The organism is Geomonas terrae, assembly GCF_004791675.1.
GTDB lineage: Bacteria > Desulfobacterota > Desulfuromonadia > Geobacterales > Geobacteraceae > Geomonas > Geomonas edaphica.
Genome location: NZ_SRSC01000005.1, coordinates 114,743 through 291,788 on the forward strand (window position 1 = coordinate 114,743; position 177,046 = coordinate 291,788).

Genomic DNA, 177,046 nt, shown 5'->3' on the forward strand with positions numbered 1-177,046 from the left:
CGGTTCCGGTGATGGTCGCGCTCCCCACACTCAGGTTGTATTGCCCGGCGTTGGTGACTGTGACCGTCTTCGTGGCGCTCGCGTTGATGGAGACGGAGCCGAAGGCTGCCGGGTTGGGGGTGGCGGAGATGACGGGGAGGAGCTTCGTCGCGACCTTCAGGGCCGTGTTGGTGACGTCGTAGAAGGCGATGTTCACGTTGTGATTCGCGTCGACGACGAGTGCCGAGTACTGGCCGTAGTTGGTGCTGCCGCTGTCGGGGACCGCGGCCGGGGTGGTCCAGACGCCGTTGGGCGAGCGCTGCGCGTACATGAGCTGCCCGGTGCCGCCGCCGTTGTTGCTGTAGAAGGCAACGTGGACGATGTCCAGGCCGTTTGCCTTGATGGAGGTGAAGGCCCCGGCGCTGCCAACGGGACCGAGGTCGTAGGGGGCGCTCCACGTGCCGCCGGTGGACGCCTGCTTGTTGATGTACTGCAGGCGCTTGCTCGCGTCGACGTAGACCACGTGCAACAGGTCGTTGTTGTCGACGGTGATGGCCGGCGAGGAGACCGTGGTGTCGGTGAGCGTCGAGGTGGCGAAGCCGCTTTCCTGGGCGGTCGGGTTCTCGGCGTACATCAGGCGGCCGTGGCTGCCGTTGGTCGGGTTGTAGTAGACGATGTGGATGTTGCCGAGCGAATCAAGGGCGAGGTCGCTCTGTTTGCCCGAGCCCGCCTGCGGCGCCGTCGGCTCGAACTCGTGGTAGTACATGTCGCGCTCGTTCGCGTACCAGAGGTTGTAGCCGTCGGTGTAGCTGATGAAGGTGTTGCTGTTGGTCATGCTGCAGGGAGAGCCCTGGCAGAACTGCACCGCGCCGGTGAAGGTGTCGGTGGTTGTGTTGGAGATGGCAGGCTGCGGGTTACCCATGGGGTCGACGCCGCCCGCTATGTCCTGCAGCTGCCAGTTGTTGGCATCCACCGAGACGTAGAAGGGGGCGCCCGCGTAGTTGAGCGGATTGAGGTCGCTCCACTTGCGCGCCGAGACGTATTTCCTCTTGAGCGTCGCCGGATCGTAGGTGTAGGCCATGACCCTGGGGCCCGCGGGGGTGTAGACCGTCGCGGTCCCCGCGTTGGTGACGTTGGGGATTGGCACGGTCTGCGACGCGCTCCAGTTGCCGGAGGCGTTGGTGGCGAGTTTTAAGACCGGTGTCGCGGCGGAGTTGTCCAGGTAACCGATGGCGAGTTTGCCGTTGGCGGGGTTCGTCGCCATGGAGCAGTACTTGCCGGTGTCGCTCCCCGTGTTGTCGATGGTGGTGACCCCCCAGGAGGTGACCGGGACGACCGGGTAGAATACCGCGGTGATGCTGTGGTTTGCGCTCACCTCGGGGAAGGTGTACGAGGTCACCGCGCCGAGCGGCGTCCCCATGTTGTCCGGACCGGTGCCGTCCAGGTAGACGCCGGCGATGAGGTAACCCGGGTTCGGCGTGATGGCGAAGGTCTTGTTGAGCCCGCCCGCAGCGCTCACCGCGCCGGAGGGGGAGATGGTGCCGCCGATGTCGGGGACCATGGAGGTGTTGTAGACCGCGGTGTAGATGGTGTAGTTCGCGCTCTGCGCCGTGGTTCCCTTAAGCGTCACCTGCTTCACCGGGAAGTTCGGGTCGTTCGAGGCGACGTTCAGGAGGGCGCTCTTGTCACCGGCGGAAGCCGGCGAGAAGCGGACCTCGGTGCTGCAGCTTGCCCCGGGGGCGAGGGAAAGCCCGGCGGTGCAGCCGTTGTTGCTCGTCACCAGGAACTCGGAGGCGTTGGTCCCGGAGATGGTCGGGGCGCCGGAGAGGGTGAGGTTCGTGGTGCCGCGGTTGGTGACGGTGACGCTTTTCACCGCGGCGGAGCCCTGGGCCGTATAACCGAAGAGAAGCGGCGCAGGGGCGGCGTCGATGGCCGGGGCCGGTTTGGTCGCCACCATGAGGGCGGTGTTGGCCGCGTCGTAGAAGGCGATGTTCACCCTGTTGTACTGATCGATGGCGAGGGCGGCGTACTGCCCGTAGTCGCGGCTCGCACCGGTGTAGGTGATGGTGTCGGGGGCGCCGAAGGAGGAGCCTGCGGCGCCCTTCATGGTGTAGGTGAGGGCGCTCGTGCCGCTGTTGTACCAGGCGGCGTGTACGTTGTTCGCGCCGTCGACCTTGAGCGAGAGGGAGCCGCCGGTCTTGCCGCAGGCGCCGATGTTCACAGGGGCGCTCCAGGTGTTTCCTGCGGCGGGTTTGCTCGTGTACCAGACGTTGTAGCTCGAGCCGCCGCCGTAGCTGTAGATGACGTGGATGACGTTGTTGCCGTCGATGGCGATGGCGGGGTTCACGAGGGCGCTGCCGGTAGGGAGCTGCAGTGTCTTTGCCTGCCCTGAAGCGGTCGGGTTCAGCGCGTACATGAGACTTCCGGTCGGGTCGGCGTAGACCACGTGCACGTTGCCGTTTCCGTCGATGGCGAGGTCGCTTTGACTCCCGGTGGCAGAGACGCGGTACCAGTTCATGTCCCGCTCGTTGGCGTACCAGAGTCCGCGCTCGGCGGACAAGGCGTTGTCGCTGCCGTTGTTGTAGGTGATGAAGGTGAAGCCCATGTACTGGACGGCACCGGTCTGGGTGCCGGAGGCGATGGACCCCATTACGGGCTCGGAGGCGCCGGTCATGGGGTTGATCCCCCCGGCGATGTCCTGGAGCTGCCAGCCGTCGCCGTTGATCTTCCTGGCCGCCTGGTACATGGTCCGCCCCGTGGCGGGGTTGTACGAGTAGGCCATGATGCGCGGACCGCCGGGGGTGTAGACGGTCGCCGTAGAGGCGTCGCCGGCGTTGGGGAGGATGTTCTTCAGGCTCTCCGTGTACCAGCTCCCCGATACGTTGTTGGCGTATTTAAGATACGGGGTCCCCGAGGTCGAGGTGTCCAGGTAGCCCAGGTAGAGCTTACCGGCCGGGTCGACCGCAACGGAGAGGTTCTTTCCGGTCGCGATCGCCGAGTTGTCGACCACGGACGCGGTCCAGGTGGAGGCGCGGGCCGGTTGCCGCGACAGCAGTAATAGAATAACGGCTGCTGCGAGGTGATAGGCGCTTCTAAGTGTCACGGTACCCTCCTTTAGATTAAAATCTGCCGGCAGGTGGACGGCAGCGCTGAAATGAGAGCCGGGCGGGCAGTGCCGCGGCTCTCGCAATGCATGCTGAGCTTTAAAACAATTTTTGCGGCACTTGCCGTTACGCGGTCGGGTGTTTGCGGCGGGGACTGGAGAAGATCGCTTGGTAACGGTTAATTGGACGGGGGCAACGTTAGCAACATTGGTACCAAAATATGAATATCTTATAAGTATTCGATTTTCCAGATGTTCATATGTGGAGGTGAGGGGAGGGCGTAGGAAGTTGTAGGTGTTATACCCACATGTGGGTGAGGCAGGGGTGAATTTGCCCCATAACTAAAGATATAGGAGAGGCAATTGACGATTGACGATTGACGGGCGTGGTAGGTGGTAGATGGTAGGTGGTAGGTGTTCCCTTGTCTTGTCCATGAGGCGGCTGTCCCACTGCTCGGCAAAAAAAAGAGGACTGGCTCCTCGGTGCCAGTCCCCTTATCGATTATTCACCGGCGTCGAGGAGCTCGTGGAAGGTGAGCCGGTAGCGCCGCAATAAGCGCAGCATCTCAAAGGTCCCCACTTTCCGGTGCCGCATCACTTGGGCACGCTTCGCTAACAGCTGCGGAAGGGCGGCGACGGCGTCGCGCGTACCCCTCGCTACGGCAAGGACGCACTCTTTCTTGCTCCCGCTGGTCAGAAACTCCCCGCCTGTTCCTTTTGCCCCAATGACGACCCGGGCCTGCGTGAAATAACGCATCAGGGTGGTCACCGGGAGGAGCAGAAGGAGCGGGAAAGGAAGATTTTTTAACGCCGCGTAAAAATGATTGCGCTCGACCAGGTAGAGCTTGAACGGGGAGAGCGCACCGCCTGTCATGGAATATTTATGGTAGACGACGGCATCCCGCGCCAGCACGGCGCGCCAACCGGCAACTCTTCCCCTGAGCCCAAGGTCGGTGTCCTCGCAGTAGGCAAAGAAGTCACCGTCGAAAAAACCGATTTCATCAATCATAGCGCGGCGGTAGAGCGCCACGCAGGCGGATGGGAAAAGGATCTCCGGGGCTGCGGCCGGAGAGACTTCGGCAAAGCGCCTCCCCCTGCTGTTGCCGCGCGACATGCCGTCCAGGCAGACAGCCATTCCCAGGCTGTCGACCCGTTCCGGTTCCTGGTAGCTCAGGATCCGGCAGCCGACCATACCGGCGTCCGGATGCGCTTCTGCTACCGATACGAGCTTTTCGAGCCAGTCCGGCTCGGCCTTCGTGTCGTTGTTCAGGGTGACCAAGTATTCGCCGCGTGCGAAGGGGAGGGCGGCGTTGTTGCCGTCGGCGAAGCCCTTGTTTTCCTTGAGCGCAACAAGGCGCACCTCGGGGCGGCCCTCCAGGTAGGCGACCGAGCCGTCGCTCGAGCCGTTGTCCACCACGATCACCTCGAAATCCTTGAAGCTTTGGGCTGCCAGGCTGTCAAGGCACTCCGGTAGATGGACCAGGCCGTTCCAGTTCACGATGATGATCGATACGCGCACTCATACCTCTGTCTAAATCCCCCCTGTCCCCCCTTCGCAAAGGGGGGGACGTGAGGGCGCGTGCAGCGCTTCGCTGGCACTGGTTCCCTACCTGCTGCAATGAACCTTCACAGGACTGTTGTAGGACGAGACTTATTGGGGATCACTCGGTCCAGCGGCACTTACCGAACCACTGACACGCCTGTCGGTGTTTGTCTGTGTTTTTTTTAATTGCTTGCGGGGTGTTATTTATATTAAGATCGGGCGCCTTTGCAAGGGGAAAATTGGTCCGAATTTTGTATTCATTACCAGTCGACATGTTTTGCGGCTATTCGCTACGTCATATCACGTGGCCCCTGTGAGGGAACATGAAGATTCTGGCTATAATTCCAGCGTACAACGAGGCCGGTAACATCCAGGCCGTGATCGAAGACCTCAAGTCATTTGGCGGAGACATCCTCGTCGTCAACGACGGGTCGACCGACGCCACCGCCGCCATCGCCAAAAGCATGGGGGTTCTGGTGGTTTCGCACCCCTTTAACCTGGGCATCGGCGGCACGGTGCAGACCGGCATCAAGTACGCCTTCCAAAACGGCTACGACGCGGCGATCCAGTTCGACGGCGACGGGCAGCACCGCGGCGACCAGATCTGGAAGATCGTGGAGCCGGTGCAAAGAGGGGAGGCGGACCTGGTCATCGGCTCGCGCACCCTGCCCGGCGGCTACAAGATGGGGATCACCCGCTTCATCGGCTCGCGCATCTTCCACTGTCTCATCCGCTTTCTCGCCGGCAAGGCGATCGAGGACCCCACCTCGGGCTTTCGCTGCTACGGCAGGAGAACCCTCGCCCTTTTTTCCCGCTTCTATACCGACGACTACCCTGAGGTCGAGTGCATCATCACCGCGGCCAGAAACGGCCTCAAGGTGATGGAGGTCCCCGTGCTGATGCGCGGGCGGCTATCGGGGAATTCCTCGATCACCAGGAGAAAGTCGGCCTACTACATGATGAAGGTGACCCTCGCCATGGTGATCGACTCCATGCGCGGCAGGGAACTGATAGAGGAACCTTAATTCGTGGACCTGACGAAATTCGCTTCGCTTGCCATCAGTATCGGCATCTTCTTCTTCGTCCTGTGGCTGGTGCGCCAGCGCCGCCTGCGGGAAAAATACGCCATCCTCTGGCTTTGCACCTCGATCTTCGTGGTGCTCCTGACCGCGTCCAGGCGGGTGCTCGAGGTAGCGGCACTCTCGGTCGGTATCTATTACCCCCCCTCGCTTTTGTTCCTTGTCGGCGTCCTGTTTTTACTTATGGTGGTGATCGGGCAGTCGGTCACCCTCTCCAGGCTCTCGGAGAGTAACCACAACTTGGCCCAGGAGATGGCGCTTCTGAAAAAGAGGCTCGAGGATATGAGCGGGGAGCAAAAGGAAAGGAAGGCGGAGAAGGGATAGGTTCGCTGGACCGGCTTCCCCCCTCCCAGCCTCCCCCCTTTTGTGGGAGGGGCATGGGAAGGAGAGAAGCGGTCCTCGTAGCTTGATGGTCTTTACTTCGGGTGACCCGGGGGGAGTACGCTTTCCTCGGGTGCAGGTGCGGCGCCGTTACCGGCGACGCCTGAGGAGAAGTAAATCACGTCGAAGGTGCGGTTGAGGCTCTTGCTGGTGAATTTGTCCATGCGCATCCCCGGCAGGGCGGCCAGTTCGTCGCCTACCTTCACCTTGGTCACCGGCAGGGCGACCCAGACGTTTTTCCCGTCGCGCGCAAGGTTGACGTAGGTGTAGCCGCCGGCGTCCATGGTTTCCACCACCTTGCCGGAAAGCTCGTTTGTGAGCGCTTGGGATTGGGTATGGGGCGCTTTGGCGGCGGTATCGGCGCGACCATCGGTGAAGACGATCCTCTCGAAGGTGCGGTTGAGGGCGGCGCTCTTGAAATTGGTCATCACCATGCCTGGCCTGAGGGCGACTTCCTCGCCGACAGCTGTGGTGTCATTTCTGGTCATGGCAGCCCAGCCGCTCTTGCCGTCTTTTTCCAGACGCACGTAGGTGTAACCTCCGGCGTGCATAACCTCAACGACCTTGCCTGAGAGTGTTTCCACCTGGGGCGGGGCGGTGGTGGGCTGTACGGGGGGGGCTGCGGGGACATCCGCAACTTTAGCCGTCCCGGCGCAACCGGACTGCAGGGCGAGGGCAAGGCCCAGGGTCATTGTGGTGGCGAAGATGCTGCGTGTTCTTTTCATACAACCAGCTCCTTTGCAATTACAGTGAAGTTGAGGCAGCGAGCTGCCCACGATGCGGCAGATTCTACTACAGTTTCGCTCATCAATAAAAGGCAAATTCTGTAGCGGTTCGGTTTACATCTGGACGTCCCCCACGGGGCACAGAGGAGGCCGTCGCCCCTCATAATCGTGCATCTTTCGAGCAGCACGCGAAGATGCCGGTTTTAAAAGGTTGTATTTACTGGAAATATTTAGTATATGAATGCTTTGCCTTGGCCGGCGAGCGCTTCTTCGTGGCGTGAACCGGGGCCGGGGCGGTTGCTATGTTTTTACTCCGCCTGCTCGCTGGAGCGGGATGTCGGAGATGGAGGGCCCTGTTTTGGTCAAGTTCGTTCTTTCGTTGTTGTTGATGTCATTTCTCGTCTCTTGCGGGTCCATCTCGGCTCCTTCGGTCACCGGCAACGAGGCTGCGACCCCGCCGACCGAGCTCGCGGTTGCGAAGACGACCTCCACCTCGGTAGTCCTCACCTGGAGCCCGGCTGCAGGCGACGTCTACGCCTACAAGATCTACCGCGACGGCACCGAGGTCGGCACCACCATCAAGGCCGGCCCGGCAAGTGCCGCACCCACCGTCTACAGCGACAACAACCTGAACCCCTCCACCACCTACGTCTACTCGGTGGCCGCCTCCTCCACCTTCGGCAAGGAGACCGCCTCTCCGGACACGGTCATCGCCACGACCCTCCCCTCGGGGCCGCTCGACCCGCCGACCCGGGTCAGCGTGACCCAGACCACCGTCGATTCGGTCTCCCTCACCTGGGAGGCGTCCAACTACACCGTTCCCGGCGCCGTGCTCACCTACTCCATCTACAGAAACGGCACCCTGATCGGGACCACCACGGCAGCGGCGGGGCAGGGGGGGACCTTCACCGACACCAAGCTCTCGCCGGCGACCACCTATTATTACAGCGTCTCGGTTTCCACGGAGTCCGCGCTTTCGCCTCCGGTCCAGGCGACCACGGCAAGCACCAGCATCTCGCTTTCGAGTACCGTGGTCACCTTTGCGGGTAGCCCTGCGCGGCAGGGTTCCGCCGACGGGCTCGGCGGGTGGGCGACCTTCTACCAGCCCTACGGCATGGTGCGCATGGGAGGCTACCTTTACCTGGCCGACAGCGGCAACCACACCGTCCGCCGCATCGACATCGCCACGAGCGAGGTGAGCACCGTGGCCGGCACCGCGGGAAGTATCGGCGCCGCGGACGGCATCGGCACCGCCGCCCGGTTCAACACCCCGCGCGGCGTCGCAACCGACGGCATCTACATCTACGTCACGGACAGCGGCAACAACGCGATCCGCAGGTTCGACCCGGTCTCCGGATCGGTCATCACCTTCGCGGGCACCATGGGGGGGAGGGGCTTCCTCGACGGTACCGGTGTCGATGCGCGCTTCTACGCACCGCGCGGCATCACCTCTGACGGGGCGAACCTCTACGTGGCGGACACCTACAACAACGTCATCAGGAAGATTCGCATCTCCGACGCCGCCGTCACTACCTTGGCCGGCACGAAGGCCAAGGGGACCAACGACGGCACCGGGCCTGGGGCGGCCTTCTTCTACCCCTACGGCATCACCTGCGACGGTCCGAACCTCTACGTCACCGACACCTGCAACCACACGATCAGGAAGATCGTCATCGCCACCATGCAGGTGACCACGATCGCGGGGAGGGCTGGGTACTCCGGGAGCGGGGACGGTCTCGGGAGCGACGCCGGGTTCTACTATCCGGACGGGATCCTGAGTGACGGCACCAACCTCTACATCTGCGACACGAGCAACAGCACCATCCGGCAGGTGAAGATCGCCACCGGCATGGTCGCGACCCTTGCCGGGAAGGCGGGGGCGGCCGGCACCACGGACGGCTCCGGCACCGTGCCCCGTTTCCGCACCCCGCGCGGCGTTGCCATCTCCGGCAGCCAGCTCTTCATCACCGATTTTGCAAGCCACACGGTGCGCCGGATCACATTGCAGCCGGCAAACTGACCCGGACTCAGCCTATCGTTTGACATGGGAGGGGGGCCGTGGCTATAATGGCCCCCTTTTCCATCACCACACACCTTTGGAAAGGCGGTAGCATAATGCGCGCATTTTATTTGTTGGCGGTACTCTTTGGGCTCGTTCTCGGCGGCTGCGGCGTCGAGTGGTTGCCGCCTCCTCCCCAGGTGGAGCAATTCTCCTTCACTCCGAGCTCCGTGGACGGGGTTGCCACCGGTTCGACCCAGACCTCCAACGCGGTGACGCTTACCATGGACACCTCAAACGCCAACATCAGCGTGAGCAGTGGGGAATACTCGGTGAACGGCGGGACCTTCACCTCGACCGCCGGAACCGTGGTGAGCGGCGACACGGTACAGGTGCGGCATACCGCGGCTACCACGGCAGGTACCACGGTGACCACAACACTCACCGTCGGCGACAAGCGCGCCACCTTCTCGAGCACCACGGCCGGTGGCGCCGACGCCTTCTCCTTCTCGCCCGCCGCCGTCTTCAACGTGACGCCGGGCTCGAGCCAGACCTCCAACGCTGCCACCGTCAAGGTGAACGGCACGGCGCCGATCAGCGTTACCGGCGGTGAGTACTCGGTGGACGGCAGCTCCTTCACGAGTTCCCCCGGCACCATCGGCGCCGGCACCCATACGGTCCAGTTGCAGCAGACCGCAGCCGACGGGTTCCTCGCCACCACGGCCACCACCACGGTCACCATCGGCGGGACCAGCGCGAGCTTCCTCAGCTCTACGACGAGCGTGGCCGACCAGGTCGTCGCTGCGAGCGGGACCGCCAACGCGTTGGTGACGACGCAGGTGACCCTGCACCTGCTCAGCGGCAACTACACCCTTCAGGTCGTCGACGGCACCGGCTCCTACTCGCTTACCGGGGGAGACGATTACAAGGACATCTCGGCGGGGGCGGAGACCGTCAGTCTTACCGACGGGCAGACCATTTACCTGCAGGATCTCGCCTTGTCCGGGGGCGTCTCGACCACATTCTTCGCCATCGACGGCGGCACCATCGAGTACGACGTCACCGCGAAGTAGCACGCCGCGTCGCAAGGAATCATCAAGGGGAGCCGGCTCAGCCGGCTTCCCTTTTTTTGCGCCCGCCGCGCGCCCTGTGCGCCTCCTTTCATTGGACCATCCTTACCGGGAAGGGTTCCGGTGCCGGGGGAGAGCGCACCACGAAGCGGCTCCCTCCGCCTGATTGCCGGGCAACTCTCCTTGTCACCGCATATTTTCTCTTATATCGGTACAACTTTTTCTTACAAACGCTTGCTTTTCTACCTACAACGAGTAGAATCTCATGAGCCTGCGGCCCCTCTCTGCCTAATTAACCCATCGCCACCTTCCTCGTATCCATCGTAAAGCGTCACCGTTATTGGAGGTCTGCATGATCAAGAAGGCACTGCTGTTGCTCGTTATCCTCACCTGTCTCCCCTCGCTCGCTCTGGGGTGGACACTGACTGCAAGGATCGGGAGCCCTTCGGGGAGCATCGCCGGTGGTTCCCCATACAAGACCGTCACCACCGGAACCGGGTACCTGACCATCCCGGCCGGCGACACCACGGTCGCCGTCACCCCGTCCGCCGGGTACACGGTCTCGATGGTGACCCTCGACGGGGTCACCCTTGCCGTACCCGCCGCGGGGGGGAACGTCGCGATTCCGCAAGAGGGGAAAACCTCGCGCACCCTGATCGCCTACTTCACCGCGGCGACCTACTCGATGACGGCGACACAGTCGGCGGGGGGCGTGATCTCGCTGCAGCGCATGACGCCGACGGTAAGCGCCATAACCACGACGACGCTCACCGGACTGCGCACCGGTAACGTGGTGCGCGTCACGGCGACCCCTGACTCCGGAGACAGCGCCACTTCCCTCTCCGTGGCCGGGAGCCAGGTCTGGAGCGGAAGCTCACCCTCGGCCGTCACCTACGATTACACGGTCGGGACGAGCAACGTGAGTGCCCAGGCGAGCTTCGTGAGCATCCCGGTGGTAACGGCGCGCATAGCGACGGCGTCGGTGCTTACTTCGGTCAATACGCCGTTGTCCCTCGACGCCTCCGGCTCCACGAGCAACGATCCGCCTCTTTCCTACCGGTTCCAGGTTGTCTCCGGCGATCCCGCTGCGGTGACGCTCTCCCCGGCCGGGCCCGGATCCAGCGCTGTAACGAGTTTTTCCGCTTCCCTTCCCGGGGACTACGCGGTGCAGGTCACGGTCACCTCGGCGCGCGGCGCCACCTCCACGGCGACTACATCCGTCATCACGGTGCTGACCAAGGCGGGCTACGACTCGGCGCAGTGCGTCTCCTGCCACGGCAACCGGGACCCCGCGGTGGTCGCTGCGTACCAGCAGTCAACGCACTTCCTCGCCGCCGGGGTAAGCTGCTCCGGATGTCACAACCCGGACGGCAGCCTCGGGCACCCGTACCTCACCCAACCCGGCACCTCCTGCCTCCCTTGCCACTCGACGGTCACGCCGCAGATCACTACGGATTTCTCCGCCTCGCCGCACGTGGCAACCGGCTGCATCGGCTGCCATTACGACCATACGGCGACCTCGACCTTCAACCGTTGCAGCACCTGCCACGGCTCGCCGCACCCTTGGGAGAGCCTGGGAATCTGCGGCCGCTGCCACCTGACTCACAACCCGTACACGATCACGGCGCCGCCGCCGCACTTCAACTCCTTCACCACGGCGCGCTACGTAACCCCCCGCATCAGCTGCGACAACTGTCACAGGACCATCGACGAGGCCGGGGTGAGCACCTTCAACATCTACAGCGCTAACCGGCAGTGGGGACGCTCGGGCAAGGGGGACAGCACGTCGCCCTCCTACGTCTCCTACGACTTCAAGGCGCTCGGCACCGCGCTCCCGGCCACACTTGCCACCTCCGTCGGGCCTGACTGCGTCCGGTGCCACACGACGACCGGATACGTGAAATACGTAGAATCGGGCTTCAAGGACATCGCACCGTTCGAGGACCCGATCGGGCAGCGCTCCCGCGAGATGATCGTCTGCTCGGCCTGCCACACACCGACCCCCTTCCGTTCCTACGACATCGTGGACTGGGACACCTACACCTACGTGCCGGCGTTCAGCAGGCGGGATGTGCCGCAGGTGATCGCCTACTACAACTACAGCACGAGCGGGACGAAGGTGCTGAACCCGATGGTGATGCCGTACGACGCCGGGGAATCGAACAACTGCATCGTCTGTCACGCCGGACGCACGGGGGGGAGCACGCTGAAGCTCCTGGCGCAGCTCTACGGCAGTTCTGGCACCTTCTGGGGCAACGTTTCCTTCATCGACCCGCACGGCATGGCGGCGGCGGGGGTTCTCTACGGCAAGAACGGGTACGAATTCTTCAGCAAGAGCTACAGCGGCACTTTCGCGGTCCATGGGGCTTTGGGGGGCGACGACCCGGGGGCGTGCATCTTCTGTCATATGTCCGCGGACCAGAAGCATTCCTTCTCCCCGGTGGCGAAAGACGCTAACGGCGCGATAACGCAGATCACCGCCTTCGCCCCGACCTGCAGCGGCTGTCACGACCAGACGTCGAAGCCGATCCCGCTCAACGACCCGGCACAGCTCGAAGCGAAGCGACTGGAATACGCCTCGGCGCTTAAGGCGCTCGCCGCGGTCCTCGCACGCAAGGGTATCAACTACAACGGTGCGCTCTCGCCGTACTTCTTCACCACGGCGGATAAGGCCGCACAGGGTGACGCCACCGCATTCCGCAACTGGCGCGCCTTCTACATGGCGGGGAGTCCGCCGCTCTACAGCGGCAGCGACCTCATGGGGGCCGCCTTCAACCTGAGGCTTTTGGACGGCGAGAAGGGTGGGTACGCACACAACAGCTACTACGCGAAAAGGCTTACCTACGACTCGATCGACCTCGCCGATGACGGCAAGCTGAACGCAACGGTCGCGATGACGCTGCAGAACCTCCCGGCGACGGAGAAGTTCACCGAAGTGGACCGGGCACGTGCCGTCTCCTGGGTCGGGGTGAGGCCGTAGACGATGGATGATTGACAATGGATAATTGGAAAAATAACGGCTAGTTACCACAGCCCTCCCCCTGCGCGCCGGGGGAGGGCGTTTTTGCGTTTTTCAGTATTTTTTCATCTAGACAAAGGGTCTTGAGCTGGCGTATTATAGGGCGCCGTTTTAGCCTTCTCCGCACGTCATTCACCCTGTATACCCTCGCCTCACGGGAGAAGGGACGGGGGGGGACCGTGGCGTGTAAGTGGCGGGCAAAAGGCGTTGCCGTTCCGTCAATTGGCGGAATGGCGGGGGAGTGCACCCCAATGATAACCGGCACATCGAGCCAACTTGGCGTTTTATCTTGCTAAAGTCTCGTCCTTTCGATATTTTTTCTGCCGCTCTTCTTTGGGAGCACTTATTGCTACAGCATCTGTTGTCCCGGCAGGGCCGGGTCGAGAGCCGCGCCAGACGTGGCTCTCTGGGAGACAGGCCGAACCGCCCTAAGGCTTATGAGCCGGGTGGTGAACGAAGAGGAGGCAGGATGCTGTTCAACATTTTTAAGCGATTTAACGTAGTATCCGCCGCAGGCACGGCACTCGCCGGTGCGCTTATCGCGCTCGTGCTCCTTTTGGCGCCGCAGGCGGCGCTCGCGACGGCGACGGTGACGAACAACAACGTCACCACGAGCCACTGGAAGCAGGGGAACCAGGAAGGGTATTCCGTCACCGCGACGGTCACGGTGCCGCTCGCGCAGGCCGGCTGGGCCGTGATGAACCTCTCCGGCGCGCAGATTTCCACCCCGGTCGCCCTCACCCCGGACACCGCCGGGACCACCTACACCGTGACCGTACCGGTGTCAGCGCGTCCCGCTGTCGGCGAGGCCTACAGCGTTGACGTGACCTACTTCGACAACCCGGACACCCCGACCCCGCCCGAGACCCTGAACCTCACCGTGGGCACGGTGCTCGACTCGTTCGCGACTCTCACCTCCCCCAACTGGGGCGTCGGGGCGACCACCAACCCGACCTTCACCTGGCAGGCTCCGGCAGCACCCCCGGCGGGAGGCGTAGCCGGGTACCAGCTTTCCATCAGCGGCCTGGACGAGACCCCCTGGGCCTCCGCGCAGCTCGGCGCGACGACCCTCTCCGCGCAGTACACCCAGAGCGGGACCTTCCCGGCCGCGCTCACCGTCGGGGTCACCTACCCGTGGTCGGTGTACACCCTGGATGCAGCGGGCAACAGCGCCGAGAACCGCGACGGCCTGGTCATGATCGGCGCCAACATCTCCGGCACCGTGACTGACTTCTCCGGCGCCCCGGTGCCGGACGCCACCGTCTACGTGTACACCGTCGGCACTAACAGCCAGCTCATCACCTCCACCACCACGAGAGCGGACGGCAGTTACCTCGTCGGCGGGCTCAACACCACCAACTACTGGATCAAGTACTCCAAGAACGGCAAGACCGTCTACTACAACAACCGTCTCGACGCCTCGGACACCTTCGGCAACACCTACGGGGTGCTGAAGACCGGGGTGAACGCGGTCCTTGGCGGGTGGGGCGCCATCTCCGGAAACGTGGTAACCAGCACTGGTGCCGGCCTTGTCGGGTACACGGTGCAGCTTCTCACCTCGGGCGGCCAGGCGACCTCCTACCCGGCGGTCACCACGACCACCGCGGGGGCTTTCACCTTCCCGCTCCTCGCCCCGGGGACCTACAAGGTTCGGGTCATCGGCGCGAACGGCTACGCCACCCTTGATTACCCCTACTCGCTCACCGTCACCGACGGCTCCATCACCCAGCTTCCCGGCAACGCGGTGCTCTACAAGGTCAACTTCACCGGCACCGTGACCAACACTCAGGGAGCGCCGGTTCCCGGCGTCTGGGTCTATCTCTACACTTCGGGCGGCGCCCTGACCGATTTCCCCGGCGCCGTGACCGGTGCGGACGGCACCTACTCCGTCGCCGGAATCGCGGTGGGGAGCTACAAGGTCCTCTTCGACGCGGGCTCGAGCTACGCGAAACAGTACTACAACCACAAGGCGACCCTGGCCACCGCGGACACCCTGACCGTCGGGTCCACCGTGGTCACCGGTGTCAACGCGGTGCTCGGCACGGGGATCCCGACCGTCACCACCTTCACCGTCCCCGCGACCTCGTCGTCTCTTACCGTGAGCGGGATCACTCTCACCGCCAGCGAGCCGACCTACGGCGTCGCAGGGTACATGATCACCGAGAGCGCCTCCGCCCCCTCCGCTTCGGACGCCGGCTGGAAGACGACCGCGCCCACGAGCTACACCTTCACCGGGGTGGGTGAAAAGACCCTATATGCGTGGGCCAAAGGGGCAACCGGCCTCATCTCCGACTCCGTGGCGCGCAGCGTGACGATCGACGCCTCCGCCGTAACCCCCGGAGACAGCGACGGGAACGGGGTGATCACCATTTCGGAAGTGAAGTTGGCCCTCGATATGTATCTCGGGGTGCAACCCTCGGCATACTTTGTGGATACGGACAAGAACGGCTCGGTCAGCCTTCAGGAGGTCCAGAAGGTGATCAACAGCTTCCTCGCGCAGTAGCGCCGGGGATGGATTCTCATCCGCTAACCTAGTAACCAACAAGGAGAGGAGTATGAAGCTTAAAGGTCTGTTGATAGCCGTCTTGCTGCTGGTCGGTGCGACCTCGGCATTCGCGGTGGATGCGACGCTTAACGTCGGGGATGGGTTTTACACCGCCGGCGGAACGGTCACGGTGCCTATAGTGCTGAAGACCAACGGGAACAACGTTTCGGGCGTCGCACTGGACGTGAAGTACAACACGACGCTCCTCTCGGCGCCGGTCGGGACGCTCGGCGTAGCGGCGAACAGTGCGAAGAAGGCGCTCTACAGCAACGTGCTGACCCCTGTCGGCACTGAGGGCACCTATCGCATACTCATCGTCGGGGGCATGATCGAAAGTTCGAGCTATCCCAACGGCGGGATCATGACCGACAAAACCGATGCCGGAACCAGCGGACTCATGACCGATGGCGTGGTCGCCCTTGTCAAGTTCACCGTTGCCAACACCGCCAGTGGTGCAGTCACGGTACAGACCACTCCCGGCGCTACCGATCCCCTGGCGAACGCAGTGACCGTCACCGGGGCGGTAACCGACATGGTGGCCGGGGTAGCCGGCGATTGCAACGGGGACGGCAATGTTAACGTCTTCGACATAGTCAACACCGTCAATATCATTTTCAACAAGCCAGGTTTCACCTTCAATAAAAGATGTGACATCAACATGGTGAACGGCGTCTGGAACCCGGATGGCGGGGCCAACATTTTCGACATCGTCGCACTGTCCAATGTCATCCTCGGCAAGTGGAATCTCCCCGACCCCAAACCTTAAACGGAGGTTATAAGATGAAAAGATGGCTTATTCTGCTGTGTGCGCTGTTCTCTTTATACAGCCCGCAGTCATTGCTGGCGGCTACCGCAGCCCTGACCATTGGCACTGTGCAGGGCACTGCCGGCCAGAGCGCCTCTGTGCCTGTGAGCATCAACAACGGAGGAGCGCAGGTAAGCGGTCTTCAGTTGCAGATCGCTTTCGACCCGACGAAGTACTCCGCGCTGCCGACGGTAACTAAGGGCGCTGCCGCCACCGTGACGGGTATCGCATTCTCCTCGAACGTGTCCGCCAGCGGGACCATCACCATCCTGGCTTACGCGGACGGCTCTGTTGACGGTGCCGTGATCGCCAACGGGACTGTGGCCAGCCTGAGTTTCCCTGTGAAATCCGATGCCGTCGGCACCTTGCCCATCACCTTCGGCACGGCTCCCCTGGTAAGCGATCCGCTCGGCGCCGCTGTCAGCGTCACGTCCACCAACGGCGGTATCACCGTACCCGATACGGCGGCCCCGACGGTTTCGGCCTTCACCATCCCGACCACCTCAACCTCCAGGACCATTACCAACATCGCCATTACCGCGACCGACAACCTTGCCGTCGCCGCATACAACGTTTCCGAGAGTGCCACCGTACCCACAACCGGCTGGAGCACTACCGTTCCGACGCAGTACAACGTTACCGCAAGCTTGTCGACCGGCGTGGCCAAGAGTGTCACTCTCTACGGTTGGGCTAAGGACGCCGCAGGCAACGCCGCGTACAAGACCGCAGCGGTCACCATCACGCTGCCCGACACCACTGCTCCGACCGTCACCGGCGTAACCATCCCCGCGACCTCGACCACGCTTCAGGTTGCCGTCTCCGGTTTCACCGCGACGGACACCGTTGGCGTTACCGGCTACCTGCTGACCGAGACCTCGGGCACCCCGGCTCTGACCGACAGCAACTGGAAGACGAGCGGTACCGCATGGACCAGCTTCACCTTCTCCTCGGGCGGGGCCAAAACCCTCTACGCCTGGGCCAAGGACGCTGCGGGCAACATCTCCACCGCGCTGACGAGGAACATCACCATCACCCTGCCGGACGCAGAAGCGCCGGTGGTCTCCGCCTTCACCGTCCCGGCTACCTCCATTACGACTGTCATCCCGGTCAGCACCTTCACCGCGACCGACAACAAGGCGGTAACCGGCTACCTCGTGACCCAGAGCTCCACCAAGCCCACCGCCGCCACGGCCGGCTGGACCACCACCGCGCCCACGAGCTACACCGTGACCGGCACCATATCGCAGGGTGTGGCCACGAACGTCACCCTTTACGGTTGGGCGAAGGACGCTGCAGGCAACGTCTCCGCCGGTGTGAGCGACGTAGTCGCCATCACCCTCCCCGACACCACTAAGCCCGTGGTCGGCACCTTCACCGTTCCCGCCACCGCAACCAGTGCGACGGTAACCGTGTCCGTGGCAGCGACCGACAACCTGGCCGTCACCGGTTACCTGGTCAACGAGAGCGCTACCGCTCCGGCGGCCGACGCAACCGGCTGGACCGCTAACGCCCCGACCAGCTACACCTTCACCAGCCTCCCGCAGGGGACCACCAGCAAGACCCTTTACGCTTGGGCGAAGGACGCCGCAGGCAACGTGTCGCTCAGCAAGAGCGCGTCTGTTTCCATCACCCTGACCGGCCCGAGCCTGACCCTGACCGGCATGCTCGCCGACGGCGCGACTACCAAAAATGTGGCCCTCACCGTGGCCGGCACAGTAACCGGCACCTCGCTTTCGGGCCTCACCGTGAAGGTGAACTCCGGCGCTGCGCAGAGCATCACCTACGATCAGAACGGCGCGTTCTCCACCGCTGTCACCCTCGCGGAAGGGGCCAACACCGTCGTAGTAACCGCCACCGACGCCAACGGCCAGACTTCGGTGACCAGGAACATCACCTACAACCCGAACGCCGCCGACCTCGCGGTGACAACGCCGGCTGCCGACAGCTTCGTCAAGAGCTCTCTCGTTGACGTTACCGGTACGGTCGGCGCGCCGCAGACTACCACGCTGACCATCGCGCTTAACGGCGGCACCGCGGCGCCTGTCGCCCTGAACGGCGGCAACAGCTTCACTTACCAGCTGACCCTCGTGAAAGGGGTCAACACTATCGTGGTCACCGCTACCGACACGGTGAACGGACCGCACACCCAGTCCATCACCGTCACCTACGACCCGGATGCGCCGGTCCTCGCAGTCACCGCACCGGCGGACTCCTTCGCCACCGCCAAGTCGAGCGTAACGTTCAGCGGTACCGTGACCGATGCCCTCACCGCCCCGGCTCTCGTAGTCAAACTCGACGGCACGAACATCCCGACCCAGCCCGTGGTGGGCACCAACGGTTCTTTCAGCGCAACCATGGATCTGCCGACCGTGAAGACCTACACCGTCACGGTAACCGCCACCGACGAGTCGGGCAACAGCTCCACGGTGACCCGCACCGTCATCAGGAAGAACCCGAGCGGCAACGTGACCGACGGCGTTTCTGCTCCGACCATCACCGACGTTCAGAACGTGCTCAAGTTCGCCCTCGGGCTCGCAACCGCAACCGCCGATCAGAAGACCAACGTCGACGTAGCCCCGCTCGTCAGCGGCAAGCCGGCCCCGGACGGGGCGGTGGACGCAGGCGACGCCCTGGTGATCCTCGAGAAGATCACCGGTGCCGTCAGCTGGCAGTAGGCCATCAATAACTAACAGGAGAGAAACCTATGAAAATCTGGAAAGGACTATTCGTTGCAGCTCTTCTGATGCTCACTGCAGCCTGCGGTGGCGGCGGTGGTGGAAGTAAATCCACCACGGTCACCGGGGTCGCGGCCGCCGGTGTCATCAAGGGGGGGACCGTGAAGGTCTTCGCCCCTTACAGCAGCGCAACCGAAGCCGACAAGAAGCAGATCGGCGCCACGGCAACCACCGATGCGACCACCGGCCGCTACACCGTCAACCTGGGGAGCTACACCGGTCCGGTGATCGTCGAAGTGTTCGGCAGCTACACCGATGAGGCGACCAACCAGACCGCCACCATCCCGTCCACCGCCCCGCTGCGCGCCATGGCGGTCACCACCTCGGGGACGGTCGATATCGCCGTCACGCCGCTCACCGAGCTCGCTGCACGGCAGGCGGTCACCCTTTCCGGTGGCCCCGGCAAAAAGGTCACTGCCGCCAACATCGGCACCGCCAACGCCCAGGTCTCGGATCTGTTCAAAGTGAAAGACATCATCGCTACCCAGCCGCTCGACGCTGGCGCGCCGCTTGCCGGGACCGCGGACCAGAAGAACTACACACTGGTGCTCGCCGCGCTCTCACAGGTGGGGAACGACCCGACGAAGCTCGCCACAACGCTGAACACGGTTGCCGCCGGCATCAACACCTCCGGTGTCATGACCGATGCCGTGGCGACCAGCATCACCGATGCGCTCGACGCCTTCGTGACTAACACCAATAACAAGACCGGGATCACCGCTACGACGATGCCCGGCGAGCTGGCCGATATCGGCGCGACCACGGTGACGCTTACCATGGCCCTTACCGGAACCGGCGTGAAGAGCGTGCAGACCGACATCACCCTGCCCGCCAACGTGAGCGTTGAGACCGACAACACCGGCGCCTTTGCTTCCGGTGTGCTGACCAACCTGATCGGCGGGACCAACGTCTCCCTCGTCGGGAGCGAGCTCACCGCAAGCAGCGTGCGCGTGATCTTCAACCGGGCAGACGCGACGCCGATGCCGGCCGGGGATATCGCCACCGTGAAGTTCATGGTGGCCCCGGGTGTAGCCGTACCCGCCGCTACCGCCTTCACCACCGCCAACACCATGCTGAAGGACGCGAACGGTGCGGTAGTGACCGGCGCAAACCTCACCCTCGTCAAACGCTAGCGAGGTGGCCTTCGGGCCTGAACCTGCCGCAGTACAAAAAAGGACCTTCCCTGCCGGGAAGGTCCTTTTTTATTTGTTCATTGACGGAACTGGGGCCACGGGGGATTTTGCAAAGGGGGGACGTGATGACATGCTCAGGGCTTCGAGACCAGCGCACAGACGTTTCCTAGTATTTCCTGAGATCCTTGCCCAGGGGGGCCCGGAATGGCAACGAAATTAGGGATCAACGCCTCTTACGGAATCGAAAAAAAAGAGGGGCCCTGATGGGCCCCTCTTTTATGCTGCTGCGATGACCTGCGTCTTTACTGGTCTTCGTCGAGCACCAGTCCCCTGGAGAACACGATGTTCTCGAAGGTGCGCTTCAGGCTCTTGCTGGTGAAACTCGGCATGATGTTGCCGGGGAATATGCTGATGTCGGCACCGTTCTTCAGCTTGGTGACGGGAATGGCGGCCCAGGTCTTGCGCCCGTCCTTCTCAAGGCAGACGTAGGTGTAGCCGTTGGAGTCAAGGGTCTCAACGACCTTCCCGGAGAGAACCGGCTGGTAGGCCGGCTTGGCCTCAGCGGCAGGCTGTTCCATCGGCGGGTGGTTTGCCGGCATCGCACCGGCAGCCTTGGCGTCACCCGCAGCCTGGTTGAGGGCAGGGTGGTTGGTGGGCATACCGGCCGTCTGCCCCGCGGGATCCTTTTGCTGCGGCACTGCGTAGGGTTTGCCACCTTTGACCCCGGCGGAAAAATGGATGTACGGGAACGTGCGCCCGAGCGTCATGCTCTTGAAATTCACCATGTCGATCCCCGGAACCAGGGCGATCTGCTCACCGGTCTTCACGTCGGACAGGGGGATGGCGGACCACGTGCTGCGTCCGTCCTTCTCGATGAGGAGGTAGGTGTAGGAATCGACGTTCACCATATCCACTACTTTCCCCTCCAGCACCGGTTCCGGTACCGGTGCCTCTGCGGGAGCACTCTGCGGCTCGCGTGCCACGCGTGCGTTCTTTGTGGTCCCTGCGCAACCGGTCATTGCAGCCACGGCCACAAGGCCAACGGCGATTCTCATAGCAGTTTTCTTCATTCAATGCTCCTTCTCTGGTTAAATGGGACCGGCCGGTGTAAGTACCGTAAGAGACGGGTGACCGGCGACACGCCCACTATTTTTACCTCATTTCCACTATTTTTAAAAGATTATTGTGCCGCCGGCGTTTTTCTGATGCCTGCACTTCGCTGCTTTCATTTCCGGCGTTTATGTCTCAGCGCTCGTTCTTTCTGAAGCAGATCCCGATCCCGAATTTTTATGACAATTCCCTCGCCATCCATGCAGCGAACTCGTGCCGAGAGGAGGCGACGGACGGGCAGTTCAGATTTTGCTCACCTTTGCCCTTGCGGCTGCACACCCCTCGTTGCCGGTACTGCCAGCACCTGCGCAGCGACCCGTCCTGGGCCGGTGCGCCTGCTGCCGCAGACTCCCTGTGCCGAGGCGGGCGTGGCGATGGGCGCCTGCCGGGATGCTGGGGGAGGGGGGGATTCCCCGGCTTCACGGGCTGGGGAGCGGGAGGAGAAAAAATAGGTCGGCCAAAAGTGTGCAGCTCTTGAACAGGAGGTTTTTGAAAACAGAATTCATCGCCTCAAAAATCTTAGCAAAAATATGTAATAATTCTTGCAGCTTATAAGTTTTTTGTCGGCGTGCCACGTTCCGGTATCCCCCTTGTAATGGGTAAGTCAAACACCCAAGGAGGTAACGGAACATGCGAGCTAACAAAAGAACTAACAAAATCGTGCTGACGGCCGCTGTTGCGATGACCCTTTGCTCTGCCATCACCCAAGTGAACGAATCGGCGGCTTTCCAGCCCATCGGTGTGGCTTCCCGCGGTAACGGCGAAACCTGCGCGCTGACCCTGCAGATGCAGAACAAGCAGTTCAAGGTGCGTTACATGCAGAAGGTGGCACAGTATCAGGACGGCGCGGCCCCGAAGGTGGCAAGCGTCGAGGAGATGTACCAAAACATCGAACCGGCCTCCTTCTTCCCCGATGATAACGAGCCCGTTTCCAACACCATCGGTGTTGATCCTTTGAGCCTCGACTGCCTCGGTTGCCACGACGGCTCCAGGGCAAGCGACGTCACCATCAACCTCAAGAACGACCCGTTCCGGCGCCAGCAGATGCGGGGCTCTGCGAAGGATCACGCGATCGGGATGGATTACGCAGCCTATGCATCCAACCCCCGCGATTTCAAACCGGTCTTCGGCAATCCGAAAATGGTCTTTGTGGACGGCAAGGTCGGCTGCCTCACCTGCCATGATCCCGCCAACCAGGAACGCGGCCACCTCGTCATGAGCGACCGTCGCAGCGCTCTCTGCCTCACCTGCCACAACAAGTAACAAAAAAAGCGGCGCGGGAATCTTCCCCGCGCCGCCTCTTCTCTGCAATGACTTTACCCTTTTAGGGCGGGGTCACCTCGATGGTGGCCCTTCTGTTTTTCGACCTTCCTTTTTCCTCTCTGTTACTCTCGACCGGCAGACGGCATCCGAAGGCCTGCTCGGTAAGCTTCACCTTCACCCTGCCGATCTTCTTGACGAGCGCCTGCTTTACGCTGATCATGCGCGCTCTCGATAGGTCGACGTTCCTGTCTGAAGTACCGTTGCGGTCTGTGTGCCCTTCGATGTGCACCTCGCTTCCGGGGTGCTTCTTGACGTAGGCGACGATCCTGTTGATCTCGGTCATGAACTGCGGCTTTATCACGGCACTGCCGTTGTCGAAGAAGATGGTCGCCGACGGTTTCTTCAGTACCCGCTGTTTCTGCGTCGCCGGAGGATCGACGGGGCAGAGGATGGATTCGATCATCTCCTGCGAGGACGCGTCGGGAAGCGGTGCCGCGAACGGCTCGGCAAGTTCGACCTTCACCGGTACCCGCGTCTGCGGGGCGGGCTCGGGCTGGGGCGGCGCCTCGACCGGTTTCGCAGCGGCGGCTACCGTCTCCTGCGGCGCTTCGGCCTTGGCTTGCTCCGGTTGGTTCAACAGACCGGTGACCGCGGCGATTGGTGCTGCGATAACCGCGGCGGGAAGCGGAACCTGCGCCGGTGTCTCCGGCTCGGCCGGTTTCTCGGGTGCCTTCTTGCCCGGTTCCTGCGGCTTGTCGAAATCGATGATCGGGACGGCGGGTGCCGCGGTCCCTTTTCTGTCCGCCGGGGGAGGAGGAGGCAGCGGCAAGCGCCTGATCTTCGTGTCGCGGTCCATGAGGAAGCTGAGGCCGAGCATGTACTGGAAGTCGTTGCGGCTTCCGACGTTGAACAGGATGTTCTGGCGCACGTCCATCCTAAGGGCCAGGTACTCCGTGAGGAAGTACTTCATCCCGCCGCCCCAGGCCAGTAGCGGGGATCCCTCGGTCGTGGTGGGGCGCTCGATCACCATACCTCCGGCGCCGACGGCGAGAAAGGGGACCAGGCGCTTACGGGGGAGAAACGGATAGATCGCGTCGATCCTCATCAGGTAGGCGCGGGCCTTGGTGTTGTCCTTGGACGAAGTTGCGGAGGCGTAGGAGAGCCCCCCCTCGATGCCGAGGCTGTCCACTATGCTGGTGCCGACGATGTCGTAGCCGAACCTGATGTCGTACACGAGGCTGTGGCTCAGGTCATCCTGCCCGGAGAACTTAAGGCCGCCGGCGGAGACGTTAAAGGTGTAGTCGTGCGGGGTCTCAGCCGCCAGAACCTGTGACGTGTCGGCCAGCGCAGCGAGGAAAAGCAGGGCGCATGCCGCGGCCCTGACCCTTGATACCGGTTTTTTAACGGTTTTTTGCATAGGTGGCACTCTGTGGATGGTTATCTGCAAAAAAAATGTTCAAGGCGCGTTTCCGCGCGCCATGTCACACGTATTTCTCGATGAGCTCCTCGAGGATCTCGCCGATGGTGGTTCTGCGGTAGGCGGAGGCGATCTTCAGCTTCAGGTGCAGGTCCTGGCGGATGTTGGCGGTAAGCCGTACGTCCCCCTCCGGTACGAGCCCCGAGACCCCCTTCGGCGCCGCTTTCGAGAGGGGCGTCTTCTTCCGCCCGGGGGCGGCTCCCTTTCTGGGGCTGGGGGACTTTGCGGGCGCCTCGCGTACCGTGGAGGCAGGGCTTTTCTGAAGCGCTTTGGGAGCGGGTTGCGCTGCCTGCATGGCCGGAGCAGGGGGAGGGACCGGCGCGGGGGCTGCCTCGAAGAGCCCCATCTGGTTTTCCATATCGGACATAGGTGTTCCTTTGCGAAAAATCCCCGGCACTATAGCAAGCAACCCCTTGCCGGGGCAACTGTTTTTCGGCCTCAGGCGGCAGCGGATCAAGGCATCCTCGTCGGAAGCAGTCTCACCCAGGGAGAAAGTAACGGCGTGCGCGTCGCATCGACCTCGAAGGGCCTTTGACCGGGCGCTTTCGCCGCCGTGTCTGCCGGGATACGGCTAAGGGGACTGGCGCCGTTTCGTTAGCTCGGCGTAGGAAGACTCGATGCGCTCCAAAATCGCCTCCATGCTGAAGTTTGCGGTGACGAAGTCGTGGCCGCTTTGAGCCAGGCGCCACCTTTTGCCTTCGTCTTGCAGCAGTGCGATCACCGCGTCGGCGAAAGACTCGGGGGTGTCCGCCACCAGCAGATGCACTCCCGGAGAGGCGTTGATCCCCTCGTTGCCGATGCTGGTGGTGACCACCGGGGTGCCTGCGGCCATTGCGTCGAGAATTTTAACGATGATGCCGCCGCCGGTAAGTATGGGGGCGACGAATACCGAGGCACTCTTGTAAACCGGATCGGTATCCTCGACGAACCCGGTGACCTTGGTGCCGGGATCGGTCTCTGCCAGCCGCAAAAGCTCGTCGGGAGGGCCATAGCCTGCGATGACGAATTCCGCCCCTGGAAACTCGCGGCGCACGAGCGGCAGCACGCGAGAGTGGAACCACAGCGCAGCCTCCACGTTCACCGGCCGGTACCGGTACGAGGCGAGAAAGAGCAGGCGCTCGGGGATCCTCGGATAGCTGACATCGGTTACGTCCATTCCGGCCGGAATGGGAACGGTCGAGACGTCCAAGCGCGGCGCGAGTTCCAGCAGATAGCGCCGGTCGAATTCGGACATGGTGAAGATCCGGTCGAAGCGTGACATGATGGCGCGTTCCACGCCACACACCAAACGCCAGCGCAGGGCGTGCCAAAGTCTTGCCGCACCGCGGGAGCGCTCGAAGGCGCGCCGTGCCGGCTTGGTGATGACGTCGTGGGCGTCGAGCACCATCGGGGTGCTCCCGCGCCGGATAAAGAGGGCGGTCTCCACCCATTCGACCTGCACGAGATCGTAGTTGCCGGTGCGGATGAGCCGGTCGGCGAAGCGGCTGAAGGCGAGGTAGTTGGCGACAAGGCGCAGTGACCCTAAAATTCCCCTGCGGGAGATGCGCGGGTAGCTGAAGGGATGTATGCGGGCGCAGTAGGGGGCCAGCTCGGCGAGGGATGCTTCCTCCCCCTCTTCGAACCGGGTGGCAAGGTGGATCTCGTGCCGTTCCGAGAGCCGGCGCAGCAGCTCATTGACGTAGCGTCCCCCGGCATGATAGGCGTTTTGCTGTGGCAGGAACAGGGAAACGAACAGGATCTTCATGGCGGGGCGTGCTCCGCGGGGCGGCGCATGGACGCCCGGGTGATGTTCTCTGGGGCAACAGATTAACCCGATTGCGGCGCATTGGTAAAGCTAAATCTCTGAGGGGAGAGCGTCGGAGTTGTTGACACTCCGGGGTCCCCATTTAGAATGTTTAATTGTGCAGGCAAGTCACAACGACGCGGAGAAAGACATGAATCCGGATCTGACAAGGTTGACCCCGGGACAGAAGCTGATGAAGCAGGCGATCCACGAGATCGACGATTATTTCGGCGAGGGAGTGGCCTTCAAGAACATCGATTTCCTGGGAGAGTACATGCAGGCCCTTGCCATCCTAGAGCTCAAGGAGACGCTCAGGAACAAGCTGTAGGGCGCCACCTCGCCAGGGTCACACGGACGGCGGGAGTGTTTTCGGAAGCGAGAACCAGAAGCTCGCGCCGCCGTCCACGGTTCCTTCGGCCCAGACGCGTCCTCCGTGTCTCAGCACGATGCGCTGAACGATGGCGAGCCCAACACCGGTGCCCTCGAACTCCTCGTTGGCGTGCAGGCGCTGGAACAGCCCGAACAGCTTGTTGGCGTAGGCCTCGTCAAAGCCGACGCCGTTGTCCTTCACGAAGATGTCGGTTTCCTCTTTCAGTTCCAGTGAACCAACGGCGATTCTCGCCACCTCTCTGCCGCGCGTGAACTTGACGGCATTGCCGATCAGGTTGATAAGCACCTGCCGCAGCATCGCCGCGTCGCCGAGCACCACCGGAAGCGCGGTCACGTCCCACTCGATCTTTCTGTCCTGCACGTCCGTCTGCAGGTCCGCCACGATCTCACGCACCAAAAGACCCAAGTCCACCCACCCCTTCATCATGTCGCTGCGCCCCATGCGGGAAAAGGCGAGCAGGTCGTCGATCAGCATCCCCATCCTCGTGGCGGCGCCGCTGATCACCTCGAGGTAGTGCCTGCTCTTGTCGTCGAGATTGGTCCCCCCCTTCACGTTCAACAGGTCGACGAAACCGATGATGTGCCTTAAGGGCGCGCGCAGGTCATGGGAAACCGAGTAGCTGAAGGATTCCAGCTCCCGGTTGGTCGCGGCGAGCTGGTCCAACTGGTTCCTGAGGGTGAGGTTCAGTTCCAGGATCTTCGCCTCACCCTGCTTTTGCAACGTGATGTCGCGGATTACGGCGAAGACCCAGGTGGCGTCCTGCGCCGCGATCGGGTTCAGCATGATGTCGACCGGGATCTCCGCGCCGTTTTTGTGGCGCCCGTAGAGCTCGAGGCCTATCCCCATCTTGCGGGCCCGCGGGTCGCCGAAGTAGTTGCGCAGGTGCTGGCGGTGGCGTTTGTGGAAGCGCTTCGGGATGAGGAGCTCGATGCGCTGCCCAAGCATCTCCTCGCGCATGTAGCCGAAGATCACCTCGGCCTGCTGGTTCACCTTGCGGATCACCCCGCCGCCGTCCACGACGACGACGGCGTCCGGCGCCGTCTCGAAGAGGCGTTCCAACATGTTGCGGCTTTTAGTCATCGCCTCTTCCGAGGCGCGCCGCTCCGTGTTGTCGTGGAGGATGAGGGAGTAGCCCAAAATGCCGCCGGTATCGTCCTTGAGCGAGGTGAGCGCGATGGAGGCCCAGAAACGGCTGCCGTCCTTGCGAAGCCGCCACCCCTGCAGCTCCAGGCTCCCCAACGACCCCGATACCGTCAGTTCCCGCTGTGGTGCGCCGGACTTCACCTCTTCCTTCGGATGCAGCAGGGAGTAGTGCCGTCCCAGAACCTCGTCCGGCTGATACCGGGTTATCCGCTGGGCTCCACTGTTCCAGGAGGCGATCTCCCCTTTGGCGTCCAGAAGGACGAGGGCATAATCCCTTACCTGCTCTGCCATAAAACGGAATAGCTGGTCCCTTTCCGGCGTCGATGCCTGGGGTGAGCCAGCGGCCTTCTTTTCCATGTCATCTTTGTCTGTCATGACGTCCGCCCCGCCGTTTCTTGCCGCCGCCAGTGCGCGCGGGCATTTGCTATCTTGCCGGGACCACCGTAACGAAGCTCTGCATCCAGTCTATGCCGCCCCCCTTGTCAGCGTCGCCGCCGTCGTTGCCAGAGTATTTGTAGGTGAAGCGCAGCCGCTCGCCTGCGGTGACGGTTACGGGGAGCTTGACGGTGAAATCGGCGCTATGGTCAAGAGGCAGGTCGCTTGGAATGATGTAGGTCACGCCGCGCGTGATTTCCTTTCCGGCTGAGTCAAGGGGCACTACCCATATCTCCAGTCCGCGCATCATGTAATAGCGGACGTTTTTCACGATACCCTGCACGACGGTACCACCGTCGGAAGGTTTCACTTCCCATCCCATGACGACATCGAACTGGTTGTACCGCTGCGGCATGGACTGCAGGCGCTGCTGCTGCGGGTTCGGGGTCGGATAAGTCGCGCAGGCGGAGAGAAGGGCTGCTGCTAATGAAAGAATGATTGCCGGTCTTCTCATGATTTGTCCTCCTTTTTACCAGTGCCTATTTTACGCTAGGGGATGGTAATGCACAATGCGGGGGGCGGAAATGAGAGGCCAAAAGAGGGGGGGAGGGTAGTGATGGTAACAGGCCGGGAGGGGGGTCCCCTCCCGGCAGTTGCACGAGTCGGCAACTTCGTTCGTGGCTAGCGCTCCTGCTCGAGGCACATGCCGCCTAAGCCGCGCCCCTTCTTGAGCTCATTGAACTTCGCTGCCTGCTCCGGCGTCAGCAGGGCCAGGACCTGTTTCGCGACCGCTGCACGCGCCACGGCGAGATCAGCCTGCAGTGCGGCGACCTTGGCGGACTGGGCTCTGATCGCCCCCTCGTCGGCACTGCCTGAGTGCACGAGGTCCCGGAGTGCGCGGCGCTCGGTTCCGAGGGCTTCGAACGTCGGTTTGTTTTTCTGCCGCTCCGCCTCGAAGAGCGTACGCACCTGCTGCTTCTGCGCGTCGGTCAGGCCGAGCTCGCGGGCCATCTTTCTGAACATCCCGCCGTGCCCCTTGTGTTTTTGCTGTTCGCATCCGCCCATGCGTCCATCTCCGCCGGCACCATAGCCGGCAAAGGCGCTCTGGCTTCCGAGGACGGTGGTGGCGGTAATGCAGGCAAATAGCATCAGGCGCTTCATTTGTCTTTTCATGTCGACGCTCCTTTGTATTTCGCTCTTTGTTATGATTTCTCTGTTGTTGCCGAAGATGGAAAGACTCTACCTGCCGAATGTGTAGACAATGTGGAAGAAGTGAGGAAATCACGGCAATGGTCACAGGAGGCGTCCGAACGCTCAAAGAAGTCAACACTCTTACTCACGGCGATTTTTTTTGCCTGTGGGGTTCTTGCCATCGCTTTAGGTATTGATAAAATATCTTAACGATGCTTGCGCGACGGACCAGTATCTCAAGGAGGGATAGGTATGAAGATTCCGGTTGTGTTTGCGGATGAAAGACGCGGACTGGTAAAGGCGGAGGAACTCCAGAAGCTGATAGATCAGGCGGCGATCGTCTCCTTCCTGCGTAGTGACGGCGAGTGCGTCCAGGTCGGTGTCGACAGCCTGCGGGGGATGGGGGGGCGGGTCTATCGCGGCCCCGAACGCAGGGGTAACGTGTTGTTCTGCTAAACTTTTCAGGTCCGCATGGCACAGGGCCGGCCCCCGCGGGAGCCGGCCTTTGCTTTTTCTTCAGTCGCAGTCCTCACCGCACACCTCTTTACCTGTTATACAAATCCGCCAATATTTTCAATTTTGCAAAACATGGTGCGCCCCTTTCGCATATTTGCGAAGCGCCTCGGCGGGTCCGTCTCTCCGGACCAAGCTGCTGATATCACGCATCATACAGGGAAAACGGTACCGGGAACTGGCGCGAACCGCTTTCGCCGTTGTGCGAAAAGGGGACGCGATGAAAAACCGCTCCGGGACGATGCGCTCCGTCGTAAGATGCCGTAAACACGGCAGAAGTGAAAAATATACAAAACTTTAAAACATTGGTATGCAGGTTGCTAAGGTCTCTGGCAAGAGTCGCAAATCCAACTATGGAGGTATAAAGGCATGGCACAAGCATCATCTAACAAGGGCTGGCAGGTAGTCTCCGCCGGAACCGGTATCAACCTGGCGCTCGGGGTGTTGTATGCCTGGAGTATCTTCAAGGGGGCCATCAAGTCGTCCATCGAAAAGGGCGGCCCCGATGCCTTCCAGTGGAGCTTAAGCTCCATCAACGATCCCTACGCACTCTGCTGTCTCGCCTTCGCCTTCTCCATGATCGTCGCGGGCAAATGCCAGGATAAGATAGGTCCCGCGAAGACCGCGCTGATCGGCGGCATCCTCGTTGGGGCGGGCTTCACCCTCATGGGTTACTCGAACAGCTACGCCGCCTGGGTCACCGGCTTCGGCGTCCTCGCCGGCTCCGGTTTCGGCTTCGGCTATTCCGCCGCCACACCGCCCGCGCTCAAATGGTTCTCCTCCAAGAAGACCGGCCTCATCGCCGGCATCGTGGTCGCCGGCTTCGGCCTGGCGCCGGTCTACATCGCGCCGCTTTCCAGCTATCTCCTGGGCGCCTACGGCATCCAGCAGTCCATGTACATCCTGGCGGCGGGCTTCGCCGTCATCGTCTGCGGTCTCTCCTTCGCCCTGGTGAACCCCCCGAAAGGGTACGTCCCGGCCGAGCCGGTAATGAAGGGTGAGGAGAAGGCCGCTCCGGCCAAGAAATCCGTGTACGACGCGACGGTCAGCGAGATGCTCAAGTCGCCGAAGTTCTACATGCTCTGGGCCACCTTCTTCATCGGCGCCGGCGCAGGCCTCATGGTGATCGGTTCCGTGGCCGGTCTCGCCAAGAAAAGCATGGGCCCCATGGCCTTCGTGGCGGTCGCCATCATGGCGATCGGCAACGCCTCGGGCCGCGTAGTGGCCGGTGTCCTCTCCGACAAGATCGGCCGCCGCGCCACCCTGACCATCATGCTCGGCTTCCAGGCCATCCTGATGTTCGCCGCGGTCCCCGTGGTCGGCTCCGGCTCCGCCGCGATGCTCGTCGTCCTCGCCTCCCTGATCGGCTTCAACTACGGCTCCAACCTCACCCTGTTCCCCTCCTTCGCAAAGGACTACTGGGGCTTCAAGAACTACGGCCTCAACTACGGCGTGCTCTTTAGCGCCTGGGGCGTGGGGGGCTTCGTCATGGGGCGCGTTTCCGAGATGATGAACGCACAGCCGGGCGGCCTGAACAAGTCCTTCATCCTCGCCGGCTCCTGCCTGGCCCTCGGCACCGTGATCACCTTCTTCCTGCGTGAGAAAAAAGCGGTCGAGGTCGAGGCCGCCGAGGTGGCAGGCGAGAAGGTCGCCGTCAAGGTTTCCGCCTAGGATGCTTTTCAACTGATGTTGTAAAAAAGAAGGGCCATGCGATTTCTGCATGGCCCTTCTTTGCGTGATGATGCTATTATGTCGCACCCGGCTGTAACAAAACACCGCCCCATCTGGAGATCCCCGTGTCCGGAGAAGATTCAGCCTTGGATACCAGCTACGTCACCATCATGCTGGTCGTCTTCCTCGTGGTGACAGGCCTTGCCATCGACATCGGCTACATGTACGTAAGCGAAGAGGATTTGCAGCATTCCGCCGAGATGGCGGCGTTGACCGGTGCCCAAAACGTCAAGCAGCGCTATCTCCAGCAGGCCCAGGCCGACCCTAAGCTACTTGCCGGGGTCGCAAGCGACCTGGTGCAGGCGCAGGCGCGCAGCGCCGCGGTCGATCTCGTCACCGGCAAGCACGACGCCGCCGCCCTGGTGGGACTCCTCAACAACAACGGCAACGCGCTCACCGGCGACAACGACATCACGGTTGGCTTCTGGAACATGAGTAGCCGCAGCTATACCCCGGGTGCCACCCCTGTGAACGCCGTGCAGGTGAGAACGAGGCGCACCGCCGAGAGCAGTTCGGTGGGCCTTGGCTCCCTGGGGACCTTCATCGCCAAGATCAGCGGTACCGACAGCTTCGGCACCACGCCGGTCGCCACCGCTGCCCTCGTCCCCGGCACCCGCGCCAACATCGCCATCTGCGGCGAGGCGACCCCCGCCTCCTGCACCTTCCCGGAGATTTGCAGCATCCCGGAGCGGCGCATGAGCCACGCTCCGTGGGACGCGCAGGGAAAAGGCGCCCTCGCGAGCCATTACCTGTACACCTCCCTTTTGCACCCGGTCACCCTCACCAACACCATGTCCGACCTCGTCTGCCAGGAAATGCCGGTCCAGGAGGTGTGCGGTCTCCCGATCTTCACCGCGGCAAGCGGCAGCGACACGATCCTGCGTGACATCAAGGCCATGATGTACGATCCGCAGGTGGATCGCTCCAACAAGGAGTACGACAAAAACGGGAGGCTTGTCGGGTGGTGGCTCATCGTTCCCGCAACCGACTGCTCCGCCTTCGAGCCCGGTGGCAGCTATCAGCAGCACACCGTGACGCGGTATGCGCTGGTGCGTATCAGCAGGATCTGCACGGCGGGGGCACCGGGATGCGGCAAGGCGCAGGCACAGGCGGACCAGCCGGCCAATACCTGTGTTCCCGGCGGGGAAGGGCTGTACATCGACCGTATCTCCAGCGTCGCCTGCAACGATCCCGGAAAGCGCCTCCTCCCGGGATTGCGGCCGGTACTGGTCGATTAGGAATGGTTGCCTAGGCGTGAGGTGCCCCATGGATCAGTGCCGGGAAGAGACCCCGCAGGAACTGCTGCAGGCGATCGAGGAGTTCAACTCCGGCGCCTGGTTTGAGTGCCACGAGACGCTCGAAGAACTCTGGGTGGGGTCCAAGGGGGAGATGCGGGACTTCTACCAGGGGGTGCTGCAGATAGCCGTCGCGCTGCATCATTGGCGTAACGGCAACTTCAAGGGGGCCGAGGGGCTTTTGGAGCGCGCCTGCGAGATGCTGCGCCGGGTCTCCGCGGCATGCCAGGGGGTGGACGTAGCGCGGCTTGTGGAGGACGCGGGGGGGATGCGCGCGGCGCTTGTCTCCCTGGGGGCGGAGCGGATGGCCGAACTGGATCCCGCCCTGGTCCCGACGCTGCACCCGCCGCCCCGTACCGGGGACGCGCCCTGACCAAGGCCAAGACGCAAAAGAGCCGCCCACCTTTAAAGGGGGCGGCTCTTGATTTTTCAACCTGCGGAGCTACTTGAGCAGGGTGACCTTGCCGTCGTCGATGTCGTACTTGGCGGCGACGATCTTGATCTTCCCTTCCTGCACTTCCTTGGCGAGGAGCTTCGACCGCTTGGGAAGCTGGGCGGCAGCTGCGACCGGATGCCACGCGATATGTCCGCTAAGCGGCGTGATGGTTGACAAGGGGGAGCGCTTTGGGGCAGAGTGGGGCGGCAAATCAACGCAGCGAGGTGAGGATGTTCCTGTTGAACCTGTTGGGTATCGGGATACTGGTGACGGTCGGCATCGCGGCTATCGCGTTTTTGGAAGAGAAGCTCGTGAGCGGGCCGCGCCGCAAGCAGATCGCCGAGCGGGCGAAGCAGAAGCTGGCCGCCTCGAAGGAAAAGAGGGAAGGCTAGTCCCCCTTGCCGAAATAGATCCCGGCGGCCATGGCGCAGAGCACCACGATGGAGAAAAAGGCGAAGTGCCAGTCCCGCTCTTTCGTGAAGATGATGCTTGCCGCCACCACGCGCATGACCGGGGTTCCCAGCAGCACGAGGAGCCCGGCGGTGATCAGTTTCGGCGCGAGCACGGTCATTCCCATCGTCATGAGAGCTATCCCCACCGTTAGAAGCGCTGCGGCGATCAGCGACCCAAGCCGCAACAGCCGCGCCAGCACCAGCTCGATCGGGTGCACCTCCGCGCCCGCCTCTTGATCGTTTCCTACCACCACTTCACCCCCTTGTAGATCATCTCGATCGCCGTGTAGGCCAGGATCGGCATGAAGAAGAGCCTGATCTTGCTTGCCTTCATGTGCACCATGAGGCGCGCGCCGAGGATCGCCCCGATCAGCACCCCCAGAACGACCGGCCCCGCCACCAGCGGCTTCACGTCGCCGCGCGCGAAGTAAACCACCGCACCCGACGCCGCGGTAACCCCGATCATGAAGTTGGACGTGGCGCTCGAGGCCTTGAACGGCATCCCCATCACCTGGTCCATGGCCGGCACCTTGAAAATCCCCGCCCCGATCCCCAGGAGTCCCGCGGCCGCTCCCGAGAAGTACATGATGATGAGCCCCGGGATGGTGCGGCTCACCTGGTAGTCGATCCGGCGTCCGAGCGCCTTGTCGTAGTAGGAACCCTTGAGCCTAAGCCGCTGCGAGATGGCGTCGGGAGTCACTTCCTTTTTATGCTCTTCATTCCTTGTGCGGAACATGTTGTACGCCGAGTAGGCGAGGAGCACTCCGAAGAGGATGAACAAAAGGCGCTGGTTCACCCAGGCGGCTACCAGCGCGCCGGTCAGGGCGCCCGTGGCGGTCCCCATTTCGAGCCATATGGCAACCCGGGTGTTGGTGAGGCGGTCCCTCAGGAAGGCGACGGCGGCTCCCGTCGAGGTGGCGATGATGCAGACCGTGGAGGCGGCCACCGCGGTGCGCATCGGCATGTTGAAGCCGAGGGTCAGGGCGGGAACGATGATGATGCCACCGCCGAGGCCGAGCATGGCCCCCGCCACCCCGGCCAGGATTCCTAATACAAAAACGAGTATGAAGGTGATGACCACTTTTAAGCCCCTCCGACCCGGCAAACGCCGGCGCTTTGCAACCGGCACAATCTACCTTTTCTGCACACCCTTTACAAATAAAAAAGGCTAACAGCAGACCAATGTTACGCGGTCGGAGCCCCGGTCCTCATACGCACCGGTGCGCAGGTGAGACTGCTTAAACATTAGGCTTCTCTGCCTCTTTTTTGTCTCTGTCCGGCACTGGTGGCACATCTGCGCCTAATGATTACTGGGGTTTAGGTGCATGGATAGAAGCTGGCACGGCTCCTGCTAATTACAGCGCAAGGTACGAAGCACAGCGTAGTGCACGTGGCCGAAGAATGACAGGCAAAGGCGCCTCTCCATTACGGGTGAGAGGCGCCTTTTTTTATGCAAATTCAGTGAAAGGGGGAGGTTCAGTCGGAAGGCTGAAAGTCTGAGAGAGTTTGTTGCAAAGAAGATAGAACAAAAAACAATTACAAAGGAGTAACGACATGAAAAGAATCATCAAAAGTCTCATCATGGCAACGGCGCTGACCATCGCAACCACCGGGATCGCAATGGCGACACCCTCCACCCAGATCTGGATTCCGTCCACCGACGTGCAGGCCTTCAAGTCGCTGCACCTTGGTATCGACAACTACACCCGGACCTCATCCGGTGGTTCCGATTTCCGTCCCAATGTCTACGATCTTGGGCTCACCGCCGGCGTGCTCCCTTTCGAGAAGGTTCAGGCTGAAGTCGGCGTGGACTATATGACCTACGGGATCAACACCCTCGACAGCAACCCGCTCTCCTTCAACGCCAAGCTCGGCACTCCGGAAGACTCCCTCTTCTCCGGTTCCCCTGCGCTCGCCTTCGGCGGTTACGGCTTCGGCACCAAGAAGGACCTGACCGACAGCAACATCGTGTACGGTCTCGCCGCGAAGACCCTCCCGGTGGTGGGGCGCCTCTCCGCCGGCTACTACGTCGGCAACGACAAGGTGATCGGCGACAAGAACGACGGCGTGCTCCTCTCCTGGGACCGCACCATGAGCGAGATCTCGGACAAGCTCTGGGTTGCCGCCGACTACCAGGGTGGCGATAACACGGTAGGCGCTTTCAGTTTCGGTGCATCCTGGGCCTTCACCAAGAACGTCTCGGTGATTCTGGGCTACGACATCTACAACGACCAGTCGATGGCCGGCAAGAACACCTTCACCACCCAGCTGGACATCAACTTCCCCTAAGCCGGGCGGCGTGGAAGGCTGTAGCATAGGCGGGGGAGGTGCCGTGGCATCTTCCCCGTCGCTTTTTGTGCAGGTGCCCGACTGGTAGTTTTTCGCATCGTCGAAACTTTTTTCGACAAAAGGGTTGACTCGGCTGTGAAGGCTGTGTTACAAGTTGGGACTCAATGACGCGGGGTGGAGCAGTCTGGTAGCTCGTCGGGCTCATAACCCGAAGGTCACAGGTTCAAATCCTGTCCCCGCAACCAAAACATACAAGGGGTTAGCCGAATAGGCTAACCCCTTTTTTGCGTCTGCGTGTACCAGTTCGCAGCATGGAATTGCTGCCCACTGGTAAGCGTCATGCACCACATGAGTCTGTTTTGTTGATGCAGATCAAGGAAACGTGACTGTCAGCGTGCTATTCCTGTAATCATGAGCGTCATTCGCATGACCATACGGAACGTTGCCATCATTCTCCTGATGCTTGTTCTGACAGTGCCTGCCACTATTCATGCCTATACTCTGGAAATGCTGGCAGCTGAAACGGCGCATGCCGGTTTGTGCCATGATGCGGACAGCGATGCTGATCACGGCTCGACCGGCGATCATCAGTCCGATATCCGCTGCTGCGAACTTGATTCCCCTTACCTCCTGCCATCTTCCCTGGGCCTTGTGACCCCCACCGTGACCGGCACGCTTTCCTCCCCTTTCTACTGCAGGCAACTTGACGGTTACGCCCGAAGGATATATAAGCCTCCCCGACAATCCGGTTGTTGCAGTTAATTTCCTATCTCAAAGGCTTTAACTAACACGCACAACAACAGGAGATATTCGAGATGAAAACCATGCACATACTGAAGATGACTTTGACTGGAGTCGCCGCGGTCGTGGCTCTTTCTTTCGGAATGCCCCGCGATGCGGCGGCCCACTGTGACACGCTTGACGGCCCCGTCATTCAGGACGCGCATAAGGCGTTGGAGGCGAAAGACATCACCCCGGTTCTCAAATGGGTAAAAGCGAAAGATGAAAAGGCGGTCAAGGCTGCCTTCAACAAGGCGCTGGCAGCGAAAGGCGCTCACAGTGAAGCCGCCCACCACAAGTTCTTCGCCACTCTCGTGAAGATCCATCGTGCGGGGGAGGGTGCCCCTTTCACCGGATTGAAATCTGCCGGCGAGGTGGAGCCTGCGGTAGCGGAGGCGGACAAGGCTCTTGCCGGCGGATCGGCTGACGCCCTCGTGAAGCTTGTTACCGATGATGTTACGGCGGGTATCAAGAAGCGCTATGAGCGTGCCGCTGAGGCGTACAAACACAAGGATGAAAGCGTTGCCAAGGGGCGCGAGTTCGTCGAGGCGTATGTCGAGTTCACGCATTACGTGGAGAAACTCCATATGGACGCTACCGGCAAAGGTGCCCATGGCGAACATAAGGAGCATAAGGAACATGGCAAGCTGCACGGCGGCCATGCCGAGCACGGTGCCGACAAGCATTGACGTTCAGATTGAATAGGCGTCTAGTCTGAGATGAAAAAGGAAGTGCCAGTTGCGATCGCCGCAACTGGCACTTTTTTGTGTATGACCACCGTTCTCAGCCCTGGCCTGTGCTCAATGAGTCTGGGCCAGCTCGGTGGACCCGCAGCGATTAGCACCCCTCGAGCGGAATTCCTCCAGGCGCAGTGAAGAGGATAGTTGTCGGTGGACCGTCGAGCAGTTAACGGCTGGAGTGGACATCATCCCCATCAGAAACAGCTCGAAAGCCTCATCATGGGTTCCTATGTGGTGGAAGACGACTTCGCGCAACTCATAAAGATCGTTCAACCTGTGATGGGAGCGGGACCACCGCCAGCAAAGAGCGGCGATGGTTTTGCAGATCACCACATGATCAAGTTCATGTCTCGTCCTCTCTGGATAGTAGGTAGCCAGCATGGCCCCGTTTTCGGCACGGGCGTGGTCCATGGTGTTATTCAGTAGATGCTGGAGCCCTTTCTCCGCCCTTTTCACACAACCATGCTCGGCATTGAAGATGACGTCGTCCATGACTTCGAGGATATTGGCGTATCTGCTGTCGTATCCGTACCCGAGTTCATCGCGTAGCTGCAACTGCTGTTCCATGACTTTCCCGTCTCCGTTGTGTTTCCCGCCGCTTGTCTGGACGTCGTCCCGCCTTGATGCCCTACAGAAGGTCGAAGGTCTTGCTCAGTTTCAATTCGATGCGGTACCCCTCGGAGGGAGTATTGGCTTCATACCAGCGGGCGAAGGGGAACATGGCCGCCAGTCCCGCCGCGAAGCCGCAGGGCTTGTACTTGAACGCCACCTTGGGCCCGGCATACCACTCGTTCTTGGAGTCGTTCTGACTCTTGCCGTCCTTCTCGCTGCTGGCGTTCCAGTCGAACTGCGATTCCGCCCCCATGTCGAAATACTCGTTCATCGCATAGCCCCAGGCGGTGGTGCTCCTTATGTAGGTAGGCTTGCGGTAGGAGTGGGAGCCTTCGGTGAAGGTGTAGACGTGGATCTCCTGGTCCAAGCGGTGCGATCCGGTTGAGTAGGTGAGGCCCACCGCGCCGCCGGTGCCCCAGGCGGCGTTGCCGACAAAGTCGACGCTTTTGCTGTTGACGTCCGTCGTCGGCACCACGAGGCCTACGTCGACCGCCAGGTCGAAAAGTGCCCCTTTGGATTGGTTCATCAGCACATTGTGCAGGGCGATGGCGGTGTCGCCTATCCACCCAAGGTGCTCCCCTGCGCCGGTCACGTTGTTCTTCTTGTAGACATCGTACAGTGGGGTCGCCGTGCGGACGTCGAGACCTTCGGTTATGCCGTAGCGCAATTTCACCACCCCGACATTCTTGCTCAACTCATCGTTTTCGTTCACTTCATTGCTTCCCTTGCGGATGCCGTCGGTCTCACAGTACTGGTAATTGAGAAGGACGCCGAGTTTCCCCACCGGGAAGCCGGTGCCGGCGGGACCAAAGGCCGAGATGGTCGGCCCGAAGGGGCGGGGGGTGGCGGGGGCATCGGCGCCCCAGGAAAGGCCGGCGCAGGTGCAAAGTGCCACGAGGGAAAGCGGGATGATGCGCTTGCTGAATTTCATGACTTACTCCTTTGATCTGTGTCGCGTCGGTTGCTTACCGAACCGCGGTGAATGAAGCGTTGTCCTGCGGATAAGGCACCAATCTGACGCCTGCCTCTTTCGCCCTGGTCACCCCGCCGTCCACATTCGTCACGGAGGTGAAGCCGTGGTGCACGAGGTACCGGCTTACCTTGTCGGAACGATTGCCTGTCCTGCAGATGATGGCGATTCTCTCGTTGGGGGTGACATAACGTTTCAACCTGGCCAGAAAGGCGTCGGCATCGTAGCTCTTGTCCTCCCGGAAGAAGGTGAGGCCGAGGGCGCCCTTCACGACGCCGGTTTCCCGCCACTCTTTTTCCGTGCGGATGTCGATGATTTTCACTCCCGACGAGAGAAGCTCGGGAGTCAGGGGGGCGTAGCGCACCTGGCTCCCGGCCAGGGCGGCAAGGCTGCTGAGGATCAGGATTGAGACGGTAATGATCAAAATTCTCATGGTGATATGCCTCTTTGCGGATGGATTCAGGTGCCGGCCGGGAGCAATTGGTAGAGCACGGTGCTCATGGTGTTGAAGAGGCCGAAGAAGAGCAGGATCCCCACGATCATGAGCAGCAGCCCGGTGAAGAACTCCATCTTCCTGATATGAACCCTGAAGCGTTTGAAGAAATCGAGAAAGCCGTGGAAGAGCAGGCCCGAGACGATGAACGGGATGCCGAGCCCCGCCGCGTAGCTCCCCAAAAGGAACATGCTTTTTCCCGCCGAACCGGAAGTGCCCGCGGCCATGGCGAGGATGGCGCCGAGGATCGGGCCGATGCACGGGGTCCAGCCCGCCGCGAAGGCGATCCCGACGAGGAAGGTGCCCGCGAGTCCGCCCGGCTTTCTGTGCAGCTGGATCCTTTTGTCCCCGAGCAGGACTCCGAAATGGAACAGCCCTGACATGTGGACCCCGAAGAGGAAGATGAGTAACCCGCCGGCGCGCTGCAGCCAGACGAGCCCGTCCTTCATGACCGACTGGAAGGTGGTGGAGGCGACCCCGGCGATAGCCCCCATGCCGATGAAGACCGCGGAGAAGCCGAGGACGAAGGTGACCGAGTGGAGGAGGACGGTCAGGCGCACCTTCCTGGCCGGGTGGGCTTCCTGCAACTGCCCGAAAGAGAGTCCCGTTATGTAGGTGATGTAGGAGGGGATCAGCGGCAGCACGCATGGGGAAAAGAAGGAGAGAAAGCCCGCCGAGAATGCGATCCAGAAGGTGATGTCCGAGCCGAAAAAGGTCATGGCGGTGCCTCCGCTACAGCGACTTCAGGTAGCTTACGACCTGGGAAGAATCCCACGGGATCCCGCCGGTCACCCGTTGCCGCAGCACTCCCTTACGGTCGACGATGAAGGTGTCGGGCAGACGGCTCGCCCCGTAGCGCTGCTGCACGAAACCGTTCGCGTCGCTGAGAAAATCGAATGAGAAGGGGAGCTTGCGAAACCTTTCCGGGACCTTTTTCTCGACGTTGACCGCGAGGATCACGAGGTCCCCCTTGGGGAAGGCCTTTACCAGCCGGTCCATGGAGGGCATCTCGTCGCGGCAGTAGGGGCACCAGGAAGCCCAGAAATTCACGAGGACGATCTTGCCGCGGTACTGGGCGAGGCTTTTGCCTTCGCCGGCGAGACCGGGGAGCCTGAAGTCTGGGGCCGGCGCGCCGATCCGGACCGAGGGGTCATCCTGGGCTTTACCCGGTGCCGACATGGCAAGCACCGTCAGGGTCATGAGGCAGGCGCAGATATAGCGGACCAATCGTTTCATGGTGACAACCTCTTTGATGCGGTTTCCGGGGGTGGTGGAGTCGTAAGTTGCCTCAGGCTGAAGGAGATCCTTCAGCCTGAGGCGTTTTTGCAGGATGGTTACTTGTTGGTGAAGGCTTTGTCCACGCTGAACGGCATGGCCTGGTAGCCGGTCGTATCCTTCAGCTGGATTTCAACCGCCGGCTCTTTCTCGCCGTAGTTGAACTCCATGATGTACGGGTTCGGGTCGGTCTTGAACGCGCCGGTGGCGATGTCGAAATCCGCGCCGGCCGTCGCCGAGTAGACGAACACGGAGTCCTTGTCGGTCTGGTACTCGGTAAGCGAGGTGACCGGGCTGTACCAGCCGTTGCCGCGCTGTTTGCCGAACTCCCAGATCTGTTCGATGGTCATCTTCTTCTGGTCGATTTTGTAGATGACGGCGCGTGAGTATTTCATGCTCGGCAGGGCGGGCTGCTCCATGCCGCGGCTGTCGCCGTTGTCGAAGACGCTCACGTAGATGATGTCCCCTTTGGACTTGCTGTCGATCTTGAATGCGGTGTGCTGCGTCCAGGTCCAGTCGAAACCGCCCTCGTCGTTCTCGTAACCGGGGCACTTGGAGCCGCCGGCCTCGCATACGATCTTGTTACCCTTGGAATCGACCGGGGTCAGGAACTTGCCCAGGTATTCCTTTTTCCACCCCTCGGGGCTTCCCATGATCCACTTCACCTGCTTGTCCCGGCCGATCTTGACGACCGCCGACTGGTGGCGCGAGCTGATGATGATGGAATCGTCCTCGGCGTCATGGTCGACGCTGTTCACGTGCGCCCAGTTCCTGCCCGGTCCGACGCCGACGATGTCGCCGAACTTGTCGTTCGCGTCCTGTTTGGCGAGTTCCTCGGCGGTCATGGTGTGGCCTGCCTTGCTGGCGTCGATGTTGAGGCACACGGCCCCCTGGTCGAGCACCTTCATGTTGACGTCGCGATACGGGTCGAGGATGTCGAAGAGGCGCCACTCGTCCTTGACGAGGCCGGTGGAAGGCTCAACCTCGATGATCACGTCGCGCACGGTGCGGACGTTCCTGCCGTCGGCCCGCTTCAGGTTGGAGCTCGCCACGCGGAGGAAATAGTTGCCGTTGGGGGAGTTGTCGATGGAATGGGAGACGTCGTTGTAACCGGCGGGAAGCTCGCGGTTGAAGACTTCCTTGCCCAGGATGTCGTACTTCACGTAGCGCTGGCCGAAGCCCCAGCTCATGGCGCCGTCGTTGTTCTGCTTGAAGCCCATCATGACGCCGGCGTTGTAGATCGACTTAAGGTCATAGATGGTGTCGACTTTCATGTACCAGCGGACTTCGCCCTTGGTGTCGACGATGAAGTTCTGCGGGTAGTAGTTCCACTCAAGTGCGCCGCCGGTAGGGTTGTTCCAGACCGCCCTGGTCCCTTTGCCTGCCTTGTGCAGGAAGTTGTTCACGAAATAGAGTCGGTCGCTGTACTTCTTGTCGACCTTCTTCACGTCGGCCCCGGAGAAGAGCGCGGCCTTAAGGGTCTTGGTGGCGTTCGGCTCGGAGTACACCGGAGGAGCGTAGAGGGTGTAGCTTTCCTTCACCTGCTCCCACTTGCCGTTGAAGAGTTTCGAGTATTCGACTTCGACCGTGTTTACGTAGTCAGCATAAAGACCGAAGACAGGGATGCCGCCGTGGGTCAGAAGATGCTTGTTGGCGACGCGGTACTTGATTTCCTGCCCTTCCGCCTTGGGGACGATCCGCACCGTTACGTCCTTGAGGACGAAGCCGCCGTTTTTGATGACTGCGGTCAAGGGGGCCAGGTCATAGGGGTTCATGACCACCTCGCCGAGTTTCCCCTGGACCTGGTAGTCGACATGCGCGCCGCTTGCACCGCCGATGGCGAGGGCCATGGTCGGTACCGCCGCTCCGAGCATGGCGGAGCACAACACGAGCCGCGCCACTCTTCCGGTTTTCACCAATGCTGCTTTTCGACAGTTCATACTGATCTCCTTTTTTGTTGTCGGGGGCGGACATGCCGCCCCTCGCGCCGAGATTGTCGTTACGCCAACTTGCCGGTGTAGCTGGAAGTTTCTACGTGTGCTGCGGCTTGGCGCTTGCGCACCAGGGTGATGATCCAGCAGGCTGCCGCCATCAGCAGGGCCAGGAGGATGACGCCGAAGGTGATGACGGTGCACTGCGCCATGTTCATGAAGTGGGAGGGAGGCCAGAGGTACCACCCTTCGGAGTAGAAGTCGGTGATGGCCTTCTGCATGGAGCTCAGTTGCGCGCCGTCGGGGATGATCGGGTTGTCGTAGCCGCAGTCGCCCGTCGGCTTGAACCATTCCGGAGACCACTTGTCCAGCGGCAGGTGGAACGGGAAGGTGGGCTCCGGGGAGCACCCCTGCACGCCGAAGAGGTCGTCGCTGTGGGCGGCGTGGTGGATCTTGTTGAGCTTTATGCTGTAGAGAACACCTTTGAAGCTTCCCCAGATGGCGAACAGGTAGCCGACGATCTTCAAGCCGGGGTTCGAGGGCTTTATTGCGGCAACGATGCCGCCGAAGGCCATGGCGAAGAAGGCGAGCCTTATGTAGACGCACTGCTCGCAGGGTCTCATGTAGAGCCAGATCTGGAACACGGAGTGGGCCAGGATGACCATGAACAGGCTGAGTGCCGCCATGAAGATCCAGAGAAACCGCTTGTCCTGCCACTGGCTGATGGTTCCTGCCGGATCAGACCTGAAGTTGCCGATCATTTCTGAGAGTTTCACGACGCGTCTCCTTATTTGGTCTTCAGCTCGTTGATAAGCTTCAGCATGCCGTCTATGGAGGTGATGCTCTTGGTCATGACGAGGTACTTGCCGTTGACTACGAAGCCGGGAACGCCCTGGACTTTGGCGACGTCATAGGACTGGTCCCACTCTTTCAAAAGCGCCTTGACCTTGGGGTCCGCTTTCGCCTTGTCGAACTCTGCCTTGGACATGCCGACTGCGTCGAGACCGGTCTTCAGGTAGGCGTCGGGGCCCGCATCCCAGCGCTCTTTTTTGTCGTGGTAGGCGGTGTAGTAAGCCATCTTGGCTTTTTTCAGCAGGGATTTTTCGGTGTAAAGTTCGCGGTCGGAGAGGCCGGCCTTCTGGTCCTTCAGGAGCAGCACGGCGAAGAGTTCGCTACCCTGGACGCCGTATTTACCTTTGGTTTTCAGATGGAAGGGGCGGAACTTGAGATCGCTCGGCAGCTTGGGAACCAGGTTCGGAGTGATCTTCTTGTCGTACTTGTAGCAGAAGGGGCAGTCGTAGCTGAACACCTTGATCAGGGTACCCTGTGCGTTCGGGATCGGTTTGGCGAGCTTCACGTAGTCGGTCCCTTCGGTGAAGGCGAAGCTGGTTGCAGCGAAAAGGGCTACGAGGGCTAAACTTGCGGCGATTTTTTTGACGAACTTGAACATGATCTCTCTCCTTTGTGACGTATGGTTGTTAATGCTGTTCCTGGCCTCGTTCGGTATCGTTTGACATGCGGTTGCGGTGTCTCCCTCCTTTCCTCCTGGTGCCGGTTTGGTGATAGCGTTTACCGTGTTTGTGCTGTTGCCGTGAACTGTTTGTCTGTTTGTGAGATTAATTGGCTTTCCTGGTTTCTTTTAGTTTCATATTTTGCCTTTTGGTTTATTTAACAAAACCAAAAGCGGGACGTCAAGCATTTTTTTACAATTTTTTTTACTGCCACCGTTGCGGGTTCCTGCAGTAGCGTTTCCGTACTCTGCCGGTCCGCGAACGAGGTGCTGGTAAGACGGTAAAGTCGAGGGGTTACGGTGAAGTTGCACTGTGTGGGAGGCTGGCCGGTGAGTGGTGGCGGGGTGGTGACGGGGGAGTCTTTAAGGTGATTCGGACTTTTCGGTTTACTCGTTTGTTATATTGAAGTAAACTAAATCCGCTTTCCGGTGCAGTCGGCTGCGGCAGGGGAAAGCTTTTGTGCAAGCCGGACATGCCGTCTCACGAACCAGTGAACAGTTTTGACGAGGGTGCCTCAATGAAGAAGTTTCTCGAAGCGAGTAAAAACCGTATCGTCATCGTCACTTACGTGCTGCTCTTCTGCATGTTCTGCTTCTTTTCCCTGATGGATCTGCACAAAAGGACATCCGACTACGCCTATTTCGCCAACAAGATCAACACGTTCATCAAGAACGCGCACGACAGCGAATCGGAGTACCTCTGCTCGCGCCTGGTCAACTACGTAAGCGCCATCGCAAAGGAGAAGCACTTCGCCGAACTGCTGAAGGCGGGCGACGCGAAAGCCCTGCAGAAGGTGGCTGAACCCGTTTTCAACGACTTCGGAAAACGGTACGTTCCGGTCATCTCGGTCCTGATATTCGACGGCGCTGGAAATCTCAAATATCACATGGTCCCGCAGTTGATCACCCATGCCCCTGAGACTTACAGGCCGAGCGTCGGGAAAGAGGTCTTCGCCACCAAAAACTACAGTTACGGGTATGAAACCAACATCGTGCCCCTCTATTTTTGCACGGTTCTTCCGGTGCGGGACGCTTCCTCAAATGTGGTGGGGACGATCGAGATCGGCGTCGACGTGTCGTTCTTCCACTACAACCTCAAATGGTTCTTGAAGGATGTCAGGACGGCGATTTTTTCAAAGGGGAAACTGCTTGAAGTCGACCGCGGGTACAAGACGGATTCCGCGGAATACGTCTTCGATTATTACAAAAGGTTGAAAGCGAACGACGCTGCGTTCTTCAACCAGTTCAAAGACAAGATTGATTTCAGGCGGACGAAAAACGATATCCAAATCGGAGACAAGTATTACCTGGTAAGCACGTCCCAGGTTCTTAAAGACAACGGAGGCCGCGAAGTCGGTAAGTATCTTGTCGCCTATGATATGACCGAACTGCGGAGCCGACACTGGGGCTATTTCTACGCATGGCTGCTTTTCTTCGCCATCACCGCCTGCATCATGCTCTGTATCAACCTGGTCGGCTTCAGAAAGTATGAGCATATCATCACCGATCAGAGTAAGATGCTGGCCCAGCGGTCGAAGCAGTGCGCGCTCGGGGAAATGCTAGGGCACATCGGACACCAATGGCGGCAGCCTCTCTACAACCTGTCTCTCATCGTTCAGAACATCGGGCTGCAGAACCAGTTCGGCAAACTGGACGATGCCCTGCTCAGCAAGCAGATCATTCAGGCGAACCAGAACATCGAGTACATGTCGAACATCATAGACGACTGGCGTTCACTGCTCATGTCGGGCAGTAGCCGGACTATCATCGAACTGCAAAGTTCCGTCGAGCGCGCCATTGCCATGGTTGCTCCGGTCATGGAGCAGAGCCGGGTCACCATCGAGAACCGGATCACGAGGCCGGCGTACACCATGGGGTTTGTGAACGACCTGGTGCAACTGACCATAAACGTGCTGTTGAATGCGCGCGATCAGCTCTCCCTGGTGGACGGCGACCGCTTCATCCTGCTCTCCTGCAGCGAGGAGGCGGGAGAGGTGGTGACGGTCACCTTCCAGGACAACGGTGGCGGGATCCCCGATCATCTGCTGAAACGCATTTTCGAGCCCTATGTCACTACCAAGGACAAGGCCGACGGCACAGGACTGGGACTGTATCTGTGCCACCAGATCGTCGAGAATCTCGACCAGGGAAAGGTCTGGGCGGAGAACAGGTCCTTTGAACTGCATGGTGAAACGCGTTATGGCGCCTGCATCTGCCTGCAGTTCGCAAGAACAACCGAGGGAGGTAAATAGTATGAACGTCACCGCCTTGCAACAGATGACGGTGCTTTTTGTGGACGACGAGGAGACGGCACGGGAGCAGATGAAGATGGTCCTGAGCAGTTTCTGCAAAAACACGATCTGTTTGGGTAGCGCCGACCAGGCGCTGGCTGCGCTGCAGGAGCATCACCCGGATATAGTACTCACCGACATCCGCATGCCCGGCTTGTCGGGGCTGGAACTACTTAGCGCCATAAAGCAGAAAGATCCGGCGGTCGCCGTAGTCATGGTATCGGCTCATTCGGAGTCGGAATACCTGCTGGACGCGTTTCGCTACAAGGCGGACGGCTACCTGCTGAAACCGTTCAACTTCCACGACCTGCTCGAACTGCTTTCCGACATAGCGATAGAGAAGGTAGCCGCCGGCAGGGAATCCGGCAACGGTCCGGAGAAGAAGGAGTTCGTCCTCAGAATACTCGGCACACTCGGTGGAAGACGCGCCGAGATCATGGAGTACGTCATCAATCATCTCGATGAGGAGAACCTGTTCCACGGCACCTACGACGAGGTGGCGGAGGCGCTTAGTGCCAGCAAGCCCACCGTCGTGGCTACCTTTCAGATCATGTTGGAAAAGAAGGTGCTGACCCGGCTCAAGTACGGAACCTACCGCATGAACATGGAGGAACCTGCCTGATCAGCTGAACTTGTTATGTGTAGGTGGTGGCCCTAACAACTCGCCAACCGGGGGAGTACTGATGAAGTTATCCATCGTCGTTCCCGTCTACAACGAAGTCGATACCATCACGGAAATTCTCGCGCGGGTGCGAGCCGCTCCCTTCGATAAGGAGATCATCTGCGTCGACGACGGCTCGACGGACGGAACGAGAGAGCTTCTCTCCGCCCTTGCCGACGAAAACACCCGCATTTACTTCCATGACCGCAACCGCGGCAAGGGGGCCGCGTTACGCACCGGTTTCGGCGCAGCCGGCGGCGATATCGTCATCATCCAGGATGCGGACCTGGAATACGACCCCCAGCAGTATCCGCGCCTGATCCAGCCGATCCTCGAGGGGAAGGCCGACGTGGTGTACGGGTCCCGGTTCACTACCGGCGAATACCGTCGTGTCCTGTTCTTCTGGCATATGGTCGGCAACACGTTTCTGACCCTTCTTTCGAACATGCTCACCAACCTGAACCTGACCGATATGGAGACCTGTTACAAGGTTTTCCGCAGGGAGGTGCTGGAGCGCATAACGGTTGAGGAAGACCGCTTCGGCTTCGAACCTGAGATAACGGCGAAGGTGGCGAAGCTGGACGTCAGGATCTACGAGGTGGGGATTTCCTATTCCGGCAGGACCTACAAAGAAGGGAAGAAGATCGACTGGAAGGACGGCGTGTCCGCCCTCCGCTGCATCCTGAAATACAACCTGCTGCGCTGAAACCTGCCGCTTTAACCGCTGCGGCGGCAGCTTGGCTGAGTTCCCTTTACCTGGTCGTTTCCCATGAAAGACGCTATCGCATCAAACTACAGCCTCATTTACGCCGTCGTCGCCGCGATCCCGAAGGGGGAGGTGGCGACCTACGGGCAGGTGGCACTTCTGGCCGGCCTGCCGGGGCGGGCGCGCCAGGTGGGATACGCCCTGCACGCACTTGCCGACCCGTCGCTTCCCTGGCATCGGGTGGTGAACGCCAAGGGAGAGATCAGCCTGCGTTCAGGCGGAAGCGAGGGTGACCGTGTGCAGCGGTTGCGTCTTGAGGCGGAAGGTGTCGTTTTCGACCGGTGCGGGCGCATCGATCTTGAGCGTTACCGCTGGCGGCCATGATGCTCACCCCGTCTCGATTCTCGCTCGTGCTCTAACCCATCCCCCTGTAACTGTCACGCCTGCAGGATGCAAATCTTTTCCCCGGCACTGACAGTGGCGTTACCTTTACCGCAAAGTCTCATCCCCCTATGCCTTCCGCTGGCCCGCTCGCGCTACATTCAACTTCTGCCGTTAGACAGGCACATACCTCGACGCTATATTTCTATGACAGTAAATTCCCCGGTGAAAGGAGCCAATGTCATGAGTACGCAAGAGAAGTGCCCGGTAACGGGTAAGATCGGCAGGCCTGCCGCCTCCCGCGGTGCGTCGAACCGGGATTGGTGGCCGAACCAGCTGGACCTCAAGGTCCTGCACCAGCACTCAACCCTGTCGAATCCGATGGACAAAACCTACAACTACGCAGAGGAGTTCAAGACTCTCGATCTCGATGCCGTGAAGAAAGATCTGTTCGAACTGATGGCCGATTCGCAGCAGTGGTGGCCGGCGGACTACGGCCACTACGGCCCGCTCTTCATCCGCATGGCGTGGCACAGCGCGGGCACCTACCGCATCGGTGACGGCCGCGGCGGTGCCGGGATGGGGGCGCAGCGCTTCGCCCCGCTCAACAGTTGGCCCGACAACGCGAGCCTCGACAAGGCTCGCAGGCTCTTGTGGCCCATAAAGCAGAAGTACGGCCGGAAGATCTCCTGGGCGGACCTCATCATCCTTGCCGGGAACTGCGCCCTCGAATCGATGGGATTCAGGACCTTCGGGTTTGCCGGTGGGCGCGAGGATGTCTGGGAGGCGCCGGAGGACATCTATTGGGGGATGGAGGAGACCTGGCTTGGGGACAAGCGCTACTCCGGGGAGCGGGAGCTTGAAAATCCCCTCGCCGCGGTCCAGATGGGGCTCATCTACGTTAATCCGGAAGGGCCAAACGGCAACCCTGACCCGGTCGCCGCGGCCGGGGACATACGCGAAACCTTTGCGCGGATGGCCATGAACGACGAGGAGACCGTCGCGTTGATCGCCGGCGGCCACACCTTCGGCAAATGCCACGGCGCGGGGCCGGCCTCACACGTCGGGCCCGAGCCGGAGGCTGCGGGTATCGAGGAGCAGGGGCTGGGCTGGAAGAGCAGCTTCGGCACCGGGAAAGGACCGCACGCGATCACGAGTGGCCTGGAAGGCGCGTGGACCCCGGATCCGATCAAGTGGGACAACGGCTATTTCGACGTCCTTTTCGGCTACGATTTCGAACTCGTCAAGAGCCCTGCCGGCGCCCACCAGTGGATCCCCAAGGACCCGGCGGCGCGGAGCACGGTCCCGGACGCCCACGACCCCGCGAAGCGGCACGCGCCCATGATGCTCACCACCGACCTTGCCCTGAAGGTGGACCCGATCTACGGACCGATCGCAAAGCGCTTCCACGCGCATCCCGACCAGTTCGCCGATGCCTTCGCCAGGGCCTGGTTCAAGCTGACGCACCGCGACATGGGGCCGCGTTCGCGCTATCTCGGCCCGCTCGTTCCCTCCGAAGAGCTGATCTGGCAGGACCCCGTTCCCGAGCGCACCTATCCGCTGATCGATGCCGACGACATCGTGTCACTCAAGGGGAGGATCCTCGCCTCGGGGCTCTCCGTCGCGCAACTGGTGGCGACCGCCTGGGCCTCGGCCGCCACCTTCCGCGGCTCCGACAAGCGCGGCGGGGCGAACGGGGCGCGCATCCGGCTCGCACCGCAGAAGGATTGGGAGGTGAACCAACCGGCCCAGCTCGCCGTCGTGCTGCAGGCCCTGGAAGGGATCAGGACGCAGTTCAACGGCGCCCAGTCGGGCGGAAAGCAGGTTTCCCTGGCCGACCTGATCGTCCTGGGGGGCTGCGCGGCGGTCGAGGAGGCGGCGAAGAGCGCCGGCTGCAAAGTCGCGGTCCCCTTCATCCCGGGGCGCACCGACGCCGCGCAGGAGCAGACCGACCCGGCTTCCTTCGCCGTGCTCGAGCCGGTCGCCGACGGCTTCCGCAACTACTTAAGGAAGAAGTACGCGGTTCCCTCAGAGGAGCTCCTGGTGGACCGTGCGCAACTGCTGACCCTGACCGCACCGGAGATGACCGTACTGGTGGGGGGGATGCGCGTCCTCGGCGCCAACGTGGGACAAGCGCCGCACGGGGTGTTCACGAAGCGGACCGGGGTGCTCAGCAACGACTTCTTCGTGAACCTGCTGGATATGGGAACGGCATGGAGTGCGGTGCCGGGGGACGATGAGGTCTTCGAGGGGCGCGACCGGGCGACCGGCGCATTGAGGTGGACCGGCACTCGCGTCGATCTCATCTTCGGCTCGAATGCGCAACTGCGGGCCATCGCCGAGGTGTACGGCAGCGCCGATGCGCAGGAGAAGTTCGTGCACGATTTCGTGGCGGCATGGCAAAAGGTCATGCACCTCGACCGCTTCGACCTTGCCCGGTCCTGATTGGCCGCAGGGAAGGGGCTGGTTCCGTCCCCCCGGACCGAAGAAAAGGCAAATCCCCCCCGTCCCCCCTTCGCAAAGGGGGGAGCGTGAGTTCACTTGCGGCGCTTCGTGAGAACACACACCGCGCTCCCATGAATTCTCTGGAGGACAAAAGAAAAGGCACTTGGGAAAGTCCCAAGTGCCTTTTGTCGTTTTATCGGAAGCGGCCGCTACGGCAGCTCGGTCTCTCCCATGAGGAAGCGGTCGCACTCGCGTGCGGCGCCGCGCCCTTCGTTGAAGGCCCAGACGACGAGGCTCTGGCCGCGACGGCAGTCGCCGGCGGCGAAAACGCCCTCGACGCTGGTGTTGTAGCGGTTGAAGTCGGCCTTGATGTTGCTGCGGCCGTCACGCTCGAGGCCGAGCGCCTCGGGAAGCTCCTGCTCGGGGCCCAAAAAGCCCATGGCGAGAAGCACGAGGCTCGCGGGACGGACCTTCTCGGTGCCGGGCACCGGTACCGGGATGTACTGTCCCTTCTCGTTCTGCTTCCATTCCACCTCGACGGTGTGAACCGCCTTCACGTTGCCGTCGGCGTCGCCCTCGAACTTGGTGGCGGTGGTGAGGAACACGCGGGGATCGGCGCCGAACTTCGCGGCGGCCTCCTCCTGGCCGTAGTCGACCTTGTGGACCTTCGGCCACTCGGGCCACGGGTTGTCGGCAGCACGGGTGTCGGGGAAGCGGGGCATGATCTCGAGCTGGGTGACCGAGTTGCAGCCGTGGCGCAGCGAGGTCCCGACGCAGTCGGTGCCGGTGTCGCCACCGCCGATGATGATGACGTCCTTGCCTTTCGCGGAGATGAACTCGGCTCCCTCGTTCAAGACCGCCTTGGTGTTGGCGGTGAGGAAGTCCATGGCGAAGTGGATCCCCTTCAACTTGCGCCCGTCAATCGGGAGGTCGCGGGGGAGGGTGGCGCCGGTGGCGAGGATGACCGCGTCGAACTCCTGCTTCAGCTTTTCGACCGGGTAGTCGGCGCCGCCGATGGCAGTGTTGCAGACGAAGTTGATCCCCTCCTGCTCCATGAGCTTCACGCGGCGCAGCACGACTTCGCGCTTGTCGAGCTTCATGTTGGGGATGCCGTACATGAGAAGGCCGCCGGGGAGGTCGGCGCGCTCGAAGACGGTCACCTGGTGCCCGGCCTTGTTGAGCTGGGCCGCGGCGGAGAGGCCTGCCGGGCCGGAGCCGACCACGGCTACCTTCTTGCCGGTTCGCACCTGCGGCGGGTTCGGGGCGATCCACCCCTCTGCCCAGGCGCGGTCGATGATGCTCACCTCGATGTTCTTGATGGTGACCGCGGGGTCGATGGAGCCCAGGGTGCACGACCCCTCGCACGGGGCGGGGCATACCCGGCCGGTGAACTCGGGGAAGTTGTTGGTCCTCAAAAGCCTCGTGAGCGCCTGCTTCCACAGGCCGCGGTAGACGAGGTCGTTCCACTCGGGGATCAGGTTGTTGATGGGACAGCCGCAGGCCATGCCGCTCACCAGCATCCCGGTGTGGCAGAAGGGTATGCCGCAGTCCATGCAGCGCGCCCCCTGGGTGCGGAGGTGATCCTCAGGCAGATGCAGATGGAACTCGTTCCAGTCCTTGAGCCTCTCAAGCGGCTCGCGGTCGGCCGGGAGCTCGCGTTTGTATTCCATGAATCCGGTAGGTTTTCCCATAGCTATTTCCTATCTGAAGAAATCAGTCGATCTTCTTTTCTAGTGCGCCGCCTGGCGTGCGTTCTCTTCAAAGGCCGCGGAGAGTGCGTCGTCGCCGGTAAGCCCGGCCGCCTTGGCACGCTCGATGGCCTGGAGCACCCGCTTGTAGTCCGTCGGCATCACCTTGACGAACTTGTGGGCGTGGGTTTTCCAGTCGTGCAGGATGCGGGTGGCGCGTGCACTGCCGGTCCTTTTCGCATGCTGGGAGATCATCTCCTTGAGGGTCTCCTGGTCCTGCTCGTCGGGCTGCTCAAGCTTCACCATCTCGGTGTTGCAGCGCTCCTTGAAGTCCCCTGCGCTGTCGAGGACGTAGGCGACCCCGCCGCTCATCCCCGCCGCGAAGTTCCTTCCGGTCTCGCCTAACACCACGACGGTGCCGCCGGTCATGTACTCGCAGCCGTGGTCGCCGACCCCTTCCACCACCGCGTTCACGCCCGAGTTCCTGACGCAGAAGCGTTCCCCGGCGATGCCGCTTATGTAGGCGGTGCCGCTCGTGGCGCCGTAGAGGGCGACGTTGCCGGCGATGATGTTCTCCTCGGCCTTGAACGGCGAGCCGTCCGGCGGGTAGACGACGATGGTACCGCCGCTAAGCCCCTTGCCGACGTAGTCGTTCGCGTCGCCGGCAAGCTCGAGGGTCATCCCCTTGGGAACGAAGGCGCCGAAGCTCTGGCCTGCCGAGCCGTGGAACTTGAGCCTGATGGTGTCGTCGGGGAGCCCTTCCGCGCCGTAGGTACGGGTGACTTCGTTGCCGACGATGGTGCCGACCACGCGGTCGACGTTGGTGATGGCTACCTCGGCGCTCACCTTCTCGCCCTTCTCGATGGCCGGTTTGCAGATATCGAGGAGTTTGGTCATGTCGAGGGACTTGTCGAGGCCGTGGTCCTGGCTCTCGGTGCAGTAACGGCTTCCCTTAATGCCCATCTGCGGCTGGTACAGCACGTTGCTGAAGTCGAGCCCCTGGGCCTTCCAGTGTGCGATGGCCCGCTTGGGCTCCAGGCGGTTTGCGCGGCCGACCATGTCGTTGAAGGTGCGGAAGCCGAGCTCGGCCATGATCTCGCGCACTTCCTGCGCGATGAAGCGCATGTAGTTGACCACGTACTCGGGCTTGCCCGAGAAGTTCTTCCTGAGTTCCGGGTCCTGCGTCGCGACGCCGGCCGGGCAGGTGTTGCTGTGGCAGACGCGCATCATGACGCAACCCAAGGTGACAAGCGGCGCGGTGGCGAAGCCGAATTCCTCGGCGCCCAGAAGTGCCGCGATGGCAACGTCACGGCCGGTCTTAAGCTGGCCGTCGACCTCGACGATGATGCGGCTTCTCAGGTTGTTGAGAACCAGCGTCTGGTGCGTTTCGGCAAGACCGAGCTCCCAAGGGAGCCCGGCGTGCTTGATCGAGGAGAGCGGGGAGGCGCCGGTGCCGCCGTCGTAGCCCGAGACGAGTACCACGTCGGCGTGCGCCTTGGCCACGCCGGCCGCGATGGTGCCGACGCCGACCTCGGAGACCAGCTTGACGCTGATCCTCGCGCGGCGGTTCGCGTTCTTCAGGTCGTGGATCAGCTCCGCCAGGTCCTCGATGGAGTAGATGTCGTGGTGCGGCGGAGGCGACACGAGGCCAACGCCAGGAGTGGTGTGGCGGGTCTTAGCAACCCACGGGTACACCTTGTGTCCCGGAAGCTCGCCGCCTTCGCCCGGCTTGGCACCCTGCGCCATCTTGATCTGCAGTTCGCTCGCGTTGGTCAGGTAGTTGCTGGTGACGCCGAAGCGCCCCGAGGCGACCTGCTTGATGGCGCTGTTCTTCGAGTCGCCCTCGGCGTTGGTCCAGGTGAAGCGTTCCGGATCCTCGCCGCCTTCGCCGGTGTTGGAGCGGCCGCCGATCCTGTTCATGGCGATGGCGAGCGCTTCGTGCGCTTCCTGGCTGATGGAGCCGTAGGACATGGCGCCGGTCTTGAAGCGCTTCATGATCTCCTCGACCGACTCGACCTCCTCGATGGGGACCGGGATGCGGATCTCGGTGTTGAAGTCGAGAAGGCCCCTCAAGGTGTAGAGGCGCTCGTTCTGCTCGTCGATCAGCTGCGAGAAGACCTTGAACTCCTTGTAGTCGTTGGTCCTGGTCGCCTTCTGCAGCGCCTGGATGGTGAGCGGGTTGAAGAGGTGTTCCTCACCCTCCTTGCGCCACTGGTACTGGCCGCCGGGGTCCAGGGTCGGGTCGGCGGGCACCCGGTGCGGGTACGCCTTCTTGTGGCGCTGCAAAAGCTCCTGGGCGATGCCGGAGAGGTCGATGCCGCCGATCCTGGACGGGGTCCAGGTGAAGTACTTGTCGATCAGCGACTGGTGCAGGCCGACCGCCTCGCAGATCTGGGCGCCGCGGTAGCTCTGGATGGTGGAGATACCCATCTTCGCCATGGTCTTGACGATCCCCTTGATGGAGGCCTTGATGAAGTTCTTGACGCCGGTCTTGTAGTCGATGCCGGTGAGCATCCCCTCTTTGATCATGTCGTCGATGGACTCAAAGGCGAGGTAGGGGTTGATGGCGGTCACGCCGTAGCCCAAAAGCACTGCGAAGTGGTGCACCTCGCGCGGCTCGCCCGACTCGAGGATGATGGAGGCGTGGGTCCTCGTCGCGGTACGGATCAGGTGGTGGTGCAGGCCGGCCACGGCGAGCAGCGCCGGCAGCGCCGCGTACTCCTCGTTCACGCCGCGGTCGGAGAGGATGAGGACGGTGGTCCCCATCTCGATGTGGCGGATCGCGCTGGAGAAGAGGCTCTCGAGCGACTTCTCCATCCCCTCGGCGCCGTCGGAGGCCTTGAAGAGGAGGGACAGGGTGGCGGTCTTGAAGCCGGGGCGGTCGAGGCTCCTGATCTTCTCCATGTCCTCGTTGGTGAGGATCGGGTGCTCGAGGCGGATGACGCGTGCGCTAGTTGCCGACGGCTTCAAGAGGTTCGACTCGGAGCCGATCCTTACCGCCGTCGCGGTGATGATCTCCTCGCGGATCGGGTCGATCGGCGGGTTGGTCACCTGGGCGAAGAGCTGCTTGAAGTAGCTGTAAAGAAGCTGCGGCTTCTCGGAGAGGACCGCGAGCGGGGTGTCGGTGCCCATGGAGCCAAGCGGCTGCACGCCGGAGGTTGCCATGGGGCCGATGATGGTCTCCTGGTCCTCGAAGGTATAGCCGAAGGCCTTCTGACGCTGCACGAGGGGGGATTCCTCCTCGGCCTGCGTCTTCGCAGCTTTCGGGAGGTCGGCCAGCAGGTGGTGGTTCACCTTGACCCAGTCGGCGTAAGGCTTCGCGGTGGCGAGGTCGTTCTTGATCTCCTCGTCCGGGATGATGCGACCCTGCACCGTGTCGATGAGGAACATCTTGCCCGGCTGGAGGCGACCCTTCTTGATCACCTTCGCGGGGGATACCGGCAGAACACCCGCCTCGCTCGCCATGATGACCAGGTCGTCGTCGGTCAGGTAGTAGCGGCAGGGGCGCAGGCCGTTTCTGTCCAGCACCGCGCCGATGATGCGGCCGTCGGTGAAGGTGAGGGCGGCGGGGCCGTCCCACGGCTCCATGAGGCAGGAGTGGTACTCGTAGAAGGCACGCTTCTCACGGCTCATGGTCTCGTGGTTCTCCCACGGCTCCGGCACCATCATCATGACGGCGTGGGGGAGCGAACGTCCGGTCATGAGCAGGAGCTCGAGACAGTTGTCGAACATCGCCGAGTCGGAGCCGTTGGTGTTGATCACCGGCAGGAGCTTCTTGATGTCGTCGCCGAAGAGTTCGCTGTTGAACATGGACTGGCGCGCATGCATCCAGTTCACGTTGCCGCGCAGGGTGTTGATCTCGCCGTTGTGGGCGAGGTAGTGGTAAGGGTGCGCGCGGTCCCAGGAAGGGAAGGTGTTTGTGGAGAAGCGGGAGTGCACCACCGCGATGGCACTCTCGACCGCCTCGTCGCGCAGCTCGGGGAAGTACTGGTCCAGCTGGGCCGGCATCAGCATCCCTTTGTAGACGATGGTGCGGGTCGAGATGCTGGCGACGTACCAGTACGGATCGACCTCCTCGTCGCGGATCTCGTGGATCGCGCGCTGGTTCACGAGGTAGAGCTTCCTGTTGAAGGCGTCCTCGTCGGCGCACGAAGCGTCGCGTTTGAAGAAGATCTGGCGCACGAGCGGCTCGCCCGCCTTGGCGGTGTCGCCCAAGGACGAGTTGTCCGTCGGCACTTCGCGCCAGCCGATCACCTCGACCCCTTCCTCTCTTATGATGCGCTGGAAGACGTGCTTCGCCGCGCTTCTTTCGGTCGCCTCGGGGGAGGTGAAGAGCATGGCGACGCCGTACTCGCCGGCGGCCGGCAGCTCGAAGCCGAGCTCGGGGCAGGCCTTGCGGAAAAAGGCGTCGGGGATCTGGATCAGAATCCCGGCACCGTCACCGGTGTTGTGCTCGCTCCCCACCGCGCCGCGGTGGTCGAGGTTTTCCAGGACGGTTATCGCCTGCTTGACGATCTCGTGGGATTTCTTTCCCTTGATGTTGGTGACGAAGCCGACGCCGCAGGCGTCGTGCTCGAACTGGGGATCGTACATCCCTTGCTTCTTGGGTAATCCGATTGTTTTCATGATGCAACCTTTTGCGAGGTAGTGATCGTGCGCTGCGTCTGCGAAAGGGAGCAGTTACTATGCCAACTCGGCAGAAATGCGCGCGGAAAAAATGTTTACGGTGTAAGTGGCGGCTTTTGCGCCATCCCTTCCGGGCCGCTGCAGATGTGGCGGCAGCGGGTTGTAATACGAAGTGACTACTCTAGCTACTCAGGAGTGTACTCTGGTTTTGTTCGGCATGGCACGATGGTGCGGGGGAGATAGATCGAAAGATATAGGAAAATGTACCCAATGCCTTATTCAATGTCATCCTTCCTTCAGCTAGTTTGTAGGGAAATTTCTGGCGCTGTCTGTTTGGTGCAGTGTAACAGAGCACCTCTTACAGGGATGTGATGATAGATGCGTGATTACATTAACAGAAAATCGGTACGTTACCAGGGCCAGATCCCGGTGGAGGTCAAACAGGGGATGGGGCTTACCAGGAACTTCAGTACAAGCGGTATCTACTTTGTCACTGATCAGCCGGTAGCACTGGATGAACGCCTCGAAGTGGTGATGCTGCTTGACTATCAGCACATCGGCCAGCGGGTCAGACTGCACTGCATGAGCGACGTGGTGAGAGTTGAGCCGTGTGACGAGTTGCTGGGGGTGGCGGTGGCCGTCGAGGGGTGCCGCTTCGAGCTGGTGATGGAGGACGTAGAAGCGCCGCGCGTGGATGGCGGACCCTGCGGGCACGCCTGAGCCGTGAAGATCTTTTGAACGATTACTGTCCTGTCCGGTTTTAATTTCAATGCATGGAGATCAAAGGAGGAAGTGAAATGAACATGAAGACCTTATTTTCGGCTCTGGCCATCACGGCCGCAGGTTTTGCCACCGCGGTAAGCGCGCAGGCGGCCCAGAATGCGGCGACCCTGGAAGTAACCCCGGGGACCACCGTCGAGGCGAACGTCATCCCGAACCACCCGGCACAGCCCGCCAACAGCTACTTCTACAAGTACTCGGTGACCAACGGCGGGAAGATCGTCGACACCATCCCGGTAAAGATGTGCCTGAAGACCTCGACTGGCGACTGGACTTCTTTCGACGTCAATTTCAGTGATCCCAACGGCAGCACCTACGGCGTCCTCGTTCCCGGCAACACCAAGTTCACCCCTGCCGATCTCGACGTCGACCTGACCAAGTGCAAGGACGTCTTCATCGCCATCGACACTGAACCGCTCGTACTGGCCGACGCCGCCAAGGCCGAGGTGCGGCAGACCAACATAAGCATCAACCCGGAAGGTAAGAACCCCAACAACATCAACGTCAACAACACCTTGCCGAACATCCACATCCTCTACGAGATCAACCCGGCCGCCAACGACACCACCTGCTTCACCACCGACGGCGACGGCAACCTCCTGGCGGCATGCGACGGCACCGCGGTCACCGCATCCGGCAGCAACGCCGGCCGCTTCGCCATCAACGCCAACAAGAAGAACATCGAGGTGGCGACCAACCCCGGACAGTTCTATTACAACATCCTCTGGACCAACATGACCGGCGATGTGCAGGTGGTGAACGTAACTTTCGCTAAAACCGGTGTTGCCGCCAAAGGTGCTAACGCCATCCACGCTTACGCCTTCCCCCCTTCCTTCTCCGGCGTGACCCCCGAGGCCTTCCAGGTGGTGAATGACGGCATCGACAGCCTTGCGGGCGGCTCCGACGACTCCATCGAAGGTATCACTGTTCCCGCCGGTTGGACCCTCTGGGCGAACTACCATATGGAGTGGGCGGGGATCGGATCGATCCTTCCGGCCGGGATCGCCACCACCTGCGGCGTGGCCAACCAGAGCCTGAGTGTCCTCGGCACCGTCACCGATGCCAACGGAGTGCACACCTGCACCTCCGGCGCGCTGGGGTACAAGAAGTAAAGATTGACGCACCGACTGCGATCAATGAAAGAGGGGGGGCGGATTTTTCCGGCCCCCCTCTTTTTGTACCTGCTAGCGCTCCCCTCTCCCGGAGGGAAAGGGGAGATGTTTGTCATATCTGGACTCATTGCTGATCGGGTTTCTTGACCAGGGTGCAGAAAAAAACGCAGCACCTCGATAACGCGCTAAAGAAGGGGGCGATGCTTCCGAAGAGAATACAATAAAATGTAACACTGTTAGTGTTGCGGCGCCGAACAAGTACAACAGTCGAGGAAAGTCATGAAATCTCTCTTTGGTCTCTACCTGCACCTGCGCATCCGTACCCGCATCATCCTGCTCTGTGTCTGTTACAGCTTCTGCATTGTCTTCGCCGTAGGAGCGGGACGCTCCTTCTCCCTGTCGATCTCGGTCATATCCACCGCGCTCTTTCTCATTGCCGGGGCCTTCTTCAGTTCCCTGCTTTTCTGGTCGGTGAACGACGCGCTGAAAAGGATCATCGGCATCCTGGAGACCATGATCAGCGGGGACCTCAGCAAGCCGATCCAGGCCAAGCGCAACAACGAGATCAGCACCATCATCCGCTCCATCGACATGCTGCAGACCACGATGCGGGACATGATCCGCCGGATCCAGCAAAGCTCCGAGCAGGTAGCGCTCACCTCGCACCAGTTGCAGGACAACGCCGACCGCATTTCCGCGGGAACCGACGACGTCGCCTCCCAGACCAACGCGGTGGCCGTCGCCAGTGAAGAGATGGCCGCGACCTCAGGCGACATCGCGAGAAACTGCGTGCACGCCGCCGAGAACTCGACCCGTGCGAGCCGGGCCGCGAGCTCCGGCGCCGACGTGGTGCGGCATACGACGCTCGGCATGGAACGGATCGCAAGCCGGGTGCAGGGGGCCGCCAAGACCGTGGAGGAACTGGGCGCCCAGTCGGACCAGATCGACCAGATCATCGGCACCATTCAGGAGATCGCGGACCAGACCAACCTGCTCGCTCTGAACGCGGCGATCGAGGCGGCGCGCGCCGGGGAGCAGGGGCGCGGTTTCGCCGTCGTGGCCGATGAGGTGCGCGCCTTAGCCGAGAGGACGACCCGGGCGACCCGGGAGATAGGCGAGATGATAAAGACAATCCAGGGGGGGACGCGCGGCGCCATCGCCGCCATCGAGGAAGGGGTGGCTGAGGTGGGAAAAGGGGCGGAGTATTCGGCGCGCTCGGGCGAGGCGCTCGAGGAGATCCTGGCCCAGGTGGGCGTGGTGAGCGACCAGATCAACCAGATCACCACGGCGGCCCAGCAGCAGACCTCCACCACCGACGAGATCACCCGCAGCATCCAGAGGATCACCGACGTCGTGGAGCAGACGGCCCATGGCGTCACCGAGACCGCCGCCGCGGCCTCCACTCTCTCCCATCAGTCGGAAGAACTGCAGCGTCTGGTGCGCCAGTTCAGGCTTTAAAGTCGGCCGCTGGTGGGCCCAGGGGGGGGCTTCGGGACGGTCGCCCGTACGCCTGCCGGGCTTTAGCGGTCAGCGCCGCAGCGCTCTTTCGATGGCCTCCTTCATCGAAGCTACGTTGTACGGTTTCTGAATGAAGCCGCTTGGTATCTCTCCGCCTAGTTCCCGCGCAATTTCCTGCTCGTTGTAGCCGCTGGACATGATCACCGGGACTGCGGGCGCGATGCGGCGCAACTCGCCCAGGCATTGCTTGCCGTCCATCCGCGGCATGGTCATGTCGAGGATCAGGAAGCTGATCCCCGGCGTCTGCCTGAAGATTTCCAGCGCTTCCTCGCCGTCCTTTGCCAGTACCGGCGTGAACCCAAGCTGCTTCAACATCTCCGCTCCCACGTTGCGGACCGCCTCTTCGTCGTCCACGAGCATCGCCTTCGCGCCCGGTTGCATAGCCTCTCTTTGCCTGTCGGTACTTCCCACATCCCCCTTTACCGTGGGAGTTCCAACCGGGAGGAATATCCGGAAAGTCGACCCCTTGCCCGGTTCGCTCGTGATTCTTATCGCCCCTTTGTGCCCCTTTACGATTCCCTGCACTGCAGCCATCCCGAGGCCGCGACCGGTGAACTTGGTAGTGAAGAAGGGATCGAAGAGCCTCGCGATGGTCTCCCGGTCCATGCCGCACCCCGTATCGGTGACCGTGAGGCAGACGTACTCTCCCTCCGGGAGCTCCTCCTGCCATGCTTCGAGGATGTGCTTCGGCTCGCCCGCAGCACTGCCGGTCGTGATCACGATCTCTCCCTTTTCCCCACCGATCGCTTCCGAGGCGTTGATCACCAGGTTCATGACCATCTGCCGTAACTGTGCCGGGTCGCCATCGATGGCAGGGAGCGGCCGGTGCAGATGGTAGCTTAGCTTTGCCTGCCTGGAGACCGAGATCTCCTGAAGGTGAGCGAGCTCCTCGATCACCTGGTTCAGGTCCACGGCCTCGATCATGAACCTCCCCTTGCCCGAATAGGCGAGCATATGCTTGGTGAGGTCGGCGGCCCGTTGCGCGGACTGCTGGATTCTGTGCAGGTTTTCCGCCGCGGCCGCCCCATCGGGCATGCGCATGAGGCCAAGCTCGGCGTTCCCCATGATGGCCATGAGGATGTTGTTGAAGTCGTGGGCGATACCGCCTGCCAGCACCCCCAGGCTCTCCAGTTTCTGGGCGTGCAGCAGCTGCTGCTCGAGCTGGGCCGCCTGTTTTCTTTCCGTGATGTCCTGGATGATCCATATGGAGCCGTCCTCGGCCGCCTCGGGGTTCACCATCTGCCCCGCCACGTTGCACCAGATAACCGAGCCGTCCTTACGTTTCATCTTGAGGTCGGTGGAATAGATCTCCCCGCGCTGCAGCGCGCCGTATCCCGCTTCCCCGACGCTCTGGTACCATGCCTGGTCGACGTAGAAGATCGCCGTGTCCTTCCCAAGTGTCTCCCCCGGGTCATATCCCACGATCCTGTCGAAGGCGGGGTTCGTCCTCTGGATCACCCTGTTTTTCAGCAGGCAGGCGCCAAGGGGCATGGTGCTCAGGATGGTGCGCTGTTCGCTCGCGAGCCGCTCCACCTCACGCGTGCGCTCTTCGACCCGTTGCTCGAGCGAGTCGTTCAGGCGCTGCAGATCGGCCAGGTGTTGCTTTATGCTGTCGCTCATCTCCTTGAAGTTGACGATCAGGTTGTCGGTTTCCGTGATGCCGCTTTTTGGCCAGTCGACACTCCCCCCTGAGGCGAGCCTCGAGGGAAGGTCGCTGGTTACCTTGCGCAGGTTCTCGATGGTCGCCATGATGCGGCGGCTCAAAAAGTCAGCCAGGGCAAGCGACATGAGCAGGATGGCGAACAGGATGGTGAGCTTGCCGGTGTAGCTGTCGTGGAGCTTCTTCTGGAAAGGGGCCACCGGTTGTTCAAGGATCAATTTCCATTCCGCGAAGTCGCCTACCGCGGCCTCGGCGCCGTAATAAGACTTCTTCCACCGCTCGGAGACGGGGGTGTTCGGTGGCGAAACCGGCACCCACTGAGTGATGCCGCCGGGCAGGCTCTTGAGGGTGCCCTTCCCCCTTTGCAGCGGGGCCATGGTCTTCTGCCCGGGCCTGTTGCTCATGATAACTTTGCCGTTTTTGTCCAGCAGCGTGTAAAGGATGTCGCTCGACTCGGAAGCCTTGTCGAACTGGTCCTTCACCTGCTGCAGGCTGAGTACGCCGATCACGTAGCCGTTGTACCCTGCTTCGGTGACCACGGGGGCGAGGACGGAAACGACCGGCTGGGGGACTCCTATCCTCCCCATCACCACCTCCGAGAGCATCGGCTTCAGCGTCTGCTGCAGTTTCGGGATGAAGGGTCGGTCGGCGAAATTCTTGCCGATGTTATTTTGTCCCATCTCATCGGTAAGGGGGTAGAAGGCGATGGTAGTCGCCCCCTTGTCCAGAAGCCCCATGCGCTTGAAGTTGCTGTCGCTCCTGGCCGCCTGCTCCAGGAAGGGTTGCAGCTGCTGCGGGGGGAGGGATGCCGCCATTACGGCAAGCTGCACCACCGGCGCCTTGCGGCTTTTCACCCAAGTCTCCAGGCGTTTCGCCTCCCGCCCTATGTCCTGCGTTAGTCCCTCGCGTATCATGCGGTCCGTGTCCGCGAACTCGCTTCTGCAGCCGATGGCAAGAAGGATCAGGGAGGGGACCAGGACGAAGCCGGCGAGCAGGCTTGAAATCATCTCTCCGAACGGGATGCGCACCGATTTCGACCTGAGGGCGAACCCGGTGAAGAGGAGCCTCGCGATGATGGCGTTAGCGATGCCGTTCATTGCCTGCTTCGTCATGACTATGTAGGTGTTGCTCAAGGGGACCTGCATCACCCCATGGTAGAAAAGGTAAACCAGCGGCATGCCGACCACGATCCAGTACACGGCGTCGGCTGCGACCATGCCGAACCTGCGTCGCTGCATCAGCAACCCGACCAGGGCGGTTTCGGCTATGAGGATAAGGCAGGCGTAGGGGTGATTCCAGAGGAAGTAGGTGTAGCTGCCTATGGCGGCTGCAGCGATGATTCCGCGGGTGAGGCCGAAGAACTGCAAGGCGAGCATCGCGAAGATGCTGCCGAAGAGGAAGTCGATGTTGAGGAAAACGGTGAATTTGAAATAGTTGCCGGCAAGGCCGGCGGCCACCAGGACAAAAAGTGGTATCGGTGGTTTCTTGAAGTCTGACAACTCTGGCAAGGTCTTCTCCCGGGGCGGTGGATGACAGCGTCAACAAGGTGTGTCCAACTGTAAGAAGAAATGCATGACTGTCACAGATGACCGGATACTGTCATAGCTTGGGTGCTAATTAGCATAACAGGTATTCTATAAAATTTTAGTACAGTAGCCTAGGCTTTTTGCAATGTCATTCATCCATTGCGCAAATAGCTGATACCTTCCGGAGGAGCCCACGCGCAAAAAAAAAGCCGCCCGAGGTGGGCGGCTTTGGTCAAAGCAAGTGCGGCGCGTCAGGCCCGCACCCTGCGCTTGCCGTAGACGGCAAGTCCCAGCAAGCCTGCCCCAAGCAGCAGGAAGGTACCCGGTTCCGGCACTGGGGCCAGTTCCGCATCGAAGCTCGTGCTGGCGTGACCGGTATGGGTGATTTCCAGCGCCTGGGTCAGGGAGTAGGGAACGTCGAGTCCCAGCGCCGAAGCGGTGTTGACGTCGCTGAAGGCGAGGCCGCTGTAGAGTTCCTCGGTCAAAACCGTGCTCATGGCAAAGGCGGTGTTGGCGGCGTCGAAGTAGGTACTGTACTTGACCGTTCCTCCCGTGGTCCCGCCGATGGCGGCCTGGAAGGTGGAAGCTGCGCCGGTAAAGCCGGTGTCGGTGAGGTAGATGTAGAGCTTGCTGGTGCCGCTCGAGCCGCTGGTCACGTCGACCGAGTTAAGCTCCAGCCACGGGGAGTCCAGGCTCCCGAGGATAGGGTAGGAAAGCCCGGTGCTCACGTTGGTGGTGAAGGCACCGATGCTGCCGATGTAGGTGACGGCGCCTGCCGCAGGGTTAACGTCCCCCACCCCGTTGTCCCCTATGGTGACGGTATTGACGCCGCCGTCCGTCAGTCTTATGGATAGTGCGTTTGCAGATGTGGCCATCAGCGTCAGGGTGAGCATGATGACCGCCAATCCTCCTCTTCTCATTCGCATGGGTTACCCTCCTTGAGGTTGATACTTTATGTAACGCCCATACGCTCAGCATCATGCATGCCAGTCTCTGGTAAAGCATAAGATTTCAGATAGTTATGCCTGTGATGCCTGCTCGACTTGCCCCCCTTGTTTTACTGCGCGTGCTGCCGTGACCGGCGTAAATCGCGTGAAATCAAGAGCTTGCCCGCCCGAGACCGTGCTGCTGGCAAGCGCGTCAGGCTGTCCGTGACCGTAGCGGCTTTACACCCCTCCTTTACACTTTGAGGGAACCACACGAAAAAAATGAACCGTGACCGCTGTTTGCGCCTCTGAGGGTGGTGTCGGAAAATTAGACACGCTGTGTGTCCAAAACGAAAGGGACCGCCCCTGGGCGATCCCTCGTTGGTGTGTGCCGCTGTTCCGGCCCGACGCAGCACTGCGTCATTGGCCGATTGCCTGTTCGACGCAGTAATCGCGGGAGTCGCTCTTTACCCCCCAGCGCCGCAGGCCGAAGCTGACCGCACGCATGAGGTTGGTCCTGTTGTACGGCTTCTGGTTCAGGAAGAAGTGGGGATCGTCTCCAAGGCGGATGTAGAACTCTCCCGGCGCCTCGGGAGCCCCGGAGAGCGCGCATACCGTGGTGGCGGGGAAGCAGCCCGTTTTCCCTTCTTCCTGGCGGATGAGCTGCGCCGTCCTCGCACCGGAGATGCCGGGGAGGTTGTAGTCCAGACAGACGAGCCCGTAAGGGGTCTGCTCGCCGAGGGCCGTCACGAACTTCTGCAACGCCTCTTCCCCGGTTGCCGCGCAGTCCACGTGGCAAAACGGCTTCAACACCCGTTCCAGAAGCTTGCGGTCCAGTTCGTCGTCGTCGACTATGAGCGCGCGCATGGTACCTTCCTCCGTGTCCGATTGCGTTATGGTGCGGGAAAGAGGCCCGTCGATGGTCTCCATCCCCTGTGTAGTGCAGGTGGTGGCGCCGGCTGCATTGGGGCATCCTGCCCCGTTCCTCGGCGCCGTGCCGGTTGTCTGCCTGGTTGTGCCGATAGTTGATGCCTCGGGAAGGTTCACGCCGTCGTGGCCCTGGGCGATGGTCTCGAACTGGGGCAAAAGCCGCGTGAAAGCGGCCACGACGTAGGGGTCGAAACGGACTCCGCTCATGGAGACTATGTAGGCGCTCGCACGCTTCCACGAAAAGGCCTTCTTGTACACCCGGGAAGTGGTCAGGGCATCGAAGACGTCGGCCACCGAGACGATACGCGCCGCAAGCGGAATGGCCTCTCCCGCCAGGCCGTCGGGATACCCAAGGCCGTCCCAGCGCTCGTGGTGCCAAAGCGCTATGTCGGCGGCCATCTGGAAGACGAGGGCGCTCTCCTCGGGATTGCAGCAGGCCTCGCCGCTGTCCCTGTCGGCGGCGGCGATGATGTCGCGGCCGATGCGGGTGTGGGTCTTCATGACCTCGAACTCTTCGAGGTTCAGCGAGGCGGGTTTCAGCAGGATGCGGTCCGGGATGCCGATCTTCCCGATGTCGTGCAGCGGCACCACCCTGACCAGGCGCTCTATCCACTGCCGGCTCAGCAGGGAGGCGTAGGGCGAGTCGAGCTTCAACGCGTTTCCCAGTGCCAGCGTGTAGTCCTGCACCCGCTTTACGTGGCGCCCGGTCTCCCGGTCCCGTGCCTCGGCGATGCTCGTCAGCAGGTCCACCGCCACCTCGCACGCGTGTCTTTTGTCCCGGCGGTGGCGCTCGAGTTCACGCAAAAGGCGCAGGTTCTCAGCCTCCAGCATCCGCATGGGGTGGTCCTTTGCAGTCTTTTGCCGCTCTTGCGATGTCGGTACCGGAATAAACACGTGCGTCTCCTCATGCATCCCGCCATTTGCGCAGGGGGCACCGTTGAGGTTCCCTCTGCGCCTGCCCCGTTTCGGGGGATGGACGATGATCTCATTAATAGCAGGGACTTGTTTTTCTGTATGTCGGGCGCGGGACGTTAAAGGTGAGAGGCTTTTTCCGACATGCGGCGGTGGCGAGAGGGGAGGAGCGAGCCCTGCGGCGGGAGAGGCGAGGGGGGCCACCTCTCCCGCCGGGGGATCAGGCGTTGTCGCACAGAAGTCCGTTCTTCACGACGTAGGTGGTCAGTTCCGCGTTGTTCTTCATCCCCATCTTGAGCAGAACACGGGTCCGGTAGGTGCTGATGGTCTTGACGCTCAGGGCGAGCTTGTCGGCGATGCCGGTCAGGGTGAGCCCGGAGCCGATCATGCACATGATCTGGTACTCGCGGTCGGAAAGAAGCGTGTGCGGCTCCGCTCCGCGGGGATTGGCGAGCTCGGTGAAGAGGCGCTCCGCCAGGTTCGAACTCAGGTACTTGCCGCCTGTGTGGACCTTGCGGATCGCGTGCACCAGTTCCTGGGAGGCGGTCTCCTTGGTGAGGTAGCCGGCGGCGCCGGAGCGGATGGCGCGGATGGCGTACTGCTCCTCCGGGTGCATGCTGAGCACCAGCACCGGCGTCGTGATTCCCTCGGCCTTCAACTGTTTCAGGGCGTCGAGGCCGCTTCTGCCCGGAAGCGAGATGTCGAGGACGATGACGTCGCAGGCAACGCTCCCCAAACGGGCGAACAGCTCCTGGATGTCCCCCGCCTCGCCGACCACGGTGATGTCGTCGGTGTCGTGCAAAAGTCCCTTGAGCCCCTCGCGCAGTATCTTGTGATCGTCAGTGAGCAAAACCCTTATCATCTCTTTTTCCTCCTTCGTTCCACGGGCATTTCCACCCGAATCGTAGTTCCCTTACCGTGTACTCCCCTGATCTCGGCCGTCCCCCCCCAGCGCAGGGCCCTCTCCTTGATCCCCAGAAGGCCAAGCGACTGCAGGTTGTTGATCTGTTCTTCGTTGATGCCGCGGCCGTTGTCCTCTATTTGCAGCACGATGCCGTCCTCCCTTATGTCGAGCAGGATCTCGGCCTTTGTCGCGCTGGAGTGGCGCATCACGTTTGTCATGCTTTCCTGGAAGATGCGGAAGAGGGAGTTGGCCCGTTCCGGGTCGACCTCGGCGTCGCGCTGCGGGACGATGAGCCGGCAGTCGATCTGGCGCTGGCGGTAAAGCTCCAGCTGTTCCTCGATGGCGGCGACCAGGCCGAGCTCGTCAAGCATGCGAGGGCGGAGGTCCCGCGTGATGCGACGCGCGCACTGTATGGTGACGTTCAGGAGCTCGTTCATCGCCTTCACCTTCGCGGCGTACTTTTCGTCCCCATCCGGGATGCGCTTTTGGAACCAGGCGACGTCCATCATGAGCGCGGCAAGCAGTTGGCCCAGCTCGTCGTGGATCTCCTGGGCCACCGAAGCCCGCTCGTGTTCGGCTACCGTCTCGATTCGCTCCGCCAGTCGCCGCAGGTCCGCGGTCCGCTCGGCCACGGCGCGCTTTAACTCCTCCTTCGCCTCGTGCTGTGCCGTGATGTCGCGGGCGATGCCCAAAATCCCCAGCTGGTTTCCGGCGCGGTCCAGCATCGGGGTTTTCTTCGTTTCCAGCAGGATGCGCCGTCCTCCGCTGCTGTCGGTCAGCCATTCCTCGTGAGCGATCTGACGGCCTGCCGCGAGCACCTCACGGTCCCTTCTTACGAAAAGCTCCGCCTCTTCGGCGTTCCAGATGTCGTGATCCGTCCGGCCGATGATCTCGGCTTCCGGGTGCCCAGCCATCTTCTGAAATGCCGGGTTCGCTGCGAGAAATACACCGTTCACGTCCTTCAGAAAGATCAGGTCCGGGATGGTGCTGATGATGGTACGCAAAAGCGACCGCTCCTGCTCCAGTTGTTCCTCCATCCGGATGCGGTCGGTGATGTCACGGGAGATGGCGAAGATCCCGGTCACCGCGCCGGCATGGTCACGGATCGGCCCCTTCACCACGTTGAAGACGCGGGATTCTCCCAGGTGGTTACGGCGGGATTGTTCGAAGGAGACGATGGCGCCGGTTTCCAGTACGCGCCGGTCGTACGCGAGGATGACCTCCTCCTCTTCCGGCCCATAGATGCGGGTTTGCTCCCTGCCGATCGCCTCCCGTCCGAGAAACTCCAGTCCCGCCTTGTTCATCATGAGGTAGGTCCCCTCGCGGTCCTTGACCGAGATGGGGTCGGGCGTTGTCTCGATGACCGCGTTCAGGAGTTGCCGGCTTTCCCTCAATTGCGCGGTGCGCTCCTCGACGCGCTGTTCGAGGCTCTGGTTCAGCTGCTTGAGCGCCGCGTACGAGAGTGAAAGCTCCCTGGTCATCAGCTGCACGTTGTCGGTGAGCCCCTTGAATTCGCTGGTCACCGGTGGAGGCCACTCGATGGTGGTTCCGGCCGCTATCTGAGCGGGAAGCTCGCGCGTCACGCGCTCGAAGTCCGAAAGGATGGAGGCGATCCTGCCGGCGAAAAGCCTTGAGCAGAAGACCAGCAACACGAGCAGCAGACCGATACCGGAGAGCGCCGCGGTGATCTTCTCGGAGAGCGCAGTGATCGGGCGCCTGAGCGGAGATTCCACCACCAGCTTCCACCCCGGGTACCCGTCAAGCGGCATCTCCTTCACGTAGAACGAGGCAAGCCAGCGCTTGTACGGGCTCAACCCGGGCTTCGGGGCCGGGATCCAGTGGCGTATCCCCTTCGCCACCGGGATCAGGGAGCCCCCTGCAGGAAGAGCGTAAGGGGTGAGGGGGCTTAACTCCGGCTTGGTACTGAGGACCACCATCCCACGGTCGTCGACGAGGGTCACCTGCACGGAGTCTTCGTGCACGAGCTTTTGCAGGAGCTCCGTCAGGCTGCCGAGGTCGGCTACGCCGAATACGGCGCCCCGGTACCCTTCCTTTTCCAGCACCGGCGCGACCAGGATGAGTCTTGGCCCCGGCGCGCCGATCCTTCCCTGGAAGAGCTCCATCACCTCGGGGTAGGGTGGGGCGGAGACCTTCTTCAGGTAACTGCGGTCCGACAGGTCCAGTCCCACGGTGGCCGTCCCGTTCTCGTCGACGGCCGGGGAGAAGGCGATGGTGATGCCGTGCTCGTCCGTCATACCCAGGCGCTTGAAGTCGGTGAGCGACTGGCGCATGTTCTCCAGGTCGCGCCGCATGTCGGTCACCGGTCCGCCGCCGGAGGAGGCAAGGAAGCGGATCACCCCGAGGCTGTTGTCCAGCCAGGATGCCGCGCCGGTCTGGGCCGCGGTGGCGATACGCACCGTTGCCTCCTGGTGCCGCGCGAGGTCCTGACGCATCGTGTGTCTTATATCCAGGTAGAGGAAAAGCAGGGTCGGGATGGTTACGAAGAGCGATATGGCGACGAAGATCAGCTGGCGCAGCCCGGGAAGCCTTTCCTGCCGCCGCCGGTAAAAGCCGTAGCTCATGTGGAGTGCTGCGGCGATCAGGGTGTTGACGATGCCGTTGATCCCCTGCTTGAGCCCCATAACCATGGCGGGCAGCAGGGGAAAGTGCATGACACCGGCGTAGAAGAAGAGCACGAGGGCGATGCCCCCGCTGAACCAGTAGGCCAGGTTGTTGAGGACCGGGTCGCGGTCTTTGGAGAGGTTCAACCGTGCCGTGCAGAGCGTCTCGGCGCAGAAGATGATCACCGCCCAGGGATGGTGCCAGAGAAACCAGGTGCAGCTCGCGGCGATGAGCGTCGCCGTCATCCCTGCAACGAGGCCGAAACGCATGAGGGCGAACATGGAGAGGATGGAGCCGAAGATGAAGTCGACGTTGAAGAAGAACTCCAGCTTGAACCAGTTCAGCACGAATCCGGCGAGGCCGAAGGCGATCCCGATGGCTACCTGGTGCCGGTAGTCCGGCCGGGATGAGTAAGTCTTTTGCGCTTTCTGGTCCGGCATGGCCTACTCCTGAAGCGGTTGAGCGTGTCGGCGTGGGCGTCGATGGATCATTAATAGCAGAAGCTCTCCCGCTTATGGATCGGCCTACTTCCCTTTTTTCTGTAGTCTTTTTCCTACAAGCGGCGGACGCCGGGAGGCCGGAACTGTAGTCGCGACCCCTACAACAGTTGCAGCCTCTTTCGGATTTACACAAAAGCGCTTAGGGCGTTAAAGGTGAATCAGGTGGAGAGTCACCGCTGAGGAGGAGGGGGAAATGGGTGTACCAGGGCATGAGGCGGGTGGGAGCATGGTGGAAGAGAGGAGGGACGGCGTCCAGGCGGGAAGGGGGGAGCGCGTCGACGCCAGGATCGCCATCTTCGAAGGACCCTATCAGAAGACGCTGGTATTGAACTATTCGGTGAACGTGGGCCGAGGCGGCCTCTTCGTCGAGACTGCCCAGATCCGGCCGGTGGACACCCTTTTGACCATAAAGTTCAAGCTTTCAAACCGCGACGCCATCATCGCCTGCCAGGCCCGGGTGGCCTGGGTCCGTGAGCCGGGAAAGAAAAAAGAGAAACTTCCCTCCGGCATGGGCCTCTGCTTCGTCGGGCTTTCCCTCGCCGACCTGCATGCCCTGAGAAGGTTTTTGGAGCGCTCGAGCATCACCCCGGTGTGGTAGGTCACAAAGGAAGCGAGGTCCTGCTCACCACGGTGCGCAGCGCAAAGGATGACTGCACCCGCAGGACTCCGGGGAGCCCGGTCAGCTTGTTGTGCAGGCGCAGGTAGTCGTCCGTGTCCTTCACCGCGACGCGCATCAGGTAATCGACGTCGCCGGACATGAGGTAGCACTCCATCACCTCGGGAACCGTGGCGATCGCCTCCTCGAAGGCAGAAAGCCTCTCACGCTGCTGTCCGTCAAGCGTCACCCGCACGAAGACGTTCCCCGGTTTGCCCGCACGCCCCTGATCCACCAGCATCACGTAGCGGTCGATGATGCCGCTTTGCTCCAGAAGGCGCACCCGGCGCAGGCAGGCCGACTCGGAAAGCCCGACGAGCTCGGCCAGCTGCACGTTGGTCAGCCTGCCGTCTCTCTGCAACTCGTTCAGGATGGCCCGATCAATCCTGTCTACGGCTGTTTCCGCAAGATTCCTCATCGATTACCCCTTATGGTGAAATATCCTGCGAAAAAATACCGTTTCTGTCGCTTGTTCGCAAGAAAAAATCCCGGTCGATCTGGTATGCTGAGACGCCGGTCTAATGAACCCGGCCCGGACTGCGGTACAATGCTGACAGTCGGCACACTCATCAAGGGGAGAGGGAGCGCAGATGGTCGTCGGGATACTGAAGGAAATCAAGGTCGAAGAGAATCGTGTCAGCATGACCCCCGCCGGGGTCGAGGTCATGGTGGGGCACGGGCATACCCTGCTGGTCGAGAGTGGAGCCGGCAACGGCAGCGGATTCTCCGATGATGCCTATCGCAAGGCGGGCGCCGAGATCGTGGCCGAACCGGCCGAGATCTACGCACGGGCCGAGATGGTCATGCACGTGAAGGAACCGCAGTCAAGCGAGTACGAGATGATCCGCGAGGGGCAGATCGTTTTCACCTACTTCCACTTCGCCGCCGCGGAGGGACTCACCCGTGCCTTCATTAAGAGCGGGGGGGTTGCCGTCGCCTATGAGACCATCACCGGTCCCGGCAACACGCTTCCGCTGCTCACCCCGATGAGCGAGGTCGCCGGCCGCATGGCGGCGCAGCAGGCCGCCAAGTACGCGGAGCGGGCCCAGGGTGGGCGTGGCATCCTTTTGGGCGGCGTTCCCGGTGTTGCGCCGGGCACCGTCGTCGTGATCGGCGGCGGCGTGGTGGGGACCCACGCGGCGCAGATGGCCTGCGGCCTGGGCGCCAAGGTCTACCTCCTCGACATGAGCCTCGAGCGCCTGCGCCACCTCTCCGAGGTCATGCCGAAGAACTGCTTCCCGGTCATGTCCTCTCCCGCCGTCATCCGCGAGCTGGTGCAGCAGGCGGACGTTGTGATCGGCGCGGTGCTCGTGCACGGGGCGAAGGCGCCAAAGCTTGTGACCCGCGACATGCTGAAGGGGATGAAGCCGGGTGCTGTCCTCGTCGACGTAGCCATCGATCAGGGTGGGTGCTTCGAGACCTCGCGCGCGACCACGCATCGCGAGCCGACCTACCTGGAGGAGGGGGTGCTGCACTACTGCGTGGCGAACATGCCCGGCGCGGTGCCGCTCACCTCGACGGCCGCCCTCACCAACGCAACGCTCTCCTATGCCGTGTCGCTTGCCGATCGCGGCTGGCGCGAGGTCGCGCGCGAAAGCGCCGGCGTGCGTGAGGGGATCAACATCGCTTTGGGCCAGGTCACCTACCGCGGCGTCGCCGACGCCTTCGGACTTCCCTACACCCCGGTGGAGACGCTGCTGGGATAGATGGTGTGTGAAAGTCCCCCTTTGCGAAGTGGGATTCAGGGGGATTTAGCTGGCTGGCAAAAGAAAATCCCCCCGGCCCCCCTTCGCAAAGGGGGGAGCCACAAGCCTAAAAAAAGAGGCCGTCCCGGAAGGGGCGGCCTCTTTTGCGTCAGGTGCGTTAGTGGGAGGGGGGCTTCAAGTGCAATTTGCGCAGCACGCTCTCGTTGACCTGGAGCCGGACCTTGCGCGGGTCGACGATGGGGACCCGGTGCCCCCAGCTGGAACGCAGCAGGGACTGGGCCATTTCGCCCGCCTGCCCACCCATGTCATGTGGGTCGATGTCGAGGGCAACCGCGGCGCCGTTTTTCACGTACTGTCCGGTGAAGCTTACCGCCGGGACCGCCTGGGTCATCGAGAAGACGAGTAGCGCCTCCAGGTTGACCGTGGTGATGGCGGTGCTGTCCGGCAAAAGCCAGAGCAGGTCGATGTCCCCCTTCAGTTTCTCCAGTTTCCCCTGCAGGTCGCGGGGGTTGCGCAGCGTCTCGGTGACGATGGTGACGCCGTAGCCCTCCGCCTCGGCGAGTGCGCGTTTGACGTAGAGCCCGGAGAGCCTCGGGTCGTAGAGCACCCCCACCCGCTTGGCCCGCATCTGGGCGAAGAGCTCAAGGTAGTGCTCCGGTGCGGCGGTCATGGCGATGCCGCCTATATGATCCGGGACCGCCCTCTGGGTGAGCGCCAGGGATAGCAGGGCGAGCACCGGGACCTCCCTGGTCTTGCGGCATTCGTTCAGGGCGCGGTCTCCCAGAGCGATCAGAAGCCTCGGGCGCTCCTCCCTGACCAGACGCTGCACGTCGACGTCGGAGTAGTCCGAGAGCACGAGGGTCTTCGAATCGAGTTTGGCGGCGCCATGCAGGCCGCGCAGCGCGTCGGTATAGACGGGGCTGCGGCCGCTTTGCAGGATGAGCACGTCCAGAGCCTCGGCTAGGCGCGGCGACACCAGCATGATGAAGAAAAGCAGCATGTAGGGGATCGGTGTGCGCATCAGAAGCGTAGCCTCCCCCCGAACTCAAACCACCGCGGTGCCGCGGGGCGGAAGTTGTACTGGTACAGCTTGGTGTCCAGGAGGTTGCGCACCGAGAAGAAGAGCTCCGGTGACCGGTCCGAGGAAGGCGCGAGCTTCTGGGTCACGTGCAGGTCCAGGAACATTGCCGTCGAGTCGGCACCGGGTGTGGCGAGGTTCCAGTCGCTGTAGTTGGCGGTCAGGACAGAGGTGAGGCCGATCTCCTCGTTCTGGTAGGTGAGCGCCCCCTTGACCGCGTGGCGCGGGCCGCTCTCGCCGCCGCTTAACTGCTCCCCGGTTTTTTTGTTGCGGGCGTCGGTGAAGGTGTAGCCGCCGCTTAGCATGAAGCCGTACAAGGAAGAGGTGCGCCACTCCATGTCGACCCCTTCGCGGCTCTGTTCGTCCCGGTGCAGTACGTTGTAGCGGTCGATGGTCTGGATGTTCCAGACCTCGTTGTCAAACAGCATCACCTTGAGCCACAGGTATGGGATCGCCGTGCTCTCGATTCCCGCTTGCACGGTACGGATCTGCTGCAGTTTGTGCGGCACCTGTCCATCCATGGAGCCGTAGTTGCTGATGAGCGGCATGCTGTAGCCGTACGCCGCATAGCCGCGCAAAAGGGTGTTGTCGGTCAGGCGGTAGGTGGCGCCAAGGGTGCCGCTCAGGGCGTCGTCCAACAGGTTGAAGCGGTCGAAGCGAGCCCCGGGGAGCACGGAGAGCTTTCCGATGGTATAGGTGCCGCTCAGGTACGTGCTGTAGCGGGTGAGGGTTTTATCGATGTTGAAGTCGGGGATGGGCAGGATGAATTCACGTTGCTGCACATCGGTCTGCTCGTACTCCACCCCGGCCTTCAGCCCCCGGCTCGCATCCCCCCAGTTGAGTGCCGCCTCGTACCCTTGGTACACTTCACGCGCCGTTGCGTGCATGAAGGGGTTGGGCGTGGCGACGAAGTGCCCGACGACGTGTGCGGTACTGCGTTTCCCACCGCGGGCGTTCACCTCGAGCGATAGACGCTCGGCGAGCGGGTACTGCACCGAGAAGTAGCCGTTCAGATAACGGGCCGTCCCGGTTTCCCAGAAGTCGCGAAGGGAGGACTCGCTTAGGCTCATGTCAGCATCGCGTGCGTCGACTGCGAGGATTGCCCTGCCGCCGTTTAGGAAGTCGTAACTCAGCTTTCCGAAGCCGTGATTGAGATCGACGTCGTTTCGGGGGATGAGGCCGTCCGAGAAGAGCTTTCCGCCGGTCAGGTAATACCCGAGCCGCTCTACGGTGCCGCTAACCTCCGCCCTCAGGTCAGTGGTGGCGTTCTTGCCGATAGAGGCTGAGGCGAGGCCGGTCGCCGGGGTATCCTGTGCGGGGAGCTTGGTGACGATGTTGATCACCCCGCCGAGAGACGAGCCCCAGGCTGCCGAGGCTGCCCCCTTGATGATCTCGATGCGTTCGATCATCTGCACCGGGATGCTGCCGATATGGGCGATGTTGTCGGAGCTTACGAAATTCTGCGGCACCCCGTCGATCTGCACCAGGACGTGCCGGTTCGTGCTGCCGAGGATGTCGTAAAGGACGACGTTGCCGGGAGTCTGCAACAGGTCCACCTGGACGCCGGGGACCGTCTGAAGCACGTCGGCCACGGTGTGAGCGTTGAGCCGGGCAATCTCGTCGGCGTCTATTACGGTAACGTTTTCCGCGATGAGCGAAGCGGGGCGGGGGGAATGGGGGACTGCGGCGACATCTTCGCCGGACAGGCCGAGCGAGCGCGTCACCTCGTCCGTATCCTCGGCGCGAAGCTGGGTGACGGCCATGGGGGACAGGACCATCAGGGAGGCAAGCAGGATTGTGATGAGCTGTTTTGCCGTCAAAAGGGTTTCCCCGGAAAAGAGCCGTTGACAGTTGCAGAATTTCTAAATGAACTGGCACAGAGATTGTTGCATACCTATCAGGTTGATGCTTTTCTGTCAAAGGAATTTAGGTAATACAGTGCTTATGCGGCCAATGTTGGACGAAGCAACGATTTATTACAGTTGAATCCCGCAGCATATCTGGTATAGTTCTCCGCCAGACTCCATGTAATGCCTCGTGTACAAACATTCACACTGCCTCAGATCAGCGGCCTACAGGCTCAGCTCCAAAGCCCGCTCTGCACGCAGCTGTTACACACAAAGATGAAGCCGCCGTCTGCACCAGCCGGCCACTATTCGGCCGCGGCGCCGACCCCAACAAAGGCCTTGCCATGGACACGCCTTCTCCCGCCGGACGCTTAGGCGCCCTTCGCTCGAGCTTCCAATACAAGCTGTTCCTGCGTTTTACGCTCTTCTCCGCGCTGATCACCGTCGTCTGCGTCACGCTCTTCGTATTACACCAGATCAACCAGAACAAGCGGCACGCCGCCGAGATGCTCCGCCTGCAGGCCCATGCCCTGGCCGACTCGGTGCGGCTTCCCCTTTACGCGGAGAACACCGACCTGCTCGAGTCACACGCACGTCAGGCGCTTACCCTTCCCGAGATCCGTGGCGTGGAGATCGCAGCCGCGAATGGCAGGATCATGGTGCGTCTTGGGACTAACGCGGGGGCGGACCTGATCCAGCAGAGCGTGCAGGTGCGGGGCAACCCGCTTACCGTGCTTCCCGAGGCGGGGCAAGGCGAGCAGCGGCCAGGTGAGCTTATCGGCGAGGTGCGCCTTTTCCGCGGCACCCGTGACCTGTGGCGGGAGGGGAGGCGGCTTGCCTTTCTGAGCGTAGTGCTGGCCACGGCGAGCTGGCTCTTCATCCTCTTCTCCTGCTATCTGATCCTTAAAAGGGTGACCGCATCGTTCAACTCGCTGATGCAGGGGCTGGAGAACGTCCATTGCGGCGACTACGTCTCACGCATCGCCGTACTTTCAGATGACGAGCCGGGGCGGGCCTCCGCGTCGCTGAACGATCTGGCCGAGTCGCTCCGGCAACGCGAGGAGGAGAACCGTCGGCTGCACGCGGAACTGCTGGCAGCCATGGAGTTCGAGATCGCCTCGAAGGAACAGCTGGTCACCATCAACCTCGATCTGGAGAAGGAAATCGAGCAGAGGACCCAGGCGCGCCAGGAACTAAAGAACCTGGTGGAACAGCTCCCCATGGGGATCGTCTGGTCCGACGAGCGGGGCGGTGTCGAGTACCTGAACGCCTTCATGACGAAGAGCTTCGGTTATCGCCAGGACGAGGTTCAAGATGTCGACCAACTGCTCGCCCTGCTTTGCCCCGAACCGGAGTACCGCGAAAGGGTCGCCGGCAAGCGCCGCGCCGCCATCGAGGCCTGGGAGCAGGGGACCCGGGTCACCTTCTACGAGGTGAACGCGCTTTGCAAGGACGGCACCGTCAAACACCTGAACTGCAGCAACCAGCGCTCCGGCGCGCGTATCGTCGACATCATGATCGACATGACCGAACGCGAGCTTTTGCAGCAGCAGATCGTGAGAAACCAGAAGCTGGAGTCGATCGGCGTTCTCGCCGGCGGGATCGCGCATAACTTCAACAACGCCCTGACCGGTGTGCTGGGCTACATCTCCTTTGCGAAAAAGTTCATCGATCCGTCGCACAACTCCCACGAGCTTTTGCAGCAGGCCGAAAAGGCGACCATGCGTGCCGCCGGTTTCGCGAACCAGCTCCTAAGTTTTGCCAAAGGGGGAGCCCCCCTGAGAAAAGCCGTCCCGGTCGCGAGGCTGGTGGACGAGTCGGTGCAGCTTGCCACGCGCGGTTCCAACGTTACCTATCTACTTGATCTGCCGCCGGACCTCCCCCCGGTGTACGTGGACGACGGTCAGATCAGGCAGGCCTTCAACTGCATCTGCATCAACGCGGTGCAGGCGATGCCGGACGGCGGCACGCTGACCGTGCGCGGTAGAATGGCCTCGACGGACGCGGAAAGGCTTCCGGCTCCCCTCTGTGGTTGCTACGTCGAACTCTCGTTCCAGGACGAGGGGGTCGGCATCCGCGACGAGCACAAGTCGAGCATCTTCACCCCGTATTTCACGACCAAAGCGGCGCTTGGCACCGGGCTCGGCCTTGCCACGGTCCACTCGATCATCACCCGGCACGGCGGGGTGATCACCTTCGACACCCTCTTGGGAAAAGGAACCACCTTCACCCTCTATCTCCCCGTTTACTGCATCGAATCGGCGCAGCCGAAGGTGGAAGCCGACGCGGAGCGCGAAGCGCAGCAGGCGCTTGTCAGCTGCAGCAGGAGAGTCCTTGTGATGGACGACGAGGAGATGATTCGGCTCCTCGCAGCCAAGGTCCTCGCGGCCAAAGGGTACGAGGTGACCCTCTGTGCGAGCGGCGATGAGGCCGTCGCCATGTACGGAAGGGCATCAAAGGAAGGGGTGCCGTTTTTGGCAGCGGTTCTTGATCTCACCGTCCCAAATGGGATGGGGGGTAAGGAGGCGGCGCGTCTGATTCTCGCTCAGGATCCAGCGGCGCGGCTCATCGTGTCCAGCGGCTACAGCAACGACGAGGTGATGGATTCGTACCGGGATTACGGGTTTTGCGGGAGTGTGGTGAAGCCCTACGATTCCGACAAGCTCTGCGGGGTGCTGGAGGCGCTGTAAGAGGGGAGGGCTGAATGGCTGAATGAGGGTGGAAGCTCTCCCTTTTGCGAAGGAACATCCGGGAAATTAGGGGAGCCAGGTGTCTGTTCCCCACGAAGCTCCGCATGCGGCCTAACGTTCCCCCCTTTGCGAAGGGGGGGCAGGGGGGATTTGCTCTTTATCTAAAGCGGCGTCTACTCGCTTAGTTTCCTGAAAATCCCCGCGAGGGAGCGCTTTTCGTCGCAGTCGGCGCTGCAGGCGTCGTCCTCCACCTGACAGCTCTTCTCAAGGATCACCCGTGCGTCGGGTGAGGCGGATTCGATTGACTTCAGGCAGTCTGTGTAGTCAGTGGTGCATTTATCCCTGCAGGAAGGGGAATCATCCGCATACGCCGTAACGGCGGAAACTAGTACTGTCAGAGAAAACGCCAATACTCTGATACTTTTGCTCATATCTTTTCTCCCACTGTCACAGCGAAAAGTGATGCCACTATATCACATTCCGCCTTTGCTTTACCATTTCAATGTCGTCCTACAACTGACATACCTTTAGTCTTTTTTCCCAAAAAAAGTTTTTATCTTCTCCGTCGCCACGGCCTGTCGCAAATGGATCATGCAAGTTGGTGTAATCCTTTGGCAGAGGCGAGCTGTCCACGAAGCGGTGCGCGAGCCCCTAACGTTCCACCCTTTGCGAAGGGGGGGCGGGGGGGGATTTGCTTATTGTCGGCATTAGCGGCACCTCTCTCCCCCGATCACCGTCGCGTGGCAGAGGAACGTGGTTCCCCCCTCAATCTAGCTTGATGCGACAAAAAAAAGCCCGGAACTTTCGTTCCGGGCTTCGAAGTTACTGCAATGCATCAATCAAGTTGCCTGCAAGAGACAGGACTTAGGGAACTTCTACTTTCACAGACTGCGAGCTGACCAGGGTCGACCCGTTGAACAGCTGGATCGTGGTCTTGTAGGTGTACTTGCCGGTAGAAGCGTTCAGGTACTTGCTGTAGCGGTTGTACACGTGTGCCACGCCGCCTGCACCGTTGGCCGTTGCGAAGTCGAGCGCGGTCAGGGTGGTGGAAGAGCTGCCGTCACCCCAGAAGAACCTGACCTTGTCGTAGGTCGGAGGAGTAACCGGGAAGCTTACCGGCACCTTGGTCTGCTGTACCGTGTAGCTGTATGCCGGCCTGGTGGCGGTGGCTGCGATGGTCGTGGTGACCGGTGCGGTGGTGGTGCTGGTTACCGCGATGTACACCGGGTTGGTTACGTTGACGAGCTTGTAGCTGGTTGCGGTAGCACCGTCGACGTTGGTCACGGTCAGGGCGACCCTGTAGGTGCCGACTTTTTTGAAGGTGATGCTGGTGCTTGCCGCGGTCGGAGCGGTGATGATGGTGTTCGCATCCGCCTGTGTAGTATTAGCATCGACGTCACCTGCATTGGTCTGCCACTTGAAGGCGGCGCCGGCTGCCGGTGTGATGCCTGCGGCGAGTGCGAAGGTTTTGCCAACGTTCACGGTCAGCGGAGCTGCGATGGTGCCCGACTCGCCGTTTACTGCTGCGATGCCCGCTACCGGAGCCTGGCCGACGCCGAAGGCTGCCGCGTCGATGCCGTTCAGGTAGGCGACGTACTGATCGCGGGTGTTGTAGGTGCCGGAAGGACGTACGATCGGGGCTGCAGTCCAGAGAGCACCCTTCAGGCCGAACGGACCGACATCGGAAGCCTTGTTGATGCGGATCTGGTAGGTTCCAATTCTCTCCAGCTTGATGGCGTTGTTGACTGCCGGTGCTACCGCGACAGTACCGGTTGCCTTGTTGATGGCAGTGACGGTGAAGTAATTGCCACCGACGGTGCCGAGTTCGGCAACCAGAGTGTCTACGGAGGCCACCTTGTCGTTCATGACCTGGACGGTGCGGCTGGTTACAACGCCGTTGCTGTCCTTCGCATCGACTTTGAGAGTCCAGCCGAGGGTGGAAGTCGCACCCTTCTTAGCTGCGTTGAAGATGATTGCAGCATCTTCGCAGTAGAACGGGCTGGAGCCGTCAGCAGTGCAGGCTGCAGCGATCGCGCCGCCCTCGATGCTGGTGACCCAGTCCTGCTTGACGGTCTGGAAGGTTTTCTCGTAGAGGACTTCGCTACGGTCGATGTTGCGCAGGGTCTGGCCCGCGGTAGCGGTCTGGACGTAGGGGGTGTCGAACTTGGTGAGGATCGGAATCGGCAGCGAGCGGGTGCCGTCCTTGGTGATGACGTTCGGGTGCGAGTCGGTCACGTCGACGAGACCGTTCACCTTGGTGAAGGTGGTCACCTGGTTGGAGTCGAAGCTGAACTTGCCGTCCATGTTGCCGTTGATCGGGTAGGCGCCGTTGTAGAAGCCTGCGCCGGCAGCGTGGCACTCTTTGCAGCCGTTTTTACCCCAGGCCCTGTCGGCGGAAGCGATGTTGTGGCTTGCCTTGAAGGGAACCATGAGGAAGGAGAGCTTCGGCAGGAACGCGTTGGTTGCCTGGGTGGTGCCGTTGCCGAGCTGCGCCCTGATGCCGGCCGAGAGGGCGGCCTGCTGGGTGGCGATTTCGGCTGCGTTCACCACGCCGTCAGCGGTAAGGGCGTGCAGGCCGTTCAGGCGGTTGATGTTGGCCACATGGGTCTGCAGCAGCGGATCCATGCCGGCCTCGCGGCCGTCGTTGTTGGCGTCCAGGCCGCCGTTGGCGGTCTTAAGACCGTTCATGTCGCGCCAGAAGAAGGAGGTCAACAGGTTGGCCGCGTAGATCTTGCCGTCCTGACCCCAGCTGAGTGCGACGCCGTTGGCCATGTCGCCTTTGGCTACGTACTCGGTGTCGTGAACGGCCAGACGGCCTTCCTCGTCGGCACCGGTGCCGTCGACGAACGCGCCGCCGCTGAAGCCGTCTTTACGGATGTGGCAGGCGGTGCAGTCGATGAGGTCGATGTGGCTAACCTGAGCGCCCGTCTTGTCGTAGACGATGTTGGCGGTGAGGCCTGCCCTGTCGTGAGCGCCTTTGGAGCTCGGTGCGCCGAAGGTGGCGAAGGCCGGAGCGGTGGTGTACTCATGGCAGCCTTTGCAATCCTTGAACTCAACCTTGTCCATCTTGTTCCACATTGCGTCGAACGGAGATGCCCCACCTTTTGCGGGGTCGCAGAGGCCAAGCTTGGCCACGCCTGCGTCGACGATGTTGCCGCTGGTGCCGACATTGGCGGTTGCGCCTGCCTTGTCGCCGGTGCGCTCGTGGCAGCCCATGCAGCCGATGGCGCCGTGGACGTCGAGGATGGTGCCGTTCTGGGTCCACATCTCACCACGCTTCTTCCAGTCAACCTGGTACTTCTCGCCGCCGGTCACGGTCACTACGCCGGTGGTTGCGTTTTTGGTCTCGATGGTGTTGCCGAGGTGGCAGGAGGAGCACTGGTTGGAGGTCGGCTTGCCGACGATCTTGTACTCCATGTTGGCAACCAGTTGGTTGCTCGCATTGGTGGATACCGTGGTCGAGTTGTAGAAGACGTTCATGCCGTCTTTCGCGGAGAAGGCCAGCTTGGAGCCGACGGCGCGCGAAGCGTCGAACTCACCCTTGCGTACTGCGTCCCTGCGCTTGTCCCAGCTGTAGTCGTTCTGGTGGCAGATAAGGCAGTCCATCTCGAGAACGCCGTTGACGTTCTTGTAGTCCTGGACCACCACGTCGCCTCTCTTGGTCGTGTCGGTGTTGAAGATGTCGATCAAGGCGTTGAACGCCGTTACAGCGGTACCGAAGACGTAGTCGCGCAGCGAGGTGCGCTTGGTCGCGTCGTAGGTTGCGCTCACGGTCTTCGTCGGATCGATCATGTATTCCATGGCGCCGCCGCCGACGTGGCACTCACCGCAGTCGCGCATCTCACCGGCAACGGAGTTGTCAGCTTTCTGGGCGAAGGACGCGCCAAAGTCGAACGGGGTGTAATACGGGGTGGTGACGAGATCGGTTGCTGCTGTCATTCCGGCCGGAAGGACCTTTCCGAAAGGAGTGGAGGTGAATTGTGCTGCGGTTGCATCGTAGGTTGCGCCGTTACCGTCTTTGTACATTCTCGCCAACTGGCGAGCAGACGGCGGTCACCAAGATCCCACGTGCCCGGGACTCTGCACCCAGTTCTTGCCCTGGGGGCCTGCGCCGGCGCGGAATGCGTCGCTCGAGTCGATGTTGAACGGGTTGAAGCCGCGGATCTCGTTAGCGCCAAGCTGGGCGTGGTAGGAATGCTTCTCGATGTCGTCGTAGGTGTACTTGAGGACGCTCGAGGCGCCAGCACCCGTGTCACCGTGGCAGCCGGCGGTGCCGAAGCAGGTCGTCTTGATGCTGAAGGCTTTTGCGGAGCCGTCGCCGTTCTTGGTGATCGCCGCGCCGCTCGGATCCTTCAGCGGGATCTGTTTGTGGGCAGAGACGGAAGCCATCGCCATCCCCGTGCCAACCCCGATCAGGGCGGCGCAGGAAGCGGCGGTAAGCAGCACCGTCTTCTTGGTGGGTTGTTTCATCATGGGTCTCCTTTGTCTCGATTCAATGGAAGTACGAATCACATCTTGCGTCCGGTATGGGGGTACCGTTCGCCATCTGCAGTCCTGCTTCAGCTTTAGAGAGCCTGACTTCATCATTAGCACGGGGTATGCCGCTATTTTATTTTTCTCACTAAATTTTTAAAACCGTAGTAATTGCTAAAGCTTCCGTGACGCGGCTCATCGAGATGAAAGGGGATGTGGGAGGGGGTGGGGTGTTTGTTGGGGTAAATACCCCAAGTTCACCCAGTGTCTGGGGGGCTTTTACCCCAATGTGGGGGTTGGGGTACGTGAATGAAAAAAGAGCAGGTGGGGGAGGCCCTCCTGCTCTTTTGGTGTGTCTAAGTATCTGCGGATGCTAGGCTTTTTCTATCTTGGCCTTTTCCCTGAGTTCCTTGAGCAGGGCGGGGATCTCCGCACGTACCTTTTCGCGCTTCAGGTACTCCACGATTTTCGCCTTAACCTCGTCGAAGGGCTGCACGCTGGGGGGAAGGGCCTCGGTGAGTTTGATGATGTGGTAGCCGAACACGGTGGAAACGACCCCGCTAATCTCGCCGGGTTTCAACCCGAAGGCCGCTTTTTCAAACGGAGGAACCATGTCCCCCTGGCCGAAGACCCCCAGGTCGCCACCCTTCTCCTTGCTGGGGCAGGTGGACTCTTTCCTGGCGATCTCGGCGAAATCTTCACCTTTCTTGATGCGCTCCAACAGGGCATCGGCTTTCGCCTTGGCCTCGTCCTTTTCCTTCTGTGAGGCGCTCTGGCCGATGCCCACGAGGATGTGACTTGCCCTCACCCTGGCCCCCTGCTCGAAGTACTTGGTACGGTTATCCTCGTAGAACTTCTTCGCATCGCTCTCCGGCACCTGCACCTTGGAACCGAAGCGGGCTTCTATCATGTTGTTGATGGCGATGTCCTTGCGGGTGAATTCCTCAAGGTCATTCGGGGTCATGAGCAACTCGTCCATGGCGGCCTTGTATTCGGCGTCGCTCTTGAACCTCGAGCGGTTCTCGGCGAGGGCCTTCTTCACCTGCTGGTCCAGGTCCTTCATCTCGACACCTTTAGAGGCCTGGTACAAAAGCTCCGAATCGGTGAGTTGATCGAGGATGGTGTCCTGCGCCTTCTTGAGCGCTTCGGGGACGAGCTGTTTGGTGCCGGTCTGCTTCAGCATGATCTTCAGGGCGCGGTTGACTTCCTTGCGGATGATCGGCGTGCCGTTCACCTTCACCAGCGTCTCGTCGGGTGACGGCTGCGCCGCCTGCGCTGCCTTGGCCGCCAGGGCCGCGGCGTCTTTGACTGTGGCCTCTTCCGCAAACGAGATACCTGCGCCCATGGTCATGAGCATGATTGCGGCAACGGTGGACGATACGATCTTCTTCGGGTGCGGCATGGTTGATTCTCCTTGTCTTTGAGCTGCTCCAGGCGCGTCTTGCTCCCGACGTCGGCCCGAAAATCTTGTCCCTCTACCAAAAAGGGCCCGGAACTTTCGTTCCGGGCCAAGGATTTACTTCACTGCATGTTCATCGAAGTTCCATCGTTGCATTACTGGACTTCTACCTTCACAGACTGCGAGCTGACCAGGTTCGACCCGTTGAACAGCTGGATCGTGGTCTTGTAGGTGTACTTGCTGGTAGAAGCGTTCAGGTACTTGCTGTACCGGTTGTACACGTGTGCCACGCCGCCTGCACCGTTGGCCGTTGCGAAGTCGGTAGCGGTGAGGGTGGTGGAGGAGCTGCCGTCACCCCAGAAGAACCTGACCTTGTCGTAGGTCGGAGGAGCAATCGGGAAGGTTACCGGCACTTTGGTCTGCTGTACGGTGTAGCTGTAAGCCGGCCTGGTGGCGGTGGCAGGGATGGTGGTGGTGACCGGTGCGGTGGTGGTGCTGTTTACCGCGATGTACACCGGGTTGGCTACGTTGACGAGCTTGTAGCTGGTTGCGGTCGTGCCGTCCACGTTGGTCACGGTAAGGGCGACCCTGAAGGTACCGGCCTTGGTGAAGGTGATGCCGGTGTTTGCTGCGGCCGGTGCGGAGAGGATCGCGCCCGGTACTGCAGGAGGAACTGCGGTGTCACCAGCGTTGGTTGCCCACTGGAACTTGGCGCCAGCTGCCGGGGTGGTGGCGGGGGCGAAGTTGTAGGAGGTGCCCTTGACCAGCATAGCTGCGTTGGTGCCGGTTTCGCCGGCCACAGCCGCGATGGTTGCGACCGGTTTCACGCCGAGGCCTGCTGCAGTGGGGTTGAAGGTGGCAGCGATGGTTTCCATGTAGTCGGCATAAGCTGCGCCGTTCACAGGGGTAGCACCCGTTTTGATGCTGCCGTCGTCGTTGGTGTCGGCGATCTTGTAGTAGATGGCTCCGTCTTCAGGCGGATACAGGACGTCGGCGCGCTGAAGGTCGACGGTCCAGGTGTGGGTTTCATCGCTCTTCTCGAACTTCACGGTGCGCGGCTGGCCGAGCTTGTTGAAGCCTTCGAATGCGGTGCGGAGGTCGCCCTTAACTGCCTTGACACGTACCGGCTCAAGCGGACGCTCCATCAGGTTGCTGGCGGAGTCGAGGCCCGGTACGCCGGGCATGCGGGTGACGGTGCCGGTTGCCTGATCAACAACAACACGGGAAGTCGGGTTGAAGGTACGGTCGGCCGGGATAGCGGTGCCGACCATGTCGAAGCCGCCTTTGAAGAAGCCTGCGCCCTGGGCGTGGCAATCTGCGCAGCTCTTGCCTTTTACGTACTGCTGTACCGGCTTCACGCCGTGGGTGACCATGAACGGAGCGCCGATGTAGGCAAGCTCGGTTTTGGACCAATCCTTACGGAGTTCCGGTGCTTTCATGCTCTCAAGCTGGTTGCGGTAGGCCTTGTACTCGGTGATCTGGTTCGGTTCGGTGAAGGTGACCGCGCCGCTCCAAACGCTGACGTACTTCCAGTAGTTGGCCGGAGAGAAGGTGCCGTCCGGCATGAACGCGCTGCCGGAGTTGGTGGTCATCGGGTTGTTGAAGCCGACCGAGATGACGGAGAGGGCGGAAGGACCGAAGTTCATGCCGGCCTTCAGGTCGCGCTGGATCCACGGGTCGTAGATCGGGTCGCCGTAACCCTGGGTGTTGTTTTCATGCGGCGGGAGGCCGTCGAAGACGTCGGTGTAGCCGACCAACGAGGGCTTGGTCGGAACCAGGAGGCCGCCGGGGACGGTGTCGCCGTTCGCGTCTACGTTCGAGTCGGTGTTGTTCCAGATGACTGCGGAAATCGCGTTGCTCAGGTAGATCTTGCGGCGGAACTTCATGCCGCTCTTGGTGCCGTTACCCCAGGTGAGCGGAGCTTCCATGTTGCCAAGCTTCTGCCAGAGGTTAAGCGGTTCCCAGGTCTTGAGCTTGCCGCCCACAACGTGGGTGCCGGCCTGGATGGGTGCCTGGTAGCCGGGGCCCGGCTGGGTCGAGCAGTCAGCGCCCTGTGCTGCCATGTCGAGGCAGGCCTGGCTGCCGGCGACTGCAGGAGTTCCTTCTTTCTGAGTGCTGTTGGTGTAGCCGAAGTAGGTGTTGATGACCTGGTACATGCCGTTGTACTTCTGTACGGCACCGGCGTTGAACGCCTCAGGAGCCGGATCCTCGAACAGGCCGATCATCCCCTTGGAGGGGTCGGTGCCGACGATGGCCGGGAAGCGCATGCCGGAGGTGGCGTCGAGGGCGCGAACTGCCATGCTGGTTTTCTGCACGTGGCAGACGGTGCAGTCCATGACGTCGAGGTGGTTGCCGCGGCCGAGCTTGTTCTTGTCGGTGGTGAAGTCGGTGTGCTCGGGCACGCCCTGGCCGCCGAAGCCGCCCTGCTCTTTATCGAACTTGTCGACGATCTGGACGATGTTGTTGTTCAGGCCGTACTGAGTGTGTGCCGCATCCGGATTCGGCGCACCGAAGGTCTGGATTGCGTTGCCGTAGTAGTCCTTGCCGGTGATGTGGCAGAACTCGCAGCGCTTGACGGTGTTGCGGGTGTCGTGCTTTTGTACCGCTGCGCCGACTTCGGCGTCGCCAACGGCGAGGACAGGCTTGCCGTCTGCATCGAATCCCTTAACGACCTGACGTTTCCAAAGCGGCGGAACGCCGTCTGCGGTGGTGCTGGACATGTCGAAGCCGCGGCCCGGGTCGCACTGGTTCTTGTTGGTGCTGTTGCCAGTGAAGTGGCAGCCTGCGCAGCCGAAGGAGCCGTGGACGTCCTGACCTGCCTGCCATGCGTCGCCACGCTTGAACCACTCAGCGCGCGGGAACGGCATGGTGGAACGCTTGAGTGCGTTCTGGTCCATTTCGCTTTGTCCTGCCGCGGTCGTTGCGGCGGTTGCGTAATACAGCGGGCCGGACATTGCCGGGTTGCTCCCACCGATGAAGCCACCTGCGCTAGGGGCACTGGCTGCGGTGTAGTAGGTCTGCTGTGCCTGCACATACGGCATGCCGGGCATCATGTACTGCGTGTAGTTGCCCAAGTTGATGGACGGGGAGGTCCCGGACTGCATCCACATGGCGTTGATGTCGTAGGAGGTCATCCTCTTGCCGTTGGGGCCGACGCCGTTGGCGGGGTCGTAGATCATCGGCGCGGAGGAGAGGAAGCCGCTGCTGCCGCCGGTGACACCGAACATCTCGGGGAGATCCTTCAGGGTCTTGGTGGCGTGGCACTGCATGCAGTTGTTGGAGTCCGGGGCACCCTTGATCCTGGCGAGCAGGCTGTCGGAGAGCGTCACGGACTGCATCCCGTTGCCGGCATCGGCAAAGGCGACGTTGCCGTTGTACTGGTTGTACCCCATGTAGGTCGGGCTGGCCGGGTTCATGTCGAACAGCATGGCGCCCGCAGTTGGGGCCGCGTTCAGGCTGCCGGCCTGGGTCATGACGGAGGACATGACGTTGTCGTAGCCGGAGAGGTGGCAGAAGAAGCAGTCCATCTCCTTCACGTTCGGCATCATAAGCTGACCGGAGTAAACCGGCATATCTTGGTTGCTGTTCGGCTCCTTCATGGTCATGGCAACCTGGCCGATCGGCACGGCGTTGCCGTTTTTATCTTTGGTGACCCATGCGTAGGCCGGGTCAGCCATTACCGGACCGTTAGCCGGTTTGTTCCCTTTGTACTGCGGATAGATCCAGGGAGCGATGGTCGCGAAGGAGGTTTCGATCCCCTGCGTGGTGAAGTTCTCCCACACGGTGGTGGTGAAGGGGTTCACGTCGCCGGTCGCCATGTCGGTGAGGGTCTTGTAGGGGAGCCTGTTGCCGTTTCTGTCCTCTTCGTAGGCGATGCCGCCCGGGTGGCAGGTGCCGCACATGGTCGCCTGATCCCACAGGGAGAGGTCGACTTTCGGGTACTTGTTGTGGTTTGCGTCTTCGCCGCCGTTCAAGAAGATGTAGAGTTTGGTCCCGGGGGTCTGGGAGTCAACGACCGGGTTGCCGGTGTTCGGGGTGCCCGGATAGGTGATGCCTTTGCCGTCTGCTTTTTTCTGTAAGTCCGCCACCTGGCGGAGCGAGGGGGTTCACCACTTGCCGTTGTGGCCGTGGGACTGAAGCCAGGGTTTCTGCGGGTTAAGGCCCGTCTGCTTGCCGCCTTCGATGAAGAGGCCGCTGTCGGAGTTGTCCATCCACTCGGCGGTGCCGAGAGTGGCGTGGTATGCGCCTTTGGACATATCGGTGTAGCTCTTGAGCCCCTTGGTGTTGTTGGGAGTATGGCAACCGAGGTTGCCGCCGCCCATGCAGGTCTGTTTCGGGCTGTAGGGCATGCCCTGTTTGGAGGTCGGGTCCACCATTACCGGCATGGCGGGTGCGCCGTACTGCTGCGCTATCTCCTCATAGGTATAAAGCTGGATTGCCGGGTGTGCCGCTTGGGCAATCGTCCCGCCAACGGTGAGGCCGGCTACCGCCGAGGCCCCCGCCAAAAGCGAGATTTTCAATCCCCTTTTTTTCATAGGTTGTTTCCCTCTCAGTCTCTTGATTGGATTTGAAATGAATAGCATTGTGCTGCCTCTTTTGTTGCTGCTACTTCGGACCATCAGGTCGCCGTGTGAATGGGGGCACATGACGACTGCGCCGGACCAGGTTTAAGGCATCACCGGTACGGTGTGAAGAGAGCTTGTCAGGGTAATAGCAATTGTCGTACCCGCGATGCCGATCACTGCATCTCCCTCCTCAAAAAAAACGTCTCTGGTCGGGCTCGTGAGGAGTTCGTGCTTGGAAACTTATATAATAATTGATATATTGCACTCGCCCCTATGGAAGGATGATTTTGCGAGATGGTGAGAGTCTTGTGATTTCTTCCATATCCGGTGCTTCATCTCCTCTGAAAAGGTGCGGTGATATCCCCCGCATGGGGGGGCGTTGGGGTGAAATCGCCCACGTCTTTATCGCCCCGCGGTCGGCACGCGCAGGTGCGGGAAGGCCGGGAGGCCCGGAAACACGCTGTGCTGCGCTGTTGTGCGAAGGCGCCCGTCGCGCGGCTGGGCGCGTCCGAGTTGGCAGAGAGGTTGCACGCCCTTCGCGTGCTGTATTTTATTCATATCAGGAGGTCAGATGATGAAGAGGGTAGGTTTGTTGGTCCTGGGCGCGTTTTTGGGAGGGTGCCTGCACGCTGCACCCGGCGAAGTGAAAAAGGAAGCCGCGCCTGCTGCAGTGCAGGCGCCTAAGAAGCTGGAGCTTAGCGAGGCTTCGCTTGCGGAACTGATCGTGAAGGATAAGACTACCAAGCAGGAGGTCTTGGCGGCATTTGGCAGTCCTGTTACCGTCGAACCTAATCAGCGGCAGCTTTCCAAGGAGTTACTGGCCACCATCAAGATCGCCCTGCCTCCTATTGCCCGCACCAAGGAGTTCTGGAAGTACAACGCCCCTCCGTTCAACCCCGACGGCTCCATGAAAAGCAAGATACTGAGCGCCATGATCTTCATTGACGACAACGGCGTCGTGGTCGACTACCTTACCTCCTACACCCACGTCGCTCCTCCCCAGTAGTCCATCCCCGGGCAGGGCCTCTCATCCGCCCTTCAATCAACCTCCCCCCCTGCGGGGCGAACCCGGGGGGAGGGAGGGGGAAGTCTGCGGTGCGAAAAACGAGGCCGGCGGGAAAAGCGACCGCAACAAAAAAGGCTCCTCTTCTTTCGAAGAGGAGCCTTTTAATTTATGCGCAGGTGCCGCTTAAAGCTGGGGCTGATACCGTTGGGGATGACAGCTGACGGACGTACCTCCCGCGCACCCTTGCATCATCCCGACTGCCGCGTTCGCGCCACGGCGGGTGGGAGCGCTTTTTAGGCTAACCTGCCGCTCCATCGCCAATGGGGCCATCTCCACCCTGGGGGCCAGTCCGATCCCCGCTGCGAGGCAGGTAAGGGCGCCCACGAGGATCGCCGTGCATTTCTTGCTGAGTCTTTCCATTCCGCGGCTCCTTACCCCTTTGCTACCGTGTCGGCAGGGCTTTTTGCACCTGCTTGAAGGTGGATAGCTCGTCCACAGGGTAACCTGCCACCGGCTTGGCGAGGTTGTACGTCTGGGTCGGGTCCACCGTAGACATGATGTTCTTGTCGGTCACCGTGTCGCCGTCTAGTTCGAAGACGGTCCAGGTGTTACCGGCTTTGTTGGGGACGGTGTAACTCTTCACAAGGGTTGTGCCGCGGTAAAGCTTAAGCTGCGCGCCGGATTCGGCGAGGTAACCGGTGGCCGAGTTGTTGTAGACGTAGAAGCGGTAGACGCCTGCCTGCTGGGTCAGGATGGTGAAGGTCTCGCTGCCGTTGTCGACGCCGTGGTTCGCCTGATCCTGGTCGAGGTATGCCTCGGTGGTCGCCGTGGGGAGGTTCCTGAGGGTCGTGCCTGTGATGGCGCTGCCGTACGGGTAACTGGTCTGGGGGTCGGAGGTGCTGGTGCCGACGTGGAACCTCGGCGTGTTGCTGGACCCTATGGTGGTGAAGGTGTCGTCCGGGTTCAGGGGGCCGGTGACGTGGAGGTCGAGGTCCCGCTCGGCGCTTCCCCAGCTGAGGACGGCGCGGTAGGTGGTGGAGGGCGTCGTCCCGGTATCCGCGGTGAAGTTCTGGCTGTTGTTGTAGGTGGACACCCCGGGGACGGCGTAGACGGTGAAGTAGCCGTAGCTGGTCTCCACCCCGTCAACGAGTTTCAACACCTCCGCCGTGTAGCACCCGGCGGGGAAGTAGTCCTTGTAGTAATACCCGTAGCCGTCGGCCGTCTTGGCCTGGTAGTTTCCGGTGGTGGCGCCAAGCCCCGGGCGGAACCTGAGCGTCAGGGCCGCACCGGTGTTGTTGGAGGCGTTCAGGACATAGCCGTTGATCGACGTGGTGAGCGAAGCCTTGTCGGTCGTGAGCATGAGTACGGTTTCAAGTGCGGTGGCAGCACTCTGGCTCGGCTTGACGCCGTAGTAGTTCACGTCGCCGTAGCCGGTTTTGCTGAACACGAGCTGGTAGGTGCTGGCCGCCGAGAGCCCGGAAAGGCTGAAGCTGCCGGTGCTTTGCACCGTGGCGGTTGCCGCTGGCGTGCTTGCTCCGTCGGCGTACGCGGTCACGGTCGCCCCGGTGACGGCCAGCCCGGAGACCGGGTCCTTCACAGTGCCGGTAACGGCGAGCGCCGGGATCATGACTGGGAGCCCGAGGTAGGCGTTGACCACGTTGCGCAGCTCTGTTATCGTGACCGCGCCGCTTTGGTCGGTGTCCACGCAGGATGCCGCCGTCTTGTTGCCGAGGAACATGTTGATGGCCCCCTGCACCTCGATCATGGTGACGCTTCCGTTCCCGTCGCAGTCCCCGGGTAGCGCGGTTGCGAACGCGGAAAGGTTGGAAATGAGGAGGGCGGCGCAGGCGAGCGCGACGATGAGCCCCCGTTTGTACAGGTCTGCCAGCTTCATGTAGTTTCTCCTGCTTTGCGGTGCGAAAAAATGGCCCGTGCGGCCCCGCTGCGGCGCCACGACGGCTGCCGTTTTCCAGCAAATAGGGTGCCACTTGCCCCGTGCGCCGTCAGTGCCACCACCGCGCGGGTTTGCGTATTCCGCCCCACTGGGTGGTGGGGGATATGCCCCAGTTTTTGTCGGGCGTCGAGGTCGGAAGTGGGGCAAATCGCTCGATTGTGCCCCCTCACCCCCGTCTGCAGGCACGTTCGGCGCTCTGGCGCAGGTTTTGCTCCGCTGCACTCATTTACGGCGAGGTGATCATGAGTACCAACCTTTTTACCAGCATCGTGCTTAACCTGACCGACGGGATCTACGTGATCCAGGAGGGCAAGGCGATCTTTTTGAACGACCGCTTCGGGGCGATTTTCGGCTACCAGAGCGTCGAAGGGCTGATCGGCCGCGACATGTACGCGGACGTCTATCCCGACCGGCAGAGCGTCGACCTGTTCCGCCACGTGCACGAGCAGCTCTTGAATGGGGACCGCTCCACGGTCTCCTGGGGGCAGCCGTCGGCGCGGCTTGACGGCAGCGTCTTCTGGATCGAGGTGGAAGCGCGCCTCATCGAGGTGGAAGGTAAACCCGCCATCTTCGGAACCTTTTTGGACCGCACCGACTGCAAGCTGATCGGCGAGGCGATGCACGCGACCCAGGAGACCCTGCGGCTTCTTTTGGACGCCATGGAGGACCGCGTTTACGTCGTCACCGACGACTACCGCATCGTCTACGCTAACCGCAAGATGCGCGAGGGGCTTTTGGGGGACCTCGAGCAGGACTTCTGCTACCAGATCTGCCGCGGTCAGCAGACCCGCTGTGAGGACTGCTGCGTCGACGACGGGTTCTTCGACTCCGAGCGCCCCCTGCACAAGGAGTTCTACAACGAGGTGACCAAGCTTTGGTACTCGGTCATCGAGCTTCCCGTCCGGATGCCCGGCATCGAGCAGCGCACGAAGCTCGCCGTCGCCCGCGACATCACCGTGCGACGGGAGGCCGAGAACAAGGTGCGCGCCCTGACCCGGAAACTGCTAAGCGTGCAGGAAGACGAGAGAAAGCACCTTTCCAGGGAGCTTCACGACGACCTCGGGCAGCGCTTGAACGCCGCCAAGATCATCGTCGACGTGCTCGCCGAGGACCTCGCTTCCTCCCCGGGCGATGCCCCCGCCCGGATGCGTCATCTCTCCGAGGTGCTCAAGGACAGCGTGCAGTCGATCCGCACCATCTGCGCCGGCCTGCGTCCCTCGCCGCTTGAGAAGCTGGGGCTTGTCGACGCCATCCGCCACGACTGCGACAGTTTCTCGACCCACCACGGGGTGAACGTCCGCGTTTCCGCCCATGGTCTGGAAGGGGTGCGCCTCCCCCATGAGGGTGAAATCACCCTGTACCGGGTCTTTCAGGAGGCGCTGCATAACGTGGTGAAGCACGCGCGGGCAAGCGAGGTGGCCATAAGCCTCGTGGTTTCCCACCCGGTGCTCAGGATGCGCATCACCGACAACGGCAGGGGGTTCGATCCCGCCCGTGCCGTTCCTGCCGGAAAAGGGGGGCTCGGGCTTGTCGGCATGGCCGAGCGGGTCGAGCTTTTAAACGGCTCCTTCGAGCTCACCTCGCGCCCTGGCAAGGGGACGCGCATCGCCGTGGAAATTCCTATCGCCTAGCGCCCCTAGCGGCGCCGGCTTCAATTCGAGGAGGTTTTTTGCATGGAAGGAAAAAGCAGGGTCATCATCGTTGACGACCACCCCCTGTTTCGGGAAGGGGTGAAGGGGCTTGTGGAGCGAACCTCCGAGTACACCTGCATCGGTGAAGCGGGAAGCGGCGCCGAGGCGCTGGCGCTGGCCAGGGAGCTGAAGCCCGAGCTCATGACCATGGACATCTCGCTTCCTGATATAAGCGGCATCGAGGCGGTGCGCCAGATCATGCGCGAGGTCCCGTCGGTGAAGATCCTCATGCTGAGCATGCATCCCAAGTTCGAATACGTCGCCGAGGCCCTGAGGGCCGGAGCGCGCGGCTACGTGATGAAAGAGGCGACCAGTACGCGGCTTGTGGCCGCCATGGACGCCCTGCGGCGCGGCGAGTACTTCCTGGACGGGCAGGTCTCGCAGGACATCGTGGCGAACCTGGGTAATCCCGGTCAAGGGGAAGCTACGGTGTGCGACGAGCGGTACGCGCTTTTGTCCCCCAGGGAGCAGCAGGTCATGCGCTTGGTCGCCGAAGGCGGGGTCATACGACAGATAGCGTCGGATTTGGGGCTCAGCGTGAAGACGGTAGAGAACCACCTCACAAACCTCATGAAGAAGCTCGATGTGCATAGCCGGATGGAGCTCGTGCGCTATGCGGCGCGTCTTGGCGTTATTGACCTGGAGCAGTGGAAATAGGCGGGGAATTTGGAGGGGCCAGCCGGCAGAGGATGGTAGCTGCCGGCTGGGCCATAGCGGTTGTTACAGTTTTGCGGTAGTGTCTTTCTTGCCCTGCTGGTCCTGCATTTCCTGCTGTCTCTTGCGTTCCTTGAGGATCTCCTGAGCCCTGTGCTCCCTTTCTTCAGCCGCCTTGCGGTAGGCGGCATCGTAGTCCACCCCTTTCAGCTTGCCAAGGCCGTAGACCCCGATCTTGTTCTCTCCGAACTGGTTCGCCACGAAGATCACCTCGGACAGTTCGAAGTCCTTTTGAGCCAGTTTCTGGAAGTACTCCAGGTCCCTGTTGCTGATGGAGATGTCGCTTGGGAGGTTCATCCCCCCGACCGGAAGCTTCGCCGAGCCGAAGTAGCCCAACAGGCGACCCTTGTCGCTGAAGATCTGCACGTTCTGGTGGCCGGAGTCGACCACGTAGACGTAGCCGTTCTCATCCGTGGCGATGCCCTTCGGACGGGCGAACTGCCCCATGCCGTCGCCGAACTTGCCGAAAGTGCCGAGGAAGTGGCCGTCGCGGTCGTAAGAGGTCACCGTGCCCTTACCGGCGTTGGTGACCCAGAGGACCCCCTTGTCATCGAGGCTCATCCTGGTGGGGAGGCTCAGGGACTGGTTCGGGTCGTCCATCTTTCCGATCTCACGGATCTGCGATCCCGTCATCGGGTTCAGCACGCGGATCACGGATTTCCTCGTGTCGAGCACGTAGAGGTTCTCATCGTCGACCGCGATGTCGGTCGGCGTGAAGCCCAGATCCCCACCCACCGCTTTCAGGTACTCGCCGTTGTTGTCGTAGATGAGTACTTCTTTGCGCTCGGTGTCGGACACGAACACGAAGCCCGTGCTGTCCACGGCAACGCCTACCGGTTTCTTCAGCTTGCCCATCCCGTCGTTCCCCTTTAGCTGCTCCATCTTCTTGTTGGGGAGGTCCACGACGAAGAGCTGGCCGGCGATGTCGGTCACGTAGAGCTTGCCGCTTTTGGTGGTGATGCCGCTGGGCTTTATGATCCTGCTCACCTTCTGCTCTTCCTGTTTGCCGAAGGAGAGGAGAGACACCGTGTCGGCGGAGCCTCCCGCTACGTCGGCGGAGTTGCTGAAGCTGGTGAGGTACTGGAGCCTTGGAAGGTTCGGGGCGGGAGGGAAGAATACCGGGCCGTGGCTTTGCTGGGTAGGACCGGTGGCACAGCCGGCGGTTAGGGTGAGAACGGAGGCAGCGAGGAGCGCTACTGCGGAACGAAAAAGACGACCATGCATGTCTTGTACTCCTGTTTCTGTGTTGCTGTTGCCTGTTTCTCTTTTGTTACCGTCCCGGGGTTACCCCCGGGACGGCTGCCTTCTCGTTACTTGTCGTGGCACATCACGCAGAACTGCGAGTTCAGCTGCTTCTCGTAGAGGAACGCGGTGTCCTTGTTGTCCTTGTTGTGGACGTCGTGGCAGGAAGCGCAGGTCATGAGGAGCTGCCCTTTGCCGTTGTTGAAGCCGAGGGTGGTGATCGGCTGGGTGTTGAGGGTGGTGTTGTTCGGGGCCTTCAGGGTGTCCCTGATGCCGGCGTCTTTGGTGTGGATGCCGTTCAGGTCGAACCCGATCGGGTGGTCGTTGGAGAGGTCGGCGAACTTGCCGATGGCGATGTCGCCGAAGCCGTCAGCGGTGATCTTGCCGCCCAGTGCGGTGCCGGTGTTGCCGTAGTGCTGGTCGACTGCGATGACGCCGTCATGGCAGCTCATGCAGAGACGGCTCGGACCTGCGAGCGGGTCGCCTGCGATGGTGCTGTTGAAGGTCACGGACTCGTAGGGAGCGAAGCTCGTGTCTACGTTCACTTTGTGGGACCAGAGCGGGTTGTAGTCGAGCTCGGTAGCCTCGACCTTGTGGTGCGGGGTGTGGCAGAAGGCACAGACGCGGCCTTGGGCATCCGGTGCGGCACCAGAGAGCATGTTCATGTCGTGCTTGGAGCCGACGACCCCGCCGCCGTCGGCAGTGTAGCCGTAGGCGAGAGAGGCACCGAGGGTGAGACCGGCGATGGCGGTCAGGATGGTGATCTTCTTCATAGAGAGTTTTCCTCCGTCTTTTTCATTGAATGTAGAAAAGTTTTCAGCTTGCCTACGCAATGCTGCGGCTCTCTTCCGCTGCACCTGCCGACGTACCTCCCCCCCAGGAGACGCGCCGGTTGCCGAACAGGATGCAATGTTGGTGCCCGCCTCATGCCGTTTTTGCAAGAGCGGGTAACCACTGGAGTTTTACCTCCTCGTGACGGGAGCCCCCGGGAAAGCCGGGACGGTTGGGGGGGATTTGCCCCCATCGTCCTCAGCGTTGTGGGTGAAATGTCTCACACGGGTCGATGCATCCCGCTTCCCTTGAGCCGTTTGCCTTACTGCGGCGGGGCTCATGGGGTAGTTTCCCCAAGGCGACATGGGTGGCAAGGTCCTTGCTGTCAGGGGAGACACTATTAAGAATCCTCGGGAGGTGACATGAAATTTGTAACTCTGGCGGCCGCAGCGCTTCTAACAGCCTTGGCAGCGGCGCCTGCGTGCGGGTATGACGGCGTCGACATAGCGCAGATGAAAAAGCAGGCCGAGGCGGGGAGCGCCGAGGCCCAGTCCCGTCTCGGAGTGCTCTACGCGACCGGGGTGGGTATCCCGCGGGATCTGCAGGAAGCGGCGCGCTGGTATCGGAAATCGGCGGATCAGGGGTTCGTCCTCGGGCAGTACAACCTCGCCATGATGTACCTGCGGGGGGAGGGGCTTGCGGAAGACCCGGTCAAGGGGCGGGAGCTCCTTTTGAAGGCGGCCGAGCAGTGGCTTCCCGCGGCCCAGTACGACCTCGGCGTTGCGCATCTCTACGGCGTAGGTGGCGAGAAAAACCGTGACGAGGCGGAAAAATGGCTGCGCCGCGCCTCGACCCAGGGGTACCGTGCGGCGAAGAAGAAGCTCGAGGAAATAGCCGACGCGCGCTAGTGGGAGAGATTTAACTTGCCTGCCTCTGTAAATGCCGCTAAGTAAATGGGGGGGACGGCCCGGCGCCGTCCCCCCCATTTTTGCGACGACCTCTTCCAACTCCCCCCTTTGCGAAGGGGGGCAGGGGGGAGTTGCTTGGCCGGACCATGCCGGCACTTAAGCGGCGGGAGAGTATTGGGGGCGGGAGGGCGAATGATCATTCGTCCCTGACAAGTCCGCAGCAATGATTCAGTACACCAAGGTGCGAACATGAAGACGCGACAGTTCAAAAAGATCCAGTTGGCGACTCCCAAGGTGGAAAGTGCATGCACCCCTTCCCAGGATCCCGACGCTCCCCCTTGCTGAGGGCCGCGTACCTCCGTCGGTGGCGGAGAGATCACGGAAAAGGTGCCCGGGTTCGTGCGCTGGCTCGAGACGGAAGGAGGGCGCGTACCGCTGGTCACCTCCCGCCTCACCCCGGCCGACCATCTGGGCGCCTGCAAGGCCCGCTGGGGTATCAACAGGATGCACTTCCTCGTTCCCCCCGGCCTGTACGCGGTGGGCGAGCCCGACGCACAGGCGCCGGTAGTGGTGACCGCGAACTACAAGATGACCTACGACATCGTCCGGCGTACGCTTTCCGGGCGCAGCGTCTGGATCCTCGTGCTGGAGACCTACGGGATCAACGTCTGGTGCGCGGCCGGTAAGGGGACCTTCGGTACCGGCGAACTGGTGCGGCGCATCGAGGCGACCAGGCTGCGCGAGGTGGTCGGGCACCGGCGCCTCATCCTTCCCATCATGGGGGCGGCCGGCGTCTCGGCGCATCGGGTGAAAAAACAGAGCGGTTTCGAGGTGGCCTACGCCTGCGCCTACGCCGCCGACCTCCCCGAGTACCTCGACAACGGCCAGGTCACCACGCCTCGCATGCGCGAGCTCTCTTTCAACTGGTACGACCGGCTGGTCCTGATCCCGGTGGAACTGGTTCTCGTGGTGAAGCCTATCGCACCGGTTGCGGCCCTCGTTTTCCTCGCCGGTTGGCTCCTCTTCGGGAGTGCCGCCGCAGCCGCCGCGACCCTTGCCTTCCTGGGGGCGGTCGTCACCGGGGTGGCGGTCGGGCCCGCGCTCCTTCCCCTGCTTCCCTCGCGCAGCTTCGCCGTCAAGGGGGCCTTTGCCGGGCTCGTCTACTGCGCCCTGCTCTTCCTCTTTTTCGGTGGGAGCGGGTGGAAAGTGACGACGGCGTTGGCCGCTTTCCTCGCCCTGCCTGCGGTCTCCTCCTTCTACACCTTGAACTTCACCGGCTGCACCACCTACACCTCGAAATCCGGGGTGAAAAAGGAGATGCGCCTGGGGCTTCCGGTCATGGCGGGGGCGCTTTGCGCCGCGTTTTTCGTCCTTCTCGCCGGCCGGGTGCTCACCTGGGGGATGTCATGAAAGGATTCAGGTACCTGGCATCGGTGGTGACGCTCGAACTGAGCCCTCCGCTTTGCGTCGGCTGCGGCAGGTGCGTCGAGGTTTGCCCGCACCAGGTGTTCCGCATCGAGGATAAAAAGGCGGCCCTTGCCGACCGCGACGCCTGCATGGAGTGCGGCGCCTGCGCCCTCAATTGCCCCACCTCCGCCATCAAGGTGGACGCAGGGGTCGGGTGCGCGAGCGGCCTCATCAACGAGTGGCTGAGGGAGAAGAAGCTCCCCGGCTTGAAAGGGTCTGGTTGCTGCGAGTAGTGGCGCCCCAGGCTCCGGCTTGACTATCCAATCCGGTCTGTTAAAAACTCCCAATGCGAGAAGGGGGCCGAAAGGAGACAGACTATGGAAAAGCAGATGGTCAAGATCACTTCCTGCAATGTTACGCAGTGCGCCTACAACAAACACAATTCCTGCCACACGCTCGCCATCACCGTCGGCGGTCCCGGCGACGCCTGCCCCGAGTGCGATACCTTCATGCAGGGAAGCCAGAAGGGGGGCATCATGGATGTCCAGGGGGGCATCGGGGCCTGCAAGGTGGAAAACTGCAGCTACAACCAGTCCCTCGAATGCACCGCCTCCGCCGTTGATGTTGGCATGCACGAATCGCATCCCGACTGCTTTACCTACAAACCGAAGTAACCACCGTCGCGGCGCTTCCCCGTCAACCGGCCCCCTTCCGCATACCCATTGCCGCACGCGCCGCGGTCGTTAGACTTTTCCCCGCCATCGTGTATCTTTTACCCGTTTTGATAACCGGCAAGGGGAGGGGAGAGACCATGGGGAGCGAGCCGTACGTGGACCAGGAGATATGTATAGGATGCGGGCTTTGCGTCAGCATCGCGCCGGAGGTGTTCCGGCTTAACGAAAGCGGGGTCTCCGAGGTCTACGCCAATGACCCGGGGGAACGCGAGAAGGTACAGCAGGCGATAGACAGCTGCCCGGTCAACTGCATCAGCTGGCGCTAGGCACCGGGAGGGGAGGGGGCGATGACGAACGAACTGCGGGACGAGAGGTTGAGGGAGCTGGCCGAGAGCAACTACGTGATGCTGAAGCATACCTACTGCTCGATGCGGCAGCTCAAGGATCTGGTGGACCGCCTCCACGAGCGGTACCTCGAGCAGGGGACCACCCTCGAGATGGATACGGTCTCTGCGCTCAAGCTGACCGCCGATGGCGCCTTCGAGGAACTGGAGCGTTACCTGCGCCCGGAATGCGATCCCGACAGCGCCGATGACACGGCCCGGGCCGAATGAGCAAGGCGCCCGCTTGCATGGAAAAAGCCCGCCGTTACGGCGGGCTTTTCCTTGTCCTGAACCTTTCTTTCGCTACAGCTCCCTTAGGTTGCTGAACTCGCCCCATTCCAGGTAGGTCCTGGGCGTCTCCACGAAGGAGTAGATGTTCTCGATCTTCTCCAGGTGCCGGCGCTCTTCCGCCGCCAGTATCTTCAGGCTCCTGCGGGTCCTCCGATCGGGGGCCGCGGCCGCCAGTTCCTCGTAAAAGCGGATGTCCCGCTCTTCGTTTTCCACCGCGAACCGGTACAGGTGCGGATCCCGCTCGCACTCATCCAGCAGTTCACGCTGGCTGAGAAGCGGCCTGAAGCTGCAGGCTCCATGGTTGAGCCCCGTCACCGCTCCCCCTTCCATCCGTTGTTTCAGCCTCAACAGTCTGCTTTTGTGTTCCTCTTCCGAGGCGGCCAGCATGGAGAAGAGCATCTTCATCTCAGGCTCCATGGCCTCCTCCTTCAGTCCCTCGTAATATACCCGCGTCTCTTCTTCTATCTTGATCGCGCAATCGAATACGTTCATCGTGTTCCTCCTTTACCGTGACAGCGCTCCTGCCTGTCCATGCCTAATTATACCAAAACGAGCGCGATTAATGATAGATCAACGGCCTGCCGTGAGATGAGGTAAACACGGTGGAAAAGCGGGCGTGATTGAGGTATCTTTGTCCTCCGCCGCGGCCGTGGCCGCGCAAAAGAGCAATTGCATCATCGGGAGGTCCCTTCATGGCACAGGAAGAAAAAAAAGAGCCTTGGCTCAACTATCTCGCCCTCACCACCGTGGTCTTGGCCGTTTGTGCCACCCTGGCCACCTTCAAGGGGGGCGGCTATTCGACGAGGTCCATCCTGGTGCAGAACCAGGCCTCGGACCAGTGGGCCTTCTACCAGGCCAAGAGCATCAAGCAGTCCCTGGCCGAGATGGACCGCGGCCTTTTGGAGCGCGAAGCGCACCGCGCCGGGAAGGCGGATCCGATGCTGGCGGCTGGCCTCAAGGGGAACGCGGACCGCATCGCCAAATACGAGCAGGAAAAAGCGAAGATAAAGGAAAAGGCGGAGCAGCTGGAAAAGGAGCGGGACGCGGCCCAGCGCCACGGGCGCCCGTTCGGGGTGGCGGTCATCTTCCTGCAGGTCGCCATCCTGCTCTCGTCGATCGCCGCCCTCCTGAAGAAGAAGTACGTCTGGGTCACCGGGGTCTCGGTCGGCCTCATCGGTCTCGTCGAGTTCGCGAACGGCTTCCTCCTCTTCATGTAAGGGGACTTCCGCCGGTATTGGGGGGCGCGGCAGCGCTCGCCTTGAACCGGGAGGAGGGAAAGTGCAGTTTTCATCCGGACAACTCTGCGCCGTTCTTGCCGCCGTCCTGTTCGGCGTGTCACCGGTCTTTTGCAAGCTCGTCATAGGGGATATGTCGCCTGCCCTGCTTGCCGGGCTTCTCTACCTGGGTTCCGGGCTCGGGCTGCAGGGGGTGCTCCTCGCGCAGAAGAAAAGCTCACTTCAGGAACTGCGCGGGCTCACTTTGCGGCACCGGCTGAAGTTGGCCGGCGCCGTGGCCGCGGGAGGCGTCATCGCCCCGGTCTGTCTCGCCTACGGCATCAAGCACGGCACCGCCTCCGAGGTGTCGCTTCTTCTGAACCTGGAGACCGTCGCCACCACCCTCATCGCCTGGCTCGTTTTCAGGGAGTACATAGGTCCATACGTCTGGTCCGGCAAGGTGCTCATCCTGGCCGGGGCGGGCCTCGTGGTCCTGAAGGCCCAAGGGGCGCTCACCTTTTCCCTGCCCGGACTCCTCGTAGTAATCGCCTGTGTCTTCTGGGGGATCGACAACAACCTGACCCGCGACGTCGACGAGATCTCCTCCACGGTGCTCGCCTCGGTGAAGGGGCTTTGCGCCGGTGCCTTCTCCGTGCTCCTCGCCCTCATATTCCCCGGTGGGGAGGTCACGGCGGGACAGGTGATGGGGGCGATGTCGATCGGCGCCGTGAGCTACGGGCTGAGCCTCGTCCTCTTCGTCGAGGCGCTCCGCCGGATCGGTGCCGCGAGGACCGCGACCTTCTTTGCCGTGGGACCCTTCTTCGGGACCCTCCTGTCGGTGGTGCTCCTGGGGGAGCGCCCTCCCGCTGCCTACTGGGTTGCCACCGCACTCATGCTTTCCGGGATCTTCCTGCTTTACTTCGAGGTGCACTGCCATCGCCACACCCATGAGGACCTGGCGCATGCCCATCCCCACGTGCACGACGATCATCACCTGCACGAGCACGAAGAGGGGGAGGAGGGCGAACCGCACCATCACTTACACGTCCACCATCCCGTGACCCACTCCCACGTTCACGCACCCGACCCGCATCACCGGCACGGGCACTGAGCTAGAGCCAGCCAAGTCGTTTGGATGCGCCGTAGACGAGGTAGATGCCGAGCCCGGTAAGGAAGACCCCGAACATGAGGCGCAAATGCGGTCCCTTCATCTGGTTGGCGAGGTACGCCCCCATCCACGCCCCGACCAGCATGGTCGCCGCGATCAAGAGCGCCGCCTTTATGTCCACGTTGCTGTGCCGGTAGTACTCGATCGCCGCGGCGAGCCCGATGGGGGGGAGCAGGACGGCGAGGCTCGTGCCGGTCGCCCGGTGCTGGGAGAAGCCCGCCCAGTACACCAGCGCGGGGACGATGACGACCCCTCCCCCCACCCCGAAAAGCCCCGAAGCCACCCCTCCGCATATCCCGATGATGCAAAATAGCACCCATTGCGGCATGTTCCCCTCCCTGTGCTGACTCATTAGTCCACGGCCCAACCGCCTTTGAGAATACCAGATGCGGTGCCCTTTTCACCTCCGTGCGCAGCCCGGCCGCCTACCGCTCGCATTCGATAGATTGGAAAAATAAAATTAAAGTTTCTAAATTCGCATCCGATATCCCACCCATGCTCTTGAAACCGCGCGGAAGCCGCCGGCGTCCGCGCACCACGACAAAGCCAGGGAGGGTATATGTCGCTCGCTTCGAGGTATTCGTTGGCAACCAAGTTGGGAGTGGGGCAGGGGGTGGTGATCATCGCCGTTATGGCGGTTCTGACCGCGGTCATAACCGCCGCAGTGAGCAGGCGGGTCACAGGGGAGGCCGAGCGGCATCTCGCGTTGCAGACCGAGCTTCTGGCAGGCTCCATGTCCTCGTACCAGGGTGCGCTCAGCGACGGCGCCGTCAAACTCGGCGATCTCTTCCGTTCCGGCTTCCCCGGGGCTTTCGAAGTGGACCCTTCCGGCACGGTCAGAACCGGAGAGCGGGAGACCCCGGTCATGTTTTCCGGTACCACGGTGCTGAACGGGAATACCGGGATCGTGGACCGCTTCACCAAGGCGACCAGGGGGGTCGCCACCGTCTTCGTCAGAAGCGGTGACGATTTTGTCCGCGTCGCCACCTCCCTGACCAGGGAGGACGGCAGCCGCGCCCTTGGTACCACGCTCGACCGCAACCACCCCGCCTACCGCCGCCTTCTGAACGGCGAGGACTTCACCGGCAAGGCGACCCTTTTCAACAAGGACTACATGACACGCTACCTGCCGCTTAAGAACGGACAGGGGAGGGTGATCGGGACCCTGTTCGTCGGGCTCGATTTCACCGACGGACTGAAGGCGCTGAAGGACCGGTTCAGGGGGACCGTGGTGGGAAAGTCGGGGTACGCCTTCGCGCTGGAGGCGAAGGACGGACCGGACCAGGGGAAGATGGTCATCGAGCCGGCAAGCGCCGCGGCACTTCCTGCCGAGGTCGGGAAGTCGGTGCGGGATATGGTGCTCAGGAAGTCGGGCGTGACCCGGTACGCCGCCGCCGGGACGGGGGAGGAGCGGGTTCTTTTCTTCCGGTACTTCCCCGAGTGGAACTGGATCGTCTGCATCGGCGCCGCCGATGAGGAGCTCCACGCCGTGGCCCACGTGGTGCGAAACACCGTTGCCGGTTCGATCGCCGTCGTTTGTCTCCTGCTTGTCGGCGTCTCCACTCTCCTCGTGCGCCGGTGGGTGACCCGCCCGGTTGTGCGCCTGCTCGATGGGACCGCCCGTTATGCCGCCGGGGACTTCACCTCGGTGAGCGAGATGGCGACGGACGGGGCAGAGCCGGTGGACGAAGTGGAGCGCCTCACCAGGGGGGTGGACGCCATGGCGCTTTCCCTGAGGCAGATCCTGGTCAGGGTGGCGGACTCCGCCCGGGAGGTGAGCGCCGCCGCGGCGCAGGTGAGTGTTTCAGCCGAGCAGATCGCGACCGGCGCGGACGAGGTGGTGGGCAAGACCGCAGGGGTTGCGACCGCCGGGGAGGAGATGTCGGCGACCTCGAACGACATCGCCCAGAACTGCCAGATGGCGGTGGAGGAGGCCCAACGGGCGACGCAGTCGGCGCATAACGGCATGGAGGTGGTGGGGAGAACGGTGGCGGTGATGGACCAGATCGCGGCCAAGGTGCAGGAGTCGACGGCGACCGTGGCGAGCCTCGGCGCACGCAGCGACCAGATCGGGGAGATCATCGGAACCATCGAAGACATCGCGGACCAGACGAACCTCCTGGCGCTGAACGCAGCCATAGAGGCCGCCCGCGCCGGGGAGCAGGGGCGCGGCTTCGCCGTCGTCGCAGACGAGGTGCGGGCGCTCGCCGAGCGTACCACCAGGGCCACCCAGGAGATCGGCGTGATGATCAAGGCGATCCAGGGGGAGACCAAGGACGCCGTGGCGGTGATGGATCAGGGGGTGCAGGAGGTGAAGGCGGGGACCGACGAGGCCTCCCGCTCGGGTGCAGCACTTGCGGGAATCCGGGAGCGCATCGAGGCCTTCACCATGCAGATAAACCAGATCGCCACGGCGGCAGAAGAACAGACCGCCACCACCTCGGAGATCTCGCAGAGCCTTTTGCAGGTGACCGACGTGGTGCAGGGTACCGCGTCGTCGGCGCGCGAGTCCGCCGTCGCCGCGGCACAGCTAAACGGCACCGCGCAGGAGTTGCAGCGCCTGGTCGGCCAGTTCCGGCTCGCCTGACGTCCCACCCGCACATTCAAGGAGCCGGCGCGTCACCTCGTCGGCTCCTTGTCCTTTACCCCTTCTGTTTTTCCCCGATCAGGCACGCTGCTTCTTGAACTGCTGGTAAATCCACGAAATTTAAAGCCGAGTGCGTCGAACACGGTTGCCAGAAGGTCAATTCCCGGTATGCTCATCTGCGTCGACACCGTCCGTTCGGCACGGGGCACGACGTGGAGGGGCCTTTGATATGAGGAGGGGAATATGGAACTGGAGAACCTTTTGCTGGAAGTGAAGGATCGCATCGCTACTGTCACCATGAACCGCCCCACGGCCATGAACGCCATGACGAGGAGTACCCTTGAGGAACTCGAGCAGGTCGTCGCGGAGGTCGAGCGGGACCAGGAGGTCCGGGCCGTCATCGTGACCGGGGCGGGGACGAAGGCGTTCGTGGCCGGTGCGGACATCGCGGTCATGCGCGACATGATCTCGGCCGAGGCGCGGGAGCTGGCACTGTTGGCGCACCGCATTTACGCGGCCATGGAGGCTTCCTCGAAGCCCTTTATCGCCGCCGTGAACGGCTACGCCTTGGGCGGCGGATGTGAACTGGCGCTCGCCTGCGACATACGTCTGGCCTCGCAAAACGCCAGGTTCGGCCAGCCGGAGATAAACATCGGCATCCTCCCCGGCTTCGGCGGCTCACAGCGGCTGCCACGCCTTATCGGCAAGGGTAGGGCGCTCGAGATGATCCTGACCGGAGAGATGATCGACGCCGCCGAGGCGCTGCGCATAGGGCTCGTGAACCGGGTGGTACCTCAGGAGGAACTGCTTGAAGAGGCGCGCAAGCTGGCGGCGAAGATCGCCTCCAAGGGGCGCGTCGCGGCAAGGCTCTGCAAGGAGGCGGTGGTGCACGGCCTGGAGATGGACCTCGCGCGTGCCTGCTTCTATGAGGCGGAGCTCTTCGGCTACAGCTTCTCGACCTTTGACCAGAAGGAAGGGATGGGGGCGTTTTTAGAGAAGCGGCCGCCGGTGTTCCAGGACCGCTGACAGACGGGGTGAGTGATCACCCCTTCTTCTTGATCACGAAGAGGGCGCGGAATTCGGCCACCTTGGTCTCGCCGTTGAAGATGTCAGCCTCCCCGACGATCTTTCTCTCCCCCTGCGGGACGGCCCTTGCCTCGGCACGGACCGTCCCCTCATGAACCGGGGCGAGGAACTTCAGGTTCATCTCCACGGTGACGAAGTCGGTCCCCTCGGGGACCATGCTCTTGATGGCCATGGCGACGGCGGTGTCGGCGATGGAGGTGACCGCGCCGCCGTGCATGAGCCCCTTCCCCTGCGCGAGCTTCACCTTGAACGGCATGCTGAGCACGGCGCGGCCATCCCTCGCCTCGTCGATCCGCATCCCGAGGTATTCCTCGAAGGGGGCGCAGGCGATCCATCCAGGTAGCCGGAACCCCGGCCGGTCAGCGCTTACCAGCTCCTCGTAGTCGTACATCTATCGGTTTCCCCCGTTCATCATCTCTCCCCTCCGCCGCACACGCTCAGCACCTCTTCCATGGCCTTCTCGTCGATCCGGTGCCCGGTGTCGCAGACGACGTGGTGGTAGTCAAGTTCGCGGCTGAAGCTCAGCCAGGCGTAGCAGTCGAGGATGTAGTTGTTGGCGAAGATCTCGATGACGCGGCACCCCGGCTGCGACCAGACCACGTTGGTAAGGCCGGCGCCGTGCGTCCCCACCACCATCTCCGCCTCGTGGAAGAGCCATATCTGCTCGGCGAAGGAAAGCTCCTCGCTGTTGAGGATGGTGAACCCGATCTCCTCCAGCCGCTTTTCGAGCAGTTCCTCTCCGGCTAGCCGCCGCCTGCTTTTCCTCCTCGAGACGTAGAGCCTGACGCCTCGTCCGGCACGCGGTCGAACCCCATCAGCCACGATCTTCCCCTTCACCGCGTTGTGCAGCAGGACGATGACCTGGGGATCGGTGAATTCCGGTTGGGTGTGGTACTGCGGCACCACCAGCCGCTCGACCCGCACCGGACCCTGGCAGCGGATGAAGCGCTTCTCCGCGTCGGTGCCGAGCGCGGTGAAAAGCCCTTCGCTCACGTAGCGCGGCACTTCCTCCGGGAGCACGATCTTCACCTCGGGGAACCTCGCAACCGTGAACAGCAGGTTCGGCAGCACCTCCATGAGCCAGTGAAAGTAGTTTGCGGGATGGCAAACCACCACCGGCTCCGCGCTCGCAAGTGCGGTCACCGGCAAGAGCGGCTCGTGCAGCACGTCCCCCCAGTCCATGATGCGGCGCAGGGAGCCGACGCTCTCTTCGATGATCCGGTTCCCGATCCAGGCCATGCCGGAGAATGGGGACACCGTGACGTCCTTCAAGAGGTAGAGGTTGCGCCTGTTAAAGACCGCCTCGGTTCTTATGTATGGGGGATACGCGGTGCGGGGCTCGTGTTTCACGATGCGCGCGTCGGTTACCGGGATGATGTCGAGGATGTGCCTGCGGACGTTCGGGAGGTAGGACGCCTTCTCAAGCGACTCGATGCTCGATTTCGGCATCTTGCCCACCACCGGACCGAGGAGGTCCCTTGAGATGAAGCGCAAAAGCTGCTGGCGTCTTTTTGCCGTTGTCTCGCTTGCCTTCATGGCCTAGAGCCTGTTCGCCTCATTCTTGTGGTAGACGTCGAAGAAGATGACGCTGTTGTCGGAGACCTCGGAGCAGAAGCCGCATTGGGAGTGAAGCTTGTGCCCTTCCTTGCGGCAGAGCTCGCACCAGTGATAGATGAGCCGGTAGTCGCGCCGCCCCACGTACTTCTTCAGGCGGCCTTGGTACTCGCCGTGCATCCAGCCGTCGGCGTCGCTCGGGTTTAAAAGGAGCCGGTCGATGACCGACTGGATGCGCGCGTGACCCGGCGGGTCGTGCTTCTCGATCTTCGCTATCTTCGTCTTGAAGGAAGGTGTGGCGAAAAAACTAAAGGGCGTCATAACGACCTCTTCGGCATCGGGCGGCTCCTGGAGCCTTCGGGGATTTTCCTGACGTGCGGCCGGCCCGATGCTAGCACACCGTATCGCTTCTTTCAATGGTCTCCCTGCAGCCTGAAGGCGCCGGTTCCCTCCCGCAGGACGCCTACCTGGCCGGTGAGCTTCGCCGCCCCCACCTCGAGAAGCGCCGCGGCCTGCAGGCAGCGGTCCGCGTCGGCGTTGATCTCGGTCACCGCCGCTGCGATCTGGGTGCTCTCCTGGGCCTGCACCGCGCAGGCCTTTTCGATCTTCTGCGACATGTCCGAGACGTCCAGGATCGAGTTCGAGATGTCGCGCCCCACCTTGCTCTGCTCACGGGTCGCCCACTGGAACTGCGCGGCCAATTCCTTCATCTGCTCCGAGGCAACCATGATCGCCTCCTTGGCTCCGGACTGCTCCCTGATGGCGCGCTCGATACGCTCGGTCATGTCGGTCACCCGGTCCATAGCCTCCCTGATGAGGCTCGTCCCCTTCGCCTGTTCCGATGTGGCCCGCGCGATGCCGCTTATGTGGCTTCTCGCGGTGGAGACGCCGCTCACGATCTTCTCGAGCGCATCGCCGGAGCGTGAACTGAGCTCTTCTCCCGCCGCGATGCGCTGGTCCGTCTCCTTGAGCGCGTTCACCGCCCGCTCGGTCTCCTCCTGCACCCCGGCGATCAGACCGGCTATTTCGCTCGTGGAGCGGGCGGTGCTTGAGGCGAGCATCTTGATCTCCTCGGCGACCACCGCGAAAGCCTTGCCGTGCTGGCCGGCCTGTGCCGCGATGATGCTTGCGTTCAGCGCGAGCAGCGAGGTCCTCTTGGCGATGTCGTCGATCACGGAAGATATCGCCCCGATCTCGTGCGTCCTCGCGGTGAGCGTCGTGATGACCTGGTTGGTGACCCCGGATGAGGCGCGGATCTCGCTTATCCCCTGACGCATCGCCCGCACCGCCTCGACTCCCTTGAGGGCGTCGTGTTCCACGACCTCCGCCACCTCTGCGGTGAGTACGGCGTTTCCCTTCACCGTGTTGGTGGCCGCTTCCATCTCCAGGATCGATGACGCGGTCGACATGGAGGAGGAGACGAGTGCCACGGTGTGCTCGCCAATCTCGCCGCTGGCCGTTGCGCTCTGCATGATCGAGGCGGTCACCTCGGCGATCAGGGAGGTGAGTCTCTCCGCGTTCAGTGCGACCTCCTCCGTCGTCGCCGTCATCTCCAGGATCGACGCGGAGGACTCCGACGCCGCCCGGGCGAGCCGCTGCGTCTCGTTCTCGATCTCCTCTGCCTTGCCGGCGATGGTCGCAACGTAGGAGGAAGTCTCGATCACTTTGCCCTGCTGGCGACGCGCGGCCGCCACAGCACCCGCGGCTTCCGCGGAGAGGTCGGTCGATATGCCCTGTACGCTTTCCGCGGACCCGCTCACCCTGCTGATCATGCCGCGCAGCTCGGTCACCATGGTCCGAAGCGACTCGAGGAGCTTGCCGGCCTCGTCGCCTCCACCCGCCGGAATCGCCGCGGTGAGGTCCCCCGTCGCCACGGCCTCAGTGATGGAGACCGCCTTCTTCAGTGGGGCGAGCAGCAGGCGTGTGAACCAGGCGGCGATGCAACTGGCGAAAAGGGTGAAGGCGACTGCCAGGGCGATCACCGTGGTTCGCGTGTGTTCGAAGGACTGTAGGAAATCCGCGGTTTTCACCCCTACGTATAAAGCGCCGATCACCTGGCCGCTGTTGTCGCGGATCGGATCGTAGGCGGTGAAGTAGGGGGTGTTGAGGATCGGCGCGACGCCCCGGTACCCTTCCCCCTTCTTGAAGAGAGCATCATAGGCGGGGCCCTCGAGCCTTGTCCCCACCGCACGGCTGCCGTCTTCCTTCACTACGTTGGTGGCGACCCGCACGTCATTCATGAAGATGGTGGCGGTCCCGCCGCAGATCTTCGCCACCTTGTCGGGAAGTTCGTTGTTGCCGTTCAGGACGTAGTCCCCCGCCATCAGACGGTTCCCCTCGACCCGGAAGGCTCCCTTTTGCCTTAGTAACTCCCAGAAGGTGTTGATCCTGCTTTCCTGCGACGCGGTGGCCACGCGCACCATCTCGCGCTTCATCTTGGTCAGGGAGACGTACGTGGTGACGCTTACCGCGGTAATGACGATGGTGACGGTCAGTATGGTGCCCTTCTTTACGATGCTCAAATTCACCTGTGATCCTTGTCGTAACTTTGAAAGCGGCTGATGCCGGTATAAAAGTGGGATATGTCGTGTAGAAAAGCTTTTAGATAAGCCGTGCACCATTAATTTTTTCACTCGATGAAGATCATGGTGCAGATTGTAGTGCACTATTCGGTAACGTAATTTTAAAATTACGTATATATCACACGCCAAATAGCAAAATAAAGTGCGATCCGCGCAATTAACGTATACGGTATCCCGCCTGTAACTTATTGGCAGGCCATGTGATTTTTCAATAACAGGTGTCGGCTGGTCAATAACTTCTTGAATGGCGAAACGAAGGAGCGCTACGGGGCGGGGCAGTACGAAGGTTCTTCAGGGATTCAGGGGACAGTGGATTACAGCTCCCTACGAAGCGCTGCATGAGCCCAAGGTTCCCCCCTTTGCGAAGGGGGAGCTTGCCCCCCGTAGCGCGCTTCGCGAAGGGGGGACAGGGGGGATTTGATTTGCAAGGGGCTTAACTCAGGGGCTGCTTCTTCTCAGGCATCCGAGGGAAATACCCGCCCCGATGAGAGAGGCGCCCGCCGCGAAGCGCAGCAGCCGGGAGACGCCCGAGCCGACGCTGCAGCGACCCAAACGCGAGGAAGACGCGGCGTAGATGATGAGCACGCAGGAAGCGGTGGAGAGGTGTATGAGCGCAAGCGCGGCAAGTTGGCCGGCAAGCGGTTTCCCCGTCGTCACGAACTGGGGGACGAGAGACCCGAAGTACAAAAGCGCCTTTGGGTTCGCAGCGTGGAGGGCGAAGCCACCCAGGAAGGAGCGACCTGTACCGCCGTTGGCGGTGGCAGTCTGCCGCGTCACCGAAGCGGAGAGCCCCGAAAGCACGATCCGAACGCCTAGGTAGACCAGGTACACGGCGCCGGCCCATTTCATGAGGGTGAACAACTGGTACGATGCGGCGAGTATCGCGGAGAGCCCCGTTACGGAGAGGACGATATAGAAGGCGTCGGCGGCAAGGATACCGAGTGCCGCCGGAAGTCCCGAGCGCATGCCGCCGCGCATCCCCTGCGTTGTCACGTACAGGACCGCCGGTCCGGGGATGGCGGTCGACGCCAGTGAGACCAGAAAGAAGAGGGTGAGCAGCTTCATCGCGGCACGCTGGTCAGTATTCCTTGGGGGGCTCGAGGTAACCGCACTCGGGGTTTTCCTTGAGGTGCACGAAGTGCGCGACGTGCTTGTCGCCCGCGACACGCGGTCGGACCGGTTTGCCGCACTTGTCGCATTCGAAAAGAAGGGAGTACTTCTGTTCTGCGGTAGCCCCATTACGTATGGCGAGCGCTTTGTCGACACTGATGATGTGGCCGAAGAACTTGCACTGTAATGCCATGCCCATTTCCTGCTCCTTCACATGCTGGTTCTGTTTTTTCAGGCACTTAGCCCGTTGTGTGAGTCCCTTCCGCCATCGAAACGACGCCAGTTGAAGAAGTGCGGCATTGTCCCGATCGGCTAAAACAATGTATTATTTTTCTTTTGAATTGTCAACGATACTCTCCGTGCACCTCTTCGTCTTCTCAATTCCGGTAGAAGTCCATGAACTGGTTTCTCAGCCGCTCATCCGGGTTCTGCTCGTAGAACTCGTCTTCCGTGAACGAGAAGCGGTATCCCGCTATGTACTCCGACACGATCCGGTAGGCCGCGTTTATCAGGCGGATCCTTTCCGGGTCCCCCTGCGCATCGGCATCGGGATGATGGCGCTTGACCAGCTCCCGGTGCCGGGCCTTTATCTCGCCCAGCGTCGCGCGCTCCCCAAGCCCCAGTATCTGTAGCGCCTCCTGTAAGTTCGCGTAGGTCATTTCAGCGGCTCCGTAAGATAGCGTCCAGCGTCGCGTCGATCTCGGCTAAGACCTCTTCGGGCAAACGCTCTATGTGCACGATCCGCTGCAGGAGATCGGCCTGGACGAAGTCGGGGAGGAGCTTCACGATCTCGCTCGCGTCTTGCGCGGGGAGACGGGCGAGAAGAACCGCGATGGTCTGTGGCTGTTCCTGCAGCAGCTTTTTCGCTATGGCTCGGTAGTTCATGCTCTGCTCCTTTGCGCCGGGTCTTCCGCCCGTGCCGCATCAGACAAGCTCGGCCTCCCGGCGTGGCGCGTTCTTGAGGAAAAGCGCCGCGAGCAGGGGGAGGGTGAAGAGGAATGCGTAGAAGAGGAAGTAAAAACTCCGCGCCACGCCCGCCGCGTCGGCCAGCTTTCCGACGAGCGGGCCGCTCACCACGAAGAGAAGCCGGAAGGAAACCGACTGCAGGGAAAGCGTAGCCGCACGGTTGGCGCTCGTCGACTCCTTCTGGGTGTGGGACAGCATCATCGGCCCCCTTAACCCCCGCATGCAGGTCAAAAGGTAATAAAAGAGAAATCCCCAGAGCCCGCCGCTCAAACCAAGCCCCAGATAACCGGCGGCGACAAGCCCGAGGAAGAGAAGGACCATGCCGCTATCGCCCAGGCGGTTGTGCAGCCGGTGACTCGCGAGGGCACAGAGCGCGACGGTCAGGTTCGCGCCGGCCCATACCGGCCCGAACCAGGTGACCGGCACGCGGGCGTGCTGCATGTAGGGCTGGATCAGCCAGACCGGGTAAAAGGAGGCGACCCCCAGCACCGTGTTGAGGAGGATGGTGTAGCGCAGGTGACGGTTTTCCATGAAGGCGTAGCGGGCCGTGGCGACCGCCTCGGCGAGATGCGAGCGCTGCGGCGCATGCTCGCGCGGCGTTTCGACGAGCCGGGAGGTGACCAGGAGTCCGGCCCCCCATACTGCAACCTGCAGGACGAAGGGGAGCCTGGGCTCGAAGGCGTAGATCACCCCCGCCATTATCGCTCCGGCTGCCTCGCCGATCTGGGCGAAGCCGTGCATGCGCCCCTGGTGCCGGGCGTAGGAATGCTCATCCCCCTGCGTGCGCAGCGTCTCATACAAAAGCGCGCTGTCCGAGCCGCTTATGAAAGAGAGCGACATCCCGAGGGTGATCTCCGCCAGCAGCACGGTAGTGAAGGAGTCCGCATAGATGTAGATGCCCCAGCCCGCCATGCCAAGGGCCGCGGCGATGTTAAGGGCGCAGCGGTAGCCGACCCGGTCGCTTATGTAACCGGCCGGGTAATCGAGTGCCAGGGTCGCCACCGAGAAGATGCTCTGCAAAAGCAGGATCTGGGTCAGCGAAAGCCCGATGTGGTCCTTCCAGAAGAGGGTGATGATCGCCATCGGAAACAGCATCATCTGCAGGAAGGAGAAGACGTACAGCTTTCCTATGTTGCCGGATAGACTTTTCATCACAGCATCCGTACCCGCTCGCGTACGAATTTGCAAGGAGATTGTGGATATTCGGCGGCGTCCGTCGAGCGGAGCGAGCAGGGCGTCTCCCCTTGTTGACGCCTACATGCAAAGATGCTAGGGTTGACAACCGTAACGACTAATAGATTCGAGGAAAACATAGCCGTGATCTCAACCCGTCTTTTTCATGCCACTCTTTTTACCCGCCTGACCGCAGCCGCGTTGCTGCGCGGTCTCGCACGTTCTATGTCGGCGCCGGAGGGAAGGGTTTAGCTTTTATCGTACAGACCAACACCAAGACCCCCGCCGGCATGAGCCCGCGGGGGTTTTTTATTGCCCGAAAAAGGAGAAGAAAATGAAGCAAAACGGTAAGGGTAGACAGATATTCATCACGGAGTTCGACCTGGAGCGTCTTGAGGAGATGATCAGCAGTGTCGAGCAAAGGTCGTCGCGCGACGGCAGGTACCTTGCGGAACTGGAGCAGGAACTGACGAGAGCGGAAGTGGTCCCCTCCGAGGGCATCCCCCCGGACGTCATAACGATGAACTCGCGGGTGCGCCTGCAGGATCTCGATTCCGGCGAGGAGTTGGAATATACCCTCGTGTTCCCGCCGGACGCCGATCTGGAAAAGGGGCGGATATCGGTGCTCGCCCCTGTAGGGACCGCACTGATAGGCTACCGTGCCGGCGACCGTATCGCCTGGGCGGTGCCCGGCGGAAAGAAGAAGCTGAAGGTGAAGAAGGTCCTCTACCAGCCTGAAGCGGCGGGAGATTTCCACCTGTAGCTGCGGTCAGAGCAAGCCCCGCCGGAGGCGAGCCCCGGCGGGGAGCATGGCCCGGATGAGTCAGGCGGTGAGGCGTGTCAGCCAATAGACGGCAGGGAGGGTTCCGAAGGAGAGGATGATGCCTATCCCTATCATGGCCACGGCGAGGTCGGCCTCCATCCCGGCGACGACGGCGAGCGCACCGGCCGTCACCATGGGCGGCATGGCCGCTTCGAGGATCGACACGTCGACCACCATGCCGGCAACGCCCGCCATCCGGCAAACGAGCAGGGTGATGAGCGGTGCCGCCGCGAGCTTCAGCGCCAGCCCGAAGGCAAGCGGTCCGAGCACCCTGCGCGGCAGTCTGAGCCTCAACTGCAAGCCGATCGCCGTCATGACCACGGGAACAAGGGTGAGAGATACGTTTTGCAGCGCCTGGGCGAGCTTCTCCGGGTAAGGCCATGAACGGGCAACCAAGCCGACCAGCAGGGCGATGGTGGGGGGAAAGAGAAGCATCTTGCGCACCATCGCCGAGAGGCGTACCGATCCGTCCTTGCCGTACAGGGCGAGAATCATCGAGCCGTAGGTCACCATGATGATCATGGTTCCCAACTGGTCGTAAATGATGAGATAGGGAAGGCCCGCCGCTCCGAAGAAAGCCTGAACCATGGGGACGCCGAGAAACGAGGTGTTGCCGAGCGGTACCACGAGGAGCAGCACGCCGACCGATGCACGATCCCAGCGCCACAGCCGCGCCGCGCCGAGTACTGCGGCAACCGACAATAAAAGCATACCCCACGGCACGAGCGCGGCGGTGAGGATGTCGCGTGAGAAGACGATCTGCGGCACCTTGAGGAGGATAAGCGCCGGTAGCGACACGTAGAGGGCGAACATGTTCAGCACCTGTGCCGAGTCCTTCGGGAAGGCCTCGAGACGACGAAAGAGCATCCCGAGCAGCACGAACACGCCGATGATGATGAAATTTTCCATTACTGCCTGATTCTCCTGCTGGGTTGCGACCGGAGGCTCAGATCCGGTTCACGTCTATCATGGCCTCGCCCATCACGTACTCGGTCTTCGCGTCGCGGGACGCTTCGGCCAAGCGGGCCACGATCCGCCTTATCTTGTCCAGTTCAAACTGCATGTCCGACAGATGCGTGCGGGTTTCCTCATTCCCTTCTCCGAGCCCCTTGGAGGCGAGGCGAAGGTGCCAGAGGATCGCGGTCAAGGGGTTGTTGAACTCGTGGCTTATCGCCACTGCCATCTCCCGTAAAAGTTTCAGCCTTTCGAGCTCGACCGCCATCTGCTTCTCGCGTCTTGATGCCAGATGCAGCGTGACCCGTGCCAGGAGTTCCTCCGGGTAGAAGGGCTTCACGATGTAGTCGTCAGCCCCTGCCTCGAACCCCTTCACCTTTTCCCCTCCGGAATCGCAGCCGGTGAGGAATATGATGGGGATCTCGCGCGTCCTCACATCACCTTTCAACTGGCGACAGACGTCATAGCCGTTCATCCCCGGGAGGTTCACGTCGAGCAGAATCAGGTCCGGGGGCATTTCCATCACGGCGGAGAGCGCCGATGCGCCGTTTTCTTCCACCCTGACCTCATATGCGCTTTCGAGGATATCGAGCAGATGGGCCTGCGACACCTTGCTGTCTTCTACGGCGAGTATCTTTTTCATAGGTGCTCCCGAAAGACCGGATCTCCCGCTAGACCAAGTACCATTTCATAAAACGGACCGTTTGCCAATGCAAAAAAAGGTGCCGGAGTGTCGTGATTGTCTTCATCTCTTCTCAGCAGGTTGGGGCGCGAGGGGATTGGGCGTCTGTCGTTGCTTGACGGCATGAAATCTTGTGTTAAATTAAAGAAAATTTATCTTACAGGAGGATAGACATGTACGCTGCGGACCGATTCCTGATGAACCACGCCGCTATGGCCCCCTCGCAACTGGCGATATGGCTCAATGATGCCGCCACATTGCAGGAAGCACATTCCAAGATCAGCACACAGATCGACCATTGGGTGCCGTGGTCCCCGCAATTCAGGAGCCACAGAGAGAGAATCGAGAGTGAATTGCAAAAAGCTCTGGCGCTTAACGTGCGCACGACGAAAGAGCTCCAGGCGGCTACCTCGGCGGCGGTCGACGACGTGAATATAAACGCCGCCTACCTGGTGATCAGGGCGAAGTGTGAGAAAGACGAAGCTTGGCTCCACAACAACGGGTATATCTTGAAAGAAAGAGCGAAGAGGGTTTACGACAGGCCGGTTTCCAACTCTTCCCTGGCCCTTAGAGCGAAAAACGGGCCGAATGACGGGCAAGTTATCCTCAACTGGGACAGAGATCCCGGGGCAGGTTCCTATCAACTGCAGATCTGCAAGGGGCATCCGCAGGGAGAAGAGTCGTTCGCGGATTACGCGTACCTGACGAAAGTTCGGACCTCCGCTGACAGCCTCGATCGCGCAAGCTGGTATTACTTCAGAATAAGGAGTGTCGGGAACAACGAAAACGGCCCTTGGAGCGAGGCCGTCGGCATCATCGTGACCTAACCTGCAAAAAAATCCAGCTAACGGCCGGTCCCGTGGATACGAGACCGGCCCCCGCCTTTTTTTCCCTCCCCTTCCCATGGCTCAAACCAACGAAACGCACCGAAGACGTGGGGATACGCTTCCCGCAGTATGGATGACAAACTTTACGCAGCGATAGCGAAGCGCACCGCGGAGATCGCAAACTCCGCCCGGCGATAGCGAAGAGCGCCGCGGAGATCGCAAACGCCGCACGGCGATAGCGAAGAGCGCCGCGGAGATCGCAAACTCCGCGCGGCGATAGCGAAGAGCGCCGCGGAGATCGCAAACTCCGCGCGGCGATAGCGAAGAGCGCCGCGGAGATCGCAAACTCCGCGCGGCGATAGCGAAGAGCACCGCAGAGATCGCAAACTCCGCGCGGCGATAGCGAAGAGCACCGCGGAGATCGCAAACTCCACGCGGCGATAGCGAAGTCCGCCTCAGAGATTGCAAACCCCGCGCAGTGATCGCGAAGTTCGATACACAGGTCGTAAAATAGCCCCTGAGTGAGCGTCGTGCTGGCATGTATGGCAACACGCCGACGGCACGCACCAACTGCGCGACCGGTTCCTCTGAACAACAACACGTTGAGACCCCGTTTCGTACAAAATTGCTGTAATTTCAACCATGATTCCGTCTTTGTCGTAAATATTTAATGTTGTAATGCCTGTATGATCTGTTGTATTGAAATATCTTTACTTCGTTCGACCTATATCCACGAAGCTGCGAATGTGGGGAGGACGTTGGTATGAATTTCGATGAAGGAGGAGACTGCTACATGAAGAAAATGATTACAGCGGTACTGGGGGGAGTGCTTCTGACTGCGGCCACTGCCCATGCGGAGCACAAACTGCTCGTCACGGAGGTTCTCGATAAGAACCAGGTTGAGGCACAGGCGCAGTTCGAGTACGCCCACGCAAGCGGCGACGTGAAAGGCGCTGTTGAATCAGGCAAAATTTTTACGAACACGACGGAATCCATCTACTCCCTCGGCGTAGGCCTTGGGCACGGCTTGGAAGTGTCCGCCTCCATGCCGTACGTTTTCAGCGAGCGTATGAAGGTGCAGGTTGAGGGCCTCGAGCCCGAGTATGAGAAACGGGACGGCTTCGGGGATTTTGCGCTTCAGGCGAAATATCGCCTCCTCGGCGGGGAGGAGCATCCGTTCACCGTCGTCGCTGGCTTGGGCCTTAAGTTCGACACGGCAGGCAACGACGACGCCGGCACCGGCACCACCGACGTGAGCCCCTTCATCGCCGCGAGCACCAACCTGGGCGACCATAACACCCCATATGCCATCTATCGCGCAACCATCCGCAATCACGGCGAGCAGGACACCCATACCATCTCCCTCGGTCTGGAGAAGGAAATGAACCACACGGTGACCCTCGACGCGAAGATCGACGCCAACTTCAACACCTCGACGAGCAATCTGACAGCCAATGAGGAGTTCAATTTCGAACTCGCCAGCTACATCCAGATGGCGCACAACCTCTATCTGCTTCCGAGCGTTTCCTACGTAATCGCCACCGACCAGAAGGAAAAGGACCTGGACATCCGCCTCGAATCCGTGGACGGTTACCGCGCCGGGCTTTCCCTGTATTACCTCTTCTAGCAGGAAGAAAAATCAGGTAGTAGCCGCCCGCTTCAGAACATGCTGAAGCGGGCGTTTTTTTTAGCACCGCTGATCACTCATTATCTCGGGGTCTTACATCACACGCAATGGCTTAGCCCGTATAGACTAATTGCTTCGCACAGATCGAAAAATCTACCTTGTTGTGCGCCGAAGCGAAGAGGTGGGGCATCAGGCAGGAAGTGAACAAAGGGGCTCGTTCGAAAACGAAAAGGGGGGCGCACATACATGCGGCCCCCCTCGTTTATTGCTACTTCTTTTTTACTCTTTGCTCGGCGCGTCTTTTATGACCCCTCGCCATTATCTACTTTAACTACCTCGCTACGCGCACTCGGAGTAGCCGCAGACGCGGCAGACGGCGCAGCCGCCTTCGTGCTCCACGACGCCGCCGCACTCGGGGCAGGCGCCTTTCTCGAAGGCGGGAGCTTCGATGATTTCACCATGGCCGGTGATCGCCAGGTGCGACTGGATCGCCTTGGCGACGGCATCGGCGCAGGACAGGATCTTGTTGTCGCCGAAACCGCTCGGGCTGTGGCAGGAGATGCCGAGGAGCTGCTTCACTACCTGGCGTGCCTGCACGCCGCTTCTCCAGGCAAGCGATACCATGCGCCCGATCGCCTCGGACTGGCTGGCGGCGCAGCCGCCCGCCTTGCCCATGGTGGTGAAGACTTCGAAGAGGCCGGTGGCGTCCTCGTTGATGGTGATGTAAAGCGGTCCGCAGCCGGTCTGCATCTGGTAGGTCCAACCCTTGAGCGCCTTCGGACGCTCGCGCTTGCTGCGCTTTTCTTCCGCGGTCATCGCTGCGACCACCTTCGGCTCTTCCTTCTTGCCGACGGAGAGGACCTGCTCGTCGCGGGAGCCGTCACGGTAGATGGTGACCCCCTTGCAGTTCATCTCGTAGGCGAGACGGTACACCTTCTCGACGTCCTCGATAGTCGCTTCGCGCGGGAAGTTCACCGTCTTCGACACGGCGTTGTCGGTGTGACGCTGGAAGGCGGCCTGCATGGTGACGTGCTCTTCCGGGGTGATGTCGTGGGCGGTCACGAACACGTCGCGCACGTCCTCGGGGATGGCGCTTATGTCCTGCACGGTGCCGTGCTCGGCGATCCGCTGCATCAGTTCCTCGCTGTAGAAGTCCTGCTCCTTGGCGATCTTCTCGAAAAGCGGGTTTACTTCGACCAGGATGTTCTTGTCCATCACCTGGCGCACGAAGGAGACGGCGAAGAGCGGCTCGACCCCGGAGGAGGCGTTGGCGATGATGGAGATGGTGCCGGTCGGGGCGATGGTGGTGACGGTCGCGTTCCTGACCGGCGCGGCGCCGGGGAGGTCGTACACGCTCCCCTTGAAGTTCGGGAACGCGCCGCGGGTCCTGGCGAGCTCGCGCGAGGCCGCGTGTCCCTCGTCGTTGATGAACTGCATCACCTTCTCGCCCAGTTCGACGGACTCCTCGGAGCCGTAGGGGACGCCGAGCAGGATCAGCATGTCGGCCCACCCCATGACGCCGAGACCTATCTTCCTGTTCGAGCGGGTCATCTCGTCGATCTGGGGCAAGGGGTAGTTGTTCACCTCGATGACGTTGTCGAGGAAGTGCACGGCGCTCTTCACCGTCTCCTTCAGCTTGTCCCAGTTCACCTTGCCGCCCGCCACCATCTTGCCGAGGTTTATGGAGCCCAGGTTGCAGGACTCGTACGGAAGCAGCGGCTGCTCGCCGCAGGGGTTCGTCGACTCGATCTCACCTATGTGGGGGGTCGGGTTGTCCTTGTTCAGACGGTCGAGGAAGATGATGCCCGGCTCGCCGTTTTCCCAGGCCTGCTTCACGATGCGCGCGAACACCTTCCTGGCGTTTTGGCTGCCGGCAGGCTTCTTGTCGCGCGGGTTCATAAGGGTGTAGTCGCGGTCCGCGTCGACGGCCTTCATGAACTCCTCGGTGATGCCGACCGAGATGTTGAAGTTGTTCAACTGGCGCTGGTCGTTCTTGCACATGATGAAGTCCATGATGTCGGGATGATCGACTCGCAGGATCGCCATGTTCGCGCCGCGACGGGTGCCGCCCTGCTTGATGGTCTCGGTGGCGACGTCGAAGACGCGCATGAAGGAGAGCGGGCCGCTGGAGATGCCGGTGGTGGACATGACCACGTCGTTTGCCGGGCGCAGACGGGAGAAGGAGAAGCCGGTGCCGCCGCCGGACTTGTGAATCAGTGCGGTGTGCTTGACCGACTCGAAGATCTCCTCCATGCTGTCGCCCACCGGAAGGACGAAGCAGGCGGAGAGCTGCCCAAGCTCGCGGCCGGCGTTCATCAGGGTCGGGGAGTTCGGGAGGAACTCGAAGTTGGTCATCATCGCGTAGAACTTGTCGGAGAGCGCGGAGAGGTCGGCTTTCTTGTCGAAGACGGCGTCGGCCTGGGCGATCGCGGTCGCCACGCGACGGAACATGTCGGCGGGGGTCTCAAGAGGCTTGCCTGACTGGTCTCTCTTCAGGTAGCGCTTCTCTAGTACTGTCTGTGCGTTCTTGGTGAGGCCCGGGATCTGTCCCTTTTCGGCGGTCTTCTTCATAACGTTTCGTTCTCCTTGGATAAATTATCATGTCGCCATGCGGATCGCTCAATACCACATTTAGTGGGCGGCCAGAAATAAACCACAAGATGTATGACGAAGTCAAGCGTTAATAGATTAAAATTTCAGGCGCTCATAAAAAACGAAATTGCCGGTGTTTACGCCTCAGGGGCATTTACAACGGGAGCCCCGCTGTGTTATTAATGACGGGTTAATTTTTCCTCCCGGAGCCTCCATGAGCCAGTGTGATTGCAATAGCCAGAAGGAGTCGCTAGAGTCCCAGGTAAAGGGGCTAAAGGATCTGATAGAGGTCGCCAAGGCCGTCGTTTCTACGCTGGATCTGGATACGGTGCTGCAGGCGATTCTGACGAGCGCCATGCGGTTCGCTGGTACCCCGGCGGGTAGCGTCGCGCTCTACTACGACGCAAGACGCGAGCTTAGCCTGCACGCGCACTCGGGGCTCACCGCGGATTTCGTGAAGAAGGAGCGCTGGGAGGTGACCCCCGGAGGGCTCACCGAGCAGGTGCTTCTGGCCGGCGAGATCTTTTACATCGAGGACACCCAGCAAACCCCGTTCTTCAAGAACCCGATCGCCCTGAAGGAAGGGATCCGCTCGCTTGTGTGCGTTCCGCTCGTCTTCCAGGAGCGCATCGTCGGCATCCTTTACCTGGATGACTTCGAGCCGAGATGCTTCGACCGCGACAAGTTGAACCTCCTCTCGATTCTCGCGTCCTTCGCCGCGATGGCGATCCACAACGCGACGCTGCACAAGCGGACCAAGCTTCTCGCCATCACCGACTCGCTCACCGGGCTGCACAACCACCGATACTTCAAGCAGTACTTCCGGCAGGAGATGGCGCGCGCCAAGCGCTACCACAAGCCGTTCTCCATCATCATGATGGACGTGGACGACTTCAAGAGTTACAACGACAGTTTCGGTCACGCCACGGGCGACCGGCTCCTCGAGCTCATGGGGGAGCTGATCCTGCAGACGATCCGTTCCGTCGACGTCGCCTTCCGCTACGGCGGTGAGGAGTTCATCGTACTTTTACCGGAGACCCGCCTGGACCAGGCGATCCTCGCTGCGGAGCGTCTGCGTGACAGCGTGCAGCAGGGGACCGCGAAGCGGCCCGTGGACGGGGCGAGCCGTGGCGTCACCGTGAGCATCGGCGTTGCGAGCTACCCGGACAACGCGGACAAAATGGACGAGCTGTTCAACATCGTCGACTCCCTGCTCTACCTGGCCAAGCGCCGCGGCAAGAACAAGGTCTATCACCAGGAAAGCCTGCAGATACCAAAAAAATGAAGAGACATCCCATACTACTTATCCACGGGCTGCTTCTGGCGGCCCTTTTTTGCCACCAGGCCGCGGCCGCCGATGCTCCGTCATCCGTCGCGCCGGCCGCATCCGTTTCTGCTCCCGCTCCCGAGCGTGCCGTGGCGCCGTTCAAGCCGCAGAGCACCTATGCCGACCGCGTTCTCGCCGAGGACACCGTCTGGAAGGGTGAGGTGCTCGTCGAGGGGGCGGTGACCGTGGCCCCGCAGGCGACGCTCACCGTCGAGGCGGGGACCGTGGTTCGCTTCAAGAAAGGGGCGGGGGAGCCGGTTCTCGTGGTGCAGGGACGGCTGGTCGCCTCCGGGAGCAAGGAGGAGCCGATCCGTTTCTCGTCGCTCTTCGCGGCGCCCGCTGCCGGTGACTGGCAGGGGATCGTTCTCCTTGGCAGCGAGAAGAACAACCTACTGGAAAACTGCCGCATCGAAGGGACGGTGACCGGGATCGAGGCGCTTTTTGCGAACCTGACCCTGAAGGGGGTGCGTGCCGAGCGCAGCGCCACCGGGATGCGTTTCCAGGATGCGCTTGTCACCATCGAGGGGGGGGGCGCCTCCGACTGCGACACCGGCATGAGCTTTATCCAGAGCGAGGCGACCGTGCGCGGCGTGAGCGTGGTCGGCAACCGGGTGGGTATGGAGGTGCGGCACACTTCGATCTACATGCAGGATGGAAGTCTCGCCATGAACCGCTCCGCCTTTTCCTGCGACAGCTGTCGGTTGAAGCTTGCCGGCGGGGCGGTCCTCGACAACGGCCGCGGCGTTACCCTTTTCGAGACCGAGGGGAGCGTGACCGGGGTGAAGCTTGCGAGAAACAGCGACTATGGGCTGTCGCTGACCGGCTCGCGGGTGAGGGTGAGCGACAACGTTATCACCGGTAACGGCACGCAGGGGATGCTCGTCTTCGACGGCTCCGCCGTAGCGTGGGACAACGTGATCTCCGGTAACGCGGGGCATGATATCTACAACGCAGGCAACGAGGAGTTCCGCGCCCCCAACAACCACTGGGGCGAGGGGGGACCCAAGATCTACGACAACAGCGGACGGGGTAGGGTGAACGTGAACCCGAAGAGGTAGAGCCGTTCAACGTTCAGCGTTCAACGTTAGGGCTTTGACCTTTGCCGGAAGCAGGGGCGTCGGGGCGGCACGGACCGCTGCACGAGAAAATGATGGTAATCGCGCTTATTTGAGCGGACACATAGGACCAGGAAACAAGTAACGTAACTGCCGCAAGGTTGGCAAACGACACGTTGAACGCTGAACGTTGAACGTTGAACCGGTTTTAAAGGAGAGTCATGACACGCAGAAACGGCCGTGCGGCTGATGCATTGAGGGAAGTTAAAATTACGCGCAATTACCTGAAACACGCCGAGGGCTCGGTGCTGATCGAGTTCGGGGACACGAAGGTAATCTGCAACGCGACGGTCGAGTCGAAGGTCCCTTCCTTCCTGAAAGGGAAGGGGACGGGCTGGGTCACCGCGGAGTATTGCATGTTGCCGCGCGCAACGCACACCAGAAACCAGCGTGAGTCGGCAAAGGGAAAACTCTCCGGACGCACCCACGAGATCCAGCGCCTGATCGGCAGGTCGCTCCGTGCGGTGGTAGACCTGGAAAAATTGGGCGAGCGCTCCATCCTCATCGACTGCGACGTGATCCAGGCCGACGGCGGCACCCGCACCGCTTCGATCACCGGCGCTTACGTCGCGCTGGCCGATGCCCTGCAGACCCTTGTCGACGCCGGGGACCTCTCCCAGAGCCCGCTGCGCGAGGCGGTCGCCGCGGTGAGCGTCGGCATCGTCGATGGCACCCCCTTCCTCGACCTCGATTACCCCGAGGACTCGAGCGCCGAGGTGGACATGAACTTCGTGATGACCTCCTCGATGCGCTTCGTCGAGGTGCAGGGAACCGCCGAGGCGGAGCCTTTCACCCTCGACCAGATGGACGCCATGCGCGGCCACGCCATGCTGGGGCTCACCCGTCTCTTCGAGATCCAGAGAGAGGCGCTGCAGGCATGAAAGAGCTCCTGGTCGCATCGGGAAACAAGGGGAAACTGCGCGAGTTCGGCGAACTGCTGCGCGGCGTGGTGGATACCATCCTCTCGCCTGCCGACTTTCCCGATCTCCCGGACGTCGTGGAGGACGGTGCGACCTTCGAGGAGAACGCGATAAAGAAGGCGCTCTCCGCGGCGCGTTGCACCGGGCGGCCGGTACTTGCCGACGACTCGGGGCTTTGCGTCGATTACCTCGGCGGACGCCCCGGCGTCTACTCGGCGCGCTTTGCCGGTGAAGGGGCGACCGACGCCGACAACAACGCGCTCCTGCTGCGCGAGCTCGCGGGCGTTCCCGCCGAAAAGAGGGGTGCTGCGTTTCACTGCGTCATAGCGCTCTGTCTTCCCGACGGAACCTGCCGGACCTTCGACGGCGCCCTTGCGGGGGTGATCCTGGAGACGCCGCGGGGGGAGGGGGGCTTTGGCTACGATCCCCTCTTCATGGTGCCGGAGTACGGGCAGACCTTCTCCGAACTTCCCATGGAGATCAAGAACGCCATCAGCCACCGCGGACGCGCCATGCAGATGCTCAAAGAGGCGCTCACGCAAAGCCGCTAAGGCGCAATGAAAGGCCAAAGGACAAAGGGTTTAACGCAAAGGCGCCAAGGCGCGAAGACGTAAGGAAGGCAAGATCGTGGGATTTTTGGGTTCAACTTGGCGCCTTTGCGGCTTCGCGTCTTGGTGTTGGATGGGTGGTAAGTCGGCTCCGAGAAAATCTCGGGGCGCATAAAAAAGGTGTTGCGCGGCTCCAGAGGCTATGCTATAAACGTGGTTCTTGAATCGGGGTGTAGCGCAGCCTGGCTAGCGCACCTGCCTTGGGAGCAGGGGGCCGGAGGTTCGAATCCTCTCACCCCGACCACTCAATTGCAGGCTTTACTTCTGCGCCTGTAGCTCAGTTGGATAGAGCAACGGCCTTCTAAGCCGTAGGTCAGAGGTTCGAACCCTCTCAGGCGTGCCACAACTGAATATGGTGGGTATGGTGAAGCGGTTAACACAAACGACTGTGACTCGTTCATACGTGGGTTCGAATCCCACTACCCACCCCAACCATAAAGGCCAACCCCGTTAAAAGCGGGGTTTGTCGTTTCAAGCGTACGATTTTGCGAGAGTGGCGGAATTGGCAGACGCACCAGACTTAGGATCTGGCACCGCAAGGTATAGGGGTTCAAGTCCCCTCTCTCGCACCAGCAATGATTTCAAAAGGGTTATCCGGTAACGGGTAGCCCTTTTGTTTTTTTCTGCTCAAGGCGTGCAATCTCCAGTGCAACCTCTAAGGTATCGGGCAAGGACACCATTAGACTGCAGTTTGCCGCCATGATTCTAGATACCCATAAAGGTGATACGGTGGTAATCCGCAGCATGGACAGACTGGCGAGGAACTTTGACGACCTTAGAAGCAGATAAAACCCTCCTTCCACGGAAGGTTAGTTTTTCAGGCTTTAGCCTGCGGTAAAAAGGTGTCCGGCTAGGGTATACCCACATCAGACAGTTATCCGTGAAAACCTCTGAGCCGTGCTTCTGAGATTAAGGCTAGGTGGCTTCCATTAAACATCTCATTGAGGTGAGACAGCGTACCCGGCAGTAGTTCCTTTGCTGCGTATGTATCTATGGATAAAGCAAGCTTGTTGGCGCTCTCTGGTGTGGCGTCAGGAAGCGATAACATGATTAAGTAGGTAGAGGCTCTAACGGTGATTTTACCTCTAAATGCGAAGAAAAAACTTAATTTTATTAGTTTTATTGTAAGTGGTATTGACATCAAGCAAGTACGGCATGTGGTAAAAATACCTTTGTGAAAATACTTGAGTCCGTCCGTTAACTTGATCAACCAGTCTAGAACAACTACAAACATACAAGCGCACATCACAACTACAAAAACTACAATAACTATACTAAAGTAATGCTCACCCGACATGCTACCTCCTGGCTTGACAGTGCATAATATACGTTGTGAATCAAAGTCGGTGTATACCTTCTAGGTGTTTCGCAGCCTTGTGCGCTCCGTGAATCTACATCCGTACGGGAATAATGCAGTTAAGTCAAGGTAATAAGGGTGGGGTGGGGGCGTTGGTTGTGCTTCAAAAAGGGTTACCTGTTCCGGGTAACCCTTTTATTTTTTCCGCGCTGCTTCGTGCACCATCGTGACGGTCACTATGCGCTATGATACAGGCATGGGTGTCTCTTTGTCGTGCTGGCAAAAGTGAACGACCTGAAGATCATTCCAACGGGCTCATCGGTAATGTGTAAGTGAATGTAGTTCCGTCTGAGGCGGACGTTATGAATTCAACGGAACCTCCGAGGATCTGCTCACCAAATAATTTCATGGAGTAGGTGCCCATACCTCTTCCTATATTGCCCTTGGTGCTGAAGTTGCGTTGGAAAATACGCTGTGCGACTTCTTGTGGAATGGTTCCGGGATTCCAAACGTTGAAGGATATGGCATTTTGATGCGGGGTGGTCCACAAGGTTACTTTATCTTCGTGCGAGATGGCCTCCAGAGCATTGGTAATCATGTTTACAACGACTCGGGTTAATAAACTAAAGTCAGAAGTTATGGTTATAGCATCTGAACAGTAAATGATTTCCAAGCGCTTGCTGGCGGTTAAGGGGTGGTCACTGAAGATTTGCTCTATTTCATGGAGGAAATCGTTTAGACATTCATCTGTGTACAAAGGTTTGTAGGCACTGTTGATTGCTTTAGTCAGGGAGTCCTGTATGGCGATTTCCTGCGCTATTCTTATTACTATACGATGCAGCTCGGTCACTCTATTGCTTTGAGAGGTAGACTCAAGGGCCAGTAACTCGCTTTTCCCGAGCAATCCGCAAAGTATGTTGTTAATGTCGTGAAAAAATGCTCTATCGAGACATTCTTTTGATTGTTGCAGGGTTATGTCCTGCATAAACAGTAAGATATATACCTTTTCGTTGACAAATATCGGGCAGCTGCGAACGTTGAAATATATATCGGCTTGTTTATGATCTCTGTCTACTGTTATTGCGCAAGTTCTTTCTTGTGGCTGTAATGTGTCAATGGCTGTCATGATCGAAATAGCAGCACCGCATGTGGAACAATACTTTGAGGTGCCACATCCGCCAGCGGTCTCACACGAATGGACACAAGCAACATATTCACCGGGACGCAGGCCTATTGCCAGCTTTGGGTCGTCTATCCCCATCAGCTTCAAGAATTCATCATTTAAAGCAACTACCTGGCGATGTTTGTTCAAAACTGCAAAAAGGCCATTGGCTATTGACATTAGCCCGCTTACCAGTGGACTGTTAACGACTTCCTCAATGTCCCATACAAGTTCATCGGCACTTTGTCTAAACGCCGGTGCATAGTGGGTAAAAGTATCTTTCCGTTTTTTGGAGGAAGTATCATCAGGCATTTCGCCCCCTGTAGTTACCTAATGTCCTATGTCAACTAATAAGCTATTTATGATCGTGTGGGGCGATTATAGCTTGTGTTCTTTTTGAAGCAAGAAATCTAATGTCCTCCCTACTTAATGCCGTTCCGTTTGACAGTGAATCATCTCGCACTGGCCAGGATGCCGTCAATATTCGTTCGCCATGGCGAGGGCGCGCTCGACTTTGACGGCAAGGGTGGCTTCGCGCAGGGGCTTAGGGATGAAATCGAAAAAGCCGCGCTTGAGTGCGGTAGCCTCCTCATCCACCGTGGCGGTGGAGGTGATCAGTATCACGGGTACTTTCTCCGTTTCGGGGAAGGTGCGCAGGCTCTCCAGGACGGCGTAGCCGTTCAGCTTAGGCATCTCTTTGTCGGTAATGACCAGGTCGAAACGGTTCGACATGATTTCACGGAAGGCCTCCATGCCGTCACCGGCGCATACGGCGTGATAACCCTTGCGTCTAAGCGATGCGGAGATGAAGCTGCTCACCGCCTTGTCGTCATCGACGATGAGCACGCATTTCTTGTCGTTGGCCGCGGCCGGGGCCGATTTCAGGTAGTGCAGCTTGATGGCGGTCATGATCTCGCGCCGCGTGGAGACGTACGGCATTACCGTCACGCCGTGCTCCTTCTCGATGCTCTGCAAAACATCGCGCAGGGTGGGGTCGCTGGTTGCAATGGCCAGCCTGTTACCCTGCAGCTTCAGCGGGAAGACGAGGTTCGCCATGGCGACCTTGGGCGGAACCATCCTGAGCAGTTCGTCGGAAAACCTGTGGCGGTGAAAGTCGCCCAGGAACTTCAGGTTGTGCTGCAGCGCAAGGGCCTCGGCAAGTTCGTCCGGCGTCACCAGTTCCAGTTCTTCGAGTACCGTCCCGAATCGTTTTCCCTTCTTGCGGGCGTACCCAACGAGCCTTTCCACCGTCAGGGCGGATAGTATCCCCTGCTCCACGAAAATCTCGCCCAGCTTCTTCCTGGAGCTCCCCTTGCTTTGCTGTGCCGCCTCAGTCGATGGGTTCATCGGGGCCTCCCTGATAGCTCCGGCTTCTTTTCTGGACACAAAAAAGCCGGGGCTGAATATCGCATTGGATATTTCGGCAACCCGGCTGTCTCGTGGAGACCCTTTAGGCTTTCCGCCCCACTCTCGCGAATGGTTTAGTATTATCGTTTATCGCTGAAATTATTTTCATTGTGCTTACACTCATAGACCTTCCTTTGTCAAGATGAAACAAACTGCGGGAATCACATAGTTCTTCCGGGTTAGAGCGAATCCTGGCCGGAGTGTTTCATGATGCTGGAAATCATGTAGGTCTCCTGGCATCCGCTGGCCATCTCCGGGGCACGGAGCCTCGTGGCTGTCATGCTGATTCTGGCAAGGTGCAGCTTAGGTCGGCGGGCTGTTCGCGTTGATCGTCTCTTCCTTTTGCGTGCTCTGAACCCGTCCCCCCTCATCGATTTCCCTTCGTTTGCCAATTCATTCAAGACTCAGTTTCCCGCTATGACAGCAACAACTAAGACATTGTCAGGACTGTAAATAGTCCTGTGAATCGAGAACTCTCACAGGCTGGAGTTTTTTCGATTCTATGTAATAGTTGTTAAACTTTCACTCAGGGAGGTCGCATCATGCAAAAGCTGATTCGCATCGAGCCGTCCAAGTGCATCGGCTGCAAGAGCTGCGAGATGGCCTGTTCCTTCAGGCATCGCGGCGAATTCGCGCCGAGCAAGTCCCGCATCATCAACGAGGTGTTCATGGAGGAAGCCCAGTTCATCACGGTGACCTGCATGCAGTGCAACGAGCCGTGGTGTATGAAGGCATGCCCGAAGGGGGCCATAGAGAAGGACATGGCGTCGGGCATCGTCACCGTGGACGAGATGAAGTGTGTAGGCTGCAGAACATGCGTCAGCGCCTGCCCCTTCGGGATGATCCGGTACCTGGGCGAGACCGGCAAGGCGGACAAATGTAACCTCTGCGGCCCGGATTTCCCCGAGTGCGTCGCCTTCTGCCCGACCCATTGCCTGCAGTACTCCGAAGAGGATCTGCCGCTGAGGGAGAAGGTGCTGAGATTCGCAAGAACGATGAAAGACGGCCAGGGGGAGGTGTGATATGGGAAACGGCTGGCATGGCAAAGTGCTGCGTGTGAATCTGACCGACAAGAGCTGTACCGTTGAGCCGCTCAACATGGAGTGGGCGGCCGCCTTCATCGGGGGGCGCGGACTTGCTTCCAAATACCTGACGAGCGAGGTCGATGCGACCGTCGACCCCTTTTCCTCCGAGAACAAGATGATCCTCGCCACCGGCCCGCTCACCGGGACCTACGGCGCCGCGAACGGCCGGTACATGGTGGTGACAAAGTCGCCGCTCACCGGGACCATCGCCTGTTCCAACTCGGGCGGCTACTTCCCCTGCGAGCTTAAGTACGCGGGGTACGACCTAGTCATCATCGAGGGTAAGGCGGAGAGCCCGGTTTACCTGAAGATCAAAAACGGCGAGGCGGAGCTCGCCGACGCCGGGCATCTCTGGGGAAAGACCACCGCCGAGACCGAGGACGCCATCCGCGCCGAGTTCCACGGTGACGCCAAGGTCGCCTGTATCGGCCCGGCCGGTGAGTCGCTCGTGCGCTACGCCTGCATCGTGAACGACAAGCACCGGGCCGCCGGCCGTAGCGGCGTCGGCGCGGTCATGGGGAGCAAGAACCTGAAGGCGGTGGCGGTACGCGGGACCGGCGGCGTGGCAACGGCCGACAACGCCGCCTTCCGTGCCGCGGCCCGCGATACGCTCAAGATGCTGCGCCAGCATCCGGTGACCTCGGAGGGACTCCCGGCGCTCGGGACGGCGGTCCTTGTCAACATCATCAATCAAAGCGGCGCACTGCCGACGCGCAACTCCCAGTGCGGGACCTTCGACAAGGCCGAGGACATCTCGGGTGAGCGGCTGGCGCAGACCTTTTTGAAGCGCAACAAGGGGTGCATGGGGTGCGTCATCGCCTGCGGGAGGGTGACGAGGCTTACCGACCCGCGCTTCTCCGGTGCCGGGGAGGGGCCGGAGTACGAAACGCTCTGGTCGCTCGGTGCCGCCTGCGGCGTGTCGGATCTCGCCGCCATCGTCCAGGCGAACTACCTCTGCGACGAGTACGGCATGGACACCATCACCATGGGGTCGACGGTGGCGTGCGCGATGGAGCTCTACGAGCGCGGCCTTTTAGGGGACGCGGACACCGGTATGCCGCTTAAGTTCGGCGACGCGGACGCGATGGTCAGGCTCGTGGAGATGACCGGCAAGGGGGAAGGCTTCGGCGTCAGGGCCGGGCTCGGCTCTTACCGCCTCGCGGAAAGCTGCGGTGCGCCGGAGCTTTCCATGTCGGTGAAGAAGCAGGAGTTCCCCGCCTACGACGGACGGGCGATCCAGGGCATGGGGCTCGAGTACGCGACCAGTAACCGCGGCGCGTGCCACGTACGCGGCTATCTCGTCTCGCCGGAGATCCTTGGCGTCCCGGAGAAGCTCGATCCTGAAGCGGTGGCGGGGAAGGCGGTATGGGCGAAGGCGTTCCAGGACGTGACCGCGGTGGTAGACTCCGCCGGCGTCTGCCTTTTCACCACCTTCGGCATCGGCATCCCGCAGGTGACGCGCCTTTTCAACGCGGCGACCGGTTACGGCTATTCCGACGAGCAGATGATGGAGATCGGCGACCGGATCTACACCCTGGAGCGCCTGTTCAACCTGAAGGCGGGGATCGACCCGTCCCAGGACACCCTTCCGAAGCGGATCCTCGAGGAGCCGCTGCCGGACGGGCCTCTGAAGGGGGCGGTTTCGCACCTGCCGGAGATGCTGGCGGAATACTACGACGTGCGTGGATGGGAGAAGGGGATTCCGACGGCGGCGAAGGTGAAGTCGCTGGGGCTTGCATAACGGGGGAAGGGATGACCATGTTGCAGTTCGACATCGTGATCGTCGGTAACAGCGCGGCGGGACTGCAGGCGATCAGGACCATCCGCCGCCACGACCGCACGGTCAGCGTAGCCCTCGTGGACCGGGAGCCTTGTCCCGCTTACTCCCGGGTGCTCACCCCGTACTTCATCGGCGGGAAGACGCCCCGGGAGAACCTCTACCTCGTGGATCTTCCCTTCTACGACGAGATGGGGGTCACGACGTTCTTCGGCAAAAACGCCGTGTCCCTCGACCCCGAGCGCCGCGAGCTCGGTCTCGAGGACGGCATGACGCTCAGGTTCGGCTCGCTCCTGCTTGCCATGGGGAGCGAGGCGCGCCCCTTCAAAACCGGTTCCCGGCGCATCAGTACGCTCAGGCACATGGCGGACGCGGAGAAGCTCGCGTCCCTTTTGCAGCCGGCCAAAAGCGTCACCGCGCTCGGTGCCGGGCTCGTGAGCGTGCCGGTGCTTTCTCACCTCCCGCGGGACGTGGAGCGTCACCTGATCGTCGCCTCGGGGCGCATCTTCAGTCGTCTGCTCGACGCAGAGTCGGCGCTGCTTTTGGAGGAGCATTTCGAGGCTTCCGGGGTGATCCTGCACAAGCGGGACGACATCACCGAGGTCCTGGAAGGGGAGCGGCTGCAAATCTCCCTCGCCTCGGGTGGGACGCTTGCGACCGACGCCCTCGTCGTGGGTAAGGGGGTGGTCCCCAACACGAGGCTTGCCGCCGGGGCGGGGCTCGCCGTCAAAGACGGCATCCTCGTCGACGAGCGGTGCCGCACCTCGCACCCCGCGGTCTATGCCGCGGGGGATGCGGCGCAGGGGAAGGATTTCGTCACCGGGGAGACGACGGTGCAGGGCAACTGGATCACCGCCGTCGAGCAGGGGGAGGTGGCGGCCTGCAACATGCTCGGGCTTCAGCACGTCTACGAAGGGAGCATGAAAAACAACATCACCGAGGTGTTCGGCCTCGAGGTGGCGGCGATCGGTTTCTGTTCCGACGAAGCGCCGCGCTGCGTCGTGCACGGCTCGCTCGCCTCCGGCCGTTTTAGGAAGGTGTTTCTCGACGAGAGGGACCGTGTGATCGGCGCCGTGGTGATCGGGGAGACCAACGATTCCGGGCTCTATTACCAGATGGTGCGCGCGAGACTGCCGTTTCCGGGAAAGCGGGCGCTGCAGGGGGAGAACCGGTACGCGGGCTTCATGCGGCAGATCGCCTGAGGGGCACGTTCATGGTGCTTCTTCAGATTTACGGAACGCTGCGCATGATGCTCGGAGGAAGGGAGTCCGTGGAACTTCCATGTTACGAGGGGGATACGGTGGGGTCGCTCCTTGAGCGCTTCCAGGCCGGAGAGCGTATTGCTGTGACGCACAAGCTCGTCGACGACCGGCGCATGCTGCACACGGGGACCATCATCCTGTTGAACCGGCGCAACATCCTGCACCTGGACAAGCTGGAGACGCCGGTGCGGGACGGGGACGTCCTGGCGCTCTTTCCTCCTGGTGCCGGAGGGTAGCATGGAGGGACGGTACGCGAGGCAGCGCCTTCTCTGGGGGGACGACCGGCAGCGCCAGATCGGGGATAGCGAGCTCCTCGTCGCAGGCGTCGGCGGTCTTGGCGCCACCGTCTGCCAGATCATGGCGCGCGCTGGGGTGGGGCGCCTGCATCTCTATGATGATGGCGTGGTGGCCCTTGAGGATCTGCACCGCCAGAGTCTCTACGGGGAGTGCGACCTCGGCAGGAAAAAGGTGGTAGTGGCGCGGGAGCGCCTTCAGGCGATCAACTCGACGGTCGAGGTCGTGGTCCACGAGGAGAGGATCGGCTGCGGCTTCGCCGTTCCCGGCGGGGTCCGGCTCGTCGCCGACTGTCTCGACAACTATGAAGGTCGTTTCGCGCTCTGGGACGCGCTGCCGGACGGCTGCCGCTTCGTCCACGGCGGCGTGCAGGGGGACCGCGGGCAGGTGCTGACCCTGACGAAAGGGGAGTCGCAGCCGCTTTCCGAGATTTACGCGGGGAGCGTGCAGCCGGCGGGGGCGATAGAGGTGAGTCCTTACAGCGTCTTCGTCATCGCGGGGCTCATGTGCAGCGAGCTTTGCCACGTCATCGGGGGGGCACCGAAGCTTCTGGATCGGTTCCTGGTGGTCGATCTCGTCGACCTTTCCTTGTCTTTTCTCGACGTCTGATTTTGACAGAGGCCATTGTTTTGACAGCTGCTGGCAGGTCGGACTGGTCGGACGGCTGGCGGGGCTAGGCCCGGGCAGGTCTATCTGGCGAAGAAGGTGGCCAGTAGCTTGTCGACCGCGTGGCGCCAGGTGTAACGCTCACGCACCCATCCGGCGGCCGCTTCCTTCACCTCGCGGCTCACGCCGCGCTCCATCGTTCTTGCCAAAAGCGCCACCAGGTGCTCGAGGCTCGGATCCAGCCCCATTACACCTCCCTCGGCGCGCAGCGGCGTGCTCGCTATCTTGTCGGCAAAGCTGTCATCGATGAAATCGTCGGTCGGGCCGCCCGCGGTGCATATCACGGGGAGGCCACAGGCGGCCGCTTCCAGTACCGGCAGGTTGAACCCTTCGGCCATGTATGGGGAGACGTAGAGGTCGCACGCATTGTAAAGGGCCGCCATCTCGTGGAAAGAGAGGGTTTCCCCGATATAGACGAGCGATGCCTGCAGCCGCGCGGCTTCCTCCCGGGTCAGCAGATCGCCGCATTCCTTGAGGCACCGCTGCGACGGGTAGAGCCCGTCGAGCCCCTTCAGGCAGAGCTTCATGCGCGGATAACGCTGCTGCACCACGGCGAATGCCTTCAGGAGATAACGGATACCCTTGTTCCCGATCATGGTGCCGATGCTCAGGACGACGAACTCATCATCCCATCCCATCTGCCTTCGCACCGCTTCCCGATCCGCAGCAGGAAAGGGCCTGAAGATGTCTTCCCGCACCCCGTGGGGAACCACGACCACCCGCTCTTCCGGGGCGCCGCTTCGGAGAAAGCCGGCACGGGACCAGTTGGACGGGGTGATGATGACCGCGTCCGACGCGGCCAACTGCGCAGGCAGGTCCCCGTTACCCGCCAGCATCGTCGGCCGCACCACGCCATGCTCGGTGGTGCCGAAGACGAAATGGCGCTGCGCCTTGACCGGCGCTAAGTTGTAGGGGTAGTCGATCCGGTAGAGTACCTCGGGGGGGACGGCCGGATCGGGTGTCTTCAGCGCGCCCAGGGCGGCGGTCGACTCCACGTCGAAGAGACGGTACGACGGCGTCCACTCCGCCTTGAGATAGGGAAGGTCGCGGTGGTAAAGCTCGACGTCATCACGCCGGATGAGCTCAAGGCACTGCCACATGTTGACACAGGCGTAGGAGTGGGGCACGAAGCGCCAACCTTCAACGACGATTTTTTTCTTCAAGCTCGGCCTCGCCGGAGGGGGAACCCTCCTGTGGGAATGACCCCCCTGATGCAGGGGGGATGCCCCCTTCTCGCCGTCGGCGCCCGGCGCCGCAGGGAAGGAGAACTGCACCTCTTCTGCAATTGCCTTGCCAGCGATAGCGGCTTTGCGGTGCACGGAGCTGATGGCTATTCACGTTTCGTTGGCCGGCTACTCGCAGCGGCCCGTTTGGGTACTATTGGTAACAGCGTAAGCGCTTGTATGAAAAAGCCGGCGCTGATAATGTACAGCCCGGATAACAAAGATGCACGGTGCCCCTCTCGAACGGAACGGTAATGGACATAAAAACGCTGATTCTCGTTTTGGCTGTGGGGAACGCCCTTTTCAGCGCCGCGCTTTTCATCTTTCAACTCACCGAGGCGAGGGAAGATAGAAACCGGGACTGGACCAGGGGCAAATTGCTTCAGGCGGTGGGGTGGTTTTTGCTGTACTGGCGGGGGAGCCTTCCCGATGCCGTTACCTTCACCGTCGGAAACATCGTCCTCATTCTCGGCATAGCGTACGAAACGTGGGGTATCCTCCGCATCGCCGGCACCGTGGTCCGGCGACGGGTCCGCGGCATCGCGCTCATCGCGGTAACCTCCACCTGCCTGATCGTTACCCCGTTTCTTCCGGCCCTGCGCATCGGCGCCACCTCGCTTGCCGCCGCTTCCTTCTTCGCCGTAACCGGCCTGGGGCTGTTCAGAAGCACGGTCGGTAAATCCCCGCTGCGCACTACGCTTGCCTGGAGCTTCTGCCTGGTCGCCCTCGTCGTCGCCACCCGCGGCGTCCTTGCCCTGGTAAACGGCGATTTCAACCTTTTCACCGACAACCTGATCCAGGAAGCCACCTTCCTCGGCGTGCTGGCGGGCCTGCTCATCAACGGCTTCGGCATACTGCTGCTCGTCAAGGAGGACGCGGACCGCGCCCTCAGGGAGCTGTCGAGGGAGCAGCACGCCATCCTCGAAGCGCTGCCGACCGGGCTTTGCATCCTGAAAGACCGGATCATCTTCCGCTGCAACCCCGCCTTCGAGGCCATGTTCGGTTTCGCTCCCGGCACCCTGGCCGGGCGCCCGGCACGCTGCCTGTTCGAAAGCGATGAGACCTTCCAAAGCTACGGCAGGAAGATGTATGAGAGCATCCAGGCAACGGGACGTTTTTCCGACGAGGTCGAGTACGTGCGGCAAAGTGGGGAGCGTTTCTGGGCCATCGATCATGCCGTCAAGGTCTCCGGGGTGGCCGATTCCTTCGTCGTATTCTCGGTGACCGATATCTCGGAGCAAAAAGGGCAGCAGGAGACGCTCACGCGCCAAAAGGAGGCACTCCAGGAGACCCTGGCGAGGACGAAGAAGCTGGAGGGGATGATCTCTATCTGCATGCACTGCAAGAGTATCCACAACAAAAAGGAGTCGTGGGAGCAGGTCGAGAAGTACCTGACGGAGAATTCGGACGCCCAGTTCAGCCACGGCATCTGTCCGGAATGTTACAAGAAGTATTACTCCGGATAGCGCAGGTAGACGCGCCCGGCACCCGCCTCGCAGCATCCGCTTACTACCCCCCGCAGGCCCCGCTCAAGCTTCCCGCTGTCGTGCCGATAAGACGAGAAACTGCAACCCCGGAGCCCGCACCACATGCCCAACACCATCAGAATACTCGCCGTAGATGATGAACCGGTCTTCCGCTTCCTTTTGGAGAAGCAGCTTCGCGACATCGGCTATACCGTCCATACCGCGGTTGACGGCCTGCAGGCGCTGGAGCTCCTGGAACAGCAGCCGATCGACCTGATCCTCTCCGACCTGGTCATGCCGAGGATGGACGGGCTCGCCCTGATCGAGGAGGTGCAAAAGCGCAAAGCGGCCCCTCCCATCATCGTCATCACGGCCCACGGTAGCGTCGAGAGCGCCGTGGAGGCGATGCGGCGCGGCGCCTACGACTATCTGGAAAAACCCTACCAGCCTGACGACCTGCGCATCACCATCAAGCGCGCCATCGATTACCAGCACATCGTTCGCGAAAACGAGCAGATCAAGGGGCTGCTCTCGGACCGGTACACCTTCCAGAGCGTCGTCACCGTGAATGCCGCCATGAAGCAGGTGCTGGAACTCGCCGCGCGTGTCGCGGCGGCGCGACAGACCACGGTGGCGATCTACGGCGAGAGCGGCTCGGGGAAGGAGGTGCTGGCGCGCGCCATCCACTTCGCGGGGAAGGGGCTTCCCGCCGAGTTCGTGGCGGTGAACTGCGCGGCAATTCCCGAGCACCTGATGGAGAGCGAGCTCTTCGGACACGTCCGCGGCGCCTTCACCGGCGCCGACCGTGACCGCGAGGGGAAGTTCAGCCTCGCCCGCAAGGGAACCATCCTCCTCGATGAGATCGGCGACATGCCGCTCGCACTGCAGGCGAAGCTTTTGCGCGTCCTGCAGGAGCGCGTCTTCGAGAAGATCGGCAGCAACACACCAATCCCCGTTTCCTGCCGCGTCATCGTCGCCACCAACAGAAGCCTCGCCGAACTGGTCGCTGCCGGGCGCTTCCGCGAGGACCTGTACCACCGCATCAACGTCTTCCCGCTCACCATTCCGCCGCTTTGCCAAAGAAAGGACGACATCCCGATCCTGTGCGACCACATCCTCGAACAGCTGCGCCAGCACCTCGGGAAGCCTTTGCCGGGCATCTCGCCGCAGGCGATGGAGGTGATGCTCAACTACCGCTGGCCGGGAAACGTGCGCGAGCTGCGCAACTGCCTGGAGCGGGCGGCGATTCTCACCGACAACGAACTGATCCGTCCCGCGCACCTGGCTCTCGCCGGTGCCTCCCCAGGGGCCGCGGAACCGGCAGCGGACGGGGACCGGGTCAGCTACCACCTCTCGCTCTCCCCGGAGGAGCTTTCCCTCGATGCCCTCACCGAGCAGATCCTCGACGTCACCCTGCAGCGCTGCGGCGGTAACAAGTCGAAAGCTGCACAGCTTCTCAAGGTGAACCGTAAGGCCTTCTACCGGGCCTGACCGGCCCCGGCTCGCAGCACTGCCGTCGCCGTCCCACCTAAGCTCTCGCGCCTTCTCATTACTCCCGTCCCCAATCTGTACATGGTGTCCCGCAGGGGGACACCCCGGTGCTCACCTCCTTCAGTTAACTCTTTGAAAACATTACAAAAGCACTCTTGGCACCAGTCGTGCTCCTTACTGCAGTACAGACGCCGCACTGTTCCGCAGGGAACAGGGGCAAACGGACCGGCCGGAGAGGTAGCCTTCAAAGCTCCGCGGCCACAGAGCAGTCACGGGAGGATTCACAATGAGAACGATAAGGGATCTCAAGGTAGGAACGAAGCTGGCGGCCGGGTTCGCCTGCGTTGCGGTTATAGCGGCGGTGATCGGCTTCATCGGTATGAGGGTAACCAACAACCTCAACGCGGAAGGGAAAAGGACCTACGAAAGGGTTACCGTCCCGCTCGGGCAGCTGGCCGGGATGTCCGTCAGCTTCCAGCGCGTGAGGATCAACGTGCGGGACGCGGTCGAGGCGACCGACCCGGCACAGCGGAAGCTCTACGTTGACACGGTGGTGAGCTTGCGCCAGAAGATCGGTGATCTGGCCGGCCAGTACGAAAAAAGCATCGTCAGCGAGGACGGGCATCGCCTCTTCGCCGATTTCACCAAGGCCCGGTCGGGCTACCTCGGCTACGTCGACAAGATCCTCGCCCTTGACGCGTCGGGCAAAAAGGCGGAGGCCAGGGAGATCCTGCACGGCGTGGCGAAACAGGCTGCCCTCGATCAGCAGGCGCTTCTCGACAAGATGATGTCGGTAAAAGAGGAGCAGGGGAAAGTGACGGCGCACAACAACGAACTCGCCGCTGTGGCAGCCGGCCGCACCATCGGCGCACTGCTGGTCCTGGGGCTGGTCCTCGCTCTGGTCTTGGGTGTCACGATCACCCGCATGATCACCCGTCCCCTGGACAAGGCGGTCAAGGTGGCAAACCAGCTTGCCGAGGGGGATCTCACCGTGGAGGTGATGGTCGATTCCAAGGACGAGACCGGGCAACTTCAGGCGGCGATGGGGCACATGGTGGCGAACCTTCGGGAACTGGTTTCCCAGACGGTGCACATCTCGAGCAGCATAGCCTCCGCCTCAACGCAGCTGCAGGGGACTTCGGCACAGATCGCCACCGGCGCTGAAGAGGTCGCCTCGCAGACCGGTACCGTGGCGACCGGCAGTGAGGAGATGGCGGCGACAAGTGCTGACATCGCCCGCAATTGCGTGCTGGCCGCCGAGGCGTCGCGTCAGTCGACCGAGTCGGCCCAAGGGGGCGCCAAGGTGGTGCAGGAAACCATCACCGGCATGGGCGAGATCGCGGACCGGGTGCGCAACACCTCGAAGACGGTCGAGGCGCTCGGGGTTCGCTCCGAGGAGATCGGGGACATAGTCGGGACCATCGAGGACATCGCGGACCAGACGAACCTCCTGGCACTGAACGCTGCCATCGAGGCCGCCAGGGCCGGTGAGCAGGGGCGTGGGTTTGCGGTGGTGGCCGACGAGGTCCGGGCGCTCGCCGAGCGCACCAGCAAGGCGACCAAGGAGATCGGCGCCATGATCAAGGCGATCCAGGGCGAGACCCGCGAGGCGGTACGTGCCATGGACGAGGGGGTGAAGGAGGCCGAGAAGGGAGCGGTTTCGTCGCAGCGCTCCGGGGAGGCCCTGGAAGACATCCTCAGGTGCATCAGCGAGGTTTCCCTGCAGGTGAGCCAGATCGCGACCGCAGCGGAAGAACAGACCGCCACCACCACCGAGGTGACCAGCAACATCCAGCAGATCACGGACGTCGTGCACCACACGGCGCGCGGCGCCGAGGAAACGGCGATGGCGGCGGCGCAACTCGCCCAGCAGGCCGAGGAACTGCAGCAACTGGTGAGCCGCTTCAAGCTTGCGGCCTAGGAAAAGGAGAACGGTCATGGCTAACGATCTTCAGATAGTAGCGGGCAAGGCGCAGCAACTGCTCCAACTGGTCACCTTTCACGTGGGAGGCGAGGGGTATGCGGTGGAGGTGGCGAGTGTGAGGGAGATCATGCGGCTTCCCGTCATCACGAGCCTCCCGAACGCCCCGGCATACGTCGACGGCATCATCAACCTGCGCGGCGGTGTGATCCCCATCATCTCCCTGCGCGAGCGCTTCGGTCTCTGCGCCGTGGAAAACGACAGCCACACGCGCATCATGGTGATGACCGTGGGGGAAAAGGTGGTGGGGTTCCGGGTGGACGCGGTCTCCGAGGTGATCCGGGTCCCGCAGGGACAACTCCAGCCTCCTCCGCCGCTCGTCGCCGCAGGCGGCGGAAGGCAGTGCGTAACCGGCGTCATCGACCGCGGCGAGCGGCTCCTCATCGTCATCGACCCGGAGCAGCTTCTGCTGCTGAGCGAACTGGACTGGGAGGCGCACGCCGCCTAGCCGCAGGGCCGGGGGGCTGCACTAACGGTGGGGCTGCAGAAGCGACAGGGGATGCGTCATGAGCGTGGAACGTGGGCTTAAGATAACGGCGGGGGGGACCCTGCTGGCGGTGGTCATGCTGGCGATGCACGACAGCGTGATGCCGGACCTGCGGCTGTACGCCCTGCTCATCTCTTGCGGAGTGCTCGCATGGTTCCTCGCCTGGTGCTGGGCACCGGGGCGGAAGAATCCGGTGGGGGAGGCCGGGGAACGGGCCAGCCTTCTTCTGGAATCGGTCGAGGAAGGGGTGGTGGCGGTCGACGGCTCCGGTACGGTGGTTTTTGTAAACCGTGCCGCCCTTGAGCTTTTAGGCTACGGCGATGGGGAGCTGGAGGGGCGGGACCTGCGCACCGTGCTGCACGAAGGGGGCGCCGCACGCTGCGCCGAGTGCGGCAAGACGAACTGCCTTTTGAACCCGGCCTTCGGCGGCAGCCGCCAGCGCTCCTTCGACGAACTCATGTGGCGCAAGGACGGAACTTCCTTTCATGCCGACCTGAGCTGCAGCTCGCTTGGCGGCGGCACGCACCCCGGTGCGGTGCTGGCCTTTCGGGACGTGACGAAGCGCAGGGAGGCCGAGGAGGCGCTCAGGCAGAGCACCCGGGCACAGGAGGAGGCGAACCGCCAACTGCTGCGGACCGTGCAGCATGCCAATGAACTCGCCGTGAAGGCGGACCGCGCCTCTGCGGCGAAGAGCGAGTTTCTGGCCAACATGAGCCACGAGATCCGCACGCCGATGAACGCCATCGTAGGGGCAGGCCACCTGCTGTCCGGGACCGCGCTCACATCACAGCAAAGCGATTACCTGCAGACCCTGATGATCTCGGCAGACCTGCTCCTGAAGGTGATCAACGACATCCTCGACTTCTCGAAGATCGAGGCGGGCAAGCTCGAGATCGAACGGGTGGAATTCTCCGTCCGGGACGTGGTGGAGGAGATCCTCTCCGTCTACTCGGCGCGGGCCGAGCAGCAGGGGCTGGAGCTCTCCGTTGAACTGGACCCTGAGATCCCCACGTCGCTTCTTGGCGACCCGATGCGTATTTCCCAGATCCTCAACAACCTGCTCAGTAACGCCCTCAAGTTCACCCGGCACGGCTACATCAGTATTTCGGTACGGCTCGCAAGCCGCGACGGCGCCTCGGCGGAACTCCTCTTTGCTGTTCGCGACTCCGGCATCGGCATGCTGGCGGATGAGCAGGCGCAGCTCTTCCAGGCGTTCACCCAGGTCGACGGCTCCATCACCCGCACCTACGGAGGGACCGGGCTCGGCCTCGCCATATGCAGGCGTCTTTGTGCCGTGATGAAGGGGGAGATCTGGTGCGAAAGCGTCGCCGGTCTCGGGAGCACCTTCTCCTTCCGTCTCCCATTCGGCATCGCGAGCGTAAGGGGGCAGGTGCCGCAGCACAGGGAGTCCCGCGTAGGGAGGTTCCGTCAGCAGCACGTCCTCCTCGTCGAGGATAACCAGTTCAACCAGAAGGTGGCGCTGGCGCTTTTGGAGCGGGCCGGGCTGCAGGTATCGGTGGCCGGTAACGGTGCGGATGCGGTGGAGCAGGTGAAGCGTAACGACTTCGACCTGGTGCTGATGGACATCCAGATGCCGGTCATGGACGGGCTCACGGCGGCCCGGCACATCCGGGCCCTGGACCGCCCCGGGGCCGCCTCGCTTCCCATTCTCGCCATCTCCGCGAACGCCATGGAACGCGACGTTGAGGCAAGCCTCGCCGCCGGGATGAACGCACACATCGCGAAGCCGTTCACCCCCGGGACGCTCTACGGCGCCATCTCGGTCTGGCTCGATGACGGCGGGGCAGTCCCGACGAGGGGTGAGGCAAACGACATGGCGGAAGCGTCGCCGGCCGGACAAACGCTGCAGCGGGTGGATTTCGAGACCGGCGTGCGGCAGACCGGCGGTGACCGGCGCCTGTACCTGGACCTGCTGGGACAGTTCGAGTTCGAGTACCGTGAACAAGGCGAGGAGATCGAGGGCGAGGTGGCTGCAGGAAGGCTGGATGAGGCGGCACGGCTCGCCCACTCGGTGAAGGGGATCGCGGGGGTCCTGGCGGCCCAGCCGCTGCAGCGGGCGGCGCAGCGGCTGGAAAGCGCGCTCAAGGGGGAGGGGGAGTCGGCGCAGGCGCTGGCCGATTTCCGGCTGGAATTGAAGCTCACCATCGCCTTTCTGCGCGCCGGCGTGGAGCGGGAGGCTAAGGAGGAGTACCAAAGCCCCCCATGAGGTTCAGGCGAGCGCCTCGCGCACCTTGGCGGCGAGCTCAGGTATGGAAAAAGGCTTCTGAACGAAGTGCACACCCTCGTCCAGCACGCCGTGGTGGGCGATCAGGTCCGCGGTGTAGCCGGAAATGAACAGGCATCTCAGCTCCGGGTTCCCGGCGAGCAGGAGCCCGGCGAGTTCTTGGCCGTTCATCTCGGGCATGATGACGTCGGTGATGAGAAGGCTGATCTTCCCCCGGTGGTTCCTGGCAAGCTCCATCGCTTCTTTGGGCGAGGTGGCCGGGAGCACTTGGTACCCCTGCTTGGCGAGCATCATGGTGACTATGTTCAGGATGGCGCTCTCGTCCTCGACCAGCAGGATGGTCTCCTTGCCGCTGGGTGGTGGCTGCTCCGGGAGGCCTCCCCCCTCATGCACCTGTTTATTCCTGTGCCGCGGCAGGTAGACGGAGACGGTGGTCCCTTGCCCGACCTCGCTGTCCACGTCGACCCATCCCCCGTTCTGCCTCGCCACGCCGTAAACGGTGGCAAGGCCCAGGCCGGTGCCGACGCCCACCTCCTTGGTGGTGAAGAAGGGCTCGAAGGCATGGGCCAGGGTCTCAGGCGCCATGCCGCAGCCGGTGTCACGGATGCTGAGGCGAACGAAGTCGCCGGGAGAAACCCCTTCGCTGGCGCAACGCTCAGTGTCCACCGCGCTGTTGGCCGTCTCGATGACGATGCTTCCTATCTCTTTTATGCTGTCGCGCGCGTTGACGCAGAGGTTGGCCAGTATCTGGTCCACCTGGGACGGGTCGATCAGCACGCTCCAAAGCGCGGGGGCGGGTTTCCAGACCAGTTCGATACGCTCCCCGATCAGCCTTTGCAGCATGCTGAGCATGCTGCCGACCGTCTCGTTCAGGTCGAGCAGCTTCGGGGAAATTGTCTGCTTGCGGGCGAAGGCGAGCAACTGGCGGGTGAGGTTGGCCGAGCGTTCCGCCGCCTTCCTGATCTCTTCGAGCCCTGCCTGCAGCCGGTCCCCGGGTGGGAGGTCCATAAGCGCCAGGTTCGCGTGTCCTAGGATCACGCTCAGCATGTTGTTGAAGTCGTGGGCGACGCCCCCCGCCAGGCGTCCGACCGATTCGAGCTTCTGTGCCTGAAGCAGCTGGGCCTCCAGCCGATTCCTCTCCTCTTCCGCCTTTTTACGCTCGGTGACGTCCGTGGCCATCACCAGGAGGACCCGCTTCCCCTTGCTCACCCTGCCAAGCGGCGTGGTCTGGAAATCCCAGGTGCGCGTCGAGCCGTCCTTGGAGTTGAAGCTCCACTCCCCGTTGTACGCAGTCTTCTCTATGGCGAAAAGCCCTCGCAGATACTCCATGGCGGTCGGGCTCTTTTCTCCGAAGGACGCGGTGGCCCAATCCTTGAGGGTGGGGATATCTGCCATGGTGTACCCGGAGAGCCTGGTCCACCCCGCGCTCAGTTGCAGCACTCTGCCATCCTCGTCGCAGATCATGATGGGGTAGGGGGAGCTGTCGACGGCCACCTGGAGGAGCGCCTGGGCTTCGGTGAGCTCTGCGGTCCGCTCCTCCACCCGCCGTTCCAGGACGAGCGCCTGTTGTTCGATGACGCGGAAGGCGATGGCGTTTTTCAGTGCGAGTGCGATTGGGGGGGAGAGCAGGGCTATGATCTGGTTCACCTCCTCGATGCGGTGCAGCGCGTGCAGGTCGAAGAGGAGCAAAAGCCCGATGATCTCGCCGGCCGCAACCAGGCGGTAGCGCATCATCGAGCGGATCCCGGCGCGGCGCAACGGGGCGGACAGCGGGTGCCGCTCGTCGAGCTGGTCCGGTGTGAGTGGCAGCAGCTCGGGAAACCTCTTGTAGCAGAAAAGCTCGAGCTCTTCCGGGGTGAACATGGCGCTTCGGCGCTGCGGGCTCACGTTCAAGAGCTCGTGCCCCGGTGAGCGTGTCTCGTCGTGCAGCAGCACGATCACGGTCCGCGCCCCGGTCAGTTCGCGCAGGTGCTCTGTCAGCACCGCGCCAAGCTCGTGCGGAGACGATGAAACGAGCAGTTCCGAGATGACCTCGACCGCCATGAGCTGCGCCGCTGGGGATAATTCACCGCTCTTTTGATCCGTCACGTCTCATCCCCTTCGCGTGCTTCAGCCTCCAAAAGCCCGGCCAGAGCCGTTTCGAGCCGCACCCTCTCCACACGCCAGGGAAGACCGCTGTAGGCGGAGAAAGCCTCCATCTGCCGTTCGGGAACCGGTACGATTCCGGTGTCGAGATAGACCAGCACGGAACGGTGCTCCCCCAGCAGCTCGCGCGCCGTGGCGGGGTCGGGTCCCAGGGCGTCCGCCATAACCTCCTCCCAGCGCTCCGCCCATTCCGGCAGCACCAGGAAGGCCTCCTCGCGCATCAGCTCGCGATAACGCTTCCTGCCGAGCAGCAACTGGGCGCAGTTGATCGCGTTCACCCGCCCCGCCCCGGACTCGCGGGCGAGATCGAGCATCCCCGCGCAGCAGTCGCCGTAAACGAGCACGATGCGGTCTCCCTCTTCGCGGCGGCGCCGCAGCTCCTCGCTGAGCGTCGATTCGAGAAGTGGAGGGTTCATGTGCAGGAGGGAGTCGAGGAAGGTCAGTTTCCCGCCGATCCCACCGTCATGGCGCAGCCGGGTAAGCTCCTCGCGCAGGACGCCGCAGGCAAGCCAGACGGTTTCCCTTCTCATGCCACCTCTCCGTGGCCGACCGGGTAGCGTGAAACGCTCTCCCTGAACGCCTTCAGGTTCGCCGCTGGAGTGTCCTGCGGGAGGTCCCCGCCGGAGTTGGACAGCACGAAGTGGCCGGCCGGAGCTGCGACGGACAGGCAGTCGAGGGCGAGGCGGCCGATCTCTGCGGAGCCGGCGGAGGCGAAGGCCAGGTTGTCGAGGTTGCCGATCAGGTTGAATCCCGGTGGGGTGAGCCGGCGCGACTCGGCGATGTCGTCCCTGGAGCCGACGATGGCACCGACAACCCCGGGAAGCCCCGGGAGGAGATCGAGCACGTGGTTCATGCGTCCCCCGGTACTGCTGATCACCTTGGGGCCGTTTATCGCGCGGAGCACGTCGGTCAGGTGGGGCAGGATCGCTTCGGCGAAGATTTCGCGCGGCGCGATCTCGGCAGAGGCCATCCCTTCGGTGAAGACGAGGCAGTCGGCACCCGCCTCGAGAAGGGCGTCGGCGAAGGCGATGAGAAAGTGAGCGCTGTGTGCGAGGAGTCGTGCCGCCTGGTCCGGCTCGAAAAGGACCGTCTCCAGCCAGCTCTCAAGCCCGATCAAGAGCGCGGGGAAAACTCCGGGGCCGGGAAGTACCGCGATCACCGGTACCTCCTCCTTGTAGCACCGGGCAAGCCCCCTGGTCGCCTCAAGTGCTACGGGCAGACGCCCGGTCGAGGCGAGGGACGGCAGCGGCATGGCGAGCGCCTCGGCGACGCTGCCGGCGGGGGGACGCCTGACGTTCGGGGTCTGCAGTCGTCCCCATACGGTTTCTCCGCCGAAGGCCTCGGAGATGGCGCTGAAGTCGAAGGGGGCAAGCACGAGGTCGAAGCCGTAGCTCTCCTGCACGGCCTTTTGGCCGGCAAGGTAGGCGGCGGGGTCGCTGTACAGGGTGCGCAGGTCGCAGCCGGTGAGTGCGGCTCCGTAGGCACCCAGCACCGCGAAGACAGGCGGCCGGTCCACCGGGAGTCCGCCGAGGGTGTTCATGACGCGACGGTAGGAGTTCATGATGAAAGCTCCCGCGCCAGGGCCTGCTCTTGAAGGGCAGTGAAGAGCTGGTCCGCACCGATCGCGTTTCTCGTGGTGCCGTCGCCCCCCACCTCGGTCACCAGCTCGGGGCGCCAGTTGAAGACCGCGCCGCCGACGGCGAGCTTGATGCGGTCCCTTTCCCCCTCTCGATCGATCAGCTCGCGCAATTTTTTGATGTTGATGGCGGTGGTCTGCATCATCGCCGAGACGCCGATAACGCGGGCCCCGACTTCGAGCGCCTTTTCCAGGAACTGCTCGGCGGGGACGTCGTTGCCCAGATCCACGACCTGCCATCCCGCCGCGCCGAGGAAGAGCCCCACCGTCCGTCGTCCCAGGCTGTGGAAGTCGTCCTCGATGTTGCCGATCACGGCCACCCCCTTGCGGCAATCGGGATCCTCCCGGTCGGGGAGGCAGCGCAAAAGGGCGTCCTCGGCGATCTTCGAGGCGATGAAGTTCTGGGCAAGCGAAATGGATTCGCCCTCCCACCGCGTTCCGAGTTCCACGATGGCAGGGTCCAGGATGTGCGTGATGACCTCGGCAGGGGGGATGCCGCCTGCGAGCGCGCTCTCGACGACCTCGGCAGCGCGGGCACGGTTCGCGTTGATCATCGCGTCCAGCAGTTGCCGATACAATCCCTCGCAATCACATCCAGCACCACTTGATGACATCGCCGTATCGCCTCCCGGTCCGATTGATGGATAACTGCATCCTTGTTTGTACTAGGAATAGTCAATTAAGTGAGTATGGTTGAAAGTCTGATTTTCTGGAGCAGTATATATGAGGTTTGTTCACAGTCAATTACGATTTAACTGAGGAAAGGATGTGGGTACAAGGAGGGCGATGACAGTAAGATCGTGGGGCGTATAGTAAAAAACTTGTTCAGGTCGTTTCTTCAGACAATGGGAGTGGGAAAAGGCTGCGCCTTTCCGCGAGCGGACCCGGCGCAGCCTTTTTGTGACATGTTTAGTTACTTTGCTTTTATCATCTCGATCTCGAGGTTGATGTCGACCTCTTCGCCTACTGCCACGCCGCCGGTCTCGAGGGCCGCGTTGTAGACCAGGCCGAAGTCCTTGCGGTTGATCTTGGTGCTTGCTACGACGCCGCTTCTCATGCTGCCCCACGGGTCCTTGCTCTCCTTCGCCGGCCCTTCGACGTTCAGCACCACCTGCTTGGTCACCCCGTGCAGCGTCAGGTCGCCGGTCACTTTAAGCTTTCCTTTGCCGGCCTTCGCGACACTCTTCGAGACGAAGGTCATGGTCGGGTACTTGGCGGCGTCGAAGAAGTCGGCGCTCCTTAAGTGCTCGTCACGCTTGGCTACGTTGGTGTTCACCGAGGCGGTCTCTATGGTGACGGCGACCTTCGACTTGGTGATGTCCTTGTCGTTGATCTCGACGGTACCTTTGTGCTTTTCGAAGCTCCCCTTCACGTTGGACACCATCAGGTGACGCACCTTGAAGCCGACGTTGGAGTGGTCCGGGTCGATGTTCCAGGTCGATGCGGAGGCAAGGGCAGGAAGGGCAAAAGCTGCTACTGCGGCGATGGTTGCGATGGTTCTTTTCATGACGTTTCTCCTTTTCTCTTTGCGAGTTCTCTTTTTGTTTGAGTTGTTGTCTTTTGATATTGAACTATTATCCTAAAAAAAAGCCGTTTTCGTTCTTCCCGTCATCCCTCCCGTAATCCGAGTTTCTTGCAGATCCTGCCCAGGGTTTGTTGTTCTTCATCGGTCAGCACTCCCATCTCGGCGACGATGGCCGCCTCGACCTCGGCGAAGGTGGCCTCGATCAGCGTGCGTCCCTTGTCGGTGAGGATGACGGTGCAGAAGCGGCGGTCTTCCAGGGAGCGCTCACGCAGGACGAGCCCCTGTTTTTCCAGGTTGTCGATGACGAGGGTGATGTTGCCGGTGCTTTTCAGTATCTTCGACGCGACGTCGCGCTGGCACAGGGGACCCTTGTGCAGGAGGGCCTCGAGCACGCCGAACTGGCTTATGGTGAGACCCGCCTCGGACATCTTGCGTCCCACCCTTCCGGTCACGGATTCGGCGCCACGCATGAGCTTCGTGTAGGTGTTCAGCGCGAGTTTGGAAGTGCCGTCCTTTTTCATGATCTCTCTCCGTTTGCTCTCAACATCTTGTCGATGGTTTAAAGCTACAACTGAAACGATTAAATGTCAAACTATTATTTTACGGGTTTGGAAAAACACGGTAAGTCATCGTTCGGCAAGGGTAACCGGCGTGGCGATACTTGCCAACGCCGGCTTTTAATGGAAGAATAGCGCGGGTGTCCCAATGAAAAAGGAAGGCAGAAGCGTTAACGCAAAGGCGCCAAGGCGCGAAGGCGCAAAGAGAAGACCCTAAGTTGCCTGGCAAGCCGGGTCGGTTTCATGGCTCTTCGCTTTGAGCCCCTTTAACCTTTGCGTCTTGCGGCTTCGCGTCTTTGCGTTAAGAGGTTTCAGCCTGTTGTTGCGGTACCGTGTCCAGACTTCTACGGGAGGTGCGTCGATGAAACGGCTTTTGCTGGTGCTGCTGATACTGGTCCTGCCCCTTTGTGTGACGGCGCAGGAGCCGCAGGTCGGGCTCATCTCGTTGCGCGGGCCGATCAACCCGGTGACCGCGGCCTTCTTGAAGGACAACCTGTCCCGCGCCGGGGGGCGGGGGGAGCGGCTCATCCTCGTGGAGCTGGACACCCCGGGAGGGCTCGACCTCGCCATGCGCGAGGCGGTGCAGGCGATCTTCGCCGCGCCGGTCCCCGTGGTGGTCTACGTCACCCCGTCCGGGGCGCGCGCTGCCTCCGCCGGGGCGGTCATCGGCCTTGCCGCGGACGTCCTCGCCATGGCGCCCGGCACCAACATCGGCGCGGCACACCCGGTGTCACTTTCGGGCAAACCCGATCCGGTGATGGAAGCGAAGATCGTGAACGATGCCGAGGCCTACGTGGAGGGGATCGCCGGGAAGCGGGGGAGAAACGTCCAGCTCGCCGGGAAGATGGTGCGGGAGAGCATATCGCTCACCGCCGAGGCGGCGGTGAGAGAAAAGGTGATCGATCTGGTCGCGCCAAGCAGGGAAGAGCTCTTAACCCAGTTGGAGGGGCGCACCCTTTTGCGCGGCGGGAAGCAGACCGTACTGCATCTATCCGGCGCCCGCGTGGTGCGCCACGAGATGGGGACGCGGGACCGCATCCTCGACGCCATCAGTAACCCCGACGTAGCCTACATGCTGATGCTCCTGGGGATGCTGGGGCTTTTCTTCGAACTCTCAAACCCTGGCGTCATCCTCCCCGGTGTGATCGGGGGGATTTCGCTCCTGCTCTCCTTTTTCGCGCTGCAGACCCTCCCGGTGAACTACGCCGGAGTCGCGCTGATCCTGCTCGGCATCGTCCTCTTCATAGCCGAGATCAAGGTGGTCTCCCACGGCATGCTGGCGGTCGGCGGGGTGGTTGCCTTGGTCATGGGATCTCTGATACTCTTCCCGTCTCCTGAGCCCTACCTGCGGCTCTCCTGGGAGGTGATCGCGCTTACCGTCGGCATCACCGCGCTTTTTTTCACCGTGGTGATCGTCAAGGTGATCCAGGCGCACCGGGAGCCTCCCATTACCGGTGTCGAGGGGATGATTGGCGCCGCGGCAGTGGCCGAGACCGATCTCGATCCGGACGGAAAAGTCGTGGTGCATGGGGAATACTGGAACGCGACCTGCCCCGAGCCGGTGCTGCGGGGTGAAAAGGTGCGCGTGGTCGGGGTAAAGGGCCTGTTGGTCACCGTGGCAAAGGAGGAGCAAAAGCGTTGAGACGGAAGGAGAGGGGCCATGGCGGGCGGTAGCAGGCGGCAATCCGGGGACGTGAGGCTCGGCGACGCGCTTTTAGGGCTTCCCTGTCTGCAGCGGCAGCGTGCGAACTTGACCGGCGGGTTGCGGGAGACGGGGGAAATGCAGCACGGCGAGACCTGTCCGGTGTGCGGCATGGAGACGGACGAACTCATCTTGAAGGAAGGGACGCTGGGAAATACGGGCGTCGTGGGGCGCGTGCAGGAGAGGTTTCCGGGGTGGCAGCCCGAGGACGGCCTTTGCCGGCCGTGCCTCGGGCTGTTCGGTGAGACGGGAAGCTAGAAGTGCTTCGGCACCGGGAGGCAACCCTCCTCGCTGAGCGCGTTCAGGTAGGACGTGCGCAGCTGGACGAAGGCCTGGGTGAGCCGGTCGATGAGGGCCGTGTTGCTGCAGCCGACCAGTTCCAGGAGCCCGTTTTGTTTGTTAGCGACGAGTCGCTCGATGTGCGCCGCCCTGCGGTTGATGTCCACGTGGGTGTGCCCCTGAGCGTGGCTTACCAGGCTCAGCATGGCGTCGGTCACGAAGACGTCGATCGAGTAGATCGCCACCACCTGCGGGTGCTCTTTAAGCTGGAACACCACGCGGATGTCAGGGTGGGGGAATTCGATGCCGGGGAGCTGGTCCGGTCCCACGTAATGGGAGGCCGCCACCGGCAGCACTTCGATGTAGCAGTTGAGCAGTGTTGAGTCGATGTCGATGGGTGTCTGTACCGGCAGTTTGAGTGCTGCCCGTGAAAACTGTTCGCCGTGTTCGAGGTATAGTGAGAGCCGCATATGGTCACCTGTAAGTAGGAAGTTCAACGAACCACATGATAAAAATAATACCGACACTCCGTAAAAAGCAAGTGACCGCCCGTAATTATCCTGGCCTCCTCCGAGGACTTTGGGTGCATCTGTTTCAGGCGAAGTCGATTGACAGCGCCGCCCGGTCTATGTCATTAATTTCCCATTGTCCGCTCCGGTAATCCCCAGTAAAGGTACCCTCTCCTTGCCCTTTTTTACCTTCCATAAGGAAAAGCCCACCGCAGGCGGCGCGAAGCGCCCCGGTGCACTCGCGGCCATGTGGGCTTTGCTGCTCTTCCTGCTGCTGGGTTTCGTACCCGGGGTGCACGCCGACGCCACCGGACGCGGTGGGTTAGGCAAGGGAGTGGTCGTAGTCGGCGGCGATTACAACTATCCCCCTTACGAGTTCGTCGATCACGAGGGGAAGCCGACCGGCTTCAACGTGGAGCTGACCCGGGCCATCGCCGAGGTGATGGGGTTCAAGGTGGAGATCACCCTGGGGCCCTGGGACGGCATGCGCCGCGCCCTGGACCGCGGTGACGTCGACATCCTGCAGGGGATGGCCTTCTCTCAGGAGCGCACCAGCGAGGTGGACTTCTCCACGCCTCACGCGCTCCTGTTCCAGTCCATCTGGATAAGGCGCGACAGCCGGAAGATCAGGTCCATCGAGGACGTGCGCGGCAAAGAGGTCATCGTGATGAAGAACAGCATCATGCATGATTTCATGACGAGCTACGCCCCCACCTCGAGGCTCATCCTGACCGACACCCTTGCCGATGCGCTGAAACTCCTGAACCAGGGACGGGGAGACTGCGCGCTCGTCTCGCGGCTGACCGGCATGTACCTCGAGAAGGAGCTGGGGCTGAAAAGGATCATCCCGGTGGCCGAGCCGATCATGACCCAGGCCTACGGCTACGCGGTGAAGAAGGGGAACGCCGAGGTGCTCGCCCGATTCAACGAGGGGCTCGCCATCCTGAAGCGCTCCGGGCAGTTCCAGGAGATCCACAACAAGTGGCTCGGGGTGATGGAGTCGCAGCCGGTGTCGTGGGCGCGCGTGGTGCGCTACGTGACCCTGGTCGCGGCGCCGCTTCTCATCATCCTTTTGGGGACAGTGGTCTGGTCCCGGACCCTGCAGAAAAAGGTGGCGCAGCGCACCGAGGAGCTCGCACGCGAGGTGGCCGAGAAGCAGGAGGCCCTGGAGAAGCTGAGGATGCACCAGGACCAACTGGTGCAGGCGGACAAGATGGCCTCGCTCGGGGTACTGGTTGCCGGGGTCGCCCATGAGATCAACAACCCCAACGGCCTGATCCTATTGAACCTCCCCCGCTTCGAGGAGGTGTTCCGCGGCTCTCAGCCGATCCTCGACGAGTACCGCGAGCAGCACGGCGACTTCAAGCTCGGGCGGCACAGCTACGACCGGTTGCGCGAAGAGCTGCCGCACATGCTCTCGGAGACCCAGGACGCGGCGAAGAGGATCAAGCGCATCGTCACCGAGCTGAAGGATTTTGCGCGCCGCGACAGTGCCGATCTCACCGAGCTCGTGGATCTGAACCAGTGCGCCCAGGCGGCGCTGCGGCTGGTGGAGAACACCGTGGTGAAGAGCGCGCACGACATCGCCGTCAACCTCTCCGACGTGCTGCCGCCGGTGAAGGGGAACAGCCAGCGTATCGAGCAGGTGATCGTGAATCTGCTTCTGAACGCGAGCCAGTCGCTCGAAGGGAGCGGCAAGAGCGTCCACGTTGCCACGAGGCACGACCGTTTCCGCGACCTCGTGCTCTTGAGCGTGCGGGACGAGGGTAGGGGGGTGGAGCCGGAGCACCTGGCGCGGCTTACTGATCCCTTCTTCACCACCAAGCGCGAGGAAGGTGGGTGCGGGCTTGGCCTCTCCATCTCCGCGGGGATCGTGAAGCAGCACGGCGGGACACTGATCTTCGACTCGCAACCGGGCTTCGGCACCACGGTCACCATGGAGCTGCCGGCGCTTAGGGGACCCGTCGAGGTTTAGTTGGGATCGGGCTTTCCTGCTCACCATAGTGCCCACGAAGCGCAGCATTGGGCTTAACGTTCCCCCCTTCGCAAAGGGGGGAGCTTTGAGAATGAATACGAAGAGGAGTTGCAATGAGCGAAGCACTTTATCCGGCCTTCGGCGTTCTTTTAGTGGACGATGAGGCGCCATGGCTGCGCAGCCTGCGCATGACCCTGGAGGGGCCGGGGGCGATCAGCAACATCATGACGCTCACCGACAGCCGCGAGGTGATGGGGGTGCTGGACAAGGGGCACATCGGCCTCGTGCTCCTTGACCTCACCATGCCGTACCTCTCGGGACAGGAGCTCCTGGCGCGCATCGCCGAGGAACACCCCGAGGTGACCGTGGTAATCCTCTCCGGTCTGAACCAGATCGAGACGGCGGTCTCCTGCATGAGGCTTGGCGCCTTCGACTACCTTGTGAAGACCGACGAGGAAGACCGCATCCTCGACTCGGTGCGGCGCGCGATCCGGATGCAGGAGCTGCAGCTGGAAAACAAGGAGATGCGGCGCCGCTTTTTGAACGACCGGCTCGAGTGCCCGGAGGCGTTCGCGCCGCTTGTGACGAACAACAAGGCGATGCGTTCCATCTTCCAGTACATCGAGGCGGTCGCGAAGAGCACGCAGCCGATCCTGATCACCGGCGAGAGCGGCGTGGGAAAGGAGCTCATCGCGCGCGCCGTGCACACCTTGAGTCGCGGCGACGGACCTCTCGTCCCGGTGAACGTGGCGGGGCTCGAGGACAACGTCTTCACCGACACGCTTTTCGGACACAAGAAGGGGGCCTTCACCGGCGCCGACGAGAGCCGCAGCGGCATGGTGGAGCAGGCCGCCGAGGGGACCCTTTTCCTGGACGAGATCGGCGACCTCTCGCTTGCCTGCCAGGTGAAGCTCTTGCGGCTTTTGCAGGAGGGGGAGTACTACCCGCTGGGGAGCGATCAGCCCAAGCAGTTGCGGGCCCGTATCGTGGTGGCGACGCACCACGACCTCTCCAGGAAAAAGGATGCGGGAAGCTTCAGGAAGGACCTCTATTTCCGGCTGCGGGCGCACCACGTGCACATACCGCCTTTGCGGGAGCGAAAGGACGACATCCCGCTTTTGCTCGATCACTTCCTGAAGGAGAGTGCAGAGGTTTTCGGCAAGAAGGTGCCGAGCTACCCGAAGGAGCTCCTGACCCTCCTCGCTAACTACGGTTTCCCGGGCAACCTGCGCGAATTGCGCTCCATGGTCTTTGACGCGATGAGCGTCCACTCCTCGCGCATGCTTTCCATGAACAGCTTCAGGCAGGCGATGGAGGTGAAGGGGGGAGAGCACGGTGAGACGACGGTGCCGGATGGTGGTGTCGTGAGCGGCGAACAAAACGTCTTCGCCGCCCTGTGTGAGATCCCCACGCTCAGCTCCGCCGTTGAACAACTGGTGATCGAGGCGATGCGACGCGCCGACAACAACCAGAGCATGGCCTCCCGCATGCTCGGCATCTCGCAGCCCGCCCTCAGCAAACGGCTCAAGCTGCAAAGAAGCGGTAAGGATAAGGACGCGGAGGAGTGATGCGGATGAGCTAGGGTGTTCTCCTAGATGAGGTCACTAGTCCCCCTCTCCCCCCGGGAGAGGGCTGGGTGAGGGCGTCGGCAGCTGCAACTCCTCGCTTCGTGGCAACGCCCTCACCCGCCCTTCGGGCACCCCCTCCCTGACCCTCCCCCCCCGGGAGAGGGGACGCTTGCGGCGTTCTGCTTTCTTTTGGCCGCCGCCCCTGCTGCTTAACTTCCAGGCAGCGTCCTTCCTCGTGTCGTTCTCCCGCACCTGGATGCAACTGCTGTTTTTGCCTCCTTTTTCAGCAATCCCTCCCGCGCCGCCACGGCACCGTCTGCACCTCACCTCTTCCAGTCTTCCACATGGGGTATAACTTTAGTTAACTCTATGAGGATTGTTATACCTCTGCTAAACCTCCCTTTCTTCGCCCCTTTCGCATTTCACGGAAACGTCTTTCTGTTTACGGTTATACCCCTTTGTTTCTAATGCGGCGTTTCAAAGTCCTGTATTCGGATATTAATCCGAGTTCTTAGCCGTTTACGCCCGGGTTGGCACCCCCCTTGCTGTATATGGTGTCGCTTCATTAGCATACTGCCGAGGCCGGCGGTGAAACGGCGGTTCGCGCCGAAGGTAAAAGGCGGAACTGCCCATATCCTGTGCAGCAGCTTCGACTGACTCGATTGGCAACAAATAGAAAAGGAGCAGCAGATGATCAAGTTTGAAGGGGTCCACAAGTGGTTCAAAAAGCTTCACGTGCTAAACGGCATTGACCTCCACGTCAAGCAGGGGGAGGTGGTCGTTGTCTGCGGTCCGTCGGGGTCGGGCAAGTCCACCCTGATCCGTACCATCAACCAGCTCGAACCCATCGAGGAGGGAAGCCTCATCGTTGACGGCATGGACCTCAGGAGCAAGAAGACCGACATCAACAAGCTGCGCGCCGAGGTCGGCTTCGTGTTCCAGCAGTTCAACCTCTACCCGCACCTCTCGGTGATCGACAACATCACCCTGGCGCCGATCAAGATCCGCAAGAGCTCGAAGAAGGAGGCACAGGAGCAGGCGATGGAGCTTCTCGAGCGCGTGGGGCTCGCCGTGAAACGCGACGCCTACCCGACCCAGCTCTCCGGCGGCCAGCAGCAGCGCGTCGCCATCGCCCGCGCACTCGCCATGAAGCCGCGCATCATGCTCTTCGACGAGCCGACCTCCGCCCTCGATCCCGAGATGATCGGCGAGGTGCTCTCCGTAATGCAGGACCTGGCTTCCAGCGGGATGACCATGGTCTGTGTGACCCACGAGATGGGCTTCGCCCGCGAGGTCTCCGACCGCGTCGTCTTCATGGACCACGGCGTGATCCTCGAGGAGGCCCAGCCGGAAGAATTCTTCCGCAACCCGCAGCACGACCGCGCCAAGCAGTTCTTGAAGCAGCTGCTGTCGCCGATGCACTAGAACTTGCCTGTCTTCGGACCTGCCGGAGGCGCTTGTTAAATACCGAACATCAAAAGGAGATTCACTGTGAAAAGATTGGCTGCTGTTGTTATTGGTCTGGCTGCGCTCATGGGGACTTTCGGAAAGGCGATCGCCGCGGCTCCGGCCGACACCCTCGCCGAGGTAAAGAAGAAAGGCGTTCTCGTGGCGGGCGTTAAGGATTCCCTCCCTCCTTTTGGTTATGTCGATGAGAAAAGCCGCGAGATCGTAGGCTACGACGTCGACTTCGTTAAGGCCATCGCCAAGAAGCTGGGCGTGAAGGTCGAGCTGAAGCCGGTCACCTCCGCTTCCCGCATGCCGCAGCTCATGGAAGGGAACATCGACATCATCGCCGCCACCATGACCAAGAACCCGGAGCGCGCGAAGCAGATCGGCTTCAGCCACACCTACTTCGCCACCGGCCAGAAGTTCATCACCGTGAAGGGGAAGGTCAAGAGCCTGAAGGACCTCGCGGGCAAGAAGATCGGCACCGCCAAAGGTTCCACCTCCGAGCAGAACGTGAAGACCGCCATCCCGACCGCCACCGTGCTCTCCTTCGACGACTACCCGCAGGCGTTCCTCGCGCTGCAGCAGGGTAAGGTCGCCGCGGTGACCACCGACGAGGCGATCCTCGCCGGCATCCTTGCCAAGGCCCCGAACAAGGCAAAGTTCGAGATCCCGAACGTCCAGATCTCCACCGAGCCGTACGGCCTCGGCATGAGGAAGGAAGACGCCAAATTCATCGCCTTCGTGAACAAGACCATCATCGAGATGGAGAAGAGCGGCGAAGCGAAGCGTATCTTCGAGAAGTGGTTCGGCAAAGGTACCCCGTTCGCTCTGAAGAGAACCTTCAAGATCGTGGCTGACAAGTAACAAAGATCCAGGCTGAGGTGGGGCCGAGGTTGAGAAAAGGTGTTGTGCTGATAGCCTTACTCTCAACCTCGTCCCCGACCTCCCTGTCAGTAACAGCAACAAGGATTTCAGGCAGAGGTTGAGACAGTACCTTCCATCCGGTTGTTCTCTCAACCTCGACCTCAACCTGCCTTCAAGGGGTTTTACGTGCTAAAGTACAATTTTGACTGGTCCATCGTCACTTCCGGCAAGTATTTCGAATGGCTGGTGTCCGGGCTAAAAGTTACCCTGGAACTCTCCGTCGTCGGTATAGTCTGCGCCTTCATCCTGGGACTGCTGATCGCCGTCCTGAGGATGAGCCACTTCCGTCCCGTGCGCTGGATCGCCACCGCGTACCTCGAGTTCTTCCGGAACACGCCGCTTCTGGTCCAGATCTTCTTCTGGTACTTCGGCTCCTACAAGGTGCTCCCGACCGTGGTGAACGACTGGCTGAACAGCACGAACTTCGAGTTCGCGGCGGCCGCCATCGCGCTTACCATCTACACCTCGGCCTTCATCGCCGAGGACATCCGGTCCGGCATCCTCTCCATTCCCAAGGAGCAGATGGAGGCGGCCCGAAGCGCCGGCTTCTCCTATCTGCGCTCCATGCAGTACATCATCCTGCCGCAGGCCGTGCGCATCACCGTGCCTCCCCTGGTGAACCAGTTCCTGAACCTCGCCAAGAACTCCTCGCTCGCCATGAGCATCGGCGTCATGGAGCTTACCTACCAGGCGCGCCAAGTCGAGAGTTACACCTTCAAGGGGTTCGAGGCCTTCACCGCGGCCACCGTGGTGTACCTGGTGCTTTCCGTGATAATCACGGCGCTCATGGACCTCTACAACAAGAAGGTGCTCAACCCGCACCGCGCCTAGGACGCGCTCGCTTCGGGATCAAGAACGGCAGCTTTTCCTGCGGGAAATGGAGAACATAAATGGAAGAAGCACTTAACTTTCAGGTAATCATCGACAACTTGACCTACTTCATGATCGGGCGCTACCCCAACGGCCCGCTCGGGGGGCTGGGGCTCACCATGTACCTTGCGGTGGTCTCCTGCGTCCTCTCCTTCTTCGGGGGACTCATCCTCGGGCTTTTGAGCCTGTCGCGGCACGCGATCATCCGCCACCCGGTGAACCTCATCATCAACGCGGTGCGCGGCATCCCGCTTTTGATGGTCATCTTCTGGATGTACTTCCTGCTGCCGGCCATGATGGGCAAGACGGTGCCCGAGGCCACCACGGTCATCATGGGGCTCACCATCTTCACCTCTGCCTACATGTCGCAGATCGTGCGCGCCGGCATCCAGGGGATTCCCAAGGGGCAGACCGAGGCGGCCATATCCACGGGCCTCAAGCCCTGGCAGGCGATGCTCTACATCATCCTGCCGCAGGGGTTGAGGAACATGATCCCGTCCTTCGTGAACCAGTTCGTCTCGCTCATCAAGGACACCTCGCTCGCCTTCATCGTCGGGGTCTCCGAGCTGACCCACGTCGGCACCCAGATCAACAACAGGACCATGGCCTACCCGACCGAGATCTTCATCTTCATCGCGGGGGTCTACTTCGTGCTCTGCTTCGCCTTCACCAGCTTCTCGCGCTGGCTCGAGGGAAGGCTCACCTGGAGAAAGTCGATCTAGTCCTGTCTTTGCCGCAACGTTTCCGAACGCCCCCCTTGGTCTGCCAAGGGGGGCGTTTTCGTTGGTGGCTGCTGAATTGACCATCCTCCCTCTCCCCCCGGGAGAGGGGTGGGGTGAGGGCGCTGGAATCGCCGAAGCTGTTGCCGGGGCGCCGCCCTCACCCGGCCTTCGGCCACCCTCTCCCGCCGGGAGAGGGGATGGACGGGGGGAGGCAGGCAATGGATGGTGGTAGACAGGGCCGGGAGAATGTTCGGTTGCCATTCGGGACGGTCTGTCCTATCCTTTGCTCTGGCTGAAATCGGCTAATGTGACGGCAGGGGAGGGGAGATCATGAAGGCTGAGGTCGTTTCGGTACGCTACCGTATCCCGCTTACCGGGGTGCAGGCGGAGAAACTCAGGCGTACCTGGCCCAACGGCGAGCCGTTCTACCCGTACGAGAAGATGGAGCGCTACCTGGAACCGCTCCTCGTCGAGGACCTGAACTGGCACCACTACTCCGGGGACTACCTCTACTTCACCGTGTACGGCGGCGACATCGAGGCGACCCTCGCCGACGCCCTCAAGGTTTTCGAGGAGAGGCTCGCGCTTTTGGAGGGTAAAAGACGATGAGAAGGATACTGCAGGCTGTCATCTTCCTTTTCTGCACGACCGCCGTTCTCCCGGTCGGGAGCGGCGTCGCTTCAGGCGCACAGGGGGCGGGAGAAGCCGATCTCGCGCGTCAGGTGCTCGCCGAGACCAACCTGGCCCGCACCGCACCGCAGCGCTACGCGAACTACCTGAGGGAGTTTCGGAAGCGTTTCGTGGGGAAGGCGTACCGGGTGCCGGGGACCTTCAACATGGTGATGACCTCGGAGGGGACGAAGGCCTTGGACGAGGCGGTGCGCTATCTCGCGCGCCAGCGCCCGGTCCCGGCGCTTTCCTGGTCGCCTGGACTTGCCGAGGCCGCAGACGACCTGGTCCGGGAGCAGACCGCTTCGGGTGAGACGGGGCATGGGGATGCGGGAGGCATCAAGGGGAGGATCGAAGACCACGGTTCTTGGACCTCGACCATCGGAGAGAACATAAGCTACGGCCCCGACACCGCGCGCATGGTGGTGATGGGGCTCATCATCGACGACGGGGTCCGGAACCGGGGACACCGCAAAAACATCTTCAACCGCGCCTTCGCCACGGCGGGCGCCGCATGCGGGCCGCACCCGGTGTACCGCACCATCTGCGTCATGGACTTCGCCGGCGGGTTCAAGGAGCGCTAGCGCTACCCCCGGTTGATGAGGAGTGCCAAGCTCAGCCGGTTGCCGGCGGGGAGCTTGCCGTAGACCGAGGTGAGGTGCGCCTTCACGGTGCGCTCCACGATGCCGAGTTCGGCGGCGATCTCGAGGTTGGTCCTCCCCCCGGCGATCAGCTCGGCCACCTTCCGCTCCATGGGGCTAAGCGGCGCCAGGAGCTCGTCGAGCCGCCTTTCCCTTCCCGCCGCGGCGTTTTGCGCCGCCTCCAGGATCAGTTGCTGGATCACCTGTTGCCCGAGCCACACCCCGCCCCCGTCGATCACGTTCAGCGCTTCCTTCAGGCGCTCCGCCGAGATGTACGTGTTGGCGTACCCCACGATCCCCACCTTCAAAAAGGCGAGACCCTCGTCCGGCTCAGGCCGGTCGGAGAGGAGAAAAAGTCTCGATGCCGGCGACGCGGCGCGCAGGGTGGCGCACTCCGCCTGGTCCACCAGGTCGCGGTGCAGCATGACCAGGTCGGGCCTTGCCGAAGGGACCGTCCGCCTCAGCTCATCGAGGGTGCGGACCTGTACGATTTCGTTTCCTTCGGCAAGCAGTCCCTGCCAACGGGTGAGGACGGTGCCGCTTGCGCTTGCCAGCAGGATGATCATGCGTTACCTCTCGCGCAGTGCGCTGTACTTCGCCTTCAGAATCGGTTTGAGGATGTACGAGAGGATGGTGCGCTTGCCGGCCAGGATGTCGACCGTGGCGACCATGCCCGGAATGATCGGGAGCGGCTTGTCCTTGGTTCCCAGGTAGTTGCGGTCCGTCCTGAGCGTCACCAGGTAGTAGCTCTCCTTCTTTTCGTCGGTGATGCTGTCGGCCCCGATCTGTTCAAGCCGCGCGTCGAGCCCGCCGTAGATGGTGTAGTCGTAGGCAGAGAACTTCACCATCGCCTTCTGGTTCGGCTTCAGGAACCCGATGTCGGCCGGCTTGATCTTCGCCTCGATGAGGAGGGTCCCCTCGTTCGGGACGATCTCGACGATGTTCATGCCGGGCTGGATGACGCCCCCTATCGTGTTCACGAGGATGCGGTTCACCGTGCCGTTCACCGGAGAGCGCACCAGGGTGCGGTCCAGCCGGTCCTTCAACGCCATCGAGGAGGCGGCTTCCTCGCCAAGCTGCGCCGCAACCTCGTTGTACTCGGTCTTTGCCTTGTTGGAGAAGTTCAGTTTCAGTTCCCGCATTGCGGAGTAGCTCTCGCTGATCTTCGACTGAATGCGCGGGATCGACTGCTTGATGGTCTCAATCTCCCCCTTCATCTCGCTCGCCTTGCGCTCGAGCTGCAAGAGTTCCATGTCGGAGACGGCACCCTTCGCGACAAGCGGCCGCGTGATGTTGATCTCCTTTTGATAAAGGGAGTAGGTCTGGCTGAGCTCCTTGAGCCTCGTGTTCAGCTCCCTTAATTCCCCCTGGCGCTGGTCGATCTGCGACTGTTTCACGTCGAGGGAGTTCTTCAGTTCGGCGCGGCGCGATTCGAACAGGGCGCGCTCGCTCGCAGCGATAGCGGGGGGGGCGTCGGGGGGTGGGGTGAAACTCACGCTACCCGCCGCCTCGGCGCGCAGACGGGCGGCCTTGGCCTTGTTGGCGCCGGATTTTGCCTGGCTCTGCTCCAGGGAGGAGACGAAGCGGGTCTCGTCGATCTTTAGAAGGAGCTGCCCTTTCTTCACCGGGTCGCCCACCTTCACGTGCAGCTCGGAGAGGATGCCCCCCTCCAGGTTCTGGATCACCTGCACCTGGCTGGCCGGGATCACCTTCCCTTCGCCCCGCGTGGTCTGCTCCACCTCGGAAACGCCGGCCCAGATGAGGAAGATGACGAAGAGTAGCAGGGTCGACCAGAGGATGGCGCTCCCGCCGCGCGGGGACTGCACCAGGATCGAGGTCTTGATGTCGGTCACGAAGTCAACTTCTTCATCGGGCATCCTGCGGAACACCCCGTTCGCCTTGTTCTTGTTTATCTCCACGACATTTCTCCGCTAGATGTTCAGATGCCCGCGTTGCAGCGCTTCGAGGACCGCCCCTTTCGGGCCGTCGGCTACCACGGTGCCGTTGTCGATGACGATGATGCGGTCCACGAGCTCGAGCAGCGAGGCGCGGTGCGTGATCAGGATCATGGTCTTTTCCTTCGCCCCCTCGGCCAGGTTGTTCTTGAGCCTCAGCTCGGAACGGCTGTCCATGTTGCTCGTCGGCTCGTCGAGGACCAGGACCGGCGGGTCGAGCAGGAGCGCCCGGGCGATGGCGACGCACTGGCGCTGCCCGCCGGAGAGCCCGCGGCCGAACTCCGCCACCTCCATGTCGAAGCCGAGCGGGTGTTTCTTCACGAACTCGCCGACCCCTGCAAGCTCGGCGGCACGCATGATGGAGTGGTCGTCGACGTCGTCCGCGCCAAGGGTCAGGTTCTCGCGCACCGTCCCCTTGAAGAGCGAGATGTCCTGCGGAACGTACCCTACGTAGTGGCGCAGCTCGGCGGGGTCGATCTGCCTAAGATCGGTGTCGTCCATGGTGACCATGCCGCTTCCCGGCTCGAAGAGACCGAGGAGCAGCTTGCCGAGCGTGGTCTTTCCGGAACCGATCGGGCCGATGATCCCCACCTTTTCCCCCGCCTCGATGTTCAGGGTGATGTTGTTCAGCGCGTTCACCGACTGGCCCGGATAGGCGAAGGAGAGCCCGCGTACCCCGATCCCACCGTGGAAGCGGGTGCGGTGCAGGAAGGTCTTGCCTGCCGGGCGCTCCACCGGGAGCTTCATGATGTCGTCGAGGGTCTTGTACGCTTCTTTCGCGCGGTGGAAGCGGGTGGCGAGGTTCGCGACCTGGGCGACCGGGGCCACCACCTGCCGGGAGAGGATCACGAGTGCCACGAGCCCCCCTTGGGTGAGCTTGCCGACCGAGATGGCGTAGACACCGGCGACGACGAGGCCGACGACGGCCAGGTTCTGCACCAGGTAGGCGACCTGGTTCACCGAGGAGGAGAGAAAGCGCGAGCGCGCGCTCCATGTCGCGATGTAGCCTACCGCGTCCTCCCAACTGCGCTGCACGTGGGATTCCGCACCGAGCATCTTCACGGTCTCGAGCCCGGCGAGCCCCTCGACCAGGATGGCGTTTTTCTGACTGGAGGCGGCGAAGGTGTTTTCCACCGCACGGCGCAGGGGCGCCTGGATGCATGCGGAGTAGAGCATCATGATGACGATGCTGACGATGAAGATGGCGAGAATGACCTCGCCGCCGATGTACCAGATGACCCCGAGCCCGAGTATCACGAAGGGGACGTCGATCAGGGTAGTGATGGAGAAGGAGGTGATGAAGTCGAGGATGGACTCGAATTCCCGCAGGTTGTTGGAGAAGGAGCCAACCGACTGGGGCCTCACCTCGAGGCGCAGGTTGAGGACGCGCTGCAAAAGAACCGATGAAATCCGGAGGTTTGCCTTTTTTCCCGCCTCGTCGATGAAGTAGCCGCGCAGCCCCTGCATCAGCATGCCGAAGAGGTAGACGACGGTGACCCCGATGGAGAGCACCCAGAGGGTCTCAAAGGCGCTGTTCGGGATGACCCGGTCGTAGACGTTCAAGACGTAGAAGGTGCTGACGAGGCCGAAGACGTTGATGAGCAGGGAGGCGACGACGACGTCGCGGTAGATGCGCCAGGAGGAGGTGAGGGTGCCCCAGAACCAGTGACCCGTCCCCTCGGCCTCGCGGGCGACGCCCCCCTCCCTGCCTAGGCGGTACTTTGGACGGACGAAGATGGCGAACCCGGCGTAGAGCTTCTCGAGCTCGGCACGGGTGATGCTCTTTTCGCCCGTCCCCGCCTCGGGAAGGAGGATCTTGAAGGTGTCCTCCTCGAGGTCGCGCTCCACCACCGCCACCGCCTGACGGTTGTGCAAAAGCAGGACGGCGGGGAGCTGCAGCTGGCTTATGCGTGCCAGAGGCCGTTTGACGATGCGGCTGGAGAGGCCGGCGCGCTCGGCGCAGCGGGGGAAGAGTTCCACCGTCACGCGGTTTTGCACGAGCGGCAGGCCCGCAACGATACCGGTGCGCGAGGCCGGAAGCCCGTGCAGCTTGGCAACCAGCATCAGCGCGTCGAGAAGGGGATCGTCGTGACGATCCATGTCCTCGCCAAGGTTCCACTGTGTTTCAGGTGCGGTTCTATCTGTCTCTTGCACGTCGTTTCCTCTTTATGCAGACAAGCCGTCAAAAACAAAAAGGTGGATTATTGTAGCATAATAGGTTTCACATTGGTAATCGTTTTGCGTTATACTTGGGCCTGTTGTCCGGTGTCAATGATTTTCGACTAATGCCTTCGCCCGCAGACCACAGAGAGGAAACCGCATGCTCTACATAGAGAGAGGAGAGGACGGCAAAATCGTCGCCCTGCACAAAACCCCCATCACCCAGGACGCCGAGCAGAAGCCGCTGATGGACACGGAGGTGCTCGCCTTCTTGAACGAGAGCGGCGCCTGGGGCGAGTCGCTTGCCTTCTCGGACGCCGCCACGGTCCGCGTCATCGAGGACCTGGTCGACCTTCTGGTCAGAAAGAACGTCATCAACTTCACCGAGCTTCCCGAGCAGGCGCAGCAGAGGATCAAGACGCGCCAGAGCCTGCGCGAGAAGATCTCCGCCAGCGACCTCCTGGTGCACGACATCATCTAAGCGGCGGTAAAGGAGGAGAGCGGCCGCGGCCTGCCGAAGAAGTAACCCTGCATCGCGTCGAGGTTCAGCTCCTTCAACACCGCCGCCTGCTCTTCGGATTCGACCCCTTCCGCCACCACGGCGATGTCGATGCTGTGCGCCACGCTGCAGAGCGAGGCGACGTAGAAGCCGCTGTCGTTCTCCCCGCTCAAGAGCTCGCCCGTGTAGGCGCGGTCGATCTTCACGTACTCGGGACGCAGCGACTTCAGGTAGCCAAGTTTTGAGAAGCTCCTGCCGTAGTGATCGAGACCGATGCCGTGTCCGCACGCCCGCACCGCGGCGGCGAACTCCCTGATCATTTCCAGATGCTGCACCGCGGCGAACTCCGAGAACTCGAAATTTATGTGCGGTGCGCCGGCCGGAAGCCCCTTCAGGTAGCCGTGGAGCCAGCCCCGGAACGCTTCGTCCTCAAGCGAGGTGGGGGAGATGTTGACGGCGATGCGTTCCACGCCGATGCTGCGGAAGTCAAAGCGCAGCGCCTCCTCGATCACCATACGGTCGATGGCGGAAACAAGCTTCAGGCGCTCGGCGATCGGCAGGAAGAGGGCGGCGTCGAGTGCCGTGCCGTCCTCCTGGGCGATGCGGGCGAAGAGTTCCAGCTGCCGCACGCCGCGCTCCTTAGTGTTCGCGATCACCGCCTGGGCGTCGAGCGTCACGCGCCGTTCCTCGAGCGCCTTGACGAGTGATTCCTTCCACTGCTGCTGCCCCATGGGGAGCGCCGATTCCCCGCTCACCGCGCGCAGTTCCCAACCGTTCGCCCCTTTGCTTTGCGCGGCCGAGAGTGCAAGGTCCGCCTCTGAGAGAAGCCGCGACAGGGTGACGCTCCCCTCGTAGGCCGCAACGCCAAGGTTCGCGATGTTGTCGGAGAGCGAGAGCCTCTCCCGGGCGAGGCGCCCGAGCTCGCTCGCAATCTCGGTGGCGACGATTTCCGCTTCGGCAGAGGAGTGGTGCGGCAGGAAGATGCCGAAGTCGCCGCCGGTGAGTCTGCTCAGCACCGCGTCGCCGTAGCCGGAAACCGCTTCCTGCAACAGCAAGGCGACCCGCTTCAAAAGCTCGTCCCCCGCCTGCAGTCCACGCTCCGTGTTGAGCGCCTCCAGGGCGTGCACGCGGGCGAGGATGAGCAGGCCACGCCCTTGCCCCTCGCCTAGATCGGCTCCCACCTGGGTCTCGAAGTAGCGCCGGTTTCCGATGCCGGTCAGCGGGTCGTGGTAGGCCCGCTCCTGCAGCCCCTCGGCCCTTGCCGCCTGTTCCCCGAACATCTCCTTCACCTTCACCGTCATCCGGTTCATCGCCTCGGCCACGCTTTTGAATTCGCGGGTGCGCGGGAGGGGATCCTGCAGCTCGTACTCGCCGCGCCCGAGGGCGTCCGCCTGGCGCTCCACGGCGGCAAGCGGCTTTAAAAGGAGCTTGAGACCAATGCCGACCGCGGCAAGCATGAAGACGGCGCAGCCTGCGAACCAGACGGTCATGGAGATCACCTCGTTCCAGAGCGTCTCGTAGGCGTAGCCCGGGTGGCTCTTCACCAGGATGGTCCCCCCCTGGTTCCAACCCGCCATCACGTCCGCCTCCGCCTCGGGGGTCTTAAGCGGCACGAGTTTAACGAACCACTGCGGCACGTCCTCGACCTTGACCGGGAGCGTCCTGTCTATAAGCACCTCGCCGCGCGGGTCGGTGTAGGTGATCCTCTGGTAGTAGCCGCGGTCGAAGAGGGCGTTGATCATACCCTCCACCGTGGTGAGGTCCTTTTGCGCCACGTGTGGGGAGACGGAGAGGGCGAGCGAGGTCGCGGTATCCTGCACGTGGGATTCCAACTGGTCGGTCAGGAAGGTGCGGGTGTTGGCGAGCTTCGCGTACCAGGTCCCGGTGAAGAGGAGCAGGAAAAGGACGACGGTGAAGATGATGAGCTGTCGATACAGAGTCATATGTTTTTCCTTTGCCCGTTACAGTTTGTTCTCGGACATCTTCTGCAAAAGATCCTGCCAGAGCCTCAGCCGGTTCGACTTGCCGGCGAGCTTTCCCTTGCCCCTTTGCTTGGCGAGCCACAGCCCGGAGCCGTTGAAGCTCAGAATCGGCATGAGGTCGGTGCGTCTGGAGGCGTGGTCTATGGAGTCGACCAGGTTGTCGAGCACGAGCGGCTCGGCCTCAGGGTCGCTGTAGTAGGTGAGTACCATGTGATGGATGTTGTAGCGCAGCGCCTTGACGTAGGTGATGCGCAGCTTGTCGTCGTCGACCCCCATCGCCTTCAGGGTGAAGTACTTGGCGATGGCGAAGTCCTCGCAGTCGCCGGCCCCCTTCGCCAGGAACTCCACCGGGGTCGCCCAGTAGTCCTCGACACCCCACACCTCGCGGTCGGAAGCGAAGCGGATCCGCTCGTTGAAGAAGCGGTTCACCTTCTCGAGCTTGTCGCGGTCGTGGCGGCTCCTGTCGTGTGCGATGAGCTCCTCCCAGGCGATCAGGCGCTGGTAGGCCTCCCGGCCGTACTTCTTTTCCGCCTGCTGCAGAAGCTGCCGGTCGACGCTGAAGTTGCCGGCGGTGAAGACGGTGCCGGCAACGCAAAGCGCCGCGACAAAGGCGGCCAAGGACAGCGATAGTAGTCGTTTAAGGTAGATGCCCACGGCGCTCCAGGGAAAGCCCCTTTTGTTAAAAAAAAGCCCGGACCGTCGGTAACTCGCGGCGATCCGGGACTCTGTGTCACGTCTGTTGGCGGGAGGCTACGGCGTGCTGCTTGCCGTAGTCACCTTGCCGCCGGCGTCTGGCGCCTGCAGGCCGAGGGTCGGCAGCAGGCGCGACATCCCGTTCAGAATCCGGTATTCGGCGTACCTCTGGTCGTATTGCGCGTTCACCAGGCTTGCCTTGGCGTTGATGAGCTCGGCCTGGGTGTCGAGCAGGTCGAACATGGTCCTTCTGCCGATGGACCACTGTGCAGCGAATGCCTCGGCGGTCTGGCCGGCCGCCTTGACGTAGTCGTCGAGGAACTTCAGGCGCTCCCGCGCGGAGTTGTTGGCGTCCCAGGAGAGGCGGATGGACTGCACCGTCTGCCTCTTCGTGTTGTTCAGGATCTCCTCTGCCTCGTACACCTCGCTTCGGGTCTGCCCCAGGCGTGCCTTGTTCCAGCCGCCGTTGAAGATGTTGAAGGAGATGGTGGCGGTCCCGAGGAACTCCTCGCGGCGTCCCGGCAAGTCGTTGTAATCCTTTTGCCAGCGATAATCAAGGGCGAGATCGAGGGTGGGGTAAAGAAGGCTCTTGGCGGCTTCGTGTTGTGCCTTTCTCTCCTGCAGGTCGGCGCCTGCCGACTTCAAGGTGCGGTTCCCCTGTACGGCAAGGTCCTCGGCCTCCTCCTTGGTCTTCGGGATCTCCGCATTTACCGAGGGCGGGTCGGCGAGTTCGCCGGGGAGGTAGCCTACCACGGCCTGGTAATCGGCGAGGCTGTCGTCGAGGTTCGCTTGTGCTGCGGCGACGTTGGCCTGGGCGAGGGCCAGACGACCCTTCACCTGCTCGAAGTCGGCGCGGCGGTCGACGCCGGACTCGCTTCTGAGCCTTACCTGGTCATGGATCCTCAGGTGGTTGGTCAGGTTCTCCTGGGCGAGCGCCAGGAGTTTCTCGTTTCTAAGTACGTTCAGGTACACCCTGGAGGCGAGCAGGGCGTTGTTCTCGGCGGTCCCCCCGAGGAGGTACTCGCGGGACCTGGCCCGTGCCTCCTGGCGTTCCACCTCGTGCTGAGTGCCGAAGAAGCGGAAGACGTTCTGGCGCACGCTCACCACGGCGGTGGCGGGAGCGACGGTGTTGAAGGTAGGCTCATGCTGGCGCGACACCCCTGCCGACGCGGATGCGTCGATGGTGGGAAGGTACCCCGCCTTGGCCTGGCGCACCTCTCTCTCGCGCGCCACCTTGTTGTAGTACTGTGCCCGGACTTCGGGGTTGGATTGCAACATGTACTTCACGGCTTCCTGGAGCGTCTCGGCGTGGGCCGTGCCCGCTGCAGAGGTTAACATGCCAAGCGCCACTACGGTCATTACCTTACTGGTCAGTGCCATAAACTACCTTCCTGTTCGTGGTATGAAAGTCAACCACCATTGCACATGCCTAACAGCGGGGCACGATAAATGGATCACTCATGTTGATACACATATTATATGTGAATAATAAATTTGCAAATGGTAATTTTGTATGGTTAATTATATGGAAAGAGGCCAGTAGTCAAGTATAAAAATTTCTAAGAAATGGGAGCATTTGACATGGCAGAATTTGATAGTAGCTTAGTAGTACCTTATGGCAAGCCTATGAGGCAGGCACGCTATCCCAGTGACAGTGCGCCTCCGGGGCTCATCCAGAAACCGAAACGGAGACGTGACTTGAAGAAAAATTCATTGGCCATCATGACTGCAGCACTGCTATGCGCCGCCTCCCTCCCCGGGACCGTGTCAGCAGCTACGACCTCACCCTTCTCCATCTCCCCGATGGTGGGCGGTGTTTCCTTTGCCGGAAAGGAACACCTGGAAACCTCTCCGGTCTTCGGGTTGCGTGCCGGCTACAACTTCACGAAAAACCTGGAGCTCGAGGCGCTCTACGACTACGCGAAGCTCAGAAACAGCCGCAACGGCAGCGAGCACGACTTCAACCGCTTCGGCGGGGACCTCCTGTGGAACTTCCGCCCGAATGAGAAGTTCGTCCCGAACCTCGCCGCAGGTTATGCCGGCGTGCAGCTCCCCCCCGGCACCAAGGGCGCCTTCGACCTTGGCGGGGGCTTCAAGTACTTCGTGACCGAGGATGTCGCCTGGCGCGGCGATGTACGCGGCATCTTCTACAACAACAAGTTTGAGGACTACGTGGTCGAGTACACCACGGGCCTGTACATCCCCTTCGGCGGAGCTCCTGCCGTTGCCAAGCTTCCCGAGCCGCCGGCCCCGCCGCAGTCGGTACCCCGCACCATGCCGCAGGCGCAGCCGACCCTGAACCTGACCGTGCCGACTCCGCCTCCTCCGGTCGTGGTCGCGGCTCCCGAGGTGGCGCTTGCCGCCTCCCCCACTTCGATCAAGAAGGGGGAGCGCTCCATTTTGAGCTGGAAGAGCAAGCGCGCCGACAACTGCGAGATGCGCCCGGATTTGGGTGACGTCGCCGTGAACGGCTCGATGACGGTGACTCCTGCGGCCGACACCGTCTACTCCCTGACCTGCACGGGCAAGGGGGGGACCGGTGCAGCCAACGCCGCGGTCATGGTGGCCCAGCCGACCAAGGCTGAGAAGAGGTTCTGCAACCAGCCCGCGGTGCTCATGATCAACTTCGACACCGACAAGTGGAACGTGAAGCCGCAGTACCACGCGGAACTCAAATCGGTGGGCGACTTCCTGAACGAGTTCCCCGAGGCGTACGGCGAGATCTCCGGCCATACCGACGGCACCGCCAGTGCCGACCACAACCAGAGGCTCTCCGAGCGGCGCGCCCAGGCGGTGCGCGATTACATCGTGAAGAACTTCCACATCGATCCGAAGCGGCTGACCGCCAAGGGCTACGGCAAGAGCCGCCCCATAGCGAACAACAAGACCGCCGTGGGACGTGCGAAGAACAGGCGCATCGAGGCGAACCTCGTGTGCCGGAAAAAGGAGGCCGCTTCGGCGGTGACTCCGGAACCGGCCGTACCCCAAAAGGAGAGCTCGCTCGGAAAAAAGCCCTTAGCCCTGGCGACAGCGAAGGGTAGCGCACCGCTTGACGGTGGCGTTACCCCGGGCTCGCGCCAGGGTGAACCGGAAAAACTGTTTGTACCGCAGGTAGCCGCGCCCGGCGCGGCCCTGCCCGCAGCACAGCGCAAGGGGGAGACGGAAGCCGTTTTGCTCCCCTCAGCGCCGACAACCGCAGTAGCGGAGGGGGCCGTCCCCCCTCCGCTGCCTTCCGCGCAGCGCAAGAAGGAAATCGAATCCTCCTACGTGGACCGTCCCGTAGAGGCCGCCCCGCAGGGGGCCGCGGCACCCGCGGCGATCCCCGCGGCGCAGCTTGCACCGCAGCCTGCCCCGCTTCCGGAGGGAGAACCGGCCCCCGGGCAGGTTGCCGCGGCGAAACTGCCGCCTGAACTCCCCTCTGCACAAAGGGCAAAGGAAGTGGCAGCCCCCGCCGCAAATACTCCCGCCGCACCGGAGCCGACGCTCCCCGCTGTAGCCGCACCGGAGGTACCGCTGCTCGTTCCCGTTCCTGAAGCCGAGCCGGTCTCGTCCGCGCTCAGGAAGCAGGAGCCGGTGCCGCCCGCCCCCGACGAGGAACCCTTCGTCCTCAGGGGCGCCCCATCAACGCCGACGCCCGAGGGAAAGATCGCCCTGACCGGGGTCACCATCGACAAGAACGGATTGAGCCTCTTCACCAACGGCAAGGTCAGCGACTTCCGCGTGATCACCATGGTGGAGCCCTACAGCCTGGTCATCGAACTCATCGGTGCGGTGAACGGCATGGGGGCCCAAGGCGCTGCGGTCGACAAATTCGACCTCACCAACGTCCGCTTCCGCGAATTCCCCGATTATCTGCAGATCACCCTCGACGCCGGCCGGGAGGAAATCATCCCGTACCGCACCTTCAAGATCGACACGGGGTTGAGGATCAACATCAAGCCTAGAAGCACCCATCACATAGGACCCTGACCGGCGCGGGGCGCGATGCCGCTCCGGGCAGTGGATCACGATACGTGAGCTTGCTTTAGCTCACTCGTGAAGAGGAGTCGGATATGTATCACAGCGTTGCATTGCGATGGAAAACGGCCGTCGTGGTGACGGCAGTGGTGTCCCTTCTTACCGCCTCGGCTCTTTTCGCCGCCGAGCCGCAGGGCGTTGCCGCGCCCGCTCAGGAGCCGACTTCGGAGCAGGCGAACGACTTGGGGCTCGAGCTGAGACTCCAGACTGTGAAGAAGGATCTCTTGGTCTTTTTGAACTTCGCCGAGCACTTCATCGCCAGCGGCGAGACCAAGACTGCGGCGCAGCTCCAGGCACCCCTCGACGACTACTTAAGAAGGCATGTCGACTACCTGGTGACCCAGGCGGTGGACGGCTCGAACATCGAGATGACGCAGCTCTCAGCCGAGATCGCCCTCGTCAAGACGCGTCTTCTCATCGTGCTCAACTACCGGGACGACGCAGGAACCGTACTCGGCGAGATGAAGAGGCTGTACGCCCCTTACCAGAAGATGTCGGTTCAGATCCAGGGGAAAACCACCACGCTGGACGAGGCCATCCGCCAGTTGGACAGCGACCTGGCGCGCATCGCCAAGAAATAACGCCAAGGAGCCGACGACATGGACATTCTGGGCCTCATCACCATCAACCCCATGAGCTTCAACATCTGGTCGCTCAGGGTCTCGCTCACCCTGACCACCTGCATCTTCGTCATCGCCATGGTCCTCGCCGTGCGCGCCTTCATCCACGCGAAGTCCATGGACCACAAGCACCTGGACAGCGTGAAGGACAAGAACGCCTCGCCGCAGGACACTTTAGCTGAGAGCGTCGCGAAGATGCTCTGGGCGACGAGCCAGAGTGACGGCGCGGCCGGACAGCCGGCCCCGAAGGAGTTCCTCTACGATGCCACGCGCGAGGTGGCGCAGAACAATTTCAACGGCCTCTTCGTGAACCGCATTTACATGTGCGCGAACCTGCTCCCCCCGATCGGGCTCTGGGGGACCGTGGCGGGGATGATCGTCATCTTCCTCTATACCGGCGACCCGGGTAGCGCCATCAACAACGGGGCCATCGGCGCGAAGCTCTGGTCCACCTACTTCGCCCTCATGTACTACGTGCTTTTGCAGGCTATCTGCGTCTGCCTCGACGTGGTCGCGAAGCGCTCGATCAACCGCGGCCTGCAGGTGAAGATCTAGGGGGACGCCATGCGCACCGTCGGAACATCCAGAAACCAGTGGCTCATCTCCTTCACGGATGTTGCCTTTCTGCTCCTTCTGGTCTTCACCCAGATGTCGAGGATGGACACCTCCAGCAGCCAGGTAGCCGAGATGAACCTCCCCGCCCCGGTGGTGGAGCGAAGCCCCGAACTCGTGGCGATGCAGTCGAACCCCGATTACCATCAGCTTCTCGTGGACCGGCACGGCGCGAGGCCTTACTGCCTCGTGCACGTCCAACGCGGCAAGGAGGCGGCGAGGACCGCACCGCTTTCCTACGACGAGCTCTGCTCCGCGCTGAAAAACCTCCAGGAGACGAACCGGGAACATCCGCGCCCGGTGGTGGTGCCGCTTCCCGAATCGTACAGCAGCGATCTGTTGTCCGCGGCGGCGGTGGTGAGCAAATACTGGGGCTCCGACGGGCTTGCAGTGGTGCGCACCTCGCGCACCGGTGATAAAAGATGAGCGCGCGCCTCCAGAGCACCTGCGGCTATGGCGGCACGCGGCTTAAACGGATCCTCGTTTGCGCAGACCATGAGCTGCGCCCCCCGGTCCCGACTTGGCTGCGTCTCTTCGTCGCCCTTGTGCTCGCAACGGTCGCGCTTTGCGTGAGCCGGTTTCAGATGCCGGGCGTACCGGTGTCGAAACGCACCATCATGGACGTGAGCAAACTGGATTTGAAGGCCCCACCGGTGCAACCGAAAAAGCTGGCGCCACCTATGCATCCGGTCGCGGAAAAGGTCCAGCGGCAGCGCACCGTGTACGCGCTGGATGCCAAGCCGCCGCAGTACAACGCGCCGGCGGAAGAGGGAAGACGCCCGGAGAAGACCTCACCCGGCAAAGCCGCGCAGCGGCACGAGGCGAGCTACCCCTCCGAGACGCCTTACCCGGTCGTCGCCCGGTCCTACGGATATCAGAGCGGGTCCGAAGTCTCTGTTTCTCCGGTGGTGACCCGCGAGCGTCAGGCCGCTGAGGGATTCGAGCCGGCCGCAGGCAGCGCCGGTACCCCGACGACGAGGCTTAGGAAGGAGGCGACCGCGGAGGTGGGGGCGCGCCCTTCGACGAAGAGCACCTATATCTATCGCATGCGCGGTGGCCCGACGGCCGCGCTCCCCTCGGCCAGCGAACCGGCCCTCTCGCCGCAGCGCCCGACCCGGCCGGTCGAGGCTGCCGCGAGCGCCCCGGTGCCGCGTGTCGCCGCGGTACGAAGTGCGCCCGAGGCGACCATCGAGGAGCCGAAGGCAAAAACGTCCCCGGCCGCCCGGGAGCGCAGCAAGAGCCCGGCGGGAAGTGCCGCTGCCGGTTCCGATGTCTCGTTGTCGCGCGGGGTGTCACTTATGAGCCTTAAGATCTGCGACAGCGCATTACAACAGGAGGAAGCGATCAAGTCGGTGCTGAGCGTTGTCGGCTCGCGCCACAGTTGCACCAGTGACAAGGGTGAGTTCCAGTTCAAGGGAACCAAACGGGTATCGTCCTTCAACCTCATCATCTTCCCCTCCAGGGGGCGAGAGCCATCCCAGCGATGCGAGGAGTTGGAATATGCGTACGACTGCCTTAGGAAAAACTAGCCCGAAACGGATACTTTCATTCATCATCTTCTGCGCCATCTGCCTTTTTCTGGCGGCAGCGCCCTCCTGGGGCGCCACCAAGAAAAAGGGGCACGCCGCGTCGGCGAAGAAGGAACACAAGACGGCCCCGGCCAAGGTTGCGGCCCCGGTCGCCGCCCCGCAGATCAGGGAGTGGGGCCCCTACCTCGACGTCGCCTACGAGCTGACCTACTGGGACAAGAACGAGATCAAGGATTGGCGTGAAAAACGCGACCAGGAGATCGGCGAGACCCTTGCCTCCTACATCGCCACCTGGAGCGGGAAACTCGCACCCGGACAAAAGGGAGCCGAGCGCCCCGGGGAGCAGCCGCAGCTATTTCGCGACCGCGACTACCTGAGGCTCGCCATCGCCCAGACCATCGATTACCTGCAAAGCGACAACCCCGAGAGCCTCGCCGCCGCGGCGAAGACCATCGAGAGCCTGAAGGGGAAGGCCTCGATGCCCGAGATCGCCTACTGGAGCGGTATGGTGAAGGCGCTGCAGGCTCTGGAGCGTGACGACGCCGATGATTTCGTGGCGCAGGTCTACGGCATCTGGAACGGCTCGGTCCTCTACATCGAGAAGAACGAGATCGCCACCGGGGCGACGAGCGGCGCGGTGCCGACCAACACCCCCTTCTACTATCGAAACCTCATCAACCTCGTGGTGAACCGGGCCATCATCGCCCGCAAGCTGGACGGTCTGAATGCGCTCGGGCCCCTGTTCGTAATGATGAACGACAGGAACCTCGGGGAGAAGGACAGCGAAGGGAAGTACACGAAGACGCTGGTGCAGCGCATCGTGGACGGGCTTGGCGCCCCGGACTCGGACCGCTATCGCCTGAACTTCACCGTAGCGGCGATCGAGTCCAAGCGCCTGCAGCAGGTGGCAAGTTCCAAGCTCGACGCCGAGGGGATGACCGAGTCGGTACAGAAGACCTACGAGCGTGCCAAGACCTTCAACGACCTCTGCTTCAAGTGGGCCGCGGGGCCGAGGTCAAGCGGCGTGGTCATGGCGGCAGTGGACTACCTGGACATGACCAGTTTTGCCATTCCGCGCCTTGCCGACAACGAGAACGCGGCCGCCTACAAGTTTTTCTCGACCCTCCCCGACCAGGAGGGGCGCACCGCCCTTTTGAAGTCGATGGCGATCTTCAACGACATCGCCCCGTACTCCGCGGGAGGGTGGGAGCGGGCCGGCTACCAGAGCCGGGAGCTGTACCTGAAGTCCACGCACCGTCTCTGGCGGGCCATCATGGAGCTCTCCCTTTGGACCGGCGACTACTACCTCGTGAAGCTCAACACGACGCAGGACGCGCAGAACATCCAGAGCTACGCCACCTCGATGCAGATGGCGCTCAACTCCTACCTGAACTTCCTCACCGCGCAGCAGGGTAGGGGATTCAACGACGTCATCCCGGATTCGGCATATTTCGGAGCCTTCGAGGCCTCCGACAAGGTCTCCTATGCCTACCGCAGGGTGAGCGAGTTCAGCACGGACAACGGCGCCTACAACCTGTGGTTCACGCACCGCCTGCTCTCGGCCGAGCTCTTCCCGCTCTCGCTGCGCGAGGTGCGCCAGACCTCGGCTGCGCTCAAGAAAGACGGGCGTTACAACCTGTATCTCGACTACTTCCTGCCGCTGGCGAGCCGGATCAAGCAGTCCCCGGCGATCAAGAAATGGGTGAGCGCGCAGCGTCCCGAGACGGCGACGGCGAGCTTGGCCTACATAAACGCGGTCGACAAGCTCTTCGCCGGGACGGCCCCGGCCGAGGTACCGACCGACACGCAGCTTGTCGCCTCGTTCCAGAGCATGCGCGAAGAGATGCAGAGAAACCCCGATCATCCGACGCACAACCTGTTGAAGCTCTTCTACCTGGAGGAGATCCAGAAGAACTCGAACTTCACGAAACTAGTCAAGGAGCCAAACCGGCTGGATAGGCCGTTCTGAATTCATGTTGCGCCACGAAGCGCTGTAAGTGAACTCGCGTTCCCCCCTTTGCGAAGGGGGGGCAGGGGGGATTTGCCTTTGCCCCTCAATCATAAGAAAAGCCCTCAGTGTCAAGGAGGGCTTTTCTTGTCTGTGAAAAAACAGTCGTTCTGGCAGACGAATTTTCCGTTGTCACGGCAGCAGATATACAGGATGGCTGAAGAAAAATGAGCCCTATGTAATCTTGATCACTATGTCAATCTAGTACCAAGGTACAATAGACATAGTCCTGCCTGAGAGATATGTTTACGCTAACCGAATTTAGAGAAGCCCCCTTCAGCCAATAAATCTAACAGTGGAGAATGGTCATGGCACAGAACACTCACGCAGCAACGGCAGGCGCCGGGAACCAGGTGGTTGGTAAGGTTGTGATTCTGTACGGGACAGTGAAAGCGATATCCCCGGATGGTGCGGTAAGGCTACTCATGCCGAACAGCCCGATCTATGCGAACGATCGTATCGTCACCGAGAGTGACGGTAGCGCGTCGATCGTTTTTGACGGAGCGCAGGATAATCATCTGGATCTGGGTCGTATGACCAATGTGACCATCGACCATGACGTATATGCGACGGTGACCCCCGAAGAGGTATCCGACGCGGTGTCAGAAGTAGAGCAGATTCAGCAGGCCCTTCTGACCGGTGATCAGCCCATTGAGCTCGAAGCCCCGGCAGCCGGTGGTCCCGCCAGTGCCGGCGGTACCCATCCGCTCTTCGTCGTCGCCCCGACCGGTGCGGAAGTGACTCCGACGAGCGGTTTGACCACCACGGGGGTCACCTTCGGGACGACCGCGACGATCGAGGCGGCGGGGACCGATGCTGTTAGCACGCCCACTGTTCCGACGACAAACACGGTCGTGGTCACTGGCCCTGCGGATGTCAACGAAGGAGGGGAGATTACCTACACAGCGAACGTTTCCCACCCGGCACAGGGCGATATCACAGTCAATCTCTCGAATGGAAGCAGCATTATTATTCCGAATGGTGCTACCAGTGGCAGTGTGCATATCCCTGTTCATCCGGATAACCCGTACATCGATGCCGGTACTGTTACGACATCGGTAACCTCAGCCGCTGGCGGCACTGAGAATATAGTTGTCGACCATACTCCTGTTGTTACGCAGGTGCATGACGTTCCTACTCCGACGACTGTAAGCCTGGGCGTGAGCCCGGCAAACATTACTGAGGCGGGTGCGACGGTTACCTACACTGCGACTTTGACGAATATCGCTCACGGTGACGTCACCGTGCATCTGGACAACGGCCAGACGATCACCATCGCAGATGGCCACACCACCGGTTCCGTCGATTACACCTTCGCCAACAGCGACGACGTGTACAACGATGCGAGCAGCGTCCATACCGCGATCAGCGACGCAAGTGGCGGCAACTTCGAGAACCTGTCCCCGGACAAGACCCCGGTGACGGTCCAGATAGATGACACCAAGGACACCACGACTGTAAGCCTGGGCGTGAGCCCGGCAAACATTACTGAGGCGGGTGCGACGGTTACTTACACTGCGA

Annotated in this window: 151 protein-coding genes, 5 tRNA genes and 1 riboswitch (1 of these 157 only partly in view); of the genes, 84 read left to right on the forward strand and 72 right to left on the reverse strand. The window is 61.7% G+C overall.

Features of this window, described 5'->3' with window-relative positions:
- Together E4633_RS18630 and E4633_RS18635 are read right to left on the reverse strand one after the other, a co-directional pair.
- On the reverse strand, window positions 1–3,082 hold the 5' portion of the coding sequence (locus E4633_RS18630) for a choice-of-anchor D domain-containing protein (RefSeq protein WP_135872567.1). Its footprint begins 662 nt before the window's first position; 3,082 of the gene's 3,744 nt are visible here — the first part of the coding sequence; its start codon is at window positions 3,080–3,082; its stop codon lies off the left edge, out of view.
- Between the two features lie 502 nt (window positions 3,083–3,584).
- A complete protein-coding gene (locus tag E4633_RS18635) occupies window positions 3,585–4,601 on the reverse strand; it encodes a glycosyltransferase family 2 protein (RefSeq protein WP_135872569.1) in 1,017 nt (338 codons plus the stop codon).
- A 347-nt stretch (window positions 4,602–4,948) separates the two neighbouring features.
- On the opposite strand from E4633_RS18635, the gene E4633_RS18640 reads away from it, so the two are divergent.
- Complete coding sequence (locus tag E4633_RS18640; RefSeq protein ID WP_135872571.1) at window positions 4,949–5,650, forward strand: glycosyltransferase family 2 protein; 702 nt, start codon at window positions 4,949–4,951, stop codon at window positions 5,648–5,650.
- Window positions 5,651–5,653: 3 nt separating this feature from the next.
- Entirely contained in the window at window positions 5,654–6,028 is a 375-nt protein-coding gene (locus E4633_RS18645; protein ID WP_135872573.1) for a DUF2304 domain-containing protein, read from the forward strand.
- Window positions 6,029–6,120: 92 nt separating this feature from the next.
- On the opposite strand, the gene E4633_RS18650 is transcribed toward E4633_RS18645, so the two are convergent.
- Entirely contained in the window at window positions 6,121–6,810 is a 690-nt protein-coding gene (locus E4633_RS18650; protein WP_135872575.1) for a hypothetical protein, read from the reverse strand.
- 358 nt (window positions 6,811–7,168) lie between these two features.
- On the opposite strand from E4633_RS18650, the gene E4633_RS18655 reads away from it, so the two are divergent.
- From E4633_RS18655 to E4633_RS18685, 7 genes are all read left to right on the forward strand, one after another.
- Complete coding sequence (locus E4633_RS18655; protein WP_162605034.1) at window positions 7,169–8,830, forward strand: fibronectin type III domain-containing protein; 1,662 nt, start codon at window positions 7,169–7,171, stop codon at window positions 8,828–8,830.
- Window positions 8,831–8,925: 95 nt separating this feature from the next.
- The gene (locus tag E4633_RS18660; RefSeq protein ID WP_135872579.1) at window positions 8,926–9,882 is read left to right on the forward strand and encodes a hypothetical protein; all 957 of its coding nucleotides are present in this window, start codon (window positions 8,926–8,928) and stop codon (window positions 9,880–9,882) included.
- A gap of 349 nt (window positions 9,883–10,231) precedes the next feature.
- A complete protein-coding gene (locus E4633_RS18665) occupies window positions 10,232–12,859 on the forward strand; it encodes a hypothetical protein (RefSeq protein ID WP_135872581.1) in 2,628 nt (875 codons plus the stop codon).
- 508 nt (window positions 12,860–13,367) lie between these two features.
- Complete coding sequence (locus E4633_RS18670; RefSeq protein WP_135872583.1) at window positions 13,368–15,401, forward strand: carboxypeptidase regulatory-like domain-containing protein; 2,034 nt, start codon at window positions 13,368–13,370, stop codon at window positions 15,399–15,401.
- 52 nt (window positions 15,402–15,453) lie between these two features.
- On the forward strand, window positions 15,454–16,209 hold the full coding sequence (locus E4633_RS18675) for a cohesin domain-containing protein (RefSeq protein WP_135872585.1): 756 nt from the start codon (window positions 15,454–15,456) through the stop codon (window positions 16,207–16,209).
- 14 nt (window positions 16,210–16,223) lie between these two features.
- Entirely contained in the window at window positions 16,224–18,923 is a 2,700-nt protein-coding gene (locus tag E4633_RS18680) for a beta strand repeat-containing protein (protein ID WP_135872587.1), read from the forward strand.
- 29 nt (window positions 18,924–18,952) lie between these two features.
- Window positions 18,953–20,116: a hypothetical protein gene (locus E4633_RS18685; protein WP_135872589.1), complete on the forward strand. Its 1,164-nt coding sequence runs from the start codon at window positions 18,953–18,955 to the stop codon at window positions 20,114–20,116.
- Between the two features lie 302 nt (window positions 20,117–20,418).
- On the opposite strand, the gene E4633_RS18690 is transcribed toward E4633_RS18685, so the two are convergent.
- Window positions 20,419–21,186 carry a hypothetical protein gene (locus E4633_RS18690; protein WP_135872591.1) on the reverse strand — a complete coding sequence of 256 codons (768 nt, stop codon included), beginning with the start codon at window positions 21,184–21,186 and terminating at the stop codon, window positions 20,419–20,421.
- Window positions 21,187–21,856: 670 nt separating this feature from the next.
- Here E4633_RS18690 and E4633_RS18695 point away from each other — a divergent pair.
- On the forward strand, window positions 21,857–22,489 hold the full coding sequence (locus E4633_RS18695; protein ID WP_135872593.1) for a cytochrome c3 family protein: 633 nt from the start codon (window positions 21,857–21,859) through the stop codon (window positions 22,487–22,489).
- Between the two features lie 61 nt (window positions 22,490–22,550).
- Here E4633_RS18695 and E4633_RS18700 read toward each other — a convergent pair whose 3' ends face one another.
- From E4633_RS18700 to E4633_RS18710, 3 genes are all read right to left on the reverse strand, one after another.
- Window positions 22,551–23,906 (reverse strand): OmpA family protein, encoded by a 1,356-nt coding sequence (locus E4633_RS18700; RefSeq protein ID WP_135872595.1) that lies wholly within the window; start codon window positions 23,904–23,906, stop codon window positions 22,551–22,553.
- Window positions 23,907–23,970: 64 nt separating this feature from the next.
- Window positions 23,971–24,333: a hypothetical protein gene (locus tag E4633_RS18705; RefSeq protein ID WP_135872597.1), complete on the reverse strand. Its 363-nt coding sequence runs from the start codon at window positions 24,331–24,333 to the stop codon at window positions 23,971–23,973.
- A gap of 204 nt (window positions 24,334–24,537) precedes the next feature.
- On the reverse strand, window positions 24,538–25,710 hold the full coding sequence (locus E4633_RS18710; protein ID WP_135872599.1) for a glycosyltransferase family 4 protein: 1,173 nt from the start codon (window positions 25,708–25,710) through the stop codon (window positions 24,538–24,540).
- 190 nt (window positions 25,711–25,900) lie between these two features.
- Here E4633_RS18710 and E4633_RS20660 point away from each other — a divergent pair, with 190 nt between their 5' ends.
- Window positions 25,901–26,077, forward strand: coding sequence for a hypothetical protein (locus E4633_RS20660; protein ID WP_198419478.1), 177 nt, complete (start codon window positions 25,901–25,903; stop codon window positions 26,075–26,077).
- 18 nt (window positions 26,078–26,095) lie between these two features.
- Here the strand turns inward: E4633_RS20660 and E4633_RS18715 are convergent, their stop codons facing one another.
- The 3 genes from E4633_RS18715 to E4633_RS18725 all read right to left on the reverse strand — a co-directional run bounded on the left by E4633_RS18715 (window position 26,096) and on the right by E4633_RS18725 (window position 28,831).
- On the reverse strand, window positions 26,096–27,658 hold the full coding sequence (locus tag E4633_RS18715) for a sensor histidine kinase (protein WP_135872601.1): 1,563 nt from the start codon (window positions 27,656–27,658) through the stop codon (window positions 26,096–26,098).
- Window positions 27,659–27,707: 49 nt separating this feature from the next.
- On the reverse strand, window positions 27,708–28,172 hold the full coding sequence (locus E4633_RS18720; protein WP_135872602.1) for an FxLYD domain-containing protein: 465 nt from the start codon (window positions 28,170–28,172) through the stop codon (window positions 27,708–27,710).
- 167 nt (window positions 28,173–28,339) lie between these two features.
- On the reverse strand, window positions 28,340–28,831 hold the full coding sequence (locus tag E4633_RS18725; protein ID WP_135872604.1) for a Spy/CpxP family protein refolding chaperone: 492 nt from the start codon (window positions 28,829–28,831) through the stop codon (window positions 28,340–28,342).
- A gap of 270 nt (window positions 28,832–29,101) precedes the next feature.
- On the opposite strand from E4633_RS18725, the gene E4633_RS18730 reads away from it, so the two are divergent.
- From E4633_RS18730 to E4633_RS18745, 4 genes are all read left to right on the forward strand, one after another.
- Entirely contained in the window at window positions 29,102–29,305 is a 204-nt protein-coding gene (locus tag E4633_RS18730; protein ID WP_135872606.1) for a GSU3473 family protein, read from the forward strand.
- A 426-nt stretch (window positions 29,306–29,731) separates the two neighbouring features.
- The gene (locus E4633_RS18735) at window positions 29,732–31,033 is read left to right on the forward strand and encodes an L-lactate MFS transporter (protein ID WP_135872608.1); all 1,302 of its coding nucleotides are present in this window, start codon (window positions 29,732–29,734) and stop codon (window positions 31,031–31,033) included.
- Window positions 31,034–31,179: 146 nt separating this feature from the next.
- Window positions 31,180–32,331: a pilus assembly protein TadG-related protein gene (locus E4633_RS18740; protein WP_135872610.1), complete on the forward strand. Its 1,152-nt coding sequence runs from the start codon at window positions 31,180–31,182 to the stop codon at window positions 32,329–32,331.
- 28 nt (window positions 32,332–32,359) lie between these two features.
- Complete coding sequence (locus E4633_RS18745; RefSeq protein ID WP_135872612.1) at window positions 32,360–32,761, forward strand: DUF309 domain-containing protein; 402 nt, start codon at window positions 32,360–32,362, stop codon at window positions 32,759–32,761.
- A 69-nt stretch (window positions 32,762–32,830) separates the two neighbouring features.
- Here the strand turns inward: E4633_RS18745 and E4633_RS18750 are convergent, their stop codons facing one another.
- Window positions 32,831–33,001 (reverse strand): carbonic anhydrase, encoded by a 171-nt coding sequence (locus tag E4633_RS18750; protein ID WP_198419479.1) that lies wholly within the window; start codon window positions 32,999–33,001, stop codon window positions 32,831–32,833.
- A gap of 53 nt (window positions 33,002–33,054) precedes the next feature.
- Between E4633_RS18750 and E4633_RS20665 the strand changes: the two genes are divergently transcribed.
- Window positions 33,055–33,216 carry a hypothetical protein gene (locus E4633_RS20665; protein WP_198419480.1) on the forward strand — a complete coding sequence of 54 codons (162 nt, stop codon included), beginning with the start codon at window positions 33,055–33,057 and terminating at the stop codon, window positions 33,214–33,216.
- Here E4633_RS20665 and E4633_RS18755 read toward each other — a convergent pair.
- Window positions 33,213–33,527, reverse strand: coding sequence for a DUF1634 domain-containing protein (locus tag E4633_RS18755; RefSeq protein WP_246038240.1), 315 nt, complete (start codon window positions 33,525–33,527; stop codon window positions 33,213–33,215). The genes E4633_RS20665 and E4633_RS18755 overlap by 4 nt on opposite strands.
- On the reverse strand, window positions 33,521–34,357 hold the full coding sequence (locus E4633_RS18760; RefSeq protein WP_135872616.1) for a sulfite exporter TauE/SafE family protein: 837 nt from the start codon (window positions 34,355–34,357) through the stop codon (window positions 33,521–33,523). Before E4633_RS18760 ends, E4633_RS18755 begins: the two co-directional genes overlap by 7 nt.
- Window positions 34,358–34,830: 473 nt before the next feature.
- On the opposite strand from E4633_RS18760, the gene E4633_RS18765 reads away from it, so the two are divergent.
- The 4 genes from E4633_RS18765 (at window position 34,831) to E4633_RS18780 (ending at window position 37,034) form a co-directional block, all read left to right on the forward strand.
- Window positions 34,831–35,565, forward strand: a complete 735-nt coding sequence (locus E4633_RS18765; protein WP_135872617.1) for a hypothetical protein — start codon at window positions 34,831–34,833, stop codon at window positions 35,563–35,565.
- Window positions 35,566–35,733: 168 nt separating this feature from the next.
- A tRNA-Met gene (locus E4633_RS18770) sits at window positions 35,734–35,810 on the forward strand.
- Window positions 35,811–35,991: 181 nt separating this feature from the next.
- Window positions 35,992–36,327: a hypothetical protein gene (locus tag E4633_RS18775; protein ID WP_135872619.1), complete on the forward strand. Its 336-nt coding sequence runs from the start codon at window positions 35,992–35,994 to the stop codon at window positions 36,325–36,327.
- Window positions 36,328–36,380: 53 nt separating this feature from the next.
- Entirely contained in the window at window positions 36,381–37,034 is a 654-nt protein-coding gene (locus tag E4633_RS18780; RefSeq protein ID WP_135872621.1) for a DUF6448 family protein, read from the forward strand.
- Window positions 37,035–37,145: 111 nt separating this feature from the next.
- Here E4633_RS18780 and E4633_RS18785 read toward each other — a convergent pair whose 3' ends face one another.
- From E4633_RS18785 to E4633_RS18820, 8 genes are all read right to left on the reverse strand, one after another.
- Complete coding sequence (locus tag E4633_RS18785) at window positions 37,146–37,652, reverse strand: hypothetical protein (RefSeq protein ID WP_135872623.1); 507 nt, start codon at window positions 37,650–37,652, stop codon at window positions 37,146–37,148.
- Between the two features lie 61 nt (window positions 37,653–37,713).
- Window positions 37,714–38,628, reverse strand: a complete 915-nt coding sequence (locus tag E4633_RS18790; protein ID WP_135872625.1) for a transporter — start codon at window positions 38,626–38,628, stop codon at window positions 37,714–37,716.
- Between the two features lie 34 nt (window positions 38,629–38,662).
- Window positions 38,663–39,100: a rhodanese-like domain-containing protein gene (locus E4633_RS18795; protein ID WP_135872627.1), complete on the reverse strand. Its 438-nt coding sequence runs from the start codon at window positions 39,098–39,100 to the stop codon at window positions 38,663–38,665.
- A gap of 26 nt (window positions 39,101–39,126) precedes the next feature.
- Complete coding sequence (locus E4633_RS18800; protein WP_135872628.1) at window positions 39,127–39,879, reverse strand: cytochrome c biogenesis CcdA family protein; 753 nt, start codon at window positions 39,877–39,879, stop codon at window positions 39,127–39,129.
- 13 nt (window positions 39,880–39,892) lie between these two features.
- A complete protein-coding gene (locus E4633_RS18805) occupies window positions 39,893–40,396 on the reverse strand; it encodes a TlpA disulfide reductase family protein (RefSeq protein ID WP_135872630.1) in 504 nt (167 codons plus the stop codon).
- 98 nt (window positions 40,397–40,494) lie between these two features.
- Entirely contained in the window at window positions 40,495–42,375 is a 1,881-nt protein-coding gene (locus tag E4633_RS18810) for an aryl-sulfate sulfotransferase (protein WP_135872632.1), read from the reverse strand.
- Between the two features lie 59 nt (window positions 42,376–42,434).
- Window positions 42,435–43,142 (reverse strand): protein-disulfide oxidoreductase DsbI, encoded by a 708-nt coding sequence (dsbI, locus tag E4633_RS18815; RefSeq protein ID WP_135872634.1) that lies wholly within the window; start codon window positions 43,140–43,142, stop codon window positions 42,435–42,437.
- An 11-nt stretch (window positions 43,143–43,153) separates the two neighbouring features.
- The gene (locus E4633_RS18820) at window positions 43,154–43,816 is read right to left on the reverse strand and encodes a thiol:disulfide interchange protein DsbA/DsbL (RefSeq protein WP_246038241.1); all 663 of its coding nucleotides are present in this window, start codon (window positions 43,814–43,816) and stop codon (window positions 43,154–43,156) included.
- A 578-nt stretch (window positions 43,817–44,394) separates the two neighbouring features.
- Between E4633_RS18820 and E4633_RS18825 the strand changes: the two genes are divergently transcribed.
- The 5 genes from E4633_RS18825 to katG all read left to right on the forward strand — a co-directional run bounded on the left by E4633_RS18825 (window position 44,395) and on the right by katG (window position 50,360).
- Complete coding sequence (locus tag E4633_RS18825; RefSeq protein ID WP_135872638.1) at window positions 44,395–46,128, forward strand: sensor histidine kinase; 1,734 nt, start codon at window positions 44,395–44,397, stop codon at window positions 46,126–46,128.
- A 1-nt stretch (window position 46,129) separates the two neighbouring features.
- Window positions 46,130–46,789, forward strand: a complete 660-nt coding sequence (locus E4633_RS18830) for a response regulator (RefSeq protein ID WP_135872640.1) — start codon at window positions 46,130–46,132, stop codon at window positions 46,787–46,789.
- A 61-nt stretch (window positions 46,790–46,850) separates the two neighbouring features.
- Window positions 46,851–47,534, forward strand: coding sequence for a glycosyltransferase family 2 protein (locus E4633_RS18835; protein ID WP_135872641.1), 684 nt, complete (start codon window positions 46,851–46,853; stop codon window positions 47,532–47,534).
- A 63-nt stretch (window positions 47,535–47,597) separates the two neighbouring features.
- Window positions 47,598–47,918 (forward strand): MGMT family protein, encoded by a 321-nt coding sequence (locus tag E4633_RS18840; RefSeq protein WP_135872643.1) that lies wholly within the window; start codon window positions 47,598–47,600, stop codon window positions 47,916–47,918.
- Between the two features lie 240 nt (window positions 47,919–48,158).
- Entirely contained in the window at window positions 48,159–50,360 is a 2,202-nt protein-coding gene (gene katG / locus E4633_RS18845; protein WP_135872645.1) for a catalase/peroxidase HPI, read from the forward strand.
- Between the two features lie 209 nt (window positions 50,361–50,569).
- On the opposite strand, the gene E4633_RS18850 is transcribed toward katG, so the two are convergent.
- The gene (locus E4633_RS18850; protein ID WP_135872647.1) at window positions 50,570–52,051 is read right to left on the reverse strand and encodes a glutamate synthase subunit beta; all 1,482 of its coding nucleotides are present in this window, start codon (window positions 52,049–52,051) and stop codon (window positions 50,570–50,572) included.
- Window positions 52,052–52,090: 39 nt separating this feature from the next.
- Entirely contained in the window at window positions 52,091–56,674 is a 4,584-nt protein-coding gene (gene gltB / locus E4633_RS18855) for a glutamate synthase large subunit (protein ID WP_135872649.1), read from the reverse strand.
- 378 nt (window positions 56,675–57,052) lie between these two features.
- On the opposite strand from gltB, the gene E4633_RS18860 reads away from it, so the two are divergent.
- The 3 genes from E4633_RS18860 (at window position 57,053) to E4633_RS18870 (ending at window position 60,024) form a co-directional block, all read left to right on the forward strand.
- Window positions 57,053–57,394, forward strand: coding sequence for a PilZ domain-containing protein (locus E4633_RS18860; RefSeq protein ID WP_135872651.1), 342 nt, complete (start codon window positions 57,053–57,055; stop codon window positions 57,392–57,394).
- Between the two features lie 83 nt (window positions 57,395–57,477).
- Window positions 57,478–58,566 carry a hypothetical protein gene (locus E4633_RS18865; RefSeq protein ID WP_135872653.1) on the forward strand — a complete coding sequence of 363 codons (1,089 nt, stop codon included), beginning with the start codon at window positions 57,478–57,480 and terminating at the stop codon, window positions 58,564–58,566.
- Between the two features lie 279 nt (window positions 58,567–58,845).
- Window positions 58,846–60,024, forward strand: coding sequence for a methyl-accepting chemotaxis protein (locus E4633_RS18870; protein WP_135872655.1), 1,179 nt, complete (start codon window positions 58,846–58,848; stop codon window positions 60,022–60,024).
- 69 nt (window positions 60,025–60,093) lie between these two features.
- Here the strand turns inward: E4633_RS18870 and E4633_RS18875 are convergent, their stop codons facing one another.
- The 5 genes from E4633_RS18875 to E4633_RS18895 all read right to left on the reverse strand — a co-directional run bounded on the left by E4633_RS18875 (window position 60,094) and on the right by E4633_RS18895 (window position 70,004).
- On the reverse strand, window positions 60,094–63,252 hold the full coding sequence (locus tag E4633_RS18875; protein ID WP_135872657.1) for a hybrid sensor histidine kinase/response regulator: 3,159 nt from the start codon (window positions 63,250–63,252) through the stop codon (window positions 60,094–60,096).
- A 269-nt stretch (window positions 63,253–63,521) separates the two neighbouring features.
- Window positions 63,522–64,196 carry a PEP-CTERM sorting domain-containing protein gene (locus E4633_RS20835; protein ID WP_246038243.1) on the reverse strand — a complete coding sequence of 225 codons (675 nt, stop codon included), beginning with the start codon at window positions 64,194–64,196 and terminating at the stop codon, window positions 63,522–63,524.
- Between the two features lie 420 nt (window positions 64,197–64,616).
- Window positions 64,617–66,020, reverse strand: a complete 1,404-nt coding sequence (locus E4633_RS18885; RefSeq protein ID WP_162605035.1) for an HD domain-containing phosphohydrolase — start codon at window positions 66,018–66,020, stop codon at window positions 64,617–64,619.
- A 238-nt stretch (window positions 66,021–66,258) separates the two neighbouring features.
- Window positions 66,259–66,900 (reverse strand): response regulator, encoded by a 642-nt coding sequence (locus E4633_RS18890; protein ID WP_129127916.1) that lies wholly within the window; start codon window positions 66,898–66,900, stop codon window positions 66,259–66,261.
- Complete coding sequence (locus E4633_RS18895; RefSeq protein WP_135872661.1) at window positions 66,897–70,004, reverse strand: sensor histidine kinase; 3,108 nt, start codon at window positions 70,002–70,004, stop codon at window positions 66,897–66,899. The genes E4633_RS18890 and E4633_RS18895 overlap by 4 nt, the downstream gene beginning before the upstream one ends.
- Before the next feature lie 253 nt (window positions 70,005–70,257).
- Between E4633_RS18895 and E4633_RS18900 the strand changes: the two genes are divergently transcribed.
- Window positions 70,258–70,662: a PilZ domain-containing protein gene (locus tag E4633_RS18900; RefSeq protein WP_135872663.1), complete on the forward strand. Its 405-nt coding sequence runs from the start codon at window positions 70,258–70,260 to the stop codon at window positions 70,660–70,662.
- A gap of 1 nt (window position 70,663) precedes the next feature.
- Here E4633_RS18900 and E4633_RS18905 read toward each other — a convergent pair whose 3' ends face one another.
- Window positions 70,664–71,137: an Lrp/AsnC family transcriptional regulator gene (locus E4633_RS18905; RefSeq protein ID WP_135872665.1), complete on the reverse strand. Its 474-nt coding sequence runs from the start codon at window positions 71,135–71,137 to the stop codon at window positions 70,664–70,666.
- 172 nt (window positions 71,138–71,309) lie between these two features.
- Between E4633_RS18905 and ald the strand changes: the two genes are divergently transcribed.
- A complete protein-coding gene (ald, locus tag E4633_RS18910) occupies window positions 71,310–72,425 on the forward strand; it encodes an alanine dehydrogenase (RefSeq protein ID WP_135872667.1) in 1,116 nt (371 codons plus the stop codon).
- A gap of 157 nt (window positions 72,426–72,582) precedes the next feature.
- On the opposite strand, the gene E4633_RS18915 is transcribed toward ald, so the two are convergent.
- Both E4633_RS18915 and E4633_RS18920 read right to left on the reverse strand, forming a co-directional pair.
- Window positions 72,583–73,446: an ABC transporter substrate-binding protein gene (locus tag E4633_RS18915; protein WP_135872669.1), complete on the reverse strand. Its 864-nt coding sequence runs from the start codon at window positions 73,444–73,446 to the stop codon at window positions 72,583–72,585.
- Complete coding sequence (locus E4633_RS18920; RefSeq protein WP_246038244.1) at window positions 73,446–75,323, reverse strand: TonB-dependent receptor plug domain-containing protein; 1,878 nt, start codon at window positions 75,321–75,323, stop codon at window positions 73,446–73,448. Before E4633_RS18920 ends, E4633_RS18915 begins: the two co-directional genes overlap by 1 nt.
- Before the next feature lie 371 nt (window positions 75,324–75,694).
- Here E4633_RS18920 and E4633_RS18925 point away from each other — a divergent pair, with 371 nt between their 5' ends.
- A complete protein-coding gene (locus tag E4633_RS18925; protein WP_135872671.1) occupies window positions 75,695–78,040 on the forward strand; it encodes a hybrid sensor histidine kinase/response regulator in 2,346 nt (781 codons plus the stop codon).
- A gap of 173 nt (window positions 78,041–78,213) precedes the next feature.
- On the opposite strand, the gene E4633_RS18930 is transcribed toward E4633_RS18925, so the two are convergent.
- From E4633_RS18930 to E4633_RS18955, 6 genes are all read right to left on the reverse strand, one after another.
- Window positions 78,214–78,471 (reverse strand): hypothetical protein, encoded by a 258-nt coding sequence (locus E4633_RS18930; RefSeq protein WP_135872673.1) that lies wholly within the window; start codon window positions 78,469–78,471, stop codon window positions 78,214–78,216.
- Between the two features lie 433 nt (window positions 78,472–78,904).
- Window positions 78,905–82,066 carry a cytochrome c3 family protein gene (locus tag E4633_RS18935; protein ID WP_135872675.1) on the reverse strand — a complete coding sequence of 1,054 codons (3,162 nt, stop codon included), beginning with the start codon at window positions 82,064–82,066 and terminating at the stop codon, window positions 78,905–78,907.
- A 27-nt stretch (window positions 82,067–82,093) separates the two neighbouring features.
- Window positions 82,094–82,510 carry a cytochrome C gene (locus E4633_RS18940; protein ID WP_246038245.1) on the reverse strand — a complete coding sequence of 139 codons (417 nt, stop codon included), beginning with the start codon at window positions 82,508–82,510 and terminating at the stop codon, window positions 82,094–82,096.
- A 376-nt stretch (window positions 82,511–82,886) separates the two neighbouring features.
- Window positions 82,887–83,915 (reverse strand): peptidylprolyl isomerase, encoded by a 1,029-nt coding sequence (locus E4633_RS20450; protein ID WP_162605036.1) that lies wholly within the window; start codon window positions 83,913–83,915, stop codon window positions 82,887–82,889.
- A gap of 152 nt (window positions 83,916–84,067) precedes the next feature.
- Complete coding sequence (locus E4633_RS18950) at window positions 84,068–88,000, reverse strand: PKD domain-containing protein (RefSeq protein WP_135872679.1); 3,933 nt, start codon at window positions 87,998–88,000, stop codon at window positions 84,068–84,070.
- 18 nt (window positions 88,001–88,018) lie between these two features.
- The gene (locus tag E4633_RS18955; RefSeq protein WP_198419481.1) at window positions 88,019–88,447 is read right to left on the reverse strand and encodes a cytochrome C; all 429 of its coding nucleotides are present in this window, start codon (window positions 88,445–88,447) and stop codon (window positions 88,019–88,021) included.
- Window positions 88,448–89,048: 601 nt separating this feature from the next.
- Between E4633_RS18955 and E4633_RS18960 the strand changes: the two genes are divergently transcribed.
- The gene (locus E4633_RS18960; protein ID WP_135872681.1) at window positions 89,049–89,483 is read left to right on the forward strand and encodes a hypothetical protein; all 435 of its coding nucleotides are present in this window, start codon (window positions 89,049–89,051) and stop codon (window positions 89,481–89,483) included.
- A 183-nt stretch (window positions 89,484–89,666) separates the two neighbouring features.
- Here E4633_RS18960 and E4633_RS18965 read toward each other — a convergent pair whose 3' ends face one another.
- Window positions 89,667–89,903, reverse strand: a complete 237-nt coding sequence (locus tag E4633_RS18965; protein ID WP_135872683.1) for a hypothetical protein — start codon at window positions 89,901–89,903, stop codon at window positions 89,667–89,669.
- 22 nt (window positions 89,904–89,925) lie between these two features.
- Window positions 89,926–91,377, reverse strand: a complete 1,452-nt coding sequence (locus E4633_RS18970; protein WP_135872684.1) for a carboxypeptidase-like regulatory domain-containing protein — start codon at window positions 91,375–91,377, stop codon at window positions 89,926–89,928.
- A gap of 302 nt (window positions 91,378–91,679) precedes the next feature.
- Between E4633_RS18970 and E4633_RS18975 the strand changes: the two genes are divergently transcribed.
- The gene (locus tag E4633_RS18975; protein ID WP_135872686.1) at window positions 91,680–93,068 is read left to right on the forward strand and encodes a PAS domain-containing sensor histidine kinase; all 1,389 of its coding nucleotides are present in this window, start codon (window positions 91,680–91,682) and stop codon (window positions 93,066–93,068) included.
- 42 nt (window positions 93,069–93,110) lie between these two features.
- Complete coding sequence (locus E4633_RS18980; RefSeq protein WP_135872688.1) at window positions 93,111–93,785, forward strand: response regulator; 675 nt, start codon at window positions 93,111–93,113, stop codon at window positions 93,783–93,785.
- 63 nt (window positions 93,786–93,848) lie between these two features.
- Here the strand turns inward: E4633_RS18980 and E4633_RS18985 are convergent, their stop codons facing one another.
- Window positions 93,849–95,066: an NHL repeat-containing protein gene (locus E4633_RS18985; protein WP_135872690.1), complete on the reverse strand. Its 1,218-nt coding sequence runs from the start codon at window positions 95,064–95,066 to the stop codon at window positions 93,849–93,851.
- A gap of 86 nt (window positions 95,067–95,152) precedes the next feature.
- The gene (locus tag E4633_RS18990; RefSeq protein WP_135872692.1) at window positions 95,153–95,857 is read right to left on the reverse strand and encodes a cytochrome c3 family protein; all 705 of its coding nucleotides are present in this window, start codon (window positions 95,855–95,857) and stop codon (window positions 95,153–95,155) included.
- Between the two features lie 420 nt (window positions 95,858–96,277).
- Between E4633_RS18990 and E4633_RS18995 the strand changes: the two genes are divergently transcribed.
- The 6 genes from E4633_RS18995 to E4633_RS19020 all read left to right on the forward strand — a co-directional run bounded on the left by E4633_RS18995 (window position 96,278) and on the right by E4633_RS19020 (window position 99,458).
- Window positions 96,278–96,763 carry a tetratricopeptide repeat protein gene (locus tag E4633_RS18995; protein ID WP_135872694.1) on the forward strand — a complete coding sequence of 162 codons (486 nt, stop codon included), beginning with the start codon at window positions 96,278–96,280 and terminating at the stop codon, window positions 96,761–96,763.
- A 249-nt stretch (window positions 96,764–97,012) separates the two neighbouring features.
- The gene (hgcA, locus tag E4633_RS19000; RefSeq protein ID WP_264175414.1) at window positions 97,013–98,173 is read left to right on the forward strand and encodes a mercury methylation corrinoid protein HgcA; all 1,161 of its coding nucleotides are present in this window, start codon (window positions 97,013–97,015) and stop codon (window positions 98,171–98,173) included.
- Entirely contained in the window at window positions 98,170–98,463 is a 294-nt protein-coding gene (hgcB, locus tag E4633_RS19005; RefSeq protein WP_135872696.1) for a mercury methylation ferredoxin HgcB, read from the forward strand. Before hgcA ends, hgcB begins: the two co-directional genes overlap by 4 nt.
- An 84-nt stretch (window positions 98,464–98,547) precedes the next feature.
- Window positions 98,548–98,844, forward strand: coding sequence for a DUF1540 domain-containing protein (locus E4633_RS19010; protein ID WP_135872698.1), 297 nt, complete (start codon window positions 98,548–98,550; stop codon window positions 98,842–98,844).
- A 137-nt stretch (window positions 98,845–98,981) separates the two neighbouring features.
- Window positions 98,982–99,170 (forward strand): ferredoxin, encoded by a 189-nt coding sequence (locus E4633_RS19015; protein WP_135872700.1) that lies wholly within the window; start codon window positions 98,982–98,984, stop codon window positions 99,168–99,170.
- A gap of 21 nt (window positions 99,171–99,191) precedes the next feature.
- Window positions 99,192–99,458: a hypothetical protein gene (locus tag E4633_RS19020; RefSeq protein ID WP_135872702.1), complete on the forward strand. Its 267-nt coding sequence runs from the start codon at window positions 99,192–99,194 to the stop codon at window positions 99,456–99,458.
- 72 nt (window positions 99,459–99,530) lie between these two features.
- Here the strand turns inward: E4633_RS19020 and E4633_RS19025 are convergent, their stop codons facing one another.
- On the reverse strand, window positions 99,531–100,010 hold the full coding sequence (locus E4633_RS19025) for a ferritin-like domain-containing protein (protein ID WP_135872704.1): 480 nt from the start codon (window positions 100,008–100,010) through the stop codon (window positions 99,531–99,533).
- 200 nt (window positions 100,011–100,210) lie between these two features.
- On the opposite strand from E4633_RS19025, the gene E4633_RS19030 reads away from it, so the two are divergent.
- Both E4633_RS19030 and E4633_RS19035 read left to right on the forward strand, forming a co-directional pair.
- The gene (locus E4633_RS19030; protein ID WP_135872706.1) at window positions 100,211–100,735 is read left to right on the forward strand and encodes a DUF4337 domain-containing protein; all 525 of its coding nucleotides are present in this window, start codon (window positions 100,211–100,213) and stop codon (window positions 100,733–100,735) included.
- A gap of 61 nt (window positions 100,736–100,796) precedes the next feature.
- Window positions 100,797–101,843, forward strand: coding sequence for a DMT family transporter (locus E4633_RS19035; protein WP_246038247.1), 1,047 nt, complete (start codon window positions 100,797–100,799; stop codon window positions 101,841–101,843).
- Window position 101,844: 1 nt separating this feature from the next.
- On the opposite strand, the gene E4633_RS19040 is transcribed toward E4633_RS19035, so the two are convergent.
- The gene (locus tag E4633_RS19040) at window positions 101,845–102,228 is read right to left on the reverse strand and encodes a sulfite exporter TauE/SafE family protein (protein ID WP_135872708.1); all 384 of its coding nucleotides are present in this window, start codon (window positions 102,226–102,228) and stop codon (window positions 101,845–101,847) included.
- Window positions 102,229–102,483: 255 nt separating this feature from the next.
- Between E4633_RS19040 and E4633_RS20840 the strand changes: the two genes are divergently transcribed.
- Both E4633_RS20840 and E4633_RS19050 read left to right on the forward strand, forming a co-directional pair.
- On the forward strand, window positions 102,484–104,487 hold the full coding sequence (locus E4633_RS20840) for a methyl-accepting chemotaxis protein (RefSeq protein WP_246038249.1): 2,004 nt from the start codon (window positions 102,484–102,486) through the stop codon (window positions 104,485–104,487).
- A gap of 243 nt (window positions 104,488–104,730) precedes the next feature.
- Complete coding sequence (locus E4633_RS19050) at window positions 104,731–105,513, forward strand: enoyl-CoA hydratase-related protein (protein ID WP_135872713.1); 783 nt, start codon at window positions 104,731–104,733, stop codon at window positions 105,511–105,513.
- A gap of 16 nt (window positions 105,514–105,529) precedes the next feature.
- Here the strand turns inward: E4633_RS19050 and E4633_RS19055 are convergent, their stop codons facing one another.
- The 9 genes from E4633_RS19055 to E4633_RS19090 all read right to left on the reverse strand — a co-directional run bounded on the left by E4633_RS19055 (window position 105,530) and on the right by E4633_RS19090 (window position 112,937).
- On the reverse strand, window positions 105,530–105,964 hold the full coding sequence (locus E4633_RS19055) for a PaaI family thioesterase (RefSeq protein WP_135872715.1): 435 nt from the start codon (window positions 105,962–105,964) through the stop codon (window positions 105,530–105,532).
- Window positions 105,965–105,984: 20 nt separating this feature from the next.
- Window positions 105,985–107,109, reverse strand: coding sequence for a glycosyltransferase family 61 protein (locus E4633_RS19060; RefSeq protein WP_135872717.1), 1,125 nt, complete (start codon window positions 107,107–107,109; stop codon window positions 105,985–105,987).
- A gap of 3 nt (window positions 107,110–107,112) precedes the next feature.
- Window positions 107,113–107,448 (reverse strand): type II toxin-antitoxin system RelE family toxin, encoded by a 336-nt coding sequence (locus E4633_RS19065; RefSeq protein ID WP_135872719.1) that lies wholly within the window; start codon window positions 107,446–107,448, stop codon window positions 107,113–107,115.
- 92 nt (window positions 107,449–107,540) lie between these two features.
- Window positions 107,541–109,655, reverse strand: a complete 2,115-nt coding sequence (locus E4633_RS19070) for a methyl-accepting chemotaxis protein (RefSeq protein ID WP_162605037.1) — start codon at window positions 109,653–109,655, stop codon at window positions 107,541–107,543.
- A gap of 492 nt (window positions 109,656–110,147) precedes the next feature.
- Window positions 110,148–110,774, reverse strand: a complete 627-nt coding sequence (locus E4633_RS19075) for a LysE family translocator (protein WP_162605038.1) — start codon at window positions 110,772–110,774, stop codon at window positions 110,148–110,150.
- Window positions 110,775–110,787: 13 nt separating this feature from the next.
- Complete coding sequence (locus E4633_RS20460) at window positions 110,788–111,018, reverse strand: hypothetical protein (RefSeq protein WP_162605039.1); 231 nt, start codon at window positions 111,016–111,018, stop codon at window positions 110,788–110,790.
- A gap of 178 nt (window positions 111,019–111,196) precedes the next feature.
- A complete protein-coding gene (locus E4633_RS19080) occupies window positions 111,197–111,478 on the reverse strand; it encodes a J domain-containing protein (protein ID WP_135872725.1) in 282 nt (93 codons plus the stop codon).
- Window position 111,479: 1 nt separating this feature from the next.
- Window positions 111,480–111,704, reverse strand: a complete 225-nt coding sequence (locus E4633_RS19085) for a hypothetical protein (protein ID WP_135872727.1) — start codon at window positions 111,702–111,704, stop codon at window positions 111,480–111,482.
- Window positions 111,705–111,743: 39 nt separating this feature from the next.
- The gene (locus tag E4633_RS19090) at window positions 111,744–112,937 is read right to left on the reverse strand and encodes an MFS transporter (RefSeq protein WP_135872729.1); all 1,194 of its coding nucleotides are present in this window, start codon (window positions 112,935–112,937) and stop codon (window positions 111,744–111,746) included.
- Window positions 112,938–113,292: 355 nt separating this feature from the next.
- Between E4633_RS19090 and rnk the strand changes: the two genes are divergently transcribed.
- Window positions 113,293–113,721: a nucleoside diphosphate kinase regulator gene (rnk, locus tag E4633_RS19095; RefSeq protein WP_135872731.1), complete on the forward strand. Its 429-nt coding sequence runs from the start codon at window positions 113,293–113,295 to the stop codon at window positions 113,719–113,721.
- A gap of 60 nt (window positions 113,722–113,781) precedes the next feature.
- Here rnk and E4633_RS19100 read toward each other — a convergent pair whose 3' ends face one another.
- Entirely contained in the window at window positions 113,782–114,690 is a 909-nt protein-coding gene (locus E4633_RS19100) for an AEC family transporter (protein ID WP_135872733.1), read from the reverse strand.
- Between the two features lie 37 nt (window positions 114,691–114,727).
- Window positions 114,728–115,378 (reverse strand): response regulator, encoded by a 651-nt coding sequence (locus E4633_RS19105; protein WP_135872735.1) that lies wholly within the window; start codon window positions 115,376–115,378, stop codon window positions 114,728–114,730.
- Window positions 115,379–115,590: 212 nt separating this feature from the next.
- Between E4633_RS19105 and E4633_RS19110 the strand changes: the two genes are divergently transcribed.
- On the forward strand, window positions 115,591–116,244 hold the full coding sequence (locus tag E4633_RS19110; RefSeq protein WP_135872737.1) for a fibronectin type III domain-containing protein: 654 nt from the start codon (window positions 115,591–115,593) through the stop codon (window positions 116,242–116,244).
- A 793-nt stretch (window positions 116,245–117,037) separates the two neighbouring features.
- On the forward strand, window positions 117,038–117,871 hold the full coding sequence (locus tag E4633_RS19115; RefSeq protein WP_135872739.1) for a hypothetical protein: 834 nt from the start codon (window positions 117,038–117,040) through the stop codon (window positions 117,869–117,871).
- Window positions 117,872–118,210: 339 nt separating this feature from the next.
- On the opposite strand, the gene E4633_RS19120 is transcribed toward E4633_RS19115, so the two are convergent.
- Complete coding sequence (locus E4633_RS19120) at window positions 118,211–120,442, reverse strand: vitamin B12-dependent ribonucleotide reductase (protein WP_135872741.1); 2,232 nt, start codon at window positions 120,440–120,442, stop codon at window positions 118,211–118,213.
- 235 nt (window positions 120,443–120,677) lie between these two features.
- On the opposite strand from E4633_RS19120, the gene E4633_RS19125 reads away from it, so the two are divergent.
- From E4633_RS19125 to E4633_RS19165, 9 genes are all read left to right on the forward strand, one after another.
- Window positions 120,678–121,748 carry a sensor domain-containing diguanylate cyclase gene (locus tag E4633_RS19125; RefSeq protein WP_135872743.1) on the forward strand — a complete coding sequence of 357 codons (1,071 nt, stop codon included), beginning with the start codon at window positions 120,678–120,680 and terminating at the stop codon, window positions 121,746–121,748.
- Window positions 121,745–122,848 carry a right-handed parallel beta-helix repeat-containing protein gene (locus E4633_RS19130; RefSeq protein WP_135872744.1) on the forward strand — a complete coding sequence of 368 codons (1,104 nt, stop codon included), beginning with the start codon at window positions 121,745–121,747 and terminating at the stop codon, window positions 122,846–122,848. The genes E4633_RS19125 and E4633_RS19130 overlap by 4 nt, the downstream gene beginning before the upstream one ends.
- Before the next feature lie 218 nt (window positions 122,849–123,066).
- Window positions 123,067–123,786, forward strand: a complete 720-nt coding sequence (gene rph, locus E4633_RS19135) for a ribonuclease PH (RefSeq protein WP_135872746.1) — start codon at window positions 123,067–123,069, stop codon at window positions 123,784–123,786.
- The gene (locus E4633_RS19140) at window positions 123,783–124,376 is read left to right on the forward strand and encodes an XTP/dITP diphosphatase (protein ID WP_135872748.1); all 594 of its coding nucleotides are present in this window, start codon (window positions 123,783–123,785) and stop codon (window positions 124,374–124,376) included. The genes rph and E4633_RS19140 overlap by 4 nt, the downstream gene beginning before the upstream one ends.
- A 223-nt stretch (window positions 124,377–124,599) precedes the next feature.
- Window positions 124,600–124,677, forward strand: a tRNA-Pro gene (locus tag E4633_RS19145).
- Window positions 124,678–124,699: 22 nt separating this feature from the next.
- Window positions 124,700–124,776: transfer RNA gene (locus tag E4633_RS19150), tRNA-Arg, on the forward strand.
- 12 nt (window positions 124,777–124,788) lie between these two features.
- Window positions 124,789–124,864, forward strand: a tRNA-His gene (locus E4633_RS19155).
- A 56-nt stretch (window positions 124,865–124,920) separates the two neighbouring features.
- Window positions 124,921–125,005, forward strand: a tRNA-Leu gene (locus E4633_RS19160).
- Window positions 125,006–125,072: 67 nt separating this feature from the next.
- Complete coding sequence (locus tag E4633_RS19165) at window positions 125,073–125,222, forward strand: recombinase family protein (RefSeq protein ID WP_135872860.1); 150 nt, start codon at window positions 125,073–125,075, stop codon at window positions 125,220–125,222.
- Window positions 125,223–125,307: 85 nt separating this feature from the next.
- Here E4633_RS19165 and E4633_RS19170 read toward each other — a convergent pair whose 3' ends face one another.
- The 3 genes from E4633_RS19170 to E4633_RS19180 all read right to left on the reverse strand — a co-directional run bounded on the left by E4633_RS19170 (window position 125,308) and on the right by E4633_RS19180 (window position 128,239).
- A complete protein-coding gene (locus E4633_RS19170) occupies window positions 125,308–125,730 on the reverse strand; it encodes a hypothetical protein (protein ID WP_135872750.1) in 423 nt (140 codons plus the stop codon).
- Between the two features lie 301 nt (window positions 125,731–126,031).
- Complete coding sequence (locus E4633_RS19175; RefSeq protein WP_135872752.1) at window positions 126,032–127,204, reverse strand: sensor histidine kinase; 1,173 nt, start codon at window positions 127,202–127,204, stop codon at window positions 126,032–126,034.
- Between the two features lie 165 nt (window positions 127,205–127,369).
- Window positions 127,370–128,239: a response regulator gene (locus E4633_RS19180; RefSeq protein WP_135872754.1), complete on the reverse strand. Its 870-nt coding sequence runs from the start codon at window positions 128,237–128,239 to the stop codon at window positions 127,370–127,372.
- A 72-nt stretch (window positions 128,240–128,311) separates the two neighbouring features.
- Window positions 128,312–128,388: riboswitch (cyclic di-GMP riboswitch) on the reverse strand.
- 453 nt (window positions 128,389–128,841) lie between these two features.
- Here E4633_RS19180 and E4633_RS19185 point away from each other — a divergent pair.
- From E4633_RS19185 to E4633_RS19205, 5 genes are read left to right on the forward strand one after another with little or no spacing between them, the layout of a single operon-like run.
- A complete protein-coding gene (locus tag E4633_RS19185; protein ID WP_135872755.1) occupies window positions 128,842–129,321 on the forward strand; it encodes a 4Fe-4S dicluster domain-containing protein in 480 nt (159 codons plus the stop codon).
- A gap of 1 nt (window position 129,322) precedes the next feature.
- The gene (locus E4633_RS19190; RefSeq protein ID WP_135872757.1) at window positions 129,323–131,125 is read left to right on the forward strand and encodes an aldehyde ferredoxin oxidoreductase family protein; all 1,803 of its coding nucleotides are present in this window, start codon (window positions 129,323–129,325) and stop codon (window positions 131,123–131,125) included.
- Window positions 131,126–131,136: 11 nt separating this feature from the next.
- Window positions 131,137–132,363 (forward strand): NAD(P)/FAD-dependent oxidoreductase, encoded by a 1,227-nt coding sequence (locus E4633_RS19195; RefSeq protein WP_246038251.1) that lies wholly within the window; start codon window positions 131,137–131,139, stop codon window positions 132,361–132,363.
- Between the two features lie 11 nt (window positions 132,364–132,374).
- Complete coding sequence (locus tag E4633_RS19200; RefSeq protein WP_135872759.1) at window positions 132,375–132,659, forward strand: MoaD/ThiS family protein; 285 nt, start codon at window positions 132,375–132,377, stop codon at window positions 132,657–132,659.
- 1 nt (window position 132,660) lies between these two features.
- Window positions 132,661–133,326 (forward strand): HesA/MoeB/ThiF family protein, encoded by a 666-nt coding sequence (locus E4633_RS19205; RefSeq protein ID WP_135872761.1) that lies wholly within the window; start codon window positions 132,661–132,663, stop codon window positions 133,324–133,326.
- Between the two features lie 80 nt (window positions 133,327–133,406).
- Here E4633_RS19205 and E4633_RS19210 read toward each other — a convergent pair whose 3' ends face one another.
- Entirely contained in the window at window positions 133,407–134,546 is a 1,140-nt protein-coding gene (locus E4633_RS19210) for a glycosyltransferase (RefSeq protein ID WP_135872763.1), read from the reverse strand.
- Window positions 134,547–134,860: 314 nt separating this feature from the next.
- Between E4633_RS19210 and E4633_RS19215 the strand changes: the two genes are divergently transcribed.
- From E4633_RS19215 to E4633_RS19235, 5 genes are all read left to right on the forward strand, one after another.
- Window positions 134,861–136,072 (forward strand): PAS domain-containing protein, encoded by a 1,212-nt coding sequence (locus tag E4633_RS19215; RefSeq protein WP_135872765.1) that lies wholly within the window; start codon window positions 134,861–134,863, stop codon window positions 136,070–136,072.
- Window positions 136,073–136,195: 123 nt separating this feature from the next.
- Window positions 136,196–137,563: a sigma-54-dependent transcriptional regulator gene (locus E4633_RS19220; RefSeq protein WP_135872772.1), complete on the forward strand. Its 1,368-nt coding sequence runs from the start codon at window positions 136,196–136,198 to the stop codon at window positions 137,561–137,563.
- 286 nt (window positions 137,564–137,849) lie between these two features.
- Window positions 137,850–139,484, forward strand: coding sequence for a methyl-accepting chemotaxis protein (locus E4633_RS19225; RefSeq protein WP_135872774.1), 1,635 nt, complete (start codon window positions 137,850–137,852; stop codon window positions 139,482–139,484).
- Window positions 139,485–139,500: 16 nt separating this feature from the next.
- Window positions 139,501–139,992: a chemotaxis protein CheW gene (locus E4633_RS19230; RefSeq protein WP_135872776.1), complete on the forward strand. Its 492-nt coding sequence runs from the start codon at window positions 139,501–139,503 to the stop codon at window positions 139,990–139,992.
- Between the two features lie 58 nt (window positions 139,993–140,050).
- Window positions 140,051–142,258, forward strand: a complete 2,208-nt coding sequence (locus tag E4633_RS19235; protein ID WP_135872778.1) for a PAS domain-containing hybrid sensor histidine kinase/response regulator — start codon at window positions 140,051–140,053, stop codon at window positions 142,256–142,258.
- Between the two features lie 3 nt (window positions 142,259–142,261).
- Here the strand turns inward: E4633_RS19235 and E4633_RS19240 are convergent, their stop codons facing one another.
- The 6 genes from E4633_RS19240 to E4633_RS19265 all read right to left on the reverse strand — a co-directional run bounded on the left by E4633_RS19240 (window position 142,262) and on the right by E4633_RS19265 (window position 148,103).
- Entirely contained in the window at window positions 142,262–144,364 is a 2,103-nt protein-coding gene (locus E4633_RS19240; RefSeq protein WP_135872780.1) for a hybrid sensor histidine kinase/response regulator, read from the reverse strand.
- Window positions 144,361–144,951 (reverse strand): DUF1638 domain-containing protein, encoded by a 591-nt coding sequence (locus tag E4633_RS19245; RefSeq protein WP_135872782.1) that lies wholly within the window; start codon window positions 144,949–144,951, stop codon window positions 144,361–144,363. The genes E4633_RS19240 and E4633_RS19245 overlap by 4 nt, the downstream gene beginning before the upstream one ends.
- Complete coding sequence (locus E4633_RS19250) at window positions 144,948–145,982, reverse strand: uroporphyrinogen decarboxylase family protein (protein ID WP_135872784.1); 1,035 nt, start codon at window positions 145,980–145,982, stop codon at window positions 144,948–144,950. Before E4633_RS19250 ends, E4633_RS19245 begins: the two co-directional genes overlap by 4 nt.
- Complete coding sequence (locus E4633_RS19255) at window positions 145,979–146,671, reverse strand: cobalamin B12-binding domain-containing protein (RefSeq protein ID WP_135872786.1); 693 nt, start codon at window positions 146,669–146,671, stop codon at window positions 145,979–145,981. Before E4633_RS19255 ends, E4633_RS19250 begins: the two co-directional genes overlap by 4 nt.
- Window positions 146,672–146,970: 299 nt before the next feature.
- A complete protein-coding gene (locus E4633_RS19260; RefSeq protein WP_135872788.1) occupies window positions 146,971–147,564 on the reverse strand; it encodes a YceI family protein in 594 nt (197 codons plus the stop codon).
- 101 nt (window positions 147,565–147,665) lie between these two features.
- Entirely contained in the window at window positions 147,666–148,103 is a 438-nt protein-coding gene (locus E4633_RS19265) for a MarR family winged helix-turn-helix transcriptional regulator (protein WP_135872790.1), read from the reverse strand.
- A 397-nt stretch (window positions 148,104–148,500) separates the two neighbouring features.
- Between E4633_RS19265 and E4633_RS19270 the strand changes: the two genes are divergently transcribed.
- Both E4633_RS19270 and E4633_RS19275 read left to right on the forward strand, forming a co-directional pair.
- Complete coding sequence (locus E4633_RS19270; RefSeq protein WP_135872792.1) at window positions 148,501–149,781, forward strand: NfeD family protein; 1,281 nt, start codon at window positions 148,501–148,503, stop codon at window positions 149,779–149,781.
- A gap of 18 nt (window positions 149,782–149,799) precedes the next feature.
- Window positions 149,800–150,099 carry a hypothetical protein gene (locus tag E4633_RS19275; protein ID WP_135872794.1) on the forward strand — a complete coding sequence of 100 codons (300 nt, stop codon included), beginning with the start codon at window positions 149,800–149,802 and terminating at the stop codon, window positions 150,097–150,099.
- Here the strand turns inward: E4633_RS19275 and E4633_RS19280 are convergent.
- On the reverse strand, window positions 150,096–150,590 hold the full coding sequence (locus tag E4633_RS19280) for a hypothetical protein (RefSeq protein WP_135872796.1): 495 nt from the start codon (window positions 150,588–150,590) through the stop codon (window positions 150,096–150,098). The genes E4633_RS19275 and E4633_RS19280 overlap by 4 nt on opposite strands.
- 214 nt (window positions 150,591–150,804) lie before the next feature.
- Here E4633_RS19280 and E4633_RS19285 point away from each other — a divergent pair, with 214 nt between their 5' ends.
- The 8 genes from E4633_RS19285 to E4633_RS19320 all read left to right on the forward strand — a co-directional run bounded on the left by E4633_RS19285 (window position 150,805) and on the right by E4633_RS19320 (window position 159,393).
- Window positions 150,805–152,604 carry a transporter substrate-binding domain-containing protein gene (locus E4633_RS19285; protein WP_246038255.1) on the forward strand — a complete coding sequence of 600 codons (1,800 nt, stop codon included), beginning with the start codon at window positions 150,805–150,807 and terminating at the stop codon, window positions 152,602–152,604.
- Between the two features lie 113 nt (window positions 152,605–152,717).
- Window positions 152,718–154,172 (forward strand): sigma-54-dependent transcriptional regulator, encoded by a 1,455-nt coding sequence (locus E4633_RS19290; protein WP_135872798.1) that lies wholly within the window; start codon window positions 152,718–152,720, stop codon window positions 154,170–154,172.
- A gap of 690 nt (window positions 154,173–154,862) precedes the next feature.
- Entirely contained in the window at window positions 154,863–155,597 is a 735-nt protein-coding gene (locus E4633_RS19295; protein WP_135872800.1) for an amino acid ABC transporter ATP-binding protein, read from the forward strand.
- Window positions 155,598–155,663: 66 nt separating this feature from the next.
- Window positions 155,664–156,488 (forward strand): ABC transporter substrate-binding protein, encoded by an 825-nt coding sequence (locus E4633_RS19300; protein ID WP_135872802.1) that lies wholly within the window; start codon window positions 155,664–155,666, stop codon window positions 156,486–156,488.
- A gap of 186 nt (window positions 156,489–156,674) precedes the next feature.
- Window positions 156,675–157,379, forward strand: a complete 705-nt coding sequence (locus tag E4633_RS19305) for an amino acid ABC transporter permease (RefSeq protein ID WP_135872804.1) — start codon at window positions 156,675–156,677, stop codon at window positions 157,377–157,379.
- A gap of 59 nt (window positions 157,380–157,438) precedes the next feature.
- A complete protein-coding gene (locus tag E4633_RS19310) occupies window positions 157,439–158,140 on the forward strand; it encodes an amino acid ABC transporter permease (RefSeq protein ID WP_135872806.1) in 702 nt (233 codons plus the stop codon).
- 330 nt (window positions 158,141–158,470) lie between these two features.
- A complete protein-coding gene (locus E4633_RS19315) occupies window positions 158,471–158,749 on the forward strand; it encodes a hypothetical protein (RefSeq protein WP_135872808.1) in 279 nt (92 codons plus the stop codon).
- Window positions 158,746–159,393, forward strand: a complete 648-nt coding sequence (locus tag E4633_RS19320) for a CAP domain-containing protein (RefSeq protein ID WP_135872810.1) — start codon at window positions 158,746–158,748, stop codon at window positions 159,391–159,393. The genes E4633_RS19315 and E4633_RS19320 overlap by 4 nt, the downstream gene beginning before the upstream one ends.
- A 2-nt stretch (window positions 159,394–159,395) precedes the next feature.
- Here the strand turns inward: E4633_RS19320 and E4633_RS19325 are convergent, their stop codons facing one another.
- From E4633_RS19325 to E4633_RS19335, 3 genes are read right to left on the reverse strand one after another with little or no spacing between them, the layout of a single operon-like run.
- On the reverse strand, window positions 159,396–160,016 hold the full coding sequence (locus E4633_RS19325) for a helix-turn-helix transcriptional regulator (RefSeq protein ID WP_135872811.1): 621 nt from the start codon (window positions 160,014–160,016) through the stop codon (window positions 159,396–159,398).
- Window positions 160,017–160,019: 3 nt separating this feature from the next.
- Entirely contained in the window at window positions 160,020–161,369 is a 1,350-nt protein-coding gene (locus E4633_RS19330; RefSeq protein ID WP_135872814.1) for an HlyD family type I secretion periplasmic adaptor subunit, read from the reverse strand.
- A gap of 12 nt (window positions 161,370–161,381) precedes the next feature.
- Window positions 161,382–163,559: a type I secretion system permease/ATPase gene (locus tag E4633_RS19335; RefSeq protein ID WP_135872816.1), complete on the reverse strand. Its 2,178-nt coding sequence runs from the start codon at window positions 163,557–163,559 to the stop codon at window positions 161,382–161,384.
- A 166-nt stretch (window positions 163,560–163,725) separates the two neighbouring features.
- On the opposite strand from E4633_RS19335, the gene E4633_RS19340 reads away from it, so the two are divergent.
- A complete protein-coding gene (locus E4633_RS19340; RefSeq protein WP_135872818.1) occupies window positions 163,726–164,046 on the forward strand; it encodes a hypothetical protein in 321 nt (106 codons plus the stop codon).
- Here E4633_RS19340 and E4633_RS19345 read toward each other — a convergent pair.
- The 3 genes from E4633_RS19345 to E4633_RS19355 form a co-directional block, all read right to left on the reverse strand.
- Window positions 164,043–166,007 (reverse strand): bifunctional diguanylate cyclase/phosphodiesterase, encoded by a 1,965-nt coding sequence (locus E4633_RS19345; protein ID WP_135872820.1) that lies wholly within the window; start codon window positions 166,005–166,007, stop codon window positions 164,043–164,045. The two genes, E4633_RS19340 and E4633_RS19345, sit on opposite strands and share 4 nt — an antisense overlap.
- An 18-nt stretch (window positions 166,008–166,025) precedes the next feature.
- Window positions 166,026–166,700 (reverse strand): transglutaminase-like cysteine peptidase, encoded by a 675-nt coding sequence (locus E4633_RS19350; protein WP_135872822.1) that lies wholly within the window; start codon window positions 166,698–166,700, stop codon window positions 166,026–166,028.
- 96 nt (window positions 166,701–166,796) lie between these two features.
- Window positions 166,797–168,119, reverse strand: coding sequence for a TolC family outer membrane protein (locus tag E4633_RS19355; protein WP_135872824.1), 1,323 nt, complete (start codon window positions 168,117–168,119; stop codon window positions 166,797–166,799).
- Window positions 168,120–168,437: 318 nt separating this feature from the next.
- On the opposite strand from E4633_RS19355, the gene E4633_RS19360 reads away from it, so the two are divergent.
- The 7 genes from E4633_RS19360 to E4633_RS19390 form a co-directional block, all read left to right on the forward strand.
- Window positions 168,438–170,708, forward strand: a complete 2,271-nt coding sequence (locus E4633_RS19360; RefSeq protein ID WP_162605040.1) for an OmpA family protein — start codon at window positions 168,438–168,440, stop codon at window positions 170,706–170,708.
- Window positions 170,709–170,791: 83 nt separating this feature from the next.
- On the forward strand, window positions 170,792–171,337 hold the full coding sequence (locus E4633_RS19365) for a hypothetical protein (protein WP_135872827.1): 546 nt from the start codon (window positions 170,792–170,794) through the stop codon (window positions 171,335–171,337).
- 18 nt (window positions 171,338–171,355) lie between these two features.
- Window positions 171,356–171,931 (forward strand): hypothetical protein, encoded by a 576-nt coding sequence (locus E4633_RS19370; RefSeq protein ID WP_135872829.1) that lies wholly within the window; start codon window positions 171,356–171,358, stop codon window positions 171,929–171,931.
- Window positions 171,932–171,940: 9 nt separating this feature from the next.
- Complete coding sequence (locus E4633_RS19375; protein ID WP_135872831.1) at window positions 171,941–172,414, forward strand: hypothetical protein; 474 nt, start codon at window positions 171,941–171,943, stop codon at window positions 172,412–172,414.
- On the forward strand, window positions 172,411–173,517 hold the full coding sequence (locus E4633_RS19380) for a hypothetical protein (protein WP_135872834.1): 1,107 nt from the start codon (window positions 172,411–172,413) through the stop codon (window positions 173,515–173,517). The genes E4633_RS19375 and E4633_RS19380 overlap by 4 nt, the downstream gene beginning before the upstream one ends.
- Complete coding sequence (locus tag E4633_RS19385) at window positions 173,489–175,486, forward strand: hypothetical protein (protein ID WP_135872836.1); 1,998 nt, start codon at window positions 173,489–173,491, stop codon at window positions 175,484–175,486. The genes E4633_RS19380 and E4633_RS19385 overlap by 29 nt, the downstream gene beginning before the upstream one ends.
- A 347-nt stretch (window positions 175,487–175,833) precedes the next feature.
- On the forward strand, window positions 175,834–177,046 hold a 1,213-nt coding region (locus E4633_RS19390), incomplete at its 3' end, for a retention module-containing protein (RefSeq protein WP_162605041.1).

What these genes read in the sequence shown, in the direction of transcription:
- E4633_RS18640 (WP_135872571.1), top strand. Translation starts at nt 4,949, where the DNA reads ATGAAGATTCTGGCTATAATTCCAGCGTACAACGAGGCCGGTAACATC.
- E4633_RS18650 (WP_135872575.1), bottom strand. Translation starts at nt 6,810, where the DNA reads ATGAAAAGAACACGCAGCATCTTCGCCACCACAATGACCCTGGGCCTT.
- E4633_RS18660 (WP_135872579.1), top strand. Translation starts at nt 8,926, where the DNA reads ATGCGCGCATTTTATTTGTTGGCGGTACTCTTTGGGCTCGTTCTCGGC.
- E4633_RS18665 (WP_135872581.1), top strand. Translation starts at nt 10,232, where the DNA reads ATGATCAAGAAGGCACTGCTGTTGCTCGTTATCCTCACCTGTCTCCCC.
- E4633_RS18670 (WP_135872583.1), top strand. Translation starts at nt 13,368, where the DNA reads ATGCTGTTCAACATTTTTAAGCGATTTAACGTAGTATCCGCCGCAGGC.
- E4633_RS18675 (WP_135872585.1), top strand. Translation starts at nt 15,454, where the DNA reads ATGAAGCTTAAAGGTCTGTTGATAGCCGTCTTGCTGCTGGTCGGTGCG.
- E4633_RS18680 (WP_135872587.1), top strand. Translation starts at nt 16,224, where the DNA reads ATGAAAAGATGGCTTATTCTGCTGTGTGCGCTGTTCTCTTTATACAGC.
- E4633_RS18685 (WP_135872589.1), top strand. Translation starts at nt 18,953, where the DNA reads ATGAAAATCTGGAAAGGACTATTCGTTGCAGCTCTTCTGATGCTCACT.
- E4633_RS18690 (WP_135872591.1), bottom strand. Translation starts at nt 21,186, where the DNA reads ATGAAGAAAACTGCTATGAGAATCGCCGTTGGCCTTGTGGCCGTGGCT.
- E4633_RS18695 (WP_135872593.1), top strand. Translation starts at nt 21,857, where the DNA reads ATGCGAGCTAACAAAAGAACTAACAAAATCGTGCTGACGGCCGCTGTT.
- E4633_RS18700 (WP_135872595.1), bottom strand. Translation starts at nt 23,906, where the DNA reads ATGCAAAAAACCGTTAAAAAACCGGTATCAAGGGTCAGGGCCGCGGCA.
- E4633_RS18705 (WP_135872597.1), bottom strand. Translation starts at nt 24,333, where the DNA reads ATGTCCGATATGGAAAACCAGATGGGGCTCTTCGAGGCAGCCCCCGCG.
- E4633_RS18710 (WP_135872599.1), bottom strand. Translation starts at nt 25,710, where the DNA reads ATGAAGATCCTGTTCGTTTCCCTGTTCCTGCCACAGCAAAACGCCTAT.
- E4633_RS20660 (WP_198419478.1), top strand. Translation starts at nt 25,901, where the DNA reads ATGAATCCGGATCTGACAAGGTTGACCCCGGGACAGAAGCTGATGAAG.
- E4633_RS18715 (WP_135872601.1), bottom strand. Translation starts at nt 27,658, where the DNA reads ATGACAGACAAAGATGACATGGAAAAGAAGGCCGCTGGCTCACCCCAG.
- E4633_RS18720 (WP_135872602.1), bottom strand. Translation starts at nt 28,172, where the DNA reads ATGAGAAGACCGGCAATCATTCTTTCATTAGCAGCAGCCCTTCTCTCC.
- E4633_RS18725 (WP_135872604.1), bottom strand. Translation starts at nt 28,831, where the DNA reads ATGAAAAGACAAATGAAGCGCCTGATGCTATTTGCCTGCATTACCGCC.
- E4633_RS18730 (WP_135872606.1), top strand. Translation starts at nt 29,102, where the DNA reads ATGAAGATTCCGGTTGTGTTTGCGGATGAAAGACGCGGACTGGTAAAG.
- E4633_RS18735 (WP_135872608.1), top strand. Translation starts at nt 29,732, where the DNA reads ATGGCACAAGCATCATCTAACAAGGGCTGGCAGGTAGTCTCCGCCGGA.
- E4633_RS18745 (WP_135872612.1), top strand. Translation starts at nt 32,360, where the DNA reads ATGGATCAGTGCCGGGAAGAGACCCCGCAGGAACTGCTGCAGGCGATC.
- E4633_RS20665 (WP_198419480.1), top strand. Translation starts at nt 33,055, where the DNA reads ATGTTCCTGTTGAACCTGTTGGGTATCGGGATACTGGTGACGGTCGGC.
- E4633_RS18765 (WP_135872617.1), top strand. Translation starts at nt 34,831, where the DNA reads ATGAAAAGAATCATCAAAAGTCTCATCATGGCAACGGCGCTGACCATC.
- E4633_RS18775 (WP_135872619.1), top strand. Translation starts at nt 35,992, where the DNA reads ATGACCATACGGAACGTTGCCATCATTCTCCTGATGCTTGTTCTGACA.
- E4633_RS18780 (WP_135872621.1), top strand. Translation starts at nt 36,381, where the DNA reads ATGAAAACCATGCACATACTGAAGATGACTTTGACTGGAGTCGCCGCG.
- E4633_RS18785 (WP_135872623.1), bottom strand. Translation starts at nt 37,652, where the DNA reads ATGGAACAGCAGTTGCAGCTACGCGATGAACTCGGGTACGGATACGAC.
- E4633_RS18790 (WP_135872625.1), bottom strand. Translation starts at nt 38,628, where the DNA reads ATGAAATTCAGCAAGCGCATCATCCCGCTTTCCCTCGTGGCACTTTGC.
- E4633_RS18795 (WP_135872627.1), bottom strand. Translation starts at nt 39,100, where the DNA reads ATGAGAATTTTGATCATTACCGTCTCAATCCTGATCCTCAGCAGCCTT.
- E4633_RS18800 (WP_135872628.1), bottom strand. Translation starts at nt 39,879, where the DNA reads ATGACCTTTTTCGGCTCGGACATCACCTTCTGGATCGCATTCTCGGCG.
- E4633_RS18805 (WP_135872630.1), bottom strand. Translation starts at nt 40,396, where the DNA reads ATGAAACGATTGGTCCGCTATATCTGCGCCTGCCTCATGACCCTGACG.
- E4633_RS18810 (WP_135872632.1), bottom strand. Translation starts at nt 42,375, where the DNA reads ATGAACTGTCGAAAAGCAGCATTGGTGAAAACCGGAAGAGTGGCGCGG.
- E4633_RS18820 (WP_246038241.1), bottom strand. Translation starts at nt 43,816, where the DNA reads ATGTTCAAGTTCGTCAAAAAAATCGCCGCAAGTTTAGCCCTCGTAGCC.
- E4633_RS18825 (WP_135872638.1), top strand. Translation starts at nt 44,395, where the DNA reads ATGAAGAAGTTTCTCGAAGCGAGTAAAAACCGTATCGTCATCGTCACT.
- E4633_RS18830 (WP_135872640.1), top strand. Translation starts at nt 46,130, where the DNA reads ATGAACGTCACCGCCTTGCAACAGATGACGGTGCTTTTTGTGGACGAC.
- E4633_RS18835 (WP_135872641.1), top strand. Translation starts at nt 46,851, where the DNA reads ATGAAGTTATCCATCGTCGTTCCCGTCTACAACGAAGTCGATACCATC.
- E4633_RS18840 (WP_135872643.1), top strand. Translation starts at nt 47,598, where the DNA reads ATGAAAGACGCTATCGCATCAAACTACAGCCTCATTTACGCCGTCGTC.
- katG (WP_135872645.1), top strand. Translation starts at nt 48,159, where the DNA reads ATGAGTACGCAAGAGAAGTGCCCGGTAACGGGTAAGATCGGCAGGCCT.
- E4633_RS18850 (WP_135872647.1), bottom strand. Translation starts at nt 52,051, where the DNA reads ATGGGAAAACCTACCGGATTCATGGAATACAAACGCGAGCTCCCGGCC.
- gltB (WP_135872649.1), bottom strand. Translation starts at nt 56,674, where the DNA reads ATGAAAACAATCGGATTACCCAAGAAGCAAGGGATGTACGATCCCCAG.
- E4633_RS18860 (WP_135872651.1), top strand. Translation starts at nt 57,053, where the DNA reads ATGCGTGATTACATTAACAGAAAATCGGTACGTTACCAGGGCCAGATC.
- E4633_RS18865 (WP_135872653.1), top strand. Translation starts at nt 57,478, where the DNA reads ATGAAGACCTTATTTTCGGCTCTGGCCATCACGGCCGCAGGTTTTGCC.
- E4633_RS18870 (WP_135872655.1), top strand. Translation starts at nt 58,846, where the DNA reads ATGAAATCTCTCTTTGGTCTCTACCTGCACCTGCGCATCCGTACCCGC.
- E4633_RS20835 (WP_246038243.1), bottom strand. Translation starts at nt 64,196, where the DNA reads ATGCGAATGAGAAGAGGAGGATTGGCGGTCATCATGCTCACCCTGACG.
- E4633_RS18890 (WP_129127916.1), bottom strand. Translation starts at nt 66,900, where the DNA reads ATGATAAGGGTTTTGCTCACTGACGATCACAAGATACTGCGCGAGGGG.
- E4633_RS18895 (WP_135872661.1), bottom strand. Translation starts at nt 70,004, where the DNA reads ATGCCGGACCAGAAAGCGCAAAAGACTTACTCATCCCGGCCGGACTAC.
- E4633_RS18900 (WP_135872663.1), top strand. Translation starts at nt 70,258, where the DNA reads ATGGGTGTACCAGGGCATGAGGCGGGTGGGAGCATGGTGGAAGAGAGG.
- E4633_RS18905 (WP_135872665.1), bottom strand. Translation starts at nt 71,137, where the DNA reads ATGAGGAATCTTGCGGAAACAGCCGTAGACAGGATTGATCGGGCCATC.
- ald (WP_135872667.1), top strand. Translation starts at nt 71,310, where the DNA reads ATGGTCGTCGGGATACTGAAGGAAATCAAGGTCGAAGAGAATCGTGTC.
- E4633_RS18915 (WP_135872669.1), bottom strand. Translation starts at nt 73,446, where the DNA reads ATGCGCACACCGATCCCCTACATGCTGCTTTTCTTCATCATGCTGGTG.
- E4633_RS18925 (WP_135872671.1), top strand. Translation starts at nt 75,695, where the DNA reads ATGGACACGCCTTCTCCCGCCGGACGCTTAGGCGCCCTTCGCTCGAGC.
- E4633_RS18930 (WP_135872673.1), bottom strand. Translation starts at nt 78,471, where the DNA reads ATGAGCAAAAGTATCAGAGTATTGGCGTTTTCTCTGACAGTACTAGTT.
- E4633_RS18935 (WP_135872675.1), bottom strand. Translation starts at nt 82,066, where the DNA reads ATGTACAAAGACGGTAACGGCGCAACCTACGATGCAACCGCAGCACAA.
- E4633_RS18940 (WP_246038245.1), bottom strand. Translation starts at nt 82,510, where the DNA reads ATGAAACAACCCACCAAGAAGACGGTGCTGCTTACCGCCGCTTCCTGC.
- E4633_RS20450 (WP_162605036.1), bottom strand. Translation starts at nt 83,915, where the DNA reads ATGCCGCACCCGAAGAAGATCGTATCGTCCACCGTTGCCGCAATCATG.
- E4633_RS18955 (WP_198419481.1), bottom strand. Translation starts at nt 88,447, where the DNA reads ATGAAAAAAAGGGGATTGAAAATCTCGCTTTTGGCGGGGGCCTCGGCG.
- E4633_RS18960 (WP_135872681.1), top strand. Translation starts at nt 89,049, where the DNA reads ATGATGAAGAGGGTAGGTTTGTTGGTCCTGGGCGCGTTTTTGGGAGGG.
- E4633_RS18965 (WP_135872683.1), bottom strand. Translation starts at nt 89,903, where the DNA reads ATGGAAAGACTCAGCAAGAAATGCACGGCGATCCTCGTGGGCGCCCTT.
- E4633_RS18970 (WP_135872684.1), bottom strand. Translation starts at nt 91,377, where the DNA reads ATGAAGCTGGCAGACCTGTACAAACGGGGGCTCATCGTCGCGCTCGCC.
- E4633_RS18975 (WP_135872686.1), top strand. Translation starts at nt 91,680, where the DNA reads ATGAGTACCAACCTTTTTACCAGCATCGTGCTTAACCTGACCGACGGG.
- E4633_RS18980 (WP_135872688.1), top strand. Translation starts at nt 93,111, where the DNA reads ATGGAAGGAAAAAGCAGGGTCATCATCGTTGACGACCACCCCCTGTTT.
- E4633_RS18985 (WP_135872690.1), bottom strand. Translation starts at nt 95,066, where the DNA reads ATGCATGGTCGTCTTTTTCGTTCCGCAGTAGCGCTCCTCGCTGCCTCC.
- E4633_RS18990 (WP_135872692.1), bottom strand. Translation starts at nt 95,857, where the DNA reads ATGAAGAAGATCACCATCCTGACCGCCATCGCCGGTCTCACCCTCGGT.
- E4633_RS18995 (WP_135872694.1), top strand. Translation starts at nt 96,278, where the DNA reads ATGAAATTTGTAACTCTGGCGGCCGCAGCGCTTCTAACAGCCTTGGCA.
- hgcB (WP_135872696.1), top strand. Translation starts at nt 98,170, where the DNA reads ATGAAAGGATTCAGGTACCTGGCATCGGTGGTGACGCTCGAACTGAGC.
- E4633_RS19010 (WP_135872698.1), top strand. Translation starts at nt 98,548, where the DNA reads ATGGAAAAGCAGATGGTCAAGATCACTTCCTGCAATGTTACGCAGTGC.
- E4633_RS19015 (WP_135872700.1), top strand. Translation starts at nt 98,982, where the DNA reads ATGGGGAGCGAGCCGTACGTGGACCAGGAGATATGTATAGGATGCGGG.
- E4633_RS19020 (WP_135872702.1), top strand. Translation starts at nt 99,192, where the DNA reads ATGACGAACGAACTGCGGGACGAGAGGTTGAGGGAGCTGGCCGAGAGC.
- E4633_RS19025 (WP_135872704.1), bottom strand. Translation starts at nt 100,010, where the DNA reads ATGAACGTATTCGATTGCGCGATCAAGATAGAAGAAGAGACGCGGGTA.
- E4633_RS19030 (WP_135872706.1), top strand. Translation starts at nt 100,211, where the DNA reads ATGGCACAGGAAGAAAAAAAAGAGCCTTGGCTCAACTATCTCGCCCTC.
- E4633_RS19040 (WP_135872708.1), bottom strand. Translation starts at nt 102,228, where the DNA reads ATGCCGCAATGGGTGCTATTTTGCATCATCGGGATATGCGGAGGGGTG.
- E4633_RS19050 (WP_135872713.1), top strand. Translation starts at nt 104,731, where the DNA reads ATGGAACTGGAGAACCTTTTGCTGGAAGTGAAGGATCGCATCGCTACT.
- E4633_RS19055 (WP_135872715.1), bottom strand. Translation starts at nt 105,964, where the DNA reads ATGTACGACTACGAGGAGCTGGTAAGCGCTGACCGGCCGGGGTTCCGG.
- E4633_RS19060 (WP_135872717.1), bottom strand. Translation starts at nt 107,109, where the DNA reads ATGAAGGCAAGCGAGACAACGGCAAAAAGACGCCAGCAGCTTTTGCGC.
- E4633_RS19065 (WP_135872719.1), bottom strand. Translation starts at nt 107,448, where the DNA reads ATGACGCCCTTTAGTTTTTTCGCCACACCTTCCTTCAAGACGAAGATA.
- E4633_RS19075 (WP_162605038.1), bottom strand. Translation starts at nt 110,774, where the DNA reads ATGAAGCTGCTCACCCTCTTCTTTCTGGTCTCACTGGCGTCGACCGCC.
- E4633_RS20460 (WP_162605039.1), bottom strand. Translation starts at nt 111,018, where the DNA reads ATGGGCATGGCATTACAGTGCAAGTTCTTCGGCCACATCATCAGTGTC.
- E4633_RS19080 (WP_135872725.1), bottom strand. Translation starts at nt 111,478, where the DNA reads ATGACCTACGCGAACTTACAGGAGGCGCTACAGATACTGGGGCTTGGG.
- E4633_RS19085 (WP_135872727.1), bottom strand. Translation starts at nt 111,704, where the DNA reads ATGAACTACCGAGCCATAGCGAAAAAGCTGCTGCAGGAACAGCCACAG.
- E4633_RS19090 (WP_135872729.1), bottom strand. Translation starts at nt 112,937, where the DNA reads ATGAAAAGTCTATCCGGCAACATAGGAAAGCTGTACGTCTTCTCCTTC.
- rnk (WP_135872731.1), top strand. Translation starts at nt 113,293, where the DNA reads ATGAAGCAAAACGGTAAGGGTAGACAGATATTCATCACGGAGTTCGAC.
- E4633_RS19100 (WP_135872733.1), bottom strand. Translation starts at nt 114,690, where the DNA reads ATGGAAAATTTCATCATCATCGGCGTGTTCGTGCTGCTCGGGATGCTC.
- E4633_RS19105 (WP_135872735.1), bottom strand. Translation starts at nt 115,378, where the DNA reads ATGAAAAAGATACTCGCCGTAGAAGACAGCAAGGTGTCGCAGGCCCAT.
- E4633_RS19110 (WP_135872737.1), top strand. Translation starts at nt 115,591, where the DNA reads ATGTACGCTGCGGACCGATTCCTGATGAACCACGCCGCTATGGCCCCC.
- E4633_RS19115 (WP_135872739.1), top strand. Translation starts at nt 117,038, where the DNA reads ATGAAGAAAATGATTACAGCGGTACTGGGGGGAGTGCTTCTGACTGCG.
- E4633_RS19120 (WP_135872741.1), bottom strand. Translation starts at nt 120,442, where the DNA reads ATGAAGAAGACCGCCGAAAAGGGACAGATCCCGGGCCTCACCAAGAAC.
- E4633_RS19125 (WP_135872743.1), top strand. Translation starts at nt 120,678, where the DNA reads ATGAGCCAGTGTGATTGCAATAGCCAGAAGGAGTCGCTAGAGTCCCAG.
- E4633_RS19130 (WP_135872744.1), top strand. Translation starts at nt 121,745, where the DNA reads ATGAAGAGACATCCCATACTACTTATCCACGGGCTGCTTCTGGCGGCC.
- rph (WP_135872746.1), top strand. Translation starts at nt 123,067, where the DNA reads ATGACACGCAGAAACGGCCGTGCGGCTGATGCATTGAGGGAAGTTAAA.
- E4633_RS19140 (WP_135872748.1), top strand. Translation starts at nt 123,783, where the DNA reads ATGAAAGAGCTCCTGGTCGCATCGGGAAACAAGGGGAAACTGCGCGAG.
- E4633_RS19170 (WP_135872750.1), bottom strand. Translation starts at nt 125,730, where the DNA reads ATGTCGGGTGAGCATTACTTTAGTATAGTTATTGTAGTTTTTGTAGTT.
- E4633_RS19175 (WP_135872752.1), bottom strand. Translation starts at nt 127,204, where the DNA reads ATGCCTGATGATACTTCCTCCAAAAAACGGAAAGATACTTTTACCCAC.
- E4633_RS19180 (WP_135872754.1), bottom strand. Translation starts at nt 128,239, where the DNA reads ATGAACCCATCGACTGAGGCGGCACAGCAAAGCAAGGGGAGCTCCAGG.
- E4633_RS19185 (WP_135872755.1), top strand. Translation starts at nt 128,842, where the DNA reads ATGCAAAAGCTGATTCGCATCGAGCCGTCCAAGTGCATCGGCTGCAAG.
- E4633_RS19190 (WP_135872757.1), top strand. Translation starts at nt 129,323, where the DNA reads ATGGGAAACGGCTGGCATGGCAAAGTGCTGCGTGTGAATCTGACCGAC.
- E4633_RS19195 (WP_246038251.1), top strand. Translation starts at nt 131,137, where the DNA reads ATGACCATGTTGCAGTTCGACATCGTGATCGTCGGTAACAGCGCGGCG.
- E4633_RS19200 (WP_135872759.1), top strand. Translation starts at nt 132,375, where the DNA reads ATGGTGCTTCTTCAGATTTACGGAACGCTGCGCATGATGCTCGGAGGA.
- E4633_RS19205 (WP_135872761.1), top strand. Translation starts at nt 132,661, where the DNA reads ATGGAGGGACGGTACGCGAGGCAGCGCCTTCTCTGGGGGGACGACCGG.
- E4633_RS19215 (WP_135872765.1), top strand. Translation starts at nt 134,861, where the DNA reads ATGGACATAAAAACGCTGATTCTCGTTTTGGCTGTGGGGAACGCCCTT.
- E4633_RS19220 (WP_135872772.1), top strand. Translation starts at nt 136,196, where the DNA reads ATGCCCAACACCATCAGAATACTCGCCGTAGATGATGAACCGGTCTTC.
- E4633_RS19225 (WP_135872774.1), top strand. Translation starts at nt 137,850, where the DNA reads ATGAGAACGATAAGGGATCTCAAGGTAGGAACGAAGCTGGCGGCCGGG.
- E4633_RS19230 (WP_135872776.1), top strand. Translation starts at nt 139,501, where the DNA reads ATGGCTAACGATCTTCAGATAGTAGCGGGCAAGGCGCAGCAACTGCTC.
- E4633_RS19235 (WP_135872778.1), top strand. Translation starts at nt 140,051, where the DNA reads ATGAGCGTGGAACGTGGGCTTAAGATAACGGCGGGGGGGACCCTGCTG.
- E4633_RS19245 (WP_135872782.1), bottom strand. Translation starts at nt 144,951, where the DNA reads ATGAGAAGGGAAACCGTCTGGCTTGCCTGCGGCGTCCTGCGCGAGGAG.
- E4633_RS19250 (WP_135872784.1), bottom strand. Translation starts at nt 145,982, where the DNA reads ATGAACTCCTACCGTCGCGTCATGAACACCCTCGGCGGACTCCCGGTG.
- E4633_RS19255 (WP_135872786.1), bottom strand. Translation starts at nt 146,671, where the DNA reads ATGTCATCAAGTGGTGCTGGATGTGATTGCGAGGGATTGTATCGGCAA.
- E4633_RS19260 (WP_135872788.1), bottom strand. Translation starts at nt 147,564, where the DNA reads ATGAAAAGAACCATCGCAACCATCGCCGCAGTAGCAGCTTTTGCCCTT.
- E4633_RS19265 (WP_135872790.1), bottom strand. Translation starts at nt 148,103, where the DNA reads ATGAAAAAGGACGGCACTTCCAAACTCGCGCTGAACACCTACACGAAG.
- E4633_RS19270 (WP_135872792.1), top strand. Translation starts at nt 148,501, where the DNA reads ATGAAACGGCTTTTGCTGGTGCTGCTGATACTGGTCCTGCCCCTTTGT.
- E4633_RS19275 (WP_135872794.1), top strand. Translation starts at nt 149,800, where the DNA reads ATGGCGGGCGGTAGCAGGCGGCAATCCGGGGACGTGAGGCTCGGCGAC.
- E4633_RS19280 (WP_135872796.1), bottom strand. Translation starts at nt 150,590, where the DNA reads ATGCGGCTCTCACTATACCTCGAACACGGCGAACAGTTTTCACGGGCA.
- E4633_RS19290 (WP_135872798.1), top strand. Translation starts at nt 152,718, where the DNA reads ATGAGCGAAGCACTTTATCCGGCCTTCGGCGTTCTTTTAGTGGACGAT.
- E4633_RS19295 (WP_135872800.1), top strand. Translation starts at nt 154,863, where the DNA reads ATGATCAAGTTTGAAGGGGTCCACAAGTGGTTCAAAAAGCTTCACGTG.
- E4633_RS19310 (WP_135872806.1), top strand. Translation starts at nt 157,439, where the DNA reads ATGGAAGAAGCACTTAACTTTCAGGTAATCATCGACAACTTGACCTAC.
- E4633_RS19315 (WP_135872808.1), top strand. Translation starts at nt 158,471, where the DNA reads ATGAAGGCTGAGGTCGTTTCGGTACGCTACCGTATCCCGCTTACCGGG.
- E4633_RS19320 (WP_135872810.1), top strand. Translation starts at nt 158,746, where the DNA reads ATGAGAAGGATACTGCAGGCTGTCATCTTCCTTTTCTGCACGACCGCC.
- E4633_RS19325 (WP_135872811.1), bottom strand. Translation starts at nt 160,016, where the DNA reads ATGATCATCCTGCTGGCAAGCGCAAGCGGCACCGTCCTCACCCGTTGG.
- E4633_RS19340 (WP_135872818.1), top strand. Translation starts at nt 163,726, where the DNA reads ATGCTCTACATAGAGAGAGGAGAGGACGGCAAAATCGTCGCCCTGCAC.
- E4633_RS19345 (WP_135872820.1), bottom strand. Translation starts at nt 166,007, where the DNA reads ATGACTCTGTATCGACAGCTCATCATCTTCACCGTCGTCCTTTTCCTG.
- E4633_RS19355 (WP_135872824.1), bottom strand. Translation starts at nt 168,119, where the DNA reads ATGGCACTGACCAGTAAGGTAATGACCGTAGTGGCGCTTGGCATGTTA.
- E4633_RS19365 (WP_135872827.1), top strand. Translation starts at nt 170,792, where the DNA reads ATGTATCACAGCGTTGCATTGCGATGGAAAACGGCCGTCGTGGTGACG.
- E4633_RS19370 (WP_135872829.1), top strand. Translation starts at nt 171,356, where the DNA reads ATGGACATTCTGGGCCTCATCACCATCAACCCCATGAGCTTCAACATC.
- E4633_RS19375 (WP_135872831.1), top strand. Translation starts at nt 171,941, where the DNA reads ATGCGCACCGTCGGAACATCCAGAAACCAGTGGCTCATCTCCTTCACG.
- E4633_RS19380 (WP_135872834.1), top strand. Translation starts at nt 172,411, where the DNA reads ATGAGCGCGCGCCTCCAGAGCACCTGCGGCTATGGCGGCACGCGGCTT.
- E4633_RS19385 (WP_135872836.1), top strand. Translation starts at nt 173,489, where the DNA reads ATGCGTACGACTGCCTTAGGAAAAACTAGCCCGAAACGGATACTTTCA.